At 71.7% G+C, this 220,079-nt stretch carries 212 protein-coding genes, 4 pseudogenes and 1 riboswitch; of the genes and pseudogenes, 96 read left to right on the top strand and 120 right to left on the bottom strand.

What is annotated here, in order from left to right:
* A pseudogene (locus AB0A63_RS08850) lies at positions 1–200 on the top strand (hypothetical protein); the annotation flags it as partial.
* An 87-nt stretch (positions 201–287) separates the two neighbouring features.
* Positions 288–824 (top strand): DUF4240 domain-containing protein, encoded by a 537-nt coding sequence (locus AB0A63_RS08845; RefSeq protein ID WP_360387228.1) that lies wholly within the window; start codon positions 288–290, stop codon positions 822–824.
* A 419-nt stretch (positions 825–1,243) separates the two neighbouring features.
* On the opposite strand, the gene AB0A63_RS08840 is transcribed toward AB0A63_RS08845, so the two are convergent.
* Together AB0A63_RS08840 and AB0A63_RS08835 are read right to left on the bottom strand one after the other, a co-directional pair.
* A complete protein-coding gene (locus AB0A63_RS08840; protein ID WP_360387225.1) occupies positions 1,244–3,169 on the bottom strand; it encodes a VWA domain-containing protein in 1,926 nt (641 codons plus the stop codon).
* Positions 3,166–4,557, bottom strand: a complete 1,392-nt coding sequence (locus AB0A63_RS08835) for a sigma 54-interacting transcriptional regulator (protein WP_360387222.1) — start codon at positions 4,555–4,557, stop codon at positions 3,166–3,168. Before AB0A63_RS08835 ends, AB0A63_RS08840 begins: the two co-directional genes overlap by 4 nt.
* A gap of 320 nt (positions 4,558–4,877) precedes the next feature.
* On the opposite strand from AB0A63_RS08835, the gene AB0A63_RS08830 reads away from it, so the two are divergent.
* The 4 genes from AB0A63_RS08830 to AB0A63_RS08815 are packed head-to-tail and all read left to right on the top strand — an operon-like array spanning position 4,878 to position 7,677.
* A complete protein-coding gene (locus tag AB0A63_RS08830) occupies positions 4,878–5,369 on the top strand; it encodes a YcxB family protein (RefSeq protein WP_360387219.1) in 492 nt (163 codons plus the stop codon).
* A gap of 58 nt (positions 5,370–5,427) precedes the next feature.
* A complete protein-coding gene (locus tag AB0A63_RS08825) occupies positions 5,428–6,225 on the top strand; it encodes a hypothetical protein (RefSeq protein WP_360387216.1) in 798 nt (265 codons plus the stop codon).
* A 52-nt stretch (positions 6,226–6,277) separates the two neighbouring features.
* The gene (locus tag AB0A63_RS08820) at positions 6,278–7,297 is read left to right on the top strand and encodes a DJ-1/PfpI family protein (protein WP_360387213.1); all 1,020 of its coding nucleotides are present in this window, start codon (positions 6,278–6,280) and stop codon (positions 7,295–7,297) included.
* Between the two features lie 17 nt (positions 7,298–7,314).
* Positions 7,315–7,677, top strand: coding sequence for a hypothetical protein (locus AB0A63_RS08815; RefSeq protein ID WP_360387210.1), 363 nt, complete (start codon positions 7,315–7,317; stop codon positions 7,675–7,677).
* A gap of 45 nt (positions 7,678–7,722) precedes the next feature.
* On the opposite strand, the gene AB0A63_RS08810 is transcribed toward AB0A63_RS08815, so the two are convergent.
* From AB0A63_RS08810 to AB0A63_RS08800, 3 genes are read right to left on the bottom strand one after another with little or no spacing between them, the layout of a single operon-like run.
* Positions 7,723–8,751 carry a ferrochelatase gene (locus AB0A63_RS08810; RefSeq protein ID WP_360387207.1) on the bottom strand — a complete coding sequence of 343 codons (1,029 nt, stop codon included), beginning with the start codon at positions 8,749–8,751 and terminating at the stop codon, positions 7,723–7,725.
* Between the two features lie 52 nt (positions 8,752–8,803).
* Positions 8,804–9,571 (bottom strand): enoyl-ACP reductase FabI, encoded by a 768-nt coding sequence (gene fabI / locus AB0A63_RS08805; RefSeq protein ID WP_360387204.1) that lies wholly within the window; start codon positions 9,569–9,571, stop codon positions 8,804–8,806.
* Between the two features lie 40 nt (positions 9,572–9,611).
* Entirely contained in the window at positions 9,612–10,316 is a 705-nt protein-coding gene (locus AB0A63_RS08800) for a beta-ketoacyl-ACP reductase (protein WP_360387201.1), read from the bottom strand.
* Between the two features lie 120 nt (positions 10,317–10,436).
* Between AB0A63_RS08800 and AB0A63_RS08795 the strand changes: the two genes are divergently transcribed.
* Genes AB0A63_RS08795 through AB0A63_RS08775 form a run of 5 tightly spaced genes read left to right on the top strand, consistent with a single transcriptional unit; the run spans position 10,437 to position 16,435 of the window.
* Positions 10,437–13,031 carry an FAD-binding and (Fe-S)-binding domain-containing protein gene (locus AB0A63_RS08795; protein WP_360387198.1) on the top strand — a complete coding sequence of 865 codons (2,595 nt, stop codon included), beginning with the start codon at positions 10,437–10,439 and terminating at the stop codon, positions 13,029–13,031.
* A 49-nt stretch (positions 13,032–13,080) separates the two neighbouring features.
* Positions 13,081–13,740 carry a response regulator transcription factor gene (locus AB0A63_RS08790; protein WP_360387195.1) on the top strand — a complete coding sequence of 220 codons (660 nt, stop codon included), beginning with the start codon at positions 13,081–13,083 and terminating at the stop codon, positions 13,738–13,740.
* Positions 13,741–15,045, top strand: a complete 1,305-nt coding sequence (locus tag AB0A63_RS08785) for a HAMP domain-containing sensor histidine kinase (RefSeq protein ID WP_360387193.1) — start codon at positions 13,741–13,743, stop codon at positions 15,043–15,045. It abuts the gene before it with no gap.
* The gene (locus tag AB0A63_RS08780) at positions 15,042–15,905 is read left to right on the top strand and encodes a TAXI family TRAP transporter solute-binding subunit (protein WP_360387191.1); all 864 of its coding nucleotides are present in this window, start codon (positions 15,042–15,044) and stop codon (positions 15,903–15,905) included. The genes AB0A63_RS08785 and AB0A63_RS08780 overlap by 4 nt, the downstream gene beginning before the upstream one ends.
* A complete protein-coding gene (locus AB0A63_RS08775; RefSeq protein ID WP_360387189.1) occupies positions 15,902–16,435 on the top strand; it encodes a dihydrofolate reductase family protein in 534 nt (177 codons plus the stop codon). The genes AB0A63_RS08780 and AB0A63_RS08775 overlap by 4 nt, the downstream gene beginning before the upstream one ends.
* Here AB0A63_RS08775 and AB0A63_RS08770 read toward each other — a convergent pair.
* The 5 genes from AB0A63_RS08770 to AB0A63_RS08750 form a co-directional block, all read right to left on the bottom strand.
* Positions 16,432–17,397 carry a VWA domain-containing protein gene (locus AB0A63_RS08770; protein WP_360387186.1) on the bottom strand — a complete coding sequence of 322 codons (966 nt, stop codon included), beginning with the start codon at positions 17,395–17,397 and terminating at the stop codon, positions 16,432–16,434. The two genes, AB0A63_RS08775 and AB0A63_RS08770, sit on opposite strands and share 4 nt — an antisense overlap.
* Positions 17,394–18,341, bottom strand: a complete 948-nt coding sequence (locus AB0A63_RS08765; RefSeq protein ID WP_360387184.1) for a DUF58 domain-containing protein — start codon at positions 18,339–18,341, stop codon at positions 17,394–17,396. The genes AB0A63_RS08770 and AB0A63_RS08765 overlap by 4 nt, the downstream gene beginning before the upstream one ends.
* The gene (locus tag AB0A63_RS08760; protein ID WP_360388351.1) at positions 18,338–19,387 is read right to left on the bottom strand and encodes a MoxR family ATPase; all 1,050 of its coding nucleotides are present in this window, start codon (positions 19,385–19,387) and stop codon (positions 18,338–18,340) included. The genes AB0A63_RS08765 and AB0A63_RS08760 overlap by 4 nt, the downstream gene beginning before the upstream one ends.
* Positions 19,388–19,448: 61 nt before the next feature.
* On the bottom strand, positions 19,449–19,979 hold the full coding sequence (locus AB0A63_RS08755) for a molybdenum cofactor guanylyltransferase (protein WP_360387182.1): 531 nt from the start codon (positions 19,977–19,979) through the stop codon (positions 19,449–19,451).
* Entirely contained in the window at positions 19,976–20,638 is a 663-nt protein-coding gene (locus tag AB0A63_RS08750) for a TetR/AcrR family transcriptional regulator (RefSeq protein WP_360387179.1), read from the bottom strand. The genes AB0A63_RS08755 and AB0A63_RS08750 overlap by 4 nt, the downstream gene beginning before the upstream one ends.
* A gap of 157 nt (positions 20,639–20,795) precedes the next feature.
* On the opposite strand from AB0A63_RS08750, the gene AB0A63_RS08745 reads away from it, so the two are divergent.
* The 4 genes from AB0A63_RS08745 to AB0A63_RS08730 all read left to right on the top strand — a co-directional run bounded on the left by AB0A63_RS08745 (position 20,796) and on the right by AB0A63_RS08730 (position 23,316).
* The gene (locus AB0A63_RS08745; RefSeq protein ID WP_360387176.1) at positions 20,796–21,137 is read left to right on the top strand and encodes a DUF2203 domain-containing protein; all 342 of its coding nucleotides are present in this window, start codon (positions 20,796–20,798) and stop codon (positions 21,135–21,137) included.
* Between the two features lie 110 nt (positions 21,138–21,247).
* A complete protein-coding gene (locus AB0A63_RS08740; RefSeq protein WP_360387174.1) occupies positions 21,248–21,796 on the top strand; it encodes an isochorismatase family protein in 549 nt (182 codons plus the stop codon).
* The gene (locus AB0A63_RS08735) at positions 21,793–22,695 is read left to right on the top strand and encodes a DJ-1/PfpI family protein (RefSeq protein WP_360387172.1); all 903 of its coding nucleotides are present in this window, start codon (positions 21,793–21,795) and stop codon (positions 22,693–22,695) included. The genes AB0A63_RS08740 and AB0A63_RS08735 overlap by 4 nt, the downstream gene beginning before the upstream one ends.
* A gap of 63 nt (positions 22,696–22,758) precedes the next feature.
* On the top strand, positions 22,759–23,316 hold the full coding sequence (locus AB0A63_RS08730; RefSeq protein ID WP_360387169.1) for an isochorismatase family protein: 558 nt from the start codon (positions 22,759–22,761) through the stop codon (positions 23,314–23,316).
* Here AB0A63_RS08730 and AB0A63_RS08725 read toward each other — a convergent pair.
* The 5 genes from AB0A63_RS08725 to AB0A63_RS08705 all read right to left on the bottom strand — a co-directional run bounded on the left by AB0A63_RS08725 (position 23,303) and on the right by AB0A63_RS08705 (position 28,161).
* Positions 23,303–23,692 (bottom strand): hypothetical protein, encoded by a 390-nt coding sequence (locus AB0A63_RS08725; RefSeq protein WP_360387166.1) that lies wholly within the window; start codon positions 23,690–23,692, stop codon positions 23,303–23,305. The two genes, AB0A63_RS08730 and AB0A63_RS08725, sit on opposite strands and share 14 nt — an antisense overlap.
* Complete coding sequence (locus AB0A63_RS08720) at positions 23,689–24,333, bottom strand: epimerase (RefSeq protein ID WP_360387164.1); 645 nt, start codon at positions 24,331–24,333, stop codon at positions 23,689–23,691. Before AB0A63_RS08720 ends, AB0A63_RS08725 begins: the two co-directional genes overlap by 4 nt.
* Positions 24,334–24,380: 47 nt before the next feature.
* Positions 24,381–25,691, bottom strand: coding sequence for an NlpC/P60 family protein (locus tag AB0A63_RS08715; protein WP_360387161.1), 1,311 nt, complete (start codon positions 25,689–25,691; stop codon positions 24,381–24,383).
* A gap of 135 nt (positions 25,692–25,826) precedes the next feature.
* Positions 25,827–27,341, bottom strand: a complete 1,515-nt coding sequence (locus AB0A63_RS08710) for an AMP-binding protein (RefSeq protein ID WP_360387159.1) — start codon at positions 27,339–27,341, stop codon at positions 25,827–25,829.
* A gap of 10 nt (positions 27,342–27,351) precedes the next feature.
* Positions 27,352–28,161 (bottom strand): Sir2 family NAD-dependent protein deacetylase, encoded by an 810-nt coding sequence (locus tag AB0A63_RS08705; protein WP_360387157.1) that lies wholly within the window; start codon positions 28,159–28,161, stop codon positions 27,352–27,354.
* Positions 28,162–28,178: 17 nt separating this feature from the next.
* Between AB0A63_RS08705 and AB0A63_RS08700 the strand changes: the two genes are divergently transcribed.
* The 3 genes from AB0A63_RS08700 to AB0A63_RS08690 all read left to right on the top strand — a co-directional run bounded on the left by AB0A63_RS08700 (position 28,179) and on the right by AB0A63_RS08690 (position 31,521).
* Positions 28,179–28,643 (top strand): hypothetical protein, encoded by a 465-nt coding sequence (locus tag AB0A63_RS08700; protein ID WP_360387154.1) that lies wholly within the window; start codon positions 28,179–28,181, stop codon positions 28,641–28,643.
* Positions 28,627–30,135, top strand: a complete 1,509-nt coding sequence (locus AB0A63_RS08695; RefSeq protein ID WP_360387152.1) for a flagellar basal body protein FliL — start codon at positions 28,627–28,629, stop codon at positions 30,133–30,135. Before AB0A63_RS08700 ends, AB0A63_RS08695 begins: the two co-directional genes overlap by 17 nt.
* An 84-nt stretch (positions 30,136–30,219) precedes the next feature.
* Complete coding sequence (locus tag AB0A63_RS08690; RefSeq protein ID WP_360387149.1) at positions 30,220–31,521, top strand: FAD-dependent monooxygenase; 1,302 nt, start codon at positions 30,220–30,222, stop codon at positions 31,519–31,521.
* Here the strand turns inward: AB0A63_RS08690 and AB0A63_RS08685 are convergent.
* Genes AB0A63_RS08685 through AB0A63_RS08675 form a run of 3 tightly spaced genes read right to left on the bottom strand, consistent with a single transcriptional unit; the run spans position 31,441 to position 35,494 of the window.
* Entirely contained in the window at positions 31,441–34,158 is a 2,718-nt protein-coding gene (locus AB0A63_RS08685; protein ID WP_360387146.1) for a BTAD domain-containing putative transcriptional regulator, read from the bottom strand. The two genes, AB0A63_RS08690 and AB0A63_RS08685, sit on opposite strands and share 81 nt — an antisense overlap.
* Positions 34,155–34,787 (bottom strand): hypothetical protein, encoded by a 633-nt coding sequence (locus AB0A63_RS08680; RefSeq protein WP_360387143.1) that lies wholly within the window; start codon positions 34,785–34,787, stop codon positions 34,155–34,157. Before AB0A63_RS08680 ends, AB0A63_RS08685 begins: the two co-directional genes overlap by 4 nt.
* On the bottom strand, positions 34,784–35,494 hold the full coding sequence (locus tag AB0A63_RS08675; RefSeq protein ID WP_360387141.1) for an ATP-binding cassette domain-containing protein: 711 nt from the start codon (positions 35,492–35,494) through the stop codon (positions 34,784–34,786). The genes AB0A63_RS08680 and AB0A63_RS08675 overlap by 4 nt, the downstream gene beginning before the upstream one ends.
* A 192-nt stretch (positions 35,495–35,686) precedes the next feature.
* Between AB0A63_RS08675 and acnA the strand changes: the two genes are divergently transcribed.
* Both acnA and AB0A63_RS08665 read left to right on the top strand, forming a co-directional pair.
* The gene (acnA, locus tag AB0A63_RS08670) at positions 35,687–38,497 is read left to right on the top strand and encodes an aconitate hydratase AcnA (RefSeq protein ID WP_360387138.1); all 2,811 of its coding nucleotides are present in this window, start codon (positions 35,687–35,689) and stop codon (positions 38,495–38,497) included.
* Positions 38,498–38,640: 143 nt separating this feature from the next.
* Positions 38,641–39,066: a DUF1761 domain-containing protein gene (locus AB0A63_RS08665; protein ID WP_360387135.1), complete on the top strand. Its 426-nt coding sequence runs from the start codon at positions 38,641–38,643 to the stop codon at positions 39,064–39,066.
* Here AB0A63_RS08665 and AB0A63_RS08660 read toward each other — a convergent pair.
* The 12 genes from AB0A63_RS08660 to AB0A63_RS08605 form a co-directional block, all read right to left on the bottom strand.
* Positions 39,063–39,707 carry a dihydrofolate reductase family protein gene (locus tag AB0A63_RS08660; protein WP_360387133.1) on the bottom strand — a complete coding sequence of 215 codons (645 nt, stop codon included), beginning with the start codon at positions 39,705–39,707 and terminating at the stop codon, positions 39,063–39,065. The genes AB0A63_RS08665 and AB0A63_RS08660 overlap by 4 nt on opposite strands.
* Positions 39,708–39,778: 71 nt before the next feature.
* Positions 39,779–40,216, bottom strand: a complete 438-nt coding sequence (locus AB0A63_RS08655; RefSeq protein WP_360387131.1) for a PH domain-containing protein — start codon at positions 40,214–40,216, stop codon at positions 39,779–39,781.
* Positions 40,213–40,710: a 6,7-dimethyl-8-ribityllumazine synthase gene (ribH, locus tag AB0A63_RS08650; RefSeq protein ID WP_360387128.1), complete on the bottom strand. Its 498-nt coding sequence runs from the start codon at positions 40,708–40,710 to the stop codon at positions 40,213–40,215. The genes AB0A63_RS08655 and ribH overlap by 4 nt, the downstream gene beginning before the upstream one ends.
* Complete coding sequence (locus tag AB0A63_RS08645) at positions 40,707–41,969, bottom strand: bifunctional 3,4-dihydroxy-2-butanone-4-phosphate synthase/GTP cyclohydrolase II (protein ID WP_360387125.1); 1,263 nt, start codon at positions 41,967–41,969, stop codon at positions 40,707–40,709. The genes ribH and AB0A63_RS08645 overlap by 4 nt, the downstream gene beginning before the upstream one ends.
* Positions 41,966–42,586: a riboflavin synthase gene (locus tag AB0A63_RS08640; RefSeq protein ID WP_360387122.1), complete on the bottom strand. Its 621-nt coding sequence runs from the start codon at positions 42,584–42,586 to the stop codon at positions 41,966–41,968. The genes AB0A63_RS08645 and AB0A63_RS08640 overlap by 4 nt, the downstream gene beginning before the upstream one ends.
* An 8-nt stretch (positions 42,587–42,594) precedes the next feature.
* Positions 42,595–43,578 carry a bifunctional diaminohydroxyphosphoribosylaminopyrimidine deaminase/5-amino-6-(5-phosphoribosylamino)uracil reductase RibD gene (gene ribD, locus AB0A63_RS08635; protein WP_360388348.1) on the bottom strand — a complete coding sequence of 328 codons (984 nt, stop codon included), beginning with the start codon at positions 43,576–43,578 and terminating at the stop codon, positions 42,595–42,597.
* A gap of 14 nt (positions 43,579–43,592) precedes the next feature.
* Complete coding sequence (gene rpe, locus AB0A63_RS08630; protein WP_360388346.1) at positions 43,593–44,243, bottom strand: ribulose-phosphate 3-epimerase; 651 nt, start codon at positions 44,241–44,243, stop codon at positions 43,593–43,595.
* Positions 44,244–44,269: 26 nt separating this feature from the next.
* Complete coding sequence (locus tag AB0A63_RS08625) at positions 44,270–44,770, bottom strand: flavoprotein (RefSeq protein ID WP_360387119.1); 501 nt, start codon at positions 44,768–44,770, stop codon at positions 44,270–44,272.
* A gap of 255 nt (positions 44,771–45,025) precedes the next feature.
* Positions 45,026–46,462 (bottom strand): RsmB/NOP family class I SAM-dependent RNA methyltransferase, encoded by a 1,437-nt coding sequence (locus tag AB0A63_RS08620; protein WP_360387116.1) that lies wholly within the window; start codon positions 46,460–46,462, stop codon positions 45,026–45,028.
* 334 nt (positions 46,463–46,796) lie between these two features.
* Positions 46,797–47,723 (bottom strand): methionyl-tRNA formyltransferase, encoded by a 927-nt coding sequence (gene fmt / locus AB0A63_RS08615; protein WP_360387113.1) that lies wholly within the window; start codon positions 47,721–47,723, stop codon positions 46,797–46,799.
* 2 nt (positions 47,724–47,725) lie between these two features.
* Complete coding sequence (gene def / locus AB0A63_RS08610; protein WP_360387111.1) at positions 47,726–48,274, bottom strand: peptide deformylase; 549 nt, start codon at positions 48,272–48,274, stop codon at positions 47,726–47,728.
* Positions 48,275–48,321: 47 nt separating this feature from the next.
* On the bottom strand, positions 48,322–48,480 hold the full coding sequence (locus AB0A63_RS08605) for a hypothetical protein (protein WP_360387109.1): 159 nt from the start codon (positions 48,478–48,480) through the stop codon (positions 48,322–48,324).
* 220 nt (positions 48,481–48,700) lie between these two features.
* Here AB0A63_RS08605 and AB0A63_RS08600 point away from each other — a divergent pair, with 220 nt between their 5' ends.
* Positions 48,701–49,219: a DinB family protein gene (locus AB0A63_RS08600; RefSeq protein ID WP_360387106.1), complete on the top strand. Its 519-nt coding sequence runs from the start codon at positions 48,701–48,703 to the stop codon at positions 49,217–49,219.
* Between the two features lie 33 nt (positions 49,220–49,252).
* Here the strand turns inward: AB0A63_RS08600 and ggt are convergent, their stop codons facing one another.
* On the bottom strand, positions 49,253–51,031 hold the full coding sequence (gene ggt / locus AB0A63_RS08595; RefSeq protein ID WP_360387104.1) for a gamma-glutamyltransferase: 1,779 nt from the start codon (positions 51,029–51,031) through the stop codon (positions 49,253–49,255).
* A gap of 86 nt (positions 51,032–51,117) precedes the next feature.
* Between ggt and AB0A63_RS08590 the strand changes: the two genes are divergently transcribed.
* Entirely contained in the window at positions 51,118–51,564 is a 447-nt protein-coding gene (locus AB0A63_RS08590; RefSeq protein ID WP_360387101.1) for a hypothetical protein, read from the top strand.
* 34 nt (positions 51,565–51,598) lie between these two features.
* Here the strand turns inward: AB0A63_RS08590 and AB0A63_RS08585 are convergent, their stop codons facing one another.
* The 14 genes from AB0A63_RS08585 to pyrR all read right to left on the bottom strand — a co-directional run bounded on the left by AB0A63_RS08585 (position 51,599) and on the right by pyrR (position 68,854).
* Complete coding sequence (locus AB0A63_RS08585; protein ID WP_360387098.1) at positions 51,599–54,004, bottom strand: hypothetical protein; 2,406 nt, start codon at positions 54,002–54,004, stop codon at positions 51,599–51,601.
* A gap of 75 nt (positions 54,005–54,079) precedes the next feature.
* Positions 54,080–56,026, bottom strand: a complete 1,947-nt coding sequence (locus tag AB0A63_RS08580) for a phosphocholine-specific phospholipase C (RefSeq protein ID WP_360387096.1) — start codon at positions 56,024–56,026, stop codon at positions 54,080–54,082.
* Between the two features lie 170 nt (positions 56,027–56,196).
* Positions 56,197–57,399, bottom strand: a complete 1,203-nt coding sequence (gene metK / locus AB0A63_RS08575; protein ID WP_360387093.1) for a methionine adenosyltransferase — start codon at positions 57,397–57,399, stop codon at positions 56,197–56,199.
* 37 nt (positions 57,400–57,436) lie between these two features.
* Entirely contained in the window at positions 57,437–58,690 is a 1,254-nt protein-coding gene (coaBC, locus tag AB0A63_RS08570; RefSeq protein WP_360387090.1) for a bifunctional phosphopantothenoylcysteine decarboxylase/phosphopantothenate--cysteine ligase CoaBC, read from the bottom strand.
* 172 nt (positions 58,691–58,862) lie between these two features.
* Positions 58,863–59,141: a DNA-directed RNA polymerase subunit omega gene (gene rpoZ, locus AB0A63_RS08565; protein WP_045313812.1), complete on the bottom strand. Its 279-nt coding sequence runs from the start codon at positions 59,139–59,141 to the stop codon at positions 58,863–58,865.
* A 3-nt stretch (positions 59,142–59,144) separates the two neighbouring features.
* Positions 59,145–59,741, bottom strand: a complete 597-nt coding sequence (gene gmk, locus AB0A63_RS08560; protein WP_360387088.1) for a guanylate kinase — start codon at positions 59,739–59,741, stop codon at positions 59,145–59,147.
* The gene (mihF, locus tag AB0A63_RS08555) at positions 59,738–60,055 is read right to left on the bottom strand and encodes an integration host factor, actinobacterial type (RefSeq protein WP_053733390.1); all 318 of its coding nucleotides are present in this window, start codon (positions 60,053–60,055) and stop codon (positions 59,738–59,740) included. Before mihF ends, gmk begins: the two co-directional genes overlap by 4 nt.
* 295 nt (positions 60,056–60,350) lie before the next feature.
* Complete coding sequence (gene pyrF, locus AB0A63_RS08550) at positions 60,351–61,163, bottom strand: orotidine-5'-phosphate decarboxylase (RefSeq protein ID WP_360387085.1); 813 nt, start codon at positions 61,161–61,163, stop codon at positions 60,351–60,353.
* Positions 61,160–64,462, bottom strand: coding sequence for a carbamoyl-phosphate synthase large subunit (gene carB, locus AB0A63_RS08545; RefSeq protein WP_360387083.1), 3,303 nt, complete (start codon positions 64,460–64,462; stop codon positions 61,160–61,162). Before carB ends, pyrF begins: the two co-directional genes overlap by 4 nt.
* Before the next feature lies 1 nt (position 64,463).
* Positions 64,464–65,576, bottom strand: coding sequence for a glutamine-hydrolyzing carbamoyl-phosphate synthase small subunit (gene carA / locus AB0A63_RS08540; RefSeq protein WP_360387079.1), 1,113 nt, complete (start codon positions 65,574–65,576; stop codon positions 64,464–64,466).
* A complete protein-coding gene (locus AB0A63_RS08535; RefSeq protein WP_360387076.1) occupies positions 65,573–66,079 on the bottom strand; it encodes a transporter in 507 nt (168 codons plus the stop codon). The genes carA and AB0A63_RS08535 overlap by 4 nt, the downstream gene beginning before the upstream one ends.
* Positions 66,076–67,356 (bottom strand): dihydroorotase, encoded by a 1,281-nt coding sequence (locus AB0A63_RS08530; RefSeq protein WP_360387073.1) that lies wholly within the window; start codon positions 67,354–67,356, stop codon positions 66,076–66,078. Before AB0A63_RS08530 ends, AB0A63_RS08535 begins: the two co-directional genes overlap by 4 nt.
* Complete coding sequence (locus AB0A63_RS08525; RefSeq protein ID WP_360387070.1) at positions 67,353–68,285, bottom strand: aspartate carbamoyltransferase catalytic subunit; 933 nt, start codon at positions 68,283–68,285, stop codon at positions 67,353–67,355. The genes AB0A63_RS08530 and AB0A63_RS08525 overlap by 4 nt, the downstream gene beginning before the upstream one ends.
* Positions 68,282–68,854: a bifunctional pyr operon transcriptional regulator/uracil phosphoribosyltransferase PyrR gene (gene pyrR, locus AB0A63_RS08520; RefSeq protein WP_360387067.1), complete on the bottom strand. Its 573-nt coding sequence runs from the start codon at positions 68,852–68,854 to the stop codon at positions 68,282–68,284. The genes AB0A63_RS08525 and pyrR overlap by 4 nt, the downstream gene beginning before the upstream one ends.
* 257 nt (positions 68,855–69,111) lie before the next feature.
* Here pyrR and AB0A63_RS08515 point away from each other — a divergent pair, with 257 nt between their 5' ends.
* Positions 69,112–69,600: a transcriptional regulator gene (locus AB0A63_RS08515; protein WP_030471611.1), complete on the top strand. Its 489-nt coding sequence runs from the start codon at positions 69,112–69,114 to the stop codon at positions 69,598–69,600.
* 135 nt (positions 69,601–69,735) lie between these two features.
* On the opposite strand, the gene AB0A63_RS08510 is transcribed toward AB0A63_RS08515, so the two are convergent.
* Positions 69,736–70,551: a sigma-70 family RNA polymerase sigma factor gene (locus AB0A63_RS08510; protein WP_360387064.1), complete on the bottom strand. Its 816-nt coding sequence runs from the start codon at positions 70,549–70,551 to the stop codon at positions 69,736–69,738.
* A gap of 85 nt (positions 70,552–70,636) precedes the next feature.
* Here AB0A63_RS08510 and AB0A63_RS08505 point away from each other — a divergent pair, with 85 nt between their 5' ends.
* Complete coding sequence (locus AB0A63_RS08505; RefSeq protein WP_360387061.1) at positions 70,637–71,284, top strand: HD domain-containing protein; 648 nt, start codon at positions 70,637–70,639, stop codon at positions 71,282–71,284.
* On the opposite strand, the gene AB0A63_RS08500 is transcribed toward AB0A63_RS08505, so the two are convergent.
* From AB0A63_RS08500 to AB0A63_RS08480, 5 genes are all read right to left on the bottom strand, one after another.
* The gene (locus AB0A63_RS08500; RefSeq protein ID WP_360387058.1) at positions 71,279–71,458 is read right to left on the bottom strand and encodes a DUF397 domain-containing protein; all 180 of its coding nucleotides are present in this window, start codon (positions 71,456–71,458) and stop codon (positions 71,279–71,281) included. The genes AB0A63_RS08505 and AB0A63_RS08500 overlap by 6 nt on opposite strands.
* Positions 71,433–72,281 (bottom strand): helix-turn-helix transcriptional regulator, encoded by an 849-nt coding sequence (locus tag AB0A63_RS08495; protein WP_360387056.1) that lies wholly within the window; start codon positions 72,279–72,281, stop codon positions 71,433–71,435. The genes AB0A63_RS08500 and AB0A63_RS08495 overlap by 26 nt, the downstream gene beginning before the upstream one ends.
* Before the next feature lie 102 nt (positions 72,282–72,383).
* Complete coding sequence (gene nusB, locus AB0A63_RS08490; RefSeq protein ID WP_360387054.1) at positions 72,384–72,803, bottom strand: transcription antitermination factor NusB; 420 nt, start codon at positions 72,801–72,803, stop codon at positions 72,384–72,386.
* Positions 72,803–73,372: an elongation factor P gene (efp, locus tag AB0A63_RS08485; protein WP_360387052.1), complete on the bottom strand. Its 570-nt coding sequence runs from the start codon at positions 73,370–73,372 to the stop codon at positions 72,803–72,805. Before efp ends, nusB begins: the two co-directional genes overlap by 1 nt.
* Before the next feature lie 30 nt (positions 73,373–73,402).
* The gene (locus AB0A63_RS08480) at positions 73,403–74,479 is read right to left on the bottom strand and encodes a Xaa-Pro peptidase family protein (protein WP_360387049.1); all 1,077 of its coding nucleotides are present in this window, start codon (positions 74,477–74,479) and stop codon (positions 73,403–73,405) included.
* A 35-nt stretch (positions 74,480–74,514) separates the two neighbouring features.
* On the opposite strand from AB0A63_RS08480, the gene AB0A63_RS08475 reads away from it, so the two are divergent.
* Positions 74,515–74,919: a B-4DMT family transporter gene (locus AB0A63_RS08475; protein ID WP_360387047.1), complete on the top strand. Its 405-nt coding sequence runs from the start codon at positions 74,515–74,517 to the stop codon at positions 74,917–74,919.
* Here AB0A63_RS08475 and AB0A63_RS08470 read toward each other — a convergent pair.
* Positions 74,905–75,282: a VOC family protein gene (locus AB0A63_RS08470; RefSeq protein ID WP_360387044.1), complete on the bottom strand. Its 378-nt coding sequence runs from the start codon at positions 75,280–75,282 to the stop codon at positions 74,905–74,907. The two genes, AB0A63_RS08475 and AB0A63_RS08470, sit on opposite strands and share 15 nt — an antisense overlap.
* 29 nt (positions 75,283–75,311) lie before the next feature.
* Here AB0A63_RS08470 and AB0A63_RS08465 point away from each other — a divergent pair, with 29 nt between their 5' ends.
* Positions 75,312–76,244, top strand: coding sequence for a hypothetical protein (locus tag AB0A63_RS08465; protein WP_360387042.1), 933 nt, complete (start codon positions 75,312–75,314; stop codon positions 76,242–76,244).
* 4 nt (positions 76,245–76,248) lie between these two features.
* Here the strand turns inward: AB0A63_RS08465 and aroQ are convergent, their stop codons facing one another.
* The 7 genes from aroQ to AB0A63_RS08430 form a co-directional block, all read right to left on the bottom strand.
* Entirely contained in the window at positions 76,249–76,680 is a 432-nt protein-coding gene (gene aroQ, locus AB0A63_RS08460; protein WP_360387040.1) for a type II 3-dehydroquinate dehydratase, read from the bottom strand.
* The gene (aroB, locus tag AB0A63_RS08455; protein ID WP_360387037.1) at positions 76,677–77,789 is read right to left on the bottom strand and encodes a 3-dehydroquinate synthase; all 1,113 of its coding nucleotides are present in this window, start codon (positions 77,787–77,789) and stop codon (positions 76,677–76,679) included. The genes aroQ and aroB overlap by 4 nt, the downstream gene beginning before the upstream one ends.
* Positions 77,786–78,292, bottom strand: coding sequence for a shikimate kinase (locus tag AB0A63_RS08450; RefSeq protein WP_360387034.1), 507 nt, complete (start codon positions 78,290–78,292; stop codon positions 77,786–77,788). Before AB0A63_RS08450 ends, aroB begins: the two co-directional genes overlap by 4 nt.
* On the bottom strand, positions 78,289–79,488 hold the full coding sequence (aroC, locus tag AB0A63_RS08445; protein WP_360387031.1) for a chorismate synthase: 1,200 nt from the start codon (positions 79,486–79,488) through the stop codon (positions 78,289–78,291). The genes AB0A63_RS08450 and aroC overlap by 4 nt, the downstream gene beginning before the upstream one ends.
* A 13-nt stretch (positions 79,489–79,501) precedes the next feature.
* Entirely contained in the window at positions 79,502–79,954 is a 453-nt protein-coding gene (locus tag AB0A63_RS08440) for an A24 family peptidase (protein ID WP_360387028.1), read from the bottom strand.
* Between the two features lie 116 nt (positions 79,955–80,070).
* Positions 80,071–80,526, bottom strand: coding sequence for a PTS glucose transporter subunit IIA (locus AB0A63_RS08435; RefSeq protein ID WP_360387025.1), 456 nt, complete (start codon positions 80,524–80,526; stop codon positions 80,071–80,073).
* A complete protein-coding gene (locus AB0A63_RS08430; protein ID WP_360387022.1) occupies positions 80,523–80,759 on the bottom strand; it encodes a PTS glucose/sucrose transporter subunit IIB in 237 nt (78 codons plus the stop codon). The genes AB0A63_RS08435 and AB0A63_RS08430 overlap by 4 nt, the downstream gene beginning before the upstream one ends.
* Before the next feature lie 111 nt (positions 80,760–80,870).
* Between AB0A63_RS08430 and AB0A63_RS08425 the strand changes: the two genes are divergently transcribed.
* Genes AB0A63_RS08425 through AB0A63_RS08415 form a run of 3 tightly spaced genes read left to right on the top strand, consistent with a single transcriptional unit; the run spans position 80,871 to position 83,269 of the window.
* Entirely contained in the window at positions 80,871–81,626 is a 756-nt protein-coding gene (locus AB0A63_RS08425; protein WP_360387019.1) for a GntR family transcriptional regulator, read from the top strand.
* Complete coding sequence (locus tag AB0A63_RS08420) at positions 81,623–82,969, top strand: PTS transporter subunit EIIC (RefSeq protein WP_360387016.1); 1,347 nt, start codon at positions 81,623–81,625, stop codon at positions 82,967–82,969. Before AB0A63_RS08425 ends, AB0A63_RS08420 begins: the two co-directional genes overlap by 4 nt.
* 33 nt (positions 82,970–83,002) lie before the next feature.
* Positions 83,003–83,269 carry an HPr family phosphocarrier protein gene (locus AB0A63_RS08415; RefSeq protein ID WP_360388343.1) on the top strand — a complete coding sequence of 89 codons (267 nt, stop codon included), beginning with the start codon at positions 83,003–83,005 and terminating at the stop codon, positions 83,267–83,269.
* Between the two features lie 219 nt (positions 83,270–83,488).
* Here AB0A63_RS08415 and AB0A63_RS08410 read toward each other — a convergent pair.
* Positions 83,489–83,980 (bottom strand): annotated as a pseudogene (locus AB0A63_RS08410) (phosphatase PAP2 family protein); the annotation flags it as partial.
* Positions 83,981–84,083: 103 nt separating this feature from the next.
* Here AB0A63_RS08410 and AB0A63_RS08405 point away from each other — a divergent pair.
* Genes AB0A63_RS08405 through AB0A63_RS08395 form a run of 3 tightly spaced genes read left to right on the top strand, consistent with a single transcriptional unit; the run spans position 84,084 to position 86,495 of the window.
* Entirely contained in the window at positions 84,084–84,758 is a 675-nt protein-coding gene (locus tag AB0A63_RS08405) for a response regulator transcription factor (RefSeq protein ID WP_360387013.1), read from the top strand.
* A 10-nt stretch (positions 84,759–84,768) separates the two neighbouring features.
* Positions 84,769–86,112 carry a HAMP domain-containing sensor histidine kinase gene (locus AB0A63_RS08400; protein ID WP_360387010.1) on the top strand — a complete coding sequence of 448 codons (1,344 nt, stop codon included), beginning with the start codon at positions 84,769–84,771 and terminating at the stop codon, positions 86,110–86,112.
* On the top strand, positions 86,109–86,495 hold the full coding sequence (locus AB0A63_RS08395) for a hypothetical protein (RefSeq protein WP_360387007.1): 387 nt from the start codon (positions 86,109–86,111) through the stop codon (positions 86,493–86,495). Before AB0A63_RS08400 ends, AB0A63_RS08395 begins: the two co-directional genes overlap by 4 nt.
* 3 nt (positions 86,496–86,498) lie before the next feature.
* Here AB0A63_RS08395 and AB0A63_RS08390 read toward each other — a convergent pair whose 3' ends face one another.
* The 7 genes from AB0A63_RS08390 to AB0A63_RS08360 are packed head-to-tail and all read right to left on the bottom strand — an operon-like array spanning position 86,499 to position 92,874.
* On the bottom strand, positions 86,499–86,966 hold the full coding sequence (locus tag AB0A63_RS08390; protein WP_360387004.1) for a hypothetical protein: 468 nt from the start codon (positions 86,964–86,966) through the stop codon (positions 86,499–86,501).
* Between the two features lie 16 nt (positions 86,967–86,982).
* Complete coding sequence (locus AB0A63_RS08385) at positions 86,983–87,801, bottom strand: shikimate dehydrogenase (protein ID WP_360387001.1); 819 nt, start codon at positions 87,799–87,801, stop codon at positions 86,983–86,985.
* A complete protein-coding gene (mltG, locus tag AB0A63_RS08380) occupies positions 87,801–89,006 on the bottom strand; it encodes an endolytic transglycosylase MltG (protein ID WP_360386998.1) in 1,206 nt (401 codons plus the stop codon). The genes AB0A63_RS08385 and mltG overlap by 1 nt, the downstream gene beginning before the upstream one ends.
* A complete protein-coding gene (gene ruvX / locus AB0A63_RS08375) occupies positions 89,003–89,491 on the bottom strand; it encodes a Holliday junction resolvase RuvX (RefSeq protein WP_360386995.1) in 489 nt (162 codons plus the stop codon). Before ruvX ends, mltG begins: the two co-directional genes overlap by 4 nt.
* Positions 89,478–92,147 carry an alanine--tRNA ligase gene (gene alaS, locus AB0A63_RS08370; protein WP_360386992.1) on the bottom strand — a complete coding sequence of 890 codons (2,670 nt, stop codon included), beginning with the start codon at positions 92,145–92,147 and terminating at the stop codon, positions 89,478–89,480. The genes ruvX and alaS overlap by 14 nt, the downstream gene beginning before the upstream one ends.
* Before the next feature lie 56 nt (positions 92,148–92,203).
* Positions 92,204–92,473 carry a hypothetical protein gene (locus AB0A63_RS08365; RefSeq protein WP_166046713.1) on the bottom strand — a complete coding sequence of 90 codons (270 nt, stop codon included), beginning with the start codon at positions 92,471–92,473 and terminating at the stop codon, positions 92,204–92,206.
* Positions 92,470–92,874: a DUF948 domain-containing protein gene (locus AB0A63_RS08360; RefSeq protein WP_360386989.1), complete on the bottom strand. Its 405-nt coding sequence runs from the start codon at positions 92,872–92,874 to the stop codon at positions 92,470–92,472. Before AB0A63_RS08360 ends, AB0A63_RS08365 begins: the two co-directional genes overlap by 4 nt.
* A 300-nt stretch (positions 92,875–93,174) precedes the next feature.
* Between AB0A63_RS08360 and AB0A63_RS08355 the strand changes: the two genes are divergently transcribed.
* A complete protein-coding gene (locus AB0A63_RS08355; protein ID WP_360386986.1) occupies positions 93,175–93,753 on the top strand; it encodes a GNAT family N-acetyltransferase in 579 nt (192 codons plus the stop codon).
* A gap of 258 nt (positions 93,754–94,011) precedes the next feature.
* Here AB0A63_RS08355 and AB0A63_RS08350 read toward each other — a convergent pair whose 3' ends face one another.
* Entirely contained in the window at positions 94,012–94,647 is a 636-nt protein-coding gene (locus tag AB0A63_RS08350) for a maleylpyruvate isomerase N-terminal domain-containing protein (RefSeq protein ID WP_360386984.1), read from the bottom strand.
* Between the two features lie 58 nt (positions 94,648–94,705).
* Positions 94,706–96,055, bottom strand: coding sequence for a replication-associated recombination protein A (locus AB0A63_RS08345; RefSeq protein ID WP_360386981.1), 1,350 nt, complete (start codon positions 96,053–96,055; stop codon positions 94,706–94,708).
* A gap of 37 nt (positions 96,056–96,092) precedes the next feature.
* Here AB0A63_RS08345 and AB0A63_RS08340 point away from each other — a divergent pair, with 37 nt between their 5' ends.
* The 6 genes from AB0A63_RS08340 to AB0A63_RS08315 all read left to right on the top strand — a co-directional run bounded on the left by AB0A63_RS08340 (position 96,093) and on the right by AB0A63_RS08315 (position 101,619).
* The gene (locus tag AB0A63_RS08340; protein ID WP_360386979.1) at positions 96,093–96,695 is read left to right on the top strand and encodes a uridine kinase; all 603 of its coding nucleotides are present in this window, start codon (positions 96,093–96,095) and stop codon (positions 96,693–96,695) included.
* An 82-nt stretch (positions 96,696–96,777) separates the two neighbouring features.
* The gene (locus AB0A63_RS08335) at positions 96,778–97,755 is read left to right on the top strand and encodes a hypothetical protein (protein WP_360386976.1); all 978 of its coding nucleotides are present in this window, start codon (positions 96,778–96,780) and stop codon (positions 97,753–97,755) included.
* A complete protein-coding gene (locus tag AB0A63_RS08330; RefSeq protein ID WP_360386973.1) occupies positions 97,742–98,341 on the top strand; it encodes a DUF4129 domain-containing protein in 600 nt (199 codons plus the stop codon). Before AB0A63_RS08335 ends, AB0A63_RS08330 begins: the two co-directional genes overlap by 14 nt.
* On the top strand, positions 98,338–99,369 hold the full coding sequence (locus AB0A63_RS08325; protein ID WP_360386970.1) for a DUF4350 domain-containing protein: 1,032 nt from the start codon (positions 98,338–98,340) through the stop codon (positions 99,367–99,369). Before AB0A63_RS08330 ends, AB0A63_RS08325 begins: the two co-directional genes overlap by 4 nt.
* Positions 99,366–100,328 (top strand): MoxR family ATPase, encoded by a 963-nt coding sequence (locus AB0A63_RS08320; RefSeq protein WP_360386967.1) that lies wholly within the window; start codon positions 99,366–99,368, stop codon positions 100,326–100,328. The genes AB0A63_RS08325 and AB0A63_RS08320 overlap by 4 nt, the downstream gene beginning before the upstream one ends.
* Before the next feature lies 1 nt (position 100,329).
* Positions 100,330–101,619 carry a DUF58 domain-containing protein gene (locus tag AB0A63_RS08315; RefSeq protein WP_360386964.1) on the top strand — a complete coding sequence of 430 codons (1,290 nt, stop codon included), beginning with the start codon at positions 100,330–100,332 and terminating at the stop codon, positions 101,617–101,619.
* A gap of 11 nt (positions 101,620–101,630) precedes the next feature.
* Here AB0A63_RS08315 and AB0A63_RS08310 read toward each other — a convergent pair whose 3' ends face one another.
* On the bottom strand, positions 101,631–102,638 hold the full coding sequence (locus AB0A63_RS08310; protein ID WP_360386962.1) for a stage II sporulation protein M: 1,008 nt from the start codon (positions 102,636–102,638) through the stop codon (positions 101,631–101,633).
* Between the two features lie 19 nt (positions 102,639–102,657).
* Between AB0A63_RS08310 and AB0A63_RS08305 the strand changes: the two genes are divergently transcribed.
* Entirely contained in the window at positions 102,658–103,410 is a 753-nt protein-coding gene (locus tag AB0A63_RS08305; RefSeq protein WP_360386959.1) for an RDD family protein, read from the top strand.
* On the opposite strand, the gene AB0A63_RS08300 is transcribed toward AB0A63_RS08305, so the two are convergent.
* Positions 103,381–103,797 carry a nuclear transport factor 2 family protein gene (locus tag AB0A63_RS08300; protein WP_360386956.1) on the bottom strand — a complete coding sequence of 139 codons (417 nt, stop codon included), beginning with the start codon at positions 103,795–103,797 and terminating at the stop codon, positions 103,381–103,383. The genes AB0A63_RS08305 and AB0A63_RS08300 overlap by 30 nt on opposite strands.
* Positions 103,798–103,875: 78 nt before the next feature.
* Between AB0A63_RS08300 and AB0A63_RS08295 the strand changes: the two genes are divergently transcribed.
* Positions 103,876–104,391 (top strand): helix-turn-helix domain-containing protein, encoded by a 516-nt coding sequence (locus AB0A63_RS08295; protein ID WP_360386953.1) that lies wholly within the window; start codon positions 103,876–103,878, stop codon positions 104,389–104,391.
* Here AB0A63_RS08295 and AB0A63_RS08290 read toward each other — a convergent pair.
* From AB0A63_RS08290 to AB0A63_RS08275, 4 genes and pseudogenes are all read right to left on the bottom strand, one after another.
* Entirely contained in the window at positions 104,370–105,158 is a 789-nt protein-coding gene (locus AB0A63_RS08290) for an ATP-binding cassette domain-containing protein (protein ID WP_360388340.1), read from the bottom strand. The genes AB0A63_RS08295 and AB0A63_RS08290 overlap by 22 nt on opposite strands.
* Positions 105,147–105,785: pseudogene (gene cbiQ, locus AB0A63_RS08285) on the bottom strand (cobalt ECF transporter T component CbiQ); the annotation flags it as partial. The gene AB0A63_RS08290 and the pseudogene cbiQ, both read right to left, overlap by 12 nt.
* Entirely contained in the window at positions 105,782–106,063 is a 282-nt protein-coding gene (locus AB0A63_RS08280; protein WP_360386950.1) for a PDGLE domain-containing protein, read from the bottom strand. The pseudogene cbiQ and the gene AB0A63_RS08280, both read right to left, overlap by 4 nt.
* Positions 106,060–106,746 carry an energy-coupling factor ABC transporter permease gene (locus AB0A63_RS08275; protein WP_360386948.1) on the bottom strand — a complete coding sequence of 229 codons (687 nt, stop codon included), beginning with the start codon at positions 106,744–106,746 and terminating at the stop codon, positions 106,060–106,062. The genes AB0A63_RS08280 and AB0A63_RS08275 overlap by 4 nt, the downstream gene beginning before the upstream one ends.
* Positions 106,747–107,035: 289 nt before the next feature.
* Here AB0A63_RS08275 and AB0A63_RS08270 point away from each other — a divergent pair, with 289 nt between their 5' ends.
* Together AB0A63_RS08270 and AB0A63_RS08265 are read left to right on the top strand one after the other, a co-directional pair.
* A complete protein-coding gene (locus tag AB0A63_RS08270; protein ID WP_360386945.1) occupies positions 107,036–109,150 on the top strand; it encodes a glycoside hydrolase family 95-like protein in 2,115 nt (704 codons plus the stop codon).
* Positions 109,151–109,192: 42 nt separating this feature from the next.
* Positions 109,193–110,542 (top strand): aminotransferase class V-fold PLP-dependent enzyme, encoded by a 1,350-nt coding sequence (locus AB0A63_RS08265; RefSeq protein WP_360386942.1) that lies wholly within the window; start codon positions 109,193–109,195, stop codon positions 110,540–110,542.
* Between the two features lie 99 nt (positions 110,543–110,641).
* On the opposite strand, the gene AB0A63_RS08260 is transcribed toward AB0A63_RS08265, so the two are convergent.
* Positions 110,642–111,157 carry a MarR family transcriptional regulator gene (locus AB0A63_RS08260; RefSeq protein ID WP_245816540.1) on the bottom strand — a complete coding sequence of 172 codons (516 nt, stop codon included), beginning with the start codon at positions 111,155–111,157 and terminating at the stop codon, positions 110,642–110,644.
* A gap of 375 nt (positions 111,158–111,532) precedes the next feature.
* On the opposite strand from AB0A63_RS08260, the gene AB0A63_RS08255 reads away from it, so the two are divergent.
* From AB0A63_RS08255 to AB0A63_RS08225, 7 genes are all read left to right on the top strand, one after another.
* Complete coding sequence (locus AB0A63_RS08255) at positions 111,533–112,882, top strand: glutamine synthetase family protein (protein WP_360386938.1); 1,350 nt, start codon at positions 111,533–111,535, stop codon at positions 112,880–112,882.
* Positions 112,883–112,892: 10 nt separating this feature from the next.
* Positions 112,893–115,379, top strand: coding sequence for a DUF3516 domain-containing protein (locus AB0A63_RS08250; RefSeq protein WP_360386935.1), 2,487 nt, complete (start codon positions 112,893–112,895; stop codon positions 115,377–115,379).
* A 397-nt stretch (positions 115,380–115,776) separates the two neighbouring features.
* Positions 115,777–116,064 carry a hypothetical protein gene (locus AB0A63_RS08245; RefSeq protein WP_360386932.1) on the top strand — a complete coding sequence of 96 codons (288 nt, stop codon included), beginning with the start codon at positions 115,777–115,779 and terminating at the stop codon, positions 116,062–116,064.
* Positions 116,065–116,376: 312 nt separating this feature from the next.
* A complete protein-coding gene (locus AB0A63_RS08240) occupies positions 116,377–117,288 on the top strand; it encodes a LytTR family DNA-binding domain-containing protein (RefSeq protein ID WP_360386929.1) in 912 nt (303 codons plus the stop codon).
* A complete protein-coding gene (locus AB0A63_RS08235) occupies positions 117,285–117,686 on the top strand; it encodes a hypothetical protein (RefSeq protein ID WP_360386926.1) in 402 nt (133 codons plus the stop codon). The genes AB0A63_RS08240 and AB0A63_RS08235 overlap by 4 nt, the downstream gene beginning before the upstream one ends.
* Positions 117,683–119,428, top strand: a complete 1,746-nt coding sequence (locus AB0A63_RS08230; RefSeq protein ID WP_360386923.1) for a cation acetate symporter — start codon at positions 117,683–117,685, stop codon at positions 119,426–119,428. Before AB0A63_RS08235 ends, AB0A63_RS08230 begins: the two co-directional genes overlap by 4 nt.
* Before the next feature lie 12 nt (positions 119,429–119,440).
* Positions 119,441–120,616 carry a histidine kinase gene (locus AB0A63_RS08225; protein WP_360386920.1) on the top strand — a complete coding sequence of 392 codons (1,176 nt, stop codon included), beginning with the start codon at positions 119,441–119,443 and terminating at the stop codon, positions 120,614–120,616.
* Between the two features lie 372 nt (positions 120,617–120,988).
* On the opposite strand, the pseudogene AB0A63_RS08220 reads toward AB0A63_RS08225, so the two are convergent.
* A pseudogene (locus tag AB0A63_RS08220) lies at positions 120,989–121,387 on the bottom strand (transposase); the annotation flags it as partial.
* 659 nt (positions 121,388–122,046) lie between these two features.
* Here AB0A63_RS08220 and AB0A63_RS08215 point away from each other — a divergent pair.
* From AB0A63_RS08215 to AB0A63_RS08185, 7 genes are read left to right on the top strand one after another with little or no spacing between them, the layout of a single operon-like run.
* Complete coding sequence (locus tag AB0A63_RS08215; RefSeq protein WP_360386917.1) at positions 122,047–122,865, top strand: metallophosphoesterase; 819 nt, start codon at positions 122,047–122,049, stop codon at positions 122,863–122,865.
* Complete coding sequence (locus AB0A63_RS08210; RefSeq protein WP_360386914.1) at positions 122,866–123,507, top strand: 4'-phosphopantetheinyl transferase superfamily protein; 642 nt, start codon at positions 122,866–122,868, stop codon at positions 123,505–123,507.
* Positions 123,508–123,541: 34 nt separating this feature from the next.
* Complete coding sequence (locus AB0A63_RS08205; RefSeq protein WP_360386911.1) at positions 123,542–124,285, top strand: hypothetical protein; 744 nt, start codon at positions 123,542–123,544, stop codon at positions 124,283–124,285.
* Positions 124,282–125,010: an amidohydrolase family protein gene (locus AB0A63_RS08200; protein ID WP_360386909.1), complete on the top strand. Its 729-nt coding sequence runs from the start codon at positions 124,282–124,284 to the stop codon at positions 125,008–125,010. The genes AB0A63_RS08205 and AB0A63_RS08200 overlap by 4 nt, the downstream gene beginning before the upstream one ends.
* Positions 125,007–126,221, top strand: coding sequence for a sugar ABC transporter substrate-binding protein (locus AB0A63_RS08195; RefSeq protein ID WP_360386907.1), 1,215 nt, complete (start codon positions 125,007–125,009; stop codon positions 126,219–126,221). The genes AB0A63_RS08200 and AB0A63_RS08195 overlap by 4 nt, the downstream gene beginning before the upstream one ends.
* Positions 126,221–127,027 carry a sugar ABC transporter permease gene (locus AB0A63_RS08190; RefSeq protein ID WP_360386904.1) on the top strand — a complete coding sequence of 269 codons (807 nt, stop codon included), beginning with the start codon at positions 126,221–126,223 and terminating at the stop codon, positions 127,025–127,027. The genes AB0A63_RS08195 and AB0A63_RS08190 overlap by 1 nt, the downstream gene beginning before the upstream one ends.
* Positions 127,024–127,821 (top strand): carbohydrate ABC transporter permease, encoded by a 798-nt coding sequence (locus AB0A63_RS08185; RefSeq protein ID WP_360386902.1) that lies wholly within the window; start codon positions 127,024–127,026, stop codon positions 127,819–127,821. The genes AB0A63_RS08190 and AB0A63_RS08185 overlap by 4 nt, the downstream gene beginning before the upstream one ends.
* On the opposite strand, the gene AB0A63_RS08180 is transcribed toward AB0A63_RS08185, so the two are convergent.
* Positions 127,802–130,612, bottom strand: coding sequence for a BTAD domain-containing putative transcriptional regulator (locus AB0A63_RS08180; protein ID WP_360386900.1), 2,811 nt, complete (start codon positions 130,610–130,612; stop codon positions 127,802–127,804). The two genes, AB0A63_RS08185 and AB0A63_RS08180, sit on opposite strands and share 20 nt — an antisense overlap.
* A gap of 392 nt (positions 130,613–131,004) precedes the next feature.
* Here AB0A63_RS08180 and AB0A63_RS08175 point away from each other — a divergent pair, with 392 nt between their 5' ends.
* Positions 131,005–132,486 (top strand): glutamate--cysteine ligase, encoded by a 1,482-nt coding sequence (locus tag AB0A63_RS08175; protein WP_360388337.1) that lies wholly within the window; start codon positions 131,005–131,007, stop codon positions 132,484–132,486.
* A gap of 60 nt (positions 132,487–132,546) precedes the next feature.
* Here AB0A63_RS08175 and AB0A63_RS08170 read toward each other — a convergent pair whose 3' ends face one another.
* A complete protein-coding gene (locus AB0A63_RS08170; RefSeq protein WP_360386897.1) occupies positions 132,547–134,229 on the bottom strand; it encodes a cellulase family glycosylhydrolase in 1,683 nt (560 codons plus the stop codon).
* Between the two features lie 181 nt (positions 134,230–134,410).
* On the opposite strand from AB0A63_RS08170, the gene AB0A63_RS08165 reads away from it, so the two are divergent.
* On the top strand, positions 134,411–135,085 hold the full coding sequence (locus AB0A63_RS08165; RefSeq protein ID WP_360386894.1) for an NAD-dependent protein deacetylase of SIR2 family: 675 nt from the start codon (positions 134,411–134,413) through the stop codon (positions 135,083–135,085).
* Positions 135,073–135,768 carry a class I SAM-dependent methyltransferase gene (locus tag AB0A63_RS08160; RefSeq protein ID WP_360386891.1) on the top strand — a complete coding sequence of 232 codons (696 nt, stop codon included), beginning with the start codon at positions 135,073–135,075 and terminating at the stop codon, positions 135,766–135,768. The genes AB0A63_RS08165 and AB0A63_RS08160 overlap by 13 nt, the downstream gene beginning before the upstream one ends.
* 318 nt (positions 135,769–136,086) lie before the next feature.
* Here the strand turns inward: AB0A63_RS08160 and AB0A63_RS08155 are convergent, their stop codons facing one another.
* From AB0A63_RS08155 to AB0A63_RS08135, 5 genes are all read right to left on the bottom strand, one after another.
* Positions 136,087–136,416 carry a hypothetical protein gene (locus AB0A63_RS08155; RefSeq protein WP_360386889.1) on the bottom strand — a complete coding sequence of 110 codons (330 nt, stop codon included), beginning with the start codon at positions 136,414–136,416 and terminating at the stop codon, positions 136,087–136,089.
* Positions 136,417–136,436: 20 nt separating this feature from the next.
* Complete coding sequence (locus AB0A63_RS08150; RefSeq protein ID WP_360386886.1) at positions 136,437–137,003, bottom strand: TIGR03086 family metal-binding protein; 567 nt, start codon at positions 137,001–137,003, stop codon at positions 136,437–136,439.
* On the bottom strand, positions 137,003–137,413 hold the full coding sequence (locus tag AB0A63_RS08145; protein ID WP_360386884.1) for a hypothetical protein: 411 nt from the start codon (positions 137,411–137,413) through the stop codon (positions 137,003–137,005). Before AB0A63_RS08145 ends, AB0A63_RS08150 begins: the two co-directional genes overlap by 1 nt.
* Positions 137,338–138,045, bottom strand: a complete 708-nt coding sequence (locus AB0A63_RS08140) for a DUF998 domain-containing protein (protein WP_360386882.1) — start codon at positions 138,043–138,045, stop codon at positions 137,338–137,340. Before AB0A63_RS08140 ends, AB0A63_RS08145 begins: the two co-directional genes overlap by 76 nt.
* A 134-nt stretch (positions 138,046–138,179) precedes the next feature.
* Positions 138,180–139,037, bottom strand: a complete 858-nt coding sequence (locus AB0A63_RS08135; RefSeq protein ID WP_360388334.1) for a LysR family transcriptional regulator ArgP — start codon at positions 139,035–139,037, stop codon at positions 138,180–138,182.
* A 99-nt stretch (positions 139,038–139,136) separates the two neighbouring features.
* Here AB0A63_RS08135 and AB0A63_RS08130 point away from each other — a divergent pair, with 99 nt between their 5' ends.
* On the top strand, positions 139,137–139,685 hold the full coding sequence (locus AB0A63_RS08130) for a LysE family transporter (protein WP_360388331.1): 549 nt from the start codon (positions 139,137–139,139) through the stop codon (positions 139,683–139,685).
* Here the strand turns inward: AB0A63_RS08130 and AB0A63_RS08125 are convergent.
* Complete coding sequence (locus AB0A63_RS08125; RefSeq protein WP_360386879.1) at positions 139,651–139,818, bottom strand: hypothetical protein; 168 nt, start codon at positions 139,816–139,818, stop codon at positions 139,651–139,653. The two genes, AB0A63_RS08130 and AB0A63_RS08125, sit on opposite strands and share 35 nt — an antisense overlap.
* Before the next feature lie 63 nt (positions 139,819–139,881).
* A riboswitch (cobalamin riboswitch) is annotated at positions 139,882–140,092 on the top strand.
* Between the two features lie 102 nt (positions 140,093–140,194).
* On the opposite strand from AB0A63_RS08125, the gene AB0A63_RS08120 reads away from it, so the two are divergent.
* Together AB0A63_RS08120 and AB0A63_RS08115 are read left to right on the top strand one after the other, a co-directional pair.
* Entirely contained in the window at positions 140,195–143,560 is a 3,366-nt protein-coding gene (locus AB0A63_RS08120) for a ribonucleoside-diphosphate reductase subunit alpha (RefSeq protein ID WP_360386877.1), read from the top strand.
* A 53-nt stretch (positions 143,561–143,613) separates the two neighbouring features.
* Positions 143,614–144,600 carry a ribonucleotide-diphosphate reductase subunit beta gene (locus AB0A63_RS08115; RefSeq protein WP_360388329.1) on the top strand — a complete coding sequence of 329 codons (987 nt, stop codon included), beginning with the start codon at positions 143,614–143,616 and terminating at the stop codon, positions 144,598–144,600.
* Here the strand turns inward: AB0A63_RS08115 and idi are convergent.
* Positions 144,586–145,170: an isopentenyl-diphosphate Delta-isomerase gene (gene idi / locus AB0A63_RS08110; RefSeq protein ID WP_360388326.1), complete on the bottom strand. Its 585-nt coding sequence runs from the start codon at positions 145,168–145,170 to the stop codon at positions 144,586–144,588. The genes AB0A63_RS08115 and idi overlap by 15 nt on opposite strands.
* A 227-nt stretch (positions 145,171–145,397) precedes the next feature.
* Between idi and AB0A63_RS08105 the strand changes: the two genes are divergently transcribed.
* Positions 145,398–145,583 carry an MbtH family NRPS accessory protein gene (locus AB0A63_RS08105; protein ID WP_360386874.1) on the top strand — a complete coding sequence of 62 codons (186 nt, stop codon included), beginning with the start codon at positions 145,398–145,400 and terminating at the stop codon, positions 145,581–145,583.
* A gap of 91 nt (positions 145,584–145,674) precedes the next feature.
* On the opposite strand, the gene AB0A63_RS08100 is transcribed toward AB0A63_RS08105, so the two are convergent.
* Complete coding sequence (locus AB0A63_RS08100) at positions 145,675–146,994, bottom strand: serine/threonine-protein kinase (protein ID WP_360386871.1); 1,320 nt, start codon at positions 146,992–146,994, stop codon at positions 145,675–145,677.
* Between the two features lie 69 nt (positions 146,995–147,063).
* Between AB0A63_RS08100 and AB0A63_RS08095 the strand changes: the two genes are divergently transcribed.
* From AB0A63_RS08095 to AB0A63_RS08085, 3 genes are all read left to right on the top strand, one after another.
* The gene (locus tag AB0A63_RS08095) at positions 147,064–148,020 is read left to right on the top strand and encodes a magnesium transporter CorA family protein (protein ID WP_360386868.1); all 957 of its coding nucleotides are present in this window, start codon (positions 147,064–147,066) and stop codon (positions 148,018–148,020) included.
* 10 nt (positions 148,021–148,030) lie between these two features.
* Complete coding sequence (locus AB0A63_RS08090; RefSeq protein ID WP_360386865.1) at positions 148,031–148,798, top strand: enoyl-CoA hydratase/isomerase family protein; 768 nt, start codon at positions 148,031–148,033, stop codon at positions 148,796–148,798.
* 99 nt (positions 148,799–148,897) lie between these two features.
* Positions 148,898–149,521 carry a PIG-L deacetylase family protein gene (locus AB0A63_RS08085; protein WP_360386862.1) on the top strand — a complete coding sequence of 208 codons (624 nt, stop codon included), beginning with the start codon at positions 148,898–148,900 and terminating at the stop codon, positions 149,519–149,521.
* A 15-nt stretch (positions 149,522–149,536) separates the two neighbouring features.
* Here the strand turns inward: AB0A63_RS08085 and AB0A63_RS08080 are convergent, their stop codons facing one another.
* From AB0A63_RS08080 to AB0A63_RS08065, 4 genes are all read right to left on the bottom strand, one after another.
* Positions 149,537–150,832 (bottom strand): UDP-glucose/GDP-mannose dehydrogenase family protein, encoded by a 1,296-nt coding sequence (locus AB0A63_RS08080; protein ID WP_360386859.1) that lies wholly within the window; start codon positions 150,830–150,832, stop codon positions 149,537–149,539.
* Complete coding sequence (locus tag AB0A63_RS08075; protein ID WP_360386857.1) at positions 150,832–152,160, bottom strand: glycosyltransferase family 4 protein; 1,329 nt, start codon at positions 152,158–152,160, stop codon at positions 150,832–150,834. Before AB0A63_RS08075 ends, AB0A63_RS08080 begins: the two co-directional genes overlap by 1 nt.
* A gap of 65 nt (positions 152,161–152,225) precedes the next feature.
* A complete protein-coding gene (locus AB0A63_RS08070; RefSeq protein WP_360386855.1) occupies positions 152,226–153,053 on the bottom strand; it encodes a glycosyltransferase in 828 nt (275 codons plus the stop codon).
* Positions 153,050–154,000, bottom strand: a complete 951-nt coding sequence (locus AB0A63_RS08065) for a glycosyltransferase family 2 protein (protein WP_360386852.1) — start codon at positions 153,998–154,000, stop codon at positions 153,050–153,052. Before AB0A63_RS08065 ends, AB0A63_RS08070 begins: the two co-directional genes overlap by 4 nt.
* Positions 154,001–154,044: 44 nt before the next feature.
* Here AB0A63_RS08065 and AB0A63_RS08060 point away from each other — a divergent pair, with 44 nt between their 5' ends.
* A complete protein-coding gene (locus tag AB0A63_RS08060) occupies positions 154,045–154,761 on the top strand; it encodes a polysaccharide deacetylase family protein (RefSeq protein WP_360386850.1) in 717 nt (238 codons plus the stop codon).
* Between the two features lie 31 nt (positions 154,762–154,792).
* Here the strand turns inward: AB0A63_RS08060 and AB0A63_RS08055 are convergent, their stop codons facing one another.
* The 3 genes from AB0A63_RS08055 to AB0A63_RS08045 are packed head-to-tail and all read right to left on the bottom strand — an operon-like array spanning position 154,793 to position 158,196.
* Positions 154,793–155,773: a hypothetical protein gene (locus tag AB0A63_RS08055; RefSeq protein ID WP_360386847.1), complete on the bottom strand. Its 981-nt coding sequence runs from the start codon at positions 155,771–155,773 to the stop codon at positions 154,793–154,795.
* A complete protein-coding gene (locus AB0A63_RS08050; protein WP_360386844.1) occupies positions 155,770–157,035 on the bottom strand; it encodes an MFS transporter in 1,266 nt (421 codons plus the stop codon). Before AB0A63_RS08050 ends, AB0A63_RS08055 begins: the two co-directional genes overlap by 4 nt.
* 27 nt (positions 157,036–157,062) lie before the next feature.
* Entirely contained in the window at positions 157,063–158,196 is a 1,134-nt protein-coding gene (locus tag AB0A63_RS08045) for a glycosyltransferase family 4 protein (RefSeq protein WP_360386842.1), read from the bottom strand.
* 88 nt (positions 158,197–158,284) lie between these two features.
* On the opposite strand from AB0A63_RS08045, the gene AB0A63_RS08040 reads away from it, so the two are divergent.
* Both AB0A63_RS08040 and AB0A63_RS08035 read left to right on the top strand, forming a co-directional pair.
* The gene (locus AB0A63_RS08040) at positions 158,285–159,055 is read left to right on the top strand and encodes a hypothetical protein (protein WP_360386839.1); all 771 of its coding nucleotides are present in this window, start codon (positions 158,285–158,287) and stop codon (positions 159,053–159,055) included.
* Between the two features lie 4 nt (positions 159,056–159,059).
* Positions 159,060–160,442, top strand: coding sequence for an O-antigen ligase family protein (locus tag AB0A63_RS08035; RefSeq protein WP_360386837.1), 1,383 nt, complete (start codon positions 159,060–159,062; stop codon positions 160,440–160,442).
* 17 nt (positions 160,443–160,459) lie between these two features.
* Here the strand turns inward: AB0A63_RS08035 and AB0A63_RS08030 are convergent, their stop codons facing one another.
* Positions 160,460–161,407: a right-handed parallel beta-helix repeat-containing protein gene (locus tag AB0A63_RS08030; protein WP_360386834.1), complete on the bottom strand. Its 948-nt coding sequence runs from the start codon at positions 161,405–161,407 to the stop codon at positions 160,460–160,462.
* A gap of 245 nt (positions 161,408–161,652) precedes the next feature.
* Between AB0A63_RS08030 and AB0A63_RS08025 the strand changes: the two genes are divergently transcribed.
* Positions 161,653–163,116, top strand: a complete 1,464-nt coding sequence (locus tag AB0A63_RS08025) for an oligosaccharide flippase family protein (protein ID WP_360386832.1) — start codon at positions 161,653–161,655, stop codon at positions 163,114–163,116.
* A gap of 60 nt (positions 163,117–163,176) precedes the next feature.
* The gene (locus AB0A63_RS08020; protein ID WP_360386829.1) at positions 163,177–163,998 is read left to right on the top strand and encodes an APH(3'') family aminoglycoside O-phosphotransferase; all 822 of its coding nucleotides are present in this window, start codon (positions 163,177–163,179) and stop codon (positions 163,996–163,998) included.
* 12 nt (positions 163,999–164,010) lie between these two features.
* Here AB0A63_RS08020 and AB0A63_RS08015 read toward each other — a convergent pair whose 3' ends face one another.
* The 6 genes from AB0A63_RS08015 to AB0A63_RS07990 form a co-directional block, all read right to left on the bottom strand.
* A complete protein-coding gene (locus AB0A63_RS08015) occupies positions 164,011–165,207 on the bottom strand; it encodes a glycosyltransferase family 4 protein (protein WP_360388323.1) in 1,197 nt (398 codons plus the stop codon).
* 2 nt (positions 165,208–165,209) lie between these two features.
* Complete coding sequence (locus tag AB0A63_RS08010) at positions 165,210–166,367, bottom strand: glycosyltransferase (RefSeq protein ID WP_360386826.1); 1,158 nt, start codon at positions 166,365–166,367, stop codon at positions 165,210–165,212.
* Positions 166,368–166,384: 17 nt separating this feature from the next.
* Positions 166,385–170,350 carry a DUF4082 domain-containing protein gene (locus AB0A63_RS08005; protein WP_360386824.1) on the bottom strand — a complete coding sequence of 1,322 codons (3,966 nt, stop codon included), beginning with the start codon at positions 170,348–170,350 and terminating at the stop codon, positions 166,385–166,387.
* A 277-nt stretch (positions 170,351–170,627) separates the two neighbouring features.
* Positions 170,628–171,485: a hypothetical protein gene (locus AB0A63_RS08000; protein ID WP_360386821.1), complete on the bottom strand. Its 858-nt coding sequence runs from the start codon at positions 171,483–171,485 to the stop codon at positions 170,628–170,630.
* 67 nt (positions 171,486–171,552) lie between these two features.
* Positions 171,553–173,055: a sugar transferase gene (locus AB0A63_RS07995; RefSeq protein WP_360386819.1), complete on the bottom strand. Its 1,503-nt coding sequence runs from the start codon at positions 173,053–173,055 to the stop codon at positions 171,553–171,555.
* 376 nt (positions 173,056–173,431) lie between these two features.
* Complete coding sequence (locus tag AB0A63_RS07990; protein WP_360386817.1) at positions 173,432–173,647, bottom strand: RNA-binding S4 domain-containing protein; 216 nt, start codon at positions 173,645–173,647, stop codon at positions 173,432–173,434.
* Positions 173,648–173,738: 91 nt separating this feature from the next.
* Between AB0A63_RS07990 and AB0A63_RS07985 the strand changes: the two genes are divergently transcribed.
* A complete protein-coding gene (locus AB0A63_RS07985; protein ID WP_360386815.1) occupies positions 173,739–174,422 on the top strand; it encodes a DUF2306 domain-containing protein in 684 nt (227 codons plus the stop codon).
* A gap of 269 nt (positions 174,423–174,691) precedes the next feature.
* Here the strand turns inward: AB0A63_RS07985 and AB0A63_RS07980 are convergent, their stop codons facing one another.
* From AB0A63_RS07980 to AB0A63_RS07965, 4 genes are read right to left on the bottom strand one after another with little or no spacing between them, the layout of a single operon-like run.
* Positions 174,692–175,108, bottom strand: coding sequence for an SLATT domain-containing protein (locus tag AB0A63_RS07980; RefSeq protein ID WP_360386813.1), 417 nt, complete (start codon positions 175,106–175,108; stop codon positions 174,692–174,694).
* Entirely contained in the window at positions 175,105–176,307 is a 1,203-nt protein-coding gene (locus AB0A63_RS07975; protein ID WP_360386810.1) for a DUF4231 domain-containing protein, read from the bottom strand. Before AB0A63_RS07975 ends, AB0A63_RS07980 begins: the two co-directional genes overlap by 4 nt.
* A gap of 43 nt (positions 176,308–176,350) precedes the next feature.
* Positions 176,351–176,473, bottom strand: coding sequence for a hypothetical protein (locus AB0A63_RS07970; RefSeq protein ID WP_360386808.1), 123 nt, complete (start codon positions 176,471–176,473; stop codon positions 176,351–176,353).
* Positions 176,470–177,189 (bottom strand): haloacid dehalogenase-like hydrolase, encoded by a 720-nt coding sequence (locus AB0A63_RS07965; protein ID WP_360386805.1) that lies wholly within the window; start codon positions 177,187–177,189, stop codon positions 176,470–176,472. Before AB0A63_RS07965 ends, AB0A63_RS07970 begins: the two co-directional genes overlap by 4 nt.
* A gap of 36 nt (positions 177,190–177,225) precedes the next feature.
* On the opposite strand from AB0A63_RS07965, the gene AB0A63_RS07960 reads away from it, so the two are divergent.
* The 4 genes from AB0A63_RS07960 (at position 177,226) to AB0A63_RS07945 (ending at position 183,089) form a co-directional block, all read left to right on the top strand.
* Positions 177,226–178,611: an SDR family NAD(P)-dependent oxidoreductase gene (locus AB0A63_RS07960; protein ID WP_360386802.1), complete on the top strand. Its 1,386-nt coding sequence runs from the start codon at positions 177,226–177,228 to the stop codon at positions 178,609–178,611.
* A gap of 94 nt (positions 178,612–178,705) precedes the next feature.
* Positions 178,706–179,368, top strand: a complete 663-nt coding sequence (locus tag AB0A63_RS07955) for a Ku protein (RefSeq protein ID WP_360386799.1) — start codon at positions 178,706–178,708, stop codon at positions 179,366–179,368.
* A 108-nt stretch (positions 179,369–179,476) separates the two neighbouring features.
* Entirely contained in the window at positions 179,477–182,347 is a 2,871-nt protein-coding gene (locus tag AB0A63_RS07950) for an AAA domain-containing protein (RefSeq protein ID WP_360386797.1), read from the top strand.
* Between the two features lie 130 nt (positions 182,348–182,477).
* Complete coding sequence (locus AB0A63_RS07945; protein WP_360386794.1) at positions 182,478–183,089, top strand: LPXTG cell wall anchor domain-containing protein; 612 nt, start codon at positions 182,478–182,480, stop codon at positions 183,087–183,089.
* Between the two features lie 105 nt (positions 183,090–183,194).
* On the opposite strand, the gene AB0A63_RS07940 is transcribed toward AB0A63_RS07945, so the two are convergent.
* Both AB0A63_RS07940 and AB0A63_RS07935 read right to left on the bottom strand, forming a co-directional pair.
* A complete protein-coding gene (locus tag AB0A63_RS07940) occupies positions 183,195–183,941 on the bottom strand; it encodes a PIG-L family deacetylase (RefSeq protein WP_360386792.1) in 747 nt (248 codons plus the stop codon).
* 104 nt (positions 183,942–184,045) lie between these two features.
* A complete protein-coding gene (locus AB0A63_RS07935; protein WP_360386789.1) occupies positions 184,046–185,836 on the bottom strand; it encodes a S8 family serine peptidase in 1,791 nt (596 codons plus the stop codon).
* Between the two features lie 183 nt (positions 185,837–186,019).
* On the opposite strand from AB0A63_RS07935, the gene AB0A63_RS07930 reads away from it, so the two are divergent.
* Entirely contained in the window at positions 186,020–186,946 is a 927-nt protein-coding gene (locus AB0A63_RS07930; protein WP_360386786.1) for a LuxR C-terminal-related transcriptional regulator, read from the top strand.
* 81 nt (positions 186,947–187,027) lie between these two features.
* Here AB0A63_RS07930 and AB0A63_RS07925 read toward each other — a convergent pair whose 3' ends face one another.
* Positions 187,028–188,905 (bottom strand): S41 family peptidase, encoded by a 1,878-nt coding sequence (locus AB0A63_RS07925; RefSeq protein ID WP_360386783.1) that lies wholly within the window; start codon positions 188,903–188,905, stop codon positions 187,028–187,030.
* A 118-nt stretch (positions 188,906–189,023) separates the two neighbouring features.
* Here AB0A63_RS07925 and AB0A63_RS07920 point away from each other — a divergent pair, with 118 nt between their 5' ends.
* Together AB0A63_RS07920 and AB0A63_RS07915 are read left to right on the top strand one after the other, a co-directional pair.
* Positions 189,024–191,564, top strand: a complete 2,541-nt coding sequence (locus AB0A63_RS07920; RefSeq protein ID WP_360386781.1) for a hypothetical protein — start codon at positions 189,024–189,026, stop codon at positions 191,562–191,564.
* Positions 191,565–191,577: 13 nt separating this feature from the next.
* Positions 191,578–192,198 (top strand): superoxide dismutase family protein, encoded by a 621-nt coding sequence (locus AB0A63_RS07915; RefSeq protein ID WP_360386778.1) that lies wholly within the window; start codon positions 191,578–191,580, stop codon positions 192,196–192,198.
* 98 nt (positions 192,199–192,296) lie between these two features.
* On the opposite strand, the gene AB0A63_RS07910 is transcribed toward AB0A63_RS07915, so the two are convergent.
* The gene (locus AB0A63_RS07910) at positions 192,297–193,352 is read right to left on the bottom strand and encodes a helix-turn-helix domain-containing protein (protein WP_360386775.1); all 1,056 of its coding nucleotides are present in this window, start codon (positions 193,350–193,352) and stop codon (positions 192,297–192,299) included.
* A 143-nt stretch (positions 193,353–193,495) separates the two neighbouring features.
* Here AB0A63_RS07910 and AB0A63_RS07905 point away from each other — a divergent pair, with 143 nt between their 5' ends.
* The 3 genes from AB0A63_RS07905 (at position 193,496) to AB0A63_RS07895 (ending at position 199,481) form a co-directional block, all read left to right on the top strand.
* Positions 193,496–196,159 (top strand): type 2 lanthipeptide synthetase LanM family protein, encoded by a 2,664-nt coding sequence (locus AB0A63_RS07905; RefSeq protein WP_360386772.1) that lies wholly within the window; start codon positions 193,496–193,498, stop codon positions 196,157–196,159.
* Positions 196,156–196,344 (top strand): hypothetical protein, encoded by a 189-nt coding sequence (locus tag AB0A63_RS07900; protein WP_360386770.1) that lies wholly within the window; start codon positions 196,156–196,158, stop codon positions 196,342–196,344. The genes AB0A63_RS07905 and AB0A63_RS07900 overlap by 4 nt, the downstream gene beginning before the upstream one ends.
* 257 nt (positions 196,345–196,601) lie before the next feature.
* On the top strand, positions 196,602–199,481 hold the full coding sequence (locus tag AB0A63_RS07895) for an AAA family ATPase (RefSeq protein ID WP_360386767.1): 2,880 nt from the start codon (positions 196,602–196,604) through the stop codon (positions 199,479–199,481).
* Here AB0A63_RS07895 and AB0A63_RS07890 read toward each other — a convergent pair.
* Entirely contained in the window at positions 199,430–199,828 is a 399-nt protein-coding gene (locus AB0A63_RS07890; RefSeq protein WP_360386765.1) for a hypothetical protein, read from the bottom strand. The two genes, AB0A63_RS07895 and AB0A63_RS07890, sit on opposite strands and share 52 nt — an antisense overlap.
* Before the next feature lie 88 nt (positions 199,829–199,916).
* On the opposite strand from AB0A63_RS07890, the gene AB0A63_RS07885 reads away from it, so the two are divergent.
* From AB0A63_RS07885 to AB0A63_RS07875, 3 genes are read left to right on the top strand one after another with little or no spacing between them, the layout of a single operon-like run.
* Entirely contained in the window at positions 199,917–200,348 is a 432-nt protein-coding gene (locus AB0A63_RS07885; protein ID WP_360386763.1) for a DUF4383 domain-containing protein, read from the top strand.
* On the top strand, positions 200,332–201,309 hold the full coding sequence (locus tag AB0A63_RS07880) for a YbdK family carboxylate-amine ligase (RefSeq protein ID WP_360388320.1): 978 nt from the start codon (positions 200,332–200,334) through the stop codon (positions 201,307–201,309). Before AB0A63_RS07885 ends, AB0A63_RS07880 begins: the two co-directional genes overlap by 17 nt.
* Positions 201,309–202,295, top strand: a complete 987-nt coding sequence (locus AB0A63_RS07875) for an iron-containing redox enzyme family protein (RefSeq protein WP_360386760.1) — start codon at positions 201,309–201,311, stop codon at positions 202,293–202,295. Before AB0A63_RS07880 ends, AB0A63_RS07875 begins: the two co-directional genes overlap by 1 nt.
* On the opposite strand, the gene AB0A63_RS07870 is transcribed toward AB0A63_RS07875, so the two are convergent.
* Together AB0A63_RS07870 and AB0A63_RS07865 are read right to left on the bottom strand one after the other, a co-directional pair.
* Positions 202,217–202,441, bottom strand: coding sequence for a CDGSH iron-sulfur domain-containing protein (locus AB0A63_RS07870; protein WP_360386757.1), 225 nt, complete (start codon positions 202,439–202,441; stop codon positions 202,217–202,219). The two genes, AB0A63_RS07875 and AB0A63_RS07870, sit on opposite strands and share 79 nt — an antisense overlap.
* Entirely contained in the window at positions 202,383–203,078 is a 696-nt protein-coding gene (locus tag AB0A63_RS07865) for a HemK2/MTQ2 family protein methyltransferase (protein ID WP_360386754.1), read from the bottom strand. The genes AB0A63_RS07870 and AB0A63_RS07865 overlap by 59 nt, the downstream gene beginning before the upstream one ends.
* 72 nt (positions 203,079–203,150) lie before the next feature.
* On the opposite strand from AB0A63_RS07865, the gene AB0A63_RS07860 reads away from it, so the two are divergent.
* Positions 203,151–203,750, top strand: coding sequence for a hypothetical protein (locus AB0A63_RS07860; protein WP_360386751.1), 600 nt, complete (start codon positions 203,151–203,153; stop codon positions 203,748–203,750).
* Here AB0A63_RS07860 and AB0A63_RS07855 read toward each other — a convergent pair.
* Together AB0A63_RS07855 and AB0A63_RS07850 are read right to left on the bottom strand one after the other, a co-directional pair.
* Entirely contained in the window at positions 203,745–204,272 is a 528-nt protein-coding gene (locus tag AB0A63_RS07855) for a DUF1360 domain-containing protein (RefSeq protein WP_360386749.1), read from the bottom strand. The genes AB0A63_RS07860 and AB0A63_RS07855 overlap by 6 nt on opposite strands.
* Positions 204,273–204,288: 16 nt before the next feature.
* Positions 204,289–205,083 carry an SDR family NAD(P)-dependent oxidoreductase gene (locus AB0A63_RS07850; protein WP_360386746.1) on the bottom strand — a complete coding sequence of 265 codons (795 nt, stop codon included), beginning with the start codon at positions 205,081–205,083 and terminating at the stop codon, positions 204,289–204,291.
* A 162-nt stretch (positions 205,084–205,245) separates the two neighbouring features.
* Here AB0A63_RS07850 and AB0A63_RS07845 point away from each other — a divergent pair, with 162 nt between their 5' ends.
* Genes AB0A63_RS07845 through AB0A63_RS07835 form a run of 3 tightly spaced genes read left to right on the top strand, consistent with a single transcriptional unit; the run spans position 205,246 to position 208,270 of the window.
* Complete coding sequence (locus AB0A63_RS07845; protein ID WP_360386743.1) at positions 205,246–206,238, top strand: efflux RND transporter periplasmic adaptor subunit; 993 nt, start codon at positions 205,246–205,248, stop codon at positions 206,236–206,238.
* Positions 206,238–206,948 carry an ABC transporter ATP-binding protein gene (locus AB0A63_RS07840; RefSeq protein WP_360386741.1) on the top strand — a complete coding sequence of 237 codons (711 nt, stop codon included), beginning with the start codon at positions 206,238–206,240 and terminating at the stop codon, positions 206,946–206,948. Before AB0A63_RS07845 ends, AB0A63_RS07840 begins: the two co-directional genes overlap by 1 nt.
* Entirely contained in the window at positions 206,948–208,270 is a 1,323-nt protein-coding gene (locus AB0A63_RS07835) for an FtsX-like permease family protein (protein WP_360386739.1), read from the top strand. The genes AB0A63_RS07840 and AB0A63_RS07835 overlap by 1 nt, the downstream gene beginning before the upstream one ends.
* A gap of 117 nt (positions 208,271–208,387) precedes the next feature.
* Here the strand turns inward: AB0A63_RS07835 and AB0A63_RS07830 are convergent, their stop codons facing one another.
* On the bottom strand, positions 208,388–209,179 hold the full coding sequence (locus tag AB0A63_RS07830) for an aldo/keto reductase (protein ID WP_360388317.1): 792 nt from the start codon (positions 209,177–209,179) through the stop codon (positions 208,388–208,390).
* A gap of 54 nt (positions 209,180–209,233) precedes the next feature.
* Complete coding sequence (locus tag AB0A63_RS07825; RefSeq protein ID WP_360386737.1) at positions 209,234–210,004, bottom strand: SDR family oxidoreductase; 771 nt, start codon at positions 210,002–210,004, stop codon at positions 209,234–209,236.
* A gap of 84 nt (positions 210,005–210,088) precedes the next feature.
* Between AB0A63_RS07825 and AB0A63_RS07820 the strand changes: the two genes are divergently transcribed.
* Genes AB0A63_RS07820 through AB0A63_RS07805 form a run of 4 tightly spaced genes read left to right on the top strand, consistent with a single transcriptional unit; the run spans position 210,089 to position 212,924 of the window.
* A complete protein-coding gene (locus AB0A63_RS07820; RefSeq protein WP_360386734.1) occupies positions 210,089–210,526 on the top strand; it encodes a MarR family transcriptional regulator in 438 nt (145 codons plus the stop codon).
* Positions 210,527–210,547: 21 nt separating this feature from the next.
* Positions 210,548–211,648, top strand: coding sequence for an acyl-CoA dehydrogenase family protein (locus AB0A63_RS07815; protein ID WP_360386732.1), 1,101 nt, complete (start codon positions 210,548–210,550; stop codon positions 211,646–211,648).
* A 26-nt stretch (positions 211,649–211,674) separates the two neighbouring features.
* Positions 211,675–212,472 carry a thymidylate synthase gene (locus tag AB0A63_RS07810; RefSeq protein WP_360386729.1) on the top strand — a complete coding sequence of 266 codons (798 nt, stop codon included), beginning with the start codon at positions 211,675–211,677 and terminating at the stop codon, positions 212,470–212,472.
* Positions 212,469–212,924, top strand: a complete 456-nt coding sequence (locus tag AB0A63_RS07805) for a dihydrofolate reductase (protein ID WP_360386726.1) — start codon at positions 212,469–212,471, stop codon at positions 212,922–212,924. Before AB0A63_RS07810 ends, AB0A63_RS07805 begins: the two co-directional genes overlap by 4 nt.
* Before the next feature lie 18 nt (positions 212,925–212,942).
* On the opposite strand, the gene AB0A63_RS07800 is transcribed toward AB0A63_RS07805, so the two are convergent.
* Both AB0A63_RS07800 and AB0A63_RS07795 read right to left on the bottom strand, forming a co-directional pair.
* The gene (locus AB0A63_RS07800; protein WP_360386723.1) at positions 212,943–213,302 is read right to left on the bottom strand and encodes an MmcQ/YjbR family DNA-binding protein; all 360 of its coding nucleotides are present in this window, start codon (positions 213,300–213,302) and stop codon (positions 212,943–212,945) included.
* 8 nt (positions 213,303–213,310) lie between these two features.
* The gene (locus AB0A63_RS07795) at positions 213,311–214,201 is read right to left on the bottom strand and encodes a PAC2 family protein (protein ID WP_360386720.1); all 891 of its coding nucleotides are present in this window, start codon (positions 214,199–214,201) and stop codon (positions 213,311–213,313) included.
* A gap of 159 nt (positions 214,202–214,360) precedes the next feature.
* Here AB0A63_RS07795 and AB0A63_RS07790 point away from each other — a divergent pair, with 159 nt between their 5' ends.
* Both AB0A63_RS07790 and AB0A63_RS07785 read left to right on the top strand, forming a co-directional pair.
* Positions 214,361–214,951, top strand: coding sequence for a DUF4230 domain-containing protein (locus AB0A63_RS07790; RefSeq protein ID WP_360386718.1), 591 nt, complete (start codon positions 214,361–214,363; stop codon positions 214,949–214,951).
* A gap of 96 nt (positions 214,952–215,047) precedes the next feature.
* Complete coding sequence (locus tag AB0A63_RS07785) at positions 215,048–216,673, top strand: serine/threonine-protein kinase (protein WP_360386715.1); 1,626 nt, start codon at positions 215,048–215,050, stop codon at positions 216,671–216,673.
* Positions 216,674–216,727: 54 nt separating this feature from the next.
* Here the strand turns inward: AB0A63_RS07785 and AB0A63_RS07780 are convergent, their stop codons facing one another.
* A complete protein-coding gene (locus tag AB0A63_RS07780) occupies positions 216,728–218,725 on the bottom strand; it encodes a transglutaminaseTgpA domain-containing protein (RefSeq protein WP_360386712.1) in 1,998 nt (665 codons plus the stop codon).
* Positions 218,722–219,837 carry a DUF58 domain-containing protein gene (locus AB0A63_RS07775; RefSeq protein ID WP_360386709.1) on the bottom strand — a complete coding sequence of 372 codons (1,116 nt, stop codon included), beginning with the start codon at positions 219,835–219,837 and terminating at the stop codon, positions 218,722–218,724. The genes AB0A63_RS07780 and AB0A63_RS07775 overlap by 4 nt, the downstream gene beginning before the upstream one ends.
* Positions 219,838–220,079: the final 242 nt, after the last annotated feature.

Here is a 220,079-nt window from a genome sequence, read left to right as displayed (position 1 = left end):
CGTGGCCGGTCGAGGCGGGGCCGGTCGAGGCGGGGCCGGTCGAGGCGGGGCCGGTCGAGGCGGGGCCGGTCGAGGCGGGGCCGGTCGAGGCGGGGCCGCTCCGCTGGCCCGCTCGGCTGGCCCGCTCGGCTGGCCCGCTCGGCTGGCCCGCTCGGCTGGCCCGCTCGGCTGGCCCGCTCGGCTGGCCAGCGGCCGCCTAGCGGTGCCCAGTCGGCAGCGCAGCGGCAACCCGGCAGCTGCCCTGCGGCCGTCCGAAATTGTCAGACCCCTCTGCCAAGCTCAGCGACGTGGACCTCAAGACCTTCTGGCAGCTGATCGCCGACGCCCGCGCCGACGTGCCCGACCCGTCCGACTGCTGCGCCGTGGTCGCCGCCGCCAAGACCCGCCTGGCCGCACTCCCGCCCGCCGAGATCGTGTCGGCGCAGCAGGCGCTGTGGGACGTGATGGCCTTGTCGTACCGGAACCCCCTGTGGGCCGCGGCCTACGTGATCAACGGCGGCTGCTCCGACGACGGCTTCGACTACTTCCGCGGCTGGCTGCTCACCCAGGGCGAGGACGTCTACCACGCCGCCGCCACCTCCCCGGAGACCCTGGCCGACCTGCCCGCCGTGGTCACGGCCGCCGGGTCGGGCGACGAGTTCGAGTGCGAGGGCGCCCTGAGCATCGCCTGGGACGCCCACCTCACCGCCACCGGCATGCGCCTGCCGCAGGACGCGTTCACGATCCGCTACCCGGAGCTCGACCCGGACTGGTCGTTCGACTTCGACGACGAGGCCGAGATCGCCCGCCGCCTGCCCCGCCTGGCGGCCCTCTACGGCTACTGACGACTGCTGAGCTCGCTGCGGGGTGCAGCGCCGACGATCAGGCGCCCGCGCGGACACCACGAGGTGCACGACCTCGGCGCGCGCAGGCTCGGCGCGCGCGGGCTCGGCCCGCGCGGGCATGGCGGCTGGCTTGCCGGGACGGTCAAACTCGGACCCGGTCGGCTGGCCTCAACACCCCGGCTGGGCGGTCCACGAAGCGCGACTGGTTCGGCTTCGACGGCCCGCCACGGCACCAACCCGGCCCACCACGGCACCACCCGGCTCGGCGGCCCGCCGCGTACCACGGCTTCGAGCAGCCCGCCGCAGCGTGCCGCACGCCGTCGGTCTTGGCGGGCGCAGCAGCGCCGCCGAGGCTCAGGTGGACTGCGTCCTGCCGCCGATGCCGCACGCGGTCGTGTGCGGCCTCGACGGCGGACCGTTCAGCGGCGGCGGCGGGAGGTCAGGTAGTCGCTGACCACCGCGGCGCCCAGGCCGTCCTCGTCGGCGGACACCACGCGGCCGCCGCCGCGGCGGGCCACGATGTCCACGAAGGCGGCCAGGCGGGGGTCGTCGCCCAGTTTGAAGACCGAGATCGTGGCGCCCAGGCGGGCCAGGGAGTCGACCTCGTTCAGGGTTTTCGTGAGGGTGCGGGGCAGGGGCGGGTAGTTGAACTCCGCGTCGCCCTCGGGTTCGAGGTGGGCGGTGGGTTCGCCGTCGGTCACCACCAGGACCACCGGCTGGGCGTCGGGGTGGCAGCGGACGTGGCGGCCCGCGAGCAGCAGGGCGTGGTGCAGGTTGGTGCCCTGTTCCCACACGCCTTCCAGCGCCGTGAGCTGGCCGATGTCGACGGCCTCCGCGTAGCGGCCGAACGTGACCAGTTGCAGGGCGTCCGTGCGGAAGCGGGTCTGGATCAGGTGGTGCAGGGCCAGTGCCGTGCGCTTCATCGGCACCCAGCGGCCGTCCTGCACCATCGACCAGGACGTGTCCACGCACAACGCGACCGCGGCACGGGAGCGGTGCTCGGTCTCAGCGACCTCCAGGTCCACCACGTCCAGCTTCATGGAGCCGGAGCGCAGCACGGAGTTGCGCAGCGTGCGCGGCACGTCCCACGGTTCGGTGTCGCCGAACTGCCACGGGCGGGTCGAGCCGATCAGCTCGCCCGCGGCGCCGGCGGACACCGTCTCGCGGGAGCCCTGGGAGGAGCGCAACTGGTCGACGACGCCGCGCAGGGCGGTCTCGCCGAGGCGGCGCAGCGCCTTCGGGGTGAGCCGCAGGGAGCCGTCCGGGGCGCGTTCGAGGATGTTCTGCTGACGCAGGGCCTTCTCCAGCTCGGCGAGCCGGCGGGCGTCGACGGAGGCCTCGGGGCCCAGCTGGCGTTCCAGCGCCTCCAGGTCGATGTCCTCCAGGCGGGCGCCGGGGTAGGACTGGGCCAGCTGCTCGGCCAGCGCGTCCAGCTCGGCCAGGTCCGCCATCGCCTGCGCGCCCTCGCCGAGGCCGAGCGGGTCCTGGCCGCGGAACCGGGCGGAGGACGTCCAGTCCTCACCGGGGCGCAGGCGTTGCAGCAGCGAGTCCAGGGTGGACAGCTGCGAGCCGATGCCGCCGAAGGCCTGCTGGGACAACGCGGACAGCTCGGCGCGCTGCTCGTCGGTCATCGAGTTCATCATGCGCTGCGCGGCGGCGGACCGGGCGGCCAGCGCGTCGACCAGCTCGTCGACGGTGCGCGGGTTCTCCGGGAAGAAGTCGCCGTGCTTGCGCATGAACTCGTCGAACAGCCGCGGCGTGTCCGGTGAGCTCGCGGCGTGCGCGGTCAGCAGCTCGTTCAGGTCGCGCAACATGCGCTGGATGCGGCGCACGTCCTCGGAGTCGACGTTGGACAGCGCCTCCTTCATGCCGCGGAAGCGCTGGTCCAGCAGCTCGCGGCCGAGCAGGTCGCGGATCTGCTCGAACGCCTCGCGCGCCTCCTGGGAGTGCCAGTCGTAGTTCGACAGCTCCTGCACGGCCGCGGCGGTGCCCTGCGGCAGCGCGTCGAGCTGGGCCTCGCGGAACCGGGCGTCGTCGGACGGGTCGGGGAACAACGCCCGCCGCTCCGCCTCCAGCGCCTCGTCCAGCAGCCGCCGGACCTCCTGCAGCGTGCCGTCCAGCCGGTGCCGGCGCTGGATCGACGACCGCCGCTGCCACAGCCGCGACGTCATGTCGTCCAGGCCGTGGGTGCCGTCGACGCCGCGCCGCAGCAGCTCGCGCAGGGCGGCGTTGGGCGAGGCGCCCTCCATGATCTCGCGGCCGAGCTCGTCCACGGCCGCGCGCAGGTCCACGGGCGGCGCCAGCGGGTCCGCGCCGCCGCCCCAGCGTCCGTAGCGGTACCTCATCCGTACACCGAACGGTCGTCGTCGGAGGACGTGTCCTTGGACAGGTGCCGCGTCAGGTAGAGCGACTCGAGCGCCAGCTCCACGGCCGAGGCGATGCGGCCGGGCGGGTCCTTCGGGCCGGCGCCCAGCCGGGCGGCCACCTCGTGCAGCACCGGCAGCTCGGGCAGCGCCGCCAGCAGGTCGCCGGCGTGCACGCGGTCGCCGGTGGCCACCGGGTGCCCGTCGGACACGGCCTCGGCCAGCGTCCGCAGGTTCAGCCCGGCCAGCCGGGCCCGCGCGGTGTCGGCGATCGAGCGGCGCAGCAGGTGGACCAGGACCTCGTCCTCCCGGCCCTCCTCCCCCGCCTCGAACTCCAGCTTGCCGCGCAGCACGTCCGGCACCGACTCCAGGTCGATCGGCCGGGCGATGGCCGGGGTCTCGCCGATCAGCGCGGACCGGCGCAGCGCGGAGGCCGCGACGGTCTCCGCCGCCGCGATGGCGAACCGCGCCGACACGCCGGAGCGCTGGTCGATCGACGACGACTCGCGCAGGTGCCGCACGAACCGGGCGATGATCTCCAGCAGGTGGTCTCCCACCTCGGCGACCAGCTCGGCCTCCTGGCGGACCATGTCGACCTCGGCGTCGACCTCCAGCGGGTAGTGCGTGCGCACCTCGGCGCCGAAGCGGTCCTTCAGCGGCGTGATGATGCGGCCGCGGTTGGTGTAGTCCTCCGGGTTCGCGGTGGCCACGAGCAGCACGTCCAGCGGCAGCCGCAGCGTGTAGCCGCGGACCTGGATGTCGCGCTCCTCCATGACGTTCAGCAGCGCGACCTGGATGCGTTCGGCCAGGTCGGGCAGCTCGTTGATGGCGATGATGCCGCGGTGGGCGCGCGGCAGCAGGCCGTAGTAGATCGTCTCCGGGTCGCCGAGCGACCGGCCCTCGGCCACCTTCACCGGGTCGACGTCGCCGACCAGGTCGCCGACCGAGGTGTCCGGCGTGGCGAGCTTCTCCGCGTACCGCTCGTCGCGGTGCCGCCACACCACCGGCAGGTCGTCACCGAGCTCGGCGGCCCGGCGGCGCGACTCCGGCGTGATCGGGTCGAGCGGGTGCTCGCCCAGCTCGGAGCCCTCGATCACGGGCGTCCACTCGTCCAGCAGCGACACGATCGTGCGCAGCAGGCGGGTCTTGCCCTGGCCGCGCTCGCCGAGCAGGACGACGTCGTGCCCGGCGAGCAGCGCCCGCTCCAGCTGCGGGAGCACCGTGCGGTCGAACCCGACGATGCCGGGCCACGGGTTGCGCCCCTCGCGCAGGGCGGCGAGCAGGTTCTCGCGGATCTCGGTCTTGACGCCGCGCGGCCGGTGCCCGGCGGCGCGCAGCTCGCCCGCCGTGCGGGCCTGGTTCTGGGTCACCCCGATGACGCTACGCAGCCCCACCGACAATTTCGACGTGGAGCGACTCCAGCCCCCTGCCGCACCGCCGCCTCCACGGCGTTGCGGGGGATGCGCGCCGGCGCCGGGTCGTGCGCCAGGGCTCCGTTGGAGCACAAGGAACCGCGCTGAACACCCATCCCTCGTCCGGCTTCGGCAGGACCACCAGCTCGGCCCCGTGACCGGGGTGCGGTAAGCCCTGGGCGAACGCGACGGCCCGCAGGACGGTCCTGCGCGCGACTCCGCTGTTTTCCGAATCCTCCGGGTCCACGGCGCCGTCGTGCAGGAGAATGCGGGGCGCTATGAGCAACTGTGTCGATTTCAAGTGGGCCCCGTCCCCCGCCGACTGGCGGGCGAGCCTGCGCACGATGGTGCCGATGTTCCGGTGGGCGCCGTGGTTCGCGGTCGCGCTCGGCGGCTTCTCGCTGGTCCTGCTGTTCTTCTACGACGGGCTGGTGCCGGCCGCGGTCTTCGGCCTGGTGTGCGCGCTGGTGATCGGGTTCATGGAGCCGGTCGCGGTGTGGTGGCGGTTCTCGTCGGACGAGATGATCAGCAGGACCGTGGTGGGCAGCGCCGACGACCAGTCGTTCCGGATGGCCGTGGGCACCGCCGTGCGCGAGGAGCTCGACTGGGCGGAGCTGCCCGGCTGGACCGAGACGCGGCAGGGGTTCGTGCTGGAGACGCTCGACGAGGGGTCGGCGTCGCTGTCGGTGCCGCACCGGGCGTTCGCGTCCACGCAGGACGCCCAGTCGTTCCGCGACCTGCTCGAACAGCACATCGGACCCGCGAACTAGCCGAACCCGATCCGAGACCGGCTGCAGCGGACGGCGCCGGGCCACGTAATCTCGTCGCGTGTCCTGTGCAAGTGCCACGCTGGTCGTGTGGACGTCGGGATGGCTGCACGGTCTGGCCGCCGCCGACGACGTCCTCGACGCCCTGCACACGTGGGCCGAGCAGCACGAGGTGGTGGCCGACGACGACGGCACCGCCACGGCGCTCGACCTTCCCGGTCCCGACGAGGCTCCCGTGGGCCCCGCCCTGCTGCTGGCCTCCCTGCGGCGCGCGGGTGCGACCTCGGCGCGGCTCGTGCTGCCGGTGCCCGGTGACGTGCGCGGCCTGGGCGGCAAGGGGCCCCTCGCGATGTGCGCGCTGCGTTCCGGTGAGGCGCTCGTGATCCCGTCCGTGCACGTCGGGCTGGTGCCGAAGATCGTCGCGGACGGCGTGATGCGCTGGACGGTGTTCGACCTGCCCTCCTCGACAGGCCTGGAGCACATCCCGATCGGCGAGGCCGAGCAGGGGCTGGGCACGGCGCTGCGCGAGGCGACGGCGGCGCTGGCCGCGCTGGACGTCGCGAAGCACCGGCCGAACGTGCGCGAGGAGATCGCGGACCTGTCCGCCGCGAACTCCGCGCTGCCGTGGCCGGACGCGATGCCGCCGCGCTCGTTGCGGGTGCTGCAACGGGCCGCCGAAGTCGACGCGATCGTGTCGGTGGCCCGCTCGGACTCACCCGGTGGCGCGGTGTCGGCGTCGGCGATGACCGCGCGGACCGAGGCGTTGCGGCCGGTGTCCGAAGCGGTGCGGCGCGCGCGGTGCGCTGCCGTGGACGAAGCGGTGCGCGTGCTGGCCGACTCGGGCGCCGGGCGGCACTGACCCCGTTCCCCGTGCCTGCCCCCGCCACCGGTGCGAGGATGCGACGGGGGCGATGCGGGTGGACGCGGCACGGCGAGTGGTGATCATCGCGTACAACGACGCGCAGATCCTCGACGTGGCGTGCCCGAGCGGCACGTTCGAGATCGCGAACGGCCACGGGGCCGCGCCGCCGTACCGGATCGAGCTGGCCACGGTGACGGGGCGGGACGTGCGCAGCTCGTCGGGGATCGCGCTGACCGGCGCACGGCGGCTGGCCTCGGTGACCGGGCGGATCGACACGATGCTGGTCGTCGGCGGGCACGGGACCCGCGACGCGATGGCCGACGACGGGATGCTGACGCAGGTGCGGCGCCTCGCACGGCACAGCCGGCGGGTCGCGTCGGTGTGCACCGGCGCGTTCGTGCTGGCCGCGGCCGGGCTGCTGGACGGCAGGAAGGTGACCACGCACTGGGCGTACGGCGACATCCTGGTCGAGCACTTCCCGCAGGTCACGGTGGACCTGGCACCGCTCTACGTCCAGGACGGCAACGTCTACACCTCCGCCGGGGTCACCAGCGCGCTGGACCTGACGCTCGCGCTGGTCGAGGACGACAACGGCCCCACCGTCGCCCGCCGGGTCGCCCGCGAGCTGGTGACCTACCTCCAGCGCCCGGCCGACCAGGCTCAGCTCAGCATGTTCCTCGCCGCGCCCCCGCCGGGCGACCGGCTGGTGCGCGACCTGCTCGGACACATCGCCGCGCACCCCGGCGAGGACCTGAGCCCGGCCGCGCTCGCGGCACGGGCCCAGATCAGCACACGGCACCTCACCAGGCTGTTCGCCACCCACGTCGGCACCACCCCCGCCCGCGCGGTGCGGGCCGCCCGCACTGAGGCCGCCGCCCACCTGGTGCGGGGCAGCGACCTGTCGCTGGCCGCGGTCGCGCGCCGGTGCGGGTTCGGGTCGGCGGAGGTGCTGCGGCAGGCGTTCCTCGACCACTACGGGATGACCGGGGACAGGATTCGCAGGATCGCGGACATGCCCGGCCCGCTCGACCGTGGTTCTCCCCAGACTCCTGGGCACGGAACCACGTGAGATCGAGGGGGAACACCATGTTCGACAGGAAAGCGGCGGCCGTGCTCGGGATGGCGCTGATCAGCCTGCTGGGGACGACGGTGGCGAGCGTCCCGGCGTCGGCGGCGCCGTGCCGCAAACCGGTGAGCTCCGTGTCGGTGCACGGTCGCACGATCCACCTGTGGGTGTGCGACAACGGCTGGCACGGTCAGATCACCGGTGGGGCCACGGGTGACCCGGTCTGGCTGGACAGCGCCCGCAACACGGTGACGGGCTACCGGACCATCCCGTCCGGCGCCACGTCGGTGAACACCGGCACGGTCGGGCAGTACGGCGGACCGTGGCGGGCCTGCGGGCGCGCGTTCAACCGCCCGGAGATCGTCTGCACCGCACGCAACTGAACCGGGTCTCCGGCCGGTCCGAGGAGGGCCGGCCGGAGACCGGCACTACTGGGCCTTGACGGGCCTTTTTGCCGGCTCGCAGCACAACGGCGCGCACGGGGCACCGTTCACCGTGCAGCCGGCTGAGGTGAACGACGACAGCTTGCGCACGGGAGCACCGGAGGTGTGCTCGGCCACCAGCTCCACGACGAGCTCGGCGAAGCGAGGGTCGGCGTTCGGGGTCGCCGCGCGGGCGAACTCCACGCCGAGCTCGGCGGCGCGGTCACGGGCCTCGGTGTCGAGGTCCCACACCACTTCGAGGTGGTCGGACACGAACCCGATCGGGCACACCACGACGCCGGTGACGCCCTTGGCGTGCAACGCGTCGATGTGGTCGACGATGTCGGGCTCCAGCCACGGGATCTGCGGCGGGCCGGACCGCGACTGCCACACCACGTCGTACTCGGTGACGCCCAGCTCGGCCGCGACCAGCCGGGACGCCTCGACGACCTGGCGGGAGTAGCGGTAGCCGCCCTCGGACGGCGGACCGGCGGCCTTGTCCGCGGACACCGGCACCGAGTGCGCGGTGAAGACGAGCCGGTACGGGCCGGTCAGCGACTCGGCGGCCGCGCGGACGCCGTCGGCGAAGGCGGAGATGAAGAGCGGGTGGTCGAAGAACTGGCGCAGCTTCACCAGTTCGGGGCCGTCCGGCACGGCCGCCAGTGCCCGCACGATGTCCTCGTCGTACTGGCGGCACGCGGAGTAGCCGCCGTACGCGCTCGTCGGGAACACCAGCGCACGCTGGACGCCGTCGGCCTTCATCTGCGCGACGGTGTCCTCGACCATCGGGTGCCAGTTGCGGTTGCCGAAGTAGATCGGCAGCTCGAAACCGGTGGCGCGCACGGCGTCGATCGCGTCGAGGTTCAGGCGGTTGATCGGTGACACGCCGCCGAAGTGCTGGTAGTGGGCCTCGACCTCGTCCAGCCGCTCCGGCGGCACGCCACGTCCGCGCACCACGTTCTCCAGGAAGGGACGGACGTCCTCAGGACCTTCCGGTCCGCCGAAGGAAAGCCAGAGCAGCGCATCGAAACTCACCGCTCCATCCAATCAGACGCCCGAACCCCCCACACGACGAGCAGCTGTGACGTCAGAGGCCGAGGAAGTGCACGCCGCCGTCGACGAACACCATCGAGCCCGTGGTGGCCGGGAACCAGTCGGACAGCAGGCCGCAGACCGACTTCGCGACGGGCGTCGGGTCGTCGACGTCCCACGACAGCGGCGCCTTCTCGCCCCACATCTTCTCCAGCTCGCCGAAGCCCGGGATGGACTTCGCGGCCATGGTGCGGACCGGGCCGGCGGAGATCAGGTTCACGCGGATGCCGTCCGGGCCGAGGTCGCGCGCCATGTAGCGGTTGATCGACTCGAACGCCGCCTTCGCCGCACCCATCCAGTTGTAGGCGGGCCACGCCTGGCGGGCGTCGAAGTCGAGGCCGACGACCGACGAGCCGTGCGACAGCATCGGGCGCACGGCCTGCACCAGCGCCTTGTAGGAGTACGCCGAAACGTGCATCGCGACGGAGACGTCCTCCCACGGCGCGTCCATGAACGGCGCGCCGAGGCAGCTCTGCGGGGCGAACCCGATGGCGTGCACGACGCCGTCGAGGCCGTCGACGTGCTCACCGACGCGCTCGGCCAGCGTGTCGAGGTGCTCCTGGTTCTGCACGTCCAGCTCCACGACGGGCGCGGGCTTGGGCAGGCGCTGGGCGATGCGCTGCACGAGGCTCATCCGGCCGAACCCGGTCAGCACGACCTCGGCGCCCTGCTCCTGGGCGACGCGTGCGACGTGGAAGGCGATCGACGCGTCGGTGATCACACCGGTGATCAGCAGTCGCTTGCCTTCGAGCAGTCCGGTCACTTGATCCAACCCTTTCGCAGAAAGAAGAGAACGAAGAACGTCAGTGGCCCATGCCGAGGCCGCCGTCGACCGGCAGCACGGCACCGTTGATGTAGCCGGACTCGTTCGCGGCGAGGAACGTCACCGCGCGGGCGATCTCGTCGACGGCGCCGTAGCGACCGGCCGGGATCTGCTTGAGCGCCGCCTCGCGCACCGCCTCGGGCAGCTCGGCGGTCATGTCGGTGGTGATGAAGCCGGGGGCGATGACGTTCGCGGTGATGTTGCGCGAACCGAGCTCCAGCGCGATCGAGCGCGCCATGCCCACCATGCCCGCCTTGGACGCGGCGTAGTTGACCTGGCCCGCGCCGCCGGTGAGGCCCACGACCGACGAGATGAAGACGATGCGGCCGAACTTCTTGCGCAGCATGCCGCGCGAGGCGCGCTGGGCGAAGCGGAACGCGCCGGTGAGGTTGGCGTCGACGACGCTGGTGAACTGCTCCTCGCTCATGCGCAGCAACAGCGTGTCCTGGGTGATGCCGGCGTTGCAGACGAGCACCTCGACCGGACCGTGGGCGGCCTCGACCTCGGAGAACGCCGCGTCGATCTCCTCGGCGTTGGTCACGTCGCACTTCACGCCGAGCAGACCCTCGGGTGCGCCGGAGCCGCGGTGCGTGACGGCGACCTTGTCGCCCTGCGCCGCGAACGCCTGCGCGATGGCGAGGCCGATGCCGCGATTGCCCCCGGTGACCAGAACGGACCGACTCACTAGCTCTCCCTGCAATCGCCGCTGGTTGACCGGCTGAGGTTATCGGCTACCCGCAGGTAGCCCGGCATCGGCGGTTGAACCTCACACCACGGCGGGGCCGATCGGGGGCATGATCAGGTGATGCGGGCCTTCCTCGACCAACTGCGCCGCCACGTCGAGGGCGACGTGCTCGACGACCCGGCGAGCCGCGCCCTGTACTCGGCCGACGCGTCGAACTACCGCCACGTGCCGCGGGTGGTGGTCCGTCCACGGACGACGGACGCCGTGGTCGCGGCCGTCGGGATCGCCGCGGAGCACCGCGTCCCGATCACCAGCCGCGGCGCGGGGACCTCGGTCGCGGGCAACGCCTGCGGTACCGGCCTGGTGATCGACTTCAGCCGCTACCTGAACGCCTTCGAGATCTCCGGCGACCGGGCGTTCGCGCAGCCGGGCGCGGTGCTCGACAAGATCAACGCGAGCGCCGGCGACCACCTGTTCGGCCCCGACCCGTCCACGCACTCGCGCTGCACGATCGGCGGGATGATCGGCAACAACGCCTGCGGCGCGCATTCGGTGAAGTGGGGCAAGACCAGCGAGAACGTCCTGGACCTCGACGTGCTGACCGTCGACGGCCGCCGGTTCCGCACCACGGACCCGCCCGCGCTCGCGCTGCCGTCGCACGACCCGGCGTGGTTCCCGCAGCTCAGCCGCCGGGTCAGCGGGTACGCGCTGGACGCGCCGACGCTCACCGGCCAGCTCGTCGGCACGGAGGGCACCTGCGTGGTGCTGCTCGGTGCGGAACTGAAGCTGGTGCGCCGCCCGGAGCGCCGGGTCCTCGTCGTGCTCGGCTTCGCGGACACCTACGAGGCCGCCGACCAGGTCACGCAGATCGAGGACGCGCTCGCGGTCGAGGGCCTGAACGAGGCGCTGGTGAACAGCGTCCGCACCCGCCCCGACCTGCCGGAAGGCCGCAGCTGGCTGTTCGTCGAGGTCGAGGACCACCCCGAACGGGTCGCCGCGCTCACGAGGAGCTCGATGGTCGTCCACGACCCGGCGCACCAGCGGGCGCTGTGGCGCATCCGCGAGGACGGCGCCGGTCTCGCCACCCGCATGGCCGACGGCAGCGAGGCCTGGTCGGGCTGGGAGGACTCGGCCGTCCCGCCGGAACGCCTCGGCGCCTACCTGCGCGACCTCGACGCGCTGCTGACCGGGTACGGGCGGCGCGGCACCACCTACGGCCACTACGGCGAGGGCTGCATCCACGTCCGCATCGACTTCGACCTGGCCCGCGGCTACCGCGAGTTCCTCCAGGACGCCGCGGACCTGGTCGTGAGCCACGGCGGCAGCCTGTCCGGCGAGCACGGCGACGGCCAGGCCCGCTCCGAGCTGCTCTCCCGCATGTACCCGCCGGCGGCGATCCGGGCGTTCCGGGAGTTCAAGCACGCCTTCGACCCCGGCAACCTGCTCAACCCCGGCCGGATCGTGGAGCCGCTGAAGCTCGACGACGACCTGCGCGTCCTCGTCGCTCCCCCGCGCATCCCGACGCGCGCGGAGTTCGCGAGCGACACCCGCCGCTGCGTCGGCGTGGGCAAGTGCCTGAACACCAAGGGCGGCGTGATGTGCCCGAGCTACCGCGTCACCAAGGAGGAGAAGCACTCCACGCGCGGCCGCGCGCACCTGCTGTTCGAGATGCTCAACGGTGACGTGGTCAAGGGCGGCTGGCGGTCGCCGGAGGTGGCCGAGGCGCTGGACCTCTGCCTGGGCTGCAAGGGCTGCAAGCGCGACTGCCCGGTCGACGTGGACATGGCGAGCTACAAGGCGGAGTTCCTGCACGAGCACTACAGGGGCCGCCCGCGCCCGCGGTCGCACTACGCGATGGGCTGGTTGCCGACGTGGCTGCGGTACGGGCTGGTCAACCGGTTCACGGCGCGGTTCGGCCGGTTCGCGGGCCTCACCCCGGAGCGCGAGCTGCCCACGCCCACCACTCCCCTGCTGCGCAGGCTGCGCCCGTTCGGCGAGGGCGAGCCGGTGCTGCTGTTCCCCGACACGTTCACGAACTTCTTCGAGCCGGACATCGGCATCGACGCCGCGAACGTGCTGGCGCACCTGGGGAACCGGGTCGAGCTGCCGCCCTCGACCGTCTGCTGTGGACTGACCTGGCACTCGACCGGTCAGCTGCCGAAGGCCCGCAGGGTCGTCGAACGCACGGCACGCGCGCTGCACCCGTGGACGAGCCGCGGCGTCCCGGTGATCGGCCTGGAACCGAGCTGCACGGCGTTCCTCAAGGCCGAAGCCCCGAAGCTCTCGGACGCTGAGGAGGTGCGCGCGCTCGCCGACGCCACCCGCACGTTCGCCGAGCACGTCGCACCGGCGCTGCCCGACCTGCCCGGCGACCGCGAGGCGGTCGTGCAGACCCACTGCCACCAGTACGCGGAGCTGGGTTTCGGACCGGACCGCGCGGCGATGGAGAAGGCCGGGCTGCGACCCCGGGTCGTGGAGGGCTGCTGCGGCCTGGCCGGCAACTTCGGCTTCGAGCAGGGCCACTACGACGTGTCGATCGCCTGCGCCGAACAGGACCTGCTGCCCGCGCTGCGCGCGAACGAGGACGCGCTGGTGCTCGCGGACGGCTTCAGCTGCCGCACCCAGATCCGGCACACGACCGACCGCGAGCCGGTCCACCTCGCCACCGCGCTCGCGACCCGGCTGGGGCTCCGAGCGCGTCTCCACGGTCACTGAAAAGCATCGACATGCCCGCGAAACGGCCATCCCGGGCGATACTGCTCCCATGCGGGTGCTGTTGGTCGAGGACGACGACGGTGTCGCCGACGCCCTGGTGGAGGCACTGCGGGCGAACGGCCACCGGCCTGCCCGCGTGCGCAGGGGGTCCGACGCGCTGATCGCGCACCGCGACGCGGACGTGGTGCTGCTCGACCTCGGCCTGCCCGACCAGGACGGCCTGGAGGTGCTGCGCAAGCTCCGCAGGATCGACCCGGTGCCGGTGCTGGTGCTGACCGCGCGCGGGGACGAGCGGACCGTGGTGCGCGGGTTGCGGCTGGGCGCGGACGACTACCTGGTCAAGCCGGTGCGGCTGGCCGAGCTGCTGGCCCGCATCGACGCGGTGGCGCGGCGCAGTGCGGCGCGGTCGCAGGAGCAGGGCGACCTGGTGCGGGTGTCCGATGTGGAGATCGACCTGCAGAGCCGCCAGGTCGTGGTCGGCGGGCGGGAGATCTCGTTGACCACCAAGGAGTTCGACGTGCTGGCGGTGCTCGCGCGGCGGCCGGGCACGGCGGTGAGCCGCCAGCAGCTGATGGACGAGGTGTGGGGCAACGCGTTCGTGGCGGTGTCGCGGACGCTGGACGTGCACCTCACGCAGCTGCGCGCCAAGCTCGACCGGCCGGGGCTGCTGCACACCATCCGCGGTTTCGGCTACCGGCTCGGTGAGTAGATGCGGCAACGGCTGCTGGTGGTGCTGCTGCTGTTCTCGCTGTCGGCGGTGACCGCGTTCGCCGTGCCGCTGCTGATGAGCACGGCCAGCGAGCGCACCCAGCGGTTCGTGATCGGCCGGACCGCCGACCTGGACCGGTTCGCGACCCTGCCGAACGACCTGGTGGTCGCGGAGGCGTTGCGCTACACCGAGGTCTACGGCGAGGAGGTCGTGGTCGTCGACGCCGCCGGGCGGCCGCTCGTCGAGTCCGGCATGGCGGTGGCCGACGTGTCCAGCCAGATCGACGCCGCGCTGCGCAACCAGCCGGCCGCGCCGGTGCGGACGGTGCTGCCCTGGAACGGCGGTGACGTGCTGTTCGCGCGACCGGTCGGCACCGGCACGAAGGTGGCGGGCGCGGTGGTGGTGCGCGCGTCCACCAGGGTGGCAGCGGCGGATGTCGCGCAGCGGTGGGCGCTGGTGCTCGCGGGGGCGTTGCTGGCGGCCTGCGCGTGCGTGTTGCTGGCGCTGGTCGTGGCGCGGTGGCTGCTGCGGCCGTTGAAGGAGCTCGACCGGGGTGTGCGGGCGGTCGCGGAGGGGCAGCGGCGCGCGCACGTCGCCGACACCGCGGGCCCGGCCGAGCTGCGGGCGTTGTCGGAGTCGTTCAACCGGATGTCCGACGCGGTGGCCGAGGCCGCCGACCAGCAGCGCCGGCTCATCGCGGACGCCTCGCACCAGCTGCGCAACCCGATGGCGGCGCTGCGGCTGCGGGTGGACATGCTGCCGGACAACGGTTCCCTGCTCACCGAGGTCGAGCGGCTGGAGTCGTTGCTGGACGGCCTGCTCGCGCTCGCGTCGGCCGAGAGCACCGCCACCGAACGGGCGGCGGGCGGGGTCGAGCCCGAGCTGGCCGACCTGCGAGCCGTGGCGCACGACCGGGTCGACGCGTGGCGGGCGGCGGCCGGGGCGGCGGGCGTGACGATCACCGTGGACGACCGCGCGCCGGGCCTGGTGCGGTGTGCCGTCTCGGACCTGGCGCAGGTGCTGGACGTGCTGCTGGACAACGCCATCAGGTACGGCGGCACCGAGGTGGCCGTGGTGTGCGACCGCGCGACTCTCACCGTGCGCGACAACGGTCCCGGTCTGTCCGAGGAGGACATCGAGCACGCGACCGAGCGGTTCTGGCGTGGTGGCGGCCCGCAGCGCGGCACCGGCCTCGGCCTGGCCATCGCCGAGCGCATCGTGACCGCCCACGGCGGGGAGCTGCGGCTGCACACCGACGGTGGCCTGGTCGCGACCGTGGAGCTGCCGAAGGAGCCGCTGCTGTGAAGCGCCGGACCCTCCTGCTGGGCGCGCTGGCCCTCACCGCGTGCGGGACGAGCGAACCCAGCGGCACCATCCGCGTCGCGGGCGGCGAGCCCGGCGGGTTCTACAACGACTTCGCCGCCCTGCTGTCCCGCCTCGCCACCGGCTCGCTGACGATCACGCCGATCGAGACCGGCGGCAGCGCCGACAACCTGCGGCACCTGCGCGAGGGCACCGCCGACCTCGCGCTGACCCTGAGCGACAGCGCCCACCTGGAGCCCGGCCTGGTCGCGGTGGGCCGCGTCTACGAGAACTACCTCCAGCTCGTCGTGCTCGCCGACTCGCCGTACCGCAGCGCGGCCGACCTCGCCGGCCGGCCCGTGTCGCTGGGCGCCGCCGGGTCCGGCGCGGCGCTGCAGGGCGAACGGCTCGCGCTGGGCGTGCGGGAGGAGCACTACCCGCTGCGCAACGCCGTGGACGCGCTGAAGGCGGGCGAGATCGCGGCGCTGCTGTGGTCGGGCGGCGTGCCGACCCCGGAGCTCGACCGTGCGGAGGGGATCAGGCTGCTGCCGCTCGACGGGTTCCTGCCCCGGCTGCGGCAGAACCACGGCAAGGTCTACGAACGCGTGGACGTGCGCACCGGCGTCTACGACTCCCCCGTCGACATCCCGACGATCGGCACGCCGAACCTGCTGGTGTGCCGGCCCGACCTCGGCGCCGACCTCGCGGGGGCGGTGGTGCGGCTGCTGGTCGCGAACGCGGCGCGGCTGGTGCCGCAGCAGGCGCTCGGCACCCAGTACCTCGACGTGCGCAGTCTCATCGACACGGGCACGGTGCCGCTGCACGCCGGTGCCGCTGCGGAGTACCGGAGGATTCACGGATGATCATCACGATGGCGTCGGTCTCGCTGGACGGCTTCATGGAGGGACCCGGCCACGACATCAGCTGGCACCGGGTCGACGAGGAGCTGCACGGGCACTTCAACACCGAGCTGGCGCGGATGAGCCGGTTCATCGACGGCCGCCGCAACCACGAGACGATGCTCGCGGCGTGGCCGCACACCGGCGAGCACCCCGAGTGGCCGCCGTCGATGCACGAGTTCGGCCGGATCTGGCGGGAGATGCCCAAGATCGTGTACTCGCGGACGCTCGACACCACCGCGTGGAACACCGTGGTGCGGCGGGAGGTCGACCCGGACGAGATCAGGGCGCTGCCCGGGGACAGCATGGTGGGCGGCGCGCAGCTCGTGGGGACGTTCTTCGAGCACGACCTGGTCGACGAGGTCCGCCTGTACGTCAACCCGGTCGCGCTCGGCGCGGGCACGCCGTTCTTCACACGGCCGAAGACCCTGGCGCTCAAGAGCACCAGGGCCTTCGGGAACGGTGTGGTGGAGCTGGTCTACGGCCGGGGCTAGGGCAGTCTCTGGCCCAGCAGCAACGCCGCGGCGGCCGCGACCATCGCCGTCAGCGTGCCGAGCACCAGCCACGGCTTGGACGCGTCCGCCTGCTTCTTCTCGTAGCCGATCTGCTCGCCGAGCGTGTCGTACACCCGGCGCAGCTCCTCGGCGGAGGCGGCCTTGAAGAACTCGCCGCCGGAGATCTTCGCGATCTCCTTCATCGAGTCGTCGTCGACCGGCACGGCCTGCTGGCGGCCCTCGATGTCGACCACGCCGTCCTCGGTGCCGAACGAGATCGTGGAGATCGGGATACCGGCCTTCTTCGCGTCATCCGCCGCGTCGAACGCCTTGCGGGTGCCGACCGTCTCCTTGCCGTCCGTCATCAGCACGATGCGGGCCGGAGGGGGCCCCTCGGCGCCTCCGACGACCTTGCCGAACGAGTCGATGGACGCCATCGCGGCGACCAGCGCGTCACCGGTCGCGGTCGACTGGGCGAGCTTGAGCCCGTCGATCGACTGCGACACCGCCGCGCGGTCGGTGGTGGGCGCGACCAGCACCGTCGCCGAGCCCGCGAACGAGATCAGGCCCAGGTTGATGCCCGGCGTGAGGCCTTCGGCGAACGACTTGGCGGCCACCTGCGCGGCCTCCAGCCGGGACGGCTTCACGTCGGTGGCCTTCATCGACAGCGACACGTCGACCACGAGCATCACGGTCGCCCGGTTGCGCGGGACCCGCTGCTCCGACGTCGGCCCGGCCAGCGCGACGGTCAGCAGCGCGAGCGCCGCGAGCAGGAACGCCGCCGGGACGTGCCGCGACCAGCGTTCCCGCTTGGGCGCGACCTTCTCCAGCAGCTCCAGGTTCGTGAACCGCAGCACGCGCTTGCGGCGCATGCGCTGGGCGAGCACGTACCCGGCCGCGAGCACACCGACGGCGACGAGCAGCAGGAACCACCACGGGGCGACGAAGTTCGAAAAGCTCATGCGACACCCCCAGACCAACGGCGCTTGCGCGCCACCACGAAGCGGACCGTGTCCGCGATCCAGTCGGAGTCGGTCCGCAGCACCAGGTGCCCGGCGCCCGCGCGGCGCAGCCCGGCGGCGACCTCGGCCCGGTGCTCGGCGGCCGCGGCGTTGAACTCCTTGCGCAGCAACGCCGACGCGGTCACCTCGCGCTGCCGGCCGGTCTCCGGGTCGGACAGCACGACGGTGCCGACCTCGGGCAGGTCGACGTCGCGCGGGTCGACGACCTCGATGGCCACCAGCTCGTGCCGTGCCGACAGCGCGCGCAGCGGCCGTTGCCACTCCATGCCGCCGAGGAAGTCGGAGATCACCACGATCAGCCCGCGCCGGCGCGGCGGGCGGCGCAGCTGCTCCAGCAACGCCGCCAGGTCGCCGCGGGTGCCCTCGCTCGCGCGCGGCGTCTCGGCGATCTTGCGGATCATGCCGCGGGCGTGCGCCAGGCCACCGCGCGCCGGGATGCGCACGTTCTCCGCACCCGTCGAGATCGCGGCACCGATCCGGTTGCCACCACCGCGGGTCAGGTGCGCCACGGCGGCGGTCGCGGCAATCGCCAGGTCGCGCTTCTCGCAGGCCGCGGTGCCGAAGTCGAGCGACGGCGACAGGTCGACCGCCACCCACGTCTCCAGCTCGCGGTCGGCGACCGTCTCGCGGATGTGCGGCACGGTGGTGCGGGCGGTGACCGCCCAGTCCATCCGGCGCACGTCGTCACCGGGCTGGTAGGTCCGCGCCTCGCCCGGCTCGGTGCCCGGTCCCGGCACGAGACCGAGGTGGTTGCCCTGCAGCAGGCCGTCCAGGCGGCGCCGCACGTCGAGCTCCAGCATGCGCAGCGCGGCCTCCATGCGGCCGCCGTGCAGGACCGGGGGCGCCCACGAGGGGCGCTCGGCGGTGGCCTTGTCCTTGCTCACGGCCTACCAGCCGGAACCGGCTGCTGCGGGCGCGCGGACACCTGCGGCAGCGGCACGATCTGCAGCACGCGGGTGATGATGTGGTCGATCGGCACGCCGTCGGCCAGCGCGTCGTAGGACAGCACGAGGCGGTGGCGCAGCACGTCCGGCACGACGTCCACGACGTCCTGCGGCAGCACGTAGTCACGGCCGCGCACGAGCGCGAGACCGCGGGCGGCGGCGATGATGCCCAGTGACGCACGCGGCGAGGCACCGTAGGCGACCCAGCCCGCGACGTCGGTCAGGCCGTGCTCGGCCGGTGCGCGGGTCGCGATCACCAGGCGCACCACGTAGTCGACCAGTGCGTGGTGGACGAAGACGCGCGACGCCACGCCCTGCAGGCGCACCAGCTCCTCCGGCGAGAGGACCTGGTTCGGCGTGGGCGCCTCGACACCCATGCGGTAGACGATCTCGCGCTCTTCCTCGGCCGTGGGGTACTCGACCTGGATCTTGAACAGGAACCGGTCGCGCTGCGCCTCCGGCAGCGGGTACACGCCCTCGTTCTCGATCGGGTTCTGCGTCGCCAGCACCAGGAACGGGTTCGGCATCGGGAAGGTCTTGCCGCCGATGGACACGTGCCGCTCGGCCATGACCTCCAGCATCGCCGACTGGACCTTGGCCGGCGCGCGGTTGATCTCGTCGGCCAGCACGAAGTTGGCGACCACGGGGCCGAGCTCGACGTCGAACGCCTCGCTGGACTGGCGGTAGATGCGGGTGCCGAGGATGTCGGCGGGCACCAGGTCGGGCGTGAACTGCACGCGGCTGAACGAGCCGCCGACCACGCGCGCGAACGTCTCGACGGCGAGCGTCTTCGCGACACCCGGCACACCTTCGAGCAGCAGGTGGCCCTTGGCCAGCAGACCCACGAGCATCCGCTCGACGAGCCGGTCCTGGCCGACGATGACCCGCTTCACCTCGAACACGGTGCGTTCGAGCAGCTGGGCGTCACGAGCCGGGGTGACGGGCGCCGGTGCGTTCGGCGTTGCCTCGGCGGCGGGCTCGGTCACGGTGCGGGCCTCCATGTGGAACAGGGTTTTCCGATCGTGAGCAGTCTCGCTCACGGGCTGTTCATTGGGTGTGAAGGGTGTCCAGGTCATCGGGTGTGTCGACGTCACGCGCCTCACCGGGCAAAGCGGACACTTCCACCGGCGCGAGCTTGCGCAACGTCCGGCGCAACGGCTGGTCGCGCGGGTCCTCCGGCAGGACTTCGCGCAGCTCGGCGGCGTTCCAGAAGCCGATCAGCCACTGCACGCGGTCGTCGGCGAGCACGGCGTTGCCGCCCGCCGCGCGCAGCCTGGCGATCGTGCCGGCGGTGAGGCCGGGCTGGTCGACGGCGAGCACGGCGACCCACTCCTCGGTCACGTGCGCGAGACCGGCGGCGAGCCCGGCCAGCGGCCCTCCGCCGGGTGGGTCCTCCCGGGCCCAGACGACGCCGGGCCGGTCTTTCTCCGGCCCCACAACGACGACCCGCGTCGCGTCGTCCACAACGGACAGCACGTGGTCGAGCAGTGTGGCGTCCCGGTAGGACAGCGCGGCCTTGTCGACGCCGCCGAGCCGTTCGCCCGTGCCGCCGGTGAGGACGATCGCCGCGTACGTCACGCGCGCCTCGCGATGTGCGCGGCGACGCCGTCCAGGAACAACCGCAGGCCGAAGTCGAAGTCGGCCCCGATGTCGTCGCCGTGGGCCACGTCGAACGCGCCGGCCTCGATGACCTCGGTGAGCGCGGGCATGGTGCGCGGGTCGACCACCGCGCGCAGCGCCTGCCCGTACTGGTCGGGGTTGCTCTGGAAGCCCTGGGACGGGGTGGTGGTCAGCCGCGCCTCGCCCTGCACGAACGTCGACAGGCCCATCACGACGCCGACCTTCTCCCCCGGCTCCAGCGGCGTGCCCCCGAGGGCGGTGAGCGCGCTGTCGAGCCAGGCGAGGTTCCCCGGGCCGACCGGCGGGCCGCTGATCGGAATCCGCAGGAACCACGGGCGCCTGCGGATCGCCCGGAGCAGCGCCCGTGCCCAGACCCCGAGCCTGTCGCGCCACTCGCCGTCGGGCAGCGGCGGCGGGTCCTCCATCGCCGCGTCCCACATCAGCGCGAGCAGCTCGTCCTTGCTCTTCACGTGGCGGTAGAGCGCCATCGTCGCGTTGCCCATCTCCTGCGCGACCCGCGCCATGGACACGGCGGCCAGCCCCTCGGCGTCCGCGATCGCGATGGCGGCTCGCGTGATGTCGGCGGCGTCGATGGTCGGCTTCCGCCCCCTCTTCATGCCCCTAGTCAAACAGATGCGTACGCCATACGCTCATTCAGGTTTTGCCGCACAGCGGCCGCGGTGTCGCGAACGGCTCGCGCCGAGGCCGATCCGGTTCACGATGAGGTCACCCGGTCGCCACGTCACCCCCGCCACTGTGCCAGCCTTGGCACCCGTGGAACTGTTCACGCTCGACGAGGCCCGTGCCGAGCTCACCCGCCTGCTGCCGGTGCTCGACGAGATCGTCCGGCTGCGCGCCGACGCGGCCGAGCTCGCGTCCGGCACCACGTCCCTGGGCGGTCTGCCGGAGTTCAAGGCGGCGCAGGCCCGGCTCGACGAGCTGATGGAGTCCGTGCAGCAGACCGGCGCCGAACTGAAGGGCTTCGCGCCGCTGCTGGTCGACTTCCCCTCGCAGCTCGACGGCGTGCCGGTGCTGCTGTGCTGGCTGGAGGGCGACCGGACGCTCGACTGGTACCACCGCGCCGACCTCGGGTTCGCCGGCCGCCGCCGACTCTGACCCCCTGCTGACCAAGGCATCTGCACGGGGGCTGCGTGGTGACCGGATCGGTCCGCAGTGCGGCCGGGTCGTGCCTGGTTCGGCCGTGGCGGTCCGACGAGGCTGGTGGCATGAAGCGCGCATTGATCGTCATCGACGTCCAGGAGTCGTTCCGCCGGCGTCCCAGCTGGGCCGAGGTGTCCAACCCCGGCGTCGTGGGCCAGGTGAACCGGCTGGTCGACCTCGCCCGCGACTCCGGCGACCTGGTGGTGTGGGTGCTGCACTCCGAACCGGGCAGCGGTGACGTGTTCGACCCGGCGCTCGGGCACGTGCGGCTGATGGACGGGCTGACACCGCTCGACGACGAGCCGCTGCTGACCAAGACCTCGCACAACGCGTTCACCACGACCAACCTGCAGCAGACGCTGACCGCGCGGGGTGTGCGGGAGCTGCTGGTCAGCGGCATCCGCACCGAGCAGTGCTGCGAGACGACCACGCGGGTCGGCTCGGACCTCGGGTTCGACATGACGTTCGTGACGGACGCGACCGCGACCATGCCGTTGCCGCACTGGCGCACCGGGGCGGTGCTCGGCGTGCAGGAGGTCATCGAGCGCACCGAGTACGTCCTGGCGGGCCGGTTCGCGCGGATCTCGGACGTCGCTACGCTGACCGGATCGTGACCAGAGTCGTCTTCCTGCTCGTACCGGGAGTGCACCTGCTCGACCTCGCGGGGCCGGCGCAGGTGTTCTCCAGCGCGGCCGACTTCGGTGCCGGCTACGCACTGTCGTACGTCGGCGACTCGGTGTCGGTGCCGAGTCATCAGGGCGTGCCGCTGGGGGCGTCGACCGAGCTGCCCCCGCTGGGGGCGGACGACCTCCTGGTCGTGCCGGGATGGCGGTCGTCGACGTTGGTGGGCACCGGAGCGTTGAGTGCGCGCGCTCTGGCGTGGGTGCGCGCGCACCACGACAGCGGCGGCATGGTGGCGAGTGTGTGTGCCGGAGCCGATGCGCTCGGCCGTGCCGGACTGCTCGACGGCCGTCGTTGCACCACCCACCACGAACTGCAGGACGAGCTCGAACGCCGCTACCCCGCCGCACGGGTCGTGCGCGACGTTCTGTACGTGGAGGACAGTCGGGTCGTGACGTCGGCCGGCATCGCGAGCGGCATCGACCTCGCGCTGCACCTTGTCGCCGTGCGCAACGGTCCTTCCGTGGCCGCCGCCGTCGCACGCACGATGGTGGTTTACGCGCGCAGGAACGGCGACGACCACCAGGCGAGCGTGCTGCTGCGGTACCGATCCCACGTCAACGAGACCGTGCACCGCATCCAGGACGTCATCGAGACGCGTCTCGCCGATCGCCTTTCGTTGGCAGAACTGGCATTGCTGGCCGGATGCAGCGAACGGACGGTCACGCGCCTGTTCGGCCGCGCGACCGGCATGACCCCGTTGAAGTATCAACAGGCGTTGCGCGTCGAACGCGCCGAACACCTCATCGGCAAGGGCGCCACCGTGGAGGTCGCCGCGCGTTCGGTCGGCTTCGAGGACGCCCGGATGTTGCGCCGCCTGCGTTCGCGCTGAGCCGCACGCGTGCGCCCCGCCGAGGGTCGACAACCCCGCCTCACCTGGGCATAGTCTGCCGCCGTGACCACTCTCGCGAACCGCCCCAACACCGCGTTGCTCGTGATCGACGTGCAGAACGGCGTCGTGAACCACGCCCACGACCGCGACACGGTGGTGGGCAACGTGGCCACCCTCGTGGCCAAGGCCCGCGCGGCCGGCGTCGACGTGGTCTGGGTGCAGCACAGCAACCCCGAGCACATGCCGAAGGGCTCCGACGGCTGGCGGTTCGTCGCCGAGCTGGAGGTCGCCGACGGCGAACCGGTGGTGCACAAGGCCTACGCCGACTCGTTCGAGGCGACCGACCTCGAAGAGGTGTTGGCGGCCAAGGGGATCGGCCACGTGTTCGTGTCCGGCGCGCAGACCGACGAGTGCATCCGCTCCACCCTGCACGGCGCCCTGGTCCGCGGCTACGACGCCACCCTCGTGAGCGACGCCCACACCACCGAGGACCTGTCCGAGTGGGGCGCGCCCACACCGGACCTGGTCATCGCGCACACGAACCTCTACTGGGCCAACCACACCGCGCCGGGCCGCACAGCGGGCACGGTGACGACCGAGGACGCGTTCACGTCGGCGTGAGCAGGTGGGAGCTCGGGCTGTAGTCGATCTTCCAGTCCTCGTACACGCCGCACTGGCCGCACGCGAGGCACCGCAGCCCGACGCTCACCCACCGCACCTCACCGTCCGCCCGGCACGCCGCCCCGAGCACGACGGCGAACTCCTCGCCACCGCACGGACACGCGCACTCCTGCGCCTCGTCGTCCTCCCAGTACTCCGCCGAGTCGGCCAGGAACGCCGCCGTGCCGCAGCCCAGGCACGTCCGCCGCACCGCGCACTCCTCGGTCAGCTGCACGCCGAACGCCCGGCCGCCGCACGCGCCGCACACCGACTCGACCACGTGCGTGACCTCGTACCCGCCCGCACGGAAGTCCCGGACGTACTCGTCGAGGGTCATGCCGCGAGCCGGTTGATCTCGTCGCTGCGCAGCACCCGCGTGGCCGGTCGTGCGCCCTTCGCGAGCGCCACCAGCGCGCGCCCCAGCTGCTCGGTCGACGTCACGTGCTTCGGCGCGACCCTGGCCAGCACCGGGAACAACCACGAGGACCACGAGTAGACGTACCGGTAGATGCGCGTGCGCGAGGTGATCCCGTGGCGCGGCTGGATGAACCCCGGCCGCACCACGAACACCGGCCGGTCCAGCGCCAGCAGCTCGTTCTCGGTCCGACCCTTCACCCGTGCCCACATCGTCTTGCTGCCGGCGTCCGCGCCTTCACCCGACACGTACACATACGTGCCACCAACAACACGGGCCGCCTCAAGCGCGTAGTCGTGCGTCACGGGCGTGTACTCCGCTTCGCTCAACCCGGCCGACGTCACACCCACGCAGTAGAAGCACGCGTCGGCGTCGGCCAGTTCGCCGGCGATCGGCGTGAGGTCGGCGAAGTCCGCGCGCACGACGTGCCGCAGCTTCGGTGACGCCACGTCCAACGGCGAGCGCCCGACCGTGACGACCTCACGCACCTCGGGGTCGAGGAGGCACTCCCGCAGCGCTCCCTGCCCCACCATCCCGGAACCGCCGAACACCACGATCTTCACGACGACAACCTAGCCCCGCACCGCCCTCACCGAGAAGCCGGCGAAGATCAGAGCAGCCGGGTCACGTACGGCATGATCCCGCCGTACCGCACCGGCGAGATCCGCACCACCGCACCGGAGTGCGGCGCCTCCACCATCATCCCGCCGCCGAGGTACAACGCCACGTGCGTGCCGCCGCCGGGTCCCCAGAAGATCATGTCGCCAGGAGCCATCTGCGACAGCGGCACCTTGCGGCCGGAGTTGTACTGGTAACCGCTGTAGTGCGGCAGGTACACGCCCGCGCCGGCGAAGGCGTACATCATCAGGCCGGAGCAGTCGAAGCCGATCTTGCGGTAGTCGCCGAAGGAGTCGGCCACGCCGCCGTCACGGACGCCGTAGGTGGGGCCGTAGTGGTTGCCGCCGCCCCACGCGTAGATGACGCCGCGTTGGGCCAATGCGCGGTTGATGACGGTTTGCACGCGTGAGACCGAGGGTGCGGCAACGGCAGCAGGACGTGGTGCGGCGGCAGGGGCCGGAGCAGCAACGGCCGCGGCGGCAGCGGCTGCGGCGCGGCGGGCGTTCTCCTCCTCCTCGCGGTGCTTGGCGTCGATCCACTGGTCGTACTGGCGGCGCTGGGCTTCGAGGCCGGTGACCTCGCCGCGGGCGGCGAGCAGCTCGCGTTCGACGGCGTCCTTGTCGGACTGCAGCTCGGTGGTCGCGGTGGCCTGGGCCTCGTGCGCGGCCACGGCTTCCTGCTGGGCGGCCTCGGCCACGCGCTTGGCCTCGTCGGCGGCTGCCTGCTTCTCCTCGGCCTTGCGCAGGGCTGCGCGGGCGGCGGAGTCGAGGTTCGCCGCGGTGCCCTGGTCGCGCATGACCTGGTCGAGGGCGTTCAGGGAGGACGAGGAGACCGCTTCGAGCATCTGCGCACGGGCGAGGAGGTCCTCGGGGGACTTGGCGCCGAAGTACGCGGAGATCGAGCCGACCGTGCTGCGCTGCGCGTACGAGGCGGCGACGAACTCGTCGAGGGCGCGGCGCGAGTCCTCGACGGCGCGGGAGGCGGCGTCGGCCTGGGTGCGGGCGGAGGTGGCCTCGCGGCGGGCGGCCTCGGCCTCGGAGACGGCGGTCTCCAGGTCGACGCGGGCCTTGTTGGCGAGCTCGCGCTTGTAGGAGACCTGGTCGAGCAGCTCCTGCAGGCGGGCTTCCGCCTGGGTCAGGCGGCCGGTCAGCTCGCCGACCCGTGCCGCCTTCGCATCCGCCTGTGCACGCGAGGCCGAGATCTCCGCGTCGCTCGGGTTCGGCGGAGGCGGGGGAACAGCGGCGGCCGTCCCCGTGAGGACGGCCGTCATCAGCACCGCGGCGGCGGAAAGTCGCGTCAGCATCCGGACATCACCTCCGACCGAATTAGACCAATCAGTCCCGGGTGGCGCATCTGGAACCGATGCACCGTCAGCCACTCGTGTCACAGTTGACCACGCAAGCGGTCCAATGGGGACGATCGGTTTGTCGGCGTGTCGTCAGTTCACGCCGCGGGCGCGCCCGGTCCAGTACGGTTCGCGGAGCTTGAACTTCTGGATCTTGCCGGTGGCCGTGCGCGGGATCGAGTCGCGGAACTCGACCGAGGTGGGGGCCTTGTAGCCGGCCAGGCGCTCCTTGCAGTGCCGGATCAGCTCGGCCTCGGTGACCTCCGCGGACCGCACGACGAGCGCCTTGATCGTTTCACCCCACCTCTCGTCGGGCACGCCGATCACGGCGACCTCGGCGACGGCCGGGTGGGAGAACAGGCAGTCCTCGACCTCGATCGACGACACGTTCTCGCCGCCGGTGATGATCACGTCCTTCTTGCGGTCGGAGATCGTCAGGTGGCCCTCGTCGTCGAAGTGGCCGCCGTCACCGGTGTGGAACCAGCCGTCCTCGATCGCCGCGGCGGTCGCGTCCGGGTTCTCCCAGTAGCCCTCCATGACCACATTGGACCGTGCGAGCACCTCGCCGGTGCCGGAGATCCGCAGCCGCGCGCCCAGCGCGGGCGCACCCGCCCGTGACTGCTTCTTCGCCTTCTCCTCGCCCTCCGGACCCGGCTGGGCGCGGTTGAACGTGAGCAGCGGCGCCGTCTCGGTCAGGCCGTAGATCTGCAGGAACTCCCAGCCGAGCTCCTCGGTCACCCGCTGGATCGTGCGCGACGGCGGCGGTGCGCCCGCGCAGACGATCCGCACGCGGTCACGGCCGGGGATCTCGCCGTCCCACGACGCCGCGGCGTCCAGCACGGCGTTCCACACGGCCGGTGCGCCGCACATCAGCGTGACGCCGTGGTCGCGGACCCGGCGCAGGATCTCCGCGCCGTCGACCTTGCGCAGCACGACCTGCGGCACGCCCAGGCCGGCCAGCCCGAACGGCATGCCCCAGCCGTTGCAGTGGAACATCGGCAGCACGTGCATGTACACGTCGCCTTCCCACGCACGGGTGTGCATGGCGAACGTGACGGCGTTCAGCCAGATGTTGCGATGGGTCAGCTGCACGCCCTTGGGCCGCGCGGTCGTGCCGGAGGTGTAGTTGATCGTGGCGGTCGCGTCCTCCGAGGGCGCGCTCCACGGCCGTGGCTCCACATCGAACCGCAGCAGCGACTCCGACTCCTCGCCGAGCGTGAACCGGTGCCGCGCGACCACGTCGTCCAGCTCCAGCTCGGGGTCGACGAACAACGCCGACGCGCCGCTGTGCTCGACGATGTACCTGACCTCGTCGGGGTGCAGGCGGAAGTTGACCGGCACGCAGATGCGGCCGCTGCCGGGCACCGCGTGCAGCAGCTCCAGCAGCCGCGCCGAGTTGTGGCTGACGACGGCGACGCGTTCGCCCTCGCCGACGCCCAGCTCGTCGAGCCCCGCCTGCCACGCGCGCACACGGGCCGCCATCCGGGCGTACGTCGTCGTCTCGACCGGTCCGGCCGGCTGGTCCGGCTCGTCGACGGTCGCCGTCGTGGCCCCGAACGCGAACGACGCCCGGTCCAGGAAGTCCGTCGTGATCAGCGGTACGCGCATGGTCCCGACCCTACGACCAGGTGCTCGGATCTCCCCAGGACGAGAACCGGCCTCCCCCGGATGGAGGAACGGAGCTGAGGTCGGGCAGCACCTCGCCGACCGGTTCGCGCACGACGACGGCGGCGAGGGAGTCGTACGGAGTCGGTTCGTCGTTGCAGATGACGACCCGCGCCCCGGCCTTCGCCGCGAGCGCCACCAGTCCCGCGGCGGGCTGCACGGACAGGGAGGTGCCGGCCACCAGCAGCAGGTCGCAGTCCAGTGCGGCGAGCCGGGCCCTGCGCAGCACCTCGCCGTCGAGCTCCTGCCCGAACGAGACGGTGGCGGACTTGAGGACTCCGCCGCAGCGCACGCACGCCGGTTCGGCCTCGCCGTCGGCGACGCGCTTCAACGCGTCGCGCATCGGGCCGGTGGCGCCGCAGTCGAGGCACACCGTGGCGTGCAGCGTGCCGTGCAGCTCCAGCACCCGGTGCGGGTCGGAGCCGGCTTTCTGGTGCAGGCCGTCGACGTTCTGCGTGACCACGGTGCGCAACCGGCCGGACCGTTCCAGTTCGACCAGCGCGCGGTGCGCGGCGTTCGGTGTGGCCGTCCACACGGGATGGTCGAGCCGCGAGCGCCACGTCCGCCTGCGCACCTCGGCGTCGGCGAGGTAGGAGGAGAGGGTGGCGCCCCGACCGGCGTCCGCGTCGCGCGCCCACACCCCGCCGGGATCGCGGAAGTCGGGGATGCCCGAGTCCGTGGAGACCCCGGCACCGGTCAGCACCGTGATCCGGTGGGCGGACGCGACCAGCGCCCGTGCCGCACTGCACGCGTCGGAGGCCATCGGGTCACACTAGTCCCGTGCGCAGCGCTGTGGGAGCCGCGATCGCGGCAGTGGGCTTGGTCACTCAGATCACCGGAACGTTCTTGCCCTGGCTCAAGTCGGGATCGACCACGAGGGACAGTTACCAGGTGCTCTCGCTCCGTGATCTCGCCGGGTTGGACGGGGTGGCGGGCGGCGTCGTGACGGGGGTGTGGGTCGGGCTGACCCCGCTGGCCGTACTGGCGATCGCCCTGCACGTGGTCCGATTTCGTCGAATCGCCGCATGCGCGGCGCTCCTCTTTGGCACGATCGGGGGAACCGTGGCCCTGGTTGCCACGGTCCAAGGGGACAGCAAGGGCGCATTGGTCGGCATCAGCACGACCGGACCCGTCGTCACCCTTGCCGGTGCTGTGCTGACGATCGTGGGGGCGATCACGGTGCTCACCTCGACCAGGCGCAGCGCAGTGATGACCTCAGGAGGGAACCGTGAGCTACCCGGGTAGCGGCGGACAGTGGCAGCCGCAGAACGATCCGTACGGGCAGCAGCACCAGCAGGGTGGTCATCCGCAGACCGGCCCGCAGGGCTACCCGCAACAGCAGCCGCAGCAGGGCGGTTTTCCGCAGACCGGGCCGCAGGGGTTCCCGCAGCAGGGCTACCCGCAGCAGCAGAACTTCCCGCAGCAGGGCTTTCCCCAGCAGGGTTTTCCCCAGCAGGGCTTCGACCAGCAGCCCTACGGCTACGCGCCGATGGGTGGCGAGCCGCCGAAGAAGAAGCGCACCGGCCTGGTGATCACGGCCGTGGTCGCGGTGCTGCTGCTCGTCGGCGGTGGCGTCACGTTCTTCGCACTGCAGAAGTCGAACCCCGCGGCGAACGCCGGCAAGGACACGCCGGAGGTCGCGGCGAAGAACCTCGTCGAGCAGCTCGGCAGCGGTGACGTCGTCGGCATCATGGCCTCGCTCGCACCCGCGGAGGCCGCACTGTCGAAGGACTACCTGGACTCGATGACGAAGGAGATGAAGCGTCTCGAGATCCTCAAGCCCGACGCGGACCCGAACAAGATGTCGGGCGTCGAGTTCAAGAGCGAGAACATCAAGTTCGACGAGGCGGCGGCCGAGAAGGTCAACGACCACCTCACGATCAACAAACTGACCGAGGGCAAGATCACCATCACCTCGGACATCTCCAAGGTCCCGCTGACCGACAAGCTGATGGACGCCATCGGCGACAAGGTCAGCATGACCAAGTCGGAGACCAAGACCTACGACATCTCGGCCGAGGTCAAGAAGCGCGGCAAGCCGATCGGCATCGCGTCGATCAAGGTCGATGACAAGTGGTACCCGAGCGCCTTCTACACGATCGCCAACGCGGTCCTGGAGGAGGAGAAGCTCCAGTGGCCGGCCAAGGGCATCGCGGCGCAGGGCGCGGGCTCGCCGGAGGACGCGGCGAAGCAGCTGGTCACCGCGGCGCTGGACGGCGACATGGAGAAGGTCATCGCCACGCTGCCGCCGGACGAGGCCGGTGTGCTGCACGACCTCGGCCCGGTGCTGCTGGACCAGATCGGCAGCGTGGACAAGACCGGCGCCAAGCTGAACGCGCTGGAGACCGACGTGAAGGACGTGGCCGGCGGCAAGCAGGTCACCGTCAAGAAGCTGTCGGTGACGGCGGAGGGCGAGACGCTCACCATCACGCGCGAGGGCGACTGCTACTCGGTCGACGTGCCCAAGCAGGGTGAGCAGAAGCTGTGCGCCGACCAGGTCACGGAGCTGCTGGAGCAGCAGGGCGGCGGCAAGAGCAAGATCCCGGCCGAGGCGGTCGAGGTCATCGGGCGCGTCGCCACGTCGGTCATGAAGACCGGTGTCGGCGTGGTGTCCACCGAGGTCGACGGCAAGTGGTACGTCAGCCCGGTCCGCTCGTACTACGAGGTGCTGCTGACGCTGTTCCGCGGCTTCGAGCCCAAGGACGTCGACGCGCTGATCGCGCTCATGAAGAAGTAGGTCCCCGCTGGTCCGCCACGGCCCTGTCACGCGCAACAGCGACGTGACAGGGCCGTGGCAGTTCACGGGCCGAGTGTGGTCGCCATGGACACTCAGGTTCTGATCATCGGCGCCGGCCCGACCGGCCTCACCCTGGCACTCGACCTCGCCCGCCGCGGCGTCGGGTTCCGCATCGTCGACGCCTCCCCCGCACCGTTCGCGGGCTCCCGCGGCAAGGGCCTGCAGCCGCGGTCGATGGAGGTCTTCCACGACCTGGGCGTCATCGAGCCGATCCTCGCCGCCGGTCGGCTGCACATGACCATGCGCGCCTACAACGGCCGCGAGGTGCTGCGCGAGTGGGACGTCCACGAGGGCCGCCACCCGACGGCCGAACGCCCGTACGCGCGCACCATGCTCATCGCCCAGTTCCGGGTCGAGCAGGCGCTGCGCGAAGCCCTTCCCCAGCCGGTCGAGTACGGCACGGCGCTGACGTCGTTCACCCAGGACGACTCCGGTGTCACCGCGGTCGTCGGGTCGGAGACCGTGCGGGCCAGGTACCTCGTCGGGTGCGACGGCGGGAAGTCGTTCGTGCGCAAGCAACTCGGCGTGTCGTTCGTCGGCGAGACGCACGAGGACCAGCGGATGCTGGTGGGCGACGTCCGGCTCTCCGGCCTGGACCGCGACCACTGGCACAGCTGGGGCGGGCGCGCGGACAGGTGGCTCGCGCTGTGCCCGTTGCCCGACACCGACCTCTTCCAGTTCCAGGCCACCGGTGACGGCGAGCCGTCGCTGGAGCTGTACCGGCAGATCGTCCGCGAGCGCACCGGCCTGGACGACGTGGTGCTGCACGAGGCGACGTGGATGTCGTTGTACCGCACCAACATCCGCATGGTCGACCGGTTCCGCGTCGGCCGGGTGTTCCTCGCGGGCGACGCGGCGCACGTGCACTCCCCCGCCGGTGCGCAGGGCATGAACACCGGCATCCAGGACGCCTACAACCTGGGCTGGAAGCTCGGGATGGAGACGTTGCTCGACACCTACGAGTCCGAGCGCAAGCCGGTCGCGGAGTGGCTGCTCGGCATGACGACCAGGATCATGACGTCGGGCAACCCGTTCGAGCGCCGCGACGACGAGACGCTGCAGCTGTCGCTGTCGTACCGCACGACCGACGGCGAGGGACTGCAGGCCGGTGACCGGATGCCCGACGGGATGACCGACCAGGGCCGGATCTTCGACCTGCTGCGCGGCCCCGACTTCGTGACGCTGGACTTCCCCGGCGGCCCGGTGCTGGTGCGCCCGGACGGGTACGTCGCCGCGGTCGGGCGGTCAGCGGTCGACGCGTACTTCGGCGCGCACCCGGTCACGCAGCTGCACCACCGCCGGGTCGCTGCTCGGGCCGCCGCGTAGCCGTTCGGCCTCGGTCAGGGCGTCCGCCGCGGAACGGGCGTCGCCCTGGGCCAGCAGCCAGCCCGCGTACGTCTCCAGCACGCTGGCCCGCGCGGGACCGTCCGCGCTGCCGCTGACCGTGTCGAGCGCCCTCGCGTAGTGCTCACCCGCCTGGTCCAGGTGACCGAGGCGGGTGAGCGCCAGCCCGAGCCCGGCGTGGACGGTGGCGCGGAACTGGACCGCGTGCGCGTCGCCGGTGACGGCCAGCGCCCTCCGGTAGAGCCGCACCGCCTCCTCGAAGTCGCCGCCGAAGAACGCCACCTCGCCGTGCGCCTGCGCGACCCGTCCCCGGTCGAGGTCGTGCACCGGGTGCACCTGCGCGAGGTCCTCCCGCGCACCGGCCAGGTCACCGATCCGCACCTTCAGCCGCGCCGTCTGCACCAGCACCGACATCGGCACCAGCACGCTCTCCGGGTCCCCCAGCTCGGCCGCCACCCGCCGCGCCTCCGACACCGCCCGGAACCCCTCGGCGTGCGCACCGCGGTTGATCAGCACCATGACCAGGCACGACAACCCGAACACGACCGCCCACCGGTCCCCCACGGCGCGGAACAGCCGCAACGCCTCCCGGTAGGCCCGCTCCGCCTCCGGCGCCGCACCCTCGCTGAACTCCCCGGCCACCACACCGCGGACGAGCGCGGAGAACGCCCGCATCCACTCGTCACCGGACCGCTCCAGCCGGTCCGCGAGCGCCGACATCCGCCCGCCCAGCTCCGCCTGCCCCCACACCTGTCCGCTGGTGAGCATCAACGCGCACAACGCCGTCGGCACGTCCTGCTGCCACAACCGCTCGGCCGCGAGCGCCGCCTCCGGCGTGCCCAGTGCCGCGAGCACCTCCGACAGCGGGTCGCCGGGCACCAGCGGCGCCCACCGCCGGATCTCCTCGAACCGCTTGGTCATCACCAGCCAGTGCCAGGTGCGGGCGGCCACCATCCGCCGCGCCAGCCCCTGGTCGTGCCCGACCGCCCACGCCAGTGCCGCGTCGAGGTTGGCCCGTTCGGCGTCGAACACCTCCAGTGCCTCCAGCTGGCGCGGGCCGCGGAACAGCGGCTCGGTGCGCTCGGCCAGCTCGACGTAGTGGCGCGCGTGGGCGGCCTGATCGGCCAGGCCCTGCTCCAGCGCGTACTCGCGGACGGTCTCCAGCAGCCGGTAGCGCTCGCCGGAGCGGACGACCAGCGACTTCTCGACGAGGGCGGACAGCAGGTCCTCGGTCGCCCAGAGGTCGCCTTCCGCCGAGCAGACCTCGTGCACCGCCGCGGCCGTCGCCCCGCCCACGAACACCGCGACCCGCGCCAGCAGCTCCCGCTCGTCCGGGTCCAGCAGCTCCCAGCTCCAGTCGACGACCGCCCGCAGCGTCCGGTGCCGCACCGGACCGGTCCGCGTCCCGCGGTCCAGCAGCCGCAGCCGGCTCCCGACGCGTGCCTCCAGCTGCCGGGCCGACAGCGACCGCGCCCGTGCCGCCGCCAGTTCCAGCGCCAGCGGGATTCCTTCCAGCGCAACGCACACACGCCGCACCACGGCCTGGTCCAGCGCCGCTCCGACCCGTGCCGAGAACAGCCGCACGGAGTGGTCGAGGTCCAGCGGTGCCACCGGGTGCACGACCTCGCCGGGGATGCCCAGCGGTTCCCGCGACGTCGCCAGCACCCGCACCCCCGGTGCCTCCGCCAGCAGCCGCGCGCACAGCGAAGCCGCCGCGTCCACCACGTGCTCGCAGTTGTCCAGCACCACCAGCGACGTGCCCAGCCGGTCGAACACGGGCATCGCCAGCGGGTTCGGGCCCAGCGCCGCGTCGAGTGCGGCCAGCGGGTCGGCCGCCGAGTCCAGCTCCACGAACCACGCCGAGGCGCAGGACGAAGCGTGTGCCAGGGCCAGCCGCGTCTTGCCGACCCCGCCGAACCCGGTCAGCGTCACCAGCCGGTTCGCCGCCAGCAGCCCGCCGAGCGCGTCCAGGTCCTCGCCCCGGCCCACGAACGACCCCACCGGTGCCGGCAGGTTGCCGCGCACGCCGCGGTCCCGCAGCACCGCGAGGTGGGCCGCCGCCAGCGCTTCGCCGGGGTCCACGCCCAGCTCCTCCGCCAGTGCGGCGCGGACCCGTTCGTGCACGGCCAGCGCGTCCGAGCGCCGGCCCGCGGCGTGCAGGGCCAGCATCAGCCGCGCCTGCACGTCCTCGCGCAGCGGGTGAGCCGCCGCCAGCGCCTCCAGCCCGGTCAGGTCGTCGCGCAGCAACGCGAGCCGCACCGCCTCGTCGACCGCGAACGGCGCGTCCTCGAACGGGGCACCGCGCCACAGCGCCGCGTCGCGCGTGCGGAGGAACTCCTCGACGTCGGTGTCCGCTTCAAGCCGGTAGCCGCCCGCGTGCGAGGAGATCACGGACGCGCCGACCGCCCGCCGCAGCCGGGACACCAGCGACTGCAACGCGGCGGCGCCGTCGGCCGGTGGCTCGTCCGGCCACAGGTCCGCGATCAGCTGCTCGGCGGTGACCACCCGGCCCGGCTGCATCGCGAGCCGGATCAGCAGCCACCGCAACCGCTTGCCGCGCACCTCCACCGGCCCGTCGCCGCGGACGACGAGCGGTCCCAGCACGTCGACGCGCGTCACGCCCGCCGCACTCCCAGCGCGACCGCGCCCGCCACCAGCACCGCGCCGACCGCTCCCGCCCACAGCACCGACAGCGACACCTGGTTGTGCCCCAGCGCGTCGAGCACCCAGCCGAGCGGCGTGCCGCGGCCCAGCGGGTAGGTCAGGACGACCACGGTGAACACCGCGAGCACCGTCCGCCCGATCGCGTCGAACACCGGCCGCGCGAACATCAGGCCCACGCCGACGCCGAGCAACGCGACCGCCGTGTGCGCGCCGAGCCCCACCAGGAACTCGCCGACCGTGTACGGGTGCGGGTTCGTGACCACCGGCCACACCGCCGCCAGCACCGCCATCGCCACCGCGAACAGCACGGCCACCACCGCGACCGCGCCGAGCACCCGCGACCAGCCGCCGGCCGACACCACGGTGATCTCGCGCCGCACCACGTCCTCCGACGTAGCCACGACGACCGCCATCCACGCGCAGACGGGGTACAGCAACGCCGACGACCCCGAGTACGCCTCCAGCGGCTGCCCGGCGTCCGAGGAGAACAGCATCCCCATGACGCCGAGGAACACCAGCACCGGGGCCAGGAACCGCTGTCCCCGCAGCACGTCCGCCGCGAGGTACCGCACCAGCGAGGTCATCGCACGCTCCGCACCGAGCACCCGAGCCGCAGCGCCTCCGCCAGCACCGAGTCGCTGCGGTCCGGTGCCACGACCACCCGCGCAGACGTCCCGCGCGACAACACCGACCGCACGCCCTCCAGCGCCTCCAGCGCGTCGAGCCCCACGACCCGGCTCAGCTCGATCGTCACGTGGCCGCCCGCGAGGTCCACCCGCGTCGCGTCCGCGAGGTGCCCCTCGTGGTCGGACACCAGCGCCGTCCGCCCCCGCAGCAACTCCACCAGCTCCGCCGACGCCGCCGGGTCCAGGCCGCTCCACGGCTCGTCGAGCACCAGCACGTCGGAGGCGAGGAACGCCTGCGCGAGCGCCACCTTCTGCGCGTTGCCCTTCGACAGCGCGGACATCGGCGCGGTCAGCGAGCCGACGAACCCCAGCCGCTCCAGCACGTCGTTGGCCGCGGAACGCCGGACCCGTCCCATGTGCGCGAGGTAGGACGAGGCGGACATCCGGACGTCGGACGGGAACCGCTCCGGCACGTACCCGACCGACGCGGGCCGCACGACCCGTCCCGACGTCGGCCGCAGCACCCCCGCCGCGATCTTGAGCAGGGTGGACTTGCCGGTGCCGTTCGCGCCGGTCAGCACCACCAGCTCGGACACCTCCAGCGTGAGGTCGCGCAGCACCCAGGGCCCGCGCCCGTACCGCTGGGAAACCTGATCGAGGAGCACCACGCCAAGATAGCCACAGCCGGCACGGCGGCGTCGCCCTCCGCGCCGCGCGGGTGAGTTAGGACAACCTGGGTTGAAGCGGCTTACAGGACAAGCGTACTGTTTGGGGTCGAGGGGCAGTGGTCGACCGGTTGAGGAAGACTCTCCCCGTACCCGAACTGACCACCGCGCTGTCACCAGATGGAGTTGCACGTGACCAACAGCCTGGACAGCTTCGGCGCCCGCGGCACGCTCAACGTCGGCGACGCCTCGTACGAGGTGTTCCGGCTGAGCGCCGTGGAGGGCGCGGAGCGTCTGCCGTTCAGCCTGAAGATCCTGCTGGAGAACCTGCTGCGGACCGAGGACGGCGCGAACATCACCGCCGACCACGTGCGCGCTCTCGCCAACTGGGACCCCACCGCGGAGCCCGACACCGAGATCCAGTTCACGCCCGCGCGCGTCGTGATGCAGGACTTCACCGGCGTCCCCTGCGTCGTCGACCTCGCCACCATGCGCGAGGCCGTCACCCAACTCGGCGGCGACGCCGAGAAGGTGAACCCGCTCGCGCCCGCCGAGCTCGTGATCGACCACTCGGTCATCGCCGACATCTTCGGCCGCCCGGACGCGTTCGAGCTGAACGTCGACCTGGAGTACGAGCGCAACCGCGAGCGCTACCAGTTCCTGCGCTGGGGCCAGACCGCGTTCGACGAGTTCAAGGTCGTCCCGCCCGGCACCGGCATCGTCCACCAGGTCAACATCGAGCACCTCGCTCGCGTCGTCATGGTCCGGGGCGGCCAGGCGTACCCGGACACGCTGGTCGGCACCGACTCGCACACCACGATGGTCAACGGCATCGGCGTGCTGGGCTGGGGCGTCGGCGGCATCGAGGCCGAGGCCGCGATGCTCGGCCAGCCGGTCTCCATGCTGATCCCGCGGGTCGTGGGCTTCAAGCTCTCCGGTGAGCTGCCCCCCGGCGCCACCGCCACCGACCTCGTGCTCACGATCACCGAGATGCTGCGCAAGCAGGGCGTCGTCGGCAAGTTCGTCGAGTTCTACGGCGAGGGCGTCGGCGCGGTGCCGCTCGCGAACCGCGCCACCATCGGCAACATGTCGCCGGAGTTCGGCTCCACGGTCGGCATCTTCCCGATCGACGGCGAGACCATCGACTACCTGCGCCTGACCGGCCGGTCCGAGGAGCAGATCGCGCTCGTCGAGGCCTACGCCAAGGAGCAGGGCCTCTGGCACGACCCGTCCCGCGAGCCGGTGTTCTCCGAGACGCTGGAGCTCGACCTGGCGACGGTCGTCCCGTCCATCGCCGGCCCGAAGCGCCCGCAGGACCGCATCGAGCTGACCTCCGCCAAGGAGGCGTTCCGCCAGGCACTGGGCGCCTACGTCGCGCACACCGACGGCCAGGAGCTGTCCGGCGTGGACGAGGCCGTCGACGACACGTTCCCGGCCAGCGACCCGATCGCCGTCCACGAGGGCGAGAACGGCTCCGGCACGCCGAAGGTGGTCCACACCGCCGCGGAGGGCGCCACCGGCCGGGTGTCGAACCCGGTCAAGGTCTCCCTCGACGGCAACGAGTTCGAGCTGGACCACGGCGCCGTCGCGATCGCCGCGATCACGTCGTGCACCAACACCTCGAACCCGTCCGTGATGCTCGGCGCGGCCCTGCTCGCGAAGAAGGCCGTCGAGCGCGGCCTCGAGCGCAAGCCGTGGGTCAAGACGACCCTGGCGCCGGGCTCGAAGGTCGTCATGGACTACTACGAGCGCGCCGGCCTCATGCCGTACCTGGAGAAGCTCGGCTTCCACCTGGTCGGCTACGGCTGCACCACCTGCATCGGCAACTCGGGCCCGCTGCAGGACGAGATCTCGGCGGGTGTGCAGGAGGGCGACCTCGCGGTCGTCTCGGTGCTCTCGGGCAACCGCAACTTCGAGGGCCGGATCAACCCGGACATCAAGATGAACTACCTCGCGTCGCCGCCGCTGGTCGTGGCGTACGCGCTGGCCGGTTCGATGGACAAGGACATCACCACCGAGCCGCTGGGCACGGACACCGAGGGCAAGCCGGTGTACCTGTCGGAGATCTGGCCGTCGCCGGCCGAGATCGCCGAGGTCATCTCGACCTCGATCTCCGCGGAGGGCTTCACCAAGGGCTACACCAACGTGTTCTCCGGTGACGAGCGCTGGCAGTCGCTGCCCACGCCGACCGGCAACACGTTCGAGTGGGACGCCGAGTCCACCTACGTGCGCAAGCCCCCGTACTTCGAGGGCATGGAGATGGAGCCGAAGCCGGTCACCGACGTCGCGGGCGCCCGCGTCCTCGCGCTGCTGGGCGACTCGGTCACCACCGACCACATCTCCCCCGCCGGTTCGATCAAGGCCGACTCGCCCGCGGGCAAGTACCTGACCGAGCACGGCGTGGAGCGCAAGGACTTCAACTCCTACGGCTCCCGCCGCGGCAACCACGAGGTGATGATCCGCGGCACGTTCGCGAACATCCGTCTGCGCAACCTCCTGCTCGACGACGTCCAGGGCGGCTTCACCCGCAACTTCCTGGAGGCCGACGCCCCGCAGACCACCATCTACGACGCGTCGGTGGCCTACGCGGAGGCGGGCGTCCCGCTGGTCGTGCTGGCGGGCAAGGAGTACGGCTCCGGTTCGTCGCGCGACTGGGCGGCCAAGGGCACCTCGCTGCTCGGCGTCCGCACCGTCATCGCCGAGTCCTACGAGCGCATCCACCGCTCGAACCTGATCGGCATGGGCGTCCTGCCGCTGCAGTTCCCGGCCGGCGAGACCGCCGCGTCGCTGGGCCTCGACGGCACCGAGACGTTCGACTTCACCGGCATCACGGAGCTGAACAACGGCACCACGCCGTCGACGGTGCACGTGACCGCCACGAAGGCCGACGGCGCGAAGGTGGAGTTCGACGCGGTCGTCCGCATCGACACGCCCGGTGAGGCGGACTACTACCGCAACGGCGGCATCATGCAGTACGTGCTGCGCAAGATGGTCCGCAGCTAGGTTCTGCCGCCGGACCAAGACCGAAGGGCCGTTCACACCCCGGTGTGGGCGGCCCTTCGGTGTGCCGCCCGGACCGCACAGCGGTAACGGTGGCGCCCGGGAGTGCGATGCCAAGACACCCTGACACCCGCGGGAGACCTCACATGAGCCTGAGCGTGCTCGGCGACCTCAACTGGTTCGCCGTCGTCGTCGCCACCGTCGCGTACTACGGGCTGGGCGCGATCTGGTACGCCGAGTTCGCCTTCGGCAGGGCCTGGCGGCGGTCGCTGGGCTGGGACCTCACCCCGCCCGAGCGCATCGGCTCCAGCGTCTACACGATCCCGCTGGCCACCTGTTTCGCCGCGACGCTGGCGGTCGCGATGGTCGCCGCCGCGTCCGGTACCGACGACGTGCTGGAGGGCTTGCTGCTCGGCCTGGTCGTGGGTGTCGGTGTCGCGTTCCCGGTGATGTTCGTGGGCGGGGTGTTCGACACGACGAAGCCCGCCCCGAAGGCCTCGGTGGCCATCGGGGCGGGCTTCCACGTCATCGGCCTCGGGCTCGTCGGAGCGATCCTGGGCCTGTGGCGTTAGCGGCGCCAGAACAGGTGGTGCACCACACCGCTCGGGCTGGGCACCACGTCCAGGTGGTAGCGGTCGAGCAGCTCGTCGGGCGAGTCCCACAGCCGCAGCCCGTCCCCCAGGCTCACCGGGGACACGGCGACGTGCAGCGTGTCGACGAGACCCGCGTCGAGGAACCGGCGGATGGTCGTGACGCCGCCGCCGAGCCGGACGTCCTTGCCCTGTGCGGCCTCCCGCGCCTGCTCCAGCACCGCCGCCGGGTCACCGCCGACGAAGTGGAACGTGGTGTCCGAGAGCGTGATGGACGGCCGTTCGTGGTGGGTCAGGACGAACACCGGGGTGTGGAACGGCGGCTCGTCGCCCCACCAGCCCTGCCACTCGTGGTCGGTCCACGGTCCGCGCTGGTACCCGAACTTGTTGCGGCCCATGATCTCCGCGCCGATGTTGTTCGTGAAGTCGCGGGTGAGGTAGTCGTCCAGGCCGCGGCTGCCACCGGGCTCGGTGCGGTTGGGCCAGCTCGCCGTGGCGCCGGCCCAGCCGAACAGCTTCCCCGCGTCGGGCAGGCCGAACGGGTTGTCGAAGCTCTGGTGCTCACCGGCGGCGACCCCGTCGCTGGTGACGTTGAAGTTCTGCACTCGCAGCAGCTGTGCCACGTGTTCCTCCAAGTTGTGCCGACGTCGACCGGGTTGACTCGCCGAGCCGGCAGAACTCATCGCCTCGGGCGCTACCGACCGGCCTTGTGCAGCTCGCGCAACGCGCGCACGGACGTGACGGCGTAGTCGCGGTCCACGGCCTGCACGGCCATGATCGAGATGTACTCGTCCTCCGGCAGCTCCAGCCGGGCCCACGCGGCACCGTCGGGGAAGCTGATCGCCAGCACGTCACCCCACGCGAAGCGGTGCGACGTCACGACGTTGCGGATCTCGATGCCGATGGCGTCGGCCCTGACCCGCGGCCGGGTCAGCAGCAGCACACCGCCGGCGAGCAAGAAGCCGAGCACGATCATGGCGACCTGGTCGGAGGTCCGGAAGATCACGCCGGTCGGGGTGTTGCCCAGCAGCAGGCCCACGACGGTGAACACGACCACCAGGCCGACCGCGCACGCCCACGCGACCTTGCGGATCTTCTTCGGGCGCAGCACCACGTCGGTCGCGGTCATCATTCGAAACCCCGCTCGGTCCAGGGCTGGCGCAGGCCGCGCAGCACCAGCGCGGTGTCGATCGCCGCCACGGTCGCCTCGTACCCCTTGTCCTCCACCGAGTCCGGCAGCCCGGCACGGGCCAGCGCCTGCTCCTCGGTGTCCGTCGTCAGCACGCCGTTGCCCACCGGCGTCGACTCGTCGAGCGCGACGCGGGTGAGCCCGTCGGTCACCGAGTCGCACACGTACTCGAAGTGCGGGGTGCCGCCGCGGATGACCACGCCCAGCGCGACCACCGCGTCGTGGTGGCGGGCCAGCTCCTGCACCACGACGGGGAGCTCGATCGCCCCCGCCACGCGCACGACGGTCGTGTCGGCGCAGCCCGCGTCCTCGGCGGCCCTGAGGGCGCGCTCGACGAGCTGGTCGGTGATCTTCGTGTGCCAGCGCGTCGCCGCGATCGCGACGCTCAGGCCCCTGCCGTCGAGCTTCGTCTGCTCAGGACGGCCCTCGCCGCTCATTCCTGGTCCTCCGTAGCGGAAACAACGGCCTCGTACTGCTCCAGCTGGGTCAGTTCGTGGCCCATCCGGTCGCGCTTGGTGCGCAGGTACCGCAGGTTCTCCGGGTTCGGGGAGATCGGCAGCGGCACCCGGTCGAGCACGCGCAGACCGTATCCGGCCTCCAGCCCGACGCGCTTGGCCGGGTTGTTCGTCAGCAGCCGCATGGACTTGATGCCGAGGTCCACGAGGATCTGCGCGCCCGTGCCGTAGTCGCGGGCGTCGGCGGGCAGGCCCTGCGCGAGGTTCGCGTCCACGGTGTCCGCGCCCTGGTCCTGCAGCTGGTAGGCCTGCAGCTTGTGCATCAGGCCGATGCCGCGGCCCTCGTGCCCGCGCATGTACAACACGACACCGCGGCCCTGTGCGGCCACGGCCTCCATCGCCGCGTCGAGCTGCGGGCCGCAGTCGCAGCGCAGCGAGCCGAGCACGTCGCCGGTGAGGCACTCGGAGTGCACGCGCACCAGCACGTCCTCGCCGTCACCGATCTCGCCGTAGACGAGCGCGACGTGCTCGATGCCGTCGAGCAGGCTGTCGTAGCCGAAGGCGGTGAACACGCCGTGCGCGGTCGGGATGCGGGCCTCGGCGGCGCGCACGACCTGGGTCTCGACCCGGCGGCGGTACGCGATCAGGTCCGCGATGGTGATGATCGCCAGGTCGTGGTCGGCGGCGAAGACCTCGAGCTCGTCGCGGCGGGCCATGTCGCCCTCGTCCTTCTGCGACACGATCTCGCAGAGCACGCCCGCGGGAGAGAGCCCGGCCAGGCGTGCCAGGTCGACGGCGGCCTCGGTGTGACCGGGACGGCGCAGCACGCCACCGGCCTTGGCGCGCAACGGGACCACGTGGCCGGGCCGGTTGAAGTCGGTGGCCTTCGAGGTCGGGTCGGCGAGCAACCGGATCGTGCGGGCGCGGTCCGCGGCCGAGATGCCGGTGCTGACGCCCTCACGCGCGTCGACCGTCACCGTGTAGGCGGTGCCGCGCGCGTCCTGGTTCGTGTGGAACATCGGCGGCAGGTCGAGGCGTTCGCAGTCCTCCTCGGTCAGCGGCACGCAGATGTAGCCGGAGGTGTAGCGGACCATGAACGCGAGCAGCTCCGGCGTCGCCTTCTCGGCGGCGAAGATCAGGTCGCCCTCGTTCTCGCGGTCCTCGTCGTCCACGACGACCACGGGGCGGCCCGCCTTGACGTCGGCGACCGCCCGTTCGATGTCAGCGAAGTCGGTGTTCACTGGGTCTCCTCGCCCGCGATGGCCCGCAGGTGCGGGACGGCCAGTCGTTCAACGTACTTCGCCAGCACGTCGACCTCCAGGTTCACGGTGGAACCCGGCGACCGGTGCCCGAGCGTGGTCAGCTCCAGCGTGGTGGGGATGAGGCTCACCGTGAACTCGTCCTCGGCGACCGTGACGACGGTCAGCGACACGCCGTCGACCGTGATCGAGCCCTTCTCCACGACGTAGCGGGCGAGCTGGGGCGGCAGTCCGATGTGGACGATCTCCCAGTGCTCCGCCTTCTCCCGCGCGAGGATCGTGCCCGTGCCGTCGACGTGGCCCTGCACGATGTGGCCACCGAGGCGCTGGCCGACGGCGGCCGCGCGCTCCAGGTTGACCCGGTCGCCCTCTGCGACCTTCGCGAGGCTGCTGCGCACGAGGGTCTCGCGCATCACGTCGGCGGTGAACGTGCCGTTCTCCACCTCCACGACGGTGAGGCACACGCCGTTCACCGCGATGGAGTCGCCGTGCTTCGCGTCGCTCGTGACGATCGGCCCGGAGACGCGGATCCGCGCCGCGTCTGGCAGGTCCTGAACCGCGACCACGTGGCCGAGTTCCTCGACGATCCCGGTGAACACCGCTCCTCCTAAGTCTGCGGAACCGCGCTGATCCGCAAGTCTGGTCCGCTCATGGTGACGTCTTCCACGGTCAGCCGGACAGCGTCCGTGATGGTCGACACGCCCGCGTCCACCACGGCCGCGGGCCCACTGCCCAGCAGCGCGGGTGCGACGTAGGCGAGCACGCGGTCGACCCGCCCGGCGCGCAGGAACGCCCCCGCCACCGTCGGACCGCCCTCCAGCAGCACGTCCACCACACCCCTCGCCGCCAGTGCGCCCAGCACCTCGTCCGGGTCGTGCGTGCGCAGGTGCAGCGCGGTGTGCCGGAGCGCGGCACCGGCCGGCAGGTCGCTCATGCCCACGACCACCGGCAACGGCTGGTGGGGCAACAACATTCCGTCGGCGTCGCGAGCGGTCAGCGCGGGGTCGTCCGTGCGGACCGTGGTGGTGCCGACGACGATCGCGTCGAGCTTCGCGCGCAGGTCGTGGACCTCCTTGCGGGAGGTCTCGGAGCTGATCCAGCGGCTGGTGCCGTCCTGGGCGGCGATCCGGCCGTCCAGCGATGCCGCGTACTTCCACGTGACGTGCGGACGGCCCGTGCGCGCATAGTGCAGCCACGCGCGCAGCGGGCCCTTGCTGACCTCGTCGGCGAGAAGGCCGCTCTCGACCGTGACGCCGGCCTCGCGCAGCCGTTCCGCACCGCCCGCGGCCCTCGGGTTCGGGTCGGTGACGGCGTGGACGACGTGCTTGATGCCCGCCTCCAGCAGCGCTTCCGTGCACGGACCGGTGCGGCCGTGGTGTGCGCACGGTTCGAGTGTGACGACTGCGGTGCCACCGCGCGCCCTGGTTCCCGCGTCCTTGAGCGCCATCACCTCGGCGTGCGGTCCCCCGGCGGGTTGCGTGCCGCCGAACCCGACCGCCTTGCCGTGCTCGTCGAGCACGACGCAGCCCACGGGCGGGTTGGGGCTGGTGGTGCCCCGCACCCGCTCGCTCTCCGCGACGGCGAGCGCCATCGCGTCCTCCGGCGTCACCGGACGCCGGCTGCCTGGGCGCGCAGTGCCTCGACGGCCTTGCCGGGGTCGGCGGCGTCGTACACGGCGGAACCCGCGACGAAGCAGTCCACACCGGCCTGCGCGGCCTGCTCGATGGTGTCGGCGTTGATGCCGCCGTCGATCTCCACGACCAGCTTCAGGTGGCCGGTGTCGACGAGCCGGCGCGCGGTCCTGACCTTGTCGAGGACCTCCGCCATGAACTTCTGGCCGCCGAAGCCGGGCTCGACCGACATGACCAGCAGCGTGTCGTAGTGCTTGAGCACCTCGACGTAGGACTCCAGCGGGGTGCCCGGCTTGATGCTCAGACCGGCCTTGGCGCCGGCGGCCCTGAGGTTCTTGGCGAGCGCGACCGGGTCGGCGGCGGCCTCGGCGTGGACGGTCACGTTGTGGGCGCCCGCCTCGGCGTACCCGATGGCCCAGCGGTCCGGGTCCTCGATCATCAGGTGGCAGTCGACCGGGATGTCGGTGACCTTCAGCAGCGACTTGACCACGGGCAGGCCCAGGGTCAGGTTCGGCACGAAGTGGTTGTCCATGACGTCGACGTGGATCCAGTCCGACGTGGGCACCGCGGCGAGCTCGTCGGCGAGCCGGGCGAAGTCGGCGGACAGGATGCTGGGGGCGATCATCGGCGTGTGGACCACGAGGGTGGAGTCTAGGTGTCCAGCAGGTCGAGCAACCTGCCGGGCGGCTCGTCTGAGACGACCACGACACCCGCTCGCGTGAGGGTGGTGACGTGCGTCTCCCACATCGGGTGACGGCGCTTGTCGGCGTTGGCCTGCGGCATGACGACGACCTTGCAGCCCTCGACGCCCATGGCCTCGTTCACCGCGGTCAGCGCCTGGTTGTCGCCGATGCCGAGGGCCAGCTTCGCCACCGAGTTCGCGCTGGCGGGGGCGAACACGAACGCGTCGGGCGTGGGGTAGGGCTTGGGCTGGCCGGGCAGCCGCGGGTGCCACCTGACCTCCAGGTCGGTGAGCTCCTGGAGCTTGCCGAGCTCCCCCGCCTCCTCGAACCACGGGACCACCGCCGGGGTGAACGTGATGGCGAGCCGCCAGCCCCGTGCGACCGCCGGTTCGGCGAGCCCGGTGCGGAACCAGGACTCCACACCACCGCAGGCGGAGGCGACCAGACCGAGCAACCCGCGTGTCGTCACGACCGCGATGGTAGGCGAGGCCCGGTCTGCCGGCGGCGGGCCAGCCGGGCCTGTCCCCTCGCCGCTGCAGGTGCGGGCGCCGGGTGTGCGCGGTGGGCAACCGGTTCGGCTCGCCGGCGCGGTTGCACGTGCTGAGGGCCTGCGGCCTGCCGGGGGCTTTCACTCGAACCGGTGAACCTCTGCTCGGTGCGCCCTCATGCCGGTCGACGGGGTCCGGAACTGTCGGACCCCGTCGCTAACGTCGTTCCCGAGCGCTCAGACAGGACGTCGCAGCACCGCGCAGAACATCGCGTCCGTTCCGTGCAGGTGCGGCCAGAGCTGGACGTGCGGCCCGTCCCCGAGATCCGGCATCTCGGGGAAGAGCGTCCGGGTGTCGAGCTGTTCCGCTCCGGTCCGCCGGGCGACGTCCGCCACCACCCCCACGGTCTCCGAGAGATGAGGTGAGCACACGACATAAGCCACGACTCCGCCAGGACGCACCAGCCGCAACGCCTCGGTGAGGAGCTCGCGCTGCAGTTTCGTGAGCTGGCCGACGTCGGCGGGCTGGCGCCGCCACCGCGCCTCCGGGCGCCGGCGCAGGGCACCGAGACCGGTGCAGGGCGCGTCGACGAGCACGCGGTCGAACGCCCCTTCGACGAAGTCGGTCTCGCGGCCGTCGGCCACCTCCACGGTGATCGGCAGGCCTGAGGTGATCTTGCGCACCAGCTCCGCGCGGTGGGGTGCCTTCTCGACGGCGATGAGCTCACCGCCTTCCAGGCCGACCAGTGCCGCGAGCAGCGCTGCCTTCCCTCCCGGGCCGGCACACAGGTCGAGCCACCGGTCGTCGGTGCCTTCCAGCGGCGCACGCGTCAGGGCCAGTGCGCAGAGCTGGCTGCCCTCGTCCTGCACGTTCGCCAGACGCTCGCGAACGGGTTCGAGGTCAGCCGGGTCTCCGGCCCCCGGCTCCAGGTGCACGCCGTAGGGCGAGTAGGGCGCCACGTCGCCGCCGGTGATGGCGGCGAGCTCGTCGGCGCTCACCTCGCCGGGGCGTGCCACCAGGTGCACGGCGGGCCGGGCGTCATCGGCCTCCAGCGCGCGCCGCAGGGAGTCGTCGCGGCTGCCCAGCGCCTCGGCGAAGGCCTGCGCGATCCACCGCGGGTGGGCGTGCGTGAACGCCAGGTTGCCGATCGGGTCGGTGTCCGGGTCGGGTGCGAGCTCGTCGACCCACGCCTGTTCGTCCTGCTCGGCAATCCGGCGCAGCACGGCGTTGACGAAGCCCGCGATGCCGGAGCCCAGCTCGGCGCGGACGAGGTCGACGGTGGACGCCACGGCCGCGTGCGACGGGATGCGCGTGCGCAGCAACTGGTACGCGCCCAGCCGCAACGCGTCGAGCGCCGACCCGTCCACTTCGGACAGCGGCCGGTCCGAGCACGCCTCGATGACGGCGTCGAGCAACCCGCGCGCCCGCGAGGCGCCGTAGGTGAGCTCGGTGGCCAGCGCCGCGTCGCGCCCGGTGATCCGCCGCTCCCGCAGGAGCTGCGGCAGCACCAGGTTCGCGTACGCGTCCCGCTGCCGCACCGCGCGCAACGTCTCCAGCGCCGCCAGCCGCGCCGGGTCCTCCACCGGCGGCCGCGCCGGTCCGGTGCGCCGCCGCGGCGGGTGCGGCCTGCGCGGCCCCGACGGCTTGGACGCTCCTCGCGAGTAGCCGGTCATGCGCTGCGCTCCATCAGTCCGGGCCTCATCACTTCGACTTCCCCTGCTCCGGCACGACCACCGCGCCGGCTTTCCGTGCCGACCCACAACCGACCGGACACACCACCAAACCCAAACCCCGCGGCACTTCCGGGTGCCAACGGGCCCACCCCACCACGACCATCCGCCCCGCGCTCGCTCGCAACGCCGACACGCCGCAGCCCCACGACGGCCGACGACCGCACCCCGGCCGCCTCGACCCGCGCGGCAGAACCACCCGCGGCCTCCGCAGTCCGGTGTCCCGCACCGCACCCGTTCACCGCACCGTGTCCGCTCACCACACCGCGCCGCGCGCTCATGCGATGCGCTCCCCGGCTTCGATGCGCACGCCGCGGGCCCAGTCGGTCGCCGCCATGCGCTTCTTGCCCTGCGCCTGCACCTCGCCCAGTGCCACGGCGGTGGTCGCGGTGCCAACGAGCACCCGCTTGCGTTCGACGACGATCTCGCCGGCGGGCAGCGTGACGTCGTCCACGGGCGTGACGGGTCCGAGCTTGAGCCGCTCGCCGCGGAACTCGGCCCACGGGCCGGGTTCGGGTGTGACCGCGCGGGCGAGCCGGTCCAGGGCTGCCGCAGGGGTGGTGAAGGCGAGGCGCGCGTCCTCGACGGTGATCTTCGGGGCGTACGTCACGCCGTCGGCGGGCTGCTCGACGGCGCGCAGGGTGCCGTCCTCGATGCCGTCCACTGTGGACAGCAGCAGGTGGGCGCCGGAGACGGAGAGCCGGCCCAGCAGGTCGCCGGAGGTGTCGCGGGGCTTGACCTTCTCGGTCACCACGCCGAAGACGGGGCCCGCGTCGAGCTCCTTGACGATGCGGAAGGTGGTGGCGCCGGTGATGTCGTCGCCGTTGCGCACGGCGGCCTGCACCGGGGCGGCACCGCGCCAGGCGGGCAGCACGGAGAAGTGGAGGTTGACCCAGCCGAGGCGCGGGACGTCGAGGGTGCGCTGCGGCAGCAGGGCGCCGTAGGCCACGACCGGGCAGAGGTCGGGTTCCAGCGCGCGCAGGCGGTCGAGGAAGTCGGGGTCGCCCGCCTTGGCCGGCGTCAGGACCTCGATGCCGTGCTCGTCGGCGAGGGTGGCGACCGGGGAGCGTTCCAGCCGTCGGCCGCGGCCGACGGGGGCGTCCGGGCGGGTGACGACGGCGACGACGTCGTGGCGGGAGGAGTCGATGAAGGCGCGCAGCGAGGGAAGTGCCACCTCGGGCGTGCCTGCGAACACGAGGCGCATGGTCAGTTGGCCTTGCCGAAGAAGGGGTGCGGGCTCTGCTTCAGGGTGGGGACCGCGCCGTCGAACCACTCGGCCTGGCGGATCTCCCGCATCGCCTGCTTGCGGGTCTCGGCGTCGAGGCGGTCGAGGAACAGCACGCCGTCGAGGTGGTCGGTCTCGTGCTGGATGCAGCGGGCCAGGGTCTCGGTGCCCTCGACCTCGACCGGCTCACCGTGCATGTTCCAGCCCTTGGCCACGACGTGCAGGTGCCGGGTGCAGTTCCACGACATGCCGGGGATGGACAGGCAGCCCTCGTTGCCCTCCTGCAGCTCCTCGCCGACCACTTCCCAGGTGGGGTTGACGAGGTGGCCCGCGAAGCCGTCGCAGTGGTAGGTGAACACGCGCAGTCCCACACCGAGCTGCGGCGCGGCGAGCCCTGCTCCGCCCGCGTTCTGCATCGAGTCCCACAGGTCCTTGACCAGGGTGCGCAGTTCCTTGTCGAAGTCGGTGACCTCGACGGCGGGGGTGCGCAGCACGGGGTCGCCGAACAGACGGATGGGTTGGACGGTCACGCGGTGCTCCTCGTGGTGGACTGGCGGTCAGTCTACGAGGAACGCGGTCAGTGCTCGGCGGCGCTGCCGAGGAAGATCACGCCCACCAGCGCCACCAGGAGGTGGCCGGTGAACCGCAGCGCCGTCAGCACAGGACGGATCAGCGCCCTGAGGTCGAGGTGGGCCGCGATGGCGGTCGGGCGGTGGTGCACGGTGGTCGTCGTCATGGTGTCCACTGTGCCGTTCGCCCAGGTCAGCGGACATCGGCTGGCGGTATCGAGCCTTCCTCAGCCTGCGGTAGGAAGATCGGCGGCGACACTCGGCCGGGAGGTGGACACCTCCAGGTCATGAGGCTGATGCACCAGCGCTGCGAGGGGACGGCCGCGGTGGTCCGGGACGCGGACACCTCGGTTCTCCACCCGGACCCGCTCAGGTGATCATGGCTCCATGACCTGGACGGCACCCGAAGTCGAGATCCCGGCCGAACCCGTGCTCGGCCCCGAGCGAGCGGTGCTGGAGGCGGTCCTGGACCGCCACCGGGCGATGTTCCTGGCCAAGTGCGCGGGCCTCACCGGGGCCGAGCTGGCCACGGCGTCGGCGCCGCCGTCGACGCTCACCCTGCTGGGGCTCATCCGGCACCTGACCGACGTCGAACGCGTCTGGTGCCGGGTCAGGGCCGACGGCCAGGACCTGGGCCCCCGCTACGCCTCGCAGGCCAACCCGGACGCCGCGTTCGACTACCTCGACCCGGAGCGCGCCGAGGCCGAGCACGCCGCGCTCGTCGAGGAGGTGGGGCTGGCCCGCCGGGCGGTCGCCGGCAAGGACCTCGACCACGTCTTCGTCCACGAGCGCCGGGGCGAGATGTCACTGCGCTGGCTGTACCTGCACCTCGTCGAGGAGTACGCGCAGCACAACGGCCACGCCGACCTGCTGCGCGAACGCATCGACGGCAGCACCTCGGAGTAGGTCCCGGGGTGCTGCCGTCGCGGGTGGAGCCGGTCAGCCGACCTTGACCACCCGAGCGGCACCACCGCCGCGGCGGGTCGGTTCGGCGACCGCGCGCCAGCGGCCGTCGGCGGCCCGTTCGACCGCCGTGGCCGCGCCGATCTCGGCGTTCTGGCTGAACCGGTGCCCGATGGCCTGCAGCCCCTGGGCGGGTGCGGCCGCGATGAACGCGGCCTCGGCGGGCGTCACGGCCGCGTTGCGCTGCGAGGCGCGCGGGGCGGCGACGGCGTCGAGCAGGGACAGCTTGCGGTCCAGCCGCGCGGTCAGGACCTGCGTGACCGTGGTGATGATCGTCGAACCACCGGGCGAGCCGACGGCGAGCACGACGCGGCCGTGGTCGAGCACGATGGTCGGCGCCATCGACGACCGCGGGCGCTTGCCGGGGCCGGGCAGGTTCGGGTGCGGCACGCCGGGGGTCGGCGCGACGAACTCGAAGTCGGTGAGCTCGTTGTTCAGCAGGAACCCGCGGCCGGGCACGACGATGCCGCTGCCGCCCTCCGCCTCGATGGTGAGGGTGTAGGCGACGACGTTGCCCCAGCGGTCGGCGACGGTGAGGTGCGTGGTGCGCTCGGCGTCGTCGCGCAGGTCCGCGAGGCCCGCGGTGGCCTCGCACGGGGCGGGGTTGCGCGGGTCGGCGGCGGGCTGCGGTGCGGGCAGCACGGCGTCGGGCTTGATCAGGCACGCGCGCGAGTCGGCGAACCTCTGCGAGAGCAGGCCCTCGGTCGGCACGCGGGAGAACTTCGGGTCGCCGACCCAGCGCAGCCGGTCGGCGAACGCGAGCTTGGTCGACTCGATGAACCGGTGCAGGTACTCGACGTCCGAGGCCTTCGCGAGGTCCGTGGACTCCAGGATGTTCAGCGCCTCACCGACGGTCGTGCCACCGGACGACGGCGCGGCCATGCCGTAGACGTCGAGGCCGCGGTAGCGCGTGTGCGTGGGGTCGCGGCGTTCGACCTGGTAGCGGGTCAGGTCGGAGAGCTCCATGGCGCCGGCGCGGACGGTGCGGGTCGAGCCGGGCACGACCGGCGGCTGGCGCACGGCCTTGACCAGGTCACGGCCGACCGCGCCGCCGTAGAGGGAGGCGAGCTCGGTGCGGGCGAGCTCCCGGTAGGTGTCGGCGAGCTGCGGGTTGCGGAACGTCGACCCGACCGCCGGCGGCTGACCGCCGGGCAGGTAGAGGTCGCGCGTGGAGGTGAAGTCGGCGAACCGCGCCGCGTTGGAGGTGATCTGCTGGTTGAAGGTGCGGTCGACGACGAACCCGCGCCGGGCCAGCGCCTCCGCGGGCGCCATGGCCTCGCGCAGGTTCAGCGTGCCCCACCGGCGCAGCGCCTGCTGCCAGGTCTTGGGCGTCCCCGGCACGCCGACGGACAGGCCGCTGGTCATGGCCTCGGCGAACGGCAGCGGTGCGCCGTTCTCGACGAAGAGCTGGTCGGTGGCGGCACGCGGCGCGGTCTCACGTCCGTCCAAGGTGGACACCCGGCCGGTGCGCGCGTCGTAGTGGACGAAGAAACCACCGCCGCCGATGCCCGCGGAGAACGGGTCGGTCACACCGAGCGCGGCCGCGGTGGCGACGGCGGCGTCCACGGCGTTGCCGCCGCGGCGCAGCACGTCGACGCCGATCTGGGAGGCGTCCGGGTCGACGCTGGACACCGCGCCACCCCACCCCACCTGTTCTGGCACCCGCGGGGCGGGGTCCGCCGGGCCCGCGGCGAGTGCCGGTGCGGGCGCGACCAGCACGACGGAGAGCGATAGTGCGGCAACCGTTCGCAACATGCGCACTCTTCTACTCCGTTCCGGCCGGATGGCAACACCTTTTGAGAAAGGCCTAGGGTGCGGTGGTGTCGATCGACCTTGACCGCTTGCGAACCGATTTCACGACCGCCGACCTGGACGAGGCCGACCGCGAGGAGGCGCTGCGCCTCCTGCTGCGCGACCACCGGCCCCAGGACGCCGACCTGCTGCGCCACCTGCTCGTCCAGGAGACCGCCGCGCACCGCGAGGGCTGGGGCGTGAGCGAGGCCATGGGCCTGGCCGCGCTGCTGCTCGCCGAGTGCGGCCGCGAGGAGGACGTCTGGGCGCTGTGGGAGGCCAAGAACGCCTCCTTCGACACCATGGCGGGCCTGGACGGGTTCCTGCTGTTCCCGGCGGGCATCGCGGGCACGACCGCGCACGTGATCGCGTCCGAGGAGCACCCGGAGCGGCACGACCTGATGGCGTACATGTCCGAGTACCTGCAGTACGAGAAGCTGACCGACGAGGACGTCCGCGAGCACCTCGCCGGCCTGCGCTCCTACCACGAGGGCTGACCGCCGCGGTCCGCCGCGGTCCGCGGCAGACCGGTCAGAGCACCTCGATCGGGTCGAGCTTGATCCGCACCAGCTCCTGCTCCTTGCGGGCCGTCCGCACCGCCTGCGCCTTCGCGAGCACCGAGGCCAGCTCCCGCCCCTCGGCACGCGCGACCCGCACGAGCGCGCGTTCCTTCGTCTCGTCGTCGCCCAGCGGCACCGGTCCGAGCACCTCGCCGCTGGGCGGCAGCCTGAGCTCGTCCAGCAGCGCGTTCACCGCGTCCGGTGTGCCGTCGACCGTCGCCATCCGCACCGCCGGCGGGAAGCCCAGCTCGGCGCGGGCGGCCAGCTCGGTCGACGCGTGCCACACCGGGTCCCACCGCACCAGCGCCTGCACCGGCGTCAACGCCGAGTCCGCGATCACCACGACCCGGCCGTTGCCCGGCCGCACCAGTCCCGCGGCCGTCATCCAGCGCCGCAGCGCCTCCTCCGACGCCCGCAGGTCGGCCCGGCCCAGCAACGCCCACCCGTCGAGCAGCAGCACCGCCCCGTAGCCGCCCTCGGCCACCGGCTCGGCCCCCGGCGTGGACACCACCAGCGACGGCCGTGACGGCACCGTGGCGAGCACCTCGTCCGCACCGCTCGTGCGCACCGGGTGCCCCGGGAACGCCCGCCCGAGCTCCTCCGCCGTGCGCCTGGCCCCGATCACCTGTCCGCGCAACCGGCGGGACCCGCACGTCGGGCACCGGAACCCGGCCTCCGTCGCCGCGCACCACCGGCAGTAGGCGGGCCTGGGCTGCCCGTCGTGCGTGCCCCCCGGCAACGCCAGCGGCCCCGCGCACTTGCGGCACCGCGCCGGCCCCCGGCACTGCCCGCACGCCAGCGCCGGCACGTACCCCCGGCGCGGCACCTGGATGAGCACCGGCGAGTCGACCAGTGCGAACCGGGCCGCCTCGAACGCGATGGACGGCAACCGCGCCGTGCGCGCCGCCGGGTCCTTCACGTCCTGCCAGTCGTTGTCGCCGACCGACACCACCCGCGGCGCGATGGCCCGCAACGTCTCCCGCGACGCCACGATCTCGTGCGCCCACCCGGTCTCCACCAGCAGCTGCGCCTCGGCCGTGCGGGCGAACCCGCCGATCAGCAACGCCGCACCGGTCATGTGCGCGCGCTGCACCAGCACGTCCCGCACGTTCGGGTACGGCGCGCGCGGCTCGGTGTGCAGGTCGTCCCCGTCGTCCCACACCACCAGCAACCCGGGGTCGGCCACCGGCGCGAACGCCGTGGCCCGCGTGCCCACCACGACCCGCGCGACCCCCCGCCGCACCGCCAGCCACCGCTTGTACCGCTCCGACGGCCCCAGGTCCGCCGACAGCGTCACCACGCCCTCGATCAGCGCGCTGCACGCCTCGAACACCCGCGCCACGTCCCGGTGGTCCGGCACCACGATCACCACGCCGCGCCCGGTCGACGCCACCGACGCCGCCGCCTCGGCCAGCCGGGCCGGCCAGTCCTCCGACGGCAGCGCCTGCCACACGGCGTGCGCCGGCAGCCCGCTGCGCAACGCCTCCAGGTACTTCGGCCCGCGCGGGTAGCGCGCCCACGCGTCGGCGGGCACCGGTGGCAGCGTGGACCGGACGGGCGCCGGGCGGGGGTGGTCGACCGGCTCGGCGTCGGGCTCGGTGGGCTGGGCGCCAGCGGATTGGGCACCGGTGGATTGGGCACCGGTCGGCTCAGGAGTCGTCGGCTCAGTTTCGGCGGCCTCGGCTTCGGCGGCATCGGTACCAGCGGACTCGGTTTCGGCGGCATCGGTACCAGCGGACTCGGCTTCGGCGGCATCGGTACCAGCGGACTCGGCTTCGGCGGCCTCGGACTGGGTGGGCTGGGAGCCGGCGGCCACGGAGCCCGCGTCCTCGGAGCCCGCGTCCTCGGAGCCCGCGTCCTCGGAGCCGGCGGGACGCTCGCCGGTGGCGTCAGCGGCAGCCGCCTCGGGGCCGTCGGGCTGATCGCCTTCAGCGACCGTCCCCACCCACGCCGGGTCCTGCGGCAACGGCGCCGGTTCCCCGGACGGCGCTGCCTCCGCGCGGGCGTGCCGGGGCGGGATCGCGAGCCGCAGCACGTCGATCATGCCGCCCGCGTACCGGTCGGCGACGGCGCGGGCCAGCGCCGCGATCTCGGGCGCCAGCACCGGTTCCGGCGAGATGACCTTCTCGATGAAGGCGAGCTTCTTCTCGTACTCGGTGCTGTCGACCCGCTCCAGCAGGTACCCGTCGACCACCTGCCCGGCGAACCGCACGCGAACACGGCAGCCGGGGACCGCGGTGGTGTCCAGATCGGACGGAACCGCGTAGTCGAAGGGGCGGTCGAGGTGCGCCAGCGGCACGTCCACGACGATGCGCGCAACCGGCAGCGTGTCGGCGGGGACGCGCTCCCCGCGGCGTGCTCCGGTCTTCGTGCTCATGTCCACTGGTGTATCAGACGGGTCCGACACTCACGAACAGGGTGGCGAACGCCCGGGCGAGGACCTGCGCCGAGCTCAGCCGGAGATCGACTCCTGGCCGTTCTCGATGTGACCGCACAGCCGCCGGCGGAACCGCGGCTCCTCCTCCACGGTGACGGTCAGGTCGTACCAGCCGGAGTTCAGCGCGGTCAGCCACGGGATCACGTGCCGGTGACCGGGGCGCACGACGACCCGCCGCCGGCCCAGCACGAACGTCAGCCGCGAGCGCCCGGTGTTCTCGAACGTCAGCGTGAGCACACGGCTGTACCCGCGCACCGACGACGACACGCGCGCGGTGTCGGACGCAGCTCCGGTGAACTCGCGGCGGAACCCGTTCGGGCCCAGCAGCACCAGGTCGTGGTCTCCCGCCAGCTCCACCGACTCCGAGCGGGCGACGTCGAAGTGCTGCGGCAGCGCGAGCTGGCCGGAGTACGGGTACAGCGCGAAGTGCACCGACGCCGTGCCCGCATTCGACATCTCCAGCCGTGACCCGCGCAGTGATGCATCGGGCTGATACGGCAACGCGCGCGCACGGCGACGTCCTGCCTCCTGTTCCGGCATCTTCTGCTCGGACGGCGGCGCCGGCCGCCAGCGCGGTGTCGCGGGCGGGACCGGCGCGGGTTCGCCGACCTCCGGCCACGTCCGCCGCCGGTCGAAGTCGAACGCCGAGGTCAGGTCACCGGTCACGGTCCGGCGCCAGGCGGAGACCTCCTCCGAGCGCACCCCGGTCCACTTCTCCAGGAACTGCGTCATCGAGGTGTGGTCGAACACCTGCGAGCACACGTACCCGCCGACCGACCACGGCGAGACGACGGTCATCGGCACACGGGCGCCCAGTCCGAGCGGTTTGTCGCCCACGTACTCGTCGGTGACCGACAACGGCGGGCGCGGCGGCGGCACGTGGTCGAAGAAGCCGTCGTTCTCGTCGTAGGTGATGAACAGCACCGTCGACTCCCACACGTCCTGGTTCGACGCCAGCGCGTCCAGGACCTGGTAGGTGATCGAGGCCGACGCGGCGGGCGAGGACGCGCCGGGGTGTTCGGAGTCCACTGAGGACGGCACCAGGTACGACACCGCGGGCAACCGGCCGGAGCTCACGTCCGCGCGGAACGCCTCCCCCAGCCCGCCGGGCCGCACCCGCCGCAGTCCCCTGTCGTACAACGACTTCTCCGCCGGGGTCAGCTTCGACAGGTCGATCGCGCCGATCAGCGCGGGGTCGCCGGTGCCGTAGAGCTTGTCGAGCGACTTGAACCCCGCGGGCAGCACCTTGCGCGCGATCTCCTTGAACCGCGCGAAGAACTCCAGGTTGTTGTCCTGGAAGTTGTCGTGCTCCTGGTACACCCGCCACGACTTCCCCGCCGCCTCCAGGCGTTCCGGGTAGGTCGTCCACGCGTAGCCGGCGTGCGTGTCCTCGCTGTAGGCCGCGTTCCCGGTGGCGCGCGTGCCGTTCGGCTCGAAGCCGGTGTAGCCGGACACCCAGTAGTTGCGGTTCGGCGAGGTCGAGGACGGCACCGAGCAGTGGTAGGCGTCGCACAGCGTGAACGTGTCGGCGAGCTCGTAGTGGAACGGGATGTCCTGGCGCGTGTAGTACGCCATGGTGGCGCCGGTCTTGGCGGGCACCCAGTTGTCGTTCCAGCCGCCGCGCAGCGCCGAGTGGCCGCCGTTCCAGCTGTGGTCGAGGTCGCCGATGTACTGGACGTCGCGCCCGGAGGCGGCCTCGCGGACCGGGAACGGCAGCACCCCGCTCTGGTCGAACACGCCCTTCAGCGCGTTGCGGTCGGAGAACCCGCGCACGCCCCGCAGCGACCCGTAGTAGTGGTCGAACGAGCGGTTCTCCTGCATGAGCAGGACGACGTGCTTGATCGCCCGCAGCCCTCCCGACCGGGGTTCGCGGGCGAGCGCGGCGTACACCGACGGCGGCAGCAGCGTTCCGGAGGCGGCGGCGACGGCGGCGGCCATGAACCCGCGACGAGAGAGCGACATGAACGCAGTTTGTAGCTTCCCGACGTGAAGCGGAACCGTCCCGTACATGAACAACGCCGCCGCGGCCGCCGGTCACCACGCCGAGGCAGCCCGGCCGGGAGGCGGAAGTGTGCCCGAACGGGAACGGCCCGCTTCCCCTGAGGGCAGCGGGCCGTGCTCCGTGGGACGGTTCAGGCGCCGGCGGCGGCGCGCAGGGCCTCGGCGCGGTCGGTCGACTCCCAGGGGAGGTCGACGTCGGTGCGGCCGAAGTGGCCGTACGCGGCGGTCGGGGCGTAGATCGGGCGCAGCAGGTCGAGGTCGCGGATGATCGCGGCCGGGCGCAGGTCGAAGACCTCGGTGATGGCCTGCTGGATCTTCTGCGGGTCGACGGTCTCGGTGCCGAAGGTCTCCACGAACAGGCCCACCGGGGCGGCCTTGCCGATCGCGTAGGCGACCTGGACCTCCACGCGCGTGGCCAGGCCCGCGGCGACGGTGTTCTTCGCGACCCAGCGCATGGCGTAGGCGGCGGAGCGGTCGACCTTCGACGGGTCCTTGCCGGAGAACGCGCCACCACCGTGCCGCGCCATGCCGCCGTAGGTGTCGACGATGATCTTGCGGCCGGTCAGGCCCGCGTCACCCATCGGGCCGCCGATGACGAAGCGACCGGTCGGGTTCGTCAGCAGCCGCACGTCGGCGGTGTCGATGCCCAGCTCGGCGACCTCCGGCGCGACCACGTGAGTGCGCAGGTCGACACCCAGCAGCTTCTCCAGGTCGATGCCGTCGGCGTGCTGCGTGGAGATGACCACCGTGTCCAGGCGCACCGGCTGGTCACCGGCGTACTCGATGGTGACCTGCGTCTTGCCGTCCGGGCGCAGGTACGGAACCGTGCCGTCCTTGCGGACCGCGGTCAGCCGGCGCGACAGGCGGTGCGCCAGCGCGATCGGCAGCGGCATCAGCTCCGGGGTGTCGGTGCAGGCGTAGCCGAACATCAGGCCCTGGTCGCCCGCGCCCTGCTTGTCGATCTCGTCCGCGGCGCCCTCGACGCGCTCCTCGAACGCCGTGTCCACGCCCTGCGCGATGTCCGGGGACTGCGCGCCGATCGCCACGTTCACACCGCACGAGTGGCCGTCGAAGCCCTTCGCCGAGGAGTCGTAGCCGATCTCCAGGATCTTCTCCCGCACGATCGTCGGGATGTCCGCGTAAGCCTCGGTCGTGACCTCACCCGCGACGTGCACCTGACCCGTCGTCACCAGCGTCTCCACCGCGACGCGGGACCGGGGGTCCTTGGCCAGCAACGCGTCCAGGATCGAGTCGCTGATCGCGTCGCAGATCTTGTCGGGGTGTCCCTCGGTCACCGACTCACTCGTGAACAGCCTGCTGCTGTGCTGGCTCACGGACACTCCTTCGTTGCGGGTTCGACTCCGGGAAATACTACTGAGACTCAGTCAAGCGAGCGCTAACCGCGTCCCACACCGTGGCAGCCACTTGCGCTTTCGGCCCGTGCGGGATAGGCGTCTCCGCGCCCTCGGCGGAGAGCAGCCACCCGGCGTTGTCGTCCTGCTCGAACGCCTTGCCGTCGCCGACCGCGTTCACCACCAGCAGGTCGCAGCCCTTGCGCCGCAGCTTGGCCCGGCCGTAGTCGAGCACGGACGTCGTCCCGTCACCGGTCTCCGCGGCGAACCCGACGATCACCTGGCCGTCCCGACGTGCGGAAACGAGCTCCACGAGGATGTCGGGGTTCTTCGCCAGCGAGATCGGGTCCGGGTCCGCGTCGGTTTTCTTGATCTTGTGTCCGGTCAGCGCGGCCGGGCGGAAATCGGCGACCGCGGCGGCCATGACGACCACGTCCGCGTCACCGGCGATCTTGTGCATGGCGTCGCGCAGCTCCACGGCGGAGCCGACCCGGACCAGGTCGACACCGGCCGGGGTGGTCAGGTCCGCGGTGTTGCCGGCGACCAACGTCACTCGCGCACCGCGTTGCGCCGCCACCCGTGCGAGCGCGTAGCCCTGCTTGCCCGACGAGCGGTTGCCGATGAACCGCACCGGGTCGAGTGGTTCGCGGGTGCCACCGGCCGAGATCGCGACGTGCACGCCCTCCAGCGTCCGCCGCAGGGCGTCGCGCCGGGTGAGCAGCAGGCGGGCCAGCTCGACGATCTCCGCGGGGTCGGGCAGCCTGCCCTTGCCGGTGTCCTTGCCGGTGAGGCGGCCGCTCGCCGGTTCCGCGACGACGACACCGCGGCTGCGCAGCAGCGCCACGTTGTGCTGGGTGGCCGGGTGCTCCCACATCTCGGTGTGCATCGCGGGCACCAGCAGGACCGGGCAGCGCGCGGTCAGCAGGGTGTTCGTCAGCAGGTCGTCGGCCAGGCCGTGGGCTGCCTTCGCGATCAGGTTCGCCGTGGCGGGGGCCACGACCACCAGGTCGGCGTTCTGGCCGAGCTTGACGTGCGGCACCTCGTGCACGTCGTCGAACGGGTCCGCGGACACGACCTGCCCGGACAGCGCCTCGAACGTGGCGGCGCCGACGAACTTCAGCGCCCCCTCGGTGGGCACCACGCGCACGGAGTGCTCCGACTCGGTGAGCCGGCGCAGCACCTCACAGGCCTTGTACGCAGCGATGCCCCCGCCAACCCCGAGAACGATCCGGGGCTTTGCGGGGGCATCAGAGCCATTCACAGCGGAAGTCAAAAGCTCTCCTGAGAGGAACGACCGAGGAGGTCACGCCTCACGACGGAGGGACCCCGCTGGGGGTCCGGGGCGCAGCCCCGGCTGGGGTGTGGGGGCTCGGCCCCCACAAGACACTTCGAAGCGCGACGGCCTGCGCTTTCCGCGGGCACGCATCACCCCAGCGTCTTCGAACTCACTCGCCTTCGGTGTGCTCGAGCAAGCCGGCGTGGATCTCGCGGAGCGCGATCGACAGCGGCTTCTCACGCGGGCCCGGCTCGACGAGCGGGCCGACGTACTCGAGCAGGCCCTCGCCGAGCTGCGCGTAGTAGTCGTTGATCTGGCGGGCACGCTTCGCTGCGTAGATCACCAACGCGTACTTCGAGCTCACCTGCTCCAGCAGGTCGTCGATCGGCGGGTTGGTGATGCCCTCCGGGGAACCGGTCAGGTGACCGAGCTCGGTGTGGGTGATCACTCGTCAAACTCCTGAGATTCGTGGTCCGACCATCAAGGATAGCAAGTCGGCCGCGGCCGATTGCACGTCGGCGTTCACGACGACCTCGTCGAACTCTTTTTCGGCCGCCAGCTCCTCGCGGGCGATGGCCAGCCTGCGCTCGACGACCTCCGGGTGCTCGGTGCCCCGGCCGGTGAGCCGGTCCACCAGGTGCTCCCACGAAGGCGGGGCGAGCATCACGAGCTGGGCTTCCGGCATGGCCACGCGGACCTGCCGCGCGCCCTGCAGTTCGATCTCCAGCAGGGCCGGTCGTCCGGCGGCCAGGGCCTCCTCGACCGGCTTGCGAAGCGTTCCGTAGCAGTTGCCGGCGAACTCCGCGTGTTCGAGGAACTCACCCGCGTCGACCATCTGCTGGAACTTCTCGCGGTCGACGAAGTGGTAGTGCACCCCGTCGGTCTCGCCCGGCCTCGGCTTCCTGGTGGTCGCCGAGACGCTGAAGTAGATGTCGGGCTGCTGCCTGCGCAGCTCCGCCAGGACGCTGGACTTGCCGACGCCCGACGGCCCGGACAAGACGGTGAGCCGGGGACGGGCAACGCCCGTCCCCGGCTCGAGGCCACTCACTCGCCGCTGAACTCGGTGAGGAGCGCCTTGCGCTGGCGGTCGCCCAGGCCACGCAGACGACGGCTCGGAGCGATCTCGAGACGCTCCATGATCTGCTGCGCACGCACCTTGCCGACGCCCGGGAGGGCCTCCAGCAGGGCGGACACCTTCATCTTGCCCAGGACCTCGTCGCTCTCGGCGGCCTTGAGCACGTCCGTCAGGGTCGTGCCGCCGCGCTTGAGGCGCTCCTTGAGCTCAGCCCGAGCGCGACGAGCGGCAGCAGCCTTCTCCAGCGCTGCGGCCCGCTGCTCCTCGGTAAGCTGGGGAAGAGCCACGATTTCCTCCGTGGTGTGGATTCTTTTCGGATCGGTGCCGCGACCGTACCGACCGCAATTGCCTGAGTACAACGTGACCCAGTCAGGTAAATCTTCAGCGGCCATCTGTGATGCGGCGGGTGGTAGTAGTACCAACACCCCCCGGCCGCCTGATCACCGCCACCGGCAACTCGTCGCACACCCACAGTGTGCTATGAGGCCGGTGACCAGCGGGGCAGCCGGTGGGCTGGACCCTACCAACACAAGTTTCCCCAGGTGAGCGCGCCACACCCCAAAAGACGTGGCGCGCCCCTCCTCAGAGGCTGTCCTGGACCCTCCGCACGGCGCTGACCAGCGACGATACGTCGGGCCCATGCTTGAGAACATCTCGTGAAGAAGTCGGCAGAACGCCGCGCATGTCGGACCCGAAGAGCCGTTTTAGATCAGCGACCGAGCCGCCCTGAGCACCGAAACCGGGTGCCAGAACCGGGCCGTTGAACCCGGAGAGGTCCACGTCCGTTTCACCGATCGTGGCACCCACGACGAGACCCACATCGCCGCACGGAGAAATGCCGGAATTCCGAGCCGTGGCGAAATCGATGATCGTCTGCGCCACCGTTCGCCCGTCCGGAGCAACCGCGCGCTGGACCTGTGCACCCTCCGGGTTCGAGGTGAGCGCCAGCACGAACACGCCCCGGTCGTTCGCCCGTGCCGTGTCGAGCGCCGGCTGCAGCGAGCCGAAGCCGAGGAACGGCGACACCGTCACCGCGTCCCCGGCCAGCGGCGAGCCCTCGGCCAGGTACGCCTCGGCGTACGCGGCCATGGTGGAGCCGATGTCGCCGCGCTTGGCGTCGACGAGCACCAGCGTGCCCGAGTCGCGCAGCTCGGCGATCACGCGCTCCAGCACGGCCACCCCGCGCGACCCGCAGGCCTCGAAGAACGCCGCTTGGGGCTTGACCACCGCCACCCGCCCGCCGAAGGCCTCGACGGCCGTCAGGGCGAACCGTTCGAGGCCCTCCGCCGACCGCGAGAGGCCCCACGCGTCGAGCAGCGCCGGGTGCGGGTCGATGCCCACGCACAGCGGCCCGTGCGCCTCGACGGCCTTCGTGAGCCGTTCGCCGAAGGTCATTTCCCACCCCGCAGCGACGCCTGGAGCGCCTGCAGGGGCTGGACCCCGATGTCACCGCGGATGAGCGCCTCGATGCCGTGCACGGCCGCGGCGGCGCCCTGGATCGTGGTGACGCACGGGATGTCCTTGGCCACGGCGGCGGTGCGGATCTCGTAGCCGTCGACGCGGGGACCGCTGTTGCCGTACGGCGTGTTGAAGATCATGTCGATCTCGCCGTTGAGGATCATGTCGACGACGTTGCCCTCGCCCTCGAAGTGCTTGCGCACCTCGGTGCACGGGATTCCGTTGCGCTTCAGCACCTCCGCGGTGCCGGCCGTGGCGAGGATCTGGAAGCCCAGGTCCGCCAGGCGCTTCACCGGGAAGATCATCGCGCGCTTGTCGCGGTTGGCGAACGACACGAAGACCTTGCCCGCGGTGGGGAGGGAGCCGTAGGAGGCCGTCTGCGACTTCGCGAACGCCTTGCCGAACGACGAGTCGATGCCCATGACCTCGCCGGTGGACTTCATCTCCGGGCCCAGCAACGAGTCCACGCCGTGGCCCTCGGGGGTGCGGAAGCGGTGGAACTGCATGACCGCCTCCTTCACCGCGACCGGTGCGTGCTCGGGCAGCCGGGCGCCGTCACCGGTGGCCGGCAGGATGCCCTCCTCGCGCAGCTCCGCGATCGTGGCGCCGAGCATGACCCGCGACGCGGCCTTGGCCATCGACACGGCGGTCGCCTTGGACACGAACGGCACCGTGCGCGACGCGCGCGGGTTCGCCTCCAGCACGTACAGCACGTCGTCCTTGAGCGCGTACTGGACGTTCAGCAGGCCGCGCACGCCGATGCCGCGGGCGATGGCCTCGGTGGAGCGGCGGACGTTCTCGATGTCGGAGGCGCCCAGGGTGATCGGCGGCAGCGCGCAGGAGGAGTCACCGGAGTGCACGCCGGCCTCTTCGATGTGCTCCATCACACCGCCGATGAACACCTCGTCGCCGTCGCACAGCGCGTCGACGTCGATCTCGATGGCGTCGTCGAGGAACCGGTCGACCAGCACCGGGTGCTCGGGCGTCACCTCGGTCGCGCGGGCGATGTAGCCCGACAGCGACTCCTCGTCGTAGACGATCTCCATGCCGCGCCCGCCGAGCACGTAGGAGGGCCGCACGAGGACCGGGTAGCCGATCTCGTCCGCGATCTCCTTGGCCTCGCCGAACGACGTGGCGGTGCCGAACTTCGGCGCGGGCAGGCCGGCCTCGGTCAGCACCTTGCCGAACTGGCCGCGGTCCTCCGCGAGGTGGATCGCCTCCGGCGTGGTGCCCACGACCGGCACACCGGCGTCGGCCAGGCGCTTCGCGAGGCCCAGCGGCGTCTGGCCGCCCAGCTGCACGATCACGCCGGCGACCTCGCCGGAGCGCTGCTCGGAGTGCACGACCTCCAGCACGTCCTCGAACGTCAGCGGCTCGAAGTAGAGGCGGTCGGAGGTGTCGTAGTCGGTCGACACCGTCTCCGGGTTGCAGTTGACCATCACGGTCTCGTACCCGGCCGCCCGCAGCGCCATCGCCGCGTGCACGCAGGAGTAGTCGAACTCGATGCCCTGGCCGATGCGGTTCGGGCCGGAGCCCAGGATCAGCACCTTGGGCTTCTCGCGCTGCTCGGCGACCTCGGACTCGGCGTCCGGGTCCAGCTCGTAGGCGCTGTAGTGGTACGGCGTCTCCGACTTGAACTCGGCCGCGCACGTGTCGACCGTCTTGTAGACCGGGCGCACGCCCAGACGGTGCCGCAGCGCGCGCACGCCGTCCTCACCGGCCAGCTCCGGCCGCAGCACGGAGATCTGCCGGTCCGACAGACCGGCGCGCTTCGCCTTGCGCAGCAACGACTCGTCGAGCACCGGTGCGTCGAGCAGCTCCTGGCGCAGCGTGCCGAGCCACGCGATCTGCTCGACGAACCAGGGGTCGATGCCCGACGCCCTGTGCACGTCCTCAATGGACGCACCGAGCCGCAGCGCGCGTTCGACGGTGTAGAGCCGGCCGTCGTGACCGCGCTCCAGCTGCTTGAGCGTGGAGTCGAGCGTGACGCCCTCGGGGTCGGGCTGGGTCCAGAAACCGACGGACTTGGTCTCCAGCGACCGCAGCGCCTTGCCCAGCGCCTCCACGAAGTTCCGGCCGATCGACATGGCCTCGCCGACGGACTTCATCGTCGTGGTCAGCGTCGGGTCGGCGCCGGGGAACTTCTCGAAGGCGAACCGCGGCGCCTTGACGACGACGTAGTCGAGCGTGGGCTCGAACGACGCCGGGGTCTCGCCGGTGATGTCGTTGGTGATCTCGTCGAGGGTGTAGCCGATGGCGAGCTTCGCGGCGATCTTGGCGATCGGGAAGCCGGTGGCCTTCGACGCCAGCGCCGAGGACCGCGACACGCGCGGGTTCATCTCGATGACGACCATGCGGCCGTTCTCGGGGTGGATGGCGAACTGGATGTTGCAGCCGCCGGTGTCGACGCCGACCTCGCGGATGACCTGGATGCCGACGTCGCGCATGTGCTGGTACTCGCGGTCGGTCAGCGTCATCGCGGGCGCGACCGTCACCGAGTCACCGGTGTGCACGCCCATCGGGTCGATGTTCTCGATCGAGCAGATGACCACGACGTTGTCGTTGCGGTCGCGCATGAGCTCGAGCTCGTACTCCTTCCACCCGAGCACGCTCTCCTCGATCAGCACCTCGGTGACCGGGGACTCCTCCAGGCCGATGGCCGCGAGGCGCTCCAGCTCCTCCGCGGTGTAGGCCATGCCGGAGCCCAGGCCGCCCATGGTGAACGACGGCCGGATGACGACCGGCAGGCCCAGCTCGGCGACGGTCTTGCGGACCTCGTCCATCGTGGTGCAGACGGCCGAGCGCGGGACCTCGGCGCCGATCTTGCGCACCAGGTCCTTGAAGATCTGCCGGTCCTCGCCGCGCTGGATGGCGTCGACGTTCGCGCCGATCAGCTCGACGTTGTACTTCTCCAGCACGCCGCGCTCGTGCAGCGCGATCGCCGTGTTCAGCGCGGTCTGGCCGCCCAGGGTCGCGAGGATCGCGTCCGGGCGTTCCTGCGCGATGACCTTCTCCACGAACTCGGCCGTGATCGGCTCGATGTAGGTGGCGTCGGCGAACTCGGGGTCGGTCATGATCGTCGCCGGGTTGGAGTTCACCAGGCTGACCCTGATGCCCTCCTCCCGCAGCACCCGGCACGCCTGGGTGCCGGAGTAGTCGAACTCGCAGGCCTGGCCGATGACGATCGGGCCGGAGCCGATGACCAGGATGTGCTTGAGATCAGTCCTCTTGGGCATGTCAGCGGCCGCCGTTCATCATGGTCACGAACTCGTCGAACAGGGGCGCGGCGTCGTGCGGACCGGCCGCGGCCTCGGGGTGGTACTGCACGGAGAACGCCGGTGCGTCGAGCAGCCGGACGCCCTCGACGGTGCCGTCGTTCGGGCAGTAGTGCGACAGCACGGCGCGGCCGAACTCCGAGGAGAACTCCTCGCCCGGCGTGCCCTCCAGCGCGAACCCGTGGTTCTGCGAGGTGATGGCGACCTTGCCGGTGGCCACGTCGATCACCGGGATGTTGATGCCGCGGTGGCCGTAGCGCATCTTGTAGGTCCCGCGGCCGACGGCGCGGCCGAGGATCTGGTTGCCGAAGCAGATGCCGAACAGCGGCAGCTCGCGGCCGAGCGCCTCCTTGGTCAGGGCGATGGCGTGGTCCTGCGTCGCCGGGTCGCCGGGGCCGTTGGAGAGGAAGAGACCGTCCGGGCTGACCTTGAGGATGTCCTCGAACGTGCTGGTCAGCGGCAGGACGTGCACCTCGATGCCGCGTGCGGCCATCATCCGCGGGGTGTTGGACTTGATGCCCAGGTCGAGCGCGGCGACGGTGAACTTCTTCTCGCCGATCGCCTCGACCACGTACGGCTTGTCGGTGGTGACGTCGACCGCGAGGTTCGCGCCGACCATCTGCGCGCTCGCCTTGACCTGCTCGACCATCGACGTGTCGTCGGTCAGCGCCGAGCCGGAGAACACACCGGCGCGCATCGCGCCCTGCTCGCGGATGTGGCGGGTCAGGGTGCGGGTGTCGAGGCCCGCGATGCCGACGACGCCCTGGTTCGCGAGCTCCTCGTCGAGACCGCGCCGGGAGCGCCAGTTCGACGGGGTGCGCGCGGGGTCGCGGACCACGTAGCCGGCCACCCAGATCTTCGTGGACTCGTCGTCCTCGTCGTTCCAGCCGGTGTTGCCGATCTGCGGCGCGGTCTGCACCACGATCTGGCGGTGGTAGGAGGGGTCGGTCAGGGTTTCCTGGTATCCGGTCATGGCCGTGGAGAACACGACCTCGCCGAGCGAGACGCCGGTCGCTCCGTACGCCTCACCGCGGAAGACGCGACCGTCTTCCAGCACCAATGCCGCGTTCGTCACGCCTTGCCCTCCGTGTTGATGGGGTCGTGGCCCAGAGCCGCGACCCACTCGTCGTAAACGTCCTTGTCGTCACCGCGGAACCCGGTGTCGAAGAGGTGGCCCTCGTTCTCCCACCGCAGCACCAGCAGGCCCTGCTCGCTGAACATGACCTTCCCGGCCAGTCCGCGGTCGGTGCGCGCGTCCCGGACGGACGCGGCGGGGATGAACAGCGGTGTGGCGCCGGTGCGTTCGATCGCGACGCCTTCCGGCACCAGGCTCAGCACGGCCTCCGCGCGGTGGCCGATGTCGCCGACCTGGATGCGGTCCTGCCAGTTGCCGGCGTTCGTCGTTCCGACGTAGACGCCCGTGGTCGTGAGCCTCGGCGTGCCGAGGGCCTGCGGCGGGGCGGGGAACGCGGGCAGGCCGGCCTGCTGGCGCTGGCGGCGCTTCCAGCCGTGCCACATGCCGTACACGCACAGCGCGAAGAACACGAGGACCGCCACGGAGAGGAGCACGCGGGTCATGGCGCAATCCTCCCCGCGAGTGCGGTCACGCGGCCACGCAAGATGGTGGCCGTCACCGCGCCGGGCAGCTCCATGCCCTCGAACGGGGTGTTGCCCGCGATGCTCGCGAGCTCCGCCCCGGTCACGGTCCACGTCGCGTCCGGGTCGACCAGCACCAGGTTCGCGGGCTCGCCGACCTCGATCGGACGGCCCTGGTCGGTCAGCCCGGCGATCTCGGCGGGCTTCTCGCTCATCACCCGCGCGACCCCGCGCCAGTCCAGCAGGCCGGTCTTCACCATCGTCTCGACGACGATGCCGAGCGCGGTCTGCAGGCCGAGCATGCCGGGGCGGGCGGCGGACCACTCGCAGTCCTTGTCCTGCACGGCGTGCGGGGCGTGGTCGGTGGCGACGCAGTCGATCGTGCCGTCGGCCAGCGCCTGGCGCAGCGCGTCCACGTCCGCCTGGGTGCGCAGCGGCGGGTTGACCTTGTTGACCGGGTCGTAGGTGCTCAGCCGGTCGTCGGTGAGGATCAGGTGGTGCGGGGTGACCTCGGCGCTGACCCTGGTGCCGCGGGCCTTGGCCCACTTCAGCACGTCGGCGGTGCCGGTGGTGCTGACGTGGCAGACGTGCAGCCTCGCGCCGACCTGCTGCGCGAGGATGCAGTCGCGCGCCACGATCGACTCCTCGGCGGCGGCGGGCCAGCCCTGCAGGCCGAGCCTGCTCGCGTTCTCGCCCTCGTGCGCCTGCGCGCCGACGGTGAGCTTCGGCTCCTCGGCGTGCTGGGCGATGACGGCACCGAGCGCCTTCGAGTACTCCAGCGCCCTGCGCATGATCAGCGGGTCGTGCACGCAGTGGCCGTCGTCGGAGAAGACGCGGACGTTCGCCTTGGACTTGGCCATCGTGCCGAGCTCGGCGAGCTTCTCGCCCCTGAGGCCGACGGTGACGGCGCCGACCGGGTGGACGTCGACCAGGCCGACCTCCTGGCCGCGGCGGGCGACGTGCTCGACGATGACGGCGTTGTCGGCGACCGGGTCGGTGTTGGCCATGGCGAAGACCGCCGTGTAGCCACCGAGAGCGGCGGCCCTGGAGCCCGTCTCGATGGTCTCGGTGTCCTCGCGGCCGGGTTCGCGCAGGTGGGTGTGCAGGTCGACGAAGCCGGGCAGCAGGACGGCGCCGTTGCCTTCGACGACCTCCGCGTTCTCGTCCGTGCCCTCGGCGATGACACCGTCACGGATCAAGATGTCACGCGGTTCCCCCTCGCCGTAGGGACGCACTCCCTTGAGCAGCAGGGGTTTCACGCGGTTTCCTCCTCGTGGGCAAGCAGGTGGTACAGCACGGCCATGCGCACGTGGACACCGTTGCGGACCTGCTCGGTGATGGCGGCCTGCGGGCTGTCGGCGACGACGGAGGCGATCTCCATGCCGCGCAGCATCGGGCCGGGGTGCAGCACGACGGCGTGCTCGGGCAGCAGCTTCAGGCGCCGCTCGTTGAGGCCGTAGGCGATCGAGTACTCGCGGGAGCTCGGGAAGAACCCGCCGGTCATGCGTTCGGCCTGCACGCGCAGCAGCATCACGGCGTCCTGCGAGGGCAGCTCGGCGTCGATCTCGTGCGACACCGCGACCGGCCACTTCTCCACGCCCGTGGGCAGCAGCGTGGGCGGGGCGACCAGCGTGACCTCGGCGCCGAGCGTGGTGAGCAGGTGCACGTTCGAGCGGGCGACCCGGCTGTGCAGCACGTCGCCGACGATCGCGACCCGGCGGCCGTCGAGGCTGCCGAGGCGGTCGCGCAACGTCGCCGCGTCGAGCAGCGCCTGCGTCGGGTGCTCGTGCATGCCGTCGCCGGCGTTCACCACGGACGTGCCGGTGTGCTTGAGCCAGCCCGCGAGCCGGTGCGCCGCGCCGGAGGCCGGGTGCCGCACGATCACGCAGTCGGCGCCCGCGGCCTGCAACGTCAGGGCGGTGTCGCGCAACGACTCGCCCTTGTTGACGCTGGAGCCGGAGCTGCTGACGTTGATCACGTCGGCGGACATCCACTTGCCGGCGATCTCGAAGCTCACGCGGGTGCGGGTGCTGTTCTCGTAGAACATCGTGATCACGGTGCGGCCGCGCAGCGTCGGCAGCTTGCGGACCTCGCGGCCGAGCAGCGCCTGCTTCAGCCGGTCCGCGGTGTCGAGGATCGCGATCGCCTGGTCGCGGTCGAGGCCGTCGGTGGAGAGCAGGTGCTTCACTTCAGCACCACTCCGTCGCGGCCGTCGAACTCCTCGAGCATCACGACGACGTCCTCGGTCTTCGACGTGGGCAGGTTCTTGCCGACGTAGTCCGCCCGGATCGGCAGCTCGCGGTGGCCGCGGTCGACCAGCACGGCGAGCTGCACCGCACGGGGACGGCCGTGGTCGCGCAGGGCGTCGAGCGCGGCGCGGATGGTGCGGCCGGAGAACAGGACGTCGTCCACGAGCACGACGAGCTTGTCGTCGATGCCGCCGTCGGGCAGCTTCGTCGTCTCCAGCGGCCGCGTGGGGCCGCGGCGCAGGTCGTCGCGGTAGAGCGTGATGTCGAGGGTGCCCTCGCCGACCGACTTGCCGCAGAACTCGGTGATCTTGGCGGCCAGCCGACGGGCGAGAGGGGCTCCCCTGGAGGGAATACCCATCAAGACGACATCGGGTGCGCTGGGTGCATCGAGAGCGGTCTTCTCGATGATCTGATGGGCCATTCGGGCGACAGTGCGCGCGACATCACCGGCCGAAAGGATCTCGCGATCCCCGGCCGGATCCGTCGCGCCACGTTGACGTGACGCCACGGCTGGACCTCCTTCCCCGCCTCACTGGACGGGTCCTTAAAGGACGTCGGACACCTAGTGACAACTAGGCTGACCTGCACCGTATCACCTGTGGACGGTCAACCATCCGAGTGGTGTCGCACGCGTGGCGAGCGTCTCGTCCTGAGATCAGCTTGACCTGCCGACCACGGCGAGTAATCATTACTCTGCGTATCGATCTAAGCCTCCCCGCAGCACCGCCGTACTGCTGACGGGGCGAATGAACGGAGAACCGCCACATGGGCGACTACGCCAAGGCGCTGGGGGCCAAGCTCCGCGCTATCCGCCAGCAGCAGGGTCTGTCCCTGCACGGCGTCGAGCAGAAGTCCGGCGGTCGCTGGAAGGCCGTGGTCGTCGGCTCCTACGAGCGCGGTGACCGCGCGGTGACCGTGCAGAAGCTGGCCGAGCTGGCCGACTTCTACGGGGTCCCCGTCGCCGAGCTCCTGCCGGAGGGCCGCGTGCCCTCGGGTGCCGAGCCGGCCACCAAGATCGTGATCAACCTCGAACGGCTGCAGCAGCTGCCGGTCGAGAAGGTCGGCCCGCTGGCCCGCTACGCCGCGACGATCCAGTCGCAGCGCGGCGACTACAACGGCAAGGTCCTCTCGATCCGCACCGAGGACCTCCGCTCGCTGGCGATCATCTACGACATGACCCCCGGCGAGCTCACCGAGCAGCTCATCGACTGGGGCGTGCTGCCTCCCGAGGCCCGTCCGGCCAAGGAAGACTGAGCACCCCCGGGTCTTCACGCACAGTGGCTCCCGTGCCGTCCTGCTGGTCGCCCTCAGGACGGCGCGGGAGCCACTGCTGTTACTCCATCACTCGTTCGGGTGACAACGGCACCCGGTTCCGTCTCCGGTGCGTGATCACGCCGGGGGCACCAGCGCGGCGAGCTGCGCGCGGTCCTGGATGACGTGGATCGCGACGATCCGGTCGCCCTGGACCGTGAAGGCCATGAGCGAGAACAGCTCGCCGTCCACCCACGTCGCGAAGCCGGCCTCGCCGCCGATGAGCACCTCGCGGATTCGCGCGGTGGCCGCGAGCCTGCGGAACGCGCTCGCCCGTCCCGCCACGGCACGCGCGCCGACCACGTCGAGACGGCCGGCCCGCAGCGTGACGTCGGGGTGCAGCACCGCGATCAGGCCTTCGAGGTCCCCCTCCGACGACGCCCGCAGGAACGCGTTCACGACCTCGCGCTGCCCGGGCACGTCGACGTCGGGCCGCGGCTTGCCCTGCACGCGCTTGCGCGCCCTGCTCGCCAGCTGCCGCGTGGCGGCGGGCGTCTTGCCGATCAACGGCGCGATGTCGTCGAACGGCACCGCGAACATGTCGTGCAGCACGAACGCGAGCCGTTCGTCGGGCTTGAGGGTGTCCAGCACGATCAGCATCGCGAGCCCGACCTGGTCCTTCGCGACCGCCCGCTGCTCCGGCCCCTCGGCGGCGTCGACCACCGGGTCCGGCATCTCGTGCGCGTGCTCGCGCCGGTCCCGCAGCATGTTCAGGCACACGCGGGCGACGACCGTGGTGAGCCAGCCCCGCGGGTTCTCGACCTCGGCGGTGTCGGCCCGCTGCACGCGCAGCCACGCCTCCTGCACCGCGTCGTCGGCCTCGGCGAACGACCCCAGCACCCGGTGGGCGACGGCCCGCAGCCGGGCGCGCTCCTGCTCGAACTGCGCGATCACGACTTCCCCCTGTGGCCGGTCCCCCGAGCGTAGTCCGGAAGATCCTCCCGGCGGGGCCCGTCCCGGCCGATGACATGCTGGTCCGGTGACCGCCGCTGACGCAGACCTCCTCACCGACCGCACGCCGCTGCCGGAAGGCCTCGACGCCCGGCTGCGCGACCACCTCACGTTCCTCGTCGAGGTGGACCGGCTGAAGACGGTGCTGCGCGCCTCCCCGCTCGCCGCGGCGGACCGGCGCGAGAACGACGCCGAGCACTCCTGGCACCTCGCGCTCATGGTGTTGGTGCTCGCCGAGTACGCCGACGAGCCGATCGACGTCGGGCACACGATCAAGCTCGTGGTGGTGCACGACCTCGTCGAGGTCTACGCGGGCGACACCCCGCTCTACGACACGGCGGCGGGCACCACCCAGGTCGAACGCGAGGAGGCCGCCGCCGACCGCCTGTTCGGCCTGCTGCCGGCGGACACGGGCACGGCGCTGCGGGCGTTGTGGGACGAGTTCGAGGCGCGGGCGACCCCGGAGGCCCGGTTCGCGAAGGCCATGGACCGACTCCAACCCCTGTTGCTGAACTGGATGGCGCGGGGCGGCACCTGGCGCACCCCCGGCGTCACGGCGGACGACGTCCGGGCGCGCAAGGCGGTCATCGGTGAGGCGTCGACGGCGCTGTGGGACGCGGGGAAGCACATGATCGACGAGGGCGAGCGGCGCGGGTGGGCGCGCCGCAGCTCATGACGAGACGGCCGCCACGAACGCGCGCCAGGCCGAGGTGCTGAACGCCAGCGCCTCGTCGGCGACGTTCTTCGAGTCGCGTATGCGCGCGTCGTGGGCGAACGAGACCTCCACGCACGCCCCCTCCGGCGTGCCGTTGCTGTAGGTGCTCTTACGCCAGGAGCGGTCCTGAGCCATCGAAGTCCCCTCGCGGTCGGCTGACGTACTCCGCCAGCTTGCTCCGCGATTGTTCCGCATCCAAGGCGACCTTTCCCAGGCGGTGGAAGGTGAGCCTGGTCCGGGCGATGGCAGCCGGGTCCTGGACGAACAGCTGCGCGAGATCGGTCTCGTTGTAGGCGAGCGGCGTGGCCTTCTCGAACTCGAACAGCCAGAGCCCCGCCGAGTTGGCCAGCACCTCCTCCGGCACGATCCGGATCAGCTGCGCGTTGAAGAGGAGCTGCAGGTACTGGTCCTCCATGACCTGGTCGTCGCCGACCTGCTGCTTCAACGCCAATTCATGGATGTAGAACATGCAAGTCGGCCGATCGTGGCGGCGCAGGACCGTCTGCCTGTCCTGTCGCACCTGCACGAGCCCGGCGATCTGCTGCTCGGTCGCGATCCCGGTCGCCCGGTACAGGTGCTCGGAGTAGGCCTCGGTCTGCAGAAGCCCCGGAACCGTCAGCAGGTCATAGGTGGTGATCGCGGTGGCCATCGCCTCCGCCATCGCGACCGTGCGCAGGTTCTCCGGCACTTGCACGATGTACTCGTCGAAGGCCGTGCGATAGCGCCGTTTGAAGTCCTCGTAGAAGTCGACGTCCTTGCGGCACAGCGTGAGGAACTGGACCAGGTCGATCTCGCTGGGCCGCGACTTGCCGTGCTCGATGGTGGACACCTTGCTGGGGTCCCAGCCGAGGCGCACGGCGAACGCGGCGGCGTTCAGCTTCGTCGAGGACTCGCGCAGCCGGCGCAGCTCGTCACCGAGGTCCCTGCTGTACGCGGTGGAAGTGGTGCTGTAAGCCATGCCGGGGACGCTATGGCGTGTTTTCCGGCCACGAAACTGGCTCGTTCGGGTGGAAATGAACGGCCGTCCTCGGGAGGACGGCCGTTCGCACGACTGCGAGTCCTAGAGAACCGCGCGCAACTGGTCGGCGATGACCGCGATCCGGCCGAGCACGCCGTTCACGAACCGCGGCGAGTCGTCGGTGGACAGGCCCTTGGCGAGCTCGACGGCCTCGTCGATCGCGACCGCGTCCGGCACGTCGGCCGCCCACAGCAGCTCGTACAGGCCGATCCGCAGCACCGCGCGGTCGACGGCGGGCATGCGCTGCAGCGTCCAGCCCTCGGCGTGTTCCGAGATCAGGTCGTCGATGCGCGTCCGGTGGGCGGTGACGCCCTCGACGAGCGTGACCGTGTAGTCGTTGACCGGGGGGACGTCCGGTGAGCCGACGCGTTCGGCCAGCAGCGTCACCGGGTCGGTGCCCAGCAGGTCGGCTTCGTAGAGGAAGTCGACCGCGCGCTTGCGGGCCTTGCTCCGAGCACCCATCAGGACTTGTCGCTGATGCGGCCGAGGTAGCGGCCGTCGCGGGTGTCGACCTTGATCTTCTCGCCGGTCGTGACGAACAGCGGGACCTGGATCTCGGCGCCGGTCTCCAGGCGAGCGGGCTTGGTGCCGCCGGTGGAGCGATCGCCCTGCAGGCCGGGGTCGGTGTGCTCGATGACGAGCTCGACCGAGGTCGGGAGCTCGATGAACAGCGGCACGCCCTCGTGGACGGCCACGACCGCCTCCTGGTTCTCCAGCAGGAAGTCGGCGGCGTCGCCCACCGTCTCAGCCGGGACCGGGATCTGGTCGTAGGTGTCACCGTCCATGAAGATGAAGTCGGTGCCCTCCTTGTACAGGTAGGTCATGCCGCGCTTGTCCACGGTGGCCGTGTCGACCTTCGTGCCCGCGTTGAAGGTCTTGTCGACGACCTTCCCGGTCAGCACGTGCTTGAGGGTCGTGCGCACGAAGGCGCCACCCTTGCCGGGCTTGACGTGCTGGAACGCGGTGACGGTCCAGAGCTGGCCGTCGAGGTTCAGCACCAGGCCGTTCTTCAGGTCGTTCGTGGTGGCCACGGTGGGATTTCTCCTGTGTTGGGCTGGGCGTCAGACGACCACGAGTTCCTTCGTGGTCAGGGTGAGGAGCTCCGGTCCGCTTTCGCGCACCACGAGGGTGTCCTCGATGCGGACCCCGCCCTTCCCCGGCAAGTAGACGCCAGGCTCGACGGTGACCGCCATACCGGCCGAAAGTGTACCGGCACCCACCTTCGACAACGCCGGTGCCTCGTGGATCTCCAGCCCGACGCCGTGCCCGAGGCCGTGCAGGAAGTCCTCCCCGTGCCCGGCCTCCTCGATGACCTCCCGCGACGCGTGGTCGACCTCGCTGACCTCCGCACCCGGCTTGAGCGCGGTGCGCCCGGCCGCCTGCGAGCGCGCGACCAGGTCGTACAGGTCGCGCTGCCAGTCGGCGGGCTTGCCGAGCACCAGGGTGCGGGTCATGTCCGAGTGGTAGCCGTCGACGAGCGCGCCGAAGTCGAGCTTGATGAAGTCGCCCACGTGCAGCGTCGCGTCCGTCGGCGAGTGGTGCGGCACCGCCGAGTTCGCGCCGAACGCCACGATCGACGAGAACGACGGTCCCTCCGCACCGTGGTCGAGCATGCGGCTCTCCAGCTCACGCGCGACGTCGCGCTCGGTCCGCCCGGCCCGCAGCCCGCCGTGCCCGATCAACGCCGCCAGCGCCCGGTCCGCCGCCGCGCACGCCATCCGCAGCGCCTCGACCTCGGCGTCGTCCTTGACCAGCCGCAGCTTCTCGACCAGCCCGCCCGCCTTGACGAGCTCCGCCTTCTCCGCCGCCTGCGCGAGCCCGTCCAGCCCGTCGACCGTGACGTGGTGGCTCTCGAACCCGAGCCTGCCCTTCGCCCGCTTCGCGAGCGCGAGGTCGCACGGCCGTTCGGTCGACCGCTCCAGGTCCGGCACCTGCTTCGCCGACTGCGTGAGATAACGCCCATCGGTGCAGAAGACGGTCTTGTCGTCGCCGCTCGCGTCGACCAGGAGGGCGGCGTTCGACCCGGTGAACCCCGTCAGGTAGCGGACGTTGAGCAGGTTCGTCACGAGGAGCGCGTCCAGCTCCGCGTCCTGGAGCTGTCGGCGCAGTGCGGTTCGGCGAGCGGCGTAGGACGACATGCCTCGCAGCGTACGGCCAGTCCTAAGCTGTCCGCATGCGTCCTTGGATCGCCCGTGCGTTGTGGATGGGTCTGCTGCACGGAGCCGTGCAGACCGGCGTCGCCGCCGTCGCGGTCCGCAGCCCCGAGGCGACGGCGGTGGGCCCGATCGCCCTCGGCCTCCTGATCGTCGCGGCGGTCCTGTGGGGCGCGGTCGACGCGCTGCGCGAGCTCCCGTCGCCCGGCATGCAGTGGTTCATCGCGGCACTGGTCGCCGGGCCGTTCGCCGGTGCCCTGGGCGTGATCGGGTCGGCGGTGCTGGTCGACCAGACCGGGCAGGAGGCGCTGTGGGTGGCGCTGACGGGTGGCGCCGCCTTCACGGCGCTGCTGATCCTGGCGCCGGCCGGGCTCGGGATGCTGCTGGGCGGGGTGCTGGCGCGGCGGTCCTCAGCCAGCGACTAGCTCGACCTCGAAGCCGTCCGCGTTTTCGAGGAACGCCGCGTAGTGGCCGGGTCCGCCGGCGTGGGGGTGCCGGTCCTCGAACAGGAGGTGCCAGCCGTGGTGCCGGGCCTCCTCGGTGAGGCGGTCGACGTTCGCCCTGTCACCCGCGTGCAGGGCCAGGTGGTTGAGGCCGGCTTTCATCCGATCGTGTGGGCCGGTGAGGGCCGGGGACTGCTCGGTGACCACGTAGGTGTGGCCGAGTTTCCAGCTCACGCCCGCTGACCAGCGTTGGTGCTCGGTCCAGCCGAGCTGCTGGAGGAGCCACCCGATCGTGGACTCGGCGCGGGCCAGATCAGGGACCCAGAGCTCGACGTGGTGCAGCATCGGTGGTCCTTCCGGGATCATGTGGACACATGCGCAACGACGTCACGGGCGATGTCCGCGACAACGGCGTGGTCTTGCAGGTTCGCGATGTCGGCGGGGACATCTTCATCGGTGTGCGCCGGCCGCGCCGGAGGCGGGTCGCGTGGGCGCAGGTGCTGCTGGTGATCTTGCTGGTCGCCGGGGAGCAGTACGCGTGGCAGGCCGCCGCCGACACGACGTTCCTCGCGGGAGAGGACATCCGGCCGCCCTGGGCTGCTGACGACCTGGTCTTCTCGCTGGTCGCGGACAAGCTCGCGACGTGCGCGGAAGAGGTGGTGGCCCGGCCGGCGAACTGCCCGCAACGCTCTGCCGCACCGATCACCGGCACCGTGGTGTGGACGCTGGTCGGCGACCCCCGCGACGGGATGCGGACCGTCTGGCACGACGGCGTGCTGAAGGTCTTCGGTGCCGCCGTGATGACGCTGTGGTTCCACGACGACCTGGACGTGGTGACCGTCGACTTCGTCACCGAGGTGCGCTGGCGTGGACGCGAGACCACGGCCGAGGACGTGGGACCGGTCGAGCCGGGCGTGTCCCCGGTCCCGCCCAGGCACGGGTTCGAGCTGGAACGCGGGCAGGTCGTCGCCGCCGTCGGGCGCAAGTTCGACCTGTGCACGGCCCCGCGGACCCTGCCGATGGAGGTGACCTGCCCCCGCGCAGCCGGCCCGACCCGCACACCGCCGCGCCACGACATCAGGTGGGTGCGCAACTCCGACCCCGTGGACAACGTGGACGTCCGCTACGACCACAGGTTCGGCCTCGTGATCGCGACGGGCGACTACTCCCTCTCCGCGCTGCCCCGCGACCTCGCCGGGCAGGCCGATCCCCAGCTCCCGCAGCTGCACAGCGGGAACTACGTGGCCTACCTGATGCGTGGACCTGACGGCACGGCGGTGGTGCTCGACCTGGAGCACCAGCCGTGAGCGGTCACCCCTGCTTGAGCGACAGCCAGCGCAGGGCCAGCAGGTAGCCCTCCACGCCGAGGCCCGCGATCACGCCGTTCGCCACCGCCGAGACCACGCTGTGGTGGCGGAACTCCTCGCGCTGGTGGATGTTCGAGATGTGCACCTCGACCAGGGGTGCGGTGAGCTGGGAGCAGGCGTCGCGGAGCGCGATGGAGTAGTGGGTCCAGGCGGCGCCGTTGAGGACGACCGGGGTGGCGGCGTCGGCGGCCTCGTGGAGCCACTCGACCATCTGGCCCTCGTGGTTGGTCTGGCGGACCTCGACGTCGAGGCCGAGGGTCTTGCCCTCGGTCTCGCACATCTCCACCAGGTCGGCGTGGGTGGTGCTGCCGTAGATCAGCGGCTCGCGGGTGCCCAGGCGGTTGAGGTTCGGGCCGTTGAGTACGAGGACCTTCACAGCAGCACCGTTCCGCCGGACTTGGGCTTCGGTTCCGCGGCGACCGCGGAGTAGGCGGCGGCGATCAGGGCCGGGTCCGGGCCTTCGAGGCGGCCGGGTTTCGCGAGGCCGTCGAGGACGACGAAGCGCAGGACGCCGGCCTTGTTCTTCTTGTCGACCTTCATGCCCTCCATGAGCTGCGGGAGGGCGTCGGGGTCGTAGGAGGTCGGGAGGCCGAGGGACTGCAGCACGGCGCGGTGGCGGTCGGCGGTCGCGTCGTCGAGGCGGCCGGCCAGGCGGGCCAGTTCGGCGGCGAAGACGAGGCCCACGCTGATGGCGGCGCCGTGGCGCCAGCGGTAGCGCTCGCGGCGTTCGATGGCGTGGCCGAGGGTGTGGCCGTAGTTCAGGATCTCGCGCAGGGAGGACTCGTGCAGGTCCGCGGAGACGACGTCGGCCTTGATCTGGATCTTGCGGCGGATCAGCTCGGCCAGCACGTCGCCGGTGGGGTCCAGGGCGGCCTGCGGGTCGGCCTCGATCAGGTCGAGGATGACCGGGTCGGCGATGAAGCCGCCCTTCACGATCTCGGCCATGCCCGCGATGAGCTCGTTGCGCGGCAACGTCTCCAGGGTGGCCAGGTCGACGAAGACGACCTCGGGCTCGTAGAACGTGCCCACCAGGTTCTTGCCGGCGTCGGTGTTGATGCCGGTCTTGCCGCCGACGGCGGCGTCGACCATGCCCAGCAGGGTGGTCGGGATGTTCACCAGGCGCACGCCGCGCATCCACGTGGAGGCGACGAAGCCCGCGAGGTCGGTGACGGCGCCGCCGCCGAGGCCGACCACGACGTCGTTGCGGGACAGGCCGATCTTGCCCAGCACGTCCCAGCAGAAGCCGGCGACGGCGAGGTCCTTGCCGTCCTCGGCGTCAGGTACCTCGACGCGGTGCGCGTCGATGCCGGTCGCCTTCAGCTCGTCGACCAGCACCTCGGCCGTGGCGGCCAGGGTCGGCTGGTGCACGATCGCGACCTTGGCGGTGCCCTCCAGGTGCACGACGATCTCGCCCAGCAGACCGCGGCCGATCACCACGAGGTACGGCTTCTCGGCGTTGACCTCGACGGTCAGCGGCTCGGTCATTCCCCAACTCCCTTGATCACCGCGTCGGCCACCTGCTCCGGGTCGAGGGCGTCGGTGACCACCTCGATCGTCGCGACCTCGCGGTACAGCGGCAGGCGCGCGTCGAGCAGCGCCTTGAACGTCGCGCGCGGGTTCACGCCGGACAGCAGCGGCCGCGCGGACGACAGCCCGGTGCGGCGCACCCCCTCGGCCATGCCCACGTTCAGGAACACGACGGTGTGCTCGCGCAGCCGCTCGCGGGTCGTGGCGGACAGCACCGCTCCCCCGCCCAGCGCCAGCACGCCCTCGTGCTCGGCCAGCGCCTTGGCGACCGCTTCCTCTTCGAGCGCGCGGAAGACGGGCTCGCCGTCGTCGGTGAAGATGTCCGAGATCGGCTTGCCGACCGAGGCCACGACGTCGGCGTCGACGTCGCGGAACGGCAGGCCCAGCCGGGCGGCGAGCAGCTCGCTGATCGTGGTCTTGCCGGCTCCTGGCGGCCCGACCACGACGAACCTCGGGCTCACATGCCCTCCCAGCGGGCTTCCAGCGCCTTGAGGTAGGCGTGCGCGTTGCGGCGCGTCTCGTCGAGCGAGTCGCCGCCGAACTTCTCCAGCGCGGCCTCGGCCAGCACGAGCGCCATCACGGACTCCAGCACGACACCGGCCCGCGGCACCGCGCACACGTCCGAGCGCTGGTGGATCGCGACGGCGGGCTCACCGGTCCGCACGTCCACGGTGGACAGTGCACGAGGGACGGTCGAGATCGGCTTCATGGCCACGCGCGCCCGCAGGACCTCGCCGTTGGTGATGCCGCCTTCGAGGCCACCGGCCCGGTTCGACCGCCGCGTGACGCCGACCGGTCCGCTGCCGCGGTCGATCTCGTCGTGCGCCTGCGACCCCCAGCGCCGGGCGGAGGTGAAGCCGTCGCCGATCTCCACGCCCTTCATGGCCTGCACGCCCATCAGCGCGGCGGCGAGCCGCGCGTCGAGGCGGCGGTCCCAGTGCACGTGCGAGCCCAGACCGGGTGGCAACCCGTACGCGAGCACCTCGATGACGCCGCCGACGGTGTCACCGGCCTCCTTGACGGCCTCGACCTCGGCCACCATCGCCTCGGTCCCGCGCGGGTCGAAGCACCGCGTCGGCGACTCGTCGATCGCCGCCAGGTCGTCGGGCGTCGGCAGCGCCGCGTCCGCGGGCGTCTCGGCCGTGCCGATGGACACCACGTGGCTGAGGATTTGCACGCCCAGCAGCTGCTGCAGGAACTGCCGCGCCACCGTGCCGAGCGCCGTGCGCGCCGCGGTCTCCCGCGCGCTCGCCCGCTCCAGCACCGGCCGGGCCTCGTCGAAGCCGAACTTCTGCATGCCGGGCAGGTCAGCGTGCCCCGGTCGCGGCCGGGTCAGGGCCTCGTTGCGGCCGGTGGGCTTGAGCAGGCTCTGGTCGACGGGGTCCGGGGACATGACCGTCTGCCACTTGGGCCACTCGGTGTTGCCGATGGTGACGGCGATCGGCCCGCCCTGGGTCCTGCCGTGGCGCACGCCGCCGAGGATCTCGACCTCGTCCTGTTCGAACCCCATCCGCGGCGAGCGACCGAACCCGAGCCTGCGCCGGCCCAGCTGGGCGACGAGGTCCTCGGTGGTCACCTCCACCCCGGCGGGCATGCCCTCCAGCACGGCGACGAGGGCGGGGCCGTGTGACTCTCCAGCGGTGATCCAGCGCAGCACGTTCACAATCCTTTCACAGCGTCGTCAACACCCAGGTGGCAGCCAGCAGTCCGGGCCCGTGCGGCACCCACCGGCTGCGGCGCACCGCCGCGAGCCCGAGCGTGATCGCGCAGGCCAGGATCGCCGCAGGTAAGAGCCCCGCCGGGCCGAGGGCCGCCCCGAGCCCGAACGCGAGCTTGACGTCGCCGCCGCCCATCACCGCCGGGCGCAGCCGCCGCACCGCGAGATGAGCGCCACCGAAGAGCACCGCTCCGAGCGCCGCCGCTCCCAGCCCGTGGAACTGCAGGGCGAGCAGCGCGACGGCGAGCGGCACCGTCAGCACGTCCGGCAGCCGCTGACACCTGAGGTCGACCGCCGCGAGCACGACGCCGAACGCCGCGAGGACGTACGACGCGGGCGGCGCGTCGCTGAGATCGGCGACCGTCCACAGCACCCCGAGGACGAACGCGAGCAGGACCGTGGTCATGAGTCCACGGTCCTGCTCGTACGACCCGGCACCAAATCACGCCCGTCGTGAACGGTCCATCCACACCCCTGTTCTCAGGTCACGCGGGGCCCCCGCGTGACCCACAGCAGGGGAGGTCAGCGGGACCAGTCGAACAGGGTGTCGTTCTCCACCACGTCGACGTCCACCGCCGGGACGCCCAGCGCTTCCGCCGCCGCGTCCAGCGCGATGACCGGGCAGATCGGCGCGAACCCGGCGGCCTCGACCTCCGCCGGGTTCCACGTCACGATCCGCTGGCCGGCCCGCACCTGCTCGCCCTTGACGACGTGCAGCTCGAAGCCCTCGCCCTTGCGCTTGACGGTGTCGATCCCGAGGTGCACCAGCACCGCGGCACCGTCCGCACCGGCGACGACGAACGCGTGCGGGTGCAGCGTCACGACGGTGCCGTCGAGGGGTGACACGACGTCCGCGACACCGCGGACCGGTTCGACGGCCACGCCGGGGCCGACCATCGCCTGCGAGAAGACCGGGTCGGGGACGGCGGAGAGCGCGACCACGCGACCGGCGACGGGGCTGCCGACGCGGACGCTCACAGGAGGTCCTCGATGTCCGACGCGATGGTGTCCGCCTCGGGGCCGACGATGACCTGGACGACGTCGCCGGACTTGATCACGCCGTGGGCGCCGGTGGCCTTCAGGGCCGCCTCGTCGACGAGGGACCCGTCCTTGACCTCACAGCGGAGCCGGGTGATGCAGGGCTCGATCTCGATGATGTTGTCGGCTCCGCCCAGTGCGGCAAGGATCGCTTCCGGCCTGTTGTCAGCCACGTTCGTACCTCTCGTTCCCGTAACAGCGGTTGACACCAACTCTGTGCGCGGAGCATTCTCCCGCACCAACTGGTCTAGACCGGAAAGTACCACTAGCGAGGAGGTGAGCGGGTGCACGAGATCGTGGACGGGCCCAAGCCCAAGCACGCACAGCTGCGCGAGATCCTGCGTCGCCTCGCCGAGCACGACCTCGCGCCGGGCTCGCCCATCCCGTCCGAGCGCGACCTCGCCGACCGGTTCGGGGTCTCCCGCATCACGGTGCGGGCCGCGGTGGGGCAGCTGGTCGCGGAAGGCCTGCTCACGCGGGCGAAGGGGCGCGGCACGTTCACCGCTCAGCGGCGCTACGACCTGCAGCTGCACCTGACCTCGTTCACCTCGGACATGGTCACGCGCGGGCTGGAGCCGAGCACCGAGGTCATCAGCTGCGGTGAGGGCGTGCCCGGTGGCAAGGCGGCGCTCGGGCTCGACGCCGACGAGACCGCCTACCGGATCGTCCGGCTCCGCAGGGCCGACGGGGCGCCGCTGGCGCTCGAACGCGGCTGGTACAGCCCGCACGTGCTGCCCGAGCTCGACCGGTGCGACCTGTCCGGGTCGCTCTACGAGATCATCGCGGCCCGCTACGGGGTCCAGCTCGACCACGCGCGGCAGACCGTGTGGGCCGAGACCGCCGACGGGGACACCGCGAAGGCGCTCGACGTCCGCAAGGGCAGCCCGCTGCTCGTGTTCCGCAGGGTCGCCAGCTCGCAGGGCCGGCCGACCGAAGACGTGACGTCCTGGTACCGGGGCGATCTCTACCAGGTGACCATGCAACTGGACCGGACCGTCCCGGGTTCCGGACCGAACTCCGCCAAGGGAGGTACCACATGAGCGCCAGCGCCCCAGAGGCGACCGGCGGTCGCGGGATCAAGGGCCTGGCGGGTGTGCAACGGTTCGGTCGCAGCCTCATGCTGCCGATCGCCTCGCTGCCCGCCGCCGCACTTCTCCTGCGTCTCGGCCAGCCCGACCTGCTCGGCAAGGACGGTCTGGGCTGGAACCAGGTCGCCGCCGTGATCGGCAACGCGGGCGACGCCCTGTTCGCCAACCTGCCGCTGCTGTTCGCGGTGGGTGTCGCCATCGGGTTCGCCCGTCGTGGTGACGGTTCGACCGCGCTCGCCGCCGTCGTCGGCTTCGTGGTCACCCAGGCCGTCTTCAAGGCGATGTCGCCGTTGGTGCTGGAGGTCGCGGCAGACCCCGCCAAGCAGCAGCAGATCAACTACTCGGTGCTGACCGGCATCGTGGTCGGTCTGATCTCCGCCGTGCTGTGGCAGAAGTACCACCGCATCAAGCTGCCCCCGTACCTCGCGTTCTTCGGTGGCCGCCGGTTCGTGCCGATCATCGTCGCGGGCGTCATGATCCCGGTCGCGGTCGTCATGGGCCTCATCTACCCGTGGTTCAACAAGGGCCTGCTCGCCATCGGCGAGTTCGTCTCCGGCAGCACGATCGTCGGTGCCGGCATCTACGGCACGGTCAACCGCCTGCTGATCCCGCTGGGCCTGCACCACATCCCGAACACGTTCGTGTGGCAGGTCTTCGGCGAGTACAAGGTCGGCGACGCCACCAAGACCGGTGACATCCAGCGGTTCTTCGCCGGTGACCCGACCGCGGGCACGTTCATGTCCGGCTTCTTCCCGATCTTCATGTTCGCGCTCCCCGCCGCGGCGCTGGCGATCATCCACACCGCACGGCCGTCGCAGAAGAAGATCATCGCCGGCATCATGGGCTCCGCGGCCCTCACCTCGTTCATCACGGGTGTCACCGAGCCGCTCGAGTTCGCGTTCATGTTCGTCGCCTGGCCGCTGTACGTCATCCACGCGGTCCTCACGGGCACCTCGCTCGCGATCACCAACGCGCTGGGTGTGAAGGACGGCTTCGGCTTCTCCGCCGGTGCGATCGACTACCTGCTCAACTTCAACATCGCGACGAGGCCGTTGCTGATCATCCCGATCGGTCTCGTGTACGCGGCGATCTACTACTTCCTGTTCCGGTGGGTCATCACCAAGTGGAACCTGAAGACGCCGGGACGCGATGATGACGAGTCGCCGGAGGCCGACGAGAGCGTCGTCGGCGGCAGCGGCGACACCGCGGTGCGCGAGAACGCGGCGGTGCGCGAGAGTGCGGCGGCGCGGGAGAGCACGGCGGTGCGCGAGAAGCGCGCCCAGCGCGAGCAGTAACCAGGACAACCAGCTCTACCGGGAGGAACCATCATGGCCGAGCGACGGGTCACCGTGGCCAGCAAGGTCGGACTGCACGCCCGACCGGCCGCCCTGCTGGCGAAGGCCGCCGCCGACCAGCCGGTGCCGGTCACCATCCGCAAGGACGGCGGCGAAGCCGTGGAAGCGGCGAGTGTGCTGGGACTCATGACCCTCGGCGCCATGCACGGTGACGAGGTGGTGCTCAGCGCCGAGGGGGACGGAGCGGACGCTGCTCTGGACGCCATCGCGGAGCTGATCGCCACCGACCACGACGACTGAACCGGCCGCGTCGGCCAGGTCGGAGGACCCGGGCCGTGAGCGGTCTGCCGGCAGCACCGGCAGGCCGCTCACGGCCCATCCGAAGTGCAGCACCACGAGCGCGGTGACCACGCCCGAGAGCGTCGAGGGCGTGGCCGCCGTCGCCACCAGCAGCCAGGCCCCGCCCGCGGCGACGGCGGGCGGCACGAGCAGTCCCGCGGTCCACCTGCGCAGCACCAGGAAGCCCAGGGTCGTGACCAGCAGCGCCGCACCGAGCGTGTCGCTGAACCGGTGCCAGCCCAGCGACACCGTCTCCGCGGCCACCGCTCCCGCGCCCAGCGCTCCCGGCACCGCCACGAGCAGCGCGAACCTCTTCGGCACCGCGAGCACGACCGCGACCACCGCCGCCACCGCCGCCGTCGTGTGCCCGCTCGGGAAGCTGTTGTGCACCAGCACCGCCTCGTCGTCCAGCGGCGGCCTGACCAGCACGTGCAGCTTCAGCACCTGCGCCAGCAGCACCGACCCGCCCAGCACGAGCAGCGGCGGGAACGACCTCCTGCGGGCGACGAGCACCACGAGCACGGCGGCCACGACGATCGCGATGTCCACGTCGGACGCCCACGACCGCTGCAGCGACAGTTCGGGCAACGCCGCGTTCTCCGCCTTCTGCCCGGACGACGTCCACACGAGCGCGAAGTACGTGATGAGGAATCCCAGCAAACTTCCGGCCATGCGTCCGATGCTGCGCAGGCCGGGCGATGGGAACGTCCCCGCAATGTCATGGTTGCGCTACAGAAGCGGCGCGGAACCCCCTGCCCCGCGGATAATGGCGTCCGTGGCGATGGTCTTGCTGGTCGAGGACGACCCCGCGGTGCGCGAAGGGCTCGGTTTGGCGCTGCGCCGCCAGGGACACGACGTCCGCGCGGCCGTTACGGGCGAGGAGGGCGTGGAACGGCTCCGCGAGACCCGCCCCGACATCGTGGTCCTCGACATCATGCTGCCGGGCATCGACGGCTTCGAGACGTGCCGCCGGATGCGCGGCCAGGCCGAGGTCCCGATCATCGTGCTCACCGCGCGCGGCGACGACTTCGACGTGGTCGCGGGCCTGGAGGCGGGTGCGGACGACTACGTCGTGAAACCGGTCGAGCCGCGGGTGCTGGAGGCGCGGATACGGGCGGTGCTGCGGCGGACGGTCTCCGAGCCGGCCAACGCCGAACGGCACGGCTCGCTGGTGATCGATCGGGCAGGCCTGGAGGTGCGCAAGAACGACGTGAAGGTCGCGCTGACGCCCACCGAGCTGAAGCTGGTGCTGGAGCTGTCCCGCACGCCCGGCCGGGTGCTGACCCGCCAGCAGATCCTCGAAGCCGTCTGGGAGCACGACTACCTCGGTGACTCGCGGCTGGTCGACGCGTGCGTGCAGCGGGTCAGGGCCAAGATCGAGGACGTGCCCTCCGAGCCCGCCTACATCCACACCGTCCGCGGCTTCGGCTACCGCTTCGGCCCTCGTTGACGTCGTGCGCGTGAAGTTCCTCCGCGGCCTCAAACCGCGCTTGATGGCCGCGTTCGCACTGCTGACGCTGCTGGGTGCGGTCGCCGCCGCCGGGTTGTCGTACGCCAACGCCCGCAGCCTGCTGCTGTCGGACGCGCAGGACGGGTTCATGAACCCGCTGGTCGAGGAGGTCCGCGACTACGCGCCCCGCGTGCCCGTGCCGCCGACCCAGCAGGACCTCGACGACATGGCGACGTACCTGCGCAGCTCGTCCGTGGTCGTGTACCAGGGGATGCGGTCGCGGTCCGGGAGCGCGCTGGACTTCGTGCCCGCCGAGCTGCGCGAGACGCTCAAGACCAGCAGGACCGTGCAGTGGCAACGGCGGACGGACCGCGCCGACCCGTACGTGGTGATCGGCATCCCGCTGCTGCAACCGTCCGGCGAACCCACGGGGGTCGAGGTGTGGGCGTACAGCTCGCTGGGCGGCCCGGCACGCGCCATCGACAGCTTCGCTCAGGCCGCGTGGCTCGGCGTGGCCCTGGTGCTGCCGCTGGCGCTCGGCCTGGCCCTGCTGACCGCCCAGGGGGTGCTGCGGCCGGTGCGGCGGCTGGGCGCGGCGGCACGGGCCCTGGGCGCGGGGCGGCTGGACACGCGCGTCGAGGAACGCGGCGCCGACGAGCTGACCGAGCTCGCGCGGACGTTCAACAGGGCAGCCGAACAGCTGGAGGCTTCCCAGGCGGCGTCCCGGCGGTTCGTGGCGGACGTGTCGCACGAGCTGCGCACACCGCTGACCGCGATGAACGCCGTGACGGGCGTGCTCGACGAGGACGCCGACGCGCTGTCGGAGGACACGGCGGTCGCGGCGCGGCTGGTGTCCGCGGAGACCCGCAAGCTGACCAGGCTGGTCAACGACCTGATGGAGATCTCCCGCTTCGACGAGGGCCGCAACGTGCTGGAGCTCGACGAGTGGGACATCGGCACCGCCGTCTCCGACAGCCTGGCCGCACGGGGCTGGACCTCGTCGGTGGAGGCGTCGCTGCCCGCCGGCGTGACGGGACGGGTGGACCGCCGCCGGCTCGACGTCGTCGTGGCCAACCTCGTCGGCAACGCCCTCAGGCACGGCAGCGCCCCCGTGACGGTGTCCGTGCGCCCCGGCGTGATCGAGGTGGCCGACAGCGGCCCCGGCATCCCACCGGATGCACTCCCCCACATCTTCGACCGCTTCTACAAGGCAGACACGGCCCGCTCCCGTTCCGAGGGCAGCGGGCTGGGATTGGCGATCGCATGGGAGAACGCGCGCCTGCACGGCGGCACGATCGAGGCCGCCAACGCGCCGTCCGGTGGCGCGGTCTTCACGTTGCGGCTGCCCTGGTGACGCTGGCCGGGTGCGGGGTGCGGCCGACGCCGGTGCTGCCGGGCCCGGCGGCACCGACGGTGTCCGTGCGCGAGATGACGGTCTACTTCGTGTCCTCCGACGGCACGGACCTGGTGCGGCGCACGCGGTCGCACACCGGGCACGTGGACAACACGACGGCGATCACGACGCTGATCGCGGGGCTGACCGACGAGGAGGCGAAGCTCGGGCTGCGGACGGAGGTGCCGAAGACGGCGCAGCCGGTGCTGACCGTCTCGAACCTCATCCTGCTGCCCACCGACATGCTGCCGTTGACGAGGCTGGCGGCCTACCAGCTGTTCTGCACGGCATACGCGAACGGGGCGTCGGTGAACGGGCTGCCCAGCGGGTTCGACTGCCCCTAGGACCTAGGTCAGGTGGCCGTCGTACGGACCGGCCTTGGTGACCTCGGTGCCACCGCGGAACACCAGCTGCAGGCCGTGCTCCGGTTCCCACGCGCACTCGGCCTCGATCGACACGTACACCGGCCCGTCCTCGTCGTCGCGCAGCACGGTCGGCACGCTCCGGCTGAGGTCGACGTGCGCCCAGACGTCCGCGGGCTCGTCGATCGGCAGCAGGTCCTCCTCGGCCACGGCCTCGGCCCGCTCCCGGTAGTACTCGAACACCGCCGCTGCCGCCGCGTCCCTGGCGCGCTCGTCCAGTGCGAGGAAGGCGCGGACGGCCGCGTGCCACTCGTCCTTGCCGGGGTCGTCCTCGTACCACCCGTCGAGCCGCACCGGCGCCGTCGTTCCCAGCACCCGCACCGCGACCGGTGCGCTGACCAGGCCGTAGCCTTCGGTGTCCGCGGTGACCGGACCGAGACCGGGGATGTCCACCCGTCGATGCTAGCGGTCAGGAACGGGCCGCGAGCTCCGCTGCCAGCGCCTTGCGCATCACGTCCCGCGGCGCCACCTCGCCGGTGAACTGCTCCACCTGCCCGAAGGCCTGGTGCAGCAACATGTCCAGGCCCGTCGCCAACGCCGTTCCGGCCCGTTCCACGGCCACCGCGACGGGCGTCGGCCACGGGTGGTAGATCACGTCCAGCACGAACGGCGCCTGTGCCAGCTCCGCCGCCAGCGCCGCGGTCGCCTCGGCCGGCACCGTCGACACCAGCACGTCCGACGCCGCCGCCAGCCCGCCCAGGTCCACTTCGGACAGCCGCAGCACGTCGACCGCCACACCGAGCCGGGCGGCGCACGCGACGGCCTCCCCCGCACGCGAAGGATCGCGCACCACCAGGGAGACCGACCACACACCCAGGTCGGAGAGACCCGCCAGCGCGGCCGTGGCCGTGCCGCCGGCACCGAGCACGACACCGCGCGTGCCGCCGGGGAAACCCTTCTCCCGCAACGCTCCCACGACACCGTCCACGTCGGTGCAGTCGGCGTGCCAGCCGGAGCCGGTGCGCACCAGCGTGTTCGCGGCACCGACGGCCACCGCGCGGTCGGTCACCGAGGACGCGAAGGCCAGCGCCGCGCGCTTCGTCGGCATCGTGCACGACAGGCCCACCCACTCCGGGCCCAGCGAGGACACCAGCGCGGGCACCCCGGCCTCGTCGCACTCGACGCGGCCGTACTCCAGGTCGAGCCCGAGGAACGCATACGCCGCGTTATGCAGGACCGGGGACAGCGAGTGGGTGATCGGAGACCCGATCACGGCCGCCCTGCGCACTAGTAGACGCCCTCTGCTCGCGCCTTCTGGTCCTTCACCTGGTGCTCCTGGTAGGTGACCGAGAAGCACGAGTCACCGTTCTTGTCGCACTTCACGAAGTACTCGAAGTTGCCGGGCTCCGGCTTGATCGCCGCCTGGACCGCCTCGACGCTCGGCGAGCCGATCGGGGTCGGCGGCAGACCGGGCGTGACGTAGGTGTTGTACGGGCCCGAGGCGTTGCGGTCGGAGTCCGACGTGCGGATGTGCGGCTGGTTGAGCTTGTAGTTGACCGTCGAGTCGAACTGCAGGGGCATCGGCTTCTTCAGCCGGTTGTAGATCACCTGCGACACCTTGCCGAAGTCCTTCTCGATGGCTTCCTTCTCGATCAGGGAGGCCATGACCAGCACCTGGTACGGGCGGAAGCCGGTGTTGACGGTGCCGCCGGGGATGCCGATGCTCTGGAGCTTCTGGGCGGAGGCGACGACGACGCTGCGGATCAGCTCGACCGCGGACGAACCGGGCTTGACCTGGTAGACGCCGCGCATGATCAGGCCTTCGAGGCGGAAGGCGGGCTCCGCGCGCTTCACGTCGGTGACCGCCCAGTCGGGCACGCCCAGCGCGACCGGGTCGGTGGTCTCGGCGGCGGCGCGGATCTCCTCGGGCGTGAGGCACTTCTTCACGCCGTCCTTCTCCGTGCAGCTCGCGTCGGCGAGCTGGGAGAAGATGCCCTTGACGGTCTTGTCGCCGACCTTGATGTCCGCGAGCTTCACGCCGCCGATGATCTGCACGGCGGGCACGCGGGTCTTCGGGTCGATCATCTTCGCGACCGCGGTGGCGCCCGACATCTTCGTCTTCATCAGGTAGAAGCCGGGCTGGATGGTCGTCACGCGGGCGTCGTTCTTGCTGGCCTCGGTGAACGCGCGCGGCGAGGCGACGACGCCGCCCTCGTAGAGGCTCGTGGCGATGACGCTCACCACGTCACCGTCCTTCACCTCGACGATGGCGTCGGCCTCACCCGCGCCGGGGTAGTCCTCGAACGAGCCGATGCCGCGCAGCTCCCTGTAGCCGTAGTAGGCACCGCCCATGCCCACGGCGAGGATCAGCGCGACGACCAGCCACAGCACGGTCTTCTTGCGCTTCTTCGCCTTGCGGGCCGCGCTGTTGTCCCTCTTCGCGGCACGTCGTTCGTCGACGTCGCGATCGAACAACCCGAGATCGTCGCTCACGCCTCATCCTTTCGGGCGGATACCGCTCGTGCCCGTGCGTCCAGCCAAGACTGCAGGATCTCGACCGCGGCGGCCTGGTCGACCACGGCACGCTGCTTCTTGCCCTTCACACCGCGCTGCGCCAGCACCCGGCTCACCACGACGGTCGTCAGCCGTTCGTCGCTCAACCGGACCGGCACCGGGGCCACGCGCGCGGCCAAGGCGGCAGCGTACGCGGTCGCCGCCTCGGCTGCCGGACCGTGCCGACCGGCGAGGGTCTTCGGCAGGCCGACCACGACCTCGACCACGTCATGCTCGGCCACGAGACGTACGAGCTCCGTGAGGTCGGAGCCGCGCTTCTCGTCCCGCTGCAGGGTGACCAGCGGAGTCGCCAGGAACGCACCCGGATCGCTCAGGGACACTCCCACGCGAACCGATCCGACGTCGACGCCGAGCCTGCGACCCAGGCCCGGATCGTCGACGCCGACGACGTCAGCGCTGCTCAAGCACCTTGTCCAGTTCGCCGGTGAGGGCCGCGATGGCCTCCTGGACGCCGGCCGGGTTCGTGCCGCCGCCCTGGGCGAGGTCCGGCTTGCCGCCACCGCGGGCGGCGATGGCCGGGCCGAACACCGGGACGAGCTTGCCGGCGGCCAGCCCCAGGTCGCGGGCGGCGGCCGTCGTGGCCACCACGAAGCTGACCTTGTCGCCGTCGACCGAGAACAGGGCCACCACACCGGGCTTGGCGCCCAGCCGGTTGCGGACCTCGCCACCGAGGGTGCGCAGGTCGTTGCCCGACACGCCCTCCAGGCCGAGGGCCACCAGCGACAGCCCGCGCACGTCGAGGGCCTTGTCGGCCAGCGACCCGGCGTTGCCGAGCAGCTGGGCGGCGCGCACCTTCTCGAGCTCCTTCTCGGCGGTCTTCAGCCGCTCGACCAGGGACTCGATCCGCTCGGGCAGGCCGTCGGAGCCGACCTTCAGCATGTCGGCGAGGTTCTGCACGATGGCGCGTTCCTTGGCCAGGAACCGCATGGCCTCGATGCCGACGTAGGCCTCCAGGCGGCGCACGCCGGACCCGACCGAGGACTCGCCCAGCAGGGTGATCGGGCCGATCTGCGACGAGTGCTCGACGTGGGTGCCACCGCACAGCTCGCGCGACCAGGGGCCGCCGATCTCGACGACGCGGACCGTCTCGTCGTAGGTCTCGCCGAACAGGGCCACGGCACCCATGTCCTGGGCGCCCTGCATGTCGGTGTAGACCACGGCGACGGGCAGGTCCTTGCGCACGGCGAGGTTCGAGACCTCCTCGATCTCGCTGCGGGCCTCGGCGGACAGGCCACCGGTCCAGGCGAAGTCCAGGCGCAGGTAGCCGGGCTTGTTGTACGAACCGCTCTGCAGGGCCGACGGGCCGAGCACCTGGCGCAGGGCGGCGTGCACGACGTGCGTGCCCGAGTGGCCCTGGCGGGCACCGACGCGCCACTCCGGGTCGACGCGGGCCTCGACGTGCTCGCCCTCGCTGACCTCGCCGTTCACGACGCGCACCTGGTGCACCCACAGCTTGCGGGCGACCTTCTGCACGTCGAGCACCTCGAGCTCGGCGTTGCCGGTGACGATCGTGCCGGCGTCGGACTCCTGGCCACCGGACTCGGCGTAGAGCGGCGTGCGGTCGAGGACGACCTCGACGATGTCGCCCTCCTTGGCGCTCTTGACCCGCTGGCCGTTGAGGACGATGCCGCGCAGCGTGGCCTCGGAGGCCAGCTCGGAGTAGCCGGTGAACTCGGTCGGGCCCTGTTCCAGCAGCTCGCGGTACACCGTCTGGTCGCCGTGGCCGGTCTTCTTGCCGGCGGCGTCGGCCTTGGCGCGGGCGCGCTGCTCGGCCATCAGCTTGCGGAACCCGTCCTCGTCCACGGACAGGCCGGCCTCGGCGGCCATCTCCAGGGTGAGGTCGATCGGGAAGCCGTACGTGTCGTGCAGCTGGAAGGCGCGGTCGCCGGGCAGCGTGGCGCGGCCGTCGGACTTCACCTCGGCGGCGGCGTTCTCGAAGATCCGCGAGCCGGCGTCGAGGGTGCGCAGGAACGTGTCCTCCTCGGCCTTCACCACCTGCTGGATGCGGGCGAACCCGCTGACCAGCTCGGGGTAGGCCGGGCCCATCGAGTCGCGGACGACCTCGGCGTACTGCTGCAGCACCGGCTCCGTGACGCCGAGGAGCCGGCTGCTGCGGATGATGCGGCGCAGCAGGCGGCGCAGCACGTAGCCGCGGGCCTCGTTGCCGGGCGTGACGCCGTCGCCGACCAGCAGCACACCGCTGCGGGCGTGGTCGGCGATGACGCGGAAGCGCACGTCGTCGACCTCGTTGGCACCGTATTTGCGGCCCGACAGCTCCTCGGCCTTGTTGATGACGGCGCGCACGAGGTCGGTCTCGTAGACGTTGTCGACGCCCTGCAGCAGGTAGGCGACGCGCTCGACGCCCATGCCGGTGTCGATGTTCTTGTTCGGCAGCGACCCGACCGGCTTGTGGCCCTCCTTGGGGCTCAGCTCGCCGCGGACGTCCTGCATGAAGACCAGGTTCCAGATCTCCAGGTAGCGGTCCTCGTCGACGACGGGCCCGCCCTCCTGCCCGTACTCGGGACCGCGGTCGAAGTAGATCTCCGAGCAGGGGCCGCCGGGACCGGGCACGCCCATGTCCCAGTAGTTGTCCTTGCCGTCACGGCGCTGGATGCGCTCGGTCGGCAGGCCGGCGATCTTCTGCCACAACTCGATGGCCTCGTCGTCGTCCTGGTAGACCGTGACCCAGATGCGCTCGGGGTCGAAGCCGTAGCCGCCCTCGTCGACCGAGCCGGTGACGAGGGTCCAGGCGAGGCGGATGGCCTCTTCCTTGAAGTAGTCGGCGATCGAGAAGTTGCCGGCCATCTGGAAGAACGTCAGGTGGCGCGTGGTCTTGCCGACCTCGTCGATGTCCGGCGTGCGCACGCACTTCTGGATGCTCGTCATCCGCGAGGCGGGCGGTGGGGCCTCGCCGAGGAAGTACGGCTTGAACGGCACCATGCCGGCGTTGACGAACAGCAGGTTCGGGTCGTCGAGCAGCAGCGAGGACGACGGGATGTACTTGTGCCCGTTGCGTTCGAAGTGCTCGCGGAAACGCTTGATGATCTCGTGGGTCTGCACGGGAGTTCCTCGGTGTGTCGCGGGGAGTGGTCAGGGCGCGCTTCGGAGGCGAACGGTCAGTGCTTCCCGTTCGCCCTGGGCGCTCGACGCCCCGGCGTGAACCCCGTCTGCCGCTCCACGGTCTCCTGCAACTCCTGCTCCCGTTCGGCCATGCCCGCCCGCACCTCGGCCCCGAAGGACCCGATGGCGCCGGCGAGCTCGCGCAGGCCTTCACCCACGTTAGCCCCGATACCAGCGGGAGTCGCCTGCTTTGTGACCTCGGCGGCCTTCTTCGCGGCGAAGAGTCCGGCCGCGGCACCCAGCCCGAACCAGAAGAGGCGGCTCACCTCGCACCTCGCTTCAGGCGGCGCTTGGTGTGCTTGTTCGGCTGCTCGGCGGCCCGGCGGCGCGCCTTGACGGCCTTGCTCACGCCGTAGGACAGCGCGGCGGCCTTGACCAGCGGACCGCCCAGCGTGGCGGTGAACAGGCTGGTGAGCGCCGAGACGTTGCCGGTGACCGCGCGGGCGTTGGCCGTGATCCCGTCGACCCGCTCCAGCTGCGTGTTCACGTGCGTCAACGTCGTGTTGGCCTCGGTGAACAACGGGTCGGTGTTCTCGTGCGCCTTGCGCATCGCGACCGTGGCCTCGTCGAAGAACCGCGCTGCCTTGACCGCCACGATCGCCAGCACGAGCACGAGCAGCACGAACGCACCGGCGGCGACCAGCGCTGCGATCTGCCCTGGCGACACGGATCCTCCTGGTGACCGGCGTTTGGCTTGGTTGGCGAGGAGATTACCGGGTGGGTCCGACACCTGATCGGGCGGCACCTTTTGTTGATCTTCATGGGGTGGCGGGGAGAAGGGGCGGGCGAGGCGGACCGCGGGCAGGAGCGGCGCGGCGTCCACGGTCGGTTCGACCCAAATGAGATGCTGGGACCACATTGACGCGCGCCGTCACTGCCTGTGAAATTGCGGTCACACAGGGCTTGACACGGCGACCCTGCGCGGATGAAGTAAGGCAACCCTTAGTTGGTTATCGCTGGAGGCCCTGTGAAGCCGGTGTCCCACCTCGACTCGTACCGGCGGCAGGCCACGGCGGGCGCGCCGCCGGTTCCCGGGCTGAGCGCGCCCTGGGAGGTGCGGCTCGTCCGGCCCGACGGGTACGACCTGCACCTCGTGCACCGCTGGCACCAGGCGCCGCACGTGGCGGCCTACTGGCGCAAGGCGTGGTCGTTGCCGGGGTGGGAGGAGGAGCTGCGCGGGCAGCTCGCCGGGGACGACGTGCGGCCCGTGCTGGTCGGGTGGCACGGACGGCCGGTGATCTACGCGGAGGTCTACCGCGCGGCGCGGGACGTGGTGGGCAGCTGCTACCCGGTGCGGCCGCACGACCTCGGGTTGCGGCTGGCGGTGGGAGAGCTCGCGATGACCGACCGCGGGCTCGTGCGCGCGTTGCTCCCCCACCTGGCCGATGCGTTGTTCGAGGCCGATCCGCACTGCACGCGCATCGTGATGGAGCCGGACATCAGCAACACGCGTGCCATCCGCTCGTTCGAGGCCGGCGGGTTCGTCGTCAAAGACGAGGTCATGATGCCGAACAAGGTCGCGGTGCTGATGGTGTGCAAGCGCTGAGCCCCTGGCCAGCAGTCTCGCCCGCCCCCTCCTTGCTGTTCAGGCGCCTGCAAGTACCACCAACACATGATCGAATCGCCGCTGACTACCACCAACCTGTTCGCCATCCGTCGAACCAACTCCAGGTCCGCGGACGGCTGGCGGCGCTGTTGGCAGTAGAAAAGTGCTTGTTGATGTTGAGTTGGTGGTACTTGCAGACGCCAGTAGAGCCAGGGGCGGGACCTCGGGGCGTTGAAGGCACAGCATCGGGCAACCTGCTCAGAACGCGGTGATGTCCTGCGGGGCGCGTTCCCCGCGGCTGAACGCGCGCACGATGTCGATGCCCCTGTGGCGGTTCAGGGCCAAGCGCGACAACAGGTCGATGACGGTCTCGTGCACGTGGCGCGGGAACTCCGGGGTGTCCACGCCGACGCTCACGGCCAAGTCGTCCGCGTGCACGACGAACTCCATCACGCGGCTGGGCAGGTAGTCGTCCAGCAGCACGGCCCACGGGCCCCAGTGCGGCATGCGGACGGGGCGGTTGCCGGCCGCCGCCAGCAGTTCCGGCAATGCCGCCACGGTCTGCTCGAAGCGGTCGCACAGGTCGGCGTGGCCGCCGGAGGCCACGTGCTCGCCGCCGTCGCGGATGCGCGTGTGGAACTCGGAGTCGACGTCGAGCTCGGTCCAGCCCGCGCGCGCGTAGTGCTCCATCAGCGGGACGGTGGGCACGTCCTCCGCCGGCGCCTCCAGCATGCCCGGCAACGGCAGGACCTGGTAGGCGATGTGGCCGGCGAGACCGCTGACGCCGAACTCCGGCAGCGCGCTCAGGTCGTCCCAGTGGTCGGCGACCTGAGGGGCGCGCAGCAACGTCAGCACCTGGCGCGCGGTGGCCAGGAAGTCGTCGGTGATCGTCATGCGTCCGACGCTACCGCCGGATCCCGTTGGCGGGCACCGGTTCCGCCGCACTCGCGGATCACCCGCCCCGCACGACCCTGCGCAGCTTGGGCAGGCGGTCGGCGACGGCGCGTTCGGCGCCGCGGCCGGTCGGCTCGTAGTAGTCGCGGCCCACCAGGTCGTCCGGCGCGTACTGCTGCTGGAGCACGCCTTCCGGCACGTCGTGGGGGTAGCGGTAGCCCTGGGCGTTGCCGAGCTTGGCCGCACCCGCGTAGTGGCCGTCGCGCAGGTGCGCGGGCACCGCACCGGTGGCGCCCTTGCGGACGTCCTCTATCGCGGCGTAGATCGCGGTGGTCACGGCGTTGGACTTCGGCGCGGTCGCCAGGTGGATGGTGGCCTGGGCGAGGTTCAGGGCGCACTCGGGCAGGCCGATCAGCTGCACGGCCTGGGCGGCGGCGACGCACGTCTGCAGTGCGGTCGGGTCGGCCATGCCGACGTCCTCGCTGGCGTGGATCACCAGGCGGCGCGCGATGAACCGCGGGTCCTCGCCCGCCTCGATCATGCGGGCCAGGTAGTGCAGCGCGGCGTCCACGTCCGAGCCGCGGATCGACTTGATGAACGCCGACGTCACGTCGTAGTGCTGGTCGCCGTCGCGGTCGTAGCGCACCGCAGCCTTGTCCACAGTGGACTCCAGCAGCGACAGGGTGATCACGCCGTCGTTGGACGCGAGCGCCGAGTCCGCCGCGGCCTCCAGCGCGGTCAGCGACCGGCGGGCGTCACCGCCGGCCAGCCGGACCAGGTGTGCCAGCGCGTCGGGTTCCACGACGACCGAACCGCCCAGGCCGCGTTCGTCGGCCACCGCGCGTTCCACGACCGTGCGCACGTGCTCGTCGGTCAGCGACCTGAGCTGCAGCACCAGCGACCGCGACAGCAGCGGGGACACCACGGAGAAGAACGGGTTCTCGGTGGTGGCCGCGACGAGCAGCACGATCCGGTCCTCGACCGCGCCGAGCAGGGCGTCTTGCTGGGTCTTGGAGAACCGGTGCACCTCGTCGATGAACAGCACGGTCGACTCGCGCGAGCGGACCAGCCGGCGCCGGGCCTCGTCGATGACCGCGCGGACCTCCTTCACGCCCGCGGACAACGCCGACAGCGCGACGAACCGGCGGCCGGTCGCCCTCGACACCAGCGTGGCGAGCGTCGTCTTGCCGGTGCCGGGCGGGCCGTAGAGCATCACCGACGCGGGCGTGGCGCCCTCGACCAGGCGGCGCAGCGGCGCGCCGGGACCGAGCAGGTGGTCCTGTCCGACGACCTCGTCGAGTGAGGCGGGGCGCATCCGCACGGCCAGCGGGGCGTTGGCCGCGATGCGCTCGGCCTTCTCCTCGTCGGTCGCGCCGAACAGGCCCTCGTCGAACAGACCTTCGCTCATGCGTTCGAGCCTAACCCGTGTGCGAGGATTGCCCCTCGTGCCCATCCCAGTGCCCGCTCCCAGGGCCGTCCTGCTGGCCGGCCCGTCCGGCTCCGGCAAGTCGACGCTGGCCGCCCACCTCGGCTGGCCGGTGCTGCGCCTCGACGACTTCTACCGCGACGGCGACGACCCGCTGCTCCCCCGCGACGACCACGGCCGTGCCGACTGGGACGACGTCGGGTCGTGGAACGCCGGCGCCGCACTGGCCGCCGTGGTCGAGCTCTCCACGACCGGCACGGTCCAGGCGCCGGTGTACTCCATCGGCGAGGACCGCAGAACGGGCTGGCAGACGATCGAGCTGGGCGACGCGCCCGCGTTCGTCGCGGAAGGACTGTTCGCCGACCTGCTGGTCGACGGCGCGCGGAAGGCCGGGGTGCTCAGGGACGCGATCGTGCTCGCGCCCAGCGCGCCGGTGACGTTCGCCCGGCGGTTCGCCAGGGACGTGGCCGAGGCCCGCAAGCCGGTGCCGGTGCTGGTCCGCCGCGGGTTGCGGCTCCTGCGTCAACAACCGGTGGTGGTGCGCCGTTGCACTGACGCGGGCATGCGCGCGATGAGCCCTCACCGCGCCCGTGCCGAGCTCGGGACCACTGCCAATTCGTGATCGACTCGCTCCGCGGTCCGCCTGTACCGCGAGCGCGCTTCTGGCAGGATTCCGCCAACACCACGACCGGGGGTAAGCCGCGATGTCCGACACGCCCGGCTGGTCTTCACCCGACCAGCCCCACCAGCAACCGCACCAGCCGCAGCACGGCTACAACGCGCCGCCACCGCCGGGCGCGCAGCCGTCGATGAAGCCCGGTGTGATCCCGCTGCGCCCGCTCGCGATCGGCGAGATCGTCGACGGTGCCGTCAGCACCATGCGCAAGCACCCGAAGCTCATCATCGGCGCGGCCGCCGTCGTCGCCGCGGTGACGCAGGTCCTCGGCCTGCTGGTGCAGCTGCCGTTCCTCGACGACCTCACCTCGGTCGCCACGCTCGACCCGAACACCATGACCCAGCAGGAGGCGGTGGACCAGCTCACCAGCGGTCTCGTCGGCTTCTTCACCGGCACGCTGCTCAGCGTGCTGCTGCTGGTGGTCGGCACGGTGTTCCTCTCCGGCTTCGTGACCGTGGTCGTCGGCCGCGCCGTGCTGGGCCAGCCGGTCACGTTCGCCGAGGCCTGGGACGAGTTCAAGCCGCGGCTGCTGCCGTTGCTGGGCGCGACGCTGCTCTACGGCCTGGCCGTCACCGCCGGCGCGATCCTCTGCGTCGTCCCCGGTGTCTGGCTGTGGGTGCTGTTCGGCCTCGTCACCCCGGCGCTGGTGCTGGAGCGCTGCGGCGTGGGCACCGCGTTCGGCCGCTCGCGGACCCTCGTGCGGGGCGCGTGGTGGCGGACGTTCGGCGTCCTGCTGCTCGCCGCGCTGATCAGCGCGATCATCAACTGGATCATCAGCATCCCGTTCACCCTGCTCGGGTCGGCCACGACCGGTTTCTCCGGCGACCCCACGGCCGCGCTGAGCATCGGGTCGCTGGTGTTCACGACCATCGGCGCGATCATCGCCTCGACGATCACGCTGCCGTTCACCGCGGCGGTGACCGTGCTGGTCTACGTCGACCGGCGGATGCGCGCCGAGGGCATGGACATCGAGCTCCAGCGGGCCGCGGGGCATGGCGGTCTCTGACGTACCCGTCGACCTCGACCGCGACGAGGCCCGCGAGGCCGCCGTCCGGGAGCTGAGCGACCCGGCGTACGTCTCCGACGACCCGAACCCGGTCGAACGCGCCCTGCGGTGGGTGCTGGAGCAGCTGGACGAGCTGTTCGCGGGTGCCGGGGGCATGAGCGGCATCACCGCCGTCACGATCATCGTGGCGGTGGTGGTGCTCGTCGTGGTCGTCGTCCGGTTGCGCACCGGGCGCACCGGCCGCGCGCTGCGGTCGGGTGCGCAGGTCTTCGGCGACGCGGTCATGACCGCGGCCGAGCACCGGGCCGCGGCCGACCGCGCGGCCGCCGCCGGCGACTTGGCCGAGGCGGTCCGCGAACGGTTCCGCGCCGTGGTGCGGGAGCTGGAACAACGGGGAGTGCTCGACGCGCGGGCCGGTCGCACCGTCGCCGAGGTGGCCGCCGAGGCGGGTCGCTCGCTGCCGGGCCTCGCCGACGACCTGCGCGGCGCGGCGGTGCAGTTCGACGACGTCCGGTACGGCGGCCGGACCGCCACGGACCAGGGCTACCGGCAGCTGGTCTCCGTCGACGACCGGGTGCGCGGATGACCGCGGTCTCCCCCGACTCGGGGCGGATCTGGTCCGCCGCCAGAGGACCACTGCTCATCGGCGTGATCATCCTCGCGACGGCCGTCGTGATCACGGTGCTGCGCGGCAGCGGCGAGGGCGGCTCGCTCGACCCCCGCTCGTTCCAGCCGCAGGGCAGCCACGCGCTGGCGGAGCTGTTGCGGCAGAACGGGGTGCGCGTCGAGCTCACCGACGACGTGTCCACGGTGGACGGTGCGACGCTGTTCGTCGCGCAGCCGAACCTGATCGACCCGGCACGGCTGGCCGGCCTGAGCGAGGCGGCCGCGGCGACCGTGCTCGTGGCACCGGCGAGCGACCTGGGCCGCGTGGAGGTCGAGACCCGCCAGCCGGGTTGCCCGCTCGCGGACCGGGCCGGTGCGGTCACGACCGGCGGGTTCACCTACACCGGCGAGCAGAGCTGCTACGACTCGACGCTGGTGCGCACCGGCACGGTCACGATGATCGGGTTCGGCGGCGTCTTCACCAACGACGACCTCGACGAGGAGGGCAACGCCGCGCTCGCGCTCGCGTTGCTCGGCCAGCACGAACGGCTGGTCTGGTACCTGCCGGCCGCGGCGGACCGCTCGCAGCAGAAGGCGCTGTCCGACCTCGTCCCGGCCGGATGGCTGTTCGCGGCGCTGCAGCTGGGGATCGCGGCCGTGGTGGTCGCGCTGTGGCGGGCCCGCAGGCTCGGCCGGGTGGTGCCAGAACGGCTGCCGGTCGTGGTGCGCGCCGCCGAGACCGTGGAGGGCAGGGCCCGGCTGTACCGGTCCTCGCACGCGGCGGGCCACGCGGCGGCGGTGCTGCGGCAGGCGACCCGCGACCGGCTGGCACCGCTGCTGGGCGTGCCGGTGGGTGCGGACCCGTCCGAGGAGATCGCCCGCAGGACTTCGCGTCCGGTGCCGCAGGTGCGGACGCTGCTCTACGACGACGGGCCGGTGGACGACCGGGGGCTGGTCGCGCTGGCCGACGAGCTGGACGCTTTGGAGAACGAGGTGCGCAAGGGATGACGGCAGTGGTCACCACCGAGGAAGCACGCACGGCGCTGGTGGCGTTGCGCACGGAGATCGGCAAGGCCGTGGTGGGCAACGACGCCGCGGTGACGTCGCTGATCCTCGCGTTGCTGTGCAGGGGGCACGTGCTGCTCGAAGGCGTGCCCGGCGTGGCGAAGACGCTGCTCGTGCGGGCCATGGCGAAGGCACTGGACCTGAAGACGACGCGGGTGCAGTTCACGCCGGACCTGATGCCGGGCGACCTGACCGGGTCGCTGGTCCACGACGCGCAGAACGCCACGTTCTCGTTCCGCGAGGGGCCGGTGTTCACGAACCTGCTGCTGGCCGACGAGATCAACCGCACGCCGCCGAAGACGCAGTCGGCGCTGCTGGAGGCGATGGAGGAACGGCAGGTGTCCGCGGACGGCAAGACCCGGCCGCTGCCGGCGCCGTTCATCGTCGTGGCCACCCAGAACCCGGTGGAGTACGAGGGCACCTACCCGTTGCCCGAGGCGCAGCTCGACCGGTTCCTGCTCAAGGTCACCATGCCGGTGCCGGGGCGGGAGCAGGAGATCGACGTGCTGACCCGGCACGCGTCCGGGTTCGACCCGCGCGACCTCTCGCACCTGTCGGCGGTGGCCGGGGCGGAGCACCTGGAGGCTGGTTCCGCGGCCGTGCGCGCGTTGACCGTCGCGCCCGAGGTGATCGCGTACGTCGTGGACGTGTGCCGTGCGACGCGCCAGTCCCCCGCGGTGCGCCTGGGCGTTTCTCCGCGTGGCGCAACGGCTCTGCTCGCTGCCGCACGGGCGTGGGCGTGGTTGTCCGGACGTGACTACGTGACGCCGGACGACGTGAAGTCGCTGGCGAGGCCCGCGTTGCGGCACCGGCTGGAGCTGCGCCCGGAGGCCGAGCTGGAGGGCGTGACGGCGGACGGCGTGCTGGACGGCGTGCTCGGGGCCGTTCCGGTGCCGCGCTGACGTGGCGCTCACGGGCCGCGCGGCGCTGCTCGCGCTCATCGGGGTGTTCGTCGTCGGGCTGGTCTTGCCGTCGTGGCAAGGAATTCTCGTCGTGCTCGCGGTGCTGGTCGTGTGTGTGGCGGCCGATCTCGTGCTGGCGGCGGGCGTCCGGCGGTTGACGTTCTCACGCGCGGGAGCGACGTCTGTGCGCACGGGCGAGCTGTGCTCGGTGCAGTTGACGGTGCACAACCCCGGTCGTCGGTTGCGCGGTGTTCTCCGGGACGCGTGGGTGCCTTCGGCGGGGGTGGTGGCCGACCGGGTGGCCGTGGACGTGCCCGCCGGCGGGTCGCGGACGCTGACGTTCGAGCTCCGGCCGGTGCGCCGAGGGGACCGCACGGCGGATCGCGTGACCGTGCGTTCTCTGGGCCCGCTGGGGATCGCGGCCCGGCAGGGGTCGCACGAGGTGCCGTGGACCGTGCGCGCGTTGCCGCCGTTCCACAGCCGCAAGCACCTGCCGCCGTTGCTGGAACGCCTGCGGGAGCTCGACGGCCGCCGGGCGTCGCTGATCCGCGGCGCGGGCACGGAGTTCGACTCGCTGCGGACGTACGTGATCGGCGACGACGTGCGGTCGATCGACTGGCGTGCGTCGGCGCGGTCATCGGACGTCGTGGTGCGCACGTGGCGGCCGGAACGCGACCGGCAGGTGCTGATCGTGCTGGACACCGCGCGCACGGCGGCCGGTCGGGTCGAGGGCTCGCTGGGTGGCCTGCCCCGGCTGGACACGGCCATGGACGCGGCGCTGCTGTTGTCCGCGCTCGCCGTTCAGGCGCGCGACCAGGTCGGCTTCCTGGCCCACAGCGGCAAGGTGCGGGCCTCGGTGCCGCGCGCGACGCTGCCGGCCCTGGTCGCCGCGATGGCGCCGCTGGAGGCCGAGCTGGTCGAGTTCGACGCCCGCGGCGCGGTCGCGGAGGTGCTGCGGCGTGCCGCGCGCCGGTCGCTGGTCGTGCTGCTGACGTCGCTGGAACCGTCGATCGAGCACGGCCTGCTGCCGCTGCTGCCGGCTCTGGCCGCGCGGCACCGGTTGCTCATCGCGTCGGTGTCCGACCCGGCGGTGCACGCGATGGCCGCCGGACGCGGTGACCTGGAAGCCGTCTACAACGCCGCCGCCGCGGAACGCACGTTGGCCGAACGCCGCCGTCTCACCGCTTTGCTCGCACGGCACGGTGTCGAGGTCGTGGACGCGTTGCCCGACGACCTGCCTCGCGCGCTCGCGGACCGCTACCTGTCGCTGAAGGCGGCGGGCAAGCTCTAGGCAAGCAAGATTCAGACGGACGTGGGCACGACGTCCTCGCGCTCGCCCGCGTCCACGTCCCCGGTCTCGCCCTCCAGCGCCGCCCGCCGCCCGATCACGAAGACGTACAGCAGGAACAGCACCTCGGCGGCCACGCCGATGCCGACCCGCGCCCACGTCGGCCACCCCGACGGCGTCACGAACCCCTCCAGCACACCGGACACCAGCAGCACCACGACCAGCCCGAGCGCCACGGCCACCACCGCGCGGCCCTCGGTGGCGAGCGCGGCAGCACGGGTGCGCGGGCCGGGGTCGATGACCTGCCAGCCCAGCCGCATGCCGATGCCCGCCGCGACGAACACCGCCGTCAGCTCCAGCAGGCCGTGCGGTGCCAGCAGCCCCAGGAACACCTCACCGCGGCCGGCGCCGAACATCAGGCCGACGCCGACGGCGAGGTTCACGGCGTTGGTGAAGAGCAGGTAGACCGGCGGGAGCGCGAACAGCACGCCGAGCAGCAGGCACGCGGCGGCCACCCAGGCGTTGTTCGTCCACACCTTGGCCGCGAACGAGCCCGCCGGGTCGCTGGAGTAGTAGGCCTCGTAACCGCCGCCGGCCCTGGTCATCTCGCGCAGCTCGTCGGGTGCGGCGATCAGCGCCTGCACGTCCGGGTTCGTCGCGATCCAGGCCGCCATGACACCGGTGAGCAGGTAGAACGCCACCCCGGCCGGAACCCACCAGCGCCATCCGCGGTAGACGGCGGCTGGGAACCGGTGTGTGAAGAAACGGGTGAAGATGCGCCATGCGGGCGTGTGCGTGCCCGTCACCGCAGCGCGCGCACGCGCGACCAAAGTGGAGAGACGTTCCACGGTGGCCACGTCCGGTGTCTGGCTGCGCACGGTCGACAGGTGTGTGGTGACGCGCTGGTAGAGCTCGATCAGCTCGTCGGCCTCGGGCCCGGTCAACCGGCCGGACCTGCCGACCAGCTGGTCGAGCCGCTCCCACGACGCGCGGTTGCGCTCGATGAACACGTCCAGATCCACGATGGGTCACACTATCCGCGTGGGGGATCTCGTCACCGGTGAAGCGGTAGTTCTGGACCTGCGCGTGGCGCGGCTGGCCAGCAGGGCGGTCGCGTTCGCGTTCGACGTGCTCGTGCAGTTCCTGTTGTTGCTCGGCGTGTTCCTGTTGTCGCCGATCGGCTTCGACGACGCGCTGCAGTCGGCGCTCGCGTTGTCGCTCACGATCGCCGTGCTGGTCGGGTACCCGGCCGCGGTGGAGTCGTTGACGCGCGGCCGGTCGCTGGGCAAGCTCGTCATGGGACTGCGGGTGGTGCGCGACGACGGCGGCTCGATCCGCTTCCGCCACGCCCTGGTGCGCGCGCTCACCGGGTTCTTCGTCGACTTCTGGGCGCTGGGCCTCGGCGGCGCGGTGGCGTTGTTCGTGTCGCTGTTCTCCGCGCAGGGCAAGCGGGTCGGCGACTACCTCGCGGGCACCGTCGTGGTGCACACGCGGGTGCCGGAGCAGGCGGTGACGCCGGTAGAGATGCCGGCACCGCTGGCCGAGTGGGCCCAGGGCCTCGACCTGTCGCAGCTGCCGGAGGAGCTGGTGCTCGCGGCGCGGCAGTACCTGGGCCGCTACCACGAGCTCGGCGAGAGGGCGCAGCTGGAGCTCGGGGCGCGGCTCGCGGACGACGTGGGTGCCGCCGTCCGGTCGCCGCGCGCCGAGCACGTCCACCCGTACCCGTACCTGGCCGCCGTGCTGGCCGAGCGGCGCGGCCGGGCGTCAGGCGCCCAGCAGTTCGGTCAGCAGTAGCGGGTTCATGTAGTCGTCGTAGCGGGCGATCTCGCCGTCGCGCAGGTGGATGACCGCGATGGCGGTGAAGGTGTAGTGGTCCTGCTTCACCTTCGACCACCCCCTGTGCGTGATCTCGGCGACGACCACGTCCGGGTCGTCGGTGAGCCGGGTGATCGCCTCGACGTGCTGGACCTCGATCTTCTCGCGGACCCGCGCGCCCCTCATCTTGTCGAAGTAAGCGCGGATCTCGTTGCGGCCCTTGATCTCCGGCTGCTGGAACGACGCCGGGAACCGGTAGGCCATCACGCCGTCCTCGGTGAACAGGTCCGCGAACGAGTCGTGGCCCTGCTCCCCCGCGACCTGCCTGCGGACGTGCTCGACGATCTCCGCCGGTGTGCGTGCCATCTGTCCTGCCCCCATCTCTAGAATCGGAACGGTGACCCCGGTTATGACGATACGGAACGCACGCCCCGGTTGGCAACGATGAGGGCCGACGCGGCGCGGAACCGCGAGAAGGTGCTGGCGGCAGCACGGGAGCTGTTCGCGTCGAAGGGCATCGACGTGCCGCTCGACGAGATCGCCGCGCACGCCGGGGTCGGGCCCGGCACCGTCTACCGGCACTTCCCGACCAAGCAGGCGCTGTTCCAGGCCGTCACGGACGCGCGCGTCTCGGCGATGGTCGAGTCGGCCGCCGCCCCCGCCGGCGATCCGGGCGCGGCGCTGTTCGCGTTCCTCGGGCGGATGGCCGACGAGGCGGCGGCGAAGCGGGACCTGTCCGACGCGATCACCGTGCCGTCCGAGCTGCGGGACCGGCTGCACGCGGCGCTCGGCGGGCTGCTGGAACGGGCTCAGGCCGCCGGTGCGGTGCGCGCGGACGTGACGACGAAGGACCTGGTGGCACTGATGAAGGGGATGCTGCAGAGCCTGCACGAGGGGGCAAACCCCGCGCTGCTGCTGGAGATCGTGACCAGCGGGCTTCAGTCGAGCCGGAAGCCGTAGGGCAGTTCGAGGCGGTGGCGGGCGAGCAGGTCGGCGTCGGCGAGGAGCTCGCGGGTGGGTCCGTCCGCGACGACCACGCCGTCGTCGACCAGGACGCTGCGCGGGCAGGTCTGCAGCGCGAACGGCAGGTCGTGGGTGACCACGAGCATCGTGCGGCCCAGGCCGAGCAGCAGTTCGGCGAGCTCGCGGCGGGCCACGGGTTCCAGGTTCGCGGACGGCTCGTCCAGCACCAGGACCTCCGGGTCGCACGCGAGCACCGTGGCGAGCGCGACGCGGCGGCGCTGACCGCCGGACAGGTGCAGGGGTGAGCGGTCGGCGACCGCCTCCATCCCGACCGCCCGCAACGCCCCCAGCACCCGTTCGTCCACATCGGACATGCCGAAGTTCTGCGGGCCGAACGCGACGTCCTCCCGCACGGTCGGGCAGAACAGCTGGTCGTCCGGGTCCTGGAAGACCAGGCCGACGCGGCGGCGGATCTCGCGCAGGTTCGCCCTGCTGACTTCGAGGCCCGCGATCGCAACCGTGCCGGAGCCGCCGGAGTGGACGCCGTTGAGGTGCAGTGCCAGCGTGGTCTTGCCGGCGCCGTTCGGGCCGAGCACCGCGACCCGTTCGCCGCGCTCGACCCGCAGGTTCACGCCGAAGAGCGCCTGGTGGCCGTCCGGGTAGGCGAAGGCGAGCTTGGAGACCTGCACCGCCGCGGCGGCCGGGGTCTCGGGGACGATCGTGGCCGAACCTCCCGGCCGGCCGGTCCAGCCGCGCGACACCATGGCGAGGTGCACCCTCTCTCCGCGTTCGTAGGACCGGATGAACAGCGTGCCGACCGAGCGGGCCAGCGCACCGGCCTGCCACAGGAACCGCGGGTCGTCGCCGCGGGAGATGCGGGCGACGCGCATCCGCTTCGCCTCGCCGGCCACGACCTCGCCGTAGCGCAGCATCAGCGTGGCGATCATGATCATCGACGCGGGCACGCGCAACCGCTGCAGGCCCTTGAGCAGGTCACCGGGTGCGGTGGTGGCGGCCAGCGTGAGGCTGACCAGCACGCCGAGCGTGCCCTTGGCCAGGATGTTCCACCCGGCGAGCGCGCCCTCGACCGAGACCGAGACGCCGAGGAGGTCGGTGCGCGGGCCCGTGCCGAAGACCGGCAGCAGGAACGCGAGCACCACGAACGGCACCTCGATCACCGCGCGCTTGAGGAACCACCACGGCGAGACGCGTGCTACCGCCCAAACGGCGACGAGCACGAGGAGGTAGAGCCCGAAGACGGGGAACCACGTGCGCGGGGTGGCCACGACGCCCAGCACCGCCGCGAACGCCACGAGGATCTTCACGTGGGGTGCGAGGCGGTGCACCGGTGAGTCACCGGCGTGGTGCAGGACGTGGTGGCTCCCGCTCATGCCTTCGTCTTCTTGCGCAGCAGCCAGAACAGCCCGAACGACAGCCCGAGCACGACCACCACGCCGAGCACGCCCGCGAGGCCGGTGAACCGGTCGTCACCGCCGAGCGCGTAGTCGGCGAAGGCGCTGCCCGCGAACGGGTGCTCCTGCGCGTGCTCGGCGATGCCGGTGTCCTCGACCGTCTTGTCCAGGCCGTCCGGGTCGCCGGAGGCGAAGTACGACAGCACGCCCGCGATCAGCAGCGACACCACCGCGAACCCGAGGAAGAACCTCTTCACGACCGGACCTCCAGCGGCGAGCGGGTGCCCTTGAGCAGGTGCACGAGGTCAGGGCGGATCGCGGCGACCGACGTGACGGTCGCGGCGGTGATCAGACCCTCACCGACGCCGATCAGCGCGTGGAAGCCGAGCATGAGGAGTGCGACCTGGCCGATCTCCACCCCGCCCTGCCCTCCGATCGCGTACTCGACGACGAACCCCGTCGCGGCGAGCAGCGTGTTGACCAGCGCCGACACGAACGCGACGACCGCGAGCCCGCCCTTGCCCCGGTTCGCGAGCCCCCGCAGCGCCACCGCCACCGCGAACCCGGCCGCGGTGCCGATCAGGGCCATGTTGGTGACGTTGGTGCCCAGCGCCGTGAGCCCGCCGTCGGCGAACAGCAGCGCCTGCACCACCAGCACGATCGTCACGCACAGCGCACCGACCCAGGGGCCGACCAGGATCGCCGCGAGCGCACCGCCGAGCAGGTGCCCGGACGCACCCGGCAGGATCGGGAAATTGATCATCTGGACGGCGAAGATGAAGGTCGCGACGAGCCCGGCCATCGGGGCGGTCCGGTCGTCCAGGTCGGCGCGGGCCTTCACCAGCGCGACCCCGACGCCCACCGCGGCGACGACCAGGAACGCGACCGACGTCGGCGCGTTCAGCAGGCCGTCGCTCATGTGCATGGCAATGGCTGACATGTGCGGTCACGCTAATTGCCGGACCTCTGCTGTGGCTAGGACTGTGCAACAACGATTTGGGGGCAACAGCGCGGTGATCGTCACAGCGTCGCTAGTCATCGGATGACTTCTGCGGTTAGATCCGTTCCGCCGCCGCCACGGCACGGAGGGACCAACAGTGACAGAGCTGTCGCGTAGAACCTTTCTGTACGGAACAGGCGCAGCCGTGGGTGCGTCGGCACTGGGCTCGGGCACCTCGGTCGCAGCGCCGACCGCCCCTGAGACATCGGGTCACAACGTCCACCGGGACGTGGTCCGCGACGCCCGGATGGAGTGGCGGCGGCTGCCGCAGAACTGGGGCGACAGCCCGTTCCTCGCGAACGGCTTCCTGGGCGTGCAGGTCTACGCCGGGCGCACGCCGGACGAGCTGAAGCTGATGCTCAGCCACTCCGAGGTGCAGGACCAGCGCGAGCACTGGGAGGCCGCGATCGGGCTGTCCCGATTGCCGATCGGGTACCTGACGCTGCGGTTCGCCGGCGCGATCACGGCCGTGGACTGGACGCTCGACCTGTGGAACGCGGAGCTGACCGGCTCGGTGACCACCACGCAGGGCAGTGCCACCTTCACGATGCTGGTGCACAACGCGCGCAGCACGTTCCTCGCGTCCGTGCGCGGTGACGTGACCTGGGGGTTCCAGCCGCTGGAGTCCTCGACGACCCGCCAGGTCCGCAGGCCGGCCGACTACACCGCGAACCCCGCGCCGGCGCTGGGCACCGCGAACGGCGTCTCGTACGCCGCGCAGCCGTTGCACGCGGGCGGTGGCTACACGACGGCCTGGTCGGCCCGCGGCGGCCGGTTCGCGGCCCATGTGGCGTACACGCATCCCGCGGACGCGCACACGTCTGACGCGATCCGTGAGGTGCGCACGGCGCTGGCGATCCCGTTCGAGGTACTGCTGCTGCAGCACCGCCGTTGGTGGAACGCGTACTTCGCCAAGTCGCTGGTGTCGGTGCCGGACAAGCTCGTGCAGCGCTTCTACTGGTTGCAGCTCTACAAGATGGCCGCCGCCACCCGCGCCGACGCGCCGGTCATCAGCGAGTGGGGGCCGTGGTTCCCCGAGCAGGGCAACAGCTGGACGGCCGTGTGGTGGAACCTCAACGTCCAGATCTCGTACCCGCTGGTCAACGGCTCGAACCACCACGAGCTCGACGCCGTGACGACCACGCTGAAGCGCTACGAGCACAACCTCGAACGCAACATCAACCCCGCCTACCGGGACGGGGACTCGTACGCGATCTGCCACCCCGGCGACCGCACGTTGCGCTCCGGGCCGCGCTACTGCGGTGTGCCCGGCGTGGCGCCGAATGACCACACGGGCAATCTTCTGTGGGCGTGCCACAACGTGTGGCTGGGCTACCGGCACACGATGGACGAGAAGATCCTCAGGGACGTCCTCTTCCCGATCCTCACCAAGGCCGTCAACTACTACGCGCGGTTCCTCGTCGAGGGCACCGACGGCAGGCTGCACCTGCCGGAGACGCGGTCACCGGAGTACGCCAACGCCACGGACACGACCTACGACCTCTCGCTGATCCGCTGGGGCGTGCGCACGCTGCTGTCGATCGAGGAGAACCCGCGCTGGCGGGACGTGCTGACCCGGCTCGTGCCCTACCACCTGGGGCCGGACGGAGCGTTGATCGGCAAGGACGTGGCGCTCACCGACTCGCACCGGCACTTCTCGCACCTGCTGTGGTTCTACCCGCTGCGCGAGCTCACGTGGGACGTGGCCGAGCACCGCGACCTGATCGCGCGGACGTTCGACCACTGGGTGTCGCGTCGCGAGGCCTGGGCCGGCTACAGCTACGGCGCCGCGTCCGCGATGGCCTCGGCGATGGGGCGGCCGGAGGAGGCGCTGGCGTTCCTGCGCCACTTCCTCGACCGCAAGCCGGTCGGGTCCAACGCGGTGCTCACCGAGAACTCCTTCTACCGCGAGGGCAGCAACCTCGCGATCGAGTCGCCGCTCATGTCCGGCCAGGCCGTGCTGGAGATGATGGTCCAGTCGCACAACAACGTCGTGCGCGTCTTCCCGTCCGTCTCGCAGACGTGGGCCGACGCGTCCATCTCGTCGTTGCGCACCCAAGGCGCGTTCCTGGTCGACGCGTCACGGTCGGGCGGGCGCACCGACTGGGTGCGGGTGCACTCGGAGGCCGGTTCGCCGCTGGTGCTCGACCACGGCATCACCGGTGACATCGACGTGCGCGACCCGTGGGGCCGGCGACTGAACCACAAGCAGCAGGGTTCGGCCATCGTCGTGCCGTTGCGGCGTGGGCAGACGGCCATCGTCAGTCGCAAGGGCACTCGTCCGAACGTCGTAGCGCGCGATGTGACGGCCAACGGCTCGTCTTCGCGCTGGGGTCTGCCGTAACGTCCGAATTCGAACAACCGGATCGGACGAGTGGGGTGTGCGGTGGATCTTCAGCACTGGCTCAACGAGGCGCTGACCAACCACGAGAAGTGGACCGCCGAGTACGGCACCTTCACACCCCACTCGTCCGTCGAGGTCGACCCGGCGCTCTTCGGGTCGGCGCTCGCCGAGCTGCAGGACCGGCTGCGCGACAACTACCCGTTCTTCCACCCGCGCTACGCGGGCCAGATGCTGAAACCGCCGCACCCGGCCGCCGTCGTCGGCTACCTGTCGGCGATGCTGATCAACCCGAACAACCACGCGCTGGACGGCGGCCCGGCGACCGCGGCGATGGAACGCGAGGTCGTGGCCGGTCTCGCGGGGATGTTCGGCTACGGCGAGCAGCACCTCGGCCACCTCACCTCCAGCGGCACGATCGCCAACCTGGAGGCGTTGTTCGTCGCCCGGTCGCTGCATCCGGGCCGTGGCGTCGCGTACTCCTCCGAGGCGCACTACACACACTCGCGCATGTGCGGTGTGCTCGGTGTCGAGGGGTTCCCCGTGCCCGTGGACAGTCGCGGGCGCATGGACCTGGACGCTCTCGAAGCGCTGCTGCGCGGCGGCAAGGTCGGAACGGTCGTGGTCACGCCGGGAACCACCGCTTTGGGTGCCATCGAACCGGTGCATCTCGTGCTGGACATCGCACGGCGTTACGACGTGCGGGTGCACGTGGACGGTGCGTACGGCGGGTTCTTCGCGTTGCTCGCGGGCACGGACCTGGCGCCGGAGCCGTGGGAGGCCATCGGATCGTGTGACTCCGTCGTGGTCGATCCGCACAAGCACGGTCTTCAGCCCTACGGCTGTGGTGCGGTGTTGTTCCGCGACCCGTCCGTGGGCCGCTTCTACCTGCACGATTCGCCCTACACGTACTTCACGTCCGACGAGCTGCACCTCGGTGAGATCAGCCTGGAGTGCTCCCGTGCCGGTGCGGCCGCCGCAGGGCTGTGGCTGACGCTGAAGCTGCTCCCGCTGACCCGCGAAGGCCTGGGCGAGGTGCTGGCGGCCGGACGGCGCGCGGCCGTGCGGTGGGCGGGGCTGATCCGCGAGTCGGAGCAGCTGGAGCTCTACCAGGAGCCCGAGCTCGACATCGTCACGTACTTCCCGCGGACCAGCCCGCTGACGCTCTCGGCCGTGGACGCGGCGGCGCACCGGGTGATGCAGACCGGCATGAACGCCGCCGTCGACCCGGTGTTCCTGAGCGTGGCACGGGCGTCGAAGGAGGCGTTCGCAGCACGGCACCCCGGCGTGGCGGCGGACGCGGACGGGGCGCGGGTGCTGCGCAGCGTGCTGATGAAGCCGGAGTCCGAGGAGTACCTCGACACGCTGCACGCGCGGGTGCTCAGCCTGCTCTGACGGTGCAGGTCAAGCGGCCTGCGCTCCGGGTCGGACAGCGGGGGAACGCCGAAGTGGGCGACTCACCCCCGGTGAGTCGCCCAACGGGCGCGCAGGTCCTCAGCCGTGCTTGGCGCGGCGGCCGGAGCGGCGCGGCGGCAACGGCGTGTCGCCGCGCAGGTCGAGCCGGCGCTGCTCGCCGTTGGCCTCCAGGTGCGTCACCATCCGGCGCAGCATCTCGGCCAGCGACTGCGCCTCCGACGACTCCAGCGGGTCGGAGACGAAGACCTCCTCCTCGTTGAACTTGGGGAAGAGGTCGGCCATCAGTTCTTCACCCTCAGGGGTGAGGCGCAGGACCGCGAGGCGCCCGTCGGTCGGGTGGCCCATGCGCTCCAGCAGGCCCCGCGACTGCAGCGTCTTGGCGACGCCGGTCAGGGTGCCCTTGGAGATGCCGGCCTCCTCGGCGACGTACCGCGTCTCCATCTCGCCCCAGATCCACACGACCCAGAGCACGACGAAGCCGGTCCAGGTCAGATCGCTGGTGCGCAGCACCGAGTTCTCGAGGTGCTGCCGGATCGCGGTCGCGGCGCGGTGGATGTTCGACACCGCCGCCATCTGCTCGCGACGCAGTGGCACCGCACCGAGCTTGGCCTGGACGGCCTTCTCGGTCTCGGCAATCGTGTGGTGACCAGACAACTCAAAGTCTCCCGTGCTCGAGCTCAGGTGTTCCCGGCACAATACTTGCGGTTCCGAAGTATGTCTTCGACCTGGTGGTTTCGATCCGGCACGAGTCTGCTCGCGCTGTGATCACGATGTCACATCGCGCATGGTCCCGTGACGGTCGTCACCCGTCCAGTTACGGACTGTTGCCCAGTGGTGGACGATGAGTGCGGAGCCCCCAGCTGAGACCGAGCACGGTCTGCGCTCCACGGACGGGTCGACAGCGCTCGCACCTCGAACGTTGTCCCCTTCCGCGCCAGCGACGCACTGGGCCAGGAAAGGTAGTTCGACGTGGTCGGTGAACAGGTGACACGGGAGCTCGCGGCAAGACTCGGCGACGACGGCATCGACGTGGTGCGCGTCGTCTTCCCCGACCTGCTCGGCACGGACCGGGGGCGCGACGTCCTCGTCGAACACCTACCTGCGGTGACGCAGCGCGGGCTGTCGTTCTGCCGGGCCGTCTACAGCACCACGCCGGGCGGCAAGACCACCGAGAACGGCGGGGTGCTCGACGCGGGGCTGCCCGACGTGATCGTGGTGCCCGACCTCGACACGCTGCTGCCGATCCCCTGGGAGCCGGGGGTCGCGTGGTGCATCGGCGACGCGCTCAGCCCGGCCGACGAGCGACCCGTCGACGAGTCACCCCGCCAGGTGCTGCGCAGGGCGCTGGAGGTGTTCGAGACCACGGGTCTCTCGCCGGTGGTCGGGCCGGAGCTGGAGTACTTCCTCTGCGAACCCGACGAAGACCGCCCGAACGGGTGGCGGCCGTACTGCGACGAGCCGGGCAACGTGTACGCGACCGGCCGCCGCGGAGACTCGGACGGTCACCTGCTGAGAACTCTCCGGACGTTGAGCTCGGCGGGCCTGCAGACCACCGGCGGCAACCACGAGTACGCCGGCGGGCAGTTCGAGATCAACCTCGTGCACTCCCCCGCGATGGACGCGGCCGACCGGGCGTTCCGGTTCAAGACCTCGGTGAAGGAGCTCGCCCGGCGCGAGGGGCGGCTGGCGACGTTCATGGCCAAACCGTTCAACGACGGCGGCGGCTCCGGCTTCCACCTGCACCTGTCGTGCCACGAGAAGGACGGCCGCAACGCGTTCCAGGCGGCGGGCACCTCGCACGGCCTGTCGGACGAGGCGCGCTGGGCGATCGGCGGCATCCTCACCCACGCACCGGCGCTGGCCGCACTGCTCAACCCGACGGTCAACTCCTACAAGCGGTTCGGCCCGGACTCGCTCGCCCCGTGGCTGATCGACTGGGGCCTCGACAACCGCAGCTCGATGCTGCGGGTCCCGGCCGAGCGGGGCGAGACCACCCGGCTGGAGCTGCGCCTGGGCGACGCGAGCGCGAACCCGTACCTGGGCATCGCGGGCCTCATCGCCGCCACCTACCTGGGCATCCGCGACCGGATCGACCCGCCGCGCCCCTCGGCGGGCTACGGCTACGACCCGTCCAAGGCCCCGACGCTGCCCGCCACGCTGCCGGACGCCCTCGCCTACCTGGAGGAGGACACGGCGATGGTCGAGGTGCTGGGCAAGGACTTCGTCCGGTCCTATGTGGACTTCAAGTGGGAGGAGGTGGCCCGCTTCCAGCGGTTCGTGACCGACTGGGAGTTCACCGAGTACGCGTACCACCTATAGTTCACCCGCGATGACTGCACTCACGGACCGGCTCACCTCGATCGCCGACGAAGACGAACTGTTCGACACCTTCTCCGGGTGGGCCGCCGAACGCGGCCTGGCGCTGTACCCCGCGCAGGAGGAGGCGGTCATCGAGCTGGTCTCGGGGGCGAACGTCATCCTCAGCACGCCCACCGGGTCGGGCAAGAGCCTGGTGGCCATCGGTGCCCACCTGGTCGCGATGGCGGGCAACCAGCGCAGCTTCTACACCGCGCCGATCAAGGCGCTGGTCTCGGAGAAGTTCTTCGCGCTGTGCGAGGTGTTCGGGCCGGAGAACGTCGGCATGATGACCGGCGACGCCTCGGTGAACGACCAGGCGCCCATCATCTGCTGCACCGCGGAGATCCTCGCGAACATCGCGCTGCGCGACGGGACGGCCGCGGACGTCGGCCAGGTCGTGATGGACGAGTTCCACTTCTACTCCGAGCCCGACCGCGGCTGGGCGTGGCAGGTGCCGCTGATCGAGCTGCCCCAGGCCCAGTTCCTGCTGATGTCGGCGACGCTGGGCGACGTCGCGTTCTTCGAGAAGGACCTGACCCGGCGCACCGGCCGCCCGACCGCGGTGGTCCGTTCGGCGCAGCGCCCGGTGCCGCTGAACTTCCAGTACGTCCTCACGCCGTTGCACGAGACGATCGAGGACCTGCTGCACGGCCGCGAGGCGCCGATCTACGTCGTGCACTTCACCCAGGCCGCCGCGCTGGAACGCGCGCAGTCGCTGATGAGCGTCAACGTGGCGACCAAGCAGGAGAAGGAAGCCATCGCCGACCTCATCGGCAACTTCCGGTTCTCCTCCGGCTTCGGCAAGACGCTCTCGCGGCTGGTGCGGCACGGCATCGGCGTGCACCACGCGGGCATGCTGCCCAAGTACCGGCGGCTGGTCGAGCAGCTCGCCCAGGCCGGTCTGCTCAAGGTCATCTGCGGCACGGACACCCTCGGCGTCGGCATCAACGTGCCGATCCGCACGGTCGTGTTCACGGCGCTGGCGAAGTACGACGGCACCCGCACCCGCATCCTCAAGGCCCGCGAGTTCCACCAGATCGCCGGCCGGGCCGGTCGCGCCGGCTACGACACGGTCGGCACGGTCGTGGTGCAGGCGCCCGAGCACGAGGTCGAGAACCGCAAGGCGCTGCTGAAGGCGGGCGACGACCCGAAGAAGAAGCGCAAGGTCGTCCGCAAGAAGGCGCCCGACGGGTTCGTGTCGTGGAGCGAGTCGACGTTCGAACGGCTCGTGGGCGCCGAGCCGGAGCCGCTGACGTCGTCGTTCCAGGTCTCGCACGCGATGCTGCTGAACGTGATCGGCCGCCCGGCCGGTGGCGCGTTCCAGGCGATGCGGCACCTGCTGGAGGACAACCACGAGGACCGCCCGAAGCAGCTCAAGCACATCAAGCGCGCCCTGGCGATGTACCGGGCCCTGGTCGCGGCCGGTGTCGTGGAACGCTCCGGCGGCGACTTCCGGCTCACGATGGACCTGCAGTTCAACTTCGCGCTGAACCAGCCGCTGTCGCCGTTCGCGCTCGCGGCCATCGAGCTGCTCGACCGGGAGGCCCCCGGCTACGCGCTGGACGTGCTGTCGGTGATCGAGTCCACGCTGGACGACCCGAGGCAGATCCTGGGCGCGCAGGAGCACAAGGCCCGCGGCGAGGCCATCGGCGCCATGAAGGCCGAGGGCATCGAGTACGACGAGCGCATGGAGCTGCTGGAGGACGTCACCTACCCGAAGCCGCTGGAGGAGCTGCTGGAGGCGGCGTTCCTCACCTACCGCCGCGGCCACCCGTGGGTCGGCGACTACCACCTGTCCCCCAAGGCCGTCGTGCGCGACATGTACGAGCGCGCGATGACGTTCACCGAGTACGTCTCGTTCTACGGCCTGGCCCGCTCGGAGGGCCTCGTGCTGCGCTACCTGGCCGACGGCTACAAGGCCCTGTCGCAGACGGTGCCGGAGGAGGCCAAGACCGAGGAGCTGCAGGACCTGATCTCGTGGCTGGGCGAGCTCGTCCGCCAGGTCGACTCGTCGCTGATCGACGAGTGGGAGAAGCTCACCAACCCCGACGGCACGGTGCAGGAGGTCCGCGTGGACCAGCCGCCCGCCGTCACCCGCAACACCCGCGCGTTCCGGGTGCTCGTGCGCAACGCCCTGTTCCGCCGCGTCGAGCTCGCCGCCAAGCGCGACTGGTACTCGCTGGGCGAGCTGGACCACGAGTCCGGCTGGACGGCCAAGGAGTGGATGGACGCCCTGGAGCCGTACTTCGAGGAGCACTCGGACATCGGCACCGGCCCCAACGCGCGCGGCCCGGCGTTCCTGATCATCAACGTCGAGCAGGAGCGCTGGGTGTGCCGGCAGATCTTCGAGGACCCCGCCGGGGACAAGGACTGGGGCTTCAACGCCGAGGTCGACCTGGCCGAGTCCGACGAGCTGGGCGAGGCGGCGCTGACCATCACCGACGTCGGCCGGCTCTGAGGCCGTCCCCGCGCCCCGGTCGCGGAACCGGGCCGCGGACCGTTTCGCGAATCCCGTACGAATTCGAACGACTCTTCGTCGTTCTCCGGCCTGGGTGCGCGCGACAGCGGCCACGACAAAAGCGTTAATGCGCAGAATCCGGGGTTACCTGGATTCTGCACCCGCTAAACGTTGAAACCCGATGCATTTCAGCGATCGGGCATAACCGCTGGCCAGTTGAGACGACGGCTCCACCGGGGCGCTATGACGGCTTGATTGGCCGGGTGGTCCGGTCGGGGCAACATCATTGCGCCGCACCTCCGCGGTCGAGATATGGTGTTGCCCATGGGGGAATTAGTTCGCGCTCGTTCTCGGCAGCCGCAGCCGCCCACTGGCGCACCACCACGGGAGGAGTGAAGTGGACCCGGCACTGGACTCGCTGCGCGACCGGCTGGCGGAGATCGTCGCGTCGCCGCCGGACAACACCGAAGCCCTCGTCGACACGCTGAGCGGACTGGCCAAGCTCTCGAACCAGTGGTCCGAGGCGATCCAGGCGTTGCGCGCGCCCACCCGCAGACTCGTCGGGCCGGCCGCTGCCGCCTCGGTGAGCGTGGCGGCGCGGCGTGCGGAGGAGTCGTTCATCGAGCTGGAAATCACGCTGGGTGACGCGCTGGCGGCCCAGCCGAGGGCGATCCGGCAGTCCTGAGGCCGCCGCTCGCGTGACCAGGCAACTGCACGGTGGGTGACGACGGCGCCGATGACAGGGGCCAGACGCACCCGTTCGGAGGGTTCCCGTACCTCCTCGACCTGTCGGATGATGCGCCAATTGGGCTTTCTGGGGTCGAGGGGGTGCTTGCCGTGCGCACGACGGGCAACCGGACCCCCGCGGCGACTCACCCTCCGTGAGGAGGCATGATCGCGTATCCGACGCCCTCGGCTCACCAGGCGCGCGTTGACCGAGCGTGGTCCAGTCGCGCCACGTGAGGATCGGCCGTACACAGTTTGGACTCGATCTCGAATGACCTCAGGTCTGCCGTGCCCCCTGTGCGAGGGACCGGATCGACGTGGCAGCCTCGAACGGTCCCTGCGGGTGCTCGCCGTCGACGACGAGGCACCCGCGCTGGAGGACCTCACCTACCTGTTGCGCTCGGACCCGCGCATCGCGCACGTCGAAGCCGTCACCGACGCCACGAAGGCGCTGCGGGTGCTGCACCGGGCGATGGACGCGGGCCAGCCGCTCGACGCGGTGTTCCTCGACATCCGCATGCCGGGACTGGACGGTCTCGACCTCGCCCGCGTGCTGTCGAGGTTCGCGCAGCCGCCACCGGTCGTGTTCGTGACCGCGCACCAGCAGCCCGCCGTCGAGGCGTTCGAGCTCAAGGCGCTCGACTACCTGCTCAAGCCGGTGCGCCAGGAGCGGCTGGCCGAGTCGGTGCACCGGATCGTGCACGAGGTCTGGGACTCGAAGAACCCCGCGGAGGCCGCCCCGCCCGCGGCCGCGCAACCGGCCAACGCCACCCCGCCCGAGGTCGGTGACGAGGTCATCCCGGTCGAGCTCGGCGGCGTCACCCGCTTCATCCGGCTCGCTGACATCCGGTACGTGGAGGCGCACGGCGACTACGCCCGGCTGCACACCGCGACCGGCAGCGGGCTGGTCCGCGCCGCGCTCAACGGGCTCGAGGAGCGCTGGCGCAGCGCCGGGTTCGTGCGCATCCACCGCAGCCACCTCGTCTCGCTCGGCCACATCGACGAGCTGCGGCTGGAGGAGGGGCACCTCAGCGTCACGATCGGCGGCGCGGTGCTGCCGGTGAGCCGCCGGCACGCCCGGCACCTGCGGCAGCTGCTCGTGCGCCGCGCCCGGCCGGCGCCGGTGTCCGGTCAGGCCGCGCCCGCGGCCACCGCGCACCCGCGCAACGGGCTGGGGTCGTGACGACACCGCCACCGGGGCAGCCGCCCCCGCGGCCGGTCCAGCGCGTGGTGGTGACGAGTCCCCGCACCAGGGCGCCGCGGGCCCGGCGGCCGTACCCGGGCACCAGGGAGATCAACGAGCAGAGCGAGCTCGGCGCTGTCTACATGCGCACCCTGATCCGCGCCCAGCGCAGGCTGGGCCTGTCGGTGTGCTTCGTGGTGTGCGGGACGCTGGGACTGCTGCCGCTGCTGTTCGCGATCGAGCCGCAGATCGGCAAGATGCGGATCTTCGGGCTCGGGCTGCCGTGGTTCCTGCTGTGCGTGGCGACGGGCCCGATGCTGCTGCTGGCCGGCTGGTTCTACGTGCGGCAGGCCGAACGCAGCGAGCGCGAGTTCGCGGAGCTGGTCGAACGGCCATGACGAGCGGGTACGCCGTCGTGGCGGTGCTGGTCGTCGCACTGGGCACGATCCTGGTCGGCACGTACGGGCTGCGCGTCTCCCGCACCACGTCGGATTTCTACGTCGCGTCGCGCACGGTGTCGCCGTGGTGGAACGCCTCGGCGATCGGCGGCGAGTACCTGTCGGCGGCGTCGTTCGTGGGCATCGCCGGGCTGATCTTCGCCTACGGGCCGGACATGCTGTGGTTCCCGGTCGGCTACACCGCCGGGTACCTGGTGCTGCTGACGATGGTCGCCGCACCGCTGCGCCGCTCCGGCGCGTACACGCTGCCGGACTTCGCCGAGGCCCGCTTCCGCTCGCGCGGTGTGCGGGGCGTCGCGTCGGCGCTGGCGCTGGCGATCGGCTGGCTGTACCTGTTGCCGCAGCTCGAAGGCGCGGGGCTGACGCTGAACACGGTGACCGGGGCGCCGGACTGGGTGGGCGCGCTGGTCGTCGCGGCGGTCGTGACGGTCAACGTGATGTCCGGCGGGATGCGGTCGATCACGTTCGTGCAGGCGTTCCAGTACTGGCTCAAGCTCACCGCGATCACCGTGCCGGTCGTGTTCCTGGTCGTCGCGTGGCAGGTGCACGGCGCCCAGTCGCTGACCGCACCGGAGTTCCCGTCGTTCCGGCAGGACACCGAGGTCGTGTTCCGGAACGAGACGGTGGTGCACGCCGAGCAGGCCGTCACCGTCCGGGGCTCCGGCGAGGTCGACGGGCAGCGCGTGGAGGGTGACGGGCACGTGCTGACCGCCGGCCACCACCGCGTCGGGCGGGGCACGGAGCTCACGTTCCCACAGGGCTCGACCGTGCCGCACGTGTCCACGATGGGGCACAACACCAACGAGACGTGGTCGCTGCCGGAGTCGAGCGGGCAGCAGTTCCCGCTGTACGCGGCCTACTCGCTGATCATCGCGACGTTCCTGGGGACCATGGGGCTGCCGCACGTGATCGTGCGCTTCTACACCAACCCGAACGGCACGGCCGCGCGCCGCACGACGTTGATCGTGCTGGGCCTGCTGTCGGTGTTCTACCTGATGCCACCGGTGTACGGGGCGCTCGGCCGGCTGTACACGCCCGAGCTGCTGATGACCGGGCAGACCGACGCCGTGGTGCTCGTGCTGCCGACGCGGATGATCGACGGTCTCGGCGGCGAGCTGCTCGGCGCGCTGGTGGCCGGTGGCGCGTTCGCGGCGTTCCTGTCGACGTCCTCGGGGCTGGTGGTGTCGCTGGCGGGTGTCCTGTCGCAGGACGTGCTGCGGCTCGGCGGCGTGCGCGGGTTCCGGATCTCGACGGTGCTCGCGGGCATCGTGCCGCTGGCGATGACGTTCGTGTCGACGGGCATGCCGGTGGCGGACATGGTGGGCCTGGCGTTCGCGGTGGCGGCGTCGTCGCTGTGCCCGTTGCTGATGCTGGGGATCTGGTCGACCCGGATCACGACCGCCGGCGCCATCGCGGGCATGCTCGCGGGCGGCCTGCCCGCCCTGACCGCGGGGCTGGTCACGATGTTCACCGACACCGGCGACGCCCGGTACGAGACGCTCCTGTCCCGTCCGGCGGCGTGGACGGTGCCGCTGGGCTTCGGGGTCATGTACGTGGTCTCCCTGCTCACCCAGCGGCACGTGCCGCCGGGGGTGCAGCGCACGATGGTCAAGCTCCACGCGCCCGAGAACCTCGGGCTGGACGGCTCAGGTTCGTCTTCCCACGGCGACGAGCGAAGCTAGAGGTGAACTGAGATGCACGACCTCCTCACCGCCGCGGCGATCCTGATCGTCGGCGGGGCGGCGGTGCTCGTGCTGTGGCGGGGCACGCGCAGCCGGCAGTCGCTGTCGACCGAGGCCCAGCGCGTGACCTACGAGACCCTGCACACCGCCTGGTCCGCCGCTCCCCCGCTGCGCGCGGGCCTGGTCCCGGACGCGGCGAAGAGGTCCGCGCGCCACCTGCGCACCCTGCTCGACACCCCCGCGCTCGCGCTGACCGACGAGACCGAGGTCGTCGCGTGGGAGGGCGTGTCCGAGCACCACGCCGCGGAGGCGATGGCGCAGGCGCAGGACGTGTTCCTGACCGGCCGCACCCAGGCGTTCGACATCGGCTGCACCGAACCGAACTGCCCGATCAACTGCGCGGTCGTCGCCCCGCTGACCGTCGAGGGCCGCGTGGTCGGGACCCTGGCCGCCTACTCCCGCGAGGCCTCCGCGGGCCTGGTCCGCGCGACGAACCAGGTGGCCCGGTGGGCGGCGGGGCAGCTGGAGCTGGCCGAGCTCGACCGCTCGCGGACGCGCCTGGTGGAGGCCGAGGTGCGCGCACTCCGCGCCCAGATCTCACCGCACTTCATCTACAACTCGTTGTCCGCCATCGCTTCGTACGTCCGCACCAACCCGGAGCGCGCGCGTACGTTGCTCCTCGACTTCGCGGACTTCACCCGCTACTCGTTCCGGCGGCACGGCGACTTCACGACGCTGGCCGAGGAGCTGCGTTCGATAGACCAGTACCTCGCCCTCGAACGCGCCCGCTTCGGCGAACGCCTGAGGGTGACGTTGCAGGTGGCGCCCGAGGTGCTGCCGGTGACCGTGCCGTTCCTGTGCCTGCAGCCGCTCGTCGAGAACGCCGTGCGGCACGGCATGGAGGGCAAGGTCGAGCCGGGCCACATCCAGATCTACGCGAACGACAGCGGTGCCGAGGCCGAGATCACCATCGAGGACGACGGCATCGGCATGGACCCCGACGAGCTGCGGCGGACGCTCGCCGGTCAGGTCGACGAGTCCGCGGGGATCGGGCTCGGGAACATCGACGAGCGGTTGCGGCGGGTGTACGGGGACGAGTACGGGCTCGTGGTGGAGACGGCGTGCGGACTGGGCACGAAGATCACCGTGCGGGTGCCGAAGTACCAGGCGGGCATCAACGGCATGTGACGCGGGATGCGGTGAAGTGGCGCGGGAGCGGCCATGAGTGCGATGAGCGGTCGTGGTGCGATGAGCGGTCACGGGTGCGATGAGCGGTCACGGGTGCGATGAGCGGTCTGGAGTGGCGGTGCTCGGTCCGGCGGGCGACGCGGTGGTGCTGACGATGCCGGAAGCCACGCGGTTCATCACCCACGCGCGCCAGATGATCGCGGAGGCGACAGCGACAACGCACTGAGCGGACACCGGTCGGCCGGTCACGGTGCGATGAGCGGTCAGTGCTCGGCAGGGCGCACGAACCGGGCGAGCGCAACACAACGCCGGGGCCACCCTTCCTCAGGGTGACCCCGGCGCGAGCAGGGGGACGGCGCCTCAGCCGGCCGCCTTCGCCGACCGGCGGTCCGCCGCGTCGAGCACGGCGCGGATCCAGTCGACCTCGTCGGTGCCGCAGGCGCCCTCGGCCACGGCGCGGCGCAGGCGGGTCCACAGGCCCAGGTCGGTCCACTCCTGGAAGCGGCGGTGCACGGTCGGCACGGTCACGCCGAAGGACGCGGGCAGGTGCCGCCACGCGCAGCCGGAGGAGAGCACGAAGACGATGGCGGTGAAGACCGTGCGGTTGCAGACGCGGCCGCGGCCACCGCCCTGGCGGCGGACCTTCGCGGGTGGGATGAGGGGTTCGACGACGGCCCACAGGTTGGGGCTGACCAGGCGGGACGAGAGCTGTTCGATGACGTCGCCGCGGCCGGGGTCGGCGGTCTGCTCCGGCCACACGCCGGCGCGCATCCAGGAGTCCTGGCGCGGGACGGAGGTGTCGGCGGAACGGGTGTCCTGGCGGGCGGACTCGGCGCGCTGGCGGGAGCGCAGCAGGGTGGCCAGCGCGGTCTCCTCGGCCGTGCTGCGGCGCGAGGGGACGGCGTAGGCCTGGTGCTGCTGGGCGTGGCGGGCGATCTCGGCGCCGACGGTGCGGCGGAACGACGGTGCGGCGGCCAGGCGCGGGTCGACCGGCTGGCCGTAGCGGGGCACCTGGCCCTGGCGCGGCGGCAGCGGGCGCTGGGGCAGCTGACCCTGGGGGGCCTGGCGCGCGGGCACCGGGCGCGCGGGGACCTGACCCTGGGGGACCTGCCGCTGCGGGACTCCGCGCGCGAGTCGCGGGTCCGGCGTGCGGGCGAACTGGGAGTCGGTCATGGTGTGGTCCTCCGCCAGGACTTTTCCGTCAGGTGACAGCGCTCACGGTAGGAACGGTGCAGGTGGACAGGTAAGTGCGCGGGCCGTCGGCAGCGATGAGCGGGGCAAGGTCGGCGACTTGCGGCTCGCCCTGTTGAGACGAGTGGCGCACTGTCTGCGACGAACGGATAACCGGTCGTGTTACTCAGGACACGAACGGGTGGTCTCTTCGGTTCAGGTTGATCTCCTCGCGTTGACGCCACGGCTACCGTCGAGGTGTGAAGCTCTTGGCCACCAGCGACCTGCACGTCTCCTACCAGGACAACCGCGACGTGGTGGCGGCGATCACCGCACCGGACCCGGCCGACTGGCTGATCGTCGCCGGGGACGTGGGTGAGAAGTTCGGCGACATCGAGTGGACCCTGCGGACGCTGCGCCCCCGGTTCGGCCGGGTCATCTGGTCCCCGGGCAACCACGAGCTCTGGACCACGAAGGACGACGAGAACCAGGCGCGCGGCGAGGTGCGCTACAAGCAGCTCGTCGAACTCTGCCGCAGCCTCGACGTGCTCACCCCGGAGGACCCGTACGCGGTCTTCGACGGCGACGGCGGGCCGGTCACCGTCTGTCCCCTCTTCATCGGCTACGACTACTCGTTCAGGCCACCGGGTGCCACGGACGTGCAGTCCGCCCTCGCCATCGCGCACGAGGCGGGCGTCGTGTGCACCGACGAGTACTTCCTGCACCCCGACCCCTACCCGTCGCGCGAGGCCTGGTGCCGGGCTCGGGTGGAGGAGACCGCGCGACGGCTCGCCGAGGTGAGCGGGCCGACCGTGCTGATCAACCACTACCCGCTCGTGCGCGACCCCACGTTCGTGCTGCGCTACCCCGAGTTCGCGCTGTGGTGCGGCACCACGGCGACGGCCGACTGGCACACGCGGTTCAACGCCGTCGAGATGGTCTACGGCCATCTGCACATCCCCCGCACGACCGTCTACGACGGCGTGCGCTTCGACGAGGTCTCCCTCGGCTACCCGCGCGAGTGGCGACCGCGCGGCGTGACCGGGGCCAAGCTGCACGACGTGTTGCGGGAGTCATAGGTGCTGGAACAACTCCTCCCCCCGCCGATCGCGGCGGTGGAACGGTTCGACGACGAGCAGCCGGCCGGCCTCTTCCCCGAGGAGGAGGCGCTGCTGGGCAACGCGGTGCCCAAGCGCCGCGCGGAGTTCGGCACCGCGCGCTGGTGCGCGCGCCAGGCCATGGCGCGGCTCGGTGTCGCGCCCGCGCCGGTGCTGCCGGGGCCCAAGCGCGAGCCGCTGTGGCCGGAGGGCGTCGTCGGCAGCCTCACGCACTGCCTGGGCTACCGGGCGGCCGCGCTGGCGAGCACGGCGGACTTCCTGACGATCGGCATCGACGCCGAACCGCACGGGCCCGCGCCGGACGGGGTGCTGGGGGCCATCGCGGTGCCGGCCGAGCTGGACCGGATGGCCGGGCTGCGGGCGGAGGACCCGAAGATCTGCTGGGACCGGCTGCTGTTCAGCGCGAAGGAGACCACGTACAAGGCGTGGTTCCCGGTCACGCGGCGGTGGCTCGGGTTCGAGGACGCGGACATCACGCTCGACCCGGACGGCACGTTCCACTCGCGGATCCTGCTGCCCGACACCCCGATCGCGGACTTCCGCGGCCGCTGGCTGGTGCAGGGCGACGTCCTGGTCACCGCGATCGCGGTGCCCGCCGTGTAGGGCTCGTGTAGGGGCGGCCACCAGGCTGCCGGTCATGGTGGCTCCCCTCCCCCACGTCCCGCACGAGCGGCACGAGATCGCGCTCGACGTCGACGTGCTCTTCGGCGCTGTGCCCACCCGCGACGTCGACGCGTCCATCGAGGCCGTGGGTGAGCAGCTCTCTCGTCACGGCATCGCGCGCGGGTTGGTGTGCTCGTTGCGGGGCGGGTTGTTCGACGCGTGCTCGGGCAACGACGAGATGCGCAAGGCGATCGAACAGACGGGTCATGTCCCCGTGGGCACAGTGGACATCCGTGACGCGCTGACGGCCGAGACGGAGATAGCGCGCCTTGCGGCCGAGGGTGTGCGGCTGCTGCGGGTGTTCCCGCCGGAGCAATGGGTGGAGCCGGAGTCACCGGGTCTGCAGCACGTCGTCGGCCTCGCGTCGGCCCACGGCATGGTGCTGCTGACGAGCGGCGACATCAGCCGCTACTGGCCCGCGTTCAGCGGCACGCGGGTGTGCTTCCTGGACGTGCACGCCTACAAGGTGGCGGACTTCGTCGTACTCGCCCGTCGCGAGCCGGGGTTCGTGGCCTCGACCCGGATGCTGGTCGGACCCGACTCGATCGAGCGGATCGCGGGCGAGGTCGGGGCGCACCACCTCGCGTACGGCTCGCGGGCGCCGGTGCACGACGTCATGCCGTCGGCGTTGCGTCTGCGCATGTCCGGCCTCGGCACCGAGGAGTGGCACCAGGTGGCCGGGGGCACGGCCACGGCGTGGCTGGAGGACGCCCGATGATCATCGACGTGCACGGGCACGCGGGACCGTGGTTCTTCTCGACGGACGTGGGCGCCGTCGACGTCAACATCAAGCTCATGGACCGCTACGGCATCGACCGGCAGATCGTGTCCGCGTCCGAGGCGGTCACCTACGACATGGTGAGCGGCAACAGGTGGATGGCCGAGGCATTGGCCGAACAACCGCGTCTGCTCGGATACGTCGTCATCAACCCCAACCAGCTCGACGAGGCCGCACGCGAGCTGGAGCGCTACACCCCGGCGAAGCGGTTCGTGGGCGTGAAGATCCACACCACCTACCCCGCGCTGCCGCTCACGTCCACGCCGACGCGGGAGGCGCTGCGGATGGCCGCTGCCGCCGGGCTGCCGGTGCTGGTGCACACCTGGGACGACAGCGTGCTGGGTCTCGTGGACGTGCTGGAGGAGGTGCCGGGGCTGCGGGTGATCGCGGGGCACATGGGCGGGCCGGCGTGGCGGACGGCGGTCGAGGCGGCGGTCCGCAGCGACCGGCTCTACCTCGAACCGTGCTGCTCGATCACCGACCGCGACCGCTTCCGCTACGCCCTGGACCGCGTGCCGGTGGAGCAGGTGCTCTTCGGCACCGACAGCACGCTGGTCGACCCGGCGATCGCGCTCGGCGTGGTCGTGGACGCGGGCCTGAGCGAACGCGAGCACGAGCACGTGATGTGGCGCAACGCCGCCGGCCTGTTCGGGATTCCGGCGTGAGGCGCCTGCTCGCCGCGGCACTGGCGTTCGCCCTCACGGCCTGCGGCGCACCGGTGACCGGCCGGACGGTGACCGTGTGGCTGTACCCGGTCATCGACGACGAGACCGCGAGCAGGGCGTTCTGGCAGGAGGTCGAGCGCGGCTTCGAGTCGTCGCACGACATCGACCTGCGGATTCAACTGCAACCGTGGGCCGGCCGGCAGGAGAAGATCGGCACGGCGCTGCTGTCGGGCAGCGGACCGGACGTGGTGCTGCTGCAGCCGGACATGATCCCGCAGTACGCCGCCCAGCGGGCGCTCCAGCCGGTCGGCGACGTGGTGGCGGCGAGTGGGACGGCGTTCCGGCCGTCGGCGGTCTCGGCGCTGACGGTGAACGGCGAGGTCTACGGCGTGCCGCTGTACCAGACCGTCACGACGACGGTCTACAACCGCGCGTTGTTCGCGCAGGCGGGGATCACGGAACTGCCGCGGACGTGGGACGAGGTCAGGGCGGCCGCGCCGCGGCTCGCGGCCAGGGGCGTGCCGGTGCTCGACTACGCCGGGTCGGCCGAGGAGACGCTCAACATCACCTTCTACCCGCTGCTGTGGCAGGCGGGCGGCACGGTGTTCAGCCCGGACGGCCGGCGCAGCGCGTTCTCCTCCCCGGAGGGCGTCGCGGCGCTGCGGTTCCTCGTCGACCTCGCGGCGGCGGGCGGCCTGCCCGCGGACGTCACGACCCGCAAGAGCGACATCAGGGACGACCCGGTGGCACTGGGGAAAGCGGCGATGAGCCACGTGACGACCGCCGCGGAGGCCCGCGCCATCGCGGCGGGCATCGGAGCGGACAACACCGCGGTCGGCCCGCCGTTGCAGGGCCGGGTGCGGGCGACGTTCGGCCAGCCCGGCGCGTTGGCGCTGGTGCGCACCGCGAAGGACACCGCGGCGGCCAGGACCGTGCTCGCCCACCTGAGCTCGCGGGAGGTCGTCGACGCGCTGTGCGCCCGGTCGGACTTCTTCGCGCCGTGGGCCGAGGTGGCGCCGCCGCAGGACGCCCTGGCGAGGAGCTTCCTCGACGCGCTGCCCTACGCGTCGGCCGGTGACCCGCACCCGCAGGCGCGCAGGGTGATGGGCCTGCTGGCCCCGCACCTGCAGGCCGCGCTGCTGGGCAGGAGCACCCCGGAGCAGGCGCTCGCCGACGCCGCCGCCGAGGTCGACGGGCTGCTCGGCCGCTGATGCGCGGCGCGGTCACGACCCTGCTCTTCCTGCTGCCGGTGCTGGTGCTCTTCGGCCTGTTCCGGGTCGTCCCGGTGCTGGGGGCGGCCGGGCTGAGCCTCACCGACCACGACGCGGGCGGCGGCTGGACGTTCGTCGGGCTGGCGAACTACCGCGACCTGGCCGCGAGCCGGACGTTCACGGCCAGCCTGCGCACCACGCTCGGCTACGTCGCGCTGTGCGTGCCGCTGACCGTGCTGGTGGCGCTGGGAACGGCGGTGCTGCTCGACCGGGTCACGTGGGCGCGCGGCTGGTTCCGCGCCGCCCTGCTCGCCCCGTACGCCACCAGCCCGGTGCTCGCCGCCGTGGTGTGGCGGTGGCTGTTCGAGCCGCTGGGGGTGCTGTCCCACCCGTCGCTGGTGCTGCCCGCGCTCGCCGTCGTGAGCGTGTGGAAGGGGTCCGGCTACGCGGTGCTGGTGCTCTTCGCCGGTCTGCAGGACGTGCCGTCCGACTGCCTGGACGCGGCCAGGGTGGACGGGGCGACCGCATGGCAACGGGTGTGGCACGTGCTGCTGCCGTTCCTGCGCCCGGTGTTGTTCTTCGTGGTGGTGGTCGAGACGATCGGCGCGTTCCAGGTCTTCGACACCGTTTTCGTGCTGACCGAGGGAGGGCCGATGCGGGCCAGCCAGGTGCTGGCGTACGTGGTGTACGAGTACGGGTTCCGGTTGTTCGACCTCGGGCACGCGGCGGCGGCCGGGGTCGTGCTGTGGGCCGTGGTGCTGCTGGTGGCGCTGACCCAGCGGCGGGTGTTCGGCGGGGACCCGTGAGGCGCTCGCGGTGGCCGGTCGTGGTGCTGGCGGTGGTCACGCTGCTCGCGCTGGGACCGTTCGCCGTGATGGTCGTGGTCGCGCTGTCACCACCCGGTTCCCCGACGCTGCCGCACGCCCTGCCGGAGTCGCTGACGCTGCGGAACTTCGCCGTGGTGCTCGCGGCCGAGGACTTCGTGCGGTGGACGCTCAACACGCTGGTCTACGCGCTGGTGTCGGTGGTGGTGGTCCTGCTGTCCGCGTCGATGGCCGCGTACGTGTTCGCCCGCAAGCGCTTCCGCGGCCGGGACCTGCTGCTGTGGACGATCGTGTCGACGTTCATGGTGCCGTTCCACGCGGTGCTGGTGCCGTTGCTGCTGCTGGTCGCGTCGCTGGGGTGGGTGGACACCTGGTGGGGACTGGTGGTGCCGACGCTCGCCAACGCCCAGGCGGTGCTGGTGCTGCGGCAGTTCATCCGCGCGCTGCCGGGCGAGGTGTTCGACGCCGTGCGGGTCGACGGCGCCGGCGACTGGCGGACCTACTGGCACATCGTGCTGCCGTTGTGCCGTCCGGTGCTCGCCACGCTCGCGGTGTTCGTGTTCCTGTGGCACTGGAACGACTTCCTGTGGCCGTTGGTGGTCACGAACTCCACGGACATGCGCACGCTCACCCTCGGTCTGTCCACGATGGACTCCACACGGCTGGACATCGCCGAGCTGATGGCCGCCGCGACCGCCACGGCGCTGCCGTGCCTGGTGGTGTTCTGGTTGCTGCAACGGCACCTGGTCAGCGCGCTCACCGGCCGGGGCCGGTGAGGCCCGTGCTGTGCAGCGCGGCACGGGTGCGGACCTGGTGCAGCGGCATGTCGAACCGTTCGAACAGCCGCAACGCCCGCGTGAAGCACTCCTGCGCCTCGGTGAAGCGGCGGTCGCGGTGGGCGACCCAGCCGAGGCTGTAGAGGGTCTCGGCCTTGCCGACGCTCTCGTCCTGCGGCGAGAACGCGGCCTGCGACCGGGCCATCAGCGCCGCCGCGCGATCGGCGTCACCGCGCTGGGCGTGGATGGCGGCGAACACGTGCAGCGCCAGCGCCTCGTCGCGCGGACAGGACGCCGCACGGAACAGGCCGACGGCCGCCGGCATCGCGTGCTCGGTGGCGGCGAGGTCGCCGCGGGCGTTGTGCAGCAGGCCGTAGCTGAACAGCACGCACGCCCGCCCGTAGTCCGAGTCGAGCTCGGCGAAGGCGGCCAGCGCGCGGTCGAGGAACGCCGCGGCCTCGTCGAGGCGGCCCTGGTTGCGCCGCACCACCCCGAGCCCCTGCAGGGCGAAGGCACCGCCGAACGCGTCGGCGCACCGGTGGAAGCCGGCCCTGGCGCGCGCGAGCAGGGCGGCGGCCTCGTCGTGGCGGCCGTGGAAGAGGTCGACGCTGCCCAGGCCCAGGTTGGCGTAGGCCTGCCCCGGCACCTCGCCGAGGTCGTGGAACAGGTGCTGCGCCCGCGTGAAGTGCGTGCGCGCCTCGCTGAAGCGGTCGCGGTAGAACGCCAGCGCGCCGAGCCCCTGGTGCAGGACCGCGGTGCGCCGGGCGTCGCCGCTCTGCTGCGCGGCCGCCAGGACCAGCTCGTGCGTGTGCCGCCACAGGTCGTAGTGGCTGCGCAGGTCGAACAACGTCGTCAGCACCCCGGCGGTGTCGGCGGCGAGCGCGGTCAGGCCCAGCGCGAGCGCCTGCTCGACGACGGCGACCAGCGCGTCGCGTTCGGCCTCCAGGAACGCCAGCGGGTCGGCGAGCAGCCGGGCGGTGACGTCCCCCGGCAGGCGCGCGTCCCGCACCTCCAGCCGCACCTTGAGGAACCGGCTCGGCAGCCCGGACTCGGCGCGCGCGGCCAGGTCGAGCCAGGCGGTGAACGCGCGGGTGAGCGCCGCGGTGCGGCCGGGGTCGTCCTGCTGCGCGCGTTCGCGGCCGAAGACCCGCAGCAGGTCGTGGAACCGGTAGCGGCCGTGGCCCGCTGGTTCGAGCAGGTGCGCGTCGGCGAGGCCGTCGACGAGCTCCTCGGCGTCCGCGACGGGGACGCCGAGCAGCGGCCCCGCGACCCAGGCGGGGAAGTCCGGCACGTCGAGCAGGCTCAGCAACCGGAACGCGCGTCGCTGGGCGGGTCCGAGCGCCTCGTAGCTCAGCGCGAGGCTGGCGCGCGCCTCCAGGTCGTCGATGCACAGCTCGTTGAGGCGGGTGCCCTCGTCGGCCAGCCGTTCCGCGAGCCGCCCGACCGTCCAGTGCGCCCTGCGGGCCAGCCGGGAGCCCGCGATCCGCAGCGCCAGCGGGAGGTTGCCGCAGTAGCGGGCCACCGCCCTGGCGGCGTCGGGTTCCGCGGCGAGCCGGGACCGACCGGCGATCGAGGCGAGCACCCGCACCGCGTCCTCCGTGCCGAGCACGTCGAGGTGCACGGTGTGCGCGGTGTCGACGTCGACCAGCTGCGCCCGGCTCGTGATCAGCACCGCCGACCCCGCCGTGCCCGGCAGCAACGGCCGCACCTGCGCCATGTTCGCGGCGTCGTCGAGCACGACCAGCACGGGCCGCGCCGCGAGCTGCGACCGGTAGAGCGCGGCGCGGGCCTCCCGGTCCTCCGGAACGGCGTGCGGGTGCACCCCGCACGCGATCAGCAGCTCGGCCAGCACGGTCGCCGGGTCGCGCGGCGCGTGCGTGCCGCCCAGCCGCACGTAGAGCTGTCCGCCGGTGAAGTGCCCGGCCACCTCGTGCGCGACCCGCACCGCCAGCGTCGTCTTGCCCACGCCCGCCTTGCCGGTGATCGCGGCGACCGCACCGGCCCGCCCGGTCAGCAACCGGCGCAGCCGCGCGGTCTGGGTGGCGCGCCCGGTGACGTCCTGCGCGCCGGGCGGCAGCTGCATCGGTCGCACCACCACGGGTCCCTCGCCGCGCAGGACCTCCCGGTGCAGCTCCCGGATCTCCGCGCACGGTTCCACGCCGAGCGCCTCGACCAGCACCTCCCGCACCGCCCGGTACGTCTCCAGCGCCTCGGCGCGGCGCCCGGCCCGGTGCTGCGCGAGCATCAGCCGCCGCCACAGCCCCTCCCGCAGCGGCTGCTCCCGCACGAGCGCCGACAGCTCGGTGACGAGCGCCCGGTACTGCCCGGCCGCGAGCCGCGCGTCCGCGCAGTCCTCCCGCGCGGCGGCCGCCAGCTCCTCCAGCCGCACGACCTCGGTCTCGAGCCACCCGGCCCGCGGCACGTCCTCCAGCACCGCGCCCCGCCAGCAGTCCCACGCCTCCTGCCAGAGCTCGACCGCCTTCAGCGCGTCCCCGGCGCGCAGTGCGCTCCGGGCCTGCCCGGCAGAGGCCTCGAACCGCGCGCTGTCGAGCTGGTCCGGCTCCACCAGCAACCGGTACCCGCTGCCGTCGGTGACGAGCAGCCCGTCCAGCCCGACGTCCTTCAACGCGCTCCTGAGCCGGTTCACGTGCGTGTGCACGTTCGCCACCGCGCTCGCCGGCGGGTTCTCCCCCCACAGCGCGTCCACGATGCCGCTCAGCCCCACCGGTTTGCCCGCCCGCACCAGCAACGCGGCGAGCAACGTCCGCTGCCGAGGTCCCCCCAGTTTCACGGCCCTGCCGTTCCGCGTGACGCACAACGGTCCCAAAATGCCGAACCTCGCGATGTTCCCCAAGGCTCCCCACCCGGCTCTCGTCGCTGACTTCGCACGGTAGCACCGCCGACACGGTGCGAGGACAGCCCACAAAAGGGTCAAAAAGTGGACAACTCGCAACCAGGTAAGGGGCCGAATGAAAATGGGCGCCTGAACGACCGCCGGCTTTCTCCGCGGACCGCCGGGAAATCCACCCCGGAATTCGGGACAATGGAAGGCTGGTCATCGGGGCCGCGACACGGCGGGCGTCCGGCGTCCCACCTGGTGCGCGGGAACGCTCCCCTGAGTGTCGGATTGATCAACCATGGTGCAGAGTGGTGAGGTGTTCCCTCGACCGCCGGGAGGCCACCATGGGCGAGGACGTCGCGAAGCAGGAGTTCACGCGCGAGGACCGCACGCGGTACCGGACGAAGGTCCGGCGGTGCCTCGACGTGTTCGCGCGGATGCTGCGCGAGGCGCGGTTCGACTTCGAGCGGCCGATGACCGGCCTCGAGATCGAGATCAACCTGATCGACGAGCAGGGTGATCCCGCGATGAAGAACCACGAGGCGCTGGAGGTCATCGACGACCCGGACTTCGTGACGGAGCTGGGCCAGTGGAACATCGAGATCAACGTGGCGCCGCGGCGGCTGGCCGGCGGGGGCATCACGGCGTTCGAGGAGACGGTGCGCCGCAGCCTCAACGACGCCGAGGAGAAGGCCCGCCGGGTCGGCGCGCACATGGTCGTCAACGGCATCCTGCCGACGTTGCGGTCCCGGCACATCACGCCGGACCTGCTGTCGGGCAACCCGCGCTACGCGCTGCTGAACGAGCAGGTGCTGGCGGCGAGGGGCGAGGACCTGCAGATCTCCATCGACGGCGTCGAGCGGCTGCACCTCACGTCCAGCTCGATCGTGCCGGAGGCGGCGTGCACGAGCACGCAGCTGCACCTGCAGGTGAGCCCCGAGCAGTTCCCCGCCTACTGGAACGCCGCGCAGGCCATCGCCGGCGTGCAGGTGGCGGTGGGCGCGAACTCGCCGTTCTTCCTCGGCAAGGAGCTGTGGCGGGAGACGCGGATCGCGTTGTTCCAGCAGGCGACCGACACGCGCGGCGACGAGCTCAAGGCGCAGGGCGTGCGGCCGCGGGTGTGGTTCGGCGAGCGGTGGATCAACTCGATCTTCGACCTGTTCGAGGAGAACGTCCGCTACTTCCCCGCGCTGCTGCCGATCTGCGACGACGAGGACCCGCTCGCGGTGCTCGACAAGGGCGACACGCCCTCGCTGAGCGAGCTGAAGCTGCACAACGGCACGATCTACCGGTGGAACCGGCCGGTGTACGACGTGGTGCGGGACCGGCCGCACCTGCGCGTGGAGAACCGGGTGCTGCCCGCGGGTCCGACCATCGTGGACACCCTGGCGAACGCGGCGCTGTACTTCGGCCTCGTGCGCGCGCTGGCCGAGGACGAGCGTCCGCTGTGGTCGCAGATGAGCTTCCAGGCGGCGGAGGAGAACTTCAACGCCGCCGCGCGCAACGGCATGGACGCGCAGATGTACTGGCCCGGCGTCGGCACCGTGCCGGTGGTCGAGCTGGTGCTGCGCCGGCTGCTGCCGCTCGCCCACGAGGGGCTGATCCGGTGGGGCGTCGACTCGGCCGAGCGCGACCGCCTGCTGGGTGTGATCGAGCAGCGGTGCCTGAGCGGTGTGAACGGCGCGACCTGGCAGGCCAGGGAGTTCCACCGGCACTACGACCACTCGCACCTGGACCGGGCGGACGCGCTGCGCACGATGCTGCGGACCTACGTGGACCTCATGCACGCCAACGAACCCGTCCACACCTGGCCGTTGTCGTCGTGAAGGGGGCGTGGCACCGGCCACGCCCCCTCACTCACCTCACCGGGATCAGCTCGTCCGGCATCAGCTCGTCGGGAAGTCGTCGGGCGTCCGGATGCGGTCCCGCACCCACACCCCGGCCGGCTTCAGCACACCGGTGCCCGCGAACGTGGTGCCCGAGCAGGTGCCGGTCTTGAACACCGCGCCCGTCAGGCCGTCGTCGGAGTAGTTCCAGTTGGCCCAGGAGATCTTCTTGCGGGCCATGAGGTCGACGTACCTCTGCGACATGGTGAAGTCGTTGCTGCCGCCACCGGACGCGGCCTGCGTGCCGAACTCGGTCACGAACACCGGGACCTGGCTCGACACCTGGTCCAGGACGCTGAGGTACGAGTCCTGGTGCGCCTGCGCGTAGAAGTGGAACGAGTACATGAAGTTCGTGGCGTTGACCCGGTTGTTCAGCACCTCGGACGGGCTGTCGCCGTCGGAATGGCCGAACGTCGACCAGCCGTTCGTGCCCGAGACGATGAGGCTGTCCGGGTCGATGTCGCGGATGACCGGGATCATCTGCTCGGCGTAGGACTTCACCCGCGCCCACGAGACGTTGTTCGGCTCGTTGGCGATGTCGTAGATGATGTTGGTCTTGTCCCTGTGCCTGGTCGCGATCTCGGTGAAGAACGTCTTGGCGCGGGACAGGTTGTAGTTCGGGTCACCGGGGTCGAGCTGGTGCCAGTCCACGAGGACGTAGATGCCGCGGCGGGTGGCTTCCTCGATGTAGCCGTGCACCAGGTCGGTGAACTTGCGGGGGTCGGTCTCGTAGCCGTCCTCCTGGACGTACATGGCGACGCGGAGGAAGTCCGCGTTCCAGTCGTTGACCAGCGCGTCCCACCACTGGGACTTGGAGCACCGGTGGTACCACTGGATGCCGTGCGTGCTCATGCCGCGCAGCTGGACCGGCTTGCCGTACTGGTTGCACAGCTGCACGCCGCACACGCGCAGCAGTCCGTTGACGTCGTGCGGCCGGGTGCCGCCGGGGGTTCCGGGCTGCGTGCGCACCGTGACGGCACCGGAGGCGCCGGACAGGTTGCCCGCCGCGTCCCGCGCCCGCACGGTGAAGGTGTACGAGGTGTCCGGCGTCAGGCCGCTCACGGTGTGGGTGGTGCCGGTCGCGGTCTGCCCGCTCGACAGCACGTAGCCGGTCACGCCCACGTTGTCGGTGGACGCGTCCCACGCGAGCGACACCGAGGTCGCCGTGGTGCCGGTCGAGCGCAGGCCGCCGGGGACCGACGGGGCCGTGGTGTCCGGCGTGCCGGACTGCTGGTCGACGTCGACGCGGTCCAGGTTCGGGCCGCCGTTGGACGTGGTCGCGACGGTCTTGATCTTGTTGGTGCCCGCGGTGAGGGTCACGGCGGTGGAGCGGGTCGTCCAGGACGTCCACGCGCCCGTGCTCGGGAACGCGAGCTCGTCCGCGACCAGTGCGCCGTTCACCGAGATGTCCATCGGGCGGTCGGCCGTCTGGCCGTTGGCGAACCGGAAAGTAAGGGTCGCCGGGCCGGCAGCGGCGGCGGTCACGGTGAACTCCACCGAGCTGCCGACCTCGTTGTCGTAGTTGACGAAGCCCGAGCCGGTGAAGCCGGCGTGGTTGGACTCCACCACGCCGTGGGTGATCGTCGCGTTCTCCGCCTGGTACTGGACCGGGGCGGCGACCGCGACGGCGGGGACGCTGAGCGCCAGTGCGGCTGGGACGACCAAGAACAGGGATCTGGCCACAGGTGCCTCCTGTGCAGGGGTACAGGGCGCGGCGGCGATTTAGTTAAGAAGGTTTCCTGTATGTTGTGCGTTGAATCACAGCACCGGACCACCGCCGCTGTCAACAAATTCGGGCGACCGGAACCGCGCGGGTGGGGCATCCTCGACCCCTGATGCGAACCACGGCCACGGCGGCGTCCTGATGGAGATCGCCTGCGACGAGTCGGGCTCCGAGGGCGAGAAGCTCGTCGGCGGGGTCACGGCGGTCTTCGCGCACGCGGCCGTGCGGCTGTCCCGCGAGGAGGCCGGCGCGTGCGTCGCCGAGCTGCGGTCGATGATCAGGTCGCCGGCCCTGGAGTACAAGGCGAACCACCTGCTGCGGCAGAAGAACCGGTGGGTGCTGCTGTGGTTCCTGGACCCGTCTGGCCCGCTGGCCGGCCGGGCGCGCGTGCAGCTGGTGGACAAGCGGCGGTTCCTGGCCGCACGGGTGCGCGCGGAGTTCGGTCCGGTCACCGGCCCGCTGGAGCACTACAACGACCTGCTGCGCGCCCGCGGGCCGCGCGGCGCCCTGGACCCGCTGTTCCCGGCGATCCTGCGGGCCGTGGCGCAGTGGCGCGGCCCGGTGTCGATCGTGCACGACCAGCAGCTGTCGCTGACCGAGGACCGCATCCGGCGGCTGAAGGAGGCTGCGCCGCGGCTGGCGGAGCTGACCCTGGCCGACTCGCAGCACGACGCACGGGTGCAGGTCGCGGACTTCCTCGCCGGGATCGCCCGGCGGGTGGCGGAGGACGAGCTGAACGGGCGGCCGGACCACGAGCTGATCGCGCTGCTCCGCCCGTTCGTGACGGGGAACGAGGACGCGAGATGCCCGACCTGATCTTCTCCGACCCGCGCCTGGCGGCCGTCTACGACGCGTTCGACGGCCGGCGCACCGACCTGGACCTCTACCTGGCGGTCGCGGCCGAGCTCGGCGCGGCGAGCGTGCTCGACGTCGGGTGCGGCACCGGGTGCCTCGGGGTGCTGCTGGCCGAGGCAGGACTCGACGTGGTCGGGGTGGACCCGGCCCTCGCGTCACTGGAGCTGGCGCGCGCCAAGGACTCGCGGGTGACGTGGCTGCACGGCGACGCGACCTCGCTGCCGCCGCTGCGGGTGGACCTCGCGGTCATGACGGGCAACGTGGCGCAGGTGTTCCTCGGCACCGACTGGGAGGCGGCGCTGCGCGGCGTCCACGCGGCCCTGCGCCCCGGCGGGCACCTCGTGTTCGAGACGCGCAGGCCGGAGTCCCGGGCCTGGGAGGAGTGGGCGGACCGGCCGGACCGCGCGGTCGGCGGCGTGACCGAGCGGCTGGAGGTGCTGGAGGTGCGGCTGCCGTTCGTGTCGTTCCGGCACACCTACCGGTTCCCCGACGGGACCGAGCTCGCCTCGGACTCCACGCTGCGGTTCCGGTCGCACGACGAGGTCGTGGACAGCCTCGCGGGGTGCGGGTTCCGGGTGGTGGACGTGCGGGACGCGCCCGACCGGCCTGGGCGCGAGCACGTGTTCGTGGCGCAGCGGACCTAGGCCGGGCGGGGTCTTGTCGCGTCCGGACGCGACCCGCGGCGCGGGCGGTCACGGCGAGGGGTGGCGTGGCCGTGCTGTCCGGCCAGTCGATCGCACCGGGCCAGGCTGGACGCACCCGGCCGGTCGATCGCACCCGGCCAGGCTGGACGCGCTGCGGCGGACCGGCACCCTCGGCACGGACGGGCACGCCGGCGCGGACGCTCCCCCGGTGCACCACCGACGGGTGACCCAGCGGGCCCGGCCGCGCTCACGCAGGGGTACCCCCGAGTCGGGATCCCCTGCGTCTCACCGTACTCAGCGGGTCCGACAAGATCGGGACTAGCCGACCAGCGCGGGTTGCTTCCAGGCCTGCACCAGCCACGGCAGCACGCGCGGCATCCGGTCGGCCACGACGTCGTGCAGCACCAGCACGATCCGCCCCGACCGCTCGGGTCCGGCGTCCAGCCACACGGCCTGCATCAGCACACCCGCCCGCAGGTCGAGCCCCGCCTCCGCTTCGGCCAGTGCGGCGGCCGTGGCGGCGGCGGGGTCGGTGACCTCGTGGTGCGCGAAGCCCGAACGGCACAGCTCGGGGTGCAGTTCCACCAGGGAAGCCAGTGCGGCGGCCAGGCGTCCGACGCCGAGCCCCGCCCGAACCTGCACCGTCATCGCTCTCACGTTAGGGGAGCCTAACCTACTTTCCAGGCGGGGTCGCGGCCACTGAGTCCCAGGACACGGTCCAGCAGCGGCGCGGTCGAGCCGACCTCCACCACGGCTCCGAACAGCGAGCCGTCGCGGTTGCCGGGACCGACCGACGACACGAAGCCGTGCACGACCTGGAGCAGGTCCTCGTCGACCGCGAACGGCTGCCCGGTGGCACGTGCGAGGTCCCAGCCGTGCAGCACGACCTCGTCCAGCGCCACGGCCGCGGCCACCTCGCCGGGCAGGTCGACGCCGGCCGCCGCGGTCATGCCCTCCCACGCCTGCGGTGCGCGCCAGGCCTGCGCGAGCTCGGCCAGGCGGGCCGGCACCGACTCGCGGAAGTCCAGCGGCAGCCGCGCCACGTCGCCGGAGGGGGTGCCCCGCAGCGGTGTCTTGCGCGCCGCCATCGTGAACGCCACGGCCAGGCCGTTGACGTGGTCGAGCAGGTCGCCGACCGCGTACTCCGGGCACGGCGTCGGTGCCGACAGGTGGCGGTCGGTCACCCCGCGCACCACCTCCGCCAGGCGGTCGGTGGCAGGTGCCAGGTCGAACATCAGTAGCCGTCCCCTCCCCAGAACTGCTCCTCCAGCGTGTCCGCCGTGCCGGCGAGCAGGTGCAGCGGGTCGGTGAACTCGTGGATGTCGAGGTCCTTGAGCGGCAACGAGTGCCGGACCACGACGTGCTCCCCCATGATCGCGAGGCCGCAGGCGACGGTGGAGTTGCCCACCTCCTCCAGCACGCGGCGGAGGTCCACCTGCGCGGCCAGCCCGCACGGGGAGGCGATCTGCACCCATTCGTGCATGTTGTCGAGCACTTCCCGGACGATGATCACGACCTGCGTGCGGTCGTCGTCGCCCTCCTCCACGTCCCCGAAGGTGAAGAGGATCCTCAGTTCCTCGCCCTGGTCGCTGATGACGTCGTACTCGGCGCGGACGTAATCCGCGAGGTCTCCCCAACTCGCCATGGCGCAACCCTACTGGCCGAGATCGCCCACAGCCCGACGACCAGCACGGCCAGGACCTCGGCGGCGAGCAAGATCCTCTCGATGTAGCCCAACGGGAACACGTTCCACCACCGGACGTCCGACACCGCACCCAGCACAATGGCGTAGAGCAGCGGCATGAATGCGACAACGCTCAACAAACCCGACGCCATCGTCCACCTGGCGTGTCGCCCCCAGACGTGGTCGCGCAGCCACGGCCGGGCCAGCAGGACGACCGCGACGGGCAGGCTCACGAACGCGACCATGCTGCCGAACCGGTGGATGCTGCCGCTGAGCTGGTTGGTGCCCATCGCCCAGTTCGTCTTCGGGAACACGACCACGAGCAGCAGGCCGAACGACCACAGCAGCAACGCGACCGAGCCCGCCGACCGCCACCGGGTCAGTCCTTTGTGGACCAGCGCGGTGAGGATGCCGGCCGAGCCCGCGACCAGCAGCAGCACGGCCACGTCGAACACCGGGCGGTAGTCGCCCAGGGCGTACTCGCTGATCGTGCGGTGCAGCGCGCCGACGGTCAGGTCGAGCAGGCCCACCATGGCGACGGTCGCGACGACCGCGAGCGAACCGCCGGTGGCGGCGAGGCGAGGAATCAGCACAAACCGGTCAACGAGCGGGTGAACCCCCGGGGTTCCTGGGTTCAGGAAGCCGACAGGATGCTCTCAGGCGCCGGACAGGTTCCCGGCCGGGAGCACGAGCCCGGTTCGGCGGCGCGTCGCCCCACCCCGGGGACTCAGCGCAGCGCCTGCGCGGCTTCGGCCACCACCGCCTCGGCCACGGCGGTGAGTGCGGGCGAGTCGAGCTTCCACTGCTGCCAGTACAGCGGGACGCTGACCGTGCGGCCGGGAGCGAGGTCGACCAGGCCGTCGAGCACCTGCTGCGGCGGCACCATGCCCCAGCCCAGGCCGGTGGCGACGGCGCGCACGTAGACCTCGGACGACGGGACGTGGTGGCGGTGCTCGGACGCGCCGCGGCCCCGCGTCAGGGTGCGGACGAAGCGGTCCTGGAGGTCGTCGTTGCGGTCGAACACCACGACCGGGGCATCCGGCAGCCACGACTTCAACGGCCCGGCCGCATGCCGGTTCACGAAGGACTCGGCGGCCATCGCGGCGTAGCGGATGTGGCCGAGCTTGCGCACCGAGCAGCCGGCGACGGGGTCGCGCGACGACGTCACCGCCGCCATCACCGCTCCCTGCCGCAGCAACGCCGTCGTGTGGTCCTGGTCCTCGCGGTGCAGGTCGAACGAGATCCGCAGCTCGGGCGGCACGCGGTGCAGCGCGGGCAGGAACCAGGTGGCGAGCGAGTCGGCGTTCACCGCGATCGGCACCCGCACGACCGCGTCCTCGCCGAGCGCCGCCCCGAGGTCCTGGTCGAGCGCCAGCAGTTGCCGACCGTAGCGGACGATCACCTCACCGGACGGCGTGAGCCGCACCGGGCGGGCGCGGACCAGCAGGACCCGGCCCGTGCGCTGTTCGAGCGCCTTGATGCGTTGCGAGACAGCGGAAGGCGTGACGTGCAACGCGGTGGCGGCGGCGTCGAACGTGCCGCTGTCCACCACCGCGAGCAGCGTGCGCACCAGGTCGAGGTCCATCACGAGCGCTAATGGTACGTAAGAATCTTCAGCTGGCCTCATCAAGAACGCGTCAATAGCGTGGACCGCGTGACAGACCTGCTGCTCGGCTTCGGCACCATGATGACCCTGATCGTCGCGATCGGCGCCCAGAACGCTTTCGTGCTGCGCCAAGGACTTCGCCGCGAGGCGGTGGCGAAGGTGGTCGCCGTGTGCGCCGTGTCGGACGCGGTCCTGGTCGCCGTGGGCGTCGCCGGGTTCGGCGCGATCGTCACCCGGTGGCCGCAGGCGGTCACCGTCGCCGCGGTCGTGGGCGGGCTCTTCCTGCTGGGGTACGGGTTCCTGGCCGCGCGGCGCGCACTGCGCCCGCAGGCCCTGCACGCCGACACCGGCGCCCGGCACCGGCCCGTGCTCACCGCGATCGCGCTGACGTGGCTCAACCCGCACGTCTACCTCGACACCGTGCTGCTGCTCGGGTCGATCGCCGCCGGCCGCTGGCTCTTCGGCGTCGGCGCGGTGACGGCGAGCATCACCTGGTTCGCCGCGCTCGGGTTCGGCGCCCGGCTGCTCAGCCCGCTGTTCGCGAAGCCGCGCGCGTGGCGCGTGCTGGACGGCGTGATCGCCGCCGTGATGATCAGCCTCGGGGTCGCGCTGATCGCCGGGACGTGACCAGCGCGGCGACCGCGCAGCCGGCCAGCACGCCGCTCGTCACCGGCGCCGCGGCTCCCGCGAACAGCGACGCGGAGGCGAGCCCCGCACTGAGCAGAGCACCGTAGAAGACCCGCGGCCGAACCTCACCCACGCCGACCACCCTACCCAGGGGACACGCATGTTGGGTGGTGATCAAGGACCCACCACCACATGTAGTATCTGCCGCACTGGTGGTTCACCGGCCCGGACAACGGGCCGGTGAGGCAAGAGGGAACCCGGTGCGAGTCCGGGACTGCCCCGCAGCGGTGAGTGGGAACGAAAGCCGTCAACGAAGCACTGGGTCGCGAGACCTGGGAAGCGACGGCCGGTAGGCGCGAGTTCGACGCCCACGAGTCCGAAGACCTGCCACCGGGGTGCGCGCAAGCCTGCGCGCACGACACGGTGCCCCGAGGGAGGGCAGCTGTGTGCACCGGTGAACGGTGCGCGCATGCGCTTTTCCTCCTGGGCCCAGCTCGCGAGGAGAGAGCGTGCCCGACCGCCTTTCAGTGGTCATCGAGGAAGCCTGTGCCGATCTTCCGAACGCATCGGCCGAGGCGGTGCTGACCGAGACCAAGCGGAACCTGTACCACGGCATCACCGACGCCGAGCTCGCCCTGGCGCCGATCATGGCCGCCCGCGCGATGGTCGAGCAGGACCCGGACTACTCCTGCGTCAGCGCCCGCCTGCTGCTGGACCGGCTGCGCACCGAGGCGTGCGGCGTCCCGCTGTCGCACGCCGAGATGACCGAGCGCTACCCGTCGTACTTCGCCTCGTTCGTGCGGCACGGCGTCGACTGCGGCCAGCTCGACCCCCGGCTGACCTCGTTCGACCTGGCCCGCCTGGGATCGGCGCTGGACCCGTCCCGTGACCTCCGGTTCCAGTTCCTGGGCCTGCAAACCCTGTACGACCGCTACTTCCTGCACCGCGACGGCCGCCGCTACGAGCTGCCGCAGGCGTTCTTCATGCGCGTGGCCATGGGCCTCGCCCTGGAGGAGGACGACCCCGACGCCCGCGCGGTCGAGTTCTACGAGCTGCTGTCGTCGTTCGACTTCATGTGCTCGACACCGACGCTGTTCAACTCCGGGACGACCCGGCCGCAGCTGTCGTCGTGCTTCCTGACCACCGTGGCCGACGACCTCGGCGGCATCTTCCACGGCATCAGCAACAACGCGCTGCTCTCGAAGTTCGCGGGCGGCCTGGGCAACGACTGGACGCCGGTGCGCGGCATCGGCGCGCACATCAGGGGCACCAACGGCACGTCGCAGGGCGTGGTGCCGTTCCTGAAGATCGCGAACGACACGGCCGTGGCCGTGAACCAGTGCTTCGCACCGGACACCGGCGTCCACACCGCCGACGGCGTCAAGGCGATCAGGGACGTCGTGGCCGGCGACCTCGTGCTCGGGGTGAGCGGCACCTACCGCGAGGTCACCGACGTCATGCTCTACGACCAGGTCGACCCGATGGTCGAGGTGGAGGTCGAGCACTCCGCCGCACCCCTCAGGGTCACCGCCGGACACCCGTTGTACGCCGTCAGGGGCGTGCCGCTCGGCCAGGAGAACGCGCGGACGCTCAAGCAGCTCGCCGGCGACGAGGTGCGGCCGGAGTGGGTGGACGCCGGTCGGCTGGAGAAGGGTGACCTCGTCGCCAGGGTGGTTCCGCGGGAGGTCGTGCCCGTCGCCGGTTTCAGCGAGGACGATGCTCGTCTGTACGGCGTCCTGCTCGGTGGCGGGCACCTGTCGGAGGACGGGGTGCGGTGGGGTGTCTCCGGGAAACCCGGGCTGGACGCGCACCTGGACTTCGTCCGCGAGCACCTGTCGGCGCGCGGTGTCCCCTTCCGGGAGAACGGCCGCGACGACACCCACGTGTGGATCCACTGGGCCTCCGAACCCGAGGTGGGTGCCTCCGCGTTCCCGTTCACGCCTGAGGACCTCTACGACGACGACCGCCGGAAGCGGATCGCCCGCAGGTTCTCCCACCTGCCGCACGCCCAGACCCGGAAGCTCCTGCAAGGCCTGCTGGAGTCGAGCGGCGGTGCCTCCCGCGGCGTCGAGGTCCACTTCACCACGACGTCGCGGTCGCTCGCCGCGGGTGCCCGCTACCAGCTGCTGCGCCTCGGCATCCCCTCTGCCGGCGAGGACCTCGACGTCGGGGTTCCCGCCGTCGAGGGCATCGCCGAACTCGCCGGCTGCCGCCCGACCACCGAGCCAGACTGGGTCGAGCACCGGGGCATGGTGTTCTCGCGCGTCCGCGACGTGCGGGAGACCGAGGTGGTCCCCGAGGTGTTCGACCTCGAGGTCGAGACCGACGAGTCCTACCTGACCACGGCCGGCCTCGCCCACAACGGCGGGAAGCGCAAGGGCGCGGTCTGCGCCTACCTCGAAACCTGGCACATCGACGTCGAGGAGTTCCTCGACCTGCGCAAGAACACCGGCGACGAACGCCGCCGCACCCACGACATGAACACCGCGAACTGGGTGCCGGACGAGTTCCTGCGCCGGGTCCGCGCGGGCGGCACGTGGACGCTGTTCTCCCCCGACGAGGTGCCGGACCTGCACGACGCGTTCGGCGCCGAGTTCGCCGAGAAGTACCGCGCCTACGAGGCCAAGGCCGACGGTGGCGGGATCAAGGTCTTCCGCCGGGTCCAGGCCGTGGACCTGTGGCGGCGCATGCTCACGATGCTGTTCGAGACCGGCCACCCGTGGATCACGTTCAAGGACCCGTGCAACCTGCGGTCACCGCAGCAGCACAGCGGCGTGGTGCACTCGTCGAACCTGTGCACCGAGATCACCCTGAACACCGCGGTCGACGAGGTCGCGGTGTGCAACCTGGGGTCGGTCAACCTCGCCCGGCACGTCACCGAGGACGGCATCGACCACGCCCGGCTCCGCAAGACGGTGCGCACGGCCGTGCGGATGCTCGACAACGTGATCGACGTGAACTACTACACGATCCCGGAAGCCAGGAACTCCAACCTGCGGCACCGGCCGGTCGGTCTCGGGCTGATGGGGTTCCAGGACGCGCTGTTCACGCTCGGCACGCCGATGGCGTCGCAGGAGGCCGTGGAGTTCGCGGACCGCAGCATGGAGGAGATCAGCTACTACGCCATCGAGGCGTCCGCCGACCTGGCCCGGGAACGCGGCGCGTACCGGTCGTTCGACGGGTCGCTGTGGTCGCGGGGCGTCCTGCCGATCGACTCGGTCGAGATCCTCGCGCGGCACCGCGCCGCGGACGAGCTGGAGCAGGACCGCGGGTCCACGATGGACTGGGCCGCACTGCGGGCCAAGGTGCGGCAGGGCATGCGGAACTCGAACGTCATGGCCATCGCGCCGACCGCGACCATCGCGAACATCGCCGGCGTGAACCAGTCGATCGAGCCGCTGTACCGCAACCTCTACGTGAAGTCGAACATGTCCGGCGACTTCACCGTCGTCAACCCCCACCTGGTGCGGGCGCTCAAGCAGCGCGGGCTGTGGGACGAGCAGATGGTCTCCGACCTCAAGCTGCACGACGGCAGCCTCGGCGCGATCGACCGGGTGCCGCCCTACCTGAAGGCCCTGTACGCCACGGCGTTCGAGGTCGACAGCGCCTGGCTGGTCGAGGCGGGCTCGCGCCGGCAGAAGTGGATCGACCAGGCGCAGTCGCTCAACCTCTACCTGGCCGCGCCGAGCGGCCGCAAGCTCGACGAGCTCTACCGGCTGGCGTGGCTGCGCGGGCTCAAGACCACGTACTACCTGCGGACGCAGAGCGCGACGCACGTGGAGAAGTCCACGTTGCAGGGCACCGACGGCAAGCTCAACGCCGTCTCCCCCGTCGCCTGCTCCACCACCGACACCGACTGCGAGGCCTGCCAGTGACCGACCACATCATCGACGCCGGTGCCGCGCGGGTCGGCGTGGACGACAAGGCGATGATCAACTGCCGTGCGGACGTCAACCAGCTGCTGCCGCTGAAGTACCACTGGGCGTGGGAGAAGTACCTGGCCGGCTGCAACAACGCGTGGATGCCGACCGAGGTGTCCATGCAGGCCGACATCGGCCTGTGGAAGTCGAAGGACGGCCTCACCTCGGACGAGCGCCTGATGATCAAGCGCAACCTCGGCTTCTTCGCCACGTCGGAGTCGTTGGTGGCCAACAACATCGTGCTCGCCGTGTACCGGCACCTGACCAACCCCGAGTGCCGGCAGTACCTGCTGCGCCAGGCGTTCGAGGAGGCCGTGCACACCCACACGTTCCAGTACGTCTGCACCTCGCTCGGCCTCGACGAGGGCGAGCTGTTCAACATGTACCGGGAGATCCCGTCCATCACGGACAAGGCCGCGTGGGCGTTGCAGTTCACCCGGCACCTGGAGGACCCGGGGTTCCGCACCGGCACACCCGACCGCGACCGGGCGTTCCTCAAGGACCTCGTCGCGTTCTACGTGGTGTTCGAGGGCATGTGGTTCTACACCGGGTTCGCGCAGATCCTGTCCCTGGGGCGGCGCAACAAAATGGTCGGCGTCGCCGAGCAGTACCAGTACATCCTGCGCGACGAGTCGATCCACCTGAACTTCGGCATCGACGCGATCAACCAGATCAAGCTCGAGAACCCGCACCTGTGGGACGACGCGTTCCAGGCGGAGGTGCGCACCATGCTCGCGGAGGGCTGCGAGCTGGAGATCGCCTACGGCCGCGACACCATGCCGAACGGCATCCTCGGGCTGAACTCCGAGCTGTGCGAGCAGTACATGCGGTTCATCACGAACCGCCGCTGCGCACAGCTCGGGCTCGAGCCCGTGTGGGAGCCGGCGGAGAACCCGTTCCCGTGGATGTCGGAGATGATGGACCTCAAGAAGGAGAAGAACTTCTTCGAGACCCGCGTCATCGAGTACCAGAACGGCGGCTCACTGCAGTGGTGACAGCACCACGGCCTTAGGGAGCCCGGCCCGGTCCGCCACCGGCCACGCGAGCGGATCGGGCCCGAGCTCCACGAGCTCGGCGACCTGCAGGCGGGACCACGGCGACACCGGCCGGGTCCCGTCCAGGACGCTCGAGGCGTACACGCTCCACGGCACGCGCTCGGTCGAGTCGACCTCGTCGGGGTTCGGCACCGGCTCGGCGTCGGACAGCACCCGGAACACCGGGCACATCTCGTTCTCGACGACACCGTCCATCTCCGCCCGGTAGCGGAATGCCGGCAGGACCAGCTCGGGCACGCCGACGTCCATGCCGAGCTCGTCGCGCAGCCGCCGCCGCACCGCCTCGGCCATGTCCTCCTCCGGCAGGGGGTGGCCGCAGCACGTGTTGGTCCACAGGCCGGGGAACGTCTTCTTGTGCAGCGCCCGGCGGGTGAGCACCGTGTTGCCGGCCGAGTCGAAGACGTAGCTGGAGAACGCCAGGTGCAGCGGCGTGTCCGCGTGGTGCACGACAGCCTTGTCCTCGACGCCGATCGCCGAACCGTCCTCGCCGAGCAGGACCACCTGTTCCACAGTCACGACCACACGTAACCACACTCGGGCGGGGCACCGGAACCTGGGCGCCGACATCGTTGTCGTCGAGAGCCGGTGGGTGGCTCGCGGGCGGCAGGGCAACGCGGCGCGCAGCAGTGTGGCACGCCGACACCCGGTGGCCGTGAGGACTCCGCGCAGCGGCAACCCGGCGGCGACTTGAGCGCGCGCCGAGCGCCGCCCGAGGTGGTCCACGTCACCCTGGACGCATGACCCCGTTCGCTTCGGCTCACACCATGTTCCTGGTGCTGGTCAGCCCGGCGGGCCAGTACTCGATCTGGCCGGCGGTGCTGCAGGTGCCCGCCGGCTGGCAGGTCGTGCACGGCGTGGCCGGCCGGCAGTCCTGCGAGGACCTCGTCGCCGTGCTCCGCGCCGATCTGCCGATGGCCGCCTGACCGCACGTGCGACCCCGATGTGATCCACGCCATCACCTGGCGTGCCGGGCACCGTGGCGCCAGCCGTGACGACCACCTGCGGGTGGACCGATCAGCGCCCGTCGTAGGAGCGCGGCAGGTACCAGGCCAGTGCGGCGCGCAGCTCGGCGACCTCGCGGTCACGGCGGCGGCGCGAGCGCTCGTGGGCGATCGGGAACACCCGCACCCCGCCGTGGTGGGCGCCGAAGAACCGGCGTGGCGCCGGGTCCTTGAGCCAGACCACGACCCACGGGCGCTTCTTGTGCGGCACCACCCGCACGCGCGCCAGCTCGTACCACCAGTACTGGTGGAACTTGCCGTTGCGGGTGGTGGCGATGCCCTCGCGACTGATCTCCACGACCACCTTGCGGCGCGCGGACGCGCCGAAGAACCGCGCGGCCCGCACCACCAGCACGCAGAACGCGGCCAGCGCCAGCAGCTGCGTCGCCCCGTTCGCCTGGGCGGCCGGGTCGGCGATGGCGGCGGCGAGCAGCGCGGCGGCCAGGTTCACCACGCCCCAGCTGAACGGCACGATCCGCGACGTCGAGAACGTGGCGGCGGCCGGGGTCATCGGGGCGGGCAGCTTCGTCGTCGGCGGCTTCGCGACCTGCGCCAGCAGCCGGGTGACCTCGGTGGGCTCCGGGCGCTTGGCCGGGTCGCGGTGCATGCACCGCTGCACCAGCGGCCGCAACGACTTGGGCAGCCCGTCGAGGTCCGGCTCGCCGTGCGCGGCCCGGTAGAGCAGCGTCGCCGTCGGGCCCTCGCCGAACGGTCCCCTGCCGGTGGCCGCGTAGACCAGCACCGCTCCCAGCGCGAACACGTCGCTGGGGCAGCCGACCTCCTGGCCGGTGATCTGCTCCGGCGACAGGAACCCCGGCGTGCCGAAGACCATGCCGGTCTCGGTCAGCGCCGTGTGCTCCATCGCGCGGGAGATGCCGAAGTCGATGACCCGCGGGCCGTCCGCGCCGAGCAGCACGTTCGCCGGCTTGAGGTCGCGGTGCACGAGCCCGGCGCCGTGGATCGCGGTGAGCGCGTCGGCCAGGCCCTCGGCGAGTCGTCTCAGGTGGTGCTCCGGCAGCGGCCCGTGCCGTTCGACTGCCTCCTGCAGCGTCGGGCCGGGCACGTACTCGGTCGCCATCCACGGCCGCGGTGCCCGTGTGTCGGCGTCGAGCACGGCCGCCGTTCCGGTACCGCCCACCGCCCGCGCCATCTGCACCTCGCGCCGGAACCGCTCGCGGAACCGCGGGTCGTCAGCGAGCTCTGCCCGCGCGACCTTGACCGCGACCTGCCTTCCGTCACTGCTCTGGCCCAGGTAGACGGTTCCCATGGCGCCACGACCGAGCCTGCCCAGCAGCAGGTAGTCGCCGATGCGCTGAGGTTGGTCCACCTTCACCGGTTCGAGGGTAGCGGGAACTCGGGCCGGAACCTCACATCTGAGCGGATCTACGTATCGTTGTCACCCATGGGCCGGACCCGCTTGTACCGCAACGGCGAACTGGTCGACCAGGACTTCCCGGTCGCCGACGTCGCACACCTGCTGGAAGATCCCTCGGCCGTGGTGTGGTTCGACCTGTGCGCGCCCTCGGAGCCCGACGTCCGCCTGCTGCGCGACGAGCTGGGCCTGCACGACCTGGCGATCGAGGACGCCCTCGCCGAGCGCCAGCGCCCGAAGGTCGACCGCTACCCCACCCACCTGTTCCTCGCGATGCACGCCGTCACCTACGCCGAGCACGAGGTCAGGACCACCGAGGTCGACGTGTTCGTGCTCCCGCGGGTCCTGGTCACCGTCCGGGAAGACGAGTCCTACCCGCTCGACGGCGTGCTGCGCCGCTGGGACGCGGGCGCCGACCTCGCCTCCGCCGGGGTCAGCTTCCTGCTGCACGGCCTGCTCGACGACGTGGTCGACGGCCACCACGCCGCCGCGCAGGAGCTGGAGGACCACGTCGAGGACGTCGAGGACAGCATCTACGCGGAACGCCCCCACCAGGGCCGCAAGATCCTCAAGCTGCGCCGCGCCCTGGTCCAGCTGCGCCGCGTGGCCCTGCCGATGCGCGAGATCCTCGGCTCGCTCGTCCACCGCGAGCACGCGCTGGTCTCCGATGAGCTGATGCCGTACTACCTGGACGTGAAGGACCACACCCTGTTCACCGCGGAGCTGACCGAGTCGCTGCGCGAGCTCGTGACGAACCTGCGCGAGGCCGAGGTGGCCGTCCAGGGCAACCGCCTGAACTCGATCATGAAGAAGGTCACGAGCTGGGCCGCGATCATCGCCGTCCCGACCGCCATCTCCGGCTACTACGGCATGAACGTCCCGTACCCCGGTTACGACCAGCGGTGGGGCTTCTGGGTGGCCACCGCGGGCATCCTGGCCCTCTCCTACTACCTGTACCTGATGTTCAAACGCCGCGACTGGCTGTGAGGCTGCACCCGTGAAGATCCACCTGACCCGTCAGCACGAGCTCGCGATCATCACGATCGACGCACCCCCGCTCAACCTCTACACCCTGGAGCTGGACGCCGAGTTCCACGACGCCCTCGACGAGCTGGGCGACGCCCGCTGCCTGCTGGTCAACGCGGCCGGCAGGGTCGTCTCCGGCGGCGTGGACGTCTCCCTGTTCGCCGCCCAGGAGTACCGCTCCGACGCCCAGGCCCTGTTCGACCGCATGATGCTGCTCCCCCAGCGCCTGGCCGCGCTGCCGATCCCCACCGTCTTCGCCGCCCACTCCCTGTGCCTCACCTGGGCCTTCGAGCTGGCGGTGGCCTGCGACCTGGTCCTCGCCGCAGAGAGCGCCCGCTTCGGCCTGGTCGAGAAGGTCGTCGGCCTCACCCCGACGATGGGCGGCACCCAGCGCCTGGCCGCCCGCGCCGGCGTCGGCCGCGCCAAGGAGCTCGTCATGACCGGCGACCTGTACTCCGCCGAGACGCTGGAGCGCTGGAACGTCGTCAACCGCGTCCTGCCCGACGAGGGCTTCGCGCTGGCCGCCGAACGGTTCGCGCACGGCCTGGCCGTGGGCCCGACCCAGGCGCACGCGGCGACGAAGCAGGTGCTCGCCCACTTCGAACACGGTGGCGTCCCGGAGGCCGACGCGCACGTGACGACGATCGCGGCGGCCCTGTTCGACACCGAGGACCTGCCGAACGCCGTGCACAGCTTCCTGACCGACGGGCCGGGCAGGGCGACGTTCATCGGCCGCTGACGCGGGTCGCGGTGGAGCCGGAGTCCGGGCAGGGCTCCGGGAACAGCGCTCCAGCGCGGCGACCGGGCCACGACCCGGTCCTCGGGTACGTTCCCCGGCGTGCACTTACCCGTACCGCGCACCCTCCTCGTCCTGCACGCCCACTCCGGTGACGAGTCGGCGACCACCGGCGGCGCGCTGGCGCTGTACTCCCGCCAGGGCGTCCGCACGGTCCTGGTCACCTGCACCGGCCCTGCGCAGAACCCGGAGCTGCAGGCCGCTGCCGACGTACTGGGCGTCACGGACCTGGAGGCGCTCGGCTACCTCGACTCCGGTGAGGACGGTGAGGTGGGGCAGGGCGGGTTCTGCGCCATCCCGGTGAACATCGCCGCCAGCCGGGTCGCGGCGCTGGTCGAGCGCTACCGGCCGCAGGTCGTGGTCACGCACCACGGCGCTCACCGCGACCACGTGCACGCGGTCCGGGTGGCGAAGTCGGCGGTCTACCGCACCGGCATCCCCGCCAAGCTCTACCTCACCGCCGGCGGGGGTGCGACGACGATCGACATCGACGACGTGGCCGACGTGAAGCGCAAGGCCGTGCAGTGCTACCCGGGGCGGTACGCGGAAGGGGCGTTCGCGGTCCAGGAGCACTACTTCCGCGACCTGGACACCACGAACGCCCCGCTGCCGGAGACCGACCTGTTCGCCGGCGTGACGAACTGCGGGCCGGACCTGCCGCGCTGAGTTCCGGGGAGGACCTCAGCGGCGGCCGAGGGACGTGCAGGTGAAGCCCGCCCTGCGGATGACGTCCGGGTCGAGGATGTTGCGGGTGTCGACGACCACCGGCTGGCGGACCGTCTCGGCGAGGCGGGCCCAGTCGAGCGAGCGGAAGTCCGGCCACTCGGTGAGCACCACGAGCGCGTCGACGTCCTTCGCCGCCTGGTAGGCGTCGTCCACAACGGACACCGCACCGAGGTCGGTGCCGCCGCTCAGTGCCGGGTCGTAGCCCACGAGCTCGGCACCGGCCTGCTTGAGCAGCGCCGCCACGGCCAGGGCCGGCGAGTCGCGCAGGTCGTCGGTGCCCGCCTTGAACGTGAGTCCGAGCAGACCGAGGCGGACGTGCGAGAGGGAGCCGCCGCGCTTGCCGGTGACCGCCAGGCGGACCTTCTCGACCATCCGGGTGCGCTGGCGCTCGTTGGTGTCGATCGTGGCGCGCAGCAGCCGGAACTCGAAGTCCGCGGCGTCCGCGGCCTGGAGCATCGCGTGCGTGTCCTTGGGCAGGCAGGAGCCGCCCCAGCCGGGACCGGGCGAGAGGAACGACTGGCCGATGCGCTTGTCGTAGCCCATGCCCTCGGTCACGTCGGTGATGTTCGCGCCGAGCCGTTCGCACAGCTCCGCGACCGCGTTGACGTACGAGAGCTTCATCGCGAGGAAGCAGTTCGCCGCGTACTTGACCAGCTCGGCGGAGGCCGCGTCGGTCAGCACGGTCGGCGCACCCAGGCGGGCGTACAGGGCGGCCACGCGCTCGGCCGCGTCCTGCTGGTCGCAGCCGACGACGATGCGGTCCGGGTTCAGGAAGTCGTGCACGGCGGAGCCCTCCCGCAGGAACTCCGGGTTCGACACGACGGCCACGTCATCGCGGCGCAGCAGCTCGGCCGTGCGGACCGCGGTGCCCACCGGCACCGTCGACTTGTTCACGATCACGCAGCCCGACGGCAGCAGGTCGCGGGTCTCGTCCACAACGGACTCGACGGCCTGCAGGTCCGCGATGCCGCCCACGCCCATCGGCGTCGGCACGCAGAGGAACACGACCTCGGCGTCGGCCACCGCGGCCGACGCGCCGACGACGAACGAGAGCCGGCCAGAGGCCAGGCCGCCGCTCACCAGGTCCGCGAGACCGGGTTCGAGGATGTCGACCTCGCCGCGCGAGAGCCGTTCGACCTTGGCCTCGTCGACGTCCGCGCACACCACGCGGTGCCCCAGTGACGCGAGACACGCACCGGTGGTCAGGCCGACGTAGCCGGTGCCGACGACAGCGATCCTTCTGACGAACATCATTCTCCCGTTCGGTTCACGGCGAACGCGCGGAGAACGGCGTCGTCGCTCACGTCGATCATCTTGTTGCCCCACTGGTCGGTACCGGCGGCCAGGTCAGGTCTACCGTCCGGGAAGGGCCCGCGCGACACGAATCCGGTGAGTCCGTCGAAGACCGAGACGTACGCCTCAGCCTGCGGGCGCCAGTCGAGCTCGGCCTCGCAGCGGCGGCGGCCCTCGAAGCCGAGCCGGCCGCGGCGCTCCGCGTCGTCGAGCAGGTCGAGCAGCGCCGACGTGAACGCCTCCACGTCACCCGGCTCGACGTAGACGGCGCAGTCGCCCGCCGACACCACGGTCTCGGTCAGCCGGTAGGACAGCACCGGCAGCGCGTAGGCCATGTACTCCATGGTCTTGTTCATGGTGGACACGTCGTTCAGCGGCGACAACGGGTCCGGCCCCAGTCCCACGGCGGCCGTGGACAGGTAGCGGGTGATCTGCTCGGGACCGACCCGGCCGGTGAACTCGACGTACGGGTCGAGACCCCAGGCCGCGGACTGCTTCCGCAGGTCCTCCAGGCAGTCGCCGAAGCCGAGCAGGGCGAACCGGACGTCGCTGCGGCCGTGGTCGAACACGACCCTGCGGGCCACCTCCAGCACGCCGTCGACACCGTCCTGCGGGCCCATGATGCCCAGGTAGGCGACCAGGTGCTTGCCGCCGCGGCGCAGCTCGTCCACGCCCTCGACCGGCCGCATGACCGTCGTGTCCGGGCCCGAACGCACCACCGTCGTGCGCTCGGGCGGCACGTCACCGCGGGTCCACGCGATCTTCTGGTACGAGGTGTTGGTCGAGGTCACCCGGTCGGCCGTGCGGAACGTGCGCCGCTCCAGCCACTTCAGGACCCGGTACTGCAGCTTGCCTGCGAACCCGGCCGGCTCGCCGAAGCGGGACAGGAAGACCTCGGGGTTGAGGTCGTGGTGGTCGAAGACGAACTTCACGCCACCGAGCCGCCACAGCAGCGCGAGCGCCCAGTACGTGTCCGGCGGGTTGCACGCCTGCATCACGTCGAACCGGCGGCGCATGCGCACCTTCACGCTCAGCACCGCGGTGCGCACCCAGCAGTAGAGGAACTCCCAGGCGTAGCCGAGAGCACCCTCCGCCTGCGGTGGCGGGGCGTACTTGTGGAGGTGCACCCCGTCGAGGAGCTGGTAGGCGGGGTCACCCGGTCCCTTGGGGCAGATGACCGACACCTCGTAGCCGGCCGCTGTCAGCGCACGGCATTCGAGCCACACCCGCCGATCCAACGGCACGGGCAGGTTCTGCACGATGATCAACACGTGCGGTGCGCTCACAGCTAAGACCTCTCACCGGGGGACCGGGCCAACGCTCAGGTAGTCGTTCCACCAACGGGTGTGCGTTACCTCGTGGTGCGGTCGGTGGACCATTCGCCGGTCACACCGGTCAGGTGGCGCCAGCGGGCGAGCACCTTCTCCACGGCGAGCACCGACAGGAAGCACAGCGCGTCGAGTCGTGCGACCTCGCGCGACCGGACCAGGCCGCGCAGCTGCCCCAGGGCGAGCGGCGGCTCGTGGCCGGTGTGACCGAGCGCGTCCAGCTGCCGGTTGCCCAGCCGCACCCTGGCCCGGCGGCGCACCAGCGCCCCCACCGTCCTGGCCGGGCGCACGACCGCACGCGCCGACGGGACGATCTTCTTCTCCGCCAAGGAGAACCTGCGCTGCACGTACCCGTCGTCGTTGACGACGTCGGGCATCGGGAAGATCCGGGCGTGACCGCGTTCGGTGACCATGTAGGCGCCGGTGCCGGACAGCCCGCGGCGCTGGGCGAGCAGCCGCGCGATGGTGCGGTGGAAACCCGCGGCGACGCGGGAGCAGCCGGTGAGGTCGAGCTCGGGCACCGGCGCGCACGCGAGGGCCGTGTCGTCGGAGGTGAGCTCGGACACCATGGCGCGCAACGACTCGGCGGTCAGGTCGACGTCCGCGTCCAGGTACACCCGCGGGAACGTGGCGCACACCTCGTCACCCAGGGCGAGCGCGTGCACCTTGCCCGCCACCGGGGTCTCCACGACCTTCACGCCCGCCGCGCGGGCCACGCCGGCGGTGGCGTCGGTGCACGCGTTGGCCACGACGACGACGTCGAACTCCCCGCCCAGCAAGGACAGGGACCGCGCGATGCCGCGTTCCTCGTTGTGCGCCGGGATGACCACACCGGCGACCGGCCGCGTCACGCGGACCCCGCCACGTCGGTGCGGGCGCCCCAGCCGCCGGCCCATTCCGCGCGGCGGCGCCACACCTCGCTCCAGCGCGGACCCCTGCGCAGCACCCGTTCGGCCACGGCGCGCAACGCCACGCCCGCCCGCAGCGCGAAGAGCCCGTACCGCCGCGCCGTCACGTGGCGCTGCACGACCGTCGCCCGGCCGGTGAGCACCAGCACGTCGCGGTTCACCCGGTGCGCGGAGGAGGCGCCGACGGCGTGCTCGAACTCCGCGGCCGGTGCGATGCACGGCGAGAAGCCGAGTGCGGCGGCGCGCAGGCAGAGGTCCTGGTCCTCGCCGTAGATCCGGTAGGTCTCGTCGAACCCGCCGAGCCGTTCCCAGGTCTCGCGGGAGATCAGCAGGAACCCGCCGCTGATGACGTCGACCGGGCGCTGGTCGTCGCGCTGCCAGCCGCCCAGCGACTCGGGGTCGAAGAACGCGGAGCCGCGGAAGGCGCTGGACAGGCCGAGCATGCCGCTCGTGAGGCTCCAGGCGGTGATGCGGCCGAAGCAGCTGCGCGGGTCGAGCTCCCCGTCGGGTGTGACGCAGCGCCCACCGACGATGCCCGTGCGCGGCCGTGCCCGCAGCACCGCCAGCGCCGCGTCGATCGCGCCCGGCCTCGGGTGCGCGTCCGGGTTCAGCAACAGGAAGTAGTCGCCCCTGGCGCGTTTCGCCGTGCGGTTGACCGCGAAGCCGAAGCCGGTGTTGCGGTGCATGCGCTCGACCGCGCCGGTGCCCAGCAACCGCTCGGCCACCTCGGCCGCGCCGTCCGCGGAACCGTTGTCCGTCACCAGGACCTCGAACGGGTCCGACGGCGCCGCAGACCCCTGCAGCGAACGCAACGTGGCTTCGAGGTGGTCGGCGGCGTTGTAGGACACCATCAAGATCGACAGACTCACCAGGTCGGAGCCACTCGTCATGTCAACTGGATCGAGAGCCCGTCTGGAGTCGTTACAGTGACGGCATGATCCGTCGCCTCGCCCGGCGCCTCGTCCTGCCGCTCACTGCTCCGATCGGCTCAGTGCGACAGGTCTCTTCGCCGCAACCGCACGTCGTGCTCACCTACGACGACGGGCCGCAGCCGGGCGCGACCGAACGGGTGCTGGAATCCTTGGCGAACTCCGGTTGCACGGCAACGTTCTTCGTGTTGACGGGCCGGGCGCGCAAGCACCCGGGACTGCTCGCCGAGGTGCAGGCCGCGGGCCACGAGATCGCGCTGCACGGCGTCGACCACGTGCGCCTCACCACACTGGCACCCAAGGAGGTGCGCGCCCGCACGGCCGACGGCAAGCACTTCCTGGAGGACGTCCTCGGCACCGAGGTGCGCTGGTTCCGCCCCCCGTACGGCGCGCAGCGGCCGGCGACGTACGCGGCGATCCGCGCCACCGGCATGGACTCCGTGGTGTGGGACGTGGCGGCGTTCGACTGGGAGGACGACCCGGCCGCCACGATCGCCGAGCGGACGCTGCGGGAGGTCCACAGTGGAGCGGTCGTGCTGATGCACGACGGCTACGCGGGACCGGAGGACGGCGTCGACGACGGGCCCGCTCCGACGTTCGACCGCGGCGAACTCGCCCGGCTGGTGTGCGCCGGCCTGGCCGAGCGCGGCCTGAAGGGCGTCTCGCTGCGCGACGCCCTCGCGCACGGCCGGCCGGTGAAGCGGGCCTGGTTCCGCTCCTGACGGTGAACCTCACCGCCGAGGGCGCCAGGGGCTACCGCACGGGCACCGGGGAGGCGGCGGCGGTGATCAGCACCTTCGGCGCGGTGGACCCGTCCGCGCGCACCTCGTAGATCGACGAGCGCTTCTCGTCACCGTTCGTCGCGGCGTAGGCCAGGGTGTCGCCGTCCAGCCACGTGGCCTGGTCGTCGATGCCGGTCGTGCCCTCGATGACGGTCTCGGCGTTCGTGCGCAGGTCGGCCACCGCGAGCCGCCACGGGCCGGTGCGCGAGGTCCGCTTCTTGTAGGCGACCTTCGTGCCGTCCGGTGACAGCGACGGGCACTCGGCGGTCTGCCGGACGTCGGCCATCGTCCGCGCGACCAGGTCGCCCTTCATCAGCCACGTGCGGCCGGCCGTGGCCATCGTCGCGTAGAACGTGCGGTCGTCCTGGGCGACCGTGACGCCCCAGAAGTTGATGTCCGCGGCGGTCATGACCTGGCCGCCGACGGTGGACCGGAAGGTCTCCAGCGACTCGACGAGCGTGCCGGAGGCCAGGTCCAGCACACCGGTCCTGGTGGAGAAGCCGCCCGGCACGGAGTAGGAGTCGCCGGTGACGAACGTCGTCCAGGAGACCACCTTGCCCGACTGGGAGACCCGCGCCCGGCTCGGCGTGCCCGGCAGCGCGACCGTGCGGAGCACCTCGCCGTCCGCGTCCAGGACGGCGGCCTCGTAGGACGGCCCGATGCCCGCGAGCCGCAGGCAGACCGTCGTCCCCGCGGCCACGTAGACCCGCTGGCACCGCAGCGCGGTCGGGGTGCGCTTGCCGCCGGGGTCGGCGAGCGCGACCTGGTCGACCTGGCCGTCGTAGCTCTCCAGGTCGACGAACAGCAGTCCGCCCTGCACCGGCGGCGCGGCGCTCGCCCGCGCGTCGTCGCGCTTGGCCACGGTCCAGGCGACGAACCCGCCGCCGCCGAGCAGCACCAGCACGATGGCGGCGATGCCGATGGCGACGCGGTGCCGGGCGAGCGCGGTCACGCCGCCACCTCCGCGTCGGCGCCGGTGCGGCCGCGGCCGGTGAGGACCAGCGCGGTCCCGAGTGCGGCGAGGAGCGCGACGGCGGCCACGAGCACGGCCCAGCGCATGTCGAGGAAGGTCAACAACACTCCGAAGAGGACGGACGAGAGCAGCCGGGCGACGGCCTGGCCGGTCTGCAGGATCGCGAGCCCGCTCGCCCTGATCGACTCGGGCACCAGCTCCGCTCCGTGCGCCATCAGCACACCGTCGGTAGCGGCGTAGAAGAGGCCGTGCAGCAGCAGGACCAGGCACACCACCGCGATTCCGCGACCGCCGAGGACGAGCAGCGCGTACACGCCCAGCAACGCGACGTGGCCGACGGCGAACATCCGCCAGCGGCCGAACCGGTCGGCCACGCGCCCCAGCGGCAGCGCGGCCAGCAGGAACACCAGCGCGGTGCCCAGCGGCAGCAACGGCAGCAGGCTCGTCGGCACCCCGGCGGTCTTCTGCAGCACGACGAAGACGAACGCGTCGCTGATCGTGGCGAACCCGAGCACGGTGGCCGCGACCGACGCGCCGCGGAACCTCTTGCCGCGCAACAGGTGCAGGCCATCACGCCAGCGGATCTCCGGCCGGGGCGCGGCGACGGCGGTGCGCGGCGGGCCGGGCACGAACGTCACCAGCACGATCACGCCGACCAGCGCGAAGCAGAAGCTCACGCCGAAGACCAGGCTCGGGTCGGCGCCGAGCTGGATCATGATGAGGAACGTCACCAGCGGGCCGAGCATCGCGCCGAACGTGTCCATCGCCCGGTGCAGGCCGAACGCCCTGCCCAGCACGGGCGCCGGGGTGGCCAGGGAGATCAGCGCGTCGCGCGGCGCGGTGCGCAGGCCCTTGCCCGCGCGGTCCGTGGCCACGACGGCACCGATCGCGGCGGTCGAGGCGCCGGCGAACGGGAAGAGCAGTTTGGACAGTGCCGAGATCCCGTACCCCGCCAGCGCCACCGCCCGGTACTTGCCCAGCCGGTCACCCAGGTGGCCGCCGACCAACCGGAGAAGGACGGTGGCACCGCTGTACAAACCGTCGAGCAGTCCGAACTGGACATACCCGAGCTGCAGGACGTAGAGCACGTAAACCGGCATGAACGCGGTGACCATCTCCGCGGACACGTCGGTGAGGAGGCTCACAGCGCCCAGTGCGACGACCGTGCCGGGCACCTTCCCGGTGACCCCGGTTCCACCGGCCGCCTCGACCGGTGTGGTGCGCGCGGAGGCCAGGTACATCGAGCGTCTCTCCTCCGCTGCGGGAACCTAGGTGCGGACCACCTGCCGCGCGACCGCGACAACCTCGTCAGCTGCGCGTTCCCACGAGTAGTGCTCGCGGACGGCAGCCGCCTCGGCGGCCGTTCGCGTGAACACGGTGTCATCCGCGAGCAGGCGTGCGACAGCGCCAGCCAGCTCTGCTGGGTCATCGGTTGCGACGAGGGCGCCGTTACGGCCGTCCTCCACGATCTCGGGCATGGCGAAGGCCTTGCGGGCCACGCACGGCAGGCCGCGGGCCAGCGCCTCGACGAGCGCGATGCCGAAGCCCTCGAAGCGCGACGGCATGACGAACACGTCGTGGTCGTCGTAGATGCCCGCCATCGCGTCGATCGGCTGGCGCCCGAGGAACGTCACACCCGGCGGGACCTCCCCCGGCAGCGGCCACTGGGCGGGGCCGACGACCGTGAGCGTGATCCCGGGGTCGACCTCGGCCCGCAGCCGGGCGACGGCGCCGAGAACCTGCGGGCCGTTCTTGGTGAAGAAGTCCTTGCCGACCAGGAGAAGCCGCCGCCGTGGTCCGTCGACCCGGCGCTGCCGCACCTCCGCGGGCACCTCCTGACCGGTCCACGCGGCCGACGCGCCGGGGTTCACGACGTGCACCCGTTCACGTGGCACACCCGAGACGTTCACCAGGTGGTCGGCGAACCACCGGCTCATCGCCACGACCCCGGCGGCGCGCTCGTACATCCCGCGCTGGCGGTCACGAAGGCGTTCCAGGTCACCGCGTGCCAGCGACGGGAAGTGGACAAGTCGCCCGTTCTCGTCCATGTGGTCGAAAAGCACGTCGTAGCTCAGGTCCTGGAGGATGAGGAACGGCGCGCTGACCGGTGCGAGGTCCTGGATCTGCAGCACCACGTCGCAGGGGTTGGCGCGCAAGCTCCGGTCGAGGCTCCGCTCCCCGTAACGGCGTGCGAGAGCGGAGTGCTTCCACATCGACACCCAGCGGCCGTCGACGCGCCGGGCGTTGACGGCCTTGAAGGCGGCGCGCACCGCCCCGGGGTAGGTCAACCCGACGTCGACGACCTCGATACGCTGGCGCAACGCGTTTCTGAGGTTCCAGGGGGTGTGCGACCACGTCCCTTCCGGACGGGGGTCCCACGCGCAGGCGAATCCGAGGCGCATGGGGCACACCATAGCGGCGGGTAACGGGGAGGCGGGGCGACGCGATTACCGTTTCGTACAGGCGACTGCCCCGCGACTTGAGGTGAGCATGGATTTCTGGAAGACCATCAAGGTCCTCCTCCGCCGGTGGTACGTCGCTCTGCCCGTGCTGTTGCTGTCCCTCGGTGGTGCGGGGGTCGTGTTCGCATCGGTGCCGCCGGAGTACGAGTCGACCGGCACGGACCTGCTGACGGTGCCGAAGGCCGGCGCCACGCTCGACCCGTCGAAGCCCTCCGGGATCATCAACCCGTTGCTGGCGTTCGACGCGAGCCTCACGACCACGGCGCAGCTGCTGACCCAGGTCCTGCTCGACCCGGCGGTCTACGCGCAGCTGACCCGGAACAACCCGGACATCGAGTGCGAGGCGGGCGACGGCGGTCTGCGCGGTCCCTTCGTCCAGGTCGTCTGCAAGGCGCCGACCCCGGAGGCCGCGCGCGCCACCGTGGACGGGGCGTTCAAGCGGCTGAGCCAGGAGCTCGTCGAGCGGCAGCGCAAGCTCGGCGCGCCGGAGTCGACGTTCATCAACGTCGAAACCGTCGTCGCGCCGACCGAGGCGACGCTGCTCGTCGGCGGCAAGCTGCGGGCGGCGGGCGCGGCACTCGCGCTGGGCCTCGCGGCGAGCCTCACGTCGGCGTACATGATCGAGAGCTTCATGCTGCGCCGCAAGAAGCCCGAGGCGCGCAAACCGGAGCCCAGGAAGCCGGACGACCCGAAGTGGCCGTCCGACGAGGGCGAGCGGCGCGCCACCCCGGCCGCGCCCCAGCACCACAAGCTCTCCAACGAGGCGAACCCGACGGTGCGCATCGCCCGGCCGGGCTGAGCCGATGCCGAGAACACCCGTCCACCCCCGCACGCTCACCCGCACCGACGGCGCCACCCTCTCGGTGGTCTACATCGCCGTGCTGGTGCTCGTGCCGTCCCGGCTGGTGCTCGCCGGCATCCCGCTCGACATCCGGCCGTCGATGCTGCTGGGCTTCGGCCTCGGCATGTGCTGGCTGTGCGCGCAGATGGTCGACAACCTCGGCATGGCGAAGGGGCGCAGCGGTGTCCGCACCGCGATCTTCCTCTTCGCCTCGTCGCAGATCGCGACCTACGGGTACGTGACCCTGCGGCACATGCCCTACGACGAGCTGAAGTCGGCCGACCTGAGCTTCGTCACGATCGTCTCGCTGATGGCGGCCGGTCTGCTGATCATCGACGGCGTCCGCACCCTGGACCGCCTCGACAGGGTGCTGAAGTTCGTGGTGATCGCCTGCACGATCATGGCGGTCATCGGCATGATGCAGTTCTTCACCGGCTTCGACCTCACCAAGTACATGGCGATGGTGCCGGGCCTGCGCTCGGTCGGCACCGGTGAGGCCGTGCTGGCCCGTGCCGCGTTCCGCCGCCCCGGCGGCACGGCGGGCCACCCCATCGAGTTCGGTGTCGTGTGCGGTCTCGCCGTGCCGCTGGCCGCGCACTACGCGTTCCGCACGAAGAAGCGCAGGCAACCCAGCCGCCGCTGGTGGTTCTGCGTGCTGATGCTCGCGATGGGCGCGGTCGTGTCGCTGTCCCGCTCGGCGATCCTGGGCCTGCTGGTGGCGGGCATCATCCTGCTGCCGACGTGGCCCGCCAAGCAGCAGCTGCACACGATCCTCGCCGCACTGGGCTTCCTGACGGTGCTGCGCGCGTTCGTGCCCGGCCTGGTCGGCACGCTGCTGAGCCTGTTCCGCAACATCTCCAACGACCCGAGCATCCAGGGCCGCACCGACGACTACGCGAGCACCGAGGCCACGATCGAGCAGAACCTGTGGCTGGGCCGCGGGTTCGGCACCTACCTGCCCACCAGGTACGGGCCGATCGACAACCAGTACCTCGGCTCGCTGGTGGAGAACGGCCTCGTCGGCATGCTCGCGTTCCTGTTCCTGTTCATCGCCGGCATCTACGCGGCAGCGGCGGCCCGGCGGCTGAGCACCGACCCGCACGTGCGGGACCTGTGCCAGTCGCTGCTCGCCTGCATCGCGATGCTCGGCGTCTCCAGCGCCACGTACGACACGTTCGCGTTCAAGATCGCGAGCGGGCTGATGTTCGTGCTGCTCGGGTGCGCCGGCGCGCTGCTGCGGATGCAGAAGGCCGCGGCCGCGACGATGGCCTCGGCGCCGGTGCCTCCGCTGCCGCAGACGGCGACGTCCCCTTCCCGCGCTGTGCGGGAGGGGACGTCGCCGTGAGCGCTGCCGCGAGCCGGTCAGTTCTTGACGGCCGACCCGTCCTCGTAGGTGTTGTTCACCCACTCGACCTGGCCGTCGAGCCGGGCAGGGCCGTAGACGAAGCCCTTCGTGAAGACGTTGTCGCGGATGACCCGGTTGGTGCCCTTGGGGTCGAGGTAGATCGTGTAGTTGCCGCCGTTGAGGAAGTTGTTCGCGATCAGGATGTTCGACGGCGAGCCGAACTCACCGCCGACGAGGATCGCCGACGTCTGGTTCTTCGGGTTCTCGATCCGGTTGTGGCGGATGGTGATGTTGGAGCCACCGGTGATCTGGATGCCGTCGTTGTGGTCGCCGGGACCCTTGCTCAGGTCGTGGATCCACGAGTCGACCAGGCTCGCGCCGGTGTCCATCTTCACGCCGTCCGAGCAGCCGCTGATGTTGATGCGCACCGAGGTGACGCCCCCGTAGCCGACGCCGTACTCGCAGTCGTCGGAGCCGATGATCTCGACGTCCTGCACGGTGAGCCGGGTGAACTTGTCCACGAGGTAGACGCCCCACTGGCCGGTCGCCCTGACCTGGCTGCGGGTGATCTTGACGTCGTTCGCGGTGACGCGCACCGAGCAGGGGATCTGCTTGCCGTCGATGACCGTGCCGGCCTTGTCGATCAGGTACTCGCCGCCCTTGCAGGGCAGCGGGGCGAGCTTGACGCCGGTGTGCGCCCAGCCGGTGTTGTCGGGACCGGGCCAGCCCCCCGCGGCGGGCGGTGTGGGGGTCGACGGGGGCTTGGGCGTCGTGGTCGTCGGCAGCGGCGGCGCGACCGACGACTGGGTGCTGCTGGGTGCGGCGCTGCTGGAGCTGGCCGGGGCCGGCGAGGACGTCTCGGTGGACGTCGGCGCGGCACCGGTGGGGTCGCCCTCCTCCGCTCCCGCTCCGGCCTTGCAGCCGGCGAGCGCCAGCGCGGCCGCGATCACCACAACAACGGACAACCGTGCCGGCCGACCATTGTTCCCACAGGTCACGGCCCTATCACGGGCAGTTCTCATGAAGAATTCCTTCGCGTGATCATTGTGCAGTACACGGCGGACACCGACCAATGTCACCCACGTCCGTCCAACCGCGACTTCGCGGCAGCACGGCACTTCTTACCCCATGGCCCGGCGGTTGCCAAACCCCCGCAACCAATTTCCCGAGCCATAGGAATAATTGATGACCCGTTGCGCGGGGAGTACGCATGACCGGCGAAGAACCGATCACCACCACAAAAGACGCCGACCACCTGGCGAAATCCACTTCAGGCGGAAAGGTCCGCCGCGCACTCGGCTTGAGCTTCCTGAACACGGTGTTCGGCAAAATTGGAACGCTGCTCACAGGAATCCTCCTCGCGCGGGTTCTCGTGCCGGAGGACTTCGGTGTCTTCGCGGTCGCGCTGGTCGCTCTCGGGGCTCTGCTCGCGATCAACGAGCTCGGCGTCAGCCTGGCACTGGTGCGCTGGCCCGGCGACCCGAGGGAGATCGCGCCGACCGTCACGACGATCTCCATCGCGTCCAGCGGCCTGCTCTACGCCCTGTGCTGGTTCGCCGCGCCCGCGTTCTCCGAGGCGCTGGGGGCACCCGACGCGACCGGTGTGGTGCGGCTGCTGTGCCTGTCGGTGCTGATCGACGGCGCGACGGCCGCGGCCGCGCAGTTCACCAACCGCGAGTTCCGCCAGGGCGCCCGGCTCGCGGTCGACATGTCGAACCTGGTGCTCACGACCGGGGTGACCGTGGCGCTGGCGCTGGCCGACCACGGGGCGTGGAGCCTCGCGTGGGGCAGGCTCGTCGGCAACGCGCTGTCGGCCATCCTGTTGTTCCGGCTCGTCGCGCTGTGGCCGAAGCCCGGTTTCGACCGCAGGCAGGCCCGTGAGCTGATGACGTTCGGCCTGCCGCTGGCCGGGGCGAGCCTGCTCGTGTTCGCGATGCTGAACGTGCACTTCGTGATCACCGGCTCGCTGCTCGGCGCGGTGGCGCTGGGCCTGTACCTGCAGGCGTTCAACCTGTCGAGCTGGCCGGTGAACATGTTCTCGGTGGTGATCCGCCGGGTGTCGCTGGCCGCGTTCGCCCGCGTGCAGGACTCGCCGGCCGAACGCGAGGCGCTGCTGGCCCGGTTCACGACGCTGCTGATGGCCGGCGCGTTGCCGGTGTGCGCGCTGCTGGGCCTGCTGGCGCTGCCGACGGTGACGACGCTGTACGGGCACAACTGGGCCGGGTCGGCCGCCGCGTTGCAGTTCCTGGTGGTGCTCGCGATCGTGCGGGTGGTCACCGAGCTCGCCTACGACTACCTCGTCGCGCTGAACCTGCCCTCCCGCACGATGTGGTTGCAGGCGGGCTGGCTCGTGGTGCTGGTCGCGCTGCTGCCGCTGGGGGCGATGTGGGACGGCATCCGCGGGGTGTCGGCGATGCACGCGCTGATCGCGGTGTTCCTGGTGCTGCCCGCGTACACGCTCGCCGTGACCCGCACCGGCGTGCGCCTGCGCGTGCTGCTCGCGGCGGTCGCACGGCCGGCGCTCGGCTGCGCGCTGCTGGCCGCGGTGGTGCTGGTCGTCCGGTGGCTCACCGAACCGTCGGTCCTCCAGCTGCTGCTCGGCGCGGGCCTCGGCGGTGCCGTCTACCTGGCCGTCGTGTGGCCGCTGCGCAACCTCGTCAAACACCTCGGCTGACCGCTCCCGACCGCGTTGCGCGCGGTAATCCGGTGGAGGGCGCTGGCTAGGATGATCTTCATGGCTGGGAGGTCACCGGTTCCCGAGTGGGAGTCCCTGCTCGTCCGGCGGCTTCCCGGCACGTGGGAGCCCGTCACGGGTGGGGAGTCGGGCGCTCGTGTCCTGCGCAGTGCCGACGGCTCGCGGTACGCCAAGTGCGTACCCGCAGAGCAGCAGGACCTCCTGGCCCGGGAACGGGACCGGGTCGACTGGCTCAGCAGCAGCGGTGTCCCGGGCCCGGTGGTGCTCGAATGGGTCGCCGACGCCGACGCCGCCTGCCTGGTGACCAGCGCTGTCCGCGGGGTGCCCGCCGACAGCATGCCGGCCGACGCGCTTCGGCGGGCGTGGCCGTCCATCGCGGAGGCCGTGCGCGGGTTGCACGCGTTGCCCGCAGGCGACTGCCCGTTCACCCGGGACCTGGGGCAGATGTTCGCCGTCGCCCGGGACGTCGTCGCGCGGGGTGCGGTCAACCCGGAGTTCTTGCCGGTCGAGCAGCAGCAGGCGGCTCCTGCAGAACTGCTCGCGAGGCTTGCCGTGCAGGTCGACCGCCGCCTTGAGCAGGAAGCCGCCGACACCGTCGTCTGCCACGGCGACCTGTGCCTGCCCAACATCATCCTCGACCCCGGCACGGCCGGCGTCGCGGGCTTCATCGACCTCGGACGCCTCGGCCGGGCAGACCGGTACGCCGACATCGGCCTGCTGCTCGCCAACGCCAGGGAGACGTGGGAGGACGAGGACCGGGCGATCGCCGCCGACGACGCCTTCGCCGATGGCTACGGCATCGCGCTCGATGCCGACCGGCAGCGGTTCTACCTCCACCTGGACCCGCTCACCTGGGGGTAGCCCGCGGTCCGGTCAGCGGCGGGTCGCGGCCGCGTTGGCGTCGTCCACGGCGACGCGGCCGCGCAACCGTTCGACCTTGCGGCGCACCTTGTACGCCGCCAGACCGCTCGTGGAGCGCACGACGTCCAGCAGGTCGGTGCCGGCCGTGCGCGCGGCGATCTCGTACTCCTGCTCCTGCAGCTCGGCGGCACGGCGCAGGCTGAACCGGTCGACCACGAGCTTGCGCCCGAACTCCCCCAGCTCGGCGCGCAGCCGCGGTGACTCGACGAGCCGCCGCAGACCAGCCGTCAGCGACGGCACCCCGTCCCCGCCGAAACCCCACCAGCCGCCCGACAGGAACCCCGGCAGGCTCTCCTCGGTGACCAGCTCGCTGAACCCGTCGAGCCCCAGCACCACCAACGGCTTGCCGAACGACAGCGCGCGCAGCGCAGAGCCGCCCATGCCGGCCGCGATGTCGGCGGCGGCGTACGCGGGCCGGGGGTCGGCGAGCTGACCGGTCAACACGACCGCACGACGGCCCGCGCGCGCGTTGGCCTTCTCCGCGCGTTCGGCGATCTCGGACCGCGCCGGACCGTCGCCGACGATGGCCAGCTGGGCGTCGTCGAGCTCCGCCACGGCGTCGCACGCGGCCAGCAGGCCCGGCAGCTTCAGGTCCGGCACGAGCCGCGACACCGCCACGACCAGCGGCGCGTCGGTGAGCCCGTGCCGGGCGCGGAACCCGCCGTCGGCGAACCCCGGGTGGTCGCCGTCGGTGTCGACGGGCGGTTCCAGCAGCGTCACGCGGTGGTGCCCGGCGGCCACGGCCTCCTGGCGGATCTGCTCGGTGCCCACGATCAACGGGATCGAGCGCGGGAAGAACGGCACCACCGACATCGACATCACGGTCGCGATCGGCGCGGCCGTGCGGCGGATCCCGGCGCCGTACAGGGCTTCGAACGCGGGCGGCCACTCGTAGCCGTGCACGACGTCGATGCCGCGCGAGCGCACCAGCCGGTTGATCGTCGAGACCACCCGGCGGTCGGGGCGCTTGCGCCGCAACGGGATCTCGACGTGCTCCAGGCCGTGCGCGGCGACCAGCGGCACCAGCTCCCCCGGTTCGGACACCACGACCACCTCGTGCCCGCGGTCGCGCACGGCCGCGGCGAGCTGGAGCGCGTTCAGCTGGGAGCCCCCGAGCTCCATGCTGTGGGGGTAGACGACAACCCGCATGCTCACCTCTGCCGGGAACCTTCCGCGACGCGCAGGCCGATGGCGCCGGCCACCACCGCCGCGCGGGCCTGCCACGAGTGCTGCTCGGCGAAGCGCTGCCGCCGCGCGGGGTCCTGCGGTGCGCTGAGCGCGGTCAGCACCGCGCGGGCGAGCTCGGCCGGGTCCCCCACCGCCACCACGTCGGGCGACTCGTCAGCGAGCCGGAGCGTCGCGGGCAGTGCGCTGCCGACGACAGCGCGCCCGGCAGCGAGGTACTCCAGCGTCTTCAACGGGAACGAGGCGCGGTTGAACGCCGTGTCCGCGTACGGGGTGAGCCCGACGTCCATGCGCCGCAACCACTTCGGCAGCTCGGCGAACGGGACCGCGCCGGGGTGGTGCACGTTCGGGCGGGCGACGAGGGCGGGGAACCGCTCCGGCTCCCACGCCGGGTCGCGCGGTCCGACGAGCAGCAGCCCGATCCCGGTGTCCGCCACGGCTTCGAGGTACCGGATGTCGATCCGGTCGGTCAGCTGCCCGACCACACCGGCGACCTCGTCCGGGAACCCGTCGGGCAGGCCGGCGGGGACGACGGACTCGATGCCGCGGTAGGCCGCCGTGTCGCAGCCGTTCGGCACGACCACGGGGTCCGCGCCGAGCTCACGCCAGCGCGCGGCCAGCTCCGGTGTCACCGCGAGCACCACGTCCGTGCGGGCCAGTGCCGCCTTCTCCTGCGCGCGCAGCCGGGACGCGTCCTGGTTCATCAACGCGGCACCGGAGACCCAGTCGTCGGTGCCGTACAACACGTTCAGCGCGTCCCAGCGGCCGAGCACGTCGTCGAAGGAGCACGCGATGACGGCGTGCGGCCTGCGCGGGAGGTGCTGCTTCACCTGGGCCCGCACCAGCGGCCACGTGGTCGCGCGGATGCCGGGCCTGGTGAGGCCCGGCAGCGCGATCGGGGTCAGGCGCGTGACGCCGGGGAGGGCCTCGCGCACGGAGGGACGCCACGACCGGCGGGTGCTGCCGATGCCCCGGTACCGCTGGGGCGTCACGGGTGAGACCGGCGGGTCCACCCACAGCACGTCCGCGTGGGCCGTGAGAGCTTCGGTGAGCTGGCGTTCGGAACCCCGAACGCCGTCCCACGTCACTCCCGAGAACAGCACGACCAGCGGTCGTGGCGTCACTCAGATCAACTCCTGTGTCAGCTTCCCGGGGTGAACACGACGTCCACCCAGTAGTTCGCACCGCCGAAGGTGTCACCGGGGAAGCCCGTGCCACCGCGGAACACACCGTTCGGAGATGCTGCCGCGGCCAGCGGCGGACTGCTGACCGCCGACCGGTTGAAGTACCCGGCGTCGGCCGAGTAGCGGCCGACGGTCGTCGTGTACGAGGCCACGTACGTCTGGCCGGCGGTGATCGGCACCGGGGTGTCGAACACGAGCGTCTGCCAGCCGGTCGCCGTCTCGTTCACGAACGTGCCCGTCGCGAGGCTGGTGCCGTTCGACGCCCACAGCGACCCGGTGTGCGTGCCGGTGTTGCCCGCGCCCTTGTAGAACTTGACGCCGGACACCTGGCCGTTGACCGCCGCGGTGAACCGCACGCCCAGCTCGTAGGCGTTGTTGTCGTTGGACGACGTCACCGCGGGCAGGGCGGCGGCGCTGAACAACGAGCACGGGCAGGTCGCGGCCGAGGTCGTCGTGAACGACCACGTGGCCGGGCTGGTCGTGGCGTTGCCGTTGACGTCCAGGATCCGCAGCTCGGCCGCGTACTGCGTACCCGGTGCGAGCGGGGCGTCCGGCGTCCAGGTCACCGTCTTGCCGTCACCGGAGACGGCGAACGCGCCGGAGGTGCCGGCCCCACCGGGGTCCTTGAGCGAGAGCTGCGCCGACGCCACGTCGACCGGCTCGTTGAAGGTGGCGGTGACGGTGGTGTTCAGCGCGACACCGGTGGCTCCCGGCGCGGGCGTCCTGGCGGTCAGGATCGGCGGCGTGCTGTCGCCGTTCGCGCCGTTGCGCCAGATCACGTCGACCCAGTAGTTCGTCGAGTTGTACGTGCCGGTGGGGAAACCACCGCCGGTGCCGTAGCGGTACACGCCGTTCGGGCCGTCCACACCGGACTTCAGCGCGTGCAGCGAGTAGTAGTCGTGGCTGGAGTTGAAGCTGCCGTTGGTGGCGGAGTAGCGGCCGTTCGGCGCGTAGTAGGACACCACGTAGGTGGTGTTCGCCTGCACGTCGACGGGCTGGTCGAACGTCAGCGTCTGCCAGCCGCTCGCCGTCTCGCCGTTGAACGTGCCGGTCGCGAGCCGCTGCCCGCTCGCCGACCACAGCGAACCGGTGTGCGTGCCGGAGTTGCCGAAGCCCTTGTAGAACCGGACGCCCAGCACCTGGCCGCGGCCGTCGAAGCGGATCTTGGTGCCCACCTCGACCGCGCCCGTGTCGCTCACCGCGTTGACGGCGGGCGCCGCGAAGTCGTCCCACACCGTGCACGGGCACGTGGCGCCGCGCGGGGTACCGGTGGTGAAGGACCACAGCGTCGGGCTCGGCGTGTTGCCGGACAGGTCGGTCGCCTTCCCGGACACGTCGTAGGTCGTGCCCGGCAACAGCGGGTTGTTCGGCGTGAAGGTGGCCTTCATGCTGTTGGCCGCCACCGAGATCGTGCCGGACACACCGCCGTTGGGGCCGTTGACGAGGATCTGCGCCGAGCTCGGCGTCACCGGCTCGTCGAAGGTGATGCTGACCGCCGGGGTCAGCGAGACGCTGCCCTGCTGGTTCAGCGGGTCCGTGGACAGCGTGCCGGGGGCGCGGGTGTCCGGACCGGGGTCGAGCGCGAAGATCGGGTCGACCCAGTAGTTGGCGTTGCGGTAGCTGTCGGTCGGGAAGCCGGACGACCCGCCGCGGAACACGCCGTTCGGGTTGCCGGAGACGCCCTTGGCCGCCGACAGCGGTTCCAGGCCCACCGCCGCGCTCGTGAAGTAGTCGGCGTCACCGGCGTAGCGGCCGTTGGGCGCGAAGTACGACGCGACGTAGGTGGTGTTCGCCGAGACCTGCACGGCGGTCGGGAACGTCAGCGTCTGCCAGCCGGTCGCCGTCTCCGCGCCGAACGTGCCGGTGGCCAGCCGCTCACCGCCGGCCGACCACAGCGAGCCGGTGTGCACGCCGGTGTTGCCGGTGCCCTTGTAGAACCGGACACCGCGGACGTACCCGTTCACGCTGGACTGGAACTTCACGCCGAGCTCGATCGCGCCGCCGTCGTTGGTCGACGGCACCGCCGGGGTGGCGTTCTCCGTCCAGATGGTGCACGGGCAGTCGCGGGCGAGCACGGTGACGTCGCGGCTCACCGCGGCCGAGAGGTTCGCGGAGTCGTCGACCGCGCGGACCTTCAGCGTCTTGGGACCGGCGGCCGAGAAGGTGTGCGTGTAGTTCCACGACGCCGTGCCCGCGGTCCAGTTGGCCGGGTGCCAGGTGGCGCCGTTGTCGACCGAGACCTCGACGCCGGCGACGCGGCCCGACGAGTCGATCACCGTGCCGTTGAACGTGTAGCCGGTGCCGACGGTCGGCGAGTTCGTGGTGCCGAACGCGACCGACGGCGGTGCGGTGTCGGTGCTCGCGGTCGTGGCGAAGAGGTTCGGCTCCAGCGTGGTGGGCTGGACGCCCATGTCCGCCAACAGGTTCACCGTCGCCTGCTTGATCCGGACGTCCGAGGTCGGCTCGTCGGTGCGGAACGCGTGCTCGTCCTCCAGGCCCCACGCCCACTGCACGGTGCCCGCGCCGAAGACCAGCGCGCCGGAGGAGTGCCTGTACAGCGTCAACGCGTGCGTCTTCGTGCCGCTCCTGTAGAGGTCACCGTGGTTCTGCAGGACGTACTGGCCGTCCATCGTCACCGTCGTGCGCGACAGCTGCGCCACGCCCGGCGGCTGGAAGCCGTTGTCCTCGACGGAGTCCCACTCGTAGCCCAGGGTGCCCGGCTTGAAGGAGTAGGCGCCGGTCGTCATGGACGCGAGCGGGGTGTTGCGCCACAGCCGCATCTTGCCGTAGGCGGCGGGGACGACCAGGGAGTCGTCGCGGCGGCCGTTGACCGTGAAGATCTGGCCCAGCAGGGCGTTCTCCGGGTTCGCGCCGTTGGGCGAGGTGGTGAACCGCGGGTCGCGCCAGGTGCCGGTCCACTCAGGGCTCGGGTCGATCTTGGCGCTGGCCTTGGTCTCCTTGTAGGTCACCACGGTCCGCCAGTCCGTCGGCGAGGAGCCGAGGCTGGGGGCCCAGCGGTGCTTCCAGAAGACCTCGTTGCCGGTCATGAACGCGAGGTGCACGCCGGCGGCCCGTGCGTTCTCCACGGCGGTGCGCTGTTCCCTCGACCAGTACTCGTCGTGGCCGACGGCCATGAACACCTTGTGGTTGAGGATCAGGTTGCCGCGGCGGGCGGTGTCGGCGTTCGTGGTGTAGCTGACGTCGTAGCCGTTCTTCTCCAGCCAGGTCAGCATCGGCACCTCGGCGTTGAAGATGAAGTTCTCGTCACCGGTGTTCGCGATCGGGCGGTTGTAGCTCACCGCGTAGGCCGAGCCGCCGTCACCGGGACCGGAGCCGTAGTAGAGGCTGTTGCCGCCGTAGCGGTTGTAGGCGTGCCAGGTGGCGTCGGAGGTCTGGAAGAAGATCTTCGACCGGCTGGAGTCGTCGCGGATGACGAACGCGATCTCGTTCTCACCGCCGGTGTCGTTGCGGTGCAGCACGGCGTAGTAGAGGCCGGACACGGTGTCGGAGGGCACGTCCCAGGTGAGGGAGACGGCCCAGTTGCCGCAGTCGACCAGCGCGACGGCCGAGTCGGGCAGGCAGTCGACCGGCTGGCTCTGCGGGGTGGTGCGGTCGAGCTGCTTGACCAGGCGGGCGCCGGCACCGCCGTAGTAGCCGAGGCGGAAGATGTCGATCCGGTAGGACAACGCGTCCGTCTTGACCTTGAACTTGACCTGTCCGCCAGGAGTCGAGCTGATGTCGGTCGTGTAGCCGACGATCGAGTCGTCGAGCGAGTTGAGCGACCAGTTCGCGTCACCGGTCCTGGTGTTCTCGCACGCGACCTTGTTCACCACCGGTGCGTCGCACGGCGCTGCCTGCGCGGCCGGGGCGAGCACCACGGCCGGCACGACCACAGCGGTGGCCAGCACCGCTGCGGCTGTCACTTTCGCACCCATTGATCTCAGGCGACTCCTGGGATCGGACAAGGACATGGGCGTCTACCTCTTCTTCCTGCTTGCTGCCCCAGACGATGGTTGCCACGAGCACACCGCCGCCGCACCTCCAACCGGCTCTCCCACCAGCCCAGGGCGACTCTCCACAGTGAACTTCGGGACGATACCTGCGTTCGTTACAAGGAATTCCGCTGAGCGGCCCAACGGTCGTGATTAGTCCGATCAGCGGAATCACTTGTGTCACAACGCATTGACGGGGAGCGATCAACTACCGGCAGCTGACCAGGACCAGGCTGACGACTGTGCACTGTGTACTCGCGGCGTCATTGCCCGTGTTCGGGTCGATCGGGTCCGAACCAGTGCGGGCCGCGCGGAACTCGTAGTCCAGCCCGATGTTCAGCAGCCGCACCGGGACCGAGAACGCGAGCTTCGTGCTCGCACCGGGTTCGAGGCGCGGCACCGGGCAGGCCACCGTGTTGCCACTGGCGGTGCACGTGCCGTTCACCCCGGTGATGCCCGGCGGCAACGTCGTGGTCACCACGCCGCTGAGCAACGCGTTCGGGCCGTGGTTGGTCACGTCGACGGTGAAGTCGATGCGCGGCACCAGGATTCCGAGCCGGGGCGTACCGGTGACCTTGGCCACCTGCAGGTCCGCTTCCGTGTGGACGGTCAACTGTGGACCGTCCACGGGGAACGTCGCGTAGTTGCTGCCGGACAGCTGCGCCTGGAGCGTGCCGGTACCGCCGACCGCGTCCTGCTTCACCGCGAGGGTGAACGTGACGGTCGCGGACTGGTAGCCGCCGAGCGCCTCGGCCAGTGCCGCGCGGTAGCCCGTCGGGCCACTGGGTCCGGTCAGCGTCGTGCAGCTGGCCGCACCGGTGCAGCCCACCAGGGTCGTGTACTCCGCGATGGCCCGCGGGGCGCCGAACAACCTGGCAGAGGGCTGCAGGACCGTGAAACCGTTGATGTTGGTGAGCTTCACCGTCACCGTGAACTGCTCGCCCGGTCGCACCACGGCCGCGCTCGAGGTCAGTTCCACCTCGGGCGGGGCCGCCGTGGCCGGCACCGCCGCAGCGGCGCCGAGCAGTCCGGCGATCGTCGTGATCGCCAGCGTTCGCCGAAACATCGTTCTCCTCCGGCTCGTCGTTGTTCCAGACCGATCCACTCCCCTCCCCCTGGAGGCCTTGGGCACCTCAGTACGCGCCGTGGCCGCCGAAGACGGCCCGGAACGTCTTCCACAGGATCACCGCGTCCAGGGCGAGGGACCAGTCCTCGACGTAGCGCAGGTCCAACCGCACCGACTCCTCCCAGGAGAGGTCGCTGCGCCCGCTCACCTGCCACAGCCCGGTCAGCCCCGGCTTGACGAGCAGCCGGCGCCGCACGTCGGAGGAGTACCTCGCGCTCTCCTCCGGCAACGGCGGGCGGGGGCCGACCAGCGACATGGCGCCGGTGAGCACGTTGAGCAGCTGCGGCAGCTCGTCGATCGAGTAGCGCCGCAGGAACGAGCCCACCTTGGTGATGCGCGGGTCCTTCTTCATCTTGAACAGCAGTCCGTGGCCCTCGTTGGCCGCGGCGAGCCTGGTGCGCAACGCGTCGGCGTCGGTGACCATCGTGCGGAACTTGATGATCGTGAACGGGACGCCGTCCTTGCCGACGCGCTTCTGGCGGTAGAACACCGGACCGCGGCTGTCGATCATCACGAACGCCGCGACCGCGAACATCAGCGGTGCGAGCAGGAGCAGCAGGAGGAACGCGCCGACCTTGTCGACGACGCCCTTGACGAGGCGGCGGAACCCGGTCAGCGCCGGTTCGCTCACCCGGAGCAGCGGCATGCCGAGCACGGCGCTCATGTGCAGGCGAGGACCGGCGACCTCCATCAGGCCCGGCGAGACGACCATCTCGGTGCCGGAACCCTCCAGCGCCCAGGCGAGCTGCTGCAGCCTGCGCGGAGTCCAGTAGGCGTCGGGGGTGACGGCGACGATGCGGTAGCCGCCGCGGCGGACCTGGTCGGCGAGCTCGCGCAGCTGGCCCACGACGGGCACGCCGTCGACGTCGGGACCGACGCGGCCGCGGCCGTCGAGCGTGCAGACCGCGTCCACGCGCCAGCCCAGGTGGGCCATGCGGCGGGTGCGGTGGATGAGGTCCTCGACCGTTTCCAGGTTGCCCGCGGCCAGGACGGAGAGCATGAACCTGCCTTCACCGCGACCGCTGTGCAGCGGCCGGCGCAGGAGGTAGCGCAGGGGGAAGGCCACCAGGGCGATGGCGGGCACCACGACGAACACCCACAGGCGGGCGCCGGGGATGTCGACGGCGAGCGCACCCAGACCGAGTGCGACCACCGCCCCGAACAAGCCCCGGCCGAGTCGCCGGAACTCCTCGGCCCCCTGACCGAGCACGGCCGGCGTCCAGACCCGGTTGAGGGTGAGCGAGCCGACCACGACGACTACTGTGAGTATGTCCAGCAGGGCAAGGGAAAGCGGGCCGAAGGCGGCGTGCCGCGAGTGCATGACGGCGCCCACCGCCACGACGACCAGCACCGTCGTCAGCACGTCGGCCGTGATGACGGCGTAGCGGTAGCGCGTCTCCCACCGTGCGATCGGCGGGTGCGTCTGTCTGTGTTCGTGGCTGCGTTCAGGACTGAGCGTCGAGCCCCGCCCGTGCACAGCGTCACGGGCAGAGCGGACCTGCTCACTCATCGTTGTGATCTCCCCGGCTCAGCGGTGATTCCGGACGTGCAGGTGCGCAGGTCACCCCGAGGACCTTTGGTGCTCCGCGCAGACCGCACAGCCCCTCCCACAGGGCGGTGCCGGAAATCCCGGAGCTTGCAAACCGTGATTCGCCCGCTCCGGCGTCCGCGTTACAGGCTGTGGAAAAAAGTTTCCTCCACGCCCGAATGGCGGACGTGACGTGCGTCTCACCATCTGGAAACCGAGCAGCCACAAGACGATTGGCCAAGTCCACAACGGACACAAATGTCACGCGCGGTATGAGCCGATGGTCGGAAAAAGGTCTTCAGACTCTGGTGCTTCGACCTGTTTTGAGCGTTGTATTACCGCCGAACGGAGCAATCACCTACGGCCGAACGGAAATGCGCACCTCTTCCCGGCCGACCACCACCACGTCACCCGCGCGCAGCTGCGCACCCCTGCGCAGCTCCACGGCACCGTTGACGTGGACCTCTCCGTCCTCGATGAGCTCCTTCGCGTGCGCGCCGTCGTCCGCGAGCTGGGCCAGCTTGAGGAACTGCCCTAGCCTGATCGGCTCTTCCGAGATCTCCACCGTCCGCATGAGCCGCATCATCCCAGTAGGGCCGTCCCCACTGCTCGCTCGGGGGCGCGCACCAGGGCGAACGGGTGACGTCGTTGACAGGCTCACGGTCATGAAAACTTCGCGGGGGTACACCGCCTGGTTGGCGGTGTCGGGACTGGTCGCGGTGGGCATCACGGCGTTCGCCGCGAGCGCCTACGTCACCCTGGACGTGGCGCAGGCGCGGCCGGAACTGCACGGGCCGGTGCATTACGGCCTGCTTGTCGCGCACATCTTCACCGGAACGGTCGCGGTCCTCGCGGGCGTCTCGCAGTTCTGGCCGCGGCTGCGGGCCAGGCACCCGCGGGTGCACCAGGTGCTGGGCCGCGTGTACTTCGGCGCGGTCCTGCCGTCGTCGTTGCTGGGCGTCGTGTGCGCGCAGCTGTCGTTCTACGGGCTGGCGTCGTCGGGACCGCTGGCGCTGCTGTCCGTCCTGTGGTTCGCGAGCGCCGTCCTGGGCCTGCGGACGGCACGGCGGCGCCAGTTCGGCGCTCACCGCATCTGGATGATCCGCGGGTTCGCGCTGACGGGCGCCGCCGTGACCGGCAGGCTGTGGGGACTGCTGCTCGGCGGCCTGCTGCCCGAGGCGGACGGGCTGCTGGTCTTCGCCACCGCGAACTGGCTGTCGTTCGTGGTGAACCTGCTGGTCGCCGAGTGGTGGATCCAGTCGCGGGGCTACACCCGCGCCTTGCCCTCCACGGCCGACAGGCCGAGCATCTCGAGCAGGTCGGCGCAGTCCAGGGCGTCGGTCGCGTGACACGCCACGGTGCGCGCAGCCTTGCTGTTCTGGATCGTGCTGTGCTCCTTCTCCGCAGCCTTGGCCTCGGCGAAGGTGCCGGTGTCAGGCTCAGCCAAAGGGGTACGCGCCCAAGTCATGTCGTGCCTGCTTCCGCATCGGGGGATGTGGTCATCATGACAACGGGATCACCGAAACACCAGAACTAGTGCTTTCCGTAATCGATCGTCCACGGAGCGTGCAAAACGCGAAAACGCTTTCCGCGGCTGTTTTTGATCAATTACCGGGAATCAGCGCCCGTACCTGAGCACGGACTCCACTTCGGTCACGAATGCGACGAGGCGCTCGTCGTCCACGTCGTCGGGCGTGGGACCGTCCACGGCGAGCCGTTGCAGCGCAACGGATGCCGCGGCGTTCTCCCGCGCCAGCCGGCGGAAGCCGAACGTCGCCTCGTACGCGGTGACCGCGGTGGCAAGTGCCGCAAGGGTTGTGGCCGCGAAGCCCCACACCGCGCGGCGCGGTCCGTCCGCCATCCCGGCCGCGGCCGCTGCGGCGGCCGCGATGAACAGCGCGGCGGCGATCGCCACCGTCCACGTGCGAGCGCTGGAGTACCGCCTGCGGCCGCGTTCGAAGTGGTCGAGGCGGTCGGAGAACCGGTGCCGCAGGTACGCCTCGACGAACTGGGCCTGGCGCTGCTCGTCGCTCATGTCCGCACCACCTCGTGCTTGCGGTCGCTGACCGCGGCCTCCAGGTCCGCCACCCGGTCCTGCCGCTCCTCCTGCGTGCCGGGGGCGGGAGCGGCGAGGTGGGCGAAGTACAGCGCCCGCAACCGTTCCGCGCGGGCACGGGCGGTCAGGTACCTGTCGAGCGACTCCCGCTTGCGCGCCACGATCGTGATCGCCGCGGCGAACGCGCCACCGGCGACCACGAGCACACCGGGCCACGGCGTCTCGTTCAGCCACGTCTGCAGCGCGCCGAACACCGTGGTCGTGAGCCCGCCGGCGATCGCGAGGACCGCGAGCAGCCGGTACCGGTTCTGCTCGGACTCCGCCTCCGCGTCGAGCTCGTGGAACACCGGCGCCACGACCTGGTTCGCGTCGTGGATGGCGTCGGCGAGCAGCGGGTAGGCGACCACGAAACCGGGGTCGACGAGCGGGCGCGGTTCCGGTGCCCGGTAGCGGACCCGCGGCCAGATCCGCGGCGGCATGACGGGCTTCTCCTCGCCCAGCAACCGTTCCAGTGCGGTGACGACCTTGCCGGGTCCCTCGTCGGCGTGGACGACGGAGACCTTGCCGCTGCGCACCAGCACGGCGAGGTCGCCGGTCAGGTCACCGGTCGCGATCCGGTCGGCCAGCCCGCCGGTGCCCGCGACGACGAGCAGCGGGTGGTCGCCGCTGAGGTGCTCGACGACCTCCTGCTCGCTCTCGCCGCCGACGACGAGCGCGACGGTGGCCTTCTTGCCGCGGATCGCGTCCACCACGCGGAACAGCACCGGTGTGGCGTCCGTCCACTCCGAACCGGGGACGACGACGGCGACGCCGTGGTTGGGTTCCAGCGCGACCTGGTCACCGGTGGGGGTCTCGGTGCGGTCGTGCACCTTGCTGGAGGGTGCGACGCCGACCACGACGGGCCAGCGCCCCTCACAGGCCTGCAGGGCCAGGCCCAGCAGGTGGACCACACCCCTGTCGGTGCCTTCGGTGACGAACACGGCGCCGTTGCGCGCCGCGATCACCACCACGGATCTGAGCACCGGCAACAGCTTCGCGGCGAGATCCGTCTCGATGTCCGCTGTGGAGCCGAACACGGGGATCACCGCGCGGCCTCGGGGCAGACCGAGGGAACGGGGCCTTATGTCGGCGTCCGGCTGGGACAGCCGGGTGACCGTCGGGCCGCCTGCATTGGGCATGCCGCGCACCATAACGTCGTGATCGACCGCGGACCAGGGCCGTTCAGACGTCCTCGTCGAGCGGGACCTCGCGCTCGGCGTCGAGCGGCGCCGGCTCGACCGGCTCCTGGGGCACCACGTCCTGCTGCTGTTCGGCGCTGTCGGCTTCAGGCACTTCGGGGTTCATGCGGTGCGGGTTCCCCCGTCCAGGCCGGACCACACGTGCCGGCGCACCCGGTCGAGGTCGCTCAGGTCGTCGAGCACGGTCGTGGCACCGGCCGCGGCGAGCTGCGCGGCGGTGCTGCGCCCGGTGGCGACCGCGACGAGCCGCACCCCCGAGTCCAGCGCGGCGCGCACGTCGTGCGGCGTGTCGCCGATCAGCACGACCTCGTCGTCGGCGAACCGGCGGACGTGCCGGGCCCGGTCGCGGGCGAACGCCACCAGCTCGGCCCGGTCGGCGTGATCGTCGCCATAGGCGCTGACGTCCCAGTCGACCAGGTGCGCGAGCCCGAACTCCTCCAGCTTCACCCGCGCCACGCTGCCCAGGTTGGCCGTCAGCACGCCCTGGTGCACCCGCGGGTCGGCGGCGAACGCCTCCAGCGCCTCCCGCGCGCCCGGCAGCACCTCGCCGTGCCCGGTCAGCTCGCCGCGACGGGCCTCGAAGCAGCCGGCCAGCGCCGCCGCGAGCCGCGCGGAGGACTCCGGCGTGTGCTCGATGCCGTGCTGCCGCAGGCACTCGGCGATGATGTCCAGCTCGGTGCGTCCGCCCAGGTCGACGGGGCCGGCGAGGTCCCGCCCGAACGCGGTGCGGAACGCCTCCCGGTACATCAGCCCGCCGAAGCCCCTGGCCGAGATCAGCGTGTTGTCGATGTCCCACAGGACCAGCACGTCGGGACCCGTCACCGGACCGCCACCTCTCCACCCGTAAAATGCCTGCTCATGACCTCGATCGACCCCGCAGAGCTGGAAGTCTGCCTGCGCGTGCTGGCACAGGTCGAGGACCTGCCCGCGGAACACGACGACGCGGTGCGCGTCCGCCTGGCCACCGCCAAGATCTTCAAGGCCGCGAAGAAGCACCGGAAGTCCGAGCGCAGGGCCGCCATCACCGCGAACGACCGCGCGGTGACCTCGCTCACCGCGACCGGCTCACCGGACCGCATCGACGACGAGACCCAGGGCCTGCCGCTGGTCTCGACCGCCGCCGGTGCCACCGCGGGCACCCTGCTGCGCGCCCGGTCCTGCTACACCTGCCGCAAGCGGTTCGTCGAGGTCGACGCCTTCTACCACCAGCTCTGCCCCGACTGCGCCCGGTTCAACCACGGCAAGCGCGACGCGCGGACGGACCTCACCGGCCGCCGCGCGCTGCTCACCGGCGGCCGCGCGAAGATCGGCATGTACATCGCGCTGCGGCTGCTGCGTGACGGTGCCCACACCACGATCACGACCCGGTTCCCCAAGGACGCCGCGCGCCGGTTCGCGCAGATGCCCGATGCCGGCGAGTGGATCGACCGGCTGCGCATCGTCGGCATCGACCTGCGCGACCCCGCCCAGGTGCTCGGGCTCGCCGACTCGGTGGCCGACCAGGGGCCGCTCGACATCCTGATCAACAACGCGGCGCAGACCGTGCGCCGCTCCCCCGGTGCCTACGCGCCGCTGGCCGCCGCCGAGCACGAGGCGCTGACCGGCGACGCCCGCCGCCCCGAGCTGATCACGTTCGGCGGTCACGGCCAGCTGGCCCTGCCCGGCACTGCAGTCCCCGAGGCGCACTCGGTCACGACGCTCGCGTTGATGGCGGGCGGCAAGGAGATCGACGCGGGCGGTCTCGTGCCGGACACGGCGGCGACGAACTCGTGGATCCAGAACGTCGACGAGGTCGACCCGGTGGAGCTGCTGGAGGTGCAGCTGTGCAACTCCACGGCGCCGTTCCTGCTGATCTCCCGGCTGCGCGCGTCGATGGCGAAGTCGTCGTACCGGCGCAAGTACGTGGTGAACGTGTCGGCCATGGAGGGCCAGTTCTCCCGCGTGTACAAGGGTTCCGGCCACCCGCACACGAACATGGCCAAGGCAGCGCTGAACATGTTGACGCGCACCAGCGCCGAGGAGATGCTGCAGGCCGACGGCATCCTGATGACCGCCGTCGACACCGGGTGGATCACCGACGAGCGCCCGCACCCGATGAAGATGCGCCTGGCCGACGAGGGCTTCCACGCCCCGCTGGACCTGGTCGACGGCGCGGCCAGGGTGTACGACCCGATCGTGCGCGGCGAGGCCGGTGAGGACCTGTACGGGTGCTTCCTGAAGGACTACGCGCCCTCGGCGTGGTGACGCACGTGTCCGAGGTACCCGTCGGACGCACCCGAACGAGCTGTTTCGTCAGGTCATAGCGGTATTTGAACACCTGTTCGAGTACTCATTTGTCATGAGGACTGTGTGGCGGGGAGCACTTCGGTTCGGCATGACGACGATGGCGGTGCGGCTGGTGTCCGCGGCGTCCGAGCACCGCGGCAGGGTGCACCTCGTGCACCGCGAGGACAGCGGCCGGGTGCGGCACCAGCAGGTGTGCGGCGAGTGCTCGCTGCACCTGACACCCGACGACATCGGCCGCGGCTACGAGCTCGACGACGGCCGCATCGTGCAGGTGGACCCGCGGGAGCTGCCGGCGCCCGAGGAGGGGGTCATCGACGTCCAGCAGTTCGCGCCGGTCGCGGACGTCGACCCGATCTCGTTGCACCGCAGCTACTACGTCGAGCCCGACGACCTGTCGGTGCGCTCGTACGTGCTGCTGCGCGAGACGCTGGAACGCACGAAGACCGCCGCGATCGTGAAGTTCGGGCTGCGCGGCAAGGACACGCTGGCGGCGATCCGGCAGCAGGCGGGCGTGCTCGTGCTGCACACGCTGCTGTGGCCGGACGAGGTGCGCGAGCCGCACTTCGCGTTCCTGCACCGCGACACCGAGGTGCGCACCGGTGAGCTGGCCGCGGCGGCCGCTCTGGTGCGGGCGCAGACCCGGCCGTTCCGGCCGCACGACTACCCGAACTCCCACCACGTGGCGCTGCTCAGGCTGGTCGAGGCAGCCGTCTAGTCAGCGGGCGGACGGGCCGCGTACCGGGGATGGACGCGGGCCGTCCGCCCGTGTCCGCCGGGTGGCGTTGCCGGGGTCCGCCGGTGCCGGCGGCTAGCATCGGCGGTCATGCTCGCCAGTCCGTCGGACCTCGTCGACCTGCTCGAGTGCGAGCACCGCAGCTTCCTGGGGCGTTCGGAGCGGCGGGGTGACCCGGAGGAGCTGCACCGCGCGGCCTCCCGCACGGCCGCCGACGTGCGCGCGGGTGCGGAGATCGTCGAGAACGCCGTCTTCTTCGACGGCGCCTTCCACTGCGCGGTGCCGAGCCTGGTGCGGGTCGGCACCGGCTACGAGCCGTGCTTCGACGGCTCTGAGGCAACTCCCCTGGCCGTGCTGAACCTGACGGCGGCCGCTCTGGCGTTGGGTGCCGAACGCGCGCACCTGCTGGTCAACGGCCGGCGGACGACGTTCCGGGTGGCCGACTTCGCACCGTTGCTGGGCCGTCTGCGGACCAGGCTGGCGAAGCCGGGACCGGCGCCGGCGCGCTCGTGGGGTGACGTGCGGGCGGCCTGCACCGGGTGCCGGTTCGCCCGTCATTGCGCCTCCGGGCGGGAGGAGGCCCGCGACCTGTCGCTCGTGGCCGGACTGCGCGCCGACCAACGGCGGAAGCTGGTTTCGGTTGGCATTGAAACAATCGATGCGCTAGCGGCAACTGAGGAGCGACCACCCGCCCTGTCCCCCGCGAGCTTCGCCGCGCTGGCCGCGCAGGCCCGGTTGCAGGTGCGGCAGGAGCGCACCGGCGTGACCACCTACGAGGTCGTGGCCCCCGAGGCGTTGCAGACCCTGCCGGAACCGGCGGAGGACGACGTGTTCCTGGAGGTCGAGGGCGACACGTTCCGCACGCCGGGCTGGGAGGGCACGTTCGCGGAGTTCGTCGACCGCACGCCGACCGGCCGGGTCTACCACTTCACGCCGCACGACCTCGCCGGGCGTGCGGCGCGCACCGCGACCAGGGAGTCCGAGGTGGACGAGCTGGTGCGGCGCTGCGTCGACCTGGGTGCGTTGACCCGCCGGGTGCTGCGGGTGTCCACAAGGGAGTACACGCTGCCCGCGCTGCGCCCGTTGCTCGCGGACGACAACCCGACGCGCGGGGTGCGGGACCTGCTGGAGAAGGTGAAGCGGGAGCACGGCGTGCAGACCGCCGTGCGCGACGAGGAGCTGGACGAGGCGGCACGGGAGAAGGCCGCCGAGCGGGCCCGCAGGATGGCGGCGCTGACCGAGCCGCTGCTCGCGGAGGGCCACGCGCTGTTCGCGGCGACCGTCGGCTACCACCGGCGGGAGGCGAGCCCGGCGTGGGGCGACTTCTTCCGGCAGGCCGCGGCGCCGATCTCGGACCTGGAGACGGACTCGAACTGCGCGGTGCCGATCACGCTGCGGGCCGAGGACTGGGTGCCGCCGAGCGGGCGGGTGCGGACGTCGAAGCGGCAGGTGCGCGCGCGGATCGACCCGGAGCGGCCGCACCCGTTCGGCGCGGGCGAGCAGGTCAGGCTGCTCTACCCCGGCAACGTCACGCGCCCGGCCGTGGTGTCCGACGACAACCCGCACGAGCTGGTGCTGATCGAGAGCGCGGCGGCCGAGCACACCGAGCTGCCGCTGGCGGTGCTGCCCGGCAGCCCGGTGCCGGCGAAGCCGAAGGACGAGGCGGTCGCCGAGCTCGCGCAGCAGACCGTGGAGCTGTTGCCGTTGCTGCCGCGCAGCCCCGGCATCGACCTGATGCTGCGCACGCCGCCCGCGCAGCCGCTGCCGCGCGACGAGGACACGGTGCGGGCGGTGATCAGGGCGGTCGACCAGCTCGACGGCGGCACGCTCGCGGTGCAGGGCCCGCCCGGCGCGGGCAAGACGTACCTCGCGACGAAGCTCGTGGCGCACCTGGTCGACCAGGGCAAGACGGTCGCGGTGACCTCGACGTCGCACAAGGCCGTGGAGAACGTGCTGCGGTCGTGTTCCGGTGACGTGCCGATGGCCAAGCGGCCCAAGGGGAAGCCAGAGGAGGACGTGCCGTGGGACCAGCCGAAGGACAACGGTGCGCTGGCCCGCTGGCGCGAGGAGCACCCGGCCGGACACCTGGTCGGCGGCACGGCGTGGACGTTCTCCAACGCGGTGATCAAGGCGCAGCCGTTCGACGTGATGATCATCGACGAGGCCGGCCAGTTCGCGCTGGCGGACGCGGTGGCGGTGGGGACGGCGGCCCGCAACCTCGTGCTGCTCGGTGACCCGCAGCAGCTGCCGCAGGTCGTCCAGGGAGTGCACCCACCGGGGTCGGACGCGTCCGCGCTGGGCCACTTGCTCGGCTCGGCGGACGTCATCCCCGGCCACCTCGGGTACTTCCTCGCGGAGACCAGGAGGATGCACCCCGCGGTGTGCCGCCCGGTGTCCGAGCTGTCGTACTCCGGGCTGCTCCACTCGCACCCGGTGGCGGCGCAGCGGTGGATCGAGGGCGTCGAACCCGGCATCTACCTGCGCGAGGTCGACCACCGGCACAACATCACGTCCTCGGCGGAGGAGGCCGACGCCGTGGTGGACACCGTGCGGTCGCTCGTCGGTCGCACGTGGACGGACAACGGCGAGACGCGCGAACTGACCGACGCGGACGTCCTCGTCGTGGCGCCGTACAACCTCCAGGTGCGGGTGATCCGCCGGCGGCTGGCCGACGCGGGGTTCGACGGGACGCGGGTCGGCACCGTCGACCGGTTCCAGGGCCAGGAGGCACCGGCCGTGGTGATGTCGATGACGTCGTCGTCCACCGTGGACCTGCCGCGCGGCCTGGACTTCCTGCTGTCGCGCAACCGGTTGAACGTGGCGCTGTCCCGCGCGCAGGCGGTGGCCGTGGTGGTCTGCTCACCGCGCCTGCTGGACGCCGACGTGCGCGGGGTGGAGCAGATGCGGCTGGTGGCGGGGTTCATCGCCCTAGCGGAAAACATGAAGGTTTGTTCGTGGTGACACCTCACCGTTGTCAGACGGTGACCTTTCGACTGCCGTCGGTTGCTAGCGTGGCGCGGTTCACCCGGTCGGGTGATTTGTGTTTTGAATGGTTTTCCCGCCACGCATCAACCCTGAGCAGGAGTTTCCGTTGGCAAGACGAGTTCTCGGCGCGTTCGCGGTGACCGCCACCGCGGCTCTGGCGTCAGTGGCGCTGGCCACGCCTGCCTCCGCACACACCGACGTCGTGGACGCCGGGTGCAACGAGAAGGCCGGCAAGTCCTTCCTGAGCGTCGAGCTCACGAAGTACAACGGCCAGGCCGACAACTTCTTGACGATCACCGTCGACGGCAAGGAGCAGCCCGCTCAGCCGTTCCGCGAGTCGTTCAAGCAGACCTGGACGTTCCCCGCCGACGTCAAGCACGACTTCAAGATCAAGGTCGCCGCGCACGACGATCCCAACAACAAGCACGGCTACTCGAAGACCTACGACCGGTCAAGCACGGCGTGCGTCAAGTACGTCCCGCCGACGACCACCACGACCACGACGCCGCCGGTGACGACCACCACCACGGAGGCGCCCTCGTCCTCCGCCGAGGTGCCGCCGTCGACGACCTCCGCCGCCCCGGCCCCCGGTGGCAGCACCCCCGAGCCGCCGCTCGCCGCGACCGGCGCGTCCCCGACCTGGCTGCTGCTGTCCGGCCTGGGCCTCGTGGGCGCCGGTGCCGCCGCACTCCTGGTCGTCCGCCGCCGCCGCGCATGACCCGCTGAAGGGGCGGCCCGCACGTGGCGGGCCGCCCCTTCACGTTCCCAGGCGTCTGCAAGTACCAGTACTTGCAGACGCCTGTGCAGCAAGGGGGGCGGGCGGTCAGAGGGCGAGGGTCTTTTCGGGGCCGTGGCCCGCGCGGATGAAGTACTCCGTGCCGAACGCGTGCGCGAAAGTCTCGTCGTCCAGCGACAGGAAGAACGACTGCTCGGGGATCTGCGAGGCGTGTGCCCGCATCGCGGCCCGCTTCACCCCGAGGTACTCCGCGACGTCCACCTCGGTCGTGATCTCCGACTCAGGCACGGCTCCCTCCATGAGCGGCGGCTCCTCGGCCCCCGACCGCCTCATCGCCTCCCGGAACCGCGTCTCGCTCACCATCGCCTGGTACACGGCGGGCGTGCCGGCGATCTCCGCGGCCCGCATGCCCACCCGGTGCACCTGGATGTGGTCGGGGTGCCCGTACCCGCCGAAGCTGTCGTAGGTGGTGAACGCCTTCGCGTCCTCCTCCCGCAGGATCGCGGCCAGCTTGTGCGCCGCCTCCTCGACGTCCGCGGTCCAGAACGAACCGGGCCGGTCGTTGAGCTCGTCCCCCATCATCCCGGAGTCGCGGTAGCCCAGGAACTCGACGCGGTGCACCCCCAGCAGCTCGGCGGCGGCGTGCGTCTCCCGCACCCGGCGCTCCCACAGCTCCTCGCCCTCGTCGAGGAAGTCGGGAACCTCGCCGCTCTCACCGCGGGTGGCGACGACGAGCACGACCCGGTGGCCCTCGTCGGACGCCTTCCGCATCACACCTCCCGTGACGATGCACTCGTCGTCGGGGTGGGCGTGGAACGTCACCAGTGTTGCCATGGGTAGGACGTTACCCGCGGCGGGCGGCGGTGCTCCCGGGCACGTGAAAGGGCGGCGCCTCCCGGAATCCGGTGGGAGGCGCCGCCCTCGGCGAACACGTGGAGCTATCGCAGGGTCAGGTTCCAGGAGTTGATGTACCCGGTGTCACCGGAGTACACGTCCTGGACCCGCAGCTTCCACGTGCCCGCCGCGACCTCGGACGAGGCGTTGACCGTGTAGGTCGCCACCACGTTGTCGGCGCTGTCCGAAGTGGACGAGTTCTTGAGTCGGTAGGCGGTGCCGTCCGGGGCGACCAGGTCGACGACCAGGTCTCCGCGGTAGGTGTGGACGATGTCCACGCCGACCTTGGTGGTGGAGGAGGCGTTGCCCGTCAGCGAGGACGTGATCGAGGACGTGACGGCGGTGCCGCGGTCCGGGATGGCCACGTCGGTGGTGTTCTCCAGGCCGCCCGACGGGGGCTGAGTGGAGTCGATGGCATTGACCGTCTTGGTGGCGTCGGCGAGGCCGGCGCCGCAGCCGCCCGAGCAGGTGCCGGGCAACGGGCGGACGTTGGCCTTGATCAGGTCCTTGACCTGGGCCGGGGTCAGCGACGGCTTCTTCGCGACCAGCAGCGCGGCGAGGCCCGCGATGTGCGGGGCGGCCATCGAGGTGCCCTGGTACGGCTTGTAGTTCTCCGCGCCGGGAACGGTGGTGCCCGCGTTCAGGGTGGACCAGATGCCGTTCTCCGGCGTGGTGATGGTGCCGGGGGTGTCGGTGCCGCGGCGGGTCTCGCCGCCGGGGGCCGCCACGTCGATGCGGGTGCCGTAGTTCGAGTAGAACGCCTTGTTGCCCTCGCGCGAGGTGGCGGCGACGGTGATGACGCCGGTGCAGTTCGCGGGGGTGAAGTTCGCGACGTTCATGTTCGAGTTGCCGGCCGCGACGACGACGGTGGTGCCGCGGTTGATCGCGCCGTTGATGGCGTTCTGGTAGGTCGTCGAGCAGGACGACTGACCGCCCAGCGACATGTTGATGACCTTGGCGGGCGTCTGGTTCGCCGGGACGCCGGTCACGGTGCCGCCGGACGCCCAGGTGATGGCGTCGGCGATGTCGGAGGTGGCGCCACCGCACTTGGCGAGCACGCGCAACGGCTGGATCTTCGCGTCGTAGGCGATGCCCGCGACGCCCTTGCCGTTGTTGGTGGACGCGGCGATGGTGCCGGCGACGTGCGTGCCGTGCCAGGACGAACCCTGGTCCGCGGCGGGCACCGGGTTGCCGTTGGCGTCGGTGCCGCACTCGCCGCGGGCGACCCAGTCGCCCTCGTCGGCCGGGTTGGAGTCGCGGCCGTTGTTGTCACGGGCGCGCGCCGAGTCCGACACGAAGTCGTAGCCCGCGACGACCCGCGACGACAGGTCGCTGTGCGCGACGTAGCCGGTGTCGATCACGGCGACGGTGACGCCCGCGCCGGTGCTGCTGGCCCACGCACCGGGCACGTTCATGCCCGCGGTGGCCTCGAAGAGGTCCCACTGCCGGGAGTACTCGGTGTCGTTCGGGTCGGCGAACGGCTGCATCAGCAGGTCCGGCTCGACGTACGCGACGTCGGGGTCGTTCCTGAACGCCTGGATGGTGTTCTCGGCGTTGGCGGTCTTCTCACCCAGGTTGACGACGACGGCACCGCTCGACATGCGGCGGTGCACGGACTTGCCCTTCTTCCGCACGTCGTCCGAGGCGGCGGTGTCGGACGTGGCCTCGGCGGTGCCCGGCTTGTAGCCGACGATCAGCCGCTCGAAGGGGCGGTTCACCTGTGTCGAGTCCGGCTGGGACTGGATGGGGGCAGCGGTCGCCGACGGGGCGACAACGCTGAGCACGGCGGCGGACACTGCCGCGGCGCACACGCTCGTGCGTCGCAATCCGTTCACGTGAGGTCCTTCCACGCAGGGCCTTCGCGTGCCGTTGAGGGCGTCAGGGTTCTGAACCGGCTGCGGAGGTGGGGAGGACCGTAAGTCGGGTCGCAGCGGGGAGAACAGGTCTGGCGGAGTCCGAATGACGACACTGGCGTGTTCACGACAGGGCCGCTACCCCGAATGGCGCACAATGTGGCCGTGTTCGGACACTTGGGCGTCGCACCGGAGCTCTCCGCGGTCTACGAGCTGCTGGTCACGGGTGGCAGCCGCACCACGGAGGAGACCGGCGCCTCCCCCGCCGCGCTGGAGCGGATGCGCGAGCTCGGCCTGGTCAGGCACCTGCCCGGCGACGTGTGGCAGGCCGTCGCGCCCGACCTCGCCGTCGAGGCGCTGATCGCCGCGCGCGAGGAGGCCAACCGCAGGGCGCGCGCCGACGTCGGCCCGTTGATGGAGCTGTACCTGCGCAACCGCGACGAGGAGCAGGCCGACAACGCGTTCGTCGAGGTGGTGTCCGGGGTGGACGCCGTCCGCGAGCTGTGGCACGCCCTGCTGCGCGGCGCCCGCGAGGAGGTGTGCGTGCTCGACCAGCCGCCGTACGTGACGCCGCTGGGCCAGCACGTGGCGCTGGAGGACGAGACTCGCGAACGCGACGTGCAGTGGCGCGTCGTCTACGACCGCTCCGCCGTCGACATCCCCGGCCGCGTCGTGGAGATCATCGACCTGGTCGCGGCCGGCGAACGCGCCCGCGTCACCCCGACGCTGCCGTTCAAGCTCGCGGTGATCGACACGCACGCGGCGGTGCTGCCCGTCGTGAACGGCGACGTGGTCGACGAGGTGCTGCTGATCCGGCCGTCGGCGTTGCTGGACGTGCTGCGCTCGACGTTCGAGCTCTACTGGGACAAGGGCATCCCGTTCAGCCCCGGCGGGATCTACGCCGCGGCGGCCGACGTGGACCCGAACCTGCTGGGCCTGCTGGCCGCCGGGCTCACCGACTCCTCGATCGCGCGGCAGCTAGGGCTGGCGCCGCGGACCGTGCAGCGGCGGGTGCGGCAGCTGATGGACCGGTGCGGGGCGCAGACGCGGTTCCAGGCGGGGGTGCAGGCGATGCGGCGCGGCTGGTTGTGACGACAGCACGGCCCCGGTGCGGTGACCGCGCGGCCGAAACGGGCGCTTCCGGTCATGGCGTCACCGGAAGCGCCCGTTCGATCAGCTGGTGACCTTGCGCGCGGCCACCAGCCGTCCGTCCGCGAACCCCTCGACGCGCACCTCGCTGCCGGACGTGGTGAGCGGCACGGTGTGCGCGCCGTCGGTCACGTCGATCGAGGTGGCGGGGCGGCCGTCGACGTAGACGTCCACCCGGTCGAGGTTCACGGTGTCCAGTGAGGCGGTCGTGCCCGCGACCGCCACCCCGAGCCGGCGCACGGGCTGCTCGGCCAGCAGCTCGGCCGCGCGGTTCAGCAGGTCCACGTTGCCCTGCAACAGGTCTGCGCGCGTGAGCTGGTGCCGGTGCGTCGGGCGCACGCCCAGGTCCTCCACCGGGGTGCCGGCGAGCTTGCCGACGCGCAGGGTGCGGCGGATGGAGACGCGCATGTTCGCCTTGCCGGGCAACGGCTTGTACGGCGTGTCCGGGTCTCCGGGCGCCGGGATGCTCAGCAGGGTGGACAGCAGGCCGTGCGTCCACACGTTCGCGCCGCCCGCGCCGGTGTTGTCGTCGACGCCGAGGATCGGGCCCAGCGCGTGGTCGGCCCAGCCCGCGGCGAAGATGTCGGTCGCGGAGTAGCAGCGGGCGTCGGTGACCAGCACGACCGGGCCGTGGTAGGTCTGGCCCACGGAGTTCGCGCCGTCGACCGGTGTGATCGTGTGGGCGCAGGAGAACGCCTGACCGGTCTCGGTCGAGGAGTCGAGCGAGGGGAACCACGGGCCGAGGTTGATCTGCCCGGTCGGGTCTTCCGCGTGGCGGCGGCAGATGCGCAGGTTCAGCGGCGTGCTGAGGAACTGCACGGGTTCTGGCTCGACGCGGCGCGGGGTCATCGTCTGCAGCAGGAACTCCGCGGCGAAGATGTGGCCGCCGCCGTTGTCGCGGACGTCGACGATCAGGCCGTTCTGCGGCAGCAGGGCCGCGAGCCGCACGAACTCCCGCAGGAACGCCTCCGGGTCGTCCACGCTGAACGTGAAGATCCGCAGGTGCCCGAACGTACCGGACGGCGTGGTGACCGGGCGGGCGCGGAACACGCCGGGCAGGGTCGTCGGCACGTCCTGCTCGCTCATCGCGACGGCACCGCCCGCGGCCTCGGCGGTCACGACCTTGGGCGCGTGCAACAACTTCTTGGCGCGGGCCTTCTCGTCGGAGTCGAGGTCGACGCCCTGCGCGGCGGCGGCCGGCGAGAGCGCGTCGACGTCGGTCATCGGCGGCAGGTTGTCGGTCACCTGCCAGTCCACCCGGACGTCCTCGCTCGTGCCGCCGGCGGTGCGGTGGGTCACGACGACCCAGTCCTCGTCCGGCGGGAGCTGGATCACCAGGGGGCGCAGCGTGAGCGACTCCAGGCCGCGGGCGAGGTTCGCGGCGGTGTTGCTGCCCGCGAAGATCGCGCCGTTCACCGCGACGGCGCGCGCGATCGCGGTGCCGTTCCAGTGCGTCACCTCGTCGCCGACGGCCAGGCCGGTGAACCCGGCGACCGTGCGGGCCACGAGGTACCGCTCGGTGCCGTCCGGGTCGAAGCAGCGCTCCAGCTGAAACGGCAAGAACGCGATCTTGCCGGCGAACGGGGCCGGCAGCAGGTAGTTGGTGTGCAGGTCGCGCACCGAGTGGAAGGTGCTCGACAGCTCGCGGTGGAACTGCCACTCGGGCTCGGCCGTGGCGTCGGTCTGCCGTTCGAGTCTGGCTCTGAGCACCCTGAGCCGTTGCACCGGGTTCACCGCGTGCATGGCGACCTTCAACGGCAGGTGCGCGTAGTTCTGCTCCAGCAGGATCAGCGCCTGGTCCACGACGAGCTTGCGCTGGGCGAGCGTGAGGGTGCCCGCGGTGGCGAGGAACTCGGCCAGGCCGATCGAGTTTGCGACGTTCGGGTGAGCGGTTGCGGTCATGGTGGGGCCTCCTTGCCAAGTAGAGGCTTCCCGAGGTGCCGGGATACACCTTTTTCACCCGGATGGCCGCTAATCGGAGCAGCTTCAGGGACGACAACTGGAGTAGAGGGAGGCTGCCATGCGTCCACGTGCCTTGGAACTGCGCATCCACGGGGTCAACAACACGCCCCCGGCCGCCGTGCTGGCGCTCCCCGAGCACGCCGTCGAGCAGTTCCGCGGCGACCGCTTCGGCAGCTTCTGGCGCCCGGTCGCCGAAAAGCTCGACGACCTGCCGGCGAACGACCCCGGCCGGCCCCGCGCCGACGTCGAGCGCGAGGCCTACTCGTGGGGCGGCATGGCGCGCAGCACACCGGGTGCGCCGGGCAGCGGGGTGGCGTCGGTGGTGGCGAACGTGGCCGGGCGCATCGGGTGGGCGTTGCTGCTGCCGTTCGGGCTCGCGAACGTCGCGTACTGGAGCCGGGAGATCCCCAGGACGTGGACGGAGGACGACGAGCTGACGGACGCCGAGAAGGCAGCCGGGGGCAGTGCAGCGGAAGCCGCGAAGGGCACGTGGTGGAACGCCGGTCGCGGTGCCGCCAGCACCCGGCTGTTCGGGCTCGGCCTGACGGTGCTGCTGGTGCTGTCGGTGGGCGTGGCGGTCGTCGACCTGTACGCGGTCCAGTGCTCGTTGGCCGACACGACCTGCCGCCGGCTGCCGGAGTGGCTCGACCTGCTCGGCGACCCCGCGCAGCACGTCCGGGTGCTCGCCGCCTCCGCGGTGCCGGTGGCGCTGCTGTTCGGGTTGCTGCTGCTGACCTCGTTGTCCCGCAGCAGGTACGAGTCGGCGGCCACCGGTGACCGGCAGCCGTTCCGGGCGGGTGTGCTGCTCAGCAGGAGGTCGATGTGGCGGGGCAGCCCGCGGCTGCGCAGGCTGACCAGGCTGCACCTGGCCGCCGGGTTCTGCGTGGTGGTGTTGCTGACCGGCGCGGAACTCTGGTCGCAGGCCGCGGTTTTCCTGGTCACGACGGTGCTCGCCGGGGTGTTGCTGGCGCTCGTCGCGTACCGGGTCGTGCACACGGCGGCGGACTGCCCGGACGCGCCCAGGACCGAGAAGGGCGGCCTGTGGTCGTGGGCCCTCCTGGTGGCCACCGGGGTGGTGCTGGCGGTGCACGGGTTCGCGATCCTCTACGCCGAACCCGTTTTCGGCCGGTCGCTGTGGCTGGCGCGGTGGGGACCGCCCGCGGTGACGGCCTGCCTGCTGGGCATCGCGCTGTCGGGGTGGTCGTGGCGCAAGCGGGAGAAGCGCGTGCCGTGGCTGGCGGGCCTGGCGTTCGCCGCGGGGCTCGTCCTCACCGCGGTGTGGCAGCCGCTCGGACTCGTCGCCGTCGTGGCCGGTGCGCTGCTGGTCGGGTACGCGGTGCGGGACAACCGGGAGTGGGAGGCGTGGGGCGGCACCGGACCCGGTGTGCTGCTGGGGTTGTCGCTCACCACGTCGCTGCTGCTCGCGACGGTGCTGGTGCTGACGGTGCGCGGCTGGCTGGCCGGTTCGGAGCCGCTGCGGAAGGTGCCGCAGGCGCCCTGGTTCTCCTGGTGGGCGAGCGGTGCGTTCACGGCGGCGCTCGCGGTGGTGGCGGGCCTGGTCGTGGTGCTGGTGGTGCTGCTCGGGCTGCGGGTGCGCGGGCCCGCCGACTTCGAGCGGGACACCAGCCCGGCGATCCCGGCCGGGCAGGAGGAGCTCGTCATGCGGTGGCGGCACGTGATCGCGAACGCGCACCGGGCCGAGGTCGTGGTGGGCGTGCTGTCCGCGGTGAGCACCGCGGCGGTCGTGCTGGCGGTGCACGTGGCGTTCGCGCGACCGTCCTGGGTGGACTGGGAGGTGCCGGCGTGGGTGTTCGAGCAGGGCGTCACGTACACCGGGCTCGCCGGGGTGGCGCTGGTCGGGTCGTTCGTCGGCGCCGGGGTGCTCGCCAACCGCAGACCGCTGGGGCTGCTGTGGGACCTGATGTGCTTCCTGCCGCGCACGGCCCACCCGTTCGCCCCGCCCTGCTACGCGGAGCGGGCCGTGCCGGAGATCGCCGAGCGCGTGCGCGACTGGCTGGACCGGCACCCCGACGAGGACCTGCCGCCGCAGGAGCGCTCGGTCGTCGTGCTCTCCGCGCACAGCCTCGGCGCGGTGCTCGCCGTCGCCGCCGTCTACCAGCTTCCGGAGAAGCACCTCGCCCGCGTCAAGCTGCTCACGTACGGCGTGCAGCTGCGGCCGTACTTCGGGCGGATCTTCCCGGAACTGCTGGGCCCCGGTGTGCTCGGCACCGCGCGCAGCCGCAGGGGCGCGCTGTGGGCGCTGAACCCGTGGCACCGGCAGGACGACGACGAGCCGCGGGCGGAACCCGTGGTCGACGAGGCCGACACGCTGCGGGTGCTGCTGGCGGACCGGTGGGTGAACCTGTGGCGGCGCACCGACCACCTCGGGTTTCCCGTCATCGGGTACGGGCGGCCGGACGGCACGTCGGTCGACCAGTGGGCGGACGAGACCGGCGGCGGTCCCGGCGAGGTGGAAACCCACTCCGGCTACCACCGTTGTGCCGCCTACGCGTCGGCGTTCGAGCGGCTCGTCCCGGCCGACGTGCGCCGGTCACCCGATCGTGGTCAGGTAGGAGGTGGGAACCTGGACCGCAGCTGATCTGAGGAGAAACATGCGCACGACTGTGGCGGCCCTCGTGGGTGCCGCTCTGCTCACCGGGGGACTCGCGGCCTGCTCGGGCGGCACCGACACCGGCTCGACCGGCTCGACCAGCTCGACAGGGGCTTCCAGCACCACGTCCCCCGCACCGACGCCCGTCGCCGAGGCCGTTCTCGCCGCGCCGGCGGAGTCCGGCGACCAGCCGAAGGGCGTCACCTACACCGTCGCACGGGTGCCGCTGGGCGCGAAGCTCTCCACCTCGTCGTCCGTCGCGAATGGACGGACGACCGTGGAGCTGAAGGTGTCCGGGCTGCTGCCGGACACCCAGTACGGCTCGCACGTGCACACCAAGCCGTGCGGCGCCAAGCCGGCCGACTCCGGGCCGCACTACCAGAACGAGAAGGACCCGGTCACGCCGAGCGTGGACCCGAAGTACGCCAACGCGCAGAACGAGATCTGGCTCGACTTCACGACCGACGCGCAGGGTGCCGCCACGGCCAGCTCGGCGGTGGACTGGGAGTTCCGCAAGGGCGAGGCGAACGCCATCGTCATCCACGCCGCGCACACCAGCACCGAGCACGGCAAGGCGGGCACCGCCGGCGACCGCCTCGCGTGCCTGACCGCGGCGTTCTGACCCCGGCACCCTGACCCCCGGCGCCCTGACCGCAGCGTCCTGATCCGGCGTCTGCAAGTACTGCCAACTCGCAGTTGGCAGTACTTGCAGACGCGTGCTCAGCAGGGCCAGGTCAGGGTTACGCCGCCGGTCAGCTGAGGTCCCGACACCGGTTCCAGCACCGCCGCGCGGACGAGGTTGAGCACCTCGTACCGGGGCCCGGTGCGGCGGACCAGCCCGCGGACGCTCAGCGCGTGCACGGCGTCCTCGTCCTCCCAGCCGATCCGGTCGACCATCCGCACCAGCACCTCGCGCTCACCGGCGTCCAGAGTGGACAACGAGCGGCGCAGCGAGTCGCGCAGGTGCGCCGAGGTGGGGTCGAGCGGGTTGGTGCGCAGCCGCTCCAGCAGGTGCTGCGGCGAGTACACCATGAACCACCCGGCGGCGAACTCCAGCGCCGACGGCAGGCCGTCCAGCTCGTGCACCAGCCCCATCAGCGCGGCGTGGTTCGCGGGCTCCGGCCGGAACCCGGGCCGGACCCGGCGCACGTGCGTCACGAGCAGCTGCACCGCGGCGTCGTCGGCCAGCGGTGCCAGCGGGAACACGTGCTCGCCCGGCAGCCCGGTGGGCGCGAGCGCGGTGACGACGATCCGCAGCCGCGGGTGCAGCTCCAGCAGCCGCGGGTCGGGCACGTGGTCGGTGACGAGCAGGGTGTCCGTGCCCGCGTCGATCGCCGGCATGCGCGCGGCCGGCAGCCACAGCACCGACCAGCCGAGCCGGAAGTGCAGCTCGCCCGCGACCTCCAGGGCGAGCCGGGTCTTGCCCACCCCGCTGACACCGGTGACGGTGACCAGCCGGGTGCCCCCGACGAGCAGGTCCGCCAGCGCGCCCGCCTCCGCCTCACGGCCGACGATCGCCGACGACGGCGCGGGTGGCGCCACCGACACCTTGCGGGCCGGCCGTCCACCCGCCTGCTGGAGATCTGCCCGGCTGGTGTCGTCCAGCCGCAGGCCGTCCGCGAGCAGGCGCACCGTCTCGGCGCGCGGCGACCGGGTGCGGCCGCATTCCAGGTCCCGGATGGCCCGCACGCTGAGCATCGCGAAGTCAGCCAGCTGCTGCTGGGTGAGGCCGGCGTGGATGCGGTGCGTGCGCAGTAGTTCCCCGAACTCCTTCATGGTCCGTTCCTCCCTCTCCCGAGTGAGTTTCAGACCTCGCGCGCCTCGGAACATGGGTGCCGGTCCCCCATTTTCCCGTCGCGGGCGAATCTGGGTACTCGGCCCCCATGTGTTCTCCACCCGCACGTGCGAGGTTCGGCCTCGTGACCCCTGCAGCGGCGGAGTTCCTGGAACGCGCCACGGCCGCGTCCCGCCCCGGCGCCCCCTCCGACGACAGCTGGACCGCCGCGTTCGCGCACGCGCTGCGGCCCCTGGTCGACGCCGCGCGCACCGAGGTGGCGCCGCCGTTCGACGCCGCTTTCGCGCAGCAGCTCGGCCAGCGGCTGGTCCGGATCGCGGCCCGCACGCTCGTGCTGGAGCTGAACCAGGCCCGCGGCACGCTGGCAGGTCAGACACCGCAGGAGCGGTTCCTGTCCTTCACCCGCACGCTGGACCTCACGGCGTTGTTCGGCCGCTACCCGGTGCTGGCGCGGATGCTCGCGCAGGCGTGCGAGCAGGCGGTCGCGGCGCACCACGAGCTGTCGTCGCGGTTCACCCGCGACCGCGCGGACGTGGTGCGGACGGTGTTCGGCGGGATCGACCCCGGTGCGCTGACGACGATCGAGACCGGGCAGGGCGACCCGCATCAGCAGGGCAGGACGGTGGCGGTGCTGACGTTCGCCTCGGGCGCGCGGCTGGTGTACCGGCCGCGCCCGGTCGAGCTGCACGCGCACTTCACCGCGCAGGTGGCGTGGTTCGCGCGGCGCACCGGCATCCTGTTCCGCTCGCCGCGGCTGCTGGTGCGCGACGGGTACGGGTGGCTGGAGCACGTCGAGCACCAGCCGTGCGCGGACGTCGCCGGGGTGGCGGAGTTCTACCGGCGGCTCGGGGCGCTGCTGGCGCTGCTCTACGCCGTCGACGGCACGGACATGCACTACGAGAACCTGATCGCGTGCGGCGACCAGCCGGTGCTGGTGGACGTGGAGACGCTGTTCCACCCGACGCTCACCATCGCGAGCGACCCGGCCGCGCTCGCGATGGCGCGCTCGGTGCACCGCACCGCGCTGCTGCCGCACATGCTGCTGGGCGACAACGGCATCGTCGACGTCTCCGGCGTGGGCGGCGACCGGGGCGTGCCCTCACCGCTGGACGTCGTGGACTGGGCCGACGCCGGAACGGACCGGATGCGCCTCGTGCGGCGCCCCAGCACGTCCACGGGGGCGTTGAACCGGCCGGTGCTGGGTGATGTGCCCGCCGAGCCCGCCGACTACCAGGACTCGCTGCTGGCGGGCTTCCGCGCGGGCTACGACGCGATCGCCGCCCACCGCGACGAGCTGCTGCGGCTGGTGCGGGAGTGCGCCGAGGACGAGGTGCGGTTCGTGGCCCGCCCGACGCGCCTGTACGGGACGCTGCTGGACGAGTCCACGCACCCGGCGGTGCTGCGCGACGCGCTGGACCGGGACATGGCGTTCGGCGTGCTGGTGGTCGACGACCCGCTGCTGGACGCGCTGGTGCCGCACGAGGTCGTGGAACTCTGGCGCGGCGACGTGCCGTTGTTCGTCTGCAGGCCGGGTTCGCGGGACCTGTGGACCGGGTCCGGGCTCCGGCTGCCGGGGATGCTGCCGGAGCCCGGACTGCACGCCGTGGAACGCAAGATCGCCGGGCTCAGCGAGGTCGACCGGCACGACCAGCAGTGGGTCATCTCCGCCTCGCTGGCCTCACGCCCGCGCCCGGTGTCGCACCGCAGCGGCGCCACCGTCTCCGGCCACGTCGCACCGGTCGACCCGGACCCGGCGCGGCTGCTGGTGGCGGCGTGCGGCATCGCCGACCAGATCCTGGCGCAGGCGGCGACCGGGCCGGACCGGGTGAACTGGCTGGGCCTGGAGCTGGTCGACGACCGGCACTGGACCGTGCTGCCGATGGGCGCGGGCCTGACCAACGGCTACACGGGGGTGGCGCTGTTCCTGGCGGAGCTGGGCGCGCTGACCGGTGCCGCGCGGTACGTCGACTTCGCCTCGGCCGCGCTGCGCCCGTTGCCGGCGCTGCTGGAGTCGTTCGCCGCGTCCCCGGAGCTGGTGCTGGCGGCGGGCGGCGGGCTGCACGGCCTGGGCGGTGTCTGCTACGGCCTGTCCCGGCTGGTGCCGCTGCTCGGACTCGACCCGGCGCTGCTCTCCCTGGCCGTGTCGCTGATGCCGCTGACCGACACGTCGTTCACGGTCGCCGACGGCGTTGCCGGCTCCCTCGCGGCGATGCTCGCGGTCGGCACGCCTGACTCCCTCGTGCTCGCCGATCACTACGCGACCGTCCTACGTGCCGCGATTTGCCCCGCCAATGGGTTCGCCCGCGGCCATGCGGGAATCGGATGGGCTCTGCGGCGTTACGCGGCAGCGGTGGGCGACGAGTTATCTGATGTGGCAGGACGGACCTTCCTGGAGAGCGACACGACCGACCCGGCCGACACCGGCTGGTGCTCGGGCGTGGCCGGCGTGGCGCTGGCACGGCACGACGAACGCGTGGCCGGTGCGCTGGCCACGCGGGAACCGTTGCGGGACATGAGCCTGTGCCACGGCGAGCTGGGCGTGGTCGAGGCGCTGACGCCCCACCACCCGAACCTCGCGACCCGGCGCACCGCGCTGCTGCTCGGCAGGCTCGACGAACACGGCCCGCAGTGCGCCACCCCCGGTGGCGTCCCGTCGCCGGGGCTGCTGACCGGTCTCGCCGGCATCGGCCACGGCTTGCTGCGGCAGGGTTTCCCGGTGCCCTCCGTCCTGCTGCTCGAACCGCATCACCACACCGGATCGACCGACAACGAGGAGTCCACCAGATGAACGAGTCCCTGCACCGCCCGGCCGACCAGCCCGTGCCGGTCGAGCACGTGATCGGGGAGATGGAGCTCTCGCCGCGGTCGCGGGCGGGTGCGCGAGCGCGTGCGCTGGCCGGCGTGACGCTGGCGGTGGGCGCGTTCGCCGCGATCACGCCGGCGCTGTCGGACACGACGGTGAGCGTGGTCTGAGCCGGGGGTCGCGGGGGCCGGGCCCTGTCCGGGGTCCGGCCCCCGCGCCGTTCCCGGGGCCGGGCACGGCCGGTTCCGGCCGAACTTCCGAGGGCCGCACCCCCTCGCCCACCCGCTCACGCGACGCCTGCCGCGCCTGGCCGCGAGTGATCGCGGAAAGGTCCTTTCCTGATCACCGGGAATTGCTCCACTCCCCCAGGCCGAATACGCCTGAGCAGCCGTTACGGACCACACCACGCGGACGTTAGGGTCCAGCCATGCAGACCCGAGCGCCCCAGGTGGTCGGCCGCGACCGGGAGGTCGAGGCCGTCTCCACGGCACTCGAACGCACCCGCCGCGGGCAGGGTGGCGCTGTGTTCCTCACCGGAGAAGCGGGGATCGGCAAGTCGCGGCTCGCCCGGCTGGCCGCGGGGCAGGCGTTCGACGAGAGCATGCGGGTGCTCAAGGGGCGGGGGACGACGATCGGGCCGATGGTGCCGTTCCGGCCCATCGCGGAGGCGTTGCTGGGGTTGTTCCGGCACGAGCCGCCCGACGACAGCGCGCTGGGCCCGTACAAGCCGGTGCTGGGGACGCTGATCCCCGAGTGGCACGACCGGCAGTCGACCACGGAGTCCGTCGTCGTGCTGGCGGAGGCGGTGCTGCGGCTGCTGACGTCGGTGGCGCGCAAGACGCCCTGCCTGCTGGTGCTGGAGGACCTGCACGACGCGGACGCGGAGACGCTGGCGGTCGTCGAGTACCTGGCGGACAACCTGGAGGAGCAGCCGGTGCTGCTGCTCGCCACCATCCGCAACGACCCCGGCAACGCGCTGGAGCTCGTGCACCAGATCGTGCAGCGCGGGGCCGGGTCGCAGCTGGAGCTCAAGCGGCTCGACCGGCGGCAGGTGCGGGCGATGACGGCGGCGTGCCTGGAGAGCGAGCAGGTACCGGACGAGCTCTGCGATCGCCTGTGGACGGACAGCGCCGGGAACCCGTTCGTGGTCGAGGAGCTGTTGCACGGCATGGTGAGCGGCGGGTTGCTCGTGGCCGGCGCGCGCGGGTGGCAGGTGCTCGGGGAGTTGAAGCTGCCGGTGCCGGCGGCGTTCGTGCGCAGCGTCGCGCACCGCACGGACCGGCTGGGGCCGCAGGGGCGCGAGGTGCTGTCGGTGGCGGCGGTGCTGGGGCACCGGTTCCCGCTGTCCGTGGTGCAGAAGGTGACCGGGCACGACGACCGGGCGCTGCTGAGCCACCTGCACGCGGGGGTCGCGGCGCAGCTGGTCACGCCGGACGAGCCGGCACCGGACTGGTACGCGTTCCGGCACCCGCTGACGGCGGACGCGTTGCTGGCGCAGCTGACGCCGGCGGAGCGCGGGACGTTGTCGGAGCGGACCGCGGACGCGGTCGAGGAGCTGCACCCCGGGCTGCCCGGCGACTGGTGCCCGCTGGTGGCCAAGCTGCGGTTCGACGCGGGTGAACCGGCGGACGCGGGGCTGCTGTTCGCCGAGGCCGGCCGGCGCGCGCTGGGCAACGGCGCCACGAGCTCCGCGGTCAAGCTGCTCGACCGGGCGCACCGGCTGCTCACCGAGTCGGCCGCGCGGGCCGACGTGCTGGACGTGCTGCTGCCCGCGCTGGCCGAGGCCGGGGAGTTCGAGAGGGCGTTCCAGCTCGGCGGTGCGCTCAGCGAGCTGCGCGGGCTGGACGGGCCGCGGCGGGCCAAGCTGCACACCCGCCTCGCGCGCGTCGCCTACCTCGCGGGGCGGTTCACCGACGGCGCGGAGCAGGTGCGGGCCGCGCGCACGCTGCTGGGGCCGGGCGCACCGGACGAGCTGACGGCGCCGCTGGACGTGAACTCCGCCTTCCTCACGCTGAACATCCCGAGCCCCGACCGGATCTCCTCCGCGGCCCGGCTCGCGCACCGGGCGGCGGACGCGGCGGCACGGGCGCGGCTGCCGATGGTCGGGTGCGAGGCGTGGCAGCTGCTCGGGATCATCGCGCGCGAGCAGGACCTCGACGAGGCCAACGCGTGCTTCGACAAGGCGCGAGCGCTTGCGGACGCCCACCGGCTGCCGATCCAGCACATCTACGCGCTCGTGCGCATGGCGGGCAACGACTGGCTCGCCACCGGCAGCACCGCCTCCCTCGACAGCGCGCACGACGAGGCGTGCCGGGCCGGTGCGATCACGGTGGCCTACAACGTCGACGCCATCGTGGCGCTGCAGTCGGTGCTGACCGGCCGGTACACCGAGGCGAGCGAGCAGGTCGACCGCTGCCTGCAGGCCACGGCCCGGTTGCACCTCAGCGCCCTCACCCGCTACCTGCTGATGGTGCGGGCGACGCTGCACGCGCACCAGGGCAACCGGCCGGCGACCGACCTCGCGGTGCAGGCGTTCGAGCAGAGCGCCAAGGGCGGTGCCCAGGAGGTGCCGCTGTGCTCGGGGCTCGCCAAGGCGTTCTGCGCGCTGCTGGAGGAGGACCGCGCGCTGGCGGTGCGGGAGCTCGACCGGGCGGCCGCGCAGGAGTCGCAGAACCCCACCACGTTCCACCTCTCCGGCACGCACGGCATGCGCGTGCTGCTGGGCGTGCTCGACGGCCGGTTCGGCTGGCCGGAGTACCACGCGCTGGCCGGCGCCTCCCCCGCGCGCATGCGGTGGAACAAGCAGTTCGCCGACCTCGCGCACGCCGTCCTGCTCGGCCGCGACGGCAGGTGCGCCGACGCGGCCGTGGCGTTCGACGAGGCCCAGGACGCCGCCGCGCCGTACCCGATGGCGCGGCACCTGGGGTTGCGGCTGGTCGCGGCCGAGGCGCGGCGGTGGGGCGACCCGGTGACGTGGCTGCGCTCCGCGGAGGAGCACTTCCACCAGGCGGGCAACACCGCCGTCGCCTCGGCGTGCCGCGGGCTGCTGCGCCAGGCCGGTGCGCCCGTGCAGCAACGCCGCAGCGGCACCGACCAGGTGCCCAAGCAGCTGCGCGGGCACGGGGTGACGGTGCGCGAGTTCGAGGTGTTCGTGCTGCTGGCCGACCGGATGGGCAACAAGGCCATCGCGACGCGCCTGCACATCTCACCGCGCACCGTGGAGAAGCACGTGGCGTCGCTGATCGCGAAGACCGGTCAGCCCGACCGGGAGTCCTTGTCGGCGTACGCGGCGGCGCTGAACCGCTGACGGTCGCGCTTGAGCCGGGCCTCCAGCTCGTGCCGCTTGCCGCCGGCCAGGTCGGTGCGGGCGGCGCGTTCGACGTCGCGGAACACGTCGTAGTACATGTCGTCGTACTCCTCGACGACCTGGAACGTCCACCGTCCCGGCAGGACGTTGCGCCCGACGAGCTCGCGCTGCACCCGGTCGGCGTGCTCGTGGTGGCCCGCCTTGCGCAGCAGCTCGATCGCCTCGTCGAGCATGAAGTCGGCGGTGCCGGTGAGCTGGTGGAAGGAGTAGAGGTGGCCGCGGGCGCGTTCGGTGGTCTCCAACGCGGCGCTGAGCTTGCCGAGCGCCTCAACCGTCTGGTCGTCCATGCCGCACCGGATACCCCGCACGCGTTTGCCTCTACCTTCGCCGGGTAGTCGCTCACTGACCGTGTCCACACAGAGCGAGGTGACCCCGATGGTCGACGTAAGGACACGAACGACCGTGCAGCAGGCCGCATTAGCGGTCGCAGCGGTGTTCGCGCTGGTCGGTGTGCTGGGCTTCATCCCCGGCATCACCACGAACTACGACACGATGACGTTCGCCGGGCACCACTCGGAGGCGATGCTGCTCGGCGTCTTCGCCGTCTCGGTGCTGCACAACATCGTCCACCTGCTGTTCGGCGTGGCGGGCTTCCTGGCCGCGCGCACGGCGAGTGGCGCGAAGGCGTACCTCATCGGCGGCGGTGCCGTGTACCTGGTGCTGTGGCTGTACGGGCTCGTCATCGACAAGACGAGCCAGGCGAACTTCGTCCCGCTGAACACCGCGGACGACTGGCTGCACTTCGTCCTCGGCGTTGGCATGATCGGACTGGGAGTGGCGCTTGGCCGGCGTGCCGCAGTGCGCTGACACAGTTGGCGTAGAAGAAGAGTTCCTGCTCGTCGACGCGGCGTCCGGACGCACCTCGGTGCGTGCCGGCGCCGTGTTGGCGCGCCTGCGGGACACGGAGCTGACGAAGTTCCACGCCGAGCTCGCCGGCACGCAGGTGGAGGCGGCGACCGGGCCGTGCACGGACATGACCGCGCTCGGTGCGGCGCTCCAGCAGGCCCGTGACGCCGTCACCGCCGCGGCGCGCGAGGTGGGCGTGGACGTGGTGTCGCGCGGCACCCCGGTCAAGGCGTCGGTTCACCCGGTCGTGGCCGACGGGCCGCGGTTCCGGCAGGTGCTCGACCTGTACGCGGGGGTCGTGGACACGTACGAGGCCTCCGGCTGCCACGTGCACGTGGGCGTGCCGGACCGGGAGACCGCGGTCGTGGTCCTCAACCGGGTGCGGCCCTGGCTGCCGACGCTGCTCGCGCTGGCGGCGAACTCGGCGGACCACGGCTACGCGAGCTGGCGGATGGTGCTCCAGTCGCGGTTCCCCGGCTCCGGCGTGCCGCCGGTGTTCACCGGTACGGCCGACTACGACGCGCAGGTGGCCCGGCTGGTCGCCTGCGGGACGCTCGTCGACGCGGCCCAGACGTTCTGGCTGGCCCGGCTGTCGCCGAAGCTGCCGACCATCGAGTTCCGCGCGGCCGACGCGGCGGCGACCGTGCCCGACGCGGTGCTGCAGGCCGCGCTCTGCCGCGCGCTCGTGCAGACGGCCGCGGTGGTGGAGACACCGCCGGTGCGCGACGACGTCTGCGCCGCGGCGGTGTGGACGGCCTCCCGGTACGGGCTGGACGGTCCCGCGGTGGACCCGTGGCGGGCCTGCCGGGTGCCCGCGACGGCGGTGCTGGACGACCTCGTGAAGCACGTGGCGCCGGCGTTGGAGGAGCGCGGTGAGTTCGCGCTCGTGCAAGACCTGATCGCTCGACGGAATGAGACGTGATGCTGCTCCCCTCTGCCCGCGGACCGCTGTCCGAGACCGTCGTCGCCGCGCTGCGCGGTGCTCCGGGCGGCGGCCCGATCCCGTTCACCGACGCCGACCCGTACGGCGAGGACCTCACGATCGCGCTGTACACGTTGTACGAGCTGCACTACTGCGGTTTCGACGGCGTGGACCCCGCCTGGGAGTGGGACCCGGAGCTGCTGAGGCTGCGGGCGCAGGTCGAACGGGTGTTCCTGGACGCGTTGCGGTCCGATGTGGACATGACCGACCTCGACACGGCGCTCGGCGCGTTGCTGGTCGAGCAGGTCCCCGGCACCGGTGTGTCGCACTTCCTGCGCGACGACGGGACCTGGGAGCAGATGTGCGAGTACTTCGCGCACCGCTCGGTGTACCACCACAAGGAGGCCGACCCGCACGCGTGGGTGATCCCGCGGCTGCGCGGGCGGGCGAAGGCGGCGCTGGTGGCCGTGGAGTTCGACGAGTTCGGCGGTGGGCGGGCCGACCGGATGCACTCGCAGCTGTACGCGGACCTGCTCGAAGGCGCCGGGATGTCCGCGGAGTACCTGCACTACCTCGACGACGTGCCCGCGCCGGCGATCGCGATCGTCAACATGATGTCGCTGTTCGGGCTGCACCGGTCGCTGCGCGGCGCGCTGGTCGGCCACTTCGCCGCCGCGGAGATCACCACGGCCCCGAGCGCCCAGCGCATGGCGCAGGCGTTGCAGCGGCTCGGCGCCGACCCGAGGTGCGCGGAGTTCTTCACCGAGCACATCGAGGCCGACGCCGTGCACGAGCAGATCATGCGCCGCGACGTCATCGGGTCATTGCTGGAGCAGGACCCCGGCCTGACCGATGACGTCGCGTTCGGCATCCAGGCCACGGAGCTCCTGGAGGGCCGGCTGGCCGATCACCTGCTGTCGGCTTGGTCCGCGGACGAGTCGTCGCTGCGCACGCGCTTGCGGTGGCTGGTGTCGCAGAACGGGTAGCGCTTGCTGCGCCGGCAGGCGCACACCGCGACCACGAACCGGTCGCTGGTGTGCGTCTGCCCGTCCACCTCCAGGCTCACCGGCCCCTCAACGAGCACCGGGCCGTTCGGCACCACCGTCACCCTGCGCACGTTCGGGTCGGTCACCTCGGATCACCACCAGTTCCTCGTCCTGCTGACCGGGTTCGATCAGGCCGTGCTCTTCCAGGAAGCCGACGCGCCCGCGCATCACCGGTCCGAACGGCACCCAGCGGCGCTGCACGACCGACGCCTTCAACCCGTTGTCGCGCAACTGCTGCAACGTGGTCTCCACACCGCACAGCGCGGAGTGGACCATCAGCGCCATGCCGCCGGGCACGAGCAGGTCGAACATGCGCGCGCACAACGGGTCCAGCAGCTGCCGCCCGTCGAGGCCCGCGTCCCACGCCCGTGCGGGACCCCTGGCCGCGCCGTCCCGCTCGGCCGGCACGTACGGCGGGTTGGCGAGCACCAGGTCGAACCGCTCACCGGCGACGACCTCCAGCGCGTTGCCCAGCCGCACCCGCAGCGGAAGCCGTTGCAGGGCAGCGTTCATCCGCGCCGTCCACACCGCACGGCGGGAAACGTCCACACCGGTCACCTCGGCGGCACCGGCGCGCAGAGCGGCCAGTGCCAGCGCTCCCGTGCCGGTACCGATGTCCAGGACGCGCGCGCCCATGGGTATCGCCGCCGCGTTCATCGCGTCGACCAACAGCTCGGTGTCGTCCTGCGGCGCGTACACGCCCGGTGCTCTGAGCAGCCTCACGCGGGTGGAGTTGCCATGAGGAATAGCTTGAAACACCGTGTTTTCCCGCCGTTTTCGCGGGTAGACCAGGGTGTGCTGACGACTGCATTCCGCCTGCTCGCCCGTGCGCGGCGCGCTCGCGCGGTCCACCCGCGGGGCGTGCTGATGACCGGTGAGCTCACCGGTTCCGCGCCGTTCCCGGCCTCCGCCACCGTGACCGCCCGGCTGTCCAAGGGGGCCGGAACCGGGCGCGGCCTGCCGGACGTGCTCGGCCTCGCGCTGCGGATTCCCACCGGATCAGGTGACTGGGACCTGCTGCTGTCCACCACGGGCACCGGCCGGTTCTCCCGGTTGCTGCCGACGCCGGCGACCGGCTGGCAGCGCGCCCGGCTCGGTACGATCCTGCCGTACCGCCACCGGGGCGCGCTGCTGTGGCTCATGGCCGTTCCCCTCGACCCCACCGCGAGCGCACCGGGACGGCCGCCGACGCGGTTCAGCCTGCACGCGAGCGGAACGACCGCGGACTGGCGGCGGGTGGGCGAGGTGCGGTTGCGCGACCTGCGCCACGACGAGCCGGTACCGTTCGACCCGGTGCTCAACCGGCCGCAGGAGCTGGAGCTGGCGCCGCGCTGGCTCGCCGCGCTGCGCGAACAGGCGTACGCGGGGAGCCGGCGCGGCCGCCGGGTGTCATGACTTGAGCTTGTCGTAGAGCACGTTCAGCACGTCCGACGCCGCCACGGCGGTGAGCGCGGTCGACACCAGCCGGGTGAGCCGCGGTGCGAAGACCAGGCCCGCGGTCAGCCCGCTGGCCGCCCAGACGCCGATGCAGAACGGGCACGTGAGCAGCTCGCCGATCGCGTGCTGCGCGGCGTTGTGCGCCCGCACGGACTCCTTGAGCTCCGCGTGCCCAGCAGGTTCCTCGTAGCGCGTGAAGGGCGCCCGCAGCGGGCTCGTCACGGCCTCCTTGGTCAGCAGCCTGCTCAGCTTGTGCGTTGCGATGGACACCAGCGCCGTGTCCGCGAGGGAGAACCGCTCCGGCAGGCGGACCCCGGCGCGGTGTCCCGCGGCGGAGACGGCACCGACGACGGCGGCATAGGTGCCCATGGCGAGGAGGTAGCCGGGCAGTGGCCGGCTCGCCCCGTACTGCTGCCTGATCCCACCCACGTCCTCGGAGCTCCCGCTGCGGCGGTGTTCGGACAGATCCGGTCGACTCATGAGGCGCGTGTACCCCTCAGGAGTCCGCTGAACCGGGTTCGGTCATCGACCGCATCACCTTGGCCTTGACCGGGTCCGGCGCGACGCGTCCGGCGACCGCCTGCACCTTGTTCCTCACCGACCCGGCCACGACGTGGTCGTCGCCCTTCATGAGCGCGTCGAAGCCCTGCTGGGCGACCTCGGCCGGGTCGTCCTTGTCCCCCGTCGCGACCTTCGTGTCCTGCATCCCGGCGCGGTCGAAGAACTCGGTGTCGGTCGGTCCCGGCATCAGCGTCGTGACGGTCACGCCGGTGTCGCGCAGCTCCTCGCGCAGCCCCTGGGCGAACGAGGCCAGGAAGGCCTTCGACGCCGCGTAGACCGAGTGGAACGGGCCGGGGGCGGTCGCCGCGATCGAGGACGTGTACAGGACCTTGCCCTGCCCGCGGGCGGCCATGTCGCCGACCAGCCGGTGCGAGAGGTGCACGGCCGAGCGGACGTTGAGGTCCACGACCTCCAGGTTGTCGTCCAGGGAGGTGTCGCGCACGAAGTCGCCGCCGACGCCCACACCGGCGTTCACGGCGAGCACCTCGACCGGCCGGCCCAGTGCGCGCACCCGTGACACGAGCGACTCCACGCCCTCGAAGGTCGAGAGGTCGGCCCGCACCGGTTCGACGTGCACACCGCCGCTGCGCAGGGAGAGCTGTGCGGCCGTATCGGTGATCCGCTCGTCCTCGGCGGCGACCACGACGTCGAAGCCGTTGTCCGCGAGCACCTTCGCGAGCTCGTAGCCTATTCCACTCGACGCACCGGTCACCACGGCAAGCGCATTCACAGTTTCCTCCAGGTCGTCGAGACGCGTTGAAATGCGTCGTCAACACCCCGTGTACCCGTGACCGCGCGGTCGATGCGGCATCGGCCGAAAGTCCGATGCAACCTCGGACGGGGATGCGGTGTCCTTATCGGTAGGTTGGTCGAAACGACATGGGGGACATTCGTGCGCAACATTCTTCTCGCGCCGCTGTGCGCGCTGGTCACGGTTGCCGTGGCGGCGTGCAGTCCGTCAGGTTCGGAACAGGCCAATCCGGAGCTGGCGCCGCGCGGTACGACGATGACCAAGGTCAAGCCGGGCAAGCAGGACCTGACCACCACGATCAGCATCACCGGCAAGGTCGAGATGAACCCGACGTTCGGGCTGGTCGCGCCGGTCGCGGGCCAGGTGCGGTTCTTCGACCTGCAGCCGTCGGGCGCCACGCCGACGAAGGCCACGCGGGTCGCGACGGTGTGGAAGGACGGCGCGCCCAACTACGTCGAGATCCCGGCGGGAGCGGTGTTCGCCGGCCGCCTGGTGGACGACAAGTCGACCGTCACCGCCGGCATGCCGCTCGCCTCGGCCAAGCACGTGGGGTACGCGCTGGTCGGTGACATCGACGGGCAGCAGGCGTACAAGGTCAGCGGCGCGCTCGGCGAGGTCAAGGCGCAGATCAAGAACGGGCCGGGCCCGTTCCCGTGCGCGGTGCTCGGCACGATCGCCGCACTGCCGCAGGGCACCATCCCGGAGAAGCCGGTGCAGACGCCGGACCCGAAGTCGACGCCCGACGCGAACGCCCCCAAGAACCCCGACCAGCAGCAACAACCACAGCAGCAGCCGAGCGCGTCCACCGGCCTGCGGATCGTCTGCACCGCGCCCGCCGACACCAAGATGATCAACGGCGCGGCCGCGTCGATCGAGGTCATCACCGGCAAGTCGGCGCAGGCACTGGTCGTGCCGGTCGAGGCAGTCGCGGGCCAGCAGGGCAAGGGCAGGGTCGACGTGCTCCAGCCGGACGGCTCGCGCAAGACCGTCGAGGTGGAGCTCGGTCTCACCGACGGCAAGGTGATCGAGGTCAAGTCCGGTCTCACCGGCGAGGAGGAGCTCGCGGTGCCGGGCCCGAACCTGCCGGAACCGCAGCAGGGCGGCGGCGACCAGAGCAAGCCGACGGGTCCGTGATGACCGAGTCCGAGACGACCACGACGATGGCGGCCGTACCGCCGCTGCTCCAGCTGAACGGCATCACGAAAGTCCTGAAGGGCCAGGAGGAACCGCGGACGATCCTGTCCGGTGTGGACCTCACCGTCCACCCGGGGCAGAGCGTGGCGATCCTGGGCCGGTCCGGTTCCGGCAAGTCGACGCTGCTGAGCCTGATCGGGCTCTTCGACCGCGCCGACGAGGGGCAGTACCTGCTGCACGGCAACGACATCACGAAGCTCCCCGAACGCAGGGCGGCCGCGTTGCGCAGCGCCGAGTTCGGGTTCGTGTTCCAGCGCTTCTTCCTGCTCAAGCACCTCACCGCGGCGCAGAACGTGGCCATGGCACTGGTGAACGGCCAGGGCTGGGCCGCGCGCCGCAAGCGCAGGCAGCAGGTGATGGAGGCGCTGGAGCAGGTCGGCATCGCCCACCTGGCCAAGAGCAAGCCCTCCCGGCTCTCCGGCGGTGAGCAGCAGCGCGTGGCGATCGCGCGGGCCCTGGTCCGCAAGCCGCGGGTGATCCTCGCCGACGAGCCGACCGGCGCGCTCGACACCGAGACCGGCAACCTGGTGGTCGAGGTGTTGCTCAACACGACCAGGCAGGGCTGCGGTCTCGTGCTGGTCACGCACGACCACGACCACGCGCGCAAGATGGGCCGCGTGCTGGAGCTGCGCGACGGGCGGTTCAACTGATGTTCTCCGGCAAGCTGCGGTCCGCCCTGATCATCGGCGGACAGGGCATCCGCGCCCGCAAACTGCGCACGTTCCTCTCGATGGTGTCGCTGTTCCTCGGCGTCCTCGCGGTCGTGGCCGTGCAGGCCGGCGCCGCGCTCGCCGAACGCGCCATGCTCACCGACGTGGAGCTGCAGCAGGGCAGGGACGGCACGTTCCAGCTCTACGTCTCCGGCGAGGGCAAGTCCACCTCGGTCGTCGAGACCACGTTGAAGGGCAACTCCCAGGCCGTCGGCATCGTCGGCATGAACGCGGTGATCGGCGAGCCCGGCGTGCGTCCGATCAACGAGGGCGCGACCCCGTTCGAGCACGTCGGCCGCGGCGACTTCTACGGCGGCCCGTCGGTGTACTGCGACCAGAACGGCATCTGCACCGAGCAGAAGAAGCAGGAGAAGAAGCCCGACGGCCAGGCCATCGAGGTCCAGGTGAGCGCGCTGACCGGTGACCTCCGCCAGTTTCGGCCGTTCCGCCCGGTCTCCGGCTCCTGGCTGGACTTCGGCACCGCCCCGTCGCTGGCACCGAAGATCGTGCTGAACGAGGAGGCCGCCAAGGGCTTCGACCGCTACAAGGTCCCCGGCGAGATGATGCTGACCGGCGCGACGCACCACGTCTCGCCGCAGATCATCGGCGTGGTGTCCGACGGCATGTACCAGCCCACCGTCTACATGCGACTCGACGAGGTGCGCAACTGGCTGCCCTCGTCGGACAACGTCCAGGTCGACCGCTTCCGCGGCGGCCCCGGCCTGCAGGTCATGCTCGCACCGGGCACCCAGGACCTCCAGCAGCTGCTGACCGCACGCCTGGTCGGCGCGGGCATGCGCTCCGACGACGTCCGCTTCAACGAGATCCAGTCGAAGAAGCGCATGGAGAAGGAGCTGCTGATCATGCGCCTGATCTTCCTGGGCATGGCGGGCCTCGTGCTGCTGATCGGCGTCGCCGGCATCCTCAACGTCGGCCTTGCGACCGTCGGTGAACGCGTCGAGGAGTTCGCGCTGCGCCGCGCGGTCGGCATGTCCCGCATGCTGCTGGCCGGGATCGTGCTCGCCGAGACCCTCCTGACGGGCCTGCTGACCGCCGCACTGGCCATCGGCACCGGCGCGGCGGGCCTCCAGGTGGGCCTGATGCTGTTCGGTTCGAGGTTCCCGTCGCTGGCGGACGTCGCGTTCCCGTGGGAGGCGGGCGTCGCGGGCGTGGTCGCCGGGCTGGTGGCGGGTGTGCTCGGCGGGCTGATCCCCGCGATCAGGGCGGCGCGGATCCCGATCGCCACGGTGATGCGGGCGTGAGCCCGTGGTGGTGACAGACGTGCGGGCCCGATAGAGGCAGGGTCCGTTGCCGGCGAAGCCCCGGTCCGCACCAAGGCGGGCCGGGGCTTCGTACTCCCGAGTGCGCGTTGCAGTCGGTCAGGCCTGGTTGAACTCGTCCGGGTTCGGCCCGATCCGCCCGCCGCGGTCCAGGGTGGACAGCGCGGCCAGCTCCTCCTCGGCCAGCTCGAAGCCGAACACGTCGATGTTCTCCCTGATCCGCGCCGGCGTGACCGACTTCGGGATCACGACGTTGCCGAGCTGCAGGTGCCAGCGCAGCACGACCTGGGCGGCGGACTTGTCGTGGCGGGCCGCGATCTCGGTGACCACGGGGTCCTTCAGCAGCTCGCCGCCCTGGCCGAGCGGCGACCACGCCTCGGTGACGATGCCGTGCTCGGCGTGGAACGCCCGCACCTCGGCCTGCTGCAGGTACGGGTGCAGCTCGATCTGGTTGACCGCGGGCACGACGCCGGTCTCGTCGATCAGGCGCCGCAGGTGCGCGGGCTGGAAGTTGGAGACGCCGATGGCGCGGACGCGGCCGCTCTCCCGCAGCTCGACGAACGCCTTCCAGGTGTCGACGTAGAGGTCGCGCTCTGGCGTCGGCCAGTGGATCAGGTACAGGTCGACGACGTCGAGGCCGAGCTTGGACTGCGAGGCGTCGAACGCGCGCAGGGCGGCGTCGTGGCCGTGGTCGGCGTTCCACAGCTTGGTGGTGACGAACACGTCCGCGCGGTCCACATCGGACTTGGTGATCGCCGCGCCGACGCCGGCCTCGTTGCCGTACGCGGCCGCGGTGTCGATGCTGCGGTATCCGGCGTTCAGCGCCTCGGTGACGGTGGGGATGGCCTCCTCGTCGGGCACCTGCCAGACGCCGAAGCCGAGCTGGGGCATGGTCACGCCGTTGTTGAGCTTCACGGTGGTCAAAGCGGTTTCCTCACGGTGGTGTCAGGGGATGAGCGTCGGGGCGGTGCCGCCGTCGACGCGCAGTGCGGCGCCGGTCGTGGCCGAGGACAGGTCCGACGCGACGTAGGTGATGAGGTTCGCGACCTCGTGCGGCCGGATCAGGCGGCCCAGCAACAGGGTCGGGCGTTCGGTGCGGACGAACTCCGCCTCGCCGCCGTCGCCGACCCGGTCGCGGATGAACTCCTCGACGCCGGGCGTCAGGGTCGGGCCGGGCAGCACCGAGTTGACGGTGACGCCGGTGCCCTTCACCGCCTGGGCCATGCCGCGCGCGATGGCGAGCTGCGCGGTCTTCGTCATGCCGTAGTGGACCATCTCGGTCGGGGTGAAGACGGACGACTCGCTGCTCACGAAGATCACCCGGCCCCAGCCGCGCTCGACCATGCGCGGCGTGTAGTGCCGCGAGAGCCGCACGCCGGACATGACGTTGGTGTCGAAGAAGCGCTGCCACTCGGCGTCGTCGATCTCGAAGACCGGCTTGGCGCCGTAGATGCCCAGGTTGTTCACGAGCACGTCGACGTCGGGCACCTGCGCGACGAGGTCCGCCGCGCCCTCCGCGGTCGAGATGTCGGCCGCGACACCGCGGACGTCGCCGGAGCCGTTGCCGCTGAGCTTGCCGACCGCCTCGGCGACCCGCTCCTCGCTGCGGCCGCTGACGACGACGGACGCGCCCGCCTTGAGCAGCGCCTCCGCCGTGGCGTAGCCGATGCCCGCGGTGGAGCCGGTCACAAGTGCCGTGCGTCCCGACAGGTCCATGTCTCTCCCCGGTAGACTTGTTGATGACGATTACAAGCGTACGCAATAGTTGCAGACGCTGTCTATTCGGAGGGGATGTACTTCATGTCACTGGACGACGACGCCGTCCAGGCGCGCGCGCAGGGCTGGCGCACGCTCGCGGCGCTGCACGCGCGCATCGAAGACCGCCTCGAACGAGCGCTGCAGAAGGCACACGAACTCTCCGTCAGCGAGTACACCGTTCTGGACGTCCTCAACCGCCAGGACGGCTTCCACCTTCGGATGAACCAGCTCTCCAACGCCGTCGTGCTGAGCCAGTCCGCCACGACCCGCCTGGTCACCCGGCTGGAGGACCGCGGCCTGTTGCAGCGCTACCTGTGCCCCACCGACCGCCGCGGCATCTACACCGAGGTAACCGAGAAGGGTCACGAGCTGCTCGCCCTCGCCCGGCCCACCCACGACCGCGCGCTGAGCGAGTCGCTGGACGAGGCGGGGGCCACGCCGGAGCTGAAGCCACTCGTTGAGGCGCTCGCCAAGCTGTAGCCGCTCCAGCAAGATCAGCGCATGCCCGCACCGGACCTGCACGCGTTGATCCGCTCCGAAGCCCACCTGGCCGAGCAGCAACGCGCGCTCACCGAGCCCGTGCTGACCGCGCTCGTCGACGCCGGCGTGCACCGCATGATCGCACCTCGGCGCTACGCGGGCGCCGAGCTCGGGCTGCCGGAGTGGAGCCGGGAGATCGGCGAGCTGTCCCGTGCGGACGCCTCCACCGGCTGGACCGCCATGACGACCACCTCCTCGTCGTCGCTGGCCTGGTACCTCCCGGCCGACGCCGCCGACGAGGTCTTCACCGACCCGCGTGCCCTGATCGCGGGCACCGCCGCACCGCACGGCCGTGCCGAGGCGGTCGACGGCGGCTACCGCGTCTCGGGCCGCTGGGGCTGGGGCAGCGCCGTGCCGTGGTGCTCGTGGGTCATCGGCGGCACCCTCACACCCAAGGGCCCCCGTCTGGCCGTGTACCCCCGCGCCGACGTGACCGTCCACGACACGTGGCACTCCGCCGGCCTGCGCGCCACCGGCTCGCATGAGTTCTCGCTGTTCAACGCCTTCCTCCCGTCCCGCCGCGCCATCTGGCCGGTCGGCACGACCCCCGGCATCGAGGGCCCGGTCACCGCCTTCCCGTTCTTCAGCTTCCTGGCCGTCGGCGTCGCCTCCGTGTGCCTGGGCATCGCCCGCCGCGCCATCGACGAGGTCGAGGCGCTGGCCGTGGAGAAGACCCCGCAGCACACCACCACCCGCCTCGCCGAGCAGACCGGCCTGCAGATCGACCTGGGCCTCATGGAGGCACGGTTGTCCTCCGCCGCCGCGTTCCTGCACGAGACGTTGAGCGCCGTCTGGGACATGGCCGTGCAACGCACGTACGTGCCCGACGACGCCAAGGCGCGTATGCGGCTCGCGTGCACGTTCGCGGCGTCGGAGTCCGCCGAGGTGACGCAGAAGGCGTTCGCCGCGGGTGGCGGCAGCTCGGTGTTCGAGTCGTCGGCGCTGCAACGTTGCTTCCGTGACGCGCACACGGCCGCCCAGCACACCGTGGTGTCGAAGCGGCTGCTGGAGACGTACTCGATGCACCGGCTCGGCCTGGAGCCGGACATGGCGCGGTTCTAGGTCCAGGGCTGGGTAGGCTCACCCGTATGGCCGACACGCAGTACGAAGACCTCCTCCGCCACGTCCTGAAGGAGGGCGTGCGCAAGGAGGACCGCACCGGCACCGGCACCCGGTCGATCTTCGGTCACCAGCTGCGCTACCCGCTCGCCGCGGGCTTCCCGCTGGTCACGACCAAGAAGGTCCACTTCAGGTCGATCGCGTACGAGCTGCTGTGGTTCCTGCGCGGCGACAGCAACGTGCAGTGGCTGCGCGACCACGGCGTGACGATCTGGGACGAGTGGGCCGCTCCCGATGGTGAGCTCGGGCCCGTCTACGGCGTGCAGTGGCGGTCGTGGCCCACGCCCGGCGGCGGTCACGTCGACCAGATCGCCGAGGTCCTCAAGACGCTGCGGACGAACCCGGACTCGCGGCGGATCATCGTGTCCGCGTGGAACGTCGGCGAGATCGCGCAGATGGCGCTGCCGCCGTGCCACGCGTTCTTCCAGTTCTACGTCGCCGACGGCAAGCTGTCGTGCCAGCTCTACCAGCGCAGCGCCGACCTGTTCCTGGGCGTGCCGTTCAACATCGCCTCGTACGCGCTGCTCACGCACATGATCGCCGCGCAGACCGGCCTCGGTGTCGGCGACTTCATCTGGACCGGCGGCGACTGCCACATCTACGACAACCACGTCGAGCAGGTCGAGCTGCAGCTCAGCCGGGAGGCGCGGGAGTTCCCGACGTTGCGGATGGCGCACGCGGACAGCCTCTTCGACTACCGCTACGAGGACTTCACGGTCGAGGGCTACGACCCGCACCCCGGCATCAAGGCACCGGTGGCGGTGTGATCGGCCTGATCTGGGCCCAGGCCGCCGGTGGTGTGATCGGCCGGGACAACGCCATCCCGTGGCACGTCCCGGAGGACATGAAGCGCTTCCGCGAGCTCACCACTGGCGCGGCGGTGCTGATGGGCCGCCGCACGTGGGAGTCGTTGCCGCCCCGGTTCCGCCCGCTACCCGGCCGCCGCAACATCGTGCTCTCCCGCACGCCCCAGGACGGTGTGGAGACGTTCGCCGACCTCGGTGAAGCGCTCGGCGCGGTCGACGGTGACCTCTGGGTGATCGGCGGGTCGGCGGTCTACGCGGCCGCGCTGCCGTTCGCGGACCGGGTCGAGGTCACCGAGATCCGGGAGATCTTCGAGGGCGACACCTACGCGCCGGCGGTCGGCCGTGGGCCGAAGACCGTCGGCGAGTGGCAGCTCTCCACGTCCGGCCTGCACTTCCGTTTCCTGAGCTTCTGACCCCCTGCTGCTCCGGCATCAGCGGCGGCGGGCACGTGCGTGCCACGCCTCGACGATGAGCTCCTCCAGCTCGTCCACCGGGATGTGCTCCAGCCGCACCAGGATCGCCGGGTAGCCCTGGAAGTGCGGGGTCGTGAAGTACACCGACTCGTCCGCGGCCAGCAGCGCTTCCTTAGCGCCCAGGTCCGGCACCCGCGCGGCCAGGATGGGCCCGTCGGGTGCCGACGGGCCCAGTGCCGCGAGGTCGGTCTTGCGCAGCGGCCGTTCCCAGACGAAGAGCTTGTCGCTGACCCTCCAGTCGACGACGCCCTCCCGCACCCGTTCCGTCACGTCCGGCATGGAGGTGGCGATCCTGCGCACGTCGTTCCAGGTGGCCATGGGAGCTCCTACAGGTGGTCCGGCGGACGCTGCTGCTCGGCCAGGAACCGCTCGAACTCGGCGCCCAGTTCATCCGCGGAGGGCAGATCGGTGTTCCCGACAGTCTGGATGAAGGCGTCGTACTGCCGCTCGAGCGCTTCCACCACCTGGGCGACCTCCTCCGACTCCGCGACCTGCCGGTGGATCTCGGCGTCGGCGGCCTGGGCGGCGTCGATCAGCGCGCCGATGGGCAGCGCGAGACCGGTCGCGCGGGCGACGGCGTCGAGCAGGGTGACCGCGGCGGTCGGGTACGTCGACTGGGCCAGGTAGTGCGGCACCTGGGCGGCGAAGCCCATGGCGTCGTGGCCGGCCTGGCCGAGGCGGAGCTCCAGCAGGCCGGAGACGTTGCCCGGCACCTGCACCCGGTTGAAGAACGGCTGGTACTCCGAGACCAGCTCGGGGCGGGTCGCGTGACCGATGACGTTCAACGGCCGGGTGTGCGGCACGCCCATCGGGATGCCGTGGAAGCCCAGCGTCAGGCGCACGCCCCAGCGGTCGACCAGGTCGCGCACGGCCTGCACGAACGCCTCCCAGCCGCGGTCCGGCTCCGGGCCGTTGAGCAGCAGGAACGGGTGGCCGGCGCTGTCGTGCAGCAGGTGCACGACCAGCTCGGGCGTGGCGTAGTCCTCCCAGTGGTCGGTCGCGTAGGTCATCAGCGGCCGCCGGGAGCGGTAGTCGATCAGGCCGTCGACGTCGAATCGGGCGATGACGCGGCTTTCGAGGGTCTCCAGCAGGTGTTCGGCGAGCAGCCGTCCTGCGGCGCCCGCGTCCATGAAGCCCTCGAAGTGGTGCAGCAGCACCGCACCGGTCAGGTCCGGCACCTCCGAGTCCACCTCGTACAGGTTGTCCGGGTCCAGCACCGCACGCCTCCCAACATCGTTCCCGTGTCCATCAAGCCAACCATGTGGACACCGGACTGATTCCGCACGGGTCGATTACCCCATACGGCCCGACTGAGCGCATCACCCCACGGGTACTCCAACGCGGTGGAGAGGCGCTGGGTGACGCGGGGAGCACTGGTGGCGGTCGTCGTTCTCGCGATCGGCGCGACGATCGGGCTCCTGGGCCAGTTCCGGCCGTTCGGGGACGTGCTCGGCGAGCAGACGGTGGACCGCAGCCAGCCCGCTGTCCTCAAGGCGGTGCGCGACCTCAGCCAGTACCACGCCGCCTCCGGCGAGTTCCAGGTCGTGCTCGACATCGAGCAGGACGTGAAGTGGGTGCCCGCGGTGCTGGCCGGTGAGCGCACCCTGTTCGTGGCGGCCGGGTCGGTCAACGCCTACGTCGACCTCGGCGCGCTCGCGGAGGACGGCCTCGTCGTGTCGCCGGACGGGAAGTCGGTCGAGCTGCGGCTGCCGTCCGCGCGGCTGGACAGGCCGAACCTGCACCACGACCGTTCGTACGTCTTCAGCCAGGAGCGCGGCCTGGTCAACCGGTTGAACGCGCTCGTGGAAGTGCCCGACCAGCAACGGTTCTACGTCGCCGCCGAGGCGAAGCTCGCCGACGCGGCGAAGGAGTCGGAGCTGACCAAGCGCGCCGAGGACAACACGCGCACGATGCTCACCGGAATGCTGCAGGGCCTGGGTTTCCAGGTCAGGGTGCAGCCCGGCTGAGAACCGGAACGCGCTCTGCTGCGAACGTCGTACGTGCAGCTCAACGGTTTCGCCGACCCCGCCGGGCACCCGGCCCCACCGGGTTAGGATCCGCTCGTGGACGACGACCTGATGGCCTGGGCTCCGGCGAGCGGTGCCGCGCAGGCACCGGGGATCGCGTTGCCGGGCTACAGCGGTTTCCGCGTGATCGCCCAGGGCGGCGAGGGCACGATCTACCGCGCCCGCCAGGACGGTCTGGGCCGCGACGTCGCCGTGAAGGTCCTCCAGGTCACGGACCCGGCCACGGTGACCCGCTTCCGCCGCGAGCTCGCCATCACCGTGGAGCTGGGCCGCCAGCACCCGCACATCGTCACCGTGCTCGACACCGGCACGTTGCCCGACGGTCGTCCGTGCATCGTCATGGAGTACTACGAACGCGGCTCGCTACACGACCGTTTGCGCGCTATGGGCCCGTTGCCGGTGCCGGACGTGGTGGCCGCGGGCATCGCCGTGGCCGACGCGCTGGCGTTCGCGCACGGTCAGGGCATCCTGCACCGCGACGTGAAGCCGCAGAATGTGCTCGTGCTGCCCACGTCCTACGTGCTGGCCGACTTCGGCATCGCTCGCGGTGCCGACGCGGGCCACTCCGCGTCGCTGCAGATGGTCAGCTACCGCCACGCCGCACCGCAGACGCTGGAGGGTGGCGCGCCGTCGTTCGCCGACGACGTCTGGTCGCTCGGCTCGACGCTCTTCACGCTGCTGGAGGGCAAGCCGCCGTTCGCCTCCGACAACCCCGACGAGGACACGCTGCTGTCCTACGTCGGCCGGGTGAGCACGGCGGAACCGCGCTCGCTGACCCGGTTCGACGTGCCGGCGTCGCTGGCCGCGGTGATCTCCCGCTGCCTGCGCAAGGACCGCGCCGAACGCTTCTCCTCCGCGCTGGAGCTGCGCGACGCCCTGGTGAACGTGGCCTCCGGCGCCACCCTGGCACCGCTGTCCGTTGTGGACCCCGACTCGACGCAGATGATGGGCGAGCGCCCCGTCTTCTACCCCGAGGGCCCCACCGAGGCACCGGGTTTCGGGCCGCGCGGGGTGAAGGAGGAGGAGCCGGAACCCGAGGAGCCGCAGGAGGAACCCGACGACTCCTGGCAGGGCAGGCTCGCCGACCTCACCTACCGCCGCACCGACCTCCCGCCTCCCCCACCGCCGGTCGTCGCGGCACCGCCGGTCGTGCTGCCCACCGTCGACCTGCCGCCGTACGAGCCGCCGGTCGAGCCGATGACCGCCCCGGTCCGCCGCCGCAACCGCGGTGGCGTGCTCGCGGTCCTCGCCGTGGTCGCGGTGGCGGGCGGCGTCACCGCAGGGGTACTGCTCAACCGCGGCGAGACAACCACCGCGGCCCAGCCGACGACCACGACCACGTTGCCCGTGCCCACCTCGGAGTCCCTCGACGCCGGGCCGCCCCCGAACGCCGACCCGCGGTTCGTGCCGGTGCTCAAGCGCGCCGAGTACGAGGGCAAGGCCATCGAGCTGGAGTGGAGCGACCCGAGCGGCGGGCAGGCCGAGTTCGTGGTGATCGACGTGACCGGGGCGAAGCCGCAGGCCGTGACGCGGGTGACCGGCGGCGGCACCACGTACGTGATCGAGGACGGCGGCGGGGTGCGGCGGTGCTTCCAGATCGCCGCGTTCGGCTACCAGGGTGAGCGAGGCAGCTCCTCGAAGGTGTGCGCGGCGAAGAACTGACGCCCGCGCCACCTTCTTCGGAGGTGGCGGGGCGGGGTGCACGTGGCCTGGGCTTCAGCGGCGGCGGAACAGCGGGCGCGGGTCGACCGCCCACAGCAGCCGGCGCCACCAGGAAGCCTTGCGCCGCACCGCTTTCTCCACCTGCCGCGCGAGCCGCCAGCCGTGCTCGGCGCGGGCGGGTCGCGGTGCGAACGCCGCCTCGTCGACCATCGTGGCCAGCCGCGCGCCCGCCTCGCCCCACTCGCGGCCCACGTCGGGTGCGGTGCGGCTCGGGTGCGGGCGCAGACCGGCCAGCAGCAACGAGTCCAGCACCGCGTTCCACGCGCCCACCGGGCCGGCCGCGCGCAGGCGGACGCGGCGGGTGGTGCGGGCGGCGTACAGCGCCAGCAGCAGCACCACCGGGGTGAGCGCCCAGAACGGGAAGCCCTGCCGGAGCTCGGGTGCGGCGACGTTCTCCTGACCGACGGCGGACGGCTGGACGAGCGGCGGCACCGACGCGAGCGAGGTCGGGGTCGGCTTGGCGGTGCTGGAGGCGAGGCGGTTGAGGACCTCGCGCTTGGAGGCGGCGCTGGGGCCGCTGCCGTTGCCGGACACCGGGTCGAACGCCACCCAGCCCCAGCCGGTGAAGTAGACCTCTGGCCAGGCGGTGGCGTCGGCGGCGCGCACGATGCGTTCGCCGGACTGCTCCGGCACCGGCTGGAAGCCCACGACCACGCGGGTCGGGAGGCCGACGGCGCGGGCCAGGACGGCGTAGGCGGAGGCGAACTGCTCCGCGGTGCCCGCTCCGGCCCCGGCCTCGCCGGGGTTGCCGAAGAGGAACGTCTCCAGGCGGGCGTAGGAGGACCCGACCGGTGCCTCGGCGTCGGGGCGGCGGTTGAGGCGCACGACCTGTTCCAGCGCAACGGCCTTCTCGTACGGGGTGCGCGCGTTCTGAGTGGCCTGCCGCGCGTACTCGGCGAGGGTGAACGGCAGCCGCGGCACGGCGGTGTAGCGGGTGTCGCCGGGGACGGCCGCCTCGGCCAGGTCGGTGTCCGCGGGGGTGTCGAGGATGCCGCGGACGGTGTAGCTGAGGCCGGTGCGCAGGCCGTCGGCCACCACCAGCGAGCCGGTGTCGGGGTCGACCATGGCGTTGCTGAGCGACACGGACCGCGGTTTTCCGATGCCCGGCAACCACTCGCCGTCGAGGCCGGTGATCGTCAGGTCGACACTCGTGTCCTGGAACTTGCCGCCGGTCGGGAGGTCCGGGGCGTTGACCACGCCGAGCGGCCCGTAGGTGGAGGCCGCTTCCCAGGAAGCGCCGGAGAACCGGCTCAGGGTCACCAGGCGGACCGGCACCTCGGGGCCGCGCATCCGGAACAGCTCCGCGTCGCCCTGCGCCGCCCACGCGGCGAGCCGCGGCAGCGGGTTGGAGATCGCGACGTTCGTGATGGGTGGCGTGATGAGCTTGCGCGGCTCGAAACCGTTGGTGGGCAGCACGATCGTCAACAGCGTGAGCGCGGCCAGCACCGTGGCGAGCACCGCGGGCGGCACGACGGGGCCGCGCCGGTCGATGACCAGCCAGCCCAGCGCCAGCAGCACGACGAGGACGAGCGCGGTGATGCCGTAGCGGTCGGCCTTGCCCGCGGTGAGCAGTGCGGCGGACACGTAGAGGACGGCGGCACCGAGCGCGGGCACGAACAACGCGGTGCGCTGCCTGCCGATCGACAGGACGGTCGCGACGGACACGCCGAACACCAGCAGCAGCCCCGGCACCAGCAGCTCCGGCGTGGCCGGTGCGGGACGCGCGGCGGTGAGCAGCCGCGGCACGGTGTCGAGCAGCACGTGCGTCGGGTCGCGGCCGGGCACCGCACCGCGGGCCGCGAAGTAGCCGCCGGCCATCGCCACGGTCATCAGCGCGATCCCCGCCAGCCCGGCGGGAACGAGGCGCCGCAGCGGAACCGCGAGGAACCCCAGCGCGGCGGCGAGTCCGAAGTAGACGACCGCGCCGTCCCAGGCCTGGGCCAGCTGCACCGCGGCGACCAGCAGGACGGCGGCGACCCACCCGTACCTCATCGCGCCACCACCGCGTTCCACTGGCCGACCAGGTCTTCGGCCTTGGGCCCGCTGACGACGAGCACCGACCCGGCGGCACCCGCGGGTTTCTCCTCGCCGACCACGAGCACGGTGCCGAACGCGGCCCGCCCGGCCTCCAGCACGAGCGCGGGACTGGTGTGCCCGCTGACCACCGCCACCACGTCGAGGTCGCGCACGGGCACGGTCAGCGCGCCGTCGAGCGCGGTCAGCTCCAGGTCGGCCAGCGTCGCGAGGAGCGGCGCCGAGTCCTGCGCCTCCTCCAGGTCCGCGCTGCCGGAGGTGGTCATGAGCCGCACCGGGTGCCCCTGCTCCAGCGCCGAGGTGACGAGCGAGGCCGCGACCTCCACCGCCTCCTCGAACAGCGCCGGGTCGCCGTAGGCGGCAGAGCTGTCGTCGAGCAGCACGGCGAGGTGCGGCCGGGCCGGGTCGGCGTCCTCGCGGATCATCAACGTGCCGGTGCGCGCCGACGTGGCCCAGTGCAGCCGCCGCAGGTCGTCACCGGGCACGTACTCCCGCAGCCCGACCAGGTCCGTGCCGCCGCGCTCGACCCGTTCGTCCGCGCCGACCTGCCCCCGCCGGGCCCCGGACGGCAACCCGCGCACGGGCAGCACCCGCGGCACGACCCGCACCTGCACGACCTCACCGAGCACGGTCCGCGCCTGCGCGAGCCCCGCCACCCCCTTGCGCCGCAACGTCAACGGCCCCACGTCGAACACACCGCGCCGCTGCGTCGGGATCGCGTAGTCCACCGCCTCGGTGACACCGGGCTTCAACAACGGCACGTCGACCGCCATCGGCTCCCCCGCCACCAGGTCCACGGCGTCGAGCGCGACCGGCCACCGCCCGGTCGTCGACAGCTCCAGCCGCCCACTGCACCGCGCGAGCCGCGGCACGGTGCGCGGCCGGACCGTGCGGGCGGTCGTCAGCGGGCTGACGACCAGCACGGACACCGTCGAGGCCACGACCAGCGCCGTCAGCGCCAGGCCGAACCCGGTCATGCCCGCGTACCGCCACCACAGGCCCACGCCGGTCATGGCGAGGCCGAGGACCAGCACGCCGGTACCGCGCAGGGTGAGCCGGAGCGCCTTCACGCCGCCCACCGCCGGGCGGGGCGGGATGCGGGCGATGCCGGGGGGTGGGAGTTGCGCGCCACCGTTTGGGAGGCGGTGGGACGGAGGCCGGTGGGGCGGAGCCCGGCGGGGTGGAGTCCGGTGGGGTGGAGTCCGGTGGGGTGGAGCCCGGTGGGGTGGAGCCCGGTGGGGTGGAGCCCGGTGGGGTGGAGCCCGGTGGGGTGGAGCCCGGTGGGGTGGAGCCCGGTGGGGTGGAGCCCGGT

This window comes from Lentzea sp. NPDC042327 (genome assembly GCF_040647275.1).
GTDB lineage: Bacteria > Actinomycetota > Actinomycetes > Mycobacteriales > Pseudonocardiaceae > Lentzea.
The sequence above is the reverse complement of the archived record's forward strand: the minus strand, read 5'-3'. Positions and strand labels throughout refer to the sequence as shown.

Bases quoted from the DNA above. Each gene is read 5' to 3' on its own strand.
- AB0A63_RS07990 (WP_360386817.1), bottom strand. From the start codon at position 173,647: ATGCGGACGGTGGAGATCTCGGAAGAGCCGATCAGGCTAGGGCAGTTC.
- AB0A63_RS08500 (WP_360387058.1), bottom strand. From the start codon at position 71,458: ATGGCTCAGGACCGCTCCTGGCGTAAGAGCACCTACAGCAACGGCACG.
- AB0A63_RS07890 (WP_360386765.1), bottom strand. From the start codon at position 199,828: ATGGACGACCAGACGGTTGAGGCGCTCGGCAAGCTCAGCGCCGCGTTG.
- AB0A63_RS08040 (WP_360386839.1), top strand. From the start codon at position 158,285: ATGGATTTCTGGAAGACCATCAAGGTCCTCCTCCGCCGGTGGTACGTC.
- AB0A63_RS08050 (WP_360386844.1), bottom strand. From the start codon at position 157,035: ATGTACCTGGCCTCCGCGCGCACCACACCGGTCGAGGCGGCCGGTGGA.
- carB (WP_360387083.1), bottom strand. From the start codon at position 64,462: ATGCCCAAGAGGACTGATCTCAAGCACATCCTGGTCATCGGCTCCGGC.
- AB0A63_RS08740 (WP_360387174.1), top strand. From the start codon at position 21,248: ATGAAGCGCGCATTGATCGTCATCGACGTCCAGGAGTCGTTCCGCCGG.
- AB0A63_RS08480 (WP_360387049.1), bottom strand. From the start codon at position 74,479: ATGTCGTCCTACGCCGCTCGCCGAACCGCACTGCGCCGACAGCTCCAG.
- AB0A63_RS08815 (WP_360387210.1), top strand. From the start codon at position 7,315: ATGTTCGACAGGAAAGCGGCGGCCGTGCTCGGGATGGCGCTGATCAGC.
- AB0A63_RS08680 (WP_360387143.1), bottom strand. From the start codon at position 34,787: ATGACCTCGCTGGTGCGGTACCTCGCGGCGGACGTGCTGCGGGGACAG.
- AB0A63_RS08420 (WP_360387016.1), top strand. From the start codon at position 81,623: ATGAGCGCCAGCGCCCCAGAGGCGACCGGCGGTCGCGGGATCAAGGGC.
- AB0A63_RS08015 (WP_360388323.1), bottom strand. From the start codon at position 165,207: ATGCGGGTTGTCGTCTACCCCCACAGCATGGAGCTCGGGGGCTCCCAG.
- AB0A63_RS08000 (WP_360386821.1), bottom strand. From the start codon at position 171,485: ATGTTTCGGCGAACGCTGGCGATCACGACGATCGCCGGACTGCTCGGC.
- AB0A63_RS08775 (WP_360387189.1), top strand. From the start codon at position 15,902: ATGATCATCACGATGGCGTCGGTCTCGCTGGACGGCTTCATGGAGGGA.
- AB0A63_RS07830 (WP_360388317.1), bottom strand. From the start codon at position 209,179: ATGCCCCAGCTCGGCTTCGGCGTCTGGCAGGTGCCCGACGAGGAGGCC.
- AB0A63_RS07840 (WP_360386741.1), top strand. From the start codon at position 206,238: ATGACCGAGTCCGAGACGACCACGACGATGGCGGCCGTACCGCCGCTG.
- AB0A63_RS08150 (WP_360386886.1), bottom strand. From the start codon at position 137,003: ATGTTCGACCTGGCACCTGCCACCGACCGCCTGGCGGAGGTGGTGCGC.
- AB0A63_RS08465 (WP_360387042.1), top strand. From the start codon at position 75,312: ATGCGCAACGACGTCACGGGCGATGTCCGCGACAACGGCGTGGTCTTG.
- AB0A63_RS08440 (WP_360387028.1), bottom strand. From the start codon at position 79,954: ATGACCACGGTCCTGCTCGCGTTCGTCCTCGGGGTGCTGTGGACGGTC.
- AB0A63_RS08840 (WP_360387225.1), bottom strand. From the start codon at position 3,169: ATGAGGTACCGCTACGGACGCTGGGGCGGCGGCGCGGACCCGCTGGCG.
- AB0A63_RS07820 (WP_360386734.1), top strand. From the start codon at position 210,089: ATGTCACTGGACGACGACGCCGTCCAGGCGCGCGCGCAGGGCTGGCGC.
- AB0A63_RS08790 (WP_360387195.1), top strand. From the start codon at position 13,081: ATGCGGGTGCTGTTGGTCGAGGACGACGACGGTGTCGCCGACGCCCTG.
- ggt (WP_360387104.1), bottom strand. From the start codon at position 51,031: ATGTTGCGAACGGTTGCCGCACTATCGCTCTCCGTCGTGCTGGTCGCG.
- AB0A63_RS08240 (WP_360386929.1), top strand. From the start codon at position 116,377: ATGACCTCAGGTCTGCCGTGCCCCCTGTGCGAGGGACCGGATCGACGT.
- AB0A63_RS08020 (WP_360386829.1), top strand. From the start codon at position 163,177: ATGGCTGGGAGGTCACCGGTTCCCGAGTGGGAGTCCCTGCTCGTCCGG.
- AB0A63_RS07940 (WP_360386792.1), bottom strand. From the start codon at position 183,941: ATGGCAACACTGGTGACGTTCCACGCCCACCCCGACGACGAGTGCATC.
- AB0A63_RS07975 (WP_360386810.1), bottom strand. From the start codon at position 176,307: ATGCCCAATGCAGGCGGCCCGACGGTCACCCGGCTGTCCCAGCCGGAC.
- ribD (WP_360388348.1), bottom strand. From the start codon at position 43,578: ATGGCGCTCGCCGTCGCGGAGAGCGAGCGGGTGCGGGGCACCACCAGC.
- nusB (WP_360387054.1), bottom strand. From the start codon at position 72,803: ATGGGTGCTCGGAGCAAGGCCCGCAAGCGCGCGGTCGACTTCCTCTAC.
- AB0A63_RS07915 (WP_360386778.1), top strand. From the start codon at position 191,578: ATGCGCACGACTGTGGCGGCCCTCGTGGGTGCCGCTCTGCTCACCGGG.
- AB0A63_RS08715 (WP_360387161.1), bottom strand. From the start codon at position 25,691: ATGCTGACGCGACTTTCCGCCGCCGCGGTGCTGATGACGGCCGTCCTC.
- AB0A63_RS08175 (WP_360388337.1), top strand. From the start codon at position 131,005: ATGGGCGAGGACGTCGCGAAGCAGGAGTTCACGCGCGAGGACCGCACG.
- AB0A63_RS08250 (WP_360386935.1), top strand. From the start codon at position 112,893: ATGACTGCACTCACGGACCGGCTCACCTCGATCGCCGACGAAGACGAA.
- AB0A63_RS08415 (WP_360388343.1), top strand. From the start codon at position 83,003: ATGGCCGAGCGACGGGTCACCGTGGCCAGCAAGGTCGGACTGCACGCC.
- AB0A63_RS08290 (WP_360388340.1), bottom strand. From the start codon at position 105,158: ATGGTGTCGCGCGGCTGGACCGGCCGGCCGGGAGGTTCGGCCACGATC.
- AB0A63_RS08705 (WP_360387157.1), bottom strand. From the start codon at position 28,161: ATGGCCTCCGACGCGTGCAGTGCGGCACGGGCGCTGGTCGCGTCCGCC.
- AB0A63_RS08025 (WP_360386832.1), top strand. From the start codon at position 161,653: ATGACCGGCGAAGAACCGATCACCACCACAAAAGACGCCGACCACCTG.
- AB0A63_RS08655 (WP_360387131.1), bottom strand. From the start codon at position 40,216: ATGATGACCGCGACCGACGTGGTGCTGCGCCCGAAGAAGATCCGCAAG.
- AB0A63_RS07780 (WP_360386712.1), bottom strand. From the start codon at position 218,725: ATGAGGTACGGGTGGGTCGCCGCCGTCCTGCTGGTCGCCGCGGTGCAG.
- AB0A63_RS07910 (WP_360386775.1), bottom strand. From the start codon at position 193,352: ATGAAGGAGTTCGGGGAACTACTGCGCACGCACCGCATCCACGCCGGC.
- AB0A63_RS08580 (WP_360387096.1), bottom strand. From the start codon at position 56,026: ATGTCGCTCTCTCGTCGCGGGTTCATGGCCGCCGCCGTCGCCGCCGCC.
- AB0A63_RS07800 (WP_360386723.1), bottom strand. From the start codon at position 213,302: ATGGCCACCTGGAACGACGTGCGCAGGATCGCCACCTCCATGCCGGAC.
- AB0A63_RS08065 (WP_360386852.1), bottom strand. From the start codon at position 154,000: ATGACGAGTGGCTCCGACCTGGTGAGTCTGTCGATCTTGATGGTGTCC.
- AB0A63_RS08475 (WP_360387047.1), top strand. From the start codon at position 74,515: ATGCGTCCTTGGATCGCCCGTGCGTTGTGGATGGGTCTGCTGCACGGA.
- AB0A63_RS08495 (WP_360387056.1), bottom strand. From the start codon at position 72,281: ATGGCTTACAGCACCACTTCCACCGCGTACAGCAGGGACCTCGGTGAC.
- AB0A63_RS08135 (WP_360388334.1), bottom strand. From the start codon at position 139,037: ATGGACCTCGACCTGGTGCGCACGCTGCTCGCGGTGGTGGACAGCGGC.
- AB0A63_RS07825 (WP_360386737.1), bottom strand. From the start codon at position 210,004: ATGGACCTGTCGGGACGCACGGCACTTGTGACCGGCTCCACCGCGGGC.
- AB0A63_RS08820 (WP_360387213.1), top strand. From the start codon at position 6,278: ATGCGGGTGGACGCGGCACGGCGAGTGGTGATCATCGCGTACAACGAC.
- AB0A63_RS08105 (WP_360386874.1), top strand. From the start codon at position 145,398: ATGACCCCGTTCGCTTCGGCTCACACCATGTTCCTGGTGCTGGTCAGC.
- AB0A63_RS07875 (WP_360386760.1), top strand. From the start codon at position 201,309: ATGCTGCTCCCCTCTGCCCGCGGACCGCTGTCCGAGACCGTCGTCGCC.
- AB0A63_RS08345 (WP_360386981.1), bottom strand. From the start codon at position 96,055: ATGAGCGAAGGTCTGTTCGACGAGGGCCTGTTCGGCGCGACCGACGAG.
- AB0A63_RS07895 (WP_360386767.1), top strand. From the start codon at position 196,602: ATGCAGACCCGAGCGCCCCAGGTGGTCGGCCGCGACCGGGAGGTCGAG.
- AB0A63_RS07950 (WP_360386797.1), top strand. From the start codon at position 179,477: ATGCTCGCCAGTCCGTCGGACCTCGTCGACCTGCTCGAGTGCGAGCAC.
- AB0A63_RS08600 (WP_360387106.1), top strand. From the start codon at position 48,701: ATGACCTGGACGGCACCCGAAGTCGAGATCCCGGCCGAACCCGTGCTC.
- AB0A63_RS08830 (WP_360387219.1), top strand. From the start codon at position 4,878: ATGAGCAACTGTGTCGATTTCAAGTGGGCCCCGTCCCCCGCCGACTGG.
- AB0A63_RS08470 (WP_360387044.1), bottom strand. From the start codon at position 75,282: ATGCTGCACCACGTCGAGCTCTGGGTCCCTGATCTGGCCCGCGCCGAG.
- AB0A63_RS08230 (WP_360386923.1), top strand. From the start codon at position 117,683: ATGACGAGCGGGTACGCCGTCGTGGCGGTGCTGGTCGTCGCACTGGGC.
- AB0A63_RS08795 (WP_360387198.1), top strand. From the start codon at position 10,437: ATGCGGGCCTTCCTCGACCAACTGCGCCGCCACGTCGAGGGCGACGTG.
- AB0A63_RS07810 (WP_360386729.1), top strand. From the start codon at position 211,675: ATGGCCGACACGCAGTACGAAGACCTCCTCCGCCACGTCCTGAAGGAG.
- AB0A63_RS07885 (WP_360386763.1), top strand. From the start codon at position 199,917: ATGGTCGACGTAAGGACACGAACGACCGTGCAGCAGGCCGCATTAGCG.
- aroB (WP_360387037.1), bottom strand. From the start codon at position 77,789: ATGACCGAGCCGCTGACCGTCGAGGTCAACGCCGAGAAGCCGTACCTC.
- AB0A63_RS07900 (WP_360386770.1), top strand. From the start codon at position 196,156: ATGAACGAGTCCCTGCACCGCCCGGCCGACCAGCCCGTGCCGGTCGAG.
- AB0A63_RS08190 (WP_360386904.1), top strand. From the start codon at position 126,221: ATGCGCGGCGCGGTCACGACCCTGCTCTTCCTGCTGCCGGTGCTGGTG.
- AB0A63_RS08200 (WP_360386909.1), top strand. From the start codon at position 124,282: ATGATCATCGACGTGCACGGGCACGCGGGACCGTGGTTCTTCTCGACG.
- AB0A63_RS08620 (WP_360387116.1), bottom strand. From the start codon at position 46,462: ATGACCGGCTACTCGCGAGGAGCGTCCAAGCCGTCGGGGCCGCGCAGG.
- AB0A63_RS07980 (WP_360386813.1), bottom strand. From the start codon at position 175,108: ATGAGCGACGAGCAGCGCCAGGCCCAGTTCGTCGAGGCGTACCTGCGG.
- AB0A63_RS08155 (WP_360386889.1), bottom strand. From the start codon at position 136,416: ATGACGGTGCAGGTTCGGGCGGGGCTCGGCGTCGGACGCCTGGCCGCC.
- ribH (WP_360387128.1), bottom strand. From the start codon at position 40,710: ATGAGCGGCGAGGGCCGTCCTGAGCAGACGAAGCTCGACGGCAGGGGC.
- AB0A63_RS08060 (WP_360386850.1), top strand. From the start codon at position 154,045: ATGATCCGTCGCCTCGCCCGGCGCCTCGTCCTGCCGCTCACTGCTCCG.
- AB0A63_RS08160 (WP_360386891.1), top strand. From the start codon at position 135,073: ATGCCCGACCTGATCTTCTCCGACCCGCGCCTGGCGGCCGTCTACGAC.
- AB0A63_RS08165 (WP_360386894.1), top strand. From the start codon at position 134,411: ATGGAGATCGCCTGCGACGAGTCGGGCTCCGAGGGCGAGAAGCTCGTC.
- AB0A63_RS07960 (WP_360386802.1), top strand. From the start codon at position 177,226: ATGACCTCGATCGACCCCGCAGAGCTGGAAGTCTGCCTGCGCGTGCTG.
- pyrF (WP_360387085.1), bottom strand. From the start codon at position 61,163: ATGACCTTCGGCGAACGGCTCACGAAGGCCGTCGAGGCGCACGGGCCG.
- AB0A63_RS07955 (WP_360386799.1), top strand. From the start codon at position 178,706: ATGAGGACTGTGTGGCGGGGAGCACTTCGGTTCGGCATGACGACGATG.
- AB0A63_RS08690 (WP_360387149.1), top strand. From the start codon at position 30,220: ATGGACACTCAGGTTCTGATCATCGGCGCCGGCCCGACCGGCCTCACC.
- AB0A63_RS08225 (WP_360386920.1), top strand. From the start codon at position 119,441: ATGCACGACCTCCTCACCGCCGCGGCGATCCTGATCGTCGGCGGGGCG.
- AB0A63_RS08035 (WP_360386837.1), top strand. From the start codon at position 159,060: ATGCCGAGAACACCCGTCCACCCCCGCACGCTCACCCGCACCGACGGC.
- AB0A63_RS07920 (WP_360386781.1), top strand. From the start codon at position 189,024: ATGCGTCCACGTGCCTTGGAACTGCGCATCCACGGGGTCAACAACACG.
- AB0A63_RS08785 (WP_360387193.1), top strand. From the start codon at position 13,741: ATGCGGCAACGGCTGCTGGTGGTGCTGCTGCTGTTCTCGCTGTCGGCG.
- AB0A63_RS08300 (WP_360386956.1), bottom strand. From the start codon at position 103,797: ATGGCACGCACACCGGCGGAGATCGTCGAGCACGTCCGCAGGCAGGTC.
- AB0A63_RS08335 (WP_360386976.1), top strand. From the start codon at position 96,778: ATGTCCGACACGCCCGGCTGGTCTTCACCCGACCAGCCCCACCAGCAA.
- AB0A63_RS08130 (WP_360388331.1), top strand. From the start codon at position 139,137: ATGATGACCCTGATCGTCGCGATCGGCGCCCAGAACGCTTTCGTGCTG.
- AB0A63_RS07925 (WP_360386783.1), bottom strand. From the start codon at position 188,905: ATGACCGCAACCGCTCACCCGAACGTCGCAAACTCGATCGGCCTGGCC.
- AB0A63_RS08205 (WP_360386911.1), top strand. From the start codon at position 123,542: ATGGTGGCTCCCCTCCCCCACGTCCCGCACGAGCGGCACGAGATCGCG.
- AB0A63_RS08115 (WP_360388329.1), top strand. From the start codon at position 143,614: ATGATCAACTGCCGTGCGGACGTCAACCAGCTGCTGCCGCTGAAGTAC.
- AB0A63_RS08145 (WP_360386884.1), bottom strand. From the start codon at position 137,413: ATGGCGAGTTGGGGAGACCTCGCGGATTACGTCCGCGCCGAGTACGAC.
- AB0A63_RS08295 (WP_360386953.1), top strand. From the start codon at position 103,876: ATGAGGGCCGACGCGGCGCGGAACCGCGAGAAGGTGCTGGCGGCAGCA.
- AB0A63_RS08350 (WP_360386984.1), bottom strand. From the start codon at position 94,647: ATGACGATCACCGACGACTTCCTGGCCACCGCGCGCCAGGTGCTGACG.
- AB0A63_RS08665 (WP_360387135.1), top strand. From the start codon at position 38,641: ATGAGCCTGAGCGTGCTCGGCGACCTCAACTGGTTCGCCGTCGTCGTC.
- AB0A63_RS07995 (WP_360386819.1), bottom strand. From the start codon at position 173,055: ATGAGTGAGCAGGTCCGCTCTGCCCGTGACGCTGTGCACGGGCGGGGC.
- AB0A63_RS08275 (WP_360386948.1), bottom strand. From the start codon at position 106,746: ATGTCAGCCATTGCCATGCACATGAGCGACGGCCTGCTGAACGCGCCG.
- AB0A63_RS08585 (WP_360387098.1), bottom strand. From the start codon at position 54,004: ATGAGCACGAAGACCGGAGCACGCCGCGGGGAGCGCGTCCCCGCCGAC.
- fmt (WP_360387113.1), bottom strand. From the start codon at position 47,723: ATGCGCCTCGTGTTCGCAGGCACGCCCGAGGTGGCACTTCCCTCGCTG.
- AB0A63_RS08515 (WP_030471611.1), top strand. From the start codon at position 69,112: ATGGGCGACTACGCCAAGGCGCTGGGGGCCAAGCTCCGCGCTATCCGC.
- AB0A63_RS07970 (WP_360386808.1), bottom strand. From the start codon at position 176,473: ATGAACCCCGAAGTGCCTGAAGCCGACAGCGCCGAACAGCAGCAGGAC.
- AB0A63_RS08325 (WP_360386970.1), top strand. From the start codon at position 98,338: ATGACCGCGGTCTCCCCCGACTCGGGGCGGATCTGGTCCGCCGCCAGA.
- AB0A63_RS07835 (WP_360386739.1), top strand. From the start codon at position 206,948: ATGTTCTCCGGCAAGCTGCGGTCCGCCCTGATCATCGGCGGACAGGGC.
- AB0A63_RS08535 (WP_360387076.1), bottom strand. From the start codon at position 66,079: ATGACCCGCGTGCTCCTCTCCGTGGCGGTCCTCGTGTTCTTCGCGCTG.
- AB0A63_RS08080 (WP_360386859.1), bottom strand. From the start codon at position 150,832: ATGTTCGTCAGAAGGATCGCTGTCGTCGGCACCGGCTACGTCGGCCTG.
- AB0A63_RS08770 (WP_360387186.1), bottom strand. From the start codon at position 17,397: ATGAGCTTTTCGAACTTCGTCGCCCCGTGGTGGTTCCTGCTGCTCGTC.
- AB0A63_RS08725 (WP_360387166.1), bottom strand. From the start codon at position 23,692: ATGACCCTCGACGAGTACGTCCGGGACTTCCGTGCGGGCGGGTACGAG.
- AB0A63_RS08710 (WP_360387159.1), bottom strand. From the start codon at position 27,341: ATGCGCGTACCGCTGATCACGACGGACTTCCTGGACCGGGCGTCGTTC.
- AB0A63_RS08750 (WP_360387179.1), bottom strand. From the start codon at position 20,638: ATGAAGAGGGGGCGGAAGCCGACCATCGACGCCGCCGACATCACGCGA.
- AB0A63_RS08605 (WP_360387109.1), bottom strand. From the start codon at position 48,480: ATGACGACGACCACCGTGCACCACCGCCCGACCGCCATCGCGGCCCAC.
- AB0A63_RS08330 (WP_360386973.1), top strand. From the start codon at position 97,742: ATGGCGGTCTCTGACGTACCCGTCGACCTCGACCGCGACGAGGCCCGC.
- AB0A63_RS07815 (WP_360386732.1), top strand. From the start codon at position 210,548: ATGCCCGCACCGGACCTGCACGCGTTGATCCGCTCCGAAGCCCACCTG.
- AB0A63_RS08045 (WP_360386842.1), bottom strand. From the start codon at position 158,196: ATGCGCCTCGGATTCGCCTGCGCGTGGGACCCCCGTCCGGAAGGGACG.
- AB0A63_RS08320 (WP_360386967.1), top strand. From the start codon at position 99,366: ATGACGGCAGTGGTCACCACCGAGGAAGCACGCACGGCGCTGGTGGCG.
- rpe (WP_360388346.1), bottom strand. From the start codon at position 44,243: ATGATCGCCCCCAGCATCCTGTCCGCCGACTTCGCCCGGCTCGCCGAC.
- AB0A63_RS07985 (WP_360386815.1), top strand. From the start codon at position 173,739: ATGAAAACTTCGCGGGGGTACACCGCCTGGTTGGCGGTGTCGGGACTG.
- AB0A63_RS08095 (WP_360386868.1), top strand. From the start codon at position 147,064: ATGGGCCGGACCCGCTTGTACCGCAACGGCGAACTGGTCGACCAGGAC.
- AB0A63_RS07855 (WP_360386749.1), bottom strand. From the start codon at position 204,272: ATGAGTCGACCGGATCTGTCCGAACACCGCCGCAGCGGGAGCTCCGAG.